The organism is Brevundimonas sp. SORGH_AS_0993 (assembly GCF_030818545.1).
Classification (GTDB): domain Bacteria; phylum Pseudomonadota; class Alphaproteobacteria; order Caulobacterales; family Caulobacteraceae; genus Brevundimonas.
Genome location: NZ_JAUTAH010000001.1, coordinates 5,001 through 227,846, shown reverse-complemented (window position 1 = coordinate 227,846; position 222,846 = coordinate 5,001). Strand labels below are relative to the sequence as shown.

Here is a 222,846-nt window from a genome sequence, read left to right as displayed (position 1 = left end):
CGAAACCGACGGGCCGCCGCGGCCGCCCGCGCCGTGCTGCCCCTCAGCCTGAATGACATCTCGGAATACGCGCGCGCCGTCATCAAGGCGGTCTCGCCCGTGCTGGGTCGGGTCGGCAAGATCAGGCCGCCGCGCGGTGGTCTAATCAATTTGCCGGTTCTGCCCACCGAGGTAGTGCGCGATCTGCAGGCTTTCATCCTCACAGCGCCCGATGAACCAGGTGAGCAGGTCGCCCAGATCATCTCCGAACTCCAGGTGCTGGCGACGAACGCCGACGCCGCATGGCGAAACCTGCGTACGCCTCGGGGTGACGCGGTGATGGCTGACACCATCAAGGTGATCATCGCCCGCGCAGCCCTGATCGACGCCAGGGTTTCGGTCCTGTTTCCGTATGCCCGGCGGGAAACCAACGAGACGCCGCGGGTTCGTCCGACAAACGTGGCGACGGCGCTCAATATCTCCGGGCTGTATCCGGAGGTGTTCACCGACCTCGCCGGCTTCGCCGAACGCCTTACACTTCGGGCGCCACTGACCTCGCCGAACGAACCGGCCTAGCCTTCATCGGCGCCATCCCGGGGCCATCGATCCCGCGCGTTGACCTCAGCGAAGCGGCCTCCTTCCGCGATCAACCATGCGAGATGACCAGGGCGCTGGCCTTCCTCGATATGGTCTTCCCACACCGCCTCTAACTGCCAGAGATCGATGTCCGCCGCCCGGTTCGAGCGCAGAAGCCGCCGACGATCGTAGAACAGGTCTAGGCATCGCCGACGGTGGAGATCGTAGTCCTCGATCGCCGCCATGACCTCGAAATTGTCCCTCGCGCGGCGAGCGGCAGCCTGGCGATCATATTGCGGTCGCTCGTGCGGAGTGACCGAGATCAGCAAATCCCGGACGTCGGCGACGCTGAGGCAGTCGTCCGTCAGGTTCTGGCCGGTCTGTTTGGCGTCCGTGATGATCAGACGACAGTCTTTGCAGATCCAGACCGTTTCATGGTCGCCGAAGGTCAGACCGTGCTCATACCAGCCGTTTCGGCGCCACAGGGCGTCGGGAACGCCCTCTTTCAGGAAGACGCGCCGCCGGTGAGCGCCGGCGGTCCACAGGCCGCTCTTCGGCGCTTTGCGGAGCATCTCGAAGCGGGAACGGTCACAGGCCGCGCAGCGCCAATCCTCGGCCGGGGCATGCCAGAAATCCCGCTCATGCTGGCCGGCGGTAAACCGCGCCAGATCATCCAACGTCGGAACCGCGACGGCTTTCTTCGATGGCTTCTTCACGGACGACGCGAAGCCGTCGCGCTGGATGGAGCGCTTCTCGATCGCGCCCGCCAGCCATTCGACCTGCATTCTGGGATGTCCGGCCGCGCTGAGAACGTCCGTCAGGAGCGTGGCCTTGTGGTGGGGCGTATATCCGGATCCCTCGCGGCTGTGGCGGCCCTCGGCGACACGCCGCCCCATGACCTCCATGAAGGATAGCCGATCACGCACATCGTCCGCGACCTCAAGCCAGACGGCCCGCGCGGCGTCGATATCGACCTCATGCGAACGGTTGGGCGCGACCCGAATAAACTTGGCGATCTCCGACGGTGCGAAACTGAACTCCGGATGCACCACGCCCGCCAGCGCCGATTTGGCGGCTCCATCGGCAGCGTTGCAGTCGCTGCAGACCAAAGTCTGGTGAAACCGCTCGCCTAACGCCACGCAAACCTGAATGGCGCTGTGAAGCGCGTCCTGACGCGCCCGATCAGGCTGCTTCTGCTGACTGCGCCACAGGATGCGCGCACCCTCGTCAGCGAGATGGTCATGGTGTCGGTCGAGTTGGCACAGCACGACGCCCGCCGGCGTCAGCCGGGCGATCTCGGGCTTGTAGCGTCGGCAGACCGGGCAGCACCAATCGGTCGGGACGCCAGCCCAGTTTCCGTTCAGTTCGAGCCGCTGAACCCCCAAGGCCTTTTGAATGGTCTTGGTCTGCGCACTCCACCGGCCATCGAACGACGGCAGAAGCCGTTCGACCGTCGGATCGTCAGCGAAGTCGAAGTCGGGCAGTTCGAGCGGCTGCATCCCCGGCCTCAGAACAGTTCGACTTCATCCGGACGGGCGTCGCGTTCCTCGACGATCAGAACCACGTAGTCGTCCAGCCCGCGAGCCTTGAAGTAGCGGTCCGTCACCTCCCGGAGCGTGCCGGAATCCCCGACCTTCGACGCGACGATGTGGTCGCCCTTCACGGGACACACGCCCGCGCATTCGCTCAGGTCGATGTCATGCTGAAGGTCTTCCAGACGCCCTCCGGCGCCGCGAGCGAATAGACGGGCAATCGGCATCAGCTTGTCTCCGGTTAGAGTCGCGGCCGCACTGTCGCGTGCGCCTGCGTCATTTTCGGTCGTATACATATGGCGATTGAGGAGATGATCACGTCCAGATCTCCTCCGGCGACAGCAAACTGCACGTGGCGACGATCACGCGTGCCCGCTGAGCAGGCCCCACAGCTTTACGGCCCCGATCACGGCGCCGAACACGGGCGCGGCTGCGGCGCACGCCGCGACCACCGGGTGCTCCCTGATCCATGCAATCGCGCCGCCAAGGCCGCCCAGCCCATCGAACGCGCCCGCGTGGGTCTTCAGCGTGCCTTCGTTCGCCTTGGTGGCGATCGCATACATGAGATCGACCCGGTTCAGCAGGGACCGGTCCACGGCCGCGAAGTCACGGCGCTCGAGCGCCGCGGCCTGGTCCGCGCCGTCGATCAGATGGTTCATCGCCAGACCGTTCCGCGACGCCACGGACCGAAGCCGGTTGTCGATCGCGGCGTAGCCGTCGCCATACAGGTCTACCATGCGCGCAGCGAGGTCGACGCGCTGGGCGTCGGGGATGGTCAGAGGTCGGCCTCCGAGAAGCCGATGACGGTTCTCAAGCGCGAGGAAGCCGAAGGTGGCGTTCCGCATGTTCCAGTGCAGCCAGTAGGTGCCATTCAGATTGTGCGCCACGAAGTCGTAGAAGCCGTCGAGGACAGCCTTTTCAGCCTTGTCGAGATCCGCCGCCGTGGCCTGCGCCGGGTCACAGCCCGCCCGACGCAGGGCTGTTTCCAGTTCGAAGCTCTGCGTCACGCCGGTGCCGAGATTGCGCGCCGCGATGGCGGTAATCCGTCGTTGCGGCGTCTCGAAGCCTTCACACGCATAGTGAAGCACGAAGGCATGCGTCCGGGACTGCATGGCCCGCCCGATTTCTTCGCGGGCGGCTTTCCGGCGCCTGGGAGTGGTCGTCATTCTAGCTGGCCTTCACGCTCGGGCGCTTGAGGCGTTTCGGCGCGCTCTTGTGAACGGCGATGCCACGGGCTTTCTCCGCCTCGGCCTCGGCGTCCTTCAGGTCCTTGGTGATCGCTTCCAGGCGGGCCACGAGCGGCGTCAGGTCGTACCGGTTCGACGTCTGGCCGCCGTGCGACCGGTGACGCGCTTCCGAGACGATGAGCCCCCGCGCCTCCAGCCGGCGGATCGCGCGCTGGATGGTCTTGTCGGAAACGCCCAGCAGGCCTGCCAGCCGAGCCTTGGAGGGCCAGGGCATGTCTTGGGGCTTCCACCACGCGTCGATCAGACAGACCAGCACCGCCAACTCGGACGCCCGGATGCCCAGAGCGGGCAGGGTCTGCACCAAGACCGACGGCACCACGGTGAAGCCGCCGTCGAGGCTGGACTTCCACTTCTGCCGCAGCACCTTGTCGGTTTCGGGCTTGCCTCGCCGATCCGCCAGCCGGATCACCTTGGCCTCTTCCTCTTCGTCACTCATTGTGTATTCCTCGCGGACACCGTGCCCGTGGCAGGAAGATGCGGTCGATGACCGAGGAATTCCAGCAATCGACGGGTAAGAGGGCAGGTCATTTGGGTCTAGGGGGCCGGGACATTTTCGTCTCTCCGGCCGCCCCACGGATGTCCCCCGAAACATGACCCGTGGCCCAGCATCCGGGTCGAACGACGCCCATGACTCCCGGACCCCTGGTCAGATTGACCCGGGGGTCGGTGTCCGAAATCAGTTTCCGCCCTTGGCTCAATAAAAAAGCCGCGCGCCCCCAAAAGGCGCGCGGCGAGTTTTTGGTCTCGGATGGCGCTATTCGGCGGCGAACGAATAGGCGTCCTCGTCTCGAGGCGCGTCCGCGCCCTCCTCCGCCGGCTCCGCCGCGTCCGACGCCGTCCGCAGCGGCGCGGGCAACCACCCCGTTCCTTCTACCAACCGTTCGGCGGCCTCGGCCATGTCCGCCTTCTTGAACCCGGCGATCCGCGCGGCCTCTTCAGCGCCCGCCGCCTCCGTCACGGCTTCCAGCACCCTAGGCTTGGCGACACGGGCGAAGTAGCTGGCCGCCGTCGCCGTCCACGTCCCGGCCATGTCGAGCCCGACCGCCGTCGCCAGCGTCTCGGCCTGCGCCAAGGCTCCGGGCCTGCGGTCGTGCGGATCGCGCACGGCGTAGAGGCCGACCCCGGCGCAGCAAGCCATCAGGTCCAGTTGCTCCGACGGCGGCAGCGCCGAGACCACGCTCCAGAGGTCTTCCGCGCGCTCGGGCAGGCGCGCGCCCCACGCCTCGCACCGGTCGCGGACCCGGCGCCCGGCGGGGCCGTCGTCCACGCCCGGCGCCAGCCGCTCCAGTCCGGTCGTCGTCAGCCGGAGCTGCAACGGCGTCCAGACGCCGTAGCCCGGATAGAAGACTTGCAAGGCGAGCGCATGGACCACGGTCGCCAGAGCCGCGTTCACGTCGGCCTGCACCGCATCGCGCAGCCCCATGGTCTTGTGCGCCGTCAGATCGATCAGCAGCCGGTCCGACAGGGCCGAAGGCGCCTCGCCCTCGGACACGTCCGCGCCCGACTGCGCCCCATCGTCCACAGCGTCGTCCGCCGCGTCGTCCTCCGACCACGGCGACGGCGGATCGGCGGGCACGTCCTCGGCCCGGACCAGACCGCGCTCGAAGCGGGCGAGGCCGTCGTGACCAAGGATCACCACCACCCCGGCCCGCGCCCTGGCCTCGGGGGCGTAGGCGAAGTCCGGGCCGAAGGCCTGCAACGCCTTGTCGATCTCCTCCAGCCGCGCGTCCGCCTCGGGCGACAGGCCGTCGTCACCCGCCTCGGAGACGATGCCGTCGTATTCCTCCGACAGGGCCGCGATCTCGGCGGCGTCCGCTTCCGAGCGCTCGACCGCGACCGGATAGACCCGCCCGAAGGCGGACACGTCGGGATAGTGCAGCGCCGCCTCGGCCCATTTCCAGCCCTCGCGCTCGCGCGCCTCGTCCGCCAGCCCGGCCAGCTTCTCGGCGACCAACCGGTCCAGCAGGACCACGTCCTCCAGCCAGCCGCCGCCGTCCTCCGTGAACAGGTCGCGCAGCACCGCTCCGCCCTCGGCCTCATAGGCCTCTACACCGACGAAGCGGACGCGCCGGTCATCGGCCCGCACCTTGGCTTCGGTCATGGCGCGGCGGATGGCGTAGGCCGGGGTATGGAGTCCGGCCTGTTCGAACACCTGCCGCTGTCGGTCCTGATCCGTACTGACGCAGAAGGCCATCAGCTGGTCGAGCGCCAGCGTCCCGGCCCGATAAGCGGCCATCAACTCCGGGGCGGCCGCCCCCAACCGCAGCCGCTGGCGCACGATCTGCGCCGACACCCCGAACCGGGCGCCGATCTCCTCTGGGCCATAGCCCTTTTCCTCGGCCAGCCGCTGGAAGGCCTCGAACTGGTCGGCGGGGTGCATGGCCTCACGGGTGATGTTCTCGTCAAGGCTGATCTCGTGGGCGTCGTTCTCTGCGTCCACGATGACCCGCACCGGATGGGTCCGCTTGATCGCTTTGCGCTTGGCGAGCAGCCGCAGCCCCTGCCGCCGCCCCTCGCCGATGGTGACGAGGTAGTTCCCGGTCGGAACGCCCTCCCCATCCCGCTCGATCTCGACCACGGGCGGCTGCAACACCCCCTTGGCCTTGATGGAGGCCGCGAAGGCCTCGATGGTCGCCGGGCTGTGCGGGGTCTTCCTCGCGTTCTTCGGCGAGGCCTTGAGCCGGTTCAGCGGCACGATCACCTCCGCGCCGTGCTGCGGCGCGGTCGCTTCTGTCGCGACGGTTTCGATAGGTTGGGTACTCATGTCTGCCTCCTTTGGGCAAGGGTTGCAGGCACGCGAACTGCGCGCCTGAAACCCTGCCCGTCGGCGAGACCGGGGTAGCAACGGCCAGGGCGGACCGGCCGGAGGGGGATCGCCCGACCTGCACAAGCCTGACCGTCGTGAGAGGGATTTAACCCATCGCCGGCGCGGAAGGTCGGGGAGACCGGCCGGTCCGGCGGCGAAGCCGCTTCACCCTGGCCCGCGCGAGGGCGGAGCCCTTAGCCCTTGTGCGAGGCGCGCCAGGCGTCCTTCTGGCGCGGCGTTGCGGGCTTCAGCTTGAGGAAGACGATCTGACCGGGCCTGGCCTCGCCCCAGCTGACGTAGATCCGGCTACTCCGATGCGGCCCCACCACATCGATCATGTGGGGTCTGAGCACCGCGTCGGACGGCGTCGGCACCGCCTCGTTCTCGAGGTGGAACTTCAATCCCAGCCCTTGCAGGCGGAAGATCACCGCGACCAGCCGGCCCTGATCCTCGTCGATGACCGGAAGGGTCGAGACGGCTGAGCGGCCGAGGGACGCCTCGTGCGCGTCCGCATCCGTCGGCACCTCCAGACGCATGAGGCTCTGGGGCGGGATCGCCGTCAGGGCGTCGGCGATGTTCGCCATCGGCGGCGGATAGTCGCGAAACCGGTAGGGCCCGACCTTGAAGTCCATGCCCGTCGCATAGAGACCGGCCAGGGTCTTCATCGCCCAGAGTTCAAGCGCCTCGCCGGAGATGAGGGTCGAGAACCGCTTGCGGGACAGGGACGCCTTGGTGGCGTGCATCTGCGCGGCCTCGAGCGCCAGAAACGCCCGCTGGGCATGGGCGTCCAGGAGCGAGAGCGCGGAGTTGTGGCGCTGACACAGGATCTTGGATGTCAGGGCGTCGGCGGACGTCGCCATGACCGGCTCCGCCTGCCACGGCATGCCCCTGACCTTGAGACCCGGCCGGCTGATAAGGCCCCGGCTGATGTAATGCTCCCGGCTGATGGTGTGCGAGCAGTCGCATGTCCGGTTGAGATAGCATCTGGGGTGGGCATAGCCGGTGGCCGGCGACGGCGGGTGGATCGGACCCAGCTTCAGATGGGGCCGCCCGTCGTGGCTCAGACAACAGTCGCCGAACGGCTTCCCGCTCTCGCAGGGACAGCGGTCGCCCCTCTTCCAGGGGAAATCCCATTGGTCCTGGGGAGGAGTGATCCAACGCCGGGGCGCCATCAGACCTCCGAGGGCGGATAGGTCGTCAGATGATAGCCGCCGATCCAGCCGATCCGCTGGCCCTCATAAGCGATCATCGCGAACACGATCCGGGCGATGATCTCCCGAACGAACTGCACGTGAGGCCAGAGGCCCGATCCTGCCGAGGACCGCGGCTCGTCGGCGCGATAGTGGCCCCGGTGCACGATCTCGTTGCGGACGTTCACGGCACGATCCAGAGCTTCGAGATCGAGATCGCCGACCGGGACATTCCACTGCTTCATGAGCAGCCTGACCTTGTCTTTCAGCGGCCGGCGATTCAGATCCGCCATCTTGCCCGGCAGGGCCGTCAGCAGCGCTTCAAGGTCAGGATCGCCTTGCGCCATTGGAGCCGCCGCCCGCATCGCGGTCGAGAGCCGTTTGAACTGCGTCGGCGGGAGAAAGTGGCTCTGACGAAACGTCAGGTTCGCATGGCTCAGGTTCTCGAGAACGGTCATGGCCTGCACCAACCGCATCTCCGTGTACCCCGCGGCCATCACATACCATTCGAGAGCGAACATCAGCTGCTCGACCTTGAACACCGGTTCAAACCAGGCGTCGACGGCGGCGCGCACGAAGGCCTGTTGGTTCAAGAAGTGGATGACGGGCTGATGGGTGTCGCCCCCGCCGGCCTGCTCGAGGACTTCAAGCGTCCACTCCGTTTCGCTCGCATACTCCAGGGTCGGCCCCTTGAGGTTCCGTCCGGCCGCGAAGCTTGTCATGAGCCTGAGGTACTCCAGCAGCCGCCCCGCCTCAGCCCGCCAGGCCGAACGATCGGCGACGCCGGACGGCGCGACGACGGTTATGAATCCTGAAATCGGTTCGTCGACGGGCTTGGCCGTTCCGCCGCCGACATAGATCGTTCCGAGGGCCGTCTCGACCTGATGTCGGCCGAAGCCCTGGAACCCTCGCAATCCCATGCGCAGGAAAGGCTCCTCGTGCGTCCGCGAGGCTGTCAGGGTCGCCAGCTGGGCCTGACCTTTCAGGGCGAGATAAGACCCCTCCTGATCGTCATGAACGGGGGCGTTGAGGTGAAGATGATCTGTCGTCAGCGTCACCTCTCCCGACTGCGCGACCAGGCTGAAGTAGGACACCGTCTCACCGCGGTCGTCGGGGCCGCGCAGCCAGGCGGTCGCCTTGGTGAAGGCCAGCTCCTCAAAGTCGAAGACGAGCGATCCGGACGGGGTCAGGGTGAGCTTGAACGCCACATCATGATGGTCACCGCCTCTTGAGAGGCGGCCCGAGAACGCCTGCGGTTTCCGGAAATCCAGCATGAGAGAAAGCTAGACAATCCAGGCGTCGCCCGAAACCGATGTCGCTCATGGGTAGGTATCGAGACCAAACGGCCGCCAAGCCGAGCGGCGATGCGTTGACAGATTTGCTCACGGCTTACTTCTCGGGAACTTGTTGACGAATGCGAAAAATTGCCCATTATGACGCTTGCTTGCTGGAGCTTCACATGACGCCTTGGGAACATCACCCCGCCTTGACACGCGATCGTCTCATCACGATCGCAAAGCTGATCGAGCGGGGCCGCAACGACGCCCTGGATCGGTTCGACCCGAACCTGGGCTGCACCGGCTGGAACGTCGGCTGCGATGCCTTCTCGTTCCAGAAGCATCAGATCGAAACGGCGTCTGCGGATATCGACTGGCTCGAGATTCTGGACCCTTCGATGCAGTTCGTGTTTGCGATCGGCGGCGTCCCGGTCCGCTTCTATCGGGGCGAGCCCGACGAGCCCAATGCGCGGACGCTGAAGCAATCGTTCTCGGAACTTCACCAGACGAGCTTGTTCGGACCGGAGGAGTTGATCCAGCTCGCGCCCGAACCCCTTTATCGGTTCGCGATCGAGACCGATCTGGACGGGTCGATCACCGCGATCACCTTTGTCGTGCTCGACGGCGATGCCCCGGTGTTGACCTGGCCGGTCCCGCTTGACGAGCCGGTGACCAGGGTTTCGCCACTCTGGGTCGCGGGCAGCGACGGGGTCGACCTCCCTGCCCCGGCCGTGGGAATCGCCGCAAAGAGGAAGAAAGACGGGACGACCGAATGAGCGGCCGACGTAGACGGATCTGGGTGAGGGACGGTCGCTAGACCGACCAGACAATGGACAAGAGCTCGAAGATCGCGGGCGAGCAATTGCGGCTCGCCCGGCTGGCCCATGGTTATTCCCTTGAGGAAGTCGGCGACCTCGTAGGCGCCACCCGTCAGTTTATTCATCAACTGGAGACCGGGTCCCGGTCGCCGTCTGACGAGGTAGTTGACGCCCTGGCCGACGTGCTGGGCGTGACCTCTGGCTTTCTGGCCGAGCCGATCCCGTCGACGGTGCGTCCGGAGCAATGCCACTTCCGTGGGCACATCACCCGCCCAGCGTCGATCACCAGCCAGGTCCTCGCCCGCGGTACATTGCTCGACAAGTTCGTAGCGGCCGTCGAAGACCATCTTGAACTGCCCCACGTGTCGTTTCCCGACCTGCCGGCGACAACGGCCGAAGAGATCGAACAGGCTGCCGAGGACGCGCGACGGCACTGGGGTCTCGGCACGACGGGACCGATCACCAGCATGATGCGGGTCGTCGAGAACGCCGGGGCGGTCGTGACCTATTTTGGCGACTTGTCGGACCGGGTGGACGCCTTCTCCATGGATCGACGACGACCGATCATCGTGCGCAGTTCACTCAAGGAAAGCCTGTGCCGTCAACGGTTCGATTTCGCCCATGAGTGCGGTCACCTGATCATGCATCGTGGTCTCCAAACGGGGGATCGCGCGACCGAGGACCAAGCGCACCGTTTCGCCAGCGCCTTTCTCTTCCCGCGCGGCGCGGTACTGCGCGAATTTCCTAGGGGACGATCCCTGAACTGGCGTGCGCTGTTCGAGCTGAAGCTCAGATGGAAGATGTCGGTCCGCGCGATCGTACGGCGCGGCTACGATCTCGGCCTGCTCAGCGCCGCGCAGTACCGCACGGCCAACATCCATCTGGTCAAGACCGGCCAGGCCAAGGTCGAGACCTACGATGCGGATGGCAGTCTGCCGGTTGAGCAACCGGAACTTCTCCCCTCGGCGCTGGCTGCTCTGGACAGCGCGGTTTCAGGCGGCGCGACGGAGGTGGGTCGGGAGATCGGCCTCGCGCCGTCGATGCTGGAGCTGATCACGGGCGCGAGCTTTCCTGACCCGGAACCGTCCCTCGACGATCCCAAGATCGTGCGACTACGACCGCTATAACCGCGCAGCGCCTAGCCCTGACGGTCGATCGCGATCGAAGACAAATCCGTCGCTGCGTCGACGGGGACCCCGGCGGCCTTGCGCTCCGAGTAGCGGTCGACCAGCCGGGCGGCATGAGGCCGGGTAAGGATGGTGAAGCGGACCAGTTCCTCCATCACATCGACGATGCGCTCATAATAGGCGGAGGGTTTCATCCGCCCGGCGTCGTCGAACTCCTGGAAGGCCTTGGCCACGCTCGACTGGTTGGGGATGGTGATCATCCGCATCCAGCGGCCGAGCAGCCGCAGGGTGTTGACGGCGTTGAAGCTCTGCGACCCGCCAGAGACCTGCATGACGGCCAGGGTCCGCCCTTGGGTCGGGCGCACCCCGCCCATGCTCAGGGGCAGATGATCGATCTGCAGCTTCATCAGGCCCGAGACCTGGCCATGCCGCTCCGGGCTGCACCAGACCATGCCCTCGGACCACAAGGCGTGCTCGCGCAACTCCCGCACCGCCGGGTGATCGTCGTCGCCGGGCGACCCCGGAAGGGGCAGGTCAGACGGATCGAAGATGCGGGTTTCGCAGCCCATCCATTGCAGCAGACGGGCCCCCTCCTCGACGCAGAGGCGCGAATAGGACCGCTCGCGCAAAGAGCCGTAGAGGAGCAGGATCCGGGGCGAATTATCGTGAGGTCCCAGATCGCGGGCGGGATCTGGCGAGAGATAGGCCTTGTCCAGGGCCGGCAGATGATCCGGATCGGGCAGCGATCGCAGGCGGTCGAAGGTCATCACAGGTCCTTGGTCAGATAGGCCGCCGACGCCGGGCAGAGCCCCGCGAACTCGCGGGTCCGCCGGATCGCCTCCGGCGCCGCCTGACGGTCCGCCACGCGGTAGCCGTGCCGGGCGAAGAAGGGCTCGGCCGTCGTGGTGAGCAGATGCAGGCGTACGCCGCCCATGTCGCCGGCGACGGTTTCGGCGGCGGCCAGCACCCGGGCTCCCAACCCGCGCGCCTTCCAGTCGGCGAGGACGACCAGGGAGCGCAGCAGGAGGTCGCGCCCCTCCCCTTCCAGACCGACGTAGCCGACGACGGCGCCGTCGTGATCGGCGCTGAAGTAGCGGCCGGCGTCAGGCGCGGGCAGGCCTTCGGCCCGCAGCGCGGCGATCAGGCCGGCGTCGGTAGGCTCGATTAGATACAGAACCACCATCACCCGGCGTCCGCCGACGGGACCGTGTCCGGGAACCAGCGCCGGCCCATCCAGAGGGCGACCGACACCAGCAGGATCAGCACCGGCACCTCGACCAGCGGGCCGATGACGGCGGCGAAGGCGACCGGCGAAGCCAGCCCGAACGCCGCGATGGCGACCGCGATGGCCAGCTCGAAATTGTTGGACGCCGCGGTGAAGGCCAAGGCCGTGGTGCGCGGGTAGTCGGCCTCGATCAGCTTGCCCATAAGGAAGCTGACGACGAACATGACGAGGAAGTAGATCGTCAACGGAATGGCGATGCGCAGGGCGTCCAACGGCAGGGCCACGACCTCCCCGCCCTTGAGGCTGAACATGGCCACGATGGTGAAGAGCAGCGCGATCAGGGTGATCGGCCCGATGCGCGGCAGGAAGCGGCGCTCGTACCAGTCGGCGCCCTTGCGGGCGATCAGGCTGCGGCGGGTCAGGAACCCCGCCAGGAACGGCACGCCGAGATAGACGAGCACGGCTCCGGCGATGGTCCAGACGCTAACGTCCACCACGCTGCCCTGCAGGCCGAACAGCGGCGGCAGGACGGTCAGGAAGAGCCAGGCGTAGAGGCTGAAGAACAGGATCTGGAAGATCGAGTTGAAGGCCACGAGACCGGCCACATACTGATTGTCGCCGCGCGCCAGCTGGTTCCAGACCAACACCATGGCGATACAGCGCGCCAGGCCGATCAGAATCACGCCGGTCATGTACTCCGGCTGATCGCGCAGGAAGATCACCGCCAGGGCGAACATCAGCACCGGCCCGAGAATCCAGTTCTGGATCAGGGACAGGGCCAGGACCCGCTTGTCGGCGAACACGCGCGGCAAGGCCTCGTAGCGGACCTTGGCCAGCGGCGGGTACATCATCAGGATCAGGCCGATGGCGATGGGGATGTTGGTGGTCCCTACCGAGAGGCTGTCGATCCACGCGGGCAAGCCCGGCACGACGGTTCCGAGCAGAACGCCCACCACCATGGCGGCGAAGATCCAGACCGTCAGCCAGCGGTCGAGGAACGACAAACGGCGCGGCGGAGCGGCGGGCGCATCGGTCATCGTCCCACCCGCCGACCGTCGGCGTCGATGACGACTTCGCCGTCCTCCTTGGTGAAAGGCTTCAGGTCCTCGGCCGGCAGCAGGTCCAGCACGGCCTCCGACGGGCGGCAGAGACGAACCCCCAAGGGACCGACGACGATCGGACGGTTGAGCAGGATCGGATGGGCCTCGATCGCATCGAGCAACTGCTCATCAGTCAGGTCGGGGTTCTCAAGTCCCAGTTCAGCGAAGGGCGTGCCCTTCTCCCGCAGCAGATCGCGCAGCGGGGCGCCGGTCCGCTCCGCAAGCCAGGCGACCATGGCGCGCGACGGCGGGGTCTTCAGATATTCGACCACGTGAGGCTCGACCCCGACGTGGCGGATCAGCTCGAGCGCGTTGCGCGACGTCCCGCACGCGGGGTTGTGATAGATAACGATGTCCACGGTGTCCTCAGGGGCAGCAGGGCGCGAGTTCGGCCAACAACGGTTCGCACAGGTCCGCTCTGCCCCCACAGCAGTCCTTGAGCAGGAACAGGACCAGATCGCGAAGCCGGTCCAGGTCGGCCCGATAGATGATCGACCGGCTGCGACGCTCCGACTTGATCAGCCCCGCCCGGGTAAGGACACCGAGATGGGACGACAGGGTGTTGGCCGGGATTGCCAGGTGGTTGGAGATCTCACCAGCGGGCAGACCGGTGGGTTCGTGACGCACCAGCAGGCGAAACGCCTCCAGCCGCGTCGATTGCGCCAACCCGGCCAGTGCGAGAATCGAGGCTTCGGTTTCCATAGTTCCGAAATAGTCGAAATATGGAAATGGTCAACTCCTCTCTGATCGGCGACGCCGTAAGGTCACGGTCGAGAGGTTGGCGGCTAGGCCGCCCGCAGCCTTTCGGGTTCGATTCCCTCCTACTGTGGAGAGACCCCATGGCTCAGACGACCCCGCCCCTTCGCCGGACGATCAAGAAGCCTCAACTGCACCAGATGGTGCCGCTCGCTGACAGCACCATCTGGGAGATGGAGCGCCGCGGCGAGTTCCCGAAGCGCTTCCTTCTGACGCCGCGCTGCGTCGTCTGGGACCTCGCCGAGGTCGAAGCCTGGCTCGAGCGACGCCGGAGCCAGCCCATTCGCCGCGCGCCCGCCCCGGACGTCCGCCTGCGCGTCAGCCGACCGGTCAGAACCTCGGATCGAACCGAGGCCCCTCCCCCTCCGGCACGGTGAGGACCGGCGTGAAGGTCCGCCCTTCCTCCCAAGCCTCGACGGCGTCGGACCACTGCTGGGCCATGTGCCGGCGCTGCATCTCGAACTCCGCCTTGTTGTAGACGCCCCGCGACGACCGTTCCTCGTGGGCCAAGCCCTTCTCGATCCAGTCCGAGTTGAAGCCCATCTCGTGAAGCAGGGTCGAGGCCGTCCGCCGCAGGTCGTGCACGGTGAACGGTTCCAGCGGCAAGCCCCTCTCCTTCGCCCGGTCGGCGATGGCGGTGGTCACGCGATTGAAGGTCGCCCGCGACATCGGCGCGTCCGCGTCGTAGCGCGACGGCAGGATGTATTTCGAATTTCCGGCGCAGGTCTTCAGGGCGACCAGGATGTCGAGCATCTGGGTCGACAGATAGACGTTGTGCGGCCGGGACCGCTTCATTCGCGCCGCCGGGATCGACCAGACGGCGTTCTCGAAATCCACCTCCGGCCAGATGCCATCCTGCAACTCGCTCTTGCGCACCATGCTCAGCAGCACGAACTTCAGTCCGAGCCGGATGGTCGGCAGGGTCGCCACCTCCCCGAGCAGATCCAGCATGATGCGGATCTCGCTGGGCGAGAGGCTCCGGTCCCGCGGCCGGAAGGTCGCGATGGAGGCCGGCCCCACCCCGTCGGCCGGGTTGTCGATCTTCTCGCCGTGCAGGATCGCCCAGCCGTAGATCTGTTTGACGATGTCTCGGACATGGATCGCGGTCGCCGGCGCGCCGCGGTCCACGATGGTCTTGCAGTGAGCGCGAAGGTCGTCGGGCGTGATCTCCGAGAGCAGGCGGCTCCGCCACTTCGGCAGAACCTCCCGATTGAAGATCGACCGGCGCATGTTGCGCGTGCTGTCCGCCATCGGCGCCTTGTCCATCCACGCCTGGGCGACGTGCTCGAAGCTGCGAGACTCCTTCAGCCGGCGTTTTGCCCGCTGTTTCTCGATCGCCGGCGACGCGCCTTCAGCGATCGTCCGCTTGATGTCGAAGAGACGCTCGCGCGCCTGGGCGAGGCTAAGGCCGCCCCGGCCGTAACGTCCCAGGGTCACCGTCTCCCGGCGTCCATTGAAGCGATAATCGTAGCGGAACGAGATCGCGCCGCCGGGGGACACGTAGGCGTACATGCCGTCCCTGTCGGTACTCTTGTACGCCTTTGATTTCGGTCGCAAATTCTTCAGCGCGGCGTCCGTAAGCACGGTAAAATCTCCTCTGTCGGCTCAGGTGCGATTTCGGCCGATTTCGAGAGGGTATTGTCTCGTCCAATCAAACACTTGGGAGAAAACGATACCGTCAGCGGCCTCGATGCGCCTGTGACGGTATGGGCCGGAGTCCCCGGGATCAACGCCAGGCGATACCGTCAGCGAGGACGGTAAAATGAAAAAAGACCCTCCGAATGATCTCGAAGGGTCTCGACAGAATTCACAATGTTGTCAGGGCTTTGCGGGACACTTCCGAAGCGATGCCGAAAGGTCCCAAAAGGCCTGAATTATTCCCACTCAATCGTCCCCGGCGGCTTGGACGTCACGTCGTAGACCACGCGGTTCACGCCCCGGACCTCGTTGATGATCCGGGTCGCCGTTCGGCCAAGGATGTCCCAGGGGAATGGGTAGAAGTCGGCGGTCATGCCGTCGGTGGAGGTGACGGCGCGCAGGGCCAGGACTTTTTCGTAGGTGCGGGCGTCGCCCATGACGCCGACCGTCTTGACCGGCAGCAGGACGGCGAAGGCCTGCCAGATGTCGTCGTACAGGCCCGCCTTGCGGATCTCTTCCAGATAGATGGCGTCCGCGTCCTGCAGGGTCGCCACGGCGTCGGGGGTAATCTCGCCGGGGATGCGGATGGCCAGGCCCGGTCCGGGGAAGGGGTGGCGGCCGACGAAGGCGTCTGTCAGGCCCAGTTCGCGGCCCAGGGCGCGGACCTCGTCCTTGAACAGTTCGCGCAACGGCTCGACCAACTTCAGCTTCATATAGTCCGGCAGGCCGCCGACATTGTGGTGGCTCTTGATGACGTGGGCCTTGCCGCTGGACGAGGAGACGCTCTCGATCACGTCGGGATAGAGGGTGCCCTGGGCCAGGAATTCGGCCCCCTCGATCTTGGCGGACTCGCGGTCGAACACCTCAATGAACAGGCGGCCGATGGTCTTGCGCTTGGTCTCGGGGTCGGAAATCCCGGCCAGTTCACCCAGGAATTCCTTCGAGGCGTCAACATGCACGAGCGGGATGTTGTAGTGTTCTCTGAACAGGGTCGTGACCTGTTTGGCCTCGTCTTTCCTCAGCAGGCCGGTGTCGACGAACACGCAGGTCAACTGGTCGCCGATGGCCTCGTGGATCAGGACGGCCGCGACCGATGAATCGACCCCGCCCGACAGGCCGCAGATCACCTTGGCGTCGCCGACCTGTTCGCGGATCTGGGCGATCTTCTCGTCGCGATAGGCGGCCATGGTCCAGTCGCCCTTCAGCCCGGCGATGCCGTGGGTGAAGTTCTTCAGCATCTGGTGGCCGCGCGGGGTGTGCATCACCTCGGGGTGGAACTGCACGCCGTAGAAGCGGCGGGTCTCGTCGGCGATCACCGCATAGGGCGAACCGTCGGACGAGGCGACCACGTCAAAGCCTTGCGGGATGGCGACGATCTTGTCGCCGTGGCTCATCCAGACGGTCTCCTCTTCGCCGACCGGGGCCAGGTCGGCCAGCAGGGGCGACGCCTTCTGAACCGTGATCTCGGCGCGCCCGAACTCGCGCGTATGGCCGCCCTCGACCTTGCCGCCCAGTTGTTCGCACATGGTCATCTCGCCGTAGCAGATGCCCAGCACCGGCACGCCCGCCTCGAACACGCCTTGGGGCGCGCGCGGGCTGCCTTCCTCATGGACGCTCTCCGGGCCGCCCGACAGGATGATGGCCGCCGGTTTCATGGCGGCCAGAGCGGCCTCGGCCTTCTGGAACGGATGGATTTCGCAATAGACGCTGGCCTCGCGCAGGCGGCGCGCGATCAGCTGCGTCACCTGACTGCCGAAATCGACGATGAGAACCTTTTGGTGCGGCGTGGTCATGACGGGATCGATTCCGGGGAGAGTTGCGCGGGGTCTTGGCCTTGGAGGGCCGGAATTTCAAGCGCGGCGAGGCCCTGGGCGTCCAGCACGGCGACTAGACGGTCCACGGCGGCGGCCAGGTTCTGGTCCACATGGTGCAGGGTGGAGGTCCAGTCCTCCAGCGCCTTCAGTTCAGCCCGCCCGTCGGAGACTCCGCGCAGGGCGATCAGGGGCAGTCCGAACGTCTGTGCCGCGCGAACCAAGGCCCAGGTCTCCATGTCCACCATCTCGGCCGCGATGGCGTCATAGGCAGCGCCCGACACAACGTCGGCGCCCGTCGACAGGGTCGCGGTCGGCACGCCGGGAACGGGGCAGGGCAGCGGCAGGACCGCAGGCTGATCCAACAGGGGCGTCACCCCCTTGTCGAACCCCAAAGGGCTGGCGTCCATGTCCCGGTACGCGACAGACGACGCCTGATAGACGGCGGCGTGCGCCAGCACCCGCGAGCCGCACGACCCCAGGGACACGATCAGATCCGGAAGGTCGCCCGCCGCTCCCATCCGGGCCAGGGCGGCGCTCAAGGCGACGGCGGCCTCGACCGGGCCGATGCCCGTCATCAGCGGCTGGATCCGGGCGCGCAGATGTTCGCCGTACTCGGCCGGGGCCGCCATGACATAGAGGACCGAAACCTCGCCATGTCGCTCCAGCCGCGCCCCGCTCACGCCTTGCGCTCGTACAGGGCGACGAAGAAACCGTCAGTGTCGGCCGACGCCGGCGACAGCCGCAGACGCGCCCCGTGGTCGCCAGTTCGGCGAAACGCGCGCGGGCCGTGTCGGTCAGCTGGGACGCCGCCAGAGCGGCGCTGATCGGCATGGGCCGAAAGTCCGGATTGGCGGCCTCGAAGGCTTCGGCGCTGGCCTCGTTCTCGCGCGCCAGCATCGAACAGGTGACATAGGCCAGACGCCCGCCCGGCTTCACCAGCTTGGCGGCCTGGCCCAGAATACGGACCTGCAGACCGTGCAGCTTCTCGACCTCTTCCGCCGTCAGACGCCAAGCGTCCTCTGGGCGACGGCGCCAGGTGCCGGAGCCGGAACAGGGGGCATCGACCAGCACCAGATCGGCCTGTCCGTTCAAATCCTCCAGACCGCCGCCGTTCTGACCGATCAGGACCAGATCCGCCTCGGCGCCCGCCCGCTGCAGACGGGGCCGGATGTTCTCCAGACGCTTGTTCACGACATCGGACGCGACCAGCTTGCCCTGCCCGACCATGGCCTGCGCCAGACCCAGGGTCTTGCCGCCGCCGCCGGCGCAATAGTCCACCACCGTCGCGCCGGGTTCGGCGCCGGCCAGCCAGCAGACGACCTGACTGCCCTCGTCCTGAATCTCGAACCGGCCGGCCTTGAAACCGTCCAGCGCCTGGATGTTGGGCGGCGGCTCGCTGGGGAGGCGCAGGCCCCATTCGGACCAAGGCGTGCGTGACGGCTCCAGACCCGCTTCGCGCAGTTCGGCCTCGACCGCGTCCACCGTGGCCACGGCGCCGTTGACGCGCAGGTCGATGGGCGCGCGGGGCGCCATCAGGGCATGGGCTTCCTCGGCCCAGCAGTCGCCGAAGGTGGTCTTGAAATCCTCGACCACGAACTCGGGCAGGCCGGCGGCGACCCAGCCGGGCAATTCGCCCTCCCCTGCCGTGATCCGGCTGCGTTCCTGCTTGGACAAAGGACGCGGACCATAGCCGTCGCCCGAATGCAGGACCTCGATCTCTTCCAGCGACAGGCCGTCGATGGCGTGCAGCGAGCCGATGACCAGGGCCCGGCCGTCATCGCGTCCGCCCATGATCCAAGAGAGGCGGCCGCGCGCGCGCAGCACCTTATAGACCCGGTCGGCGATGGCGCGCCGATCCTTGGAGCCGGCGTAGCGGTTGGCGGTCCCCCAGGCTTTCAGGACGGCTTCGGCCGGCTGACGGCCCTGGGCGATGGAGTCCAGGACGGAGGCGGCGGCGGCGAGACGGGCGGCTGGGGTCAAGACAGGCTTTCAGACAAGAAACAGGGACGCCAGCACCATGACCAGTCCCGAGAGCGAGACCAGCCAAACCGCCGACCGGACATAGGGAACGCCCATCGCATAGAGCGGCACGAAGGCGACACGGCCCCAGAAGTAGAGCGCCGTCCCCCACACCGTTAGGGCGCCGGCCGCGCCGATGACATGGGCGATCAGCACGGCGCCGATGAACAGCGGCAGGGTCTCGAACAGATTGGCCTGGGCGCGTTCTAGCCGTCCCGTCAGCGGACGGGTCGACGTCGGCGTCTGGTCGCGCGGCCCAGCGTTCCATTTCGAGCCGAACTCCACCGTCCGCGCCCCGGCGGGCAGGAAGATCTGGATCAACGCCAGGATCAGCGTCAGGGCCAGGTAGGTCAGTTCGGTCGTCATGGTCGCCTACCCCTGCCGATAGTTGGGCGCTTCCCGCGTGATCATCACGTCGTGGACGTGGCTCTCCCGCAGACCCGCGCCGGTGATGCGCACGAAGCGCGCGCGCTCCTGGAAGTCGGCGATGGTGCCGGCGCCGACATAGCCCATGGAGGCGCGAAGACCGCCGACCATCTGGTGCAGCACCGGCGCGATCGGCCCCTTGTAGGCGGTCTGGCCCTCGATGCCCTCGGGCACCAGCTTCTCGGACGAGACTTCCTTCTGGAAATACCGATCCGCCGAGCCGCGCGCCATCGCCCCCACCGAGCCCATGCCGCGATACGACTTGTAGCTGCGCCCCTGGTACAGGAAGACCTCGCCGGGGCTTTCGTCGGTGCCGGCGAACATCGAGCCCATCATGGCCACATTGGCGCCGGCGGCGATGGCCTTGGCCAGGTCGCCCGAATATTTGATGCCGCCGTCGGCGATGACCGAGGCGCCCGTGCCCTTCGCCGCCCGCGCGGAGTCCATCACCGCCGTCAGCTGCGGAACGCCCACGCCGGCGACGATGCGGGTGGTGCAGATGGAGCCGGGACCGATGCCCACCTTCACCGCATCCGCGCCCGCGTCGATCAGGGCGCGCGTCGCGTCATAGGTGGCGACATTGCCGGCGATGATCTGCAGCCGGTTGTTCTCGCGCTTGATCCGCTCGACCACCGCCGCAACGGACGCCGAATGGCCGTGGGCCGTGTCGATCACCACCACGTCGCAGCCCGCCTCGGCCAGAGCCATGGCCCGCTCGAACCCGGCGTCGCCGACCGTCGAGGCGGCGCCGACCAGCAGGCGGCCCTGCTCGTCCTTGGCGGCGTTGGGGAAGGCCTGGGCCTTCTCGATGTCCTTCATGGTGATCAGGCCGACGGCCCTGTAATCCTCGTCCACGACGATGACCCGTTCGATCTTTCGGGTCCGCAGCAGTTCGCGGGCCTCGTCGCGGCCGGCGCCCTCGCGCACGGTGATTAGATCGCCCGTGGTCATCAGCGACGCGGCCGTGACGTTGGGATCGCTCTCGAACCGCATGTCGCGGTTGGTCAGCATGCCGACCAGCTTGCCCGACTTGGGATCGACCACCGGAAAGCCGGTGATCTTCTTGCGCGCCACGATCTCGCGCACCTCCCCCAGGGTGGTGTCCGGGGCCACCGTCACCGGATTGACCACCATCCCGCTTTCATAGCGTTTGACGGCGCGGACCTCGTCGGCCTGCTCCTCGATGGTCATGTTCCGGTGCAGCACGCCCAGGCCGCCCGACTGGGCCATGGCGATGGCCAGGCGGCTTTCCGTCACCGTGTCCATGGCGGACGACAGCAGCGGGATGTTCAGTTTGATGTCGCGCGTCAGCGTGGGTCGAGACATCGACCATCGCGGGCATGAACTCGGACGGGCCGGGTTCCAGCAAAACATCGTCGAAGGTTAAGCCTTCGCGTATCTCCATGGGGAGTCTCCGTTTTGCGGGCCGCGTATAACGGGATGCGGGGGGCCGGGGCAAGGGCCGCGCCTATCGCGCCGATAGATTTTATTGCTTTGCAACCGCTGCGGCCGCTCCCCATTCTTCATCCATGGTCGGCGTCATCCTCAGCACCGCACGCAAACTGGCGCTCAAGATCGCCAGCTACGGCGTCATGCACCTGGTCGTCGCCATCCTGGTGGCCTTCGCCATCACGCGCGACTGGAGGGTGGCCCTGGCGGTCGGAATGGTCGAGCCCTTCTTCCAGACCATCGCCTATTCCATTCACGACCGCGTCTGGCACCGAATCGAGCGTCGGCGTCTGGCCTCCGGCGTAGAAGAGGCGGCCGAGGCGGTCACGGCCCGCCTGGACGTCATGTCACCGGCGGAACAGAGCCGTATTCACGACCACGGCGGCCCCCATCACGGCCACAGCCACGCCCTGCCCCGCTCTTTCAAGCAGATAGCGCTGAAGACCGTGACCTACGGCTGCATGCACTTCACCGTGGCGGTCCTGGTGGCCTTCGCCCTGACGCGAGACATCCGCACCGCCCTGGCCATCGGCATAATCGAGCCCCTGGTCCAGACGGTCTTCTTCACCCTGCACGACCGTATCTGGTCCCGTATAGAGGCGCGACGCGCACGCCATCAGGTGGCGGCCGTCTGAAACCCTCAGCGCTTGTTCAGCGCGACCAGAAACACCTCGGCGCTGTCCTTCCGGCTGGACGACGGCTTGACGTATTTGACCGTCTCGAACTCCTCGCGCAGCCGGGTCAGAACCCCGCCGGCGTCCCCGCCCTGAAAGTTCTTGGAGACGAAGTTTCCACCGGGTCGCAGGGTGCGAATGGCGAAATCCGCGGCGATTTCGATCAGGGCGATGATCTTCAGGTGATCGGTCTGGCGGTGGCCGATGGTGTTGTGCGCCATGTCCGACAGCACCAGGTCCGGCGGGCCGCCGACGGCGTCGATCAGCTGCTGGTCCACGCCCGGATGGGTGAAGTCGGCCTGGATCAGGGTCGCGCCGGGGATCGGCTCGATCATCAACAGGTCCACTCCCGCCACCGCCGCCGCGCCGCGATCCAGCGCCACCTGGACCCAGCCGCCCGGCGCCGCGCCCAGGTCGATGACCCGCGATCCGCGCTTGATCAGGTGGAACTTGTCGTCGATCTCGATCAGCTTGAAGGCCGCGCGCGACCGCCAGCCCTCGGCCCGCGCGCGCTCGGACCATTTGTCCGACAGCTGACGCTTGATCCATTGCTGGCTCGACATCGACTTGGTGTCGGCCGTCTTCATCTTGGTGCCCATGCCGCGTCCGGCGGCGGTCCCGCCCGAGGGGGGACGCACCATCCGTCGGCGTTCCCCGGTCTTTTGATTCTGGGGCTTTTCGTCTTCGCTCATCGTTCCCACATAGCCCCGACCGGCGTTGCGGGCTATGTCCCGCCTCAAATCAACCCCAAGAGGACGACCGACATGGCCGACACCCTGACCTTCACCCTGGACACCGGCGACGGCGAAGCCCGCGACGTGGTCATCAAGCTGCGCCCCGACCTGGCGCCCAACCACGTCGCCCGCATCACCGAACTGGCCCAGGAAGGCTTCTACGACGGCGTCGTCTTCCACCGCGTCATCCCCGGCTTCATGGCCCAGGGCGGCGACCCGACGGGCACGGGCACATCGGGCTCGACCAAGCCGAACCTGAAGCAGGAATTCTCGGCCGAGCCGCATGTGCGCGGCGTCTGCTCCATGGCCCGCACTTCGGATCCCAACAGCGCCAACTCGCAGTTCTTCATCGTTTTCGACGACGCCACCTTCCTGGATCGCCAGTACACTGTCTGGGGTCAGGTCGAATCGGGCATGGAACATGTCGACGCCCTGCCCAAGGGCGAGCCGCCGCGCGCGCCCGGCAAGATCGTCAAGGCGACGGTCAACTAAGACGATCCAAGGAAAGACGAGCAAGGGCCCGGACATCGCGTCCGGGCCTTTTTCAGATCAGCCCAAGCGCCCCTCGGCCCAGCGCGCGGCGAAATAGCCGGCCGTGGCCGAGGCCATGGTCAGGACCGTGCCCCAAAGGATGTCCAGCACCGTCAGTTTCGTCTGCCACACCGCGACGGTCGCCTGGTTGGTCAGGTCATAGGTCGCATAGGCGACGAAACCCAGCACCGCCCCATTGATCGCCGCCCGGGTCCAGTTCCCCTCCTTCAGGGCTGGGGCCACCGCCAGGAAGACGGTCCCTGCGATCGAGATCAGATAGAAGATCACCGCCGCCGTCATGTCTGGCTTGTCGCGCATGATCGGCCCCAGCACGGGTTGATACAGCCGGTCGGTCATGGTGGTCAGCCACACCGCATCGATGATGGCGAAGGTCAGGCCCGCCCCCAGATAGGCGGCGACGAACTTCAGCATGGCTTCCTCCTCTTCAAGCCGATTTCAAAGGCCGGGCGTCCAGCAGCAGGCGGATGGCGACATCGTTCGGGTTCATCGGCGGCTCTGATCGCGGTTTCGGCGGTGTGAAAGGATACGCGCGGCCGCCGCCCGTGGATGCCTTCGCCGCCCCCTTCGCGCCCCTTGTCGCCCCGCGCCTCCTGCCCATCTGTCCCTAAGGTCGCCTTCGCGCCCGAGTTCGGACTGTCTGGACTGTTCGGACTCTGTTTTCGCGGGCGGCCGAAGGGTCGCACGATCCCCGGCTTGCCCTGTCGTGCACGGCGGGTTAGGCGTGGCCCAACACGCCAATATTCATCAGGCGATGAAAAGAGGGAGACGATGGGAAAGATTTACGCTGACGTCGCGTCCGCGCTGGAGGGCCTGACTTTCGACGGCATGACCGTCATGTCTGGCGGCTTCGGCCTGTGCGGCATTCCCGAGAATCTGATCGCCGGCCTGCGCGATAGCGGCGTCAAGGGCCTGACCGTCATCTCCAACAATGCCGGCGTGGACGGTTTCGGCCTGGGCCAACTGCTCGCCACCCGCCAGATCGCCAAGATGATCTCGTCCTACGTCGGGGAGAACAAGGAGTTCGAGCGCCAGTATCTGGCCGGCGAACTGGAGCTGGAGTTCAACCCTCAAGGCACCCTCGCCGAGCGCATCCGCGCAGGCGGCGCCGGCATCCCCGCCTTCTTCACCGCCACCGGCGTCGGCACCCTGGTCGCCGAGGGCAAGGAGGTCAGGAACTTCAACGGCCGCGACTACGTCATGGAGACCGGCCTGATCGCCGATCTGTCCATCGTCAAGGCGTGGAAGGCCGACGAGCGCGGCAACCTGGTGTTCCGCAAGACCGCCCGCAACTTCAACCCGATGATGGCCACGGCCGGCAAGGTCACGGTCGTCGAGGTCGAGGAGATCGTCCCCGTCGGCTCGCTGGATCCCGACCACATCCACACGCCAGGCGTCTATGTCGACCGCCTGGTCCAGACCGTGTCCGAGAAGCGCATCGAACAGCGCACCGTCCGTCAACGTGCCGCCGGCGCCGCCGCCGGATCGGAGGTCTGATCATGCCCCGCACCCGCGAACAACTGGCCGAACGCGCCGCCCAAGAACTGCAGGACGGCTTCTACGTGAACCTGGGCATCGGCATCCCGACGCTTGTGGCCAACTACATCCCCGACGGCATGACCGTGACCCTGCAATCCGAGAACGGCATGCTGGGCATGGGGCCCTTCCCCTATGAGGGCGACGAGGACCCCGACCTGATCAACGCCGGGAAACAGACGATCACCGAGATCCCGGAGTCGTCCTACTTCTCCAGCGCCGACAGCTTCGCCATGATCCGGGGCGGCCACATCAACCTGTCGATCCTGGGCGCCATGGAGGTGGCCCAGAACGGCGACATCGCCAACTGGATGATCCCCGGCAAGCTGGTGAAGGGCATGGGCGGCGCCATGGACCTGGTCGCGGGCGTCAAGCGCGTGGTCGTGGTCATGGAGCACGCCAACAAGCACGGCCAGTCCAAGGTGCTGAAAGCCTGCACCCTGCCCCTGACCGGCACGGGCGTCGTCAGCCGCATCATCACCGACCTGGCGGTCTTCGACGTCAAGCCGGACGGGTCGGGCCTGGAGCTGATCGAACTGGCCGACGGCGTCACCTTGGACGAGGTCGCCGCCAAGACGGAGGCGGCCTATTCGGTGGCCGCCGGCCTCTGACGCCTCTCCAAGCTTAATCAGGCTATGAGGGATCAATCCAGCCGCGTCTGCACACGACGCAGATACGGCTGGCCCTCGATCTCGCTCAGGATGGTCACGAAGCGGCCGTCACGCGGCGCGACGACCGTGCAGGTGAAGCCCTGAAAAGGGCGGCCGTTTCGCCACAGGACCAGCAGGCCAGATGACGGAATCTCGGCCCGATAGGTGTCGCCGTCGGCACGATCCAGTTCATCCATCCGGGCGTTGATCGCCGCAACGTCCGGATAATCGCGCGTCGAAGCGAAATACATCATCTCGCCGTCCGGACGGAACCGCATGTAGTCTTGGGGCGCGATCGCAGCCAGGTTCTCCACACCCGGCTCGTCCGAACGCAGCACCTGGCTCTTCCACAACCCCACCACGTCGGCATAGACACACGGCCGCCCTTCGGACAGCGGCTTGGTCGCGACCTGGGCTTGGGCCGTCGTCGACGCCAGGACCAGGACGGCCGATAGTCCGACAAGTTTCAGCATCCGTCCGCCTCGCCTTTTGCAGATCAGTTGGCCGACTGGATCGTCCAGTCGGCGATTTGCGTATTGATGTCCCGCGTCGCCGTGTCGAAGGCGGCGACGATGGCCGAGACCCGGTTCTCGCCGGCCGGTTGCGTAACGGTGAAGACCCGCTCGACCGAACGTCCCTGCTCGGGCCGGATGGCGCCGCCGCCGCCCGTCTGCCGCTCGGGCGTCGAGCGCAGTTGGGCGCGCGCCGTGACCACGACGTCGGGCGTTGCGCCCGGCGCCGCATAACGGGCCTCGAAGGCAGTGACCGTGACCTGCAACACCAGCGGCGGCGTGCCCGGCTCGCGGCGGCCAAGAACGCGGATGCGGTCGGCGCGATTGGCGAAGGCCGCCTTCAGGCTGTCGTCGAACAGGGTCGAGGCCGGCGAGACCCAGCGCGCGCCGGAGATGTAGGCCGTCTCCACCCCTGTCACCCCCAGCAGCCGGTCGTCGCCGCTGGCCTCTGGAAAGTCGATGTTGCGGATCGACACCGTCAACGGCGCAGGCCTGTCGCCTTGGGCGGAAGGGGCATCCATAGGCAGGCCGAAGCGATAGAGCTGCACCGGAGAGGGCGACTTCAGCAGCGCGCAGCCGCTCATCGCCAAGGCCAGGGCGGCCGCGCCGCCCAGTTGGAGGATACGACGAGAGATCACGGTTGCACCTCCAGCTCTTTGGATTGGGGACGGGCGATGAAGTCGCGCGGGCTGCTGCGGACCTGGTCGATCAGCGCCTGCAGCGAGCGGGTCGCGTCCTGTAGTTCCTCGATCGTGCCGCTCAGTTGCGGCAGGCTGGAGGTGGCGAAGTCGCCCAGCGGCCGTTCCAGCCCGGTGATCGAACGGTTGGCCGAGGCGATGGCCGTGCGGGCCTCCGCCGTGGCCTGGTTGATGTTGGCGATGGCCTCGCGGCCGTCGGTGTTGATGATCTGGCGCGTGTCGACCGCCAGGCCCTGGTATTCCTTGACCGCCGCATTGGCGTTGATGACGGCCTCTTCCAACTGCTGGAAGATGGCCTTGCGGGCCTCCAGTTCGGTCGTCAGGGCCTCGACGTTCTTCACGCTGGTCGAGAAGCTGCGGATGTTGTCGTCCGACATGACGCGGTTGATGCGGTTCAGGGCGTCCACCGTCTGGGCCAGCACCGTGCCCGATCCGCTTAACAGTTCGGCGATGGGGGACGGCTGGCTTTGCAGCACCGGCACGACATTGTCGGGATACTGCTCCTTCAACAGGGCGCTATTGGGCGAACCGGCGGTGATCTGGATGTAGTTCAGGCCCGTGATGCCCTGCGGCTCCAACTGGGCGCGCGAGGTCACGCGCACCGGCGTGGTGGCGTCCACCCGCACCCGGGCGATAACCTGGTCGCCGCGCTTGGTGTCGATGTGAAGGTCCGTCACCTCGCCTACGCGGATGCCGTTGAAATGCACCTCGCCGCCCTCCGACAGACCGTTGACCGGCCCGTAGAAGACGATGTCGTACAGGTCATAGTCGCTGTTGAACTGCAGCCGGGCCAGCCAGATGGTGAACACCGCCAGGGCCGCCAGCAGGGCGACGGTGGCGATGCCGACCGCGGCGTAATGTGCGTCTCTTTCCATGCTCGGCTCTCCTCAGGCCGTGGTCCTGTTGGCCGCGCGGCCGCGCGGCCCCAGGAAGTATTCCTTGATCCACGGATGGTCGGAACGCTCCAGTTCCTGAACCGTGGCCTTGGCCACCATCCGTTTGTCCGCCAGCACCGCCACCTTGTCGCAGATGGCGTACAGCGTATCGAGGTCGTGGGTGATCATGAACACCGTCAGGCCCAGGTCGTCCGACAGCTTGCGGATCAGATCGTCGAAGGCGGCGGCGCCGATGGGGTCCAGGCCCGCCGTCGGCTCGTCCAGAAAGATCAGTTCGGGGTCCAGGGCCAGGGCGCGGGCCAGGCCGGCGCGCTTCTTCATGCCGCCCGACAGCTCGGCGGGCTTCAGATAATGGTGTTCGGGCTTCAGCCCCACCATGGCGATCTTCAGCTCGGCCAGCTCGTAGATGGTCGATTTCGGCAGTTTGGTGTGTTCGACCAGGGGCGACGCCACGTTCTCCAGCACGCTGAGGGACGAGAACAACGCCCCCTGCTGGAACAGAACGCCCGTCCGTCGTTCGATGTCGGCGGCCTCGGCGTCGGTCAGGTTGGCGCGGTCGTAGCCCAGCACCTTCACCGTGCCGCCCTCGGGCTGCTTCAGGCCGATGATGGTGTTCAGCATGACGGTCTTGCCCGCGCCCGACCCCCCGACGACGCCAAGAACCTCGCCTCGCAACAGGTCAAGGTCCAGGTTCTCGTGGATCACCCGGTCGCCGAACTGGCTCAGCAGACCGCGCACCTCGACCATGACGTCGCGGTCGTCCTTCCTGTCCGTCTCGCCGCCATTGACCAGCGCAGTGCGTGCGTCAGTCATATGTTCAGCTCTAGGAAGATCAGGGCGAACACGGCGTCCAGCAGGATGATGGCGAAGATCGCCTGAACCACCGCCGCCGTCACCCGACGCCCCAGGCTCTCGACGTCGCCGGCCACAGCCATGCCTTGACGGCAACCGATGGCGGCGATGACCAGCGCAAAGACCGGCGCCTTCACCAGACCGACCATCATGTGCTGGGCCATGCTGCCGTCCTCGACCAGCCGCTGGAAGAAGAAGGCCGGCCCCAGGTTCAACGACGACCAGCAGACCACCAGGCCGCCCAGAAGGCCGCCGATCATGCCCAGGAAGGTCAGCAACGGCAGCATCAGCACAAGGGACGCCAGGCGCGGCACCACCAGGGCCTGGAACGGGTTGACCCCCATAACCTGCATCGCGTCCACTTCCTGGTTCATCCTCATCGAGCCGATCTCGGCGGCGAAGGCGGAAGAGGATCGACCGGCCAGCAGGACAGCGGCGATGACCACGGCGAACTCCCGAAACATGGCCACGCCGATCAACTGGACGGCGAAGACCTGGGCGCCGAAGTCCGTCAGCAGGTCCACCCCGATGAAGGCCACCACCGCGCCGATGAAGAAGTTGGTGATCATGACGATCGGGATGGCGTCCAGCCCGGCACGCTCGGCCTGACTAAACCAGGCGGGCCAGCGGATCGCGCCGGGGTGCTTGGCCGCCTCGACCACGGCCGCCATCAGACGCCCCAGAAAGGCCAGCGACAGGATCGCCTCGCTCCAGAAGTCATAGACCCCGCGTCCGACCTTGGCGAAGGTGCGGGTGAAGGCGTCGGGGCGTCTCGGCGCCGGCGCGCTCTTGCGCTCCAGCACCTCGATCATGCGATAGATGCGGCCGGCCTCGGGACGCGCGGTCCAGACGCCTTTGGGCAAGGGCTTGTTGGACGCCTTGACCAGGGCCAGAGCGCCGGCCGTGTCGAAGCGGCCCAAGGCTTCGGTGTCCAGGGCTGAAATGGAGCGACCGTCCAGATCGCGGCCAAGATCGCGCGGCACCCGACCCAGAGCCGTGGTGGTCCAATCGCCGGTCAGCCGCAGCTTGGCCACGCCGTCGCCGCCGTCCAGAATTTCGTATTCGGCCTGGCTCATCGCACCCCGATCGACGGAAACGAGTCACGGAACGGCATCGCCCCTCCCCCAAGGCTGAAGCGCCCCATATGAAAGGCGTTCATGGGCCTATGGCTTAGCTGAAAGCGCGAAGTCAACATGCGTTGACATGCCTTGACCGCTTTAAAGCGTGACTGTGTCGCGTCTGCTTGGTGCACGAAGCCTCCCCCACCGCTACGCTGGCGTCGAACACCAACGCAGCCGAAGGGAATTCGTTCTGCAAAGCCTGGCGCGGGCCGGAGCCTAGCGTAACAGGTCGAGCAGGGAGCTGCCCTTCAGAGCGTTTACGATCTGGGCCGAAGCCTGGATGGCGGTCTGCGCCAACTGAAGATCGGTGATGGCGCGCGCCGGATCGTAGCCGGTCTTGTCCTGCATCATCTTCTGAAGGGCGGTCTGCTGCCCCTCGTGCGCGTCTAGCGCCGCCTCCACATGGTTCTGCAGCAGGCCGTTTTTCGCAGTCAGGTTGGTCAGTTCGGCGTTCGCCTTGTCGAGATGGTCCAGTTGCGCCTTCAGAAAGGCGGTGACATTGGAGTCCGGCTGGCCTTTCAAAGTCCCCGCCGCTGTCGGCGTATAGGTCACGCCGTTGACGGTGACGGCCGCACCGTTCTGGAACGCCTGGATGTTGCGGAACACCTCGGTCAGCCCCCCCCCTACCTCATTGGCGAGGAAGCCGGTCTCCAGGGTGGTGTTTTCGTCGATGCGCGACTTCTGCTTCAGGCTGTCGTTGGCGAAGGTCGCGGCGGTCGACGATGCGGCCGCCAGGTCCGACATGGTTTTGGCCGTCGCGGGCGCCGTGTCGCCCTTGCTGCCCGCGAACAGATAGGCGCCCTGATGTTCGGCGTTCAGCCCGCCTACCACGGTCTGATACTGCAGGCCGAGATCGGTCATCAGATTGTCGATGCGGCCCGCCGCCAGACCGTTGGCGATGGCCTCGCGCGCGCCGGTCCCGCCCTCGTAGATGCGATTCAAGGCCAGGTCCTGGGCCTCCAGCCGCGAAGCGACCGTCTTGCCGGTGGAGATGAAGCCGTCCAGCCGCGCCTGGGTCGAGGTCAGGCTGGTCAGGGATTCGGTCGTCCGGCCATAACCCGACATGTCGGTGGCGATCTTTTCGCTGTCGATCCGCTCCTGCGCCTGCTGGGCGCGGCTCTGAGCGTTCATCAGGTCCAACAGGGCGGACTGATAGTTTCCGAAGGTGGCGACGCGCGTCATTGCATCATTCCGATCAGAACGTCGTACATGTCCTTGCTCGCCTGGATCAGGCGGGCCGAGGCGTTATAGGCCTGCTGGAAGGTGGTCATGTTGACCAGTTCCTCGTCCATATTGACCCCTTCGGCGGCCGTTCTGCGGCTGTCGGCCTCCTGAGCCAGGGCGGTGGCGGATTCGGCGCGGCTCTTGGCGGCCGAAGCCTTGCCGCCGACATCGCCGGCGAAGTCCGCCGCATAGGCCGACAGGGTCTTGGTCCCGCCCGCATTGCCGCCCGCCGCGCCGAAGGCGACGCTGCGTTTTCCGACATCGCCCAGCAGCAGGCCGCCGCGCCCGTCGTTCTTGCTCAGCGCCGAGACGCCGGCGGCCGCCGACAGGTTCAACTGCGCCAGGGCCAGCTTGCTGGGATCCTGCTTAATGTCGCTGCGAACCGTATAGGCGCCTGCGCGGGTCGAGCCCGTCGCCCCCAGGCCGAACAGCGCCGACATGGACAGGCCGGAAGGCGTCTGGCTCGTACCGTCCTGAACGACGCTCATGGTCTGGGTCGTCGGATCGAATGCCTTGAAATTCAGCTTGCCCGCGCTGTCCAGGCTGAAGGCTCCGTAACGGCCCACGCCCGATACCGGGTCGTTCAGCGCGGTCAGCAACTCACCCATCGTGCCTGTGCCGGCGGGAACCGCCACGGTGATGTCGCGCAGGCGCGAGCCCGACTCACCCGAGAAGCGGAAGGTCACGCTTTCGCCCGCATCAAACCCGTGCGGCGAAGTCAGGGTCAGCCCCGTCTCGTAGAAGGTCGGTGTCGCGCTGCTGACCAGGTCGTTCAGCCCAAACCAATGCGAGAAACCGCGTCCGCCCTTGTCGCTGGGAGTCGTTGCGTCGTCGGCGAGCGCGACGCCGTTTCCGTTTCCGCCTTCCAGCTTCAACATCCCGTTGGAGAAGCTGGCCGTGGCGGCGCCGCCCAACTGGGCGTTCAGGACACTGAGGAAGGTGGTCGGATCCGCCGCCACGCCATTGACCGTCATGGTCGAGCCCGAAAAGACAATCGCGGCCGACGCCTGGACCACGCCCGAACTGTTCACCGCCGTTATGGTGGTCTTGCCCGAAAATCCCGCCAAGGCCGTTTCCAGCGCCTGCCCCGTGTTCCGGCCGGACAGGACGGTGGGCGCGGGCACGCTGCTGTTGGCGTTATGGGCGCGGTTCAACTCGTCGGCCAGGCGCGCCGTCAGTTCGCCCAGGCGCGCGGCGGCGGCCGGCGCATCGACATCGCGCAGTTCGACTAGTCCCTTGATCTGGCCCGAGGACACCCCGTCCATGAGCGGCCACCGCGTGCCGTTGGGCTCCGTCACCATGATGTCGGCGAAGGTCGTCGTTGCGTCCACCGTGCCGGCGGCCTGATACGACAGGGTGGCGGCCCCTTCGCCCACCAGTGTCGCGCCGCCGCCGGTCCGCACCACCACCCCGCCGTTCGAGCGCGGCTCCACCTTCACGTCCAGATATTGCGATAGCTGGCTGATCAGGCCCTGTTGGGCGTTCTGGGCGGCCGTCACGTCCTGGCTTGTGGCGACGCCGGCCGAGATCGCCTTGTTCAGCTTGTCGATCTGTTCAAGCAGCGGATTGATCGTCTCGACCGCGCCGGCCAGGCGGCTGTCGGCCTCCTGGCGCACCGACTGAATCTGGGCCCCGATGCTGGCCGCCTGATTGAACAGGGACTGGGTCTTGTAGATCGTATCCTGGCGCGCAGCCGAAGACGTCGGACTTTCGGCCAAGGACGCATAGGCGGAAAACAGCTTGTCCACCTGGGCGAAAAAGCCGCTGCCGCTGGTCGGATCGCCGAATTGACCCTGAATCGCATTATAGAGTTCGGACCGCACGCCATGGCGCGCCGCGTCTGCGCCCGCGCTCAGGCTAGCGGCCTGCAGGAAACGATCCGTCGCCAGACGAACGCGCGAAATCTCGACACCCGCGCCATATCCTCCGGCGACCGCCGCCGACTGGTCGGCGATCTTGCGCACATAGCCGACGGTGTTCACGTTGGAGATGTTGTCGGAGGTGACGCGCAACTGAGCCTGGGCGGTCTGCAGGCCCGACGCGCCGATGTTCATGATCGAGTTCAGCGACATGATCAGCCCCCCTCACCCGGCAACGCCTGCACGGTCAGGCGCACTTCTTGCCCAGCACAAAGCCGACGCCCGAAACTCAGAGCGTTGTTTTTCAACAAGATCGTTGATCGCGCGGACATCATGGTGAGAAGCATCGGCAAGCGTCGGGCCAAAGCGGACGGCACGGGCGCTCAGCCACGCGCCGGCCCGCAGCCCAACCGGGCAAAAAGCGGCGACAAGGCGGCAAGAATCGACCGAGGTGCGCCCGCCACCCACACGTCAAAAGCCATCATTTATTTGTTTTATATGATGATTTCCCGATGGCCTGCCCCTTGCGTCGGCGGCGACGAAATCTTGGGCGCACCAGGCGCCGCCACCATTCGAAAGCCTTACACCCTTCATGTCCGCCTCGTCCGCCCTGTCCGCCCTTGTCGCTCCGGTCTCGACCGGAACGCCGTCGGCTGCGCCGGATAGCCAGGCGGACGTCACGGCCTTCTCGGCCCGGATGGCCAAGGCCCTGATCTCCGATCGTTACGACGCGGCGCCGGCCAGGCTGCCGCCACCCCCGGCGGTGCGGCAAAAACCGGAAAGCCAGCCCCTCGAAGCCGCCTCGCCGAACCCTGCAATGGGCCCCGCGCTGGACCAGACCAAGCCCGAACCGCCCGCCGAACGCTCCGACGTCGCCGACCGACCGCCTTCGCAGGAGGCCAGGCCGGTCGACGACAAGGATGTGGAAGCCACGCCTCAGGCCCAGCAAACCCAGACGGCGACTACGCAGAACCCGACCCTCGCCAAGACCTCGTCCTCCGATGGCGACACGGACATCCAGCGCGCGCCAATCTCCCCGGCGGCGTCCATCGCCGCGAACGACACCGACGCCCAGGTCGAGGGCCAAGCCCAAATACAGACGGCCGCCAAAGTGGCTTCCGAGGCGATGGCCGAGGCGCTGAAGGCCGTCGGCGCGCCACTGGATCAGGTCCAGGTGTCCGGCGCCCTGGCCGCCGTTCGTCCCGCACAGGTCGTCGCGGCCGAAACCGCCGCCGCCCTGGCCGGGATAGAGGACGCCGAGGCCCCCGCCAAACCGACCCAGGAAGCCCCGGCGGACGCGGCCTCGCCGCAGACGGCAACCGGAGCCGGCCGCACCTTGCATCCCGACCGGAGCGCGCATCCCATCCCGGCGATCGCCCCGGAAGCCGCCAACGATGCGGTTTCGCGGACGGACGCCCCGACTCTGGCGGACGCCCAGGCCGCCGCCACGCCTTCGGCGAACCCCGCCGCGCCTGCCGCGACCGCAGACGGCCCTGCCCTGCCGACCGCCGCTGCTCAACCCGACGCGGCGCCCACCGTTCACGCCGCGACGACCGAGGTCGCACATCAGACCGCGGCGACGGGCCGCGACCTGAGCCTGTCGACGCTGTCCCACGCCACGGTGGAGACGACCGCGCATTTGGCCGCCCAGATCGCCCGCCGACTAGAAGGCCGCTCGACCCGGTTCGACATGGTGCTGACGCCCGAGGATCTGGGCCGCGTCGATGTCAGTCTGGAGATCGGATCGGACGGACAACTGGCGGCGCGCCTGGCCTTCGACAACCCCGCCGCCGCTGCCGAACTGCGGGGACGCGCCGACGAACTGCGTCGCCAGTTGCAGGACGCCGGCTTCCAGGTGGCCGGTGACGCCCTCGATTTCAGTCAGCGCGATCCATCGGCCGGCGGCGGAGGCTTTGCGCGCCAGCAGCAACGCGCCGCCCTGTTCGACGGGGGGGCGCGCCTGGCGTCCGAGGCGGACGCTGTTTCCCTTCCGGCGCCCGGCGCCTGGACCACCCTTTCCCAGACGCCTGACCGCGTCGATCTGAAGGTCTGACCCCATGGTCGCCGCCGTAAGCACCGACAACGCCACAACCCGCATCAACAACGGCGGCGCCATGCTGTCCTCGAACTTCGAGACCTTCCTAACGCTGCTGACGACGCAGATGAAGAACCAGGACCCGTTGTCTCCCCTGAATTCGAACGAGTTCACGGCCCAGTTGACCCAGATGGCCGGGGTCGAGCAGCAATTGCTGACCAACGACCTCCTGACCAGCCTGCTGAAAGCCCAGTCGGCCGGCGGCCTGGACAACGCCTCCAACTATATCGGCAAGAATGTCACCGCCGCCTGGAGCGCCGCCAAGCTGACCGACGGCAAGGCTTCATGGTCCTATGAATTGGGCGGCGACGCCGCCAAGGCCACCCTTCAGGTCCTCGACAGCAAGGGCGCCGTGGTCTGGGAGGGCGCCGCGCCGAATACGGCATCGGGCATTCACCAGTTCAACTGGGACGGCAAGACCAGCGCCGGCGACACGGCCGCGGACGGCGGCGTCTATACGCTGAAGATTTCGGCCGCCGACTCCAAGGGGGCCAAGGTCGACGCCCAGACGCTGACCCAGGGCCGCGTCACCGGCGTCGAGATGTACGACGGCGCGCCCTATCTGGTCGTTGGGAACAGCGTCCTTCCGCTTTCGACGGTCATCTCGCTGAACGAGATCAAGTCGCAGGCGAACTCCACCAACAGTTCGGAGAATCCGAACGCCTCCACCGAGCAGGCGGCCGCATGACGCGCATCGCCGTCTTCCCGATGATTTTGTTTTTTAGGAGCGTTCTTCGATGAGCCTCAACAGCGCCATGATGGCCGGCGTCTCGGGCCTGGCCGCCAATTCCGCCGCGATGGCCGCGATCTCGCAGAACATCGCCAACGTCAATACCGTCGGCTACAAGCGGACTTCGGCCGAGTTCCAGACCCTGGTCAACGGCCAGACCCAGACGGGCGGCAGCTATTCCGCCGGCGGCGTCTCGGCCAACACCCGCACCTTCGTCAGCCAGACCGGACTGCTGCAGCGCACGACCGAGGGCACCGACCTGGCCATCAACGGCCAAGGCTTCTTCGTCACCACGACCCAGCCGGAAGGGGCGGCGGCGACGGACACGCGCATGTTCACCCGCGCCGGCTCCTTCCGCGTCGACAAGCTGGGCTATCTGAAGAACAGTGCGGGCCTGTATCTGCAGGGCTGGCCGGTGGACGCCAACGGCGAGATTTCCACAGACCCGTCGGACCTGTCGCGCCTGCGTTCGATCAATATCGGCTCGGTGGGCGGCACGGCCGAGCCGACCACCCGCGTCCAGATCAACGCCAACCTGAACTCCACCCAGAAGGTGTCCAGCGCCGCTGGCGCCCAGTCCTACACGGGCGTTCAGGACAGCGCCTCCGCCTCGCATGACATCAGCGTGGGCTATAAGCGGACCGGCACGAACACCTACGACGTCACCCTCAAAAGCGGGATCACCACGATCACCGGCGTGGCGACTTACGACGCGAGCGGCGCCCTGACCAGCTTCGCGCCCAGCGGCGGGACCAATGGCTCGGCGACGGCCACCACCTCGCAGATCACGATAACCCCCACCAACTCCAGCGGGCCGGGAACGCCGTTCACGCTGAACCTGTCTCAGATCGGCCTGGCCACCGACGGCGTGGCCAAGACCAAGTACGATCCGACGACCAATTCCATGGCGATGTACACCGCCGACGCCAACAATCCGGCCGGGGTCAAGCCGGACTTCAAGATGAACATCCCGGTGTCGGACTCCAAGGGCGGCCAGCGCAATCTGGAAGTTCGCTTCCTGAAGAGCGACCAGCCGAACCAATGGTACGCGGAAATCGTCTCTGTTCCGGCCAGCGACGTCGTCACCGGCGCGCCCTACTCCAACGGCCAGGTGAAGACCGGCCTGGTCGCCTTCACCTCCTCCGGCCGGCTGGACGTCGAGACGATGAAGTCCTGGTCTGCCGGCAAGGGCCTGTTCGACGACCCGTCGAACGCCAGCCTGTCGTTCCTGCAATCCGACCCGACCACCACCATCGACCCCGCCAACGCTGCCGACAACGGCAAGGTGAAGTGGGCTGACGGCCTGGGCATCGCCGCCCAGACAGTCAACCTGGACCTGAACACCTCGGCCGGCGGCCTCAGCCAGTTGAACAGCACCTCGGTGGTCCAGTCGACCATCACCAACGGCACCGCCTTCGGCAATCTGAGCGAAATCCGCATCGACGACAGCGGCTATGTATCGGCCATCTTCGACAACGGCGTGACCCGCCGCATCGCCCAGGTCGCGGTCGCCACCTTCCCCAGTCCCGACAGCCTGAAGGAAGTGTCCGGCAATGCCTATGTGGTCAGCAACCAGTCCGGCACCTTCAATCTGAAGGCGGCGGGAACGGGCGGCGCGGGCCCTATCGCAGCCAAGCAACTGGAAGCCTCGACCGTGGACATCTCGGCCGAGTTCACCGGCATGATCACCACTCAGAGGGCCTATTCCGCGTCGTCCAAGATCATCACCACCGCCGACGAAATGCTGGCGGAACTCATCAACATCAAACGCTGATCGGCAGTCAGATCGACGTTAGCCTTCATGAATCGCCGCGCAACCAAGGTTTACAGAGTCATTCGCCGGGGGACGGATTTTAGCCGTTCCTTCACCACGACGCTTAAACGGCCCTTAGAGGCGCCTGGCTACATTGGCTTCAGTACGGTGTTGGTGAGAAAGGTCTGAACCATGTTGCAAGAGCGACGCCTGAACAGCAAAGGCGAACACTATGTGGTCGGACCGACGGGTACGCCCCTGACCCTGAACGACCTTCCGCCAGCCAACACGGACCGATGGGTGATCCGCCGCAAGGCCGAGGTGGTCGCCGCTGTCCGCGGCGGCCTACTCAGCCTGGACGACGCCCTGGCCAAGTATCGGCTGACGGCGGAAGAATTCCTCGCCTGGCAAAAGGCGATCGACAAATGGGGCATGCAGGGCCTGCGAACGACGCGGATCCAGAACTATCGCTCCTAGGAAGCATCCTCGACCCGATCAGGGCCGCATCCGGCGACGGATGCGGCCCTTTTTGTTGCGGGCCTCGAAATCGCGCCGGTTCGGGCCTAAATGGCGGCGATGACCTTGGTCGAAGACATCTGCCCCATCCCCGACATTCGCCGCACCGACATGGATGCGGCGGTCGAAAGCGCGCGGGCGGCCGTCGGCCTGCCGGTGGGCGCGCGAGTCGTCGCAGCCATGTCCGGCGGGGTGGACTCCACCGTGGTGGCGGCCCTGCTGCACAAGGCCGGCTATGACGTCGTCGGCGTGACGCTGCAGCTCTACGACCACGGCGCGGCCCTGAAGAAGAAAGGCGCCTGCTGCGCGGGCCAGGACATTCACGACGCGCGCCTGGCGGCCGAGACCATCGGCATCCCCCACTACGTCCTGGACTACGAGAGCCGGTTCAAGGATGCAGTGATCGACCAATTCGCCGACAGTTATCTGAAGGGGCAGACGCCGGTTCCCTGCATCCGCTGCAATCAGACGGTCAAGTTCCGCGATCTCTTGGACGTGGCCCGCGATCTGGGCGCGGAGGCCATGGCGACGGGCCATTACGTCCGCCGCGCCATCCACGGCAACCGCTCGCAGATGCGCAAGGCAGTCGATCATTCGCGCGACCAGTCCTACTTCCTGTTCGCCACCACCCAGGACCAGTTGGACTATCTGCGCTTCCCCTTGGCCGATCTGGAAAAGCCCCAGGTGCGCGGCGTCGCGGCCGAACTGGGCCTGCGCATCGCGGCCAAGCCGGACAGTCAGGACATCTGTTTCGTGCCGTCCGGCGACTATCGCACCCTGATCGACCGCCTGCGCCCCCAGGGACGCGAGGCCGGCGAGATCGTGCATATGGACGGCAGGGTGCTGGGCGCCCACGCCGGCGTCACCGACTACACCATCGGCCAGCGCCGGGGCCTGAACGTCGCCGTGGGCGAGCCCCTGTTCGTCGTCAAGCTGGAGCCCGAAACCCGCCGCGTCGTCGTCGGCCCCCGCGAGGCCCTGCTGACCGCGCGCCTGACGTTGGAGGAAACCAACTGGCTGGGCGAGCAGGCCACGCTGGAAGAGGCGGCCCACGACGGTGCGCCTGTCCTGGCGCGTGTCCGTTCGACCCGCCAGCCCTCGCCCGCCCGTCTGGCGATCGTCGATGACGCCGTCTCGGTCGTGTTCGATCAAGGCGAAGAAGGCGTGGCGCCCGGCCAGGCTTGCGTCCTGTACGACCCCGCCGATCCCGACCGCGTCCTGGGCGGCGGCTTCATCGCCGAGACCACCGCCGTCTAGAATTTCAGACCTAGGATTTCAGGCCGCCGCGAAGACGCACAGCCGGTGCCCGTCCGGGTCGCTGGCCACAAAGCCCCGTCCCTGCGGCAGGTCGCACGGCGGCGACAGAATGCGCGCGCCCCGGTCCCACCAGTCCACATGAAGGTCATCGACGTCGGAGGCGCGATCCACCGCAAACCCCACCGCCCGACCGGCCTCCCTGGCCTCGGCGGACCGCCGCCACAGGCTCAGCCGGCGACCCGACGCCAGAAGCAACAGCGCCCGATCCGGCCCGACCTGCACCGGCCGCCCCTGCAGCAGCCGACCGTAGAAGCGCGCGCTGGCCTCCGGGTCCGCCACCTCCAACAGAATGTCCCGGCTCTGATCCATCGCGCCCTCCTGTCCTGTGCGACAGGAACAAGGCTAGACCGCGATGCTGCCAACTTCCGTCAGCAGCATTCAGCGCCGCGCGCCTTGGCCTCCCGTTCCCGCCAAGCCTTCATCAGCGCCTGTCGCCGGCGCGGATACCGGCCCTGGCCCAGTTCGACGGCCGAGATGCGGTCGGTGCGGAAGCTGCGGAAATCCTGGCGCAGTTCGCACCAGGCCAGCAACAGCCGGACCCGGTCGAAGAAGGCCAGGGCGAAGGGCCAGACCACCCGCTGCGACGCCGCGCCCGCCTCGTCGCTGTAAAACAGGGTCAGCCGCGTCTGGGTGCGGATCGCTTTTCGCAGCAGCGCCGGATCGACGGTGTCCAGCGGCGCGGGCGCGCCCGGCGCCACGAACAGGGCCGAACTGTCCATCTCGTCGCGCAGATCGGGCGGCAGAACCGCTCCGATCCGCGCCAGGGCGCTCAGCGCCGCGTCCCGCAGCCGTCCGTCCGTCCGCTCCACCACCCAGCGCGACCCCAGGACCAGAGCCTCGATTTCTTCGGGCGAAAACATCAGGGGCGGCAACAGGAACCCCGGTTGCAACACATAGCCGACGCCCGGCTCGCCTTCGATGGTCGCGCCCTGCGCCTGCAGGCTGGCGATGTCGCGATAGAGGGTGCGCAGGCTAATGCCCATCTCCTGGGCCAGCACCTTGCCGCTGACAGGCCGACGATGCCGCCGCAGCACGTTCAACAGATCGAAAAGACGTTCGGATCGGGACACGCCCCGACCCTAGCAGACCTGCTGCCAGAAAGCGGCAGCATCAATCAAAGCTTCGACCCACTCGCGGCGCTAGATGGGACGCGATCACCGGTCGCACAGACGCGATACATCACGTCAAACGATGGCCCGTCCGAGCGGCAGGAATAACAGACGCCAGCACTGGTCCTGCGCACTTGGACGTCGCCTTGAGGATTGAGTGAAGCCAGCAGGCGTCTGCAGTCGTCCTCCCGCTTGTAAACCCACCCTCCAGAAACGCCCGCCACGATGACGGCTGTTCCGATCAGCGATTTGACGAGCAGATCAGTCAAGACGCTTGAGCACCAAGCTACGCCGCTTCCTTCGGCATCACGTCCCCGACTGTCGGCCGGTTCTCGGAGCGGACCAGTAGGATGTCGCGCGGCTTGACGATCTCGCCGCAGCAGCCGCAGGCGATGCGGGGCGTCAGGGTGTGGCCGCAGGTCTTGTGGATCATGTCGATACCGCTGTCGGTGTCGCCATAGACGTGTTTGGCGCCCCAGCCGTGCAGCGTCACCAAAACCCCGTACAGGTCCTTGCCCTTGGCCGTCAGCACATATTCGTTGCGCGGCGGCCGTTCGGAATAGGGTCGCGGCTCCAGCACCCCGTGCTGGACAAGGCTTTTCAGACGGGCGGCCAGGACGTTGCGGGCCACGCCTAGATTGTCCTGCCACTGTTCGAAGCGCGTTACGCCGTTGAAGGCGTCGCGGATGACCAGAAGCGTCCACGGATCGCCGATCACCTCCAGCGTGGCGGCGATGGAGCAGCTTTGGCGGCTGTAGTCGGCGGTGCGTCCCATGAATGGAAAGTGACCCCGCGTCAGCCTGTTGGCAAGAGGGTTGCCAATCGGAACGCAGTAGGTCAGTCTTGTTTGGCAACGGACAAACCGCACTCCCCGGCGCGTCGTCCTTGTTCCTTTGACTGGCGGAAGGTCCGATTCCCCGAATCGGGCCTTCCGTCCTCTTGCCGCCTGACGCAGGATCGCGCCATGACACCACTGGTTTCCTTGGACGACGTTCTGGCTTTCGCTGCGCCCGAGGACGGCGCGCTGACGACCGTGGTTCCGGGGTGTTTCTCGAACGGCCCCGCCGCCCTGCCCTCGGAAAAGGGCTTTCCGTTCGGCGGCCTGCTGGCGGCGCTGTGCGCTCTGTCGATGCGGCGTGGGCTGGGGCTGGAGACGCCGTTAAGAACCCTGTCGGTGCAGTATCTGTCGGCCGCCGTCTTCGACGCGCCCCTGGCGTTTCGTCCGCGCCTGCTGCGCGGCGGCCGCAATGTCCTCTACGCCTCGGTCGAGGCCGATCAGGACGGGCGGCCGACCCATCACGCCACAGGCACCTATGGGCGCGACAGTCAGACCCCGCCGCTGTCGCCGCTGCATCGCCCGCCCCCGTCGCTGGACAGCCTGGACGCCGCCGCGACCATCGACGGCCCCATGGCCCCGCATTTCGCGCGCCACGTCGAATACCGTTTCGACGGCGGCCCCCATATCCTGGGCGGCAATGCCGGCAAGCCGGCGGTCGAACGCACCTGGATGCGGATGCGGGATGGTCGAGCGCTGGACGAAACGACGCTGTGCTACCTGCTGGACGCCCTCTATCCGCCTGCCTGGACGCTCGACCCCGCGCCCGTCGCCATGACCACGGTCGATTTTCGCATCGACATCCTGGCCGATCTGACGCCCGAAACGGCGCCGGACGGGTGGGCCTTTTTCGAGTTCGCCATGCTGGATCTGGGCCTGGGCTGGACGGTGGACGAAGCCACCGCCTGGGGCGCGGACGGAACGCCGCTGGCCGTGGCGCGCCAACGTCGTCGCCTGCTGCCGCAACGCGGGGGCTGACGGCGCGACGCGGTTCGGTCTAACCTCGGATCGCGGGCCGGTATCCGCTGTCTTCGGAGGAGTCCGGATGCGTCGTCGAAATCGTCTTTTCGCCGTCTCTCAAATCGTCGTCGTCCTGGGCGGCTGTCTGATGCTGCAAGGTTGTCTGGTCGGCGCCGTTGTCGGCGGCACGGCGGCGGTCGTGGGCGGTGCAGCCAAGGCCACGGGCGCCGTCGTCGGGGCGGGTATCGACGCCGTCACGACCTCGGACGAAGAGACCAAGCTGCGCCGCGAGCGCGAGCGGCGCGACTATGAGCGTGAGCAACGCCGCTGCGAACAGCGCCAGCGCCAGGGCAAGAACTGCTGAGATGACGCCCATCGTTCTGATTCCGGGCCTGACCTGCACCGTCGAATTGTTCGGCCCGCAGATCCCCGCCCTGCGGACGAAGGGGCCGATCAGGGTCGCCTCCACGCGGGAGGGCGAGACGATGGCGACGGATCGCCAAGATCACAGGCTCAGTACGCAACGCTCGTTGATGGTCGGGCGCGCCACCTGAATGCGGCACAGCCCCGGCCAGTCGGGCTTCAGCATCCTGGCGAACCACAGGCACAGGTTCTCCAGGCTGGGCAGTTCAAGTCCCGGATGTTCGTTCAGCATGCCGTGGTCCAGTTGTTCCGCCGCCGCCTTCAGAGCCCGATCCAGTGCGCCCAGGTCCGCGACCCAGCCGTGTTCGGCGTCCAGCACCTCGGACCGCACCGTCGCCTCGACCGTGAAGGAATGGCCGTGGACTCGGCGATAGATGCTGCCCTCCGGCTCGTTCGGAAAGTGGTGAGCGGCGTCGAAGGTGGCCTGTTTGGTGATCTCGAAGACGGGCATTAGCGGACGCCGATATATTTGTGGGTCTGGACGCTCAGGCGCCATTGGGGGTGGGTCAGGCAGTATTCGATGGCGGCGGCGGTGTTGGCCGCCTGGTCGGGGCCGTCCATGGGCTGAAGCCAGAACCGCTCGAAATCCAGGAGCTCGAACCGCTCGGGCAGGGCCTTGGCCTGCGGATAGACCAGCTTCAGCTCCTGGCCCTGCGTCTGGACGACCGGCGCATCGGCCTTGGGGCTGACGCAGATCCAGTCGATCCCGTCCGGCGCGGCGAGTACGCCGTTGGATTCTATGGCGATCTCGAAGCCGCGCGCATGCAGGGCCCCGATCAACGGCGGGTCCAGTTGAAGCAGAGGCTCGCCCCCGGTGCAGACCACTAGTTTCGGATCGCCTTCCCGCCCCCGCCACATCGCCGCGACATGATCGGCCAACAGCTCCGCCGTGGCGAACTTGCCCCCGCCGTCTCCGTCCACGCCGACGAAATCCGTATCGCAGAAGGTGCAGACGGCGTTCGCGCGGTCCTGCTCGCGCCCGCTCCACAGATTGCAGCCGGCGAACCGCAGGAAGACCGCCGGACGACCCGCCTGCCCGCCCTCGCCCTGCACCGTCAGAAAGACTTCCTTGGCCGAATAGGTCACGTCCTGGCGCTCTGGGACACGGCCCATTCCGCATGGCCCGCCGCGCGCAGCTCGCAAGCCGGACATTCGCCGCAGCCGTAGCCCCAGGCATGCCGATGCGTGCGGTCGCCCTGATAACAGGTATGGCTGTCCTCGACGATCAGTTCGACCAGGGCCTCGCCGCCGATCCGGTCGGCCAGATCCCAGGTCTGGGCCTTGGTCAGCCACATCAACGGCGTCTCGATCGCCACCGGCTTGTCCAAGCCCAGGGACAGCGCCCGCGCCATCGCTTCCATCGTTTCATGCCGACAATCGGGATAGCCGGAGAAGTCGGTCTCGCACATGCCGCCGACCAGGACCTCCAGGCCCCGCCGATCGGCCAGAGCCGCCGCCGCGACCAGAAAGATCAGATTGCGGCCCGGCACGAAGGTCGTGGGCAGGCCGCGCGCGTCCATCTCGATCTTGCGATCGGCGGTCAGGGCGCTTTCGGCGATCCGGCCATAGCCGGTCAGGTCCACCACATGATCGTCGCCCAGTCGCTCGGCATAGTTCGGGAGGGCCTTCGCCATGCCGTCGCGCACGGTTTGGCGCGCCTGCATCTCCACCGCGTGGCGCTGGCCATAGTCGAAGCCGACCGTTTCGACCCGTTCGAACCGCTCTAGCGCCCAGGCCAGGCAGGTCGCGCTGTCCTGTCCGCCGGAGAAGAGAACCAGGGCCGATGTGGGGGTCTTTTCCAGGATGACGCTCATGACAAACCTGCGGTCGGCCGGTCGGCCGCGCGCATGCACAAAGGGATGAAGGCCGATGTCGGCCGGACGGGGCTCATACACCACCCGACGCCGGGGTGCAAAAATCCAGCGCCCGCAAGACGTTCGAGGGACACTTAACGTTTCCTCAAGCGCTGTCGTGCAGGTTGGGATTTGTAGGGAGTTCCAGGCGGCATGCCGACAGTTGAGAGTCTTTGCGAGCGGGTCGTCCCGGTCGGCCCGGCGACGCTGGGTCAGGAAGTGCTCGCACGTTTCCGCCAAGAGCCGGACACCCTGGTCATCCCTGTCATCGAGAACGACCGACCGCTGGGTCTGATCGAACGCACCGCCTTCCTTGAGAAGATCGCAGGACGCTTCGGCCACGCCCTCTACGATGGTCGTCCCGTCACCTTCGCCATGGATGACGAGCCAGCGGTGGTCGAGGGCCACGTCCGGCTGGACGCTCTTTGCGACATCATGCTCCGAGGCGGCCCTGCAGCTTTGCTGCGGGGCTTTATTGTCACCAAGAACGGCCTTTATCAGGGCGTCGGCACGGCCGCCACCCTGCTCCAGGTCGTTCACGATCTTCAGCGCGAGCAGAACGCCCTGCTCGCCGACCAGGCCGTCATCCTGAACGACACCCGCGCCCAGGCCATGGCCGCCGCGCGCGCCAAGAGCCAGTTCCTGGCCATCATGAGCCATGAGCTGCGCACGCCGATGAACGGGGTGCTGGCCGTCGCCGAACTGCTGCGTCGCCAACCGCTGAACGCCGCCGCCCAGGCCCACGTCCAGACCATCATGGACTCGTCGGAGTCCCTGTTGCGCATCCTCCAGGACGCGGTCGACCTGTCCAAGGCCGAGGCCGGAGAACTGGAACTATCGCCCGTCCCCACGCCGCTGCGCACCCTGATGGACGAAATCCAGGCCCTGTGGGCGCCGCGCGCCTCTCAGGACGGCGTCACCCTTTTGGTGGGATACGAAGGCGACACCGAACTGGCCGCGATGATCGACGGCGTTCGCCTGAAGCAGGTGTTCAGCAATCTGATCGGCAACGCCCTGAAATTCGCCCGCAACGGCGTAGTGGAAACCAGTCTGAAGGCCTGGGTCGAAGGCGATCAGGTGCGAATGGAGGCCCGCGTCCGCGACGACGGCCCCGGCGTCGACGAGGACCGGATCGAGGCCCTGTTCGAACCCTTCGTCCACGGGTCCGGCCCCGACGGCGCGGGCTTGGGCCTGTCGATCTGCCGCCAGATCGTGGATCGGATGAACGGCCGTATCTGGGCCGAGAACAACAAGGGCCGAGGTGCCACCTTCGCCTTCGACCTGAACGCTCGCCGCGCCATCGTCGAGGCGCAGGCCCCGTCGAATGTGTCCGACCTGTCGGAACTGAACCTGAAGTCGGCGCCGCACATCCTGATCGTCGACGACAATGCGACCAACCGCGTGGTGGCTCAGGCCCTGTGCGAGATGTTCGGTTGCAGCTCGGAACTGGCTGAAGACGGACTGGAGGGCCTTGGCCGCCGTTCAGGAGAGCCGTTACGATCTGATCCTTATGGATATCAAGATGCCGCGCATGGACGGCGTTCAGGCGACCCAGGCCATTCGCGCCCTGGACGGCGCCGTGAGCCGCATTCCCATCGTCGCCCTGACCGCGAACGCAGATCCAGACGACGCCAAACACTATCTGTCGATCGGAATGGCCGCCGTCGTCGAAAAACCGATCAAGCCGGAACGCCTTCGCATGGCGATGAACGCCGCCCTCGCCCAAGCGGAGGCCGAAGCCGCTGCAAGAAACGACGCCGATCCGCGCCAGGCGCACGGCTGAAACGATCAGTCGGGACGGACATCCAGCCGCTCCTCGTCTTCTTCGTCATAACCGACAAGGCGCAAGGCGCGCGCCTTCTGACCGTTGATCTCGGCCCAGCGCAACAAGCCCTCCTCGCGACCATGGGTAATCCAGATTTCTTCGGGTCTCAGTTCTTCGAAAGTCGCCGTCAGTTCGGCCCAGTCCGCGTGATCCGACACCACCAAGGGCAGTTCGACGCCTCGCTGGCGAGCCCGCGCCCTGACGCCCATCCAGCCTGAGGCGAAGGCCGTCACGGGGTCCGCGAAACGCCGCGCCCATCGATCCTGAATGGCCGACGGCGGGGCGATGGCGACCTCGCCGCCCAGAGCGCCCTTGGGCAGGTCGCGCGTGGGCGCCAGCGGGCCCAGATCGACGCCTTCGCGTTGATAGAGGGCGTTCAACCGCTCCATGGCGCCATGGGTGTAGATGGGCCGCTCCCAGCCCGCCTCTCGCAACAGGCGGATGATCCGCTGCGCCTTTCCCAGGGAGTAGGCCCCCACGAGGTGCGCGCGCTGGGGAAACTGTTTCAGCGATCGGATCAACCGCCCGACCTCCTCCTCGGCCGGCGGATGACGAAAGACCGGCAGGCCGAACGTCGCCTCTGAAATGAAGACGTGGCAGGGCATGGGCTCGAAGGGCGGACAGGTCGGATCGCGGCGACGCTTATAGTCGCCTGACACCACCATGGTCAGCCCCTTCCATCGCACCTCGATCTGGGCCGAGCCCAGGACGTGCCCCGCCGGCGCCAGGCGAAGGGCCACGCCGTTGATCGCGGTCGTCTGACCATAATCGACCGCCTGTGTCCGGCGGGCGAAATCTTCGCCATAGCGTTCGGCCATGATCGCCAGCGTCTGGCGCGTCGCCAGGACCGCCCCATGGCCCGCACGCGCATGGTCGGAATGGCCGTGGGTGATGACCGCGCGATCCACCGGCCGGACAGGATCGACATAAAAGTCGCCAGGCGGGCAATAGAGGCCGCCGGGCGTGGGATGCAGCAGGTCTTCGGGCCGGATCATGGGCTTCTAACGCTCTCGACGCCGCCGGGCGCCGCAGCCATACAGGATTCCCTCGGAATTCCGTCCTGCGCCGCCAAGGATCGCCCATGCCCGACGACTTCGTCTCGACCATCCTGCCGCAACTGGCGGCCGGCGCCGCCCATACCGGTGCGCTGGGCTTCTCCTTCGAGGGTCTGCACGATGACGAACCCCGCATCCGTGTGCCCTGGCGCGAGGATCTGGTGGGCGACCCTGACACAGGCGTCCTGGCCGGCGGGCTGGTCACGACCCTGCTGGACCACATCGGCGGGCTGGCGGTCTGGACGGTGTTGGACCAGTTTCAGCCGATCGCCACCCTGGATCTGCGCGTGGACTACATGCGGGCGGCGCGGCCGCGTCAGGATCTCTTCGCCCAGGCCCGTTGCTACCGGATGACGCCGACCATCGCCTTCGTTCGCGCCTGGGCGTTCGAGGAGACGGCGGCCGACCCTGTCGCGGCCTCCCAGGCGGCCTATGTGCTGAACAAGCCGCGCGACCGCGTCGTCCGGGCGGAGGCTGCGGCATGAGCGATATTCTGGACCGCATGCCTTACGCCCGCTTTCTGAACCTTCGTCTGGTCGTCAGCGGCGACGAGGCCACGGTGATCATGCCCTTCGCCGAGCGGCTGATCGGCAATCCCATGCTGCCCGCCCTGCACGGCGGATCGACCGCCGCCCTCCTGGAGATGACGGCCATGGCGCAGGTGGCCCTCAGCTATCCGTCAGCCCGTCTGCCCCGGCCGATCAACGTCACCGTCGCCTATCTGCGCTCGGGTCGGCCGACCGACGTTTTCGCCCGCGCCCACATCAGTCGCGCCGGGCGTCGGATCGCGCACGTTCAGGCCGACGCCTGGCAGGAGGCGCGCGACGCCCCCATCGCTTCCCTGACCGCCCACTTCCTGCTGGACAATCCAGGATGACCCACCCAGCCGCAGCGTAATGACACCCGGACAGCGGCTCGGCCGAGACGAGACAGACAGTCTTAACAAGGCTCTACCAAGGATGGTTAAATCGTGATAACCATTCAGTCGTAGTAAAACTGGCTGAGGGGTCACTTTATGGAACGAACTGAAGTCATCGCCAGCGTTGCTGGCGATCTGCATGCGACGGAACACGCCATCGACGCCGCCATCACCCAGGCGACGACACTGATCCAATCGTTTATCGGCGCCCGCGCCGCCCTCTCTATCTCGCCGGTGGCGGGCTCCGCCTCGCAAGCCAAGGCGATGGAGACCATCGCCGCCCTGGCCGCCGCGCGCGACTCCATCGTGGCCTGCCACGCCGAGTTGCAAAAGGACCATCGCCGCATGGGTTATGGAACCTACGCCGCCGGCCCGATCGGCAAGCCCGACGATTGGCTGGATCCGAAGGACGCCCGGCCGATGCAACGTCTGCGCTCGGTTGGGTGAAATCGACGTAAGGTTTGGCTGAATCCATTTCGGCCTGACCAAAACCCGTTCATAGTCGCCCTCGACGTCAGAGCGTCGGGGGCGATTTTGCATGAACATGATCTATGCCGTCGTCGGCGCCGTCTTCATGCTGGCCATGGCGGTATTCGCTTTTCTCAAGGGCGATAAAAGCGAAAAGAACGGCGCCGGCGCCTATCTGCTCGCCTGGTTCGCCTCTCTGGTGATGCAGGAAAACGGTCCCGTGATCCATGACGCCCCCATTGGCGTGTTCCTGATCGATCTGATCATGCTGGGGGTGTTCGCGGCCCTGGCGTGGCGGTCGAAACGGTCGTGGCCCGTCTGGGCGGCCGCGATCCAGCTGGTCACGGTCATGAGCCACATTCTGATCCTGACCAATGCGCATACATCGCGGACGTCGCTCTACACCGTGATGAATCTGAACGGATATCTGATCATCGCCTGTTTGGCGGTAGGCGTCTTCTGGGCCTGGCAGAACCGCAAGGCGGCGGGCTTCGAATAGGTAGAAATTCCTATTCTTTGGGTTAAACTGGCCCGAATCGATTTCGGGACGTCGCATGACCCTGACGCATGCCAGACTTTGGGATGCGGTGGACGCCCTGGCCCGCCGCGAGGGTCTCACGCCGTCGGGACTTGCGCGCCGGACCGGACTGGACGCCACCAGTTTCAACCCCTCCAAACGCTTCGGCGCCGGCGATCCGCCTCGTCCGCGCTGGCCCTCGACCGAAATCCTGATGCAGGTGCTGGCGACCACCGATCTGTCTCTGGGCGAATTCGCGGACCTGGCGGGGGACGCTTCCGACGCCCCCGTGTCGATCCCGTTGCTGGGTCTGGCGCGCGCCGGACAGGACGGCTTCTTCGACAATGCGGGCCTGCCTACCGGCGACGGCTGGGAACAGACCGAACTGCCCAAGGCCAAGGACAGCCTGTTCAGCCTGCAGATCAGCGGCGACTCCATGGCGCCCCTGTATCGAGAGGGCGACCGGGTCATCGTGGACCGGGACGCGGCGCAGGTCCGTCGCGGCGACCGGGTCGTCGCACGGCTGGCGTCCGGTGAAGTGTTGGCGAAGGAAATCTCCAGCCTGACCGCGCGCGCCGTCACCCTGTCCTCGATCAATCCGGACTATCCGCCCCGCATCGTGGCGCGGGGCGACATCGAATGGATGGCTCGGATCTTGTGGGTCAGCCAGTAAAGAGCCCCGCCCGGCGAACCGGACGGGGCCTTGACGGCTCGAACGGCGAAACCGCGAGCCTTCAGCCGACCGTCGAACGGGACAGGACGGGGCGATAGGACCCGCCCGATCAGTCGGCCGCCACCTTTGATCTTAGTTGGTCGTGACGTAGTGGGCGTTCACCCAGCCGCCGCCGGCGATCTGAATCCACTCGCCCTGCGAGCCGATGGCCGTGAAGGGCTGGCCCGCCGACAGGGCGCCGGCCGCGCGATAGTTGGTTCCGGGGCCCGAGCGGATGCGCAGGTTCGACGTGGCGCGATACTGGCCGCTCGAAGCGGTGGCGGCGGCGCGAGTCCGCTGCTGGTTGCAGCCGATGTAGGAGCCGGCCGCAGCGCCGGCGCCCGCGCCGATCACCGTGCCGGCCGTGCGTTCGTTACGGGCCACGTTGGAGCCCACCACGCCGCCGATGACCGCACCGATCAGGGCGCCGGCCGTCTGACGCCCGCCGGGGGCGTCGCAGTTGGTGATGCCGTTGGCCTGAGCCTGCGCCGCCATCGGGGCGGCGGTGACAAGGGCGGCGAGGGCGGCGGCGGTGGCCAGACCCGTGGTCATGATCTTCTTCGACATGGCTGTTCTCCTGTCATCGCGTTGTCGATGGCGGGACAATGCACAGTCGAACCTGAAGGCTCCCAGAGCGTGCCGTTATTTTCCGTTCATCTTTGTAGCGGCTACCGCGCTTCGCGCTACTTGAGCCGCAACGCAGCGGCTACCGCGCTTCGCGCTACTTGAGCCGCAACGCAGCGGCTACCGCGCTTCGCGCTACTTGAGCCGCAACGCAGCGACTACCGCCCTTCGCGCTACTTGAGCCGCAACGCAGCGACTACCGCCCTTCGCGCGACTTGAGCCGCAACGCAGCGACTACCGCCCTTCGCGCGGTTTGAACGGCAAGGAGATCAATCGGCCAAGTCGCCCCTCGCGCCCGCCTCGATCAGGGCGATCGTCTGCGGCAGGCCGTAGATGGCGGCGAAGGAGCCGAAGCGCGGCCCCTGGCTGGCGCCCAGCAGCACCTCATAGAGGGCGGCGAACCAGGCGCGCAGCGGTTCGAAGGCGTGATCCTTGCCCACCGCATAGACCTCGTTCTGGATCAGCTCGCCATCGGTGGTGTCGGCAGGCAGGGCCTTCAGCCTTTCCGCCAAATCCAGCAGCGCCGCCTTCTCCTTGTCGTCGGGCCGGCGATAGGACTTCGAGGGCTTCACGAAGTCCTCGTAATAGTTCAGCGCATGGTCCATCAGCCGGTCCAGCAGCGGCTCGTTCTGCGGCGTGGCGTCGGGCAGATATTTGGCGAAATAGGCCCACAGTTGATCCTTGGTGGAGGCGTTGGCGACGCCGACCAGGTTCAACAGCAGGGCGAAGGACACCGGCGAGGTGTGGGTCGGCGGATCGCCCGCATGGATCGACCAGACGGCGTTGTCGATCCGCTTGGCCGGCTCCTGGGTCTTGTAGCTTTCGATGAAGGCCAGATAGTCGTCGATGGCGCGCGGGATGACGTTGAAGTGCAGGCTCTTGGCCGACTTGGGCGACTGGAACATATACCAGGACAGGCTCTCGGGCGTGCCGTAGCGCAGCCACTCGTCCATCGTCAGGCCGTTGCCCTTGGACTTGGATATCTTCTTGCCCTCGATATCGAGGAAGAGCTCGTAGTTGAAGCCTTCGGGCGGCGTGCCGCCCAGGGCGCGGCAGACCTTTGAGCTTTCGCGCACGCTCTCGATCAGGTCCTTGCCCGACATCTCGTAGTCGATGTCCAGGGCGGTCCACCGCATGGCCCAGTCCGGCTTCCATTGCAGCTTCACATGGCCGCCGGTCACGGGAACCTCGGTGCGGTTGCCGGGCGCGCCGGCCGGGTCCTCGAAGGTGATCGTGCCCTTCTCGACGTCGCGCGCCAGGGTCGGCACCTGCAGCACATGGCCGGTGATCGGGCTGATGGGCAGGAAGGGCGAATAGGTCGCGCGTCGCTCCTCGCCCAGGGTCGGCAGCATGATGGCCTGGACCGCGTCGAACCGTTCCAGCAGGGTCAGCAGGGTCGCATCGAACCGGCCGGACCTGTAGGTCTCGGTCGAGGACATGAACTCGTAGTCGAAGCCGAACCCGTCGAGAAAGGCGCGCAGGCGGGCGTTGTTATGGGCGCCGAAGCTGTCGTGCGTGCCGAAGGGATCGCGCACCCGGGTCAACGGCAGATGCAGGTCCTCGCGCAGCATCTCCGGGTTCGGCACGCCTTCCGGCACCTTGCGCAGGCCGTCCATGTCGTCGCTGAAGGCGATCAGCCGCGTGGGCCAGCGGTCGCCGGTCAGGGCGCGAAAGGCGTTGCGCACCATGGTCGTGCGCGCCACCTCGCCGAAGGTGCCCATATGCGGCAGGCCCGAGGGACCATAGCCTGTCTCCAGGATCACCGGCCGCTGCAAGGCCGGGAAGCGCTCCAGGGCCTCGGCCGTGCGGCCGGCCTCGATCAGGGTGCGGGCCTCGGCGCGGTCGCCCTCGTCCAGGCGTTTCTTGAGCACATGGGCCAACAGGTTGCGGGCTTGCTCAAACGGCCAGGACTTGGCCTCGCGGGCGAGGGTTTCGAGGTTCTGCAGCATGGGCGGCGGTTTGCAGTCTGCGAACCGTGCGGTCAACCGTTCCGCCGCCCTTTGCCGCCCCTTGTCAGCCCTTCGCCGCGATGACGATGACCTCGACCCGATAGTCGGGCGAGGCCAGACGGCTTTCGCCCGTGGCGCGGGCCGGCGGATTGGCGGTGTCGACCCAGGCGTCCCAGACGCTGTTCATCGCATCGAAATCGGCCATGTCGGCCAGCCAGATCTGGGCCATCAGGATCTTGGACTTGTCGCTGCCCGCCTCGGCCAACAGGGCGTCGATCTCGGCCAGGGCCGTTTTGGTCTGGGCCACGACATCGTCGCCGGGTTCGCCGACCTGGCCCGCCAGATAGATGGTGTCGCCGTGGATGACGGCCTCGCTCATGCGGGCGCCGGGCTGGATGCGGGTGATCATGGCGATGGGTCCTTCGAAAACGCCCTTCACCTATCGCCGGCGACGGCCGGCTGTCGAGGGCCTAACGGCGACCGACACGCGAGACTGTCAGGCCGACGACCAGAGCGCCGGCGCCGGCGATCAGGGCGTCCTCGATCAGGCCGCTCCTGGTCTGGCCGATGCGGGCCATGGCCTTCTTGCGGCCGGCCAGCGTCAGATAGGCTAGGGGCACGGCCGTCCCGACCGCCAGACCGGCGCCCAGCCTTTCCCGTCCGCGCGGCGCCAGGGCGGCGCCGGCTATCCCCGCGCTCATGACCCGCGCCAGCAGGCCCAGGAAGACCGTGCGGTCGGGGGCGGTCTTCATCTTGTCGCCCAGCAGTTCGCCCACACCCATGGCCAGGGCGCCGAACTTGAACAGCGGGCGGTTCAGCAGGAAGACTCGGCCCGGCAAGGGCTTGTGCGCCAGTTCGGCGATGGCGAGGGCCGCCATCGGGGTCATGGACCGGGCGCTGGCGACGGCGCCGATCAGGACGGAAGGCAGGAGTTCGAGGGCTTTCATGTCGCCACAACCCGCCATGACGGCGAAGGTTCAGCCCCGCGCCGCCAGGACGTTGCGGATCGCCAGGCTGGAATGGATGCGCGCCACGCCCGGCAGGCGCGACAACACATCCTTGTGGATCACCTCATAGGCGGCGATGTCGGGCGCCACGGCCCGGACGATATAGTCCGCCGCGCCCGCCATCAGATAGCAGTCGCGAATCTCCGGGTGGTTCCTGACCGCCGCCTCGAACCGACGCATATGGTCGTCGGTCTGTTTCTCCAGCGTGATCTCGACATAGGCGACCACGCCGTCGTCGGCGTCGTTGGCCAGGATAGCGGCGTAGCCGCGGATCACGCCCCGCTCCTCCAGCCGACGGACGCGGCGCAGGCAGGCCGAGGGCGACAGGCCCACCGCCGCCGCCAGGTCCGCATTGCTGATCCGCCCATCGGCGCGCAGCCGTTGCAGCAGGCGGTGGTCCACGGGATCGAGCAGCATCGCAATTATCCGTCTTTTCGTCGCATATTCTTGCGTCGGGAGCCTATCAGTCGCCGCTTGTTGCGCAAACAGACAGGATCGTCGAGACAAGCGCGGCTATCCTGAACCTTCAAACGGCGAAATTGCAGGTCGATATGCGGGTTCTGGTTCTGGGTTCTGGCGTCATCGGCGTCACCACCGCCTGGTATCTGAGCCAGGCCGGCCACGAGGTCGTGGTGGTGGACCGCGAACAGGGTCCGGCGCTGGAGACCAGTTTCGCCAATGCGGGCCAGGTCTCGCCCGGCTATTCCGCCCCGTGGGCCGCGCCCTCGATCCCGGTCAAGGCGATGAAATGGCTCTTGATGCGCCATGCGCCCCTGATCATCCGGCCCCAACTGGACATGGCCATGGTGCGCTGGACCGTCGCCATGCTGAGGAACTGCACCCACGCCCGGTATGCGCTGAACAAGAGCCGCATGGTGCGACTGGCCGAATACAGCCGCGATCAACTGGACCTGCTGCGTCGGGAGACGGGCATCGCCTATGACGGCCGCCAGCAGGGCACGCTGCAACTGTTCCGCACAGAGAAACAACTGGCCGACGTACACAAGGACGTGGACGTGCTGAAGGCCGCCGGGGTGCCGTGCGAGGTGCTGGACCCCGCCGGCTGCATCGCCGCCGAGCCGGGCCTGGCCGCGTCCGGCGTCGGCTTCGTGGGCGGACTGCGCCTTCCGCACGACGAGACGGGGGATTGCTTCCTGTTCACCAACGCCTTGGCCAAGCTGGCGGCGCAGCGCGGCGTCGTCTTCCACCACGAAACGGAAATCCGGTCGATCACGACCCAGGACGGTCGCGCGACCGGCGCCGTGACCAGCAAGGGCGTCCTGACCGCCGACGCCGTGATTCTGGCGCTGGGATCCTATTCGCCGATGATGGCCAAGCCCCTGGGGCTCGATCTGCCGGTCTATCCGGTAAAGGGCTATTCGATCACGGCCCGGATCGTGGACGCCGACCGGGCGCCCGTCTCCACCGTCATGGACGAAAGCTACAAGGTGGCGATCACCCGCCTGGGAGACCGCATCCGCGTCGGCGGCATGGCCGAGTTGTCGGGCTATAACAACAGCCTGCCCGCCCTGCGCCGCGAGACGCTGGAACAGTCGGTCGGCAGCCTGTTCCCCGGCGGCGGCGACCTGAAGGGCGCCAGCTACTGGTCCGGGCTGCGGCCGATGACGCCGGACGGCACGCCGGTCATCGGGGCCGCCAGTGTCCCCGGTCTGTATCTGAACACCGGCCACGGCACCCTGGGCTGGACCATGTCCTGCGGCTCGGCCCGGGTGCTGGCCGACCTGATGGGCGGCAAGACGCCCGAGATCGAGGCCCGGGACCTGTCGCTGAACCGCTATGGCGCCTGGGCCGGGGCGTTTGCGCCGGGTTACGACTGACATCCGGACTCCGGAAAAACGGAGTCCGAACAGTCCGAACAGTCCGAACAGTCCGAAATCCGGACTTTGGAAAAATAGAGTCCAGACAGTCCGATCAGTCCGACTAGTCCGAAATCACGCTGTCAAAGACCGTGCGTCAGCTTACCACGGCGGCGAGGCTTGATCGGAAGATGGCGGGCGGGACGGAAAATCCGCAGGGGAAACAAGGCATGATGCATCGACCATACGCGCCCAGGTCGCCGCGACATGGCGCGGCCCGCCGGACGCCCCTATAGAGCGCGCGATGAAGACCGCCGATTTCGATTTCGACCTGCCCGAGGACCGCATCGCCCTGCGGCCGGCCGATCCGCGTGATTCCGCCCGGCTGCTGGTGGTTCGGGGCGAGACCTTGGAAGATCGGATCGTGCGCGACCTGCCGGAATTCCTGCGTCCCGGCGACGCCCTGGTGTTCAACGATACGCGGGTGATTCCGGCACGGCTGTCGGGCGTGCGCCAAAGGATCAGCCCTGAGGGCGAGAGGCTGACGGTGGAGGTGGAGGCGACGCTGCATCACCGCGACGCGCCCGACGTCTGGTCCGCGTTCATGAAGCCGGGCAAGCGGATCAAGGCGGGGGACAAGATAAGATTTGGCGCGGCGGGGGACGCCGCCTGCGACCTGGGGCGGCTGGATGCGACGGTCCAGGCCAAGGGCGAGGACGGTCTGGTCACGCTGAAGTTCGACCTGTCGGGTCCTGCGCTGGACGATGTCATCCGCGATGTCGGGGTCATGCCCCTGCCCCCCTATATCGCCGCCAAACGGCCCGAGGACGACCGCGACCGTTCCGACTATCAGACCGTCTTCGCCGAACACGACGGGTCGGTCGCGGCGCCGACGGCCGGGCTTCACTTCACCCCTGCCCTGCTGGACGCCATCCGCGCGCGCGGCGTGTCGACCCATGCGGTGACGCTGCACGTCGGGGCCGGCACCTTCCTGCCGGTCAAGGCCGACGACCTGGCCGACCACAGGATGCACAGAGAATGGGGCGAGGTATCAGCCACCACCGCCGCCGCCCTGAACGCCGTCCACGCGAACGGCGGGCGCATCGTCTGCGTCGGCACCACGTCGCTGAGGCTGCTGGAAAGCGCGACGACCGAGGATGGAGAGGTCCGCCCGTTCCATGGCGACACGGCCATCTTCATCACGCCCGGCTATCGGTTCCGGGCGGTCGATGTGCTGATGACCAACTTCCACCTGCCGAAATCGACCCTGTTCATGCTGGTTAGCGCCTTCGCCGGCCAGGCGACGATGAAGGCGGCCTATGCCCATGCGGTGGCCGAGGGGTATCGGTTCTATTCCTATGGCGACGGGTCGCTGCTGTTCCGGGCGTGATCCCGCTTGAAACGATCAGACTCTAGGGCCAGAGGCGTTCGCGGGTCCAGGCGTCGCCGTCGCGGGTGAAGCGCAGTCGGTCGTGCAGGCGGAAGGGCCGGTCGCGCCAGAACTCCACCGCCGTCGGCACGACGCGCCAGCCGGTCCAGCGTTCGGGACGTGGAACGTCCTGGCCGTCGAACCGTGCGGTTTCGCGGCCCACCGCCTCTTCCAGCACGGTGCGATCCGACAGGGGGCGAGACTGGTCCGAGGCCCAGGCGCCGATGCGGCTTTCGCGCGCGCGGCTGGCGAAATAGGCGTCGGCCTCCTCGGTCGTGACGGGCTGGACCGTTCCACGCACCCGGACCTGACGGCGCAGGCTCTTCCAGTGGAACGTCAGGGCGGCGACGGGATGGACGGCCAATTGCAGGCCCTTGGCGCTTTCGCGGTTGGAATAGAAGGTGAAGCCGCGCTCATCCACGTCCTTCAGCAGCACGATCCGCGCGTCGGGCAGGCCGTCGGCGTCCAGGGTGGACAGGGTCATGGCGTTGGGATCGTTGATCTCATGCGCCCCGGCCTCTGCCAGCCACTGGGTGAACAGGCCGATCGGCTCGGGCCGGTCGAAGAGGGTCTCGTCGCCATTGGCGGCCAGGGCGGCGGCGTAATCGCGGGCGTATTCCTCACGCGACGGGCTGGGCGGGATCACGGGTGCGGTCATGAGAGGGGTCTAGCGGCTCTGGCGCGCGGTGAAAATGATCCGAGTCAAAACCGGGCGGCGCCCCGGCCTCAAGCAGCGCGAAGCGCGGTAAGCGCAGAACAATGGCCTCAAGCAGCGCAACGCGCGGTAGGCGCAGAACAATGGCCTCAAGCAGCGCGAAGCACGGTAGGCCAAACAAAAAAGCAGTTAACCGCGCGTTGACCCTGTTCGGGCCAAGCTTGAGGAGATGAACGCGCGCGCCTCTTCCATCGACGTCTCCGGCGTCCGCGACGCCCTGGCCACGCTGGGGCTGAGCGAAGGCGCGGATGCGGCTGCGCTGAAGGCCGCCTTCCGCACGGCGGTCAAGGCGGCGCGGCCCGACCAGGTTCAGGGCGACGCCGAGCGGTTCCGCCGCGTGATCGCCGCCTATCGCCTGATCCAGGCGCATCAGCCGGCGCGCCCCGCCCTGGCGGCGCCCCAGGATCGTCCCCCGCCCGCGCCCGTGCTGGTCGTCACCCCCCTGCAGGCGGTGACGGGCGCGCCGGTCGAGCTGCGTCTGGGCTCAGGTCTGGGCGGCCGGACGGTGCGGATCGCGGCGCCGGCGGGCCTGAGGACCGGCGATCATCTGAGGCTGAGAGGCGGGGCCAGGGACGGCGGCGACCTGTATCTGCCGGTTCTGATCCGGGCCCAGGACGGGCTGTCCGTCCTGGGCGACGACCTGTTCATGACCTGGCCGGTCGAACGGCGGACGATGGCCGACGGCGGCCGGGTCGAGATCGAAACCCACGCCGGGCCGCGTTCGGCCTGGATCACGCCCGACAGGGCCGCGCCGGTGCGGGTGCGGCTGAAGGGGCTGGGCCTGCCCGCGCGCGGATCACGTCCGGCCGGGCATCTGTTCGTCAGTCTGACGCCTACCCAGGACACGCCGTCGGCGGCGGGAGACCTGTTGCTGCGCTTCACCCGCGCGTGGACGCCCGAGCGGCTGGCGGCCTGACGCGCACGTTTCTTGCCCGCGCCCGCGGCGAACAGCGGTTCCGTCCGAAACGATCATGCTCTAAGTCGGCCCCATGTCGCACAACACCTTCGGCCATCTGTTTCGCGTGACCACCTGGGGCGAAAGCCACGGCCCAGCCATCGGCTGCGTCGTGGACGGCTGCCCGCCGATGATCCCGCTGACCGAGGCCGATCTGCAGCCTTGGCTGGACCAGCGCAAGCCCGGCGGCAGCCGCTTCGTCACCCAACGCCGGGAAAGCGACACGGCGCGCATCCTGTCGGGCGTGTTCGACGACGGCGCAGGGCCGGTGACGACGGGGACGCCCCTCTCCATCCTGATCGAGAACGAGGACCAGCGGTCCAAGGACTATGGAGAGATCGTCCGCGCCTATCGGCCCGGCCATGCCGACTTCGCCTATCAGACCAAATACGGGGTGCGCGACCACCGGGGCGGCGGCCGGTCCTCGGCGCGCGAGACGGCCAGCCGCGTGGCGGCCGGGGCGGTGGCCCGCAAGGTGCTGGGCGACGGCGTGAAGATCAGGGCCGGCGTGGTGCAGATCGGACCGCACCGGATCGAGCCCGAGGCCGTGGATTTCGACGCCGTGCACGACAACCCGCTGTTCGCCGCCTCGGCCGCCGTGGTTCCGGCGTGGGAAGCCTATCTGGACGAGGTGCGGAAGGCCGGCTCCTCCATCGGGGCGGTGGTGGCGCTGGAGGCGACGGGGATTCCCGCCGGCTGGGGCGCGCCGATCTACGGCAAGCTGGATTCCGAACTAGCCGCCGCTCTGATGTCGATCAACGCGGCCAAGGGGGTGGAGATCGGCGCAGGCTTCGCCGCAGCCGAACTGACGGGCGAGGAGAACGCCGACCAGATGCGGCTGGACGCCGAGGGACGGCCGGTCTTCCTGTCGAACCAGGCGGGCGGGGTCCTGGGCGGGATTTCGACGGGCCAGCCGGTGACAGCGCGTGTGGCGTTCAAGCCCACCTCCTCCATCCTGACGCCGCGCCAGACCGTCACGCGCGACGGCGCCGAGACCGATCTGAGGACCAAGGGGCGCCACGACCCGTGCGTCGCCCTGCGCGCCGTGCCGGTGGTGGAGGCGATGGCCGCCTGCGTCCTGGCCGACGCCTTCCTGAGGCACCGGGCCCAGGTCGGCTGATCGGATCAGTTCGGCCGCGGACCACCGGATCGTCGCCCGGCGACGGTCAGCGAGGCGACGGCCAGCGGGGCGGAGGTCGGCCGCGGGCTGGGGCGGGCGTCCTGTCGCATCAGGGCCATCAGGCCCGCGAGCCCTGTCGTCATCACGATCATCGCCGACTCCTGCAACTGCGAACCGTTTGCAGGTTTGCGCAGGACTCGTCGCCATGCAAGAGGTCTGAGCGGTGGCGTTTCGATCCGGGAGATCAACCGTGCGTGAAGACGGAAAGCTGGACTATCTCGAACTGCCTGCGACGGTCCTGCCGCAGACCAAAGCCTTCTATGGCCAGGCCTTCGGCTGGACCTTCATCGACTATGGCCCGACCTACGCCGCCTTCGACCAGGGGCTGGACGGCGGGTTCGACGCCGATCCCGCCGACCGGACGCCGGCCCCCCTGCCCGTCCTCTACGCCCAGGACCTGGAGGCCATGCAGGTCAAGGTCGAGGCGGCGGGCGGGCGCATCGTGAAGCCCATCTACGCCTTCCCCGGCGGGCGACGGTTCCATTTCACCGATCCGGCCGGGACCGAATTGGCCGTCTGGTCCGAGGACTGACGACGGCCTAAACCATCAGGCTCTAGCGGACGTCGACCGACTGGCCGATGCGTTCGGCCAGATCGCGGTCGGGGCCGTCGGGACTGGCGACCCAGACGTGGATCTCGGTCGGGGCGCTCGCGCGCTGGAACAGATGCTCCATCGCCAGGCGTCGGCCGCCCTCGGTCACGACGACGGACGTGCGGCCGCCCGCGCGAACCGTCTGACCGTCGAAGATCGGAAACTGCGACGCCGGACCGGCGTAGATCATCAGCAGGGTCCGCCCGCCGCGCCGCACGGCATAGATATTGGCGTCAGAGCCGGCGGGCGAGGCCGTCACGACCGCATCGGCCGGCAGCTCCAGATGGAAGGGCAAGGCGGCGATGGCCTCGGCCGTCAGGGGCGCAGGCGCAGGCGGCGGCGGCGCTTCCGGCTGACTTTCAGGCGGGGGCGCAGCCTGAGCCGGGGTCGGGGGCGTAGTCACAGGACGCGGCGCGGGCTGGGCCTGGGTCGCAGGAACCTGAGTCGCAGGACCCTCCTGGGCCGCAGGAGCCGGGGTTGCAACAGCGGGGGTCGTGCGCGGCGCGGCGGCGGGCGCGCGGCGCGGCGCCGTCGCGGGGGCCTGGATCTGGGCTTGAGCCTGGGTCGGCGCCGGAGGCGCGGCGGACGGGCGCTGGGGCTGGACGGCCGAGGGCGGGGCGCTGTTCAGGTCGCGGGTCAAGTCGGAGCCGGTGCGCGGCGCGGCGCTCTGGCCGGACAGAAGGGCGGCGGCGAGGACGAGGATGGACATGGCCGGACCTTGGCCCCGCAGCGGCGGATCGGCAAGGCCGTCCGGGAATCACGCGGCCGGAATCTGAATCCAGAAGATCGCGCCCTGCCCCGGCGTGGACTGAACGCCGATGACGCCGCCCTGAAGCTCGATCAGCCGCTTGGCCAGGGCCAGGCCGACGCCGTGCCCTTCTATGGTCGAACGCTCCAGCCCCAGGCGGTTGAAGGGTTCGAACAGCTGGGCCTGTTTCTGCGGCGTCAGGCCGGGGCCGAAGTCGATCACCTCCACCCGGATGTCGTCATGGACGCGCGTGGCGCGCAGCACGACGCGCCCGCCGGCGGCGCCGTATTTGATGGCGTTGGAGGTCAGGTTGTGCAGCACCTGGGCCAGGCGTTGGGAATCGGCCAGGGCGATCAGTCCCTCGCCCTCGCAGACCACCTCCATCTCGACCTCGGTGGTCTCGGCGCGCAGCAGGGAGGCGCGGCGCACGTCCTCCAGCAGGCCGCAGACCTCGGTGGGACGCAGTTCGACCTTGACGCTGCCGGCCTCGGCGCGGGCGACGTCCAGCAGATCGTGGGACAGGGCCTCGACCTGGCGGGCGGTGCGGACCAGCATGTCGGCCATCTCTTCCTGCTGAGGCGTGACCGGGCCCAGACCGCCGCGCGCCCACAGGTCGCCGATGCCGATGATGCCCGCCACGGGGCTCTTGATCTCATGGGCTACATTGGCCAGCAGGCGGGACTTGGCCTCCGACGCCCGTTCGGCCCGTCGACGCCCCTCCTGGGTGGTTTCGGCCAGGCGATCACGCTCTTCCAGAGCGGCGGCCATTGGAAGCATGGGCAAGAAGCCGACCAGAACCATCATCTGCGCCAGAAGCACCTGCTCGCCGGATGTCAGGCCGGCCGTATAGGGGCCGTCGCCTGCGATCGCCCCGCCGACGACCAGAACGGCCAGAACCAGAAGAGAGACGCCGGTGGCGGCGACGCCCAAACGCACGGCGACGGCCAGCAACACGGGGATCATGACGAAGCCCAGCTTGGGCTGCCCCGAAAAGCCGACCAGGAAGACGCCGACCACGGCGCTCAGCAGGACGACGCCCTCCAGCAGCTTGCGCGGCGTGCCCAGGCGCGCGACGGTCGACGGGGTCAGGGACAGGATCAGCACGCCGATCACGGCGATGCCGAGCGCGTGGCCGAACCACCAGGTCTGGAAGCCCTCGACCAGATCGTGCGGCCCCATTTGGTCGAGGGCCAGCGAACTGAAGGCGGCGGCCGGTATCGGGGCCACCAGGGCCGCGCAGATCAGGAACCGGACCATGCCGCCGAGCGTGCCCATGTCCAGCGTCGGGGCGAACCGGCGGGCCAGGACCACGGCGGTCACGACCTCCAGCATGCTGGCGGCGGTGAAAATCAGGGACAGGGCGGGCTTGTTGCCGACCACCAGCTCGGCGATCAGGATGCTGAGGCTCAGGACCAGGGCGTAGAGAGCGTCCTGACGGCGGCCGCGCGCGGTCCGCAGCCAGACCCCGACGGCCAGACCGTTCGCGCCCCACAGGCCGGCGACCGCCCCCGAACTGCGCGTGTTCATGACGGCCATGACGACCAGAACGGCGACTCCGATGCCCATGAGGACCGGAACCAACGGATGGGCGGCGCTGGGCGCGCCGTCGTCCCCCGCCCGGATGACGGACGGGTGCGGGTCGGCCGAGGGCCTTTCGATCGCCAGGGGAAGCGCGGAGCTTGCGGTCATCGGGGTCTCAGAACGATACTGACCGACGACCAGACCACAGGGTTCCTAATATCCCCTGAAGTCGAGGATGGAATCAGATTTTCAATCGTTGATTGAAGGTCTTGACTGCGGCGGCCGGACCTTCGGGATGGCGCCAGACCCCGGCGCTGACCGCCACGAAATCGGCCCCCGCGCGAGCCAGGTCTGCGCAGTTGTCGACGGTGATCCCCCCGATGGCGACGCAGGGGACCTCTACCGTCTCCTGCCAGACGGTCAGCAGGTCGGGCGACGGACGATGGACCGTGTCCTTGGTGTCGGTCGGATGGAAGGCGCCGAAGGCGACATAGTCGGCCCCGCCCTCGGCCGCATCCCAGGCCAGGTCGCGGTCCGCATGGCAGGTGACGCCGATCATGGCGTCCGGCCCCATCGTCCGCCGCGCCTCGGCCAGGGAGCCGTCCTCCTGGCCGATATGGACGCCGTCGCAGCCGGTCGCCCGCGCTAGGTCGGGCCGGTCGTTCAGAATCACCGCCACGTCGTGACGCCGGGCGATCGGCGCCAGGACCGCGACCGCCTGGCGGATTGCGGCCTCGTGCGCCGGCTTCAGACGGATTTGCAGGGCGGCCACATCTCCGGCGGCAAGGGCCTGATCCAGGGTCGCGGCGAAAGCCTCCAGGTCAGGGATGGCCGGCGGGGTGATCAGATACAGCCGGCAGGGCGGACGGTCGGGAACGGTCGGTGTCTTGGGCGGAGCTTTGGCCATGGCGTTCAGTGCCCTCGCCCGCGACGATCCGTCAACGGGCGCCGTTCCCGGCAAGGTCTGAGAACGACTTGCAATCGCCTTGGGGCCTGCTATAGCGAACCAGTCGCAATCAGTGAGCGCCCGCCCTCTCGTGTACGTCTGCAACTGCAACGGTCTTCGCCAGCGTGACGTCGCCCAGGCCATCGAGGCCGGCGCCCAGCGTCCGCGCGACATCTTCGCCCGCCACCAGTGCCAGGCCCAGTGCGCCAAATGCGTGTGTGAAATGCGTCAGATGATCCAAGACAACCGCGAAGCGTTCGCACTCGCAGCCGAATAGTCCTTATCGGCCGCCGTATCCGAAAATCACTCGCAATATCAATGTGGTGATAAAAACTCGCAAATAAACAACGCGAGTTTTACTGTGCTATTGCCTGGCTCGACAGACGGCGACTGCGCCGTACAGAGACAAAGGACCCAGGCCATGAGGGGCGACCCCGCAATCCTCCGCACGCTGAATGCGGTGCTGACCAACGAACTGACGGCGGTGAATCAGTATTTCCTGCACGCCCGAATGTTCGAAAGTTGGGGCCTGGCTCATCTCGGCAACGTGATCTACGAAGAGTCGATCGGCGAGATGAAGCACTCGGACATGCTGATCAAGCGCATCCTGTTTCTGGACGGCCTGCCGAACCTGCAGGACCTGCACAAGCTGAAGGTCGGCGAAGACCCGATCGAATGCCTGGGCGCCGACCTGCAGCTGGAGCTGGACAGCCGCGTCGCCACCGCCGCCGCCGTGACCCAGTGCGAGGAAGCCCGCGACTACGTCAGCCGCGACCTTCTAATGAAAATCCTGGCCGACACCGAAGAACACATCGACTTCCTGGAGAACCAGCACAAGCTGATCGAGCTGATGGGCGCGCAGAACTATCTGCAGTCGGCCATGAAGGAGATCGTGACCGACGGCGCCGCCACCGGCGGCTGAGGCGGAACCAGGGTCCGCTCCGGCCATTTGCAGTCCACGGACAAGCGGGAGCGGACCATGACCGATATCGACGACGCCCTGGAAGACGTGCGCGACGCCGCCACGGACCTTCTGAACAGCGAAGGACGCAGCGCGGTGCATGTCGTGACCGGTATCGCCCTGACGGTGGGGTTCGCCCTGTTGGCCCACGGCATCGCCTCGGGCGCGCTGAAACCGCGTCGAAATCTGAAGCATGTCCGCAACCGCGACCTGCCGATCACCGAAAAGCCCAGGGGCGCCTTCAGCCTGATCCTGCCGGCGGTGTTTTCGGCCACCACCCTGTCGGCCGTGCGGGTGTGGAACGCCCCGCCCCGGCCCGAACGGACCCGCGCCATGGGACTGTGGCTGGCGGCGCAGACGGTGAACGCGGTCTGGCTGGGCCTGCGGCCCTCCTCGATGGCGCGTCAGGTCATGGCCGCCATGTCCTCGGCGGGTCTGGCGGCCGCCTTCGCCCACGAGGCGCGCAAGCTGGACGAGGGCGCGGGCAAGATGGCCGCCCCGGCCGGATCGGGCGTGCGGCTGGGCAACTTCCTGCATCGCAAGGCCGAGAAGGCGACGGGCGCGCGCACTCTGCACTAAGCCTCCGCCTTGCCCTTTGGCGGGGCTTCCTCTAGGGATCGCGCCCTTCGCCACGCACCGGAACGGGCGCGCGGGCGCCACCCCAATTCCGATGTGACCCCATGAAGATCAACGGCAACACCATCAAGCCCGGCATGGTCCTGCAGCACAACGGCGGCCTGTGGGTCGTCACCAAGGCCAGCCACGTCAAGCCCGGCAAGGGCGGCGCCTTCGCCAACGTCGAAGCCAAGAATCTGGAAACCGGCAACAAGTTGAACGAACGCTTCCGCTCGGAAGACAAGGTCGAGCGCGTGACGCTGGAACAGCGCGACTATTCCTATCTGTTCGACAACGGCGACAGCCTGGTCTTCATGGACGACCAGTCCTACGAGCAGATCGAGCTGCAAAAGGACTGGGTCGGCGAAGACCGCATCCCCTATCTGCAAGAGGGCATGAAGGTGGTGATCGAGTCGCACGAAGGCCGGCCCATCGGCCTGGAACTGCCCGACCATGTGGTTCTGGAAGTCGCTGAGACCGAGCCGACCGTGAAGGGGCAGACCGCCTCCTCCTCCTACAAGCCCGCCACGGCGTCGAACGGCGTGCGCATCATGATCCCGCCCTATATGTCGGCCGGCGAGAAGATCGTCGTCGATACCGCAACCGGCGAATACGTCCGCCGCGCGGACTGATCTCGAAGTGGCGAGTGACGAGTGGCCAGTGGCGAGTATTGTAAGCCCACAGGTCACTCCATCCGCCGCAGTCTTCGTTCGGCTCGACACTCGCCACTAACCACTCGCCACTGAGACACGCCAATGGCCCTCGCTTCCGCCCTGCTTCAGGTCATGATCGACGCGGTTCGCAAGACCGGCCGCCCGATGATGCGCGACTTCGGCGAGGTGTCGCAGTTGCAGGTGTCGCGCAAGGGGCCGGGCGACTTCGTCACCGCCGCCGACCTGAAGGCGGAAGACACCCTGTTCGAACTGCTGATGAAAGCCCGGCCCGGCTATGGCTTCCTGGGCGAGGAACGGGGCATGGTCGAAGGGACGGACAAGTCCCACACTTGGATCGTCGATCCCATCGACGGCACCACCAACTTCATGCACGCCATGCCGCACTTCGCCATCACTGTGGGGCTGGAGCGGCGCGCGCCCGACGGGTCGTCCGAGATCGTAGCGGGCGTCACCTACAATCCGGTGATGAACGAGCTGTTCTGGGCCGAAAAGGGCAAGGGCTGCTATCTGAACGACCAGCGCATCCGCGTCGCGGGCCGTCGTGACCTGTCGGAAAGCCTGATCGCCACCGGCCTGCCCTTCATCGGCAAGACGGGCCACGCCCAGGCCATCAAAGACATCCACGCCATGGGCCAGCGGGTCGCCGGCATCCGCCGTCTGGGCTCGGCCGCCCTGGACTTCGCCTGGGTCGCCGCGGGCCGGTACGACGCCTATTACGAACGCAATCTGAAGCCGTGGGACGTGGCGGCGGGCGTGCTGTTCGTCACCGAGGCGGGCGGGCGCGTCACCACCATCGAGGACGAGGGCGATCCCAAGACGGGGGTGTCGATCCTGGCCGCCAACACCGAACTGCATCCGCAGCTCCGCAAGGTGCTGCAAGGCGCTTAAGGGCGGCCTCGTCATCGCCCTGTCGCCGGGCGGCCCTATCCAGGGGTCATGTTCCGCTTCATTCTGACCGTCCTGATCCTTTTGACGGGAACGCCGGCCTTGGCCCAGCCGCTGATCATCGCCCATCGCGGCGCCTCGGGAGAGCGGCCCGAACACACGCGCGCGGCCTATGAACTGGCCATCGAACAGGGGGCCGACGTGATCGAGCCGGATTTGGTGATGACGCGCGACGGCGTCTTCGTGGATCGGCACGAGAACGAGATCGGCGGCACGACGGACGTGGCCGACCGGCCGGAGTTCGCGCATCGCAGGACGACCAAGACCATCGACGGCGTTTCGATCACCGGCTGGTTCACCGAGGACTTCACCCTGGCCGAGCTGAAGACGTTGCGGGCCAAGGAGCGGCTGCCTGCCTTCCGGCACGGCAGCGCGGCCTATGACGGACGCGAGCCGATCCTGACCTTCGACGAGGTGGTCGCCATCGCGCGCGCGGCGTCGGCGCGAACGGGACGGACCATAGGCGTGGCGCCGGAGCTGAAACACCCGTCCTACTTCGCCGGCCTCGGTCTGCCGATGGAGGACGCCTTCGTGACGGCGCTGACGCGGCTGAACCTGACGGCGGCGGACGCCCCGATCATCGTCCAGTGTTTCGAGGTCGGGCCCCTGGAGCGGTTGTCGAAACGGGTGGCCGCACCCCTGGCCCAGTTGGTCGCGGCCGAGGGCGGGCCGGCGGATCGGCCGGACCTGACCTATGCCGTCATGATCACGCCCGAGGGTCTGAAAACCACGGCGACCTACGCCGCCTGGGTCGCGCCAGAGGCAACCCTGGTTCTGCCGCGCGACGCCGAGGGCCGCACGACCACGTCCAGCGCCCTGGTCGGCGACGCCCATGCGGCGGGCCTGAAGGTCGTAGTCTGGACCCTGCGGGCCGAGAACGCCTTCCTGCCCGCAGAGCGGCGTCGCGGCCAAGGGATCGCGGACCATGGCGACATGGCGGGCTACGCCGCCGCCTTCGCCCAGGCGGGGGTCGATGCGATCTTCAGCGACTTTCCGGCCCTGGCGCGCAGCGGCCTGACAAAGCATTGATTTTTATCAAATAATATCCAAGACGCGGCGCCCGGCCCCCAATTAAACTGCACCGTCGAAAATGGTGCAATTTCAGCTAACCCTTGTTTTACATAAGCCGAATTGCACACCCTGTGTGCAATTGGATCTATCCCGCGCGGAACTGGAGTTCGGCCAGGCGTGCGTAGAGACCGCCCTGTGCGACCAGTTGGTCGTGCGTCCCCTCCTCCACCACGCGGCCGTCGTCCATGACCACGATGCGGTCGGCGCGAAGCACAGTGGCCAGGCGGTGGGCGATGACCAGGGTGGTGCGTTCCTCCATCGCCTGATCCAGCGCGGTCTGGACCAGCCGTTCGCTTTCGGCGTCCAGAGCGCTGGTCGCCTCGTCCAGCAACAGGATGGGGGCGTCGCGGACCAGGGCGCGGGCGATGGCCAGGCGCTGGCGCTGACCGCCCGACAGGCTCTTGCCGCGTTCGCCCAGAGGGGTGTCGAAACCTTCGGGCAGGGCGTCGATGAAGCCCAGGGCCTGGGCCTTCTCGGCGACGGCGCGGGCCTCTTCCAGGGTGGCGTCCTCGCGACCGAAGCGGATGTTCTCCAGCGCCGAGCCCGAGAAGAGGGGCGTTTCCTGCGAGACCCAGGCGAAACGGTCGCGCACGGCGACGGGATCGGCCTGGCGCACGTCCACGCCATCGACCGACACCAGGCCGGTCTGGGGATCGTAAAAGCGCAGCAGCAGGCGGAAGACCGTGGACTTGCCCGCCCCGGACGGGCCGACCAGGGCGACCGTCTCGCCCGGACGGACGGTCAAGCTGAATCCCTTCAGCGCCGGCAGGTCGGGGCGGCCCGGGTAGGCGAAGCCGACGGCGGACATCGACACCTCGCCGCGCGGCGGCTGCGGCAGGGCGACGAGATGGGCGGGCGGCGCGATGCCGGGCACAGCCCGCATCAGCTCCTCGATCCGCTCCATGGCGCCGGCGGCCTTCTGCACGTCGCCCCAGCTTTCGCCCAGAGCCCCCACCGCCCCGGCGGCGAAGACCGACAGGAGCACGAATTGCAGCAGGGCGCCGGGCGACATCGAACCCTTCACCACGTCCTGGGCGCCCAGCCACAGCACCAGGGTCACGCCGCCGAACATGACGACGATGATCAGGGCCGTCATCCACGCGCGGGCGCGCATCCGGGTCAGGGAGGCGGAGAAGGCGTCCTCCACCGCCGCGCCGAAGCGGGCGATGGTGCTGCCCTCGCGGCCGAAGGCCTGGACCGTTTCGATGGCGTCCACGCTTTCCCCGGCGAAGCCCACGGCGTTGGCGAACCGATCCTGGGACGCGACAGTCAGCTTTCGCACCTTGCGGCCGAAGATGAAGATGGGCCCAAGCAGGAAGGGCACGATCAGGAGGACGAAGCCCGTCAGCTTGGGGCTGACGAAGAACAACAGGATCACCCCGCCGATCAGGGTCAGGAAGTTGCGCAGCGCATAAGAGACCGAGGTGGTCATCAGGGTCTCGACCAGGGCGATGTCGGTCGTCAGGCGTGACAGGACCTCGCCGGTCCGCATATGGGCGTAGAAGACCGGGTCCAGGGTCAGGATGCGGTCGAACAGGCCCTTGCGAAGGTCGGCGATCACCCGCTCGCCCGTGCGGGTGACGTAGAAATAGCGAACCGCCGTCGCCAAACCCAGGAACAGGGCGTTGGCGCCCAGGAGCAGGAACCACAGATTCAGGTGCGCCCCGCCGTTCTCGAACCCGTGGTCGATGGCGCCGCGCGCCAGGGCGGTCAGGCCCAGAGAGGCGGCGGTGGACAGCAGCAGCCAGAAGACCGCCATCAGGGCATGGCCCTTGTGACGCAGGGCGTAGGGAATCAGCCGGGCCAGGGGGCGGATGTCGCGACGCTTGGCCCGCTTCTCTCCGGCTTCCGACATCTGTTCGGCCAGAAGGGCGCCGGCGCTGGGTCGGCCCCGGGCCTCCACGCGGTTCGGGGCGGGGGCGGCGGCGGAAGGAAGATCGGTCATGGCGCCCGCCTCTTGCCCCGGAACGCCCCTCGGTGTAAACGCCGCGCTCTTTTCCGCTGGACCTTTCAGCGGAATTCTCAATTTCACGCGCACAGACGGTCGGCATCGTCATCGCGCCAGAGACCGGACGACGACCATGAAGCCCGATACCCATCCCGACTATCACTTCATCACCGTGGTGATGACCGACGGCAGCACCTATCAGACCCGTTCGACCTACGGGAAGGAAGGCGACAAGCTGGCGCTGGACATCGACCCGTCGACGCACCCGGCCTGGACCGGCGGCAACGCCCAGTTGATGGACCGGGGCGGCCGCGTTTCGCGCTTCAACAACAAGTTCGCCGGCTTCATCAAGAAGTAACGCCCTCGGCTGCGGCAAACTGCAGCATTCTGGTCACGAAGAGCGTCGGTCGAAAGGCCGGCGCTTTTTGTTTGTCCGGAACGTCGATAACATCGGCGGCGTTCGGGGTATGACAAGACAAAGGGCGACGATCCCAGGGATCGCGCCGATCGAGAAGCGGACGAGTTATGAATAGACGGGAATTGGGTCTGGGCGTCGCCACGGCGGCCGTGACCCTGGGCTCCACGGCGCGCGCGCAACAGGTCTTCGTGCAGCGCGGCCCTGCGGCGACCGCCTTCTACAACAGCTTCAACGATCAGATTTCGCGCCTGGCGGAAACCCTGCAGGCCGATGTGCGCGCCTTCTACGAGATGAACGGCTGGCGGCCGGTGTGGAACGCCGACCGCGTCCGGGCGCTGAACGCCGTCTCGGCGCGAGCCGACCGTCACGGCCTGTCGGGCGCGGACTATTTCGACTTCGTCGGCCTGGCGGCCGATCCGGCCAGCGCGGACCTGCGGACCACGGCGGCGGCCCTGGCCTATGCGCGCGTCCTGGCCGAGGGCAAGGTGCGGCCCGAGACGGTCGAAGACCTGTGGGAGATGCAGAAGAACCGCGTGGACTTGCCGCGCGGTCTGACCGACGCCCTGGCCGGCGCCGGCCTCTTGGACTGGTTCGAAGGTCTGGCGCCCACCGACATCGGCTATCAGAACCTGTCGGCCGGCTATGTCCGCTATCGCCGCCTGGCGGCCGGCGGCGGCTGGCCCCGCTTCGTCCCCGGCGCGACGATCGAGCCGAACATGAGCGACCGGCGCATCCCGATCATCATCGACCGGCTGGTGGCGGAAGGCGACCTGAGCGCGGCCGACGGGGCGCGGTTGAAGGCGCAGGGCCTGACCTACGGCCCCGAACTGCAACGCGCGGTTCAGGGCTTCCAGGTGCGTCACGGCCTGGGGGCCGACGGTCGGATCGGGACGGGAACGCAGCGGTCGCTGTCGGCCTCGGCCGAGGATCGGGCGCGCCAGATCGCCCTGAACCTGGAACGCCGCCGCTGGCTGAAGCGCGACTTGGCCCCCGAGCGGATCGAGGTGAACACCGCCGCCGCCATCATGGTCTATTGGAAGGACGGCAAGCCGGTCCACTCCAACCGCGTGGTGGTCGGCTCGGTCGAGAACCAGACGCCAAGCCTGGAGAAGCCCTTCGCCTCCGTCGTGGCCAATCCGCCCTGGTATGTGCCCGCCGGCATCGCGCGTCGGGAAATCCTGCCCAAGGGGCCGGGCTATCTGGCCGCCAACGACATGTATGTGAAGGACGGCATGGTCGTCCAACGCGCCGGCCCGCGCTCGGCCCTGGGCTATGTGAAGTTCGAGCTGCGCGACAGCTACGCCATCTTCCTGCACGACACCCCGTCCAAGGCGGCCTTCAACCTGTCCATGCGCCAGCGCAGCCACGGCTGCGTGCGGGTGCAGAACGCGGTGGACTTCGCCCGGCTGCTGCTGTCGCCCGACCCTGCCAAACTGGCCCAATTCGACACGGCCCAGGACACGCGCGACACCACCCGCGTCACCACCGGACGGGAGATCAATGTGCGGCTGCTGTACTGGACGACGTTCGTGGACGGACAGGGCCGGGTGGCGTTCCGCGAGGACGTCTATGGCCGCGACGACAAGCTGGCCCAGGCCCTGGGCATCGGCGTGAACCTGCCCAAGCCCGTGGACGACGGCCGCCGCGACGCGAACGACGTCGGGCCGTAAGGGATCGGTTCGCCCCTCCCCCTCTGGCGGGAGGGCGTCCGTCCTCAGTTGCGGAAGGCGGCCTCCAGCAGACCCAGTTGGTTCAGGACCGGGTTCACCGGCGTCTCGTCCTGGGCGTCCAGATACATGCGCCGATCCAGATGCAGGGCGCGGTCGAACAGTTTTTCCGACCGGACCAGATATTCGACCAGGGCGATGGGAAGTTCGGCGTGGCTGGGCCGGTCCTCGATCTGGCGGTCGCTCAGCCGGTAGCGCGGCTCGCACGCCGAGGCGGCGCTCATGTCCCCTTCCCGCACCGCGCGCTGGACCAGAAGCCAGGAAGCGATCTGCATCAGCCGGGTCGTCAGCTTCATGCTTTCGGCGGCATAGGCCAGGGCGGCGGCGCGCGACAGCAGCTTGGAATCCCGGCGCCCCTCGCCGTCCAGATAGGCGGCCGTCTCCTCGACCAGTTCCATGCCTTCGCGGAAGGTGCGGTCGAACAACTCCGACCGGGCGAAGTCGTTGACGGTGCGCATGCGGTCCGCGACGGCCGGGGTCGTTTCAGACAGGGTCATGAGAAGTATGGGCGTCCGTACTGCGATCGGCCGCCGAAGCCGCCTGTCGCTTGAAATCTGCAATCGTCATGCCACGGAACACGTGCTGGCGCGAGATCAGGAGCCGAAGTTGAACAGGGCGTCGGCGGCGTTTTTCTTGGAGCGTTTGGCTTCGATGGCGGCGCGGGCGCGCGCGATCTCGGCCTCCAGGGCGGATATGCGCTGCTCCAGATCCTCGATGGAATAGACGTCCAGGTCTTCGCGCGACAGGGCGCGGAGGGGTTCGCCACGTTGCGGGCGGGGTTCGATATCTTCGAACATCGTCGTCGCCTTTCTGCGCACTCGTGCCAATACCAGTCGTGCCAATACGGGCCGTCGTCCCTATTTCACGCCTGGACACTGACGAATGCAAGCGGAGGCCCCATGCGGGTGATCGAGATCGAGAACGGATCAGGCCCGGCGGAGGCGCTGAAACCGGCGGAACGACCCGAGCCGAAGCCCAGCGCGGGCCAGGTGACGATCCGCGTGCGGGCGGCCGGCGTGAACCGCCCCGACCTGCTGCAACGGAACGGCGTCTATCCCCCGCCGCCCGGGGCGTCGGACATCCTGGGGCTGGAAGTCTCCGGCGAGATCGCGGCGGTGGGGGCGGACGTGACGCGCTGGCGCGTCGGCGACCGGGTCTGCGCCCTCTTGGGCGGGGGCGGATACGCCGAGACGGCGCTGGTCGACGCCCGCCACGTCCTGCCCATCCCCGACGGTCTGGACTATGTCCAGGCGGCGGCCCTGCCCGAGACGGTCTTCACCGTCTTCGCCAATGTGTTCGAGGCGGGCGCCCTGAAGGCGGGCCAGACCCTGCTGATCCATGGCGCGACCAGCGGCATCGGCGTCACGGCCATCCAGATGGCCAAGGCGGCGGGCGCGCGGGTCATCGCCACCTCGCGCGGGGCGGACAAGGCGGCGGCGGCCAGAGCTCTGGGCGCGGACGTCAGCCTGGACGCCCGGATCGACGACCTGGCGGCGAAGATCGCCGAGGCGGGCGGGGCCGACGTGGTTCTGGACATGGTGGGGCGCGACTATGCCGAGTTGAACCTGAAGGCCCTGAAGCCCGGCGGTCGCTGGGTCGTGATCGCCAGCCTGACCGGATCGCTGGTCGAGATCGATCTGATGCGGATCATGCTGAAGCGGCTGGTCCTGACCGGATCGACGCTGCGCAGCCGGCCGGCGGACGAAAAGGCGCGGCTGACGGCCGCCGTGGAGGCGACCGCCTGGCCGTGGGCGGCGTCAGGGGCGGTCAGGCCGCCGGTCCAGGCGACCTTTCCCCTGGACCGGGCCGCCGACGCGCACCGCGCGCTGGAAGCGGGCGATCACGTCGGCAAGATCGTGCTGACCGTCTGATCAGTAGCGGCCGACCGGACGCAGCGACGAGATGCTGCGCGAGAAGGCGCCGTCCAGACGGCGCACGTCGCCGTCGATCACGCGGCAGCGGCCCCGGAACTGGGCGTCGGTGCAGACCTCCCACCGGCCTTCTACCCGGACCGAGACGACGCGGTCGTTGAAGGGGGTGCGGCCCAGGTTGCGGTCTTCCGAGGTGAATTCCCGCGAGGAGCCTCGGAAATTGGGCTGGTCATAGACGGTGATGGAGGGCTGGCGCCATCCGCCGCCAGGGCCGCCGCCAGGGCCGCCCCAGCCCGGTCCGCCCCAGCCGGGCCCTCCATTGCCCGGTCCTCCATTGCCTGGCCCCCAGCCGCCGCCCGGACGACCGGGCCGGTCGCTGTCTTCGTAGTCGCCCCGGAAACGACCGCAGACCAAGAGGCCGTTATCGTTGTTGATCTCTTCGTCGCCGCAGCGCGCCACTTCGATCGACGTGCCGCGCATCCGACCCCGCATGTCGCGGCAGTCGGCATAGAGCCGGCCGCGGTTTACAAACGCCTCGGAGCACGACTGGGCGTAGCCCCCACGCGGAGCGACCCGTTGCGGCCCGTAATCCTGGCCCGAGGCCATCGCGGCGGCCAGGGCCGCGCCAAGCAGAATGGACATAGTGGTTCTCCTCTCCCGATTCCGAAAAAGCTTCGTTGCCGCGAAGGTTGCGTCAGGGCGGATGAACCGTTGCTGTATGGGATTGTCGGGCGACGTTTTCTTTTGCCGCGAATAAGCCTATAGACGAGGTCTCGCGCCCGGCCGAAAGGTCGGGCGCCGTCGTTTTCAACGCTGGCCGAGCCTCTGTCTCGGCGGCCTCATAACACCGGGACGAACGCCCCATGAGCGACATTCTGATGCCCAAGGCCACTGCGGTCTGGCTGGTCGACAACACCTCTCTCAGCTTCGAGCAGATCGCCGACTTCTGCGGCCTGCACCCGCTGGAAGTGCGCGGCATCGCCGACGGCGACGTGGCCCGCGACATTCGCGGCGTCGATCCCGTCACGGGCGGCCAGCTGACCCGCGAAGAGCTGGACAAGGCCCAGGCCGACGAAAACTATCGCATGAAGGCCATCGTCAGCCGTCACGCCGAACTGCTGAAGTCGGCCAAGCCGGCGCCGAAATACACGCCCGTCTCGCGTCGGCAGGACCGCCCGGACGCCATCGCCTGGTTCGTGCGCAACCACCCGGAAGTGACGGACGCCCAGATCGCCAAACTGCTGGGCACGACGAAGTCGACCATCGAGAGCGTGCGCAACCGCACCCACTGGAACAGCGCCAACATCAAGCCGGTCGATCCCGTGACCCTGGGCCTGGTCGGCCAGCTGGTGCTGGACGAAGTGGTCAAGAAGGCCGCCGAGAAGAAGGCCAAGGACGACGCCAAGAACGGCGGCGGCACCCTGCAGCCCGTCGTGGAAGAGGCCGAACCCGAGTTCGTCCCCGAGGAACGCGCGCGTCCGGGCGCCGAGCCCACGGCGGAATCCGTCTTCGGCAAGCGCGACTGATCGCGCGGACCCGATCCGAACGAAAACGGCCCCGGAGAGCGATCTCCGGGGCCGTCGTCATTTCAGGAAGGGGCGACGCGGTTAGGTCGCGCGCGCCTCCAGAGTGGAAATCTCTTCCTTGAGCCGAAGCTTCTTCTGCTTCAGTTCCCTGACCTGCAACGTGTCCACGGACGGACGGGTAAGCTCCTTCTGGATCGTCTGATCCAGCATCCGATGACGATTACCCAGTTCGCGAATACGAGCCTCGATGGTCATGGCTTGCGCCTCCTCAGGTTAGGGACCAGTAGAGTGAGCGCCCGGTTCGACGGCCTGTGGAATCACATTCCGGTGACAGACCGCCGCGCCGGACGGGATGGAGGCTGGCCTCAAAAATGGACAATCCTGTGAACGGAGCCGTACAGCCGCCGCCCGCCCGGATCGTGGTCGGAATTTCAGGGGCTTCGGGCGCGATCTATGGCGCACGGGTGCTGGATGCGCTGAACGACTTGGGCGTCGAAAGCCATCTGGTGGTCACGAAAGCCGCCCTGCTCACATTGTCGCAGGAGACCGATCTGACGGCCGAAGACCTGACGGCCAAGGCGTCGGTGGCGCACAAACTGGCCGATGTGGGGGCGGCCATCGCGTCGGGCTCGTTCCGGACGCTCGGCATGATCGTGGCGCCCTGTTCGGTGCGGACGATGAGCGAGATCGCCAGCGGCGTGACCTCCACCCTGCTGACCCGCGCCGCCGATGTCGTGCTGAAGGAACGCCGGCCGCTGGTTCTCATGGTGCGCGAGACGCCGTTCCACCTGGGCCATCTGCGGACCATGACGGCCCTGGCCGAGATGGGGGCGATCATCGCCCCGCCCCTGCCCGCCTTCTATGCGCGGCCCGCTTCCATCGACGCCATGGTCGATCAGTCGGTCGGCCGGGCCCTGGACCTGTTCGGCCTGAACTGGGGCGCGGTGAAGCGCTGGGACGGGCTGAAGTGAGGTTGTGGGACTGGGCCGTCGCGGCCTATGGCGCGCCCGAGGTCAGCGAGGCGTGCCTGGCCCTGCAGGACAGCCACGAACAGAACGCGCCCCTGTTGCTGTGGTCGGCCTGGATCGCGGCGACCGGGCGGCGACCGGACGCGGAAACGATAGAGGCCGCCTGCGACACCGCCCGCGCCTGGGACGGGGTGGTCGTCGCGCCGTTGAGGGCCATCCGCCGCACCTTGAAGGCGCCGATCCCCGACATCGACGACGGCCCGCGCGAGGCGGTGCGCAACCGCGTCAAGGGGCTGGAGCTGGAGGCTGAACGCCATCTGCTGGAGGCGCTGGAGGCCCTGGCGCCGCCGCCGGCCGGATCGCCGCGCCCGACGCTGGACGCCCTGGTCGCCACGGCGCGGATCTGGGCGCCGGTGACACCGCGTCCGGCGCTGATCCGCCTGGCCGACGCCCTTCCGGCCTGAGGCGGTCGTGGCTATAACCTTGTCGGGGATCGCATCATGAACGACGACATTCCGGACATCACCGAAGAGGAGGCCGCGCTTCATGACCGCGTCCGCCTGCTGCGCCAGGAACACGCCGATCTGGACGCCTCCATCGAGGCCCTGAACCAGGCCGCCATTCCCAACCAGCTGCTGATCGCCCGGCTGAAGCGCAAGAAGCTGGCGCTGAAGGACGAGATCGTGAAGATCGAAGACCGCATCCTGCCCGACATCATCGCCTGAACGACCGCCCGAAAGCCTCCGCACCGGCGCCCCGCCAGGGTCCAAAAGTCGCCCCACCCGCCTGACATAAGCCCGGCCTCGCCGGGGCTAGACGTCGTTCTGATGTCGCCCGCCCCACTTCTCCCTCGCGTAGAGACGCCGGAGACGCCGCCGAATGCGACGCCTGCTGATCGACGCGCCGATGGCGCGTTGCAAGACCCTGTCGATCCACTTGGGCCAGACGTTGGGCCTGAGCGCCCTGGCCCTGTTCGTCGCCGCCTTCGCCCCCGGCGTGACGACGCCCGCGCCCAGGGCGTCGCTCGCAGCGCCTGTCGCCCCGCCGCTGCAGGCCAGGGCCGAGGCCGCCGGCCCCGTGATGCGCCAGATCGTCTTCACCGCGCCGGTGAAGGGTTACGCCGTCAACTCCGACTTCGGTCTGCGCAAACTGGCCGTCGAGGCCAAGGCCCGAGCGCACAAGGGGGTGGATATCGCTGCGCCGATGGGCACGTCGGTCTTCACCACCGCCGAGGGACAGGTGCTGCGGACCGGATTCGACCCTGATGGCTATGGCGCCTTCATCGAGGTGGCGCATCCGAACGGCATGACCACCCTCTATGGCCACCTCAGCCGCGTGGACGTGGCGCGCGGCGATGCCGTGACGTCCGGCCAGCGGCTCGGCCTGGTCGGCTCCACCGGCTATTCGACCGGCCCGCACCTGCATTTCGAGGTGCGCCGCAACGGCGCCCAGATCAACCCAGCCAGGGTGATGGATCGTCCTTTCCAGATCGCGGTGAAGCCCCAGGGCTGAGGCCGCCCCGCTTGCACCGAGGAGACCGATCGGCCTAACCTCGCCTCGCCTTTGGGAGGGGCTTGAAGATGAACCGTTTCGTCGCCGCCGTGGTCGCGAGCATTCTGGCGGTGTCGCCGATGGCGGCCGAGGCCCAGGACTATGGCCGCTATAGCGACGCCGCCGCGCAGAGCGAACTGTCGCGCATCGCCGACGTCGATATCGGGGTGATGGTCCCAATGCGCGACGGGATCGGCCTGGCCACCAACGTCTATCGCCCCAAGAACGCTACTGCGCCCCTGCCTACGGTCTTCGTGCGGACGCCCTACAACGAGCTGGCCAACAACGCCCGCACGACGCGCACGGCCCTGACCTGGGTCAACCGTGGCTACGCCTTCGTCATCGAAAACGAGCGCGGGCGCTACTTCTCGGGCGGCGACTATCAGATTCTGGGCTATCCGCAGACCGACGGCTACGACGCTCTGACCTGGATCGCGGCGCAGCCCTGGTCGAACGGCAAGGTCGGGACGCTGGGCTGTTCGTCGTCCGCAGAATGGCAGCTGGCCCTGGCGGCGCAGAATCACCCCGCCCACGCCGCCATGGTTCCCCAGGCGGCCGGCGCCGGCATCGGCAAGGTCGGACGCTTCCAGGAACAGGGCAACTGGTACACAGGCGGCGTGCCACGCAGCCTGTTCTTCGTCTGGCTGTACGGCGTGGACAATCCGCTGCGCGCCCAAATTCCGACCGACATCGACCAGAAGACCCGCGCGCGGCTGTTCCTCTACAACGACCTGGACGCCAAGAAGCCCGAGGTGAACTGGCCCAGCCAGATCCGCCACCTGCCCGTCGATCAGATGCTGGCGGACCTGGGCGAGCCGCCCGCGACCTTCGAGCAGTTGATCGACCGCACGCCCGCCGATCCGGCCTGGCGTCAGGGCGGCCTCTATCACGACGACATGGGCTGGGGCGTGCCGTCGCTGTGGTTCAACAGCTGGTACGACGTGTCCATCGGTCCGAACATGGAGCTGTTCAACCACGCCAGAACGACGGCCCAGGACCGCGAGGCGGCCGAGAACCAGTATGTGGTGGTGGGGCCGAACAACCACTGCGCCTTTGCGGGCTTTAAGGCGGGCTTCCGCTCGGGCGACCGCGACCTGGGCGACGCCAGTTTCGACAGCGACGCCCTGGTTCACGCCTGGTTCGACCGCTGGCTGAAGGGCGAACGCCGCGCCTTCCCGGACAGCACGCCCCACGTCCAGTACTTCAACATGGGCGAGAACGCCTGGCGCACCGCCGCCCAATGGCCGCCGGCCGGCGTGCAGACGGTGCGGATGTATCTGCGCTCGGGCGGGGCGGCCAACAGCCTGAACGGCGATGGACGGCTGAGCCTGGAAGCGCCGCCGCCCGGCGAAACGGCCGATCGCTATCGCTACGATCCCATGAACCCGGTCCAGACCATCGGCGGGGGCGACTGCTGCAACGGAGGGCTGGTCACGGCCGGAGCCTTCGACCAGCGGCCCATCGAAGCGCGCGACGATGTGCTGGTCTATACGTCCGAGCCGCTGAACCAGCCGATGCAGGTCACGGGCTTCATCGACGCAGTTTTGAAGGTGTCGTCCTCGGCGCCGGACACGGACTTCGCGGTCAAGCTGGTGGACGTTGCGCCGGACGGAACGGCCTATATCCTGGGCGACACCATCATGCGGGCGCGATACCGCGATGGCTATGATCGGCCTACCTCGTTGACGCCCGGCCAGGTGGCGACGGTGCAGCCTACGCCGATGACCATCAGCAACACGTTTTTGCCCGGCCACCGCATCCGGATCGAAGTAAGCAGCTCCAACTTCCCCAAGTTCGTGCGCAACCTGAACACCGGCGGTCCGAACGAGAGCGAGCGTGAAGGCCGAGTCGCCGACAACGCCATTCACCACGCCGGGTCCGACGCCTCCTATATCGATCTGCCCGTGCTCAAGTAGGCTCTGGCATAGAGCGCGGCGTCGCCATAGGCTGGCCTTCAAAACACTGGGGGGCGGCATGGCGGCGGCGTTGACGCTGGAAGACGTAAGCAAGCGATATGGCGATTTCGACGCCGTGCGCGATCTGAGTTTTCAGGTCGGCAAGGGGTCGATCTGCGGCTTTCTGGGGCCGAACGGCGCGGGCAAGACCTCGACGCTGCGGATGATCCTGGGGCTGCAGCCGGCGACGGCGGGGCGGATCGAGATTCTGGGCGCGCCCGACGGCCGGATGGTGCGCGACCGGATCGGCTTCCTGCCCGAGGAGCGGGGCCTCTACAAGAAGATGACCCCGGTGGAGGCCATCGCCTTCTTCGGCGCCCTGAAGGGCCTGCCGACCGCCGAGGGCAAGACGCGCGCGCGCCAGATGCTGGAGCAGCAGGGCCTGGGCGCCGCGCAGAACAAGAAGATGAAGGAGCTGTCCAAGGGGATGGCGCAGAAGGTGCAATTGATCGCCTCGGTCGTACATCGGCCCGAGTTCGTGATTTTGGACGAGCCCTTCTCCGGCCTGGACCCCGTCAATCAGCAGGGGCTGGAGGCCATGATCCGGGGGCTGGCGGCGGATGGGGCGACGGTGCTGTTCTCCACCCACGTCATGCAGCACGCCGAGCGGCTGTGCGACCGGGTCGTGCTGCTGGCGCGCGGGCGAAAGGCGTTCGAGGGAACGGTGGACCAGGCCAAGGCCACCGCGCCGCGCTTTCTGGACCTGGAGGGCGACATCACGACCCAGGCGGCGGCGGCCCTGCCCGGCGTGGCCGGGGTGGAGGTGATCGCCGAACCGGGCGCGCCCCGACGACTGAAGATCGCCCTGTCGCCGGGCGCGGGCGGGCAGGAGGCGCTGAAGGCGGCCTTCCTGGGCGGGCTGGACGTGCGCGGCTTCGCCCTGAAGGAGCCGACGCTGCACGACGCCTTCATCGGCCTGACCGGCGACCGACCGGATCAGCCCGCGGTCAAGGAGACGGCCCAATGAAACGCATCCTTCTGATCGCGCGGCGTGAATATGTCGCCTACGCCAAGACGGTGGGCTTCTGGTTGTCGCTGCTGGCCTTTCCGCTGTTCGCGGTGCTGGGCGGGGGGATTCCGCTGCTGCTGCGCTCGTCCGAGCCGGTGAAGACCGTCGCCCTGATCGAGGAAGGCCCCCAGGCTACGGGTCTGGCCGCCCAGGTCCGCGAGGCCCTGCAGGAAGACGCCGAAAAACGCAGCGCAAAGTTGAAGGAGATCGCCGGCGCGGGTCAGACCGCCGCCGGACACGCCGCCGCCGCCCTGGATTCGCCGCGCATCCGGCTGGTTCCCGCCCCGGCCGCCGTCGCGGAGGCCGCGCCCGGCGCCGCGCGCGATGCGGCCCTGCGCGCCGTGCTGGACCGCGAGGCGGCCAAGGACAAACGGCTGGACGCCGTGGTCTTTCTGAGCCGCGACGACGGCAAGCCCCAGGCCCAGGTCTGGACCCGCCGGGCCACCGACAGCGAAGTGCGCGACTTCGTGCGCGGCGCCCTGCGCGACGGCTATCGCGACCAGGCCCTGACGGCCGCCGGGGTCGCCCCGGCCTTGGTGGCGCAGATTCAGGACTTCCGACCAGAGGTGAAAGCCTTCTCGCCCAATGCGGCCAGCGGAGGCGAGGTATCGCTGCGTGACCGGCTGCCGACCTTCATCGGCCTGGGGGCGGGCTTCCTTCTGTGGTCGCTGGTGATCACCGGAGCGTCCATCCTGCTGAACAGCGTGATGGAGGAGAAGTCGAACCGAATCCTGGAGGTGCTGCTGTCCTCGGCCTCAGCGACCGAGTTGCTGACGGGTAAGGTGCTGGGGGTGGCGTTGCTGACCCTGACGGTGATGGGGGTGTGGGGCGGGATCGGGGCGTTCGGCCTGGTGTCGGCCGCACCCCAGGTGGCGGCCCAGGCGGGCCAGGTGCTGCTGCACGGCGGGCTGATGTTCTATTTCGTCGCCTATATGGTCGGCGGATACCTGATGTATGCGGTGCTGTTCGCGGCCATCGGGGCCTTCTGCGAAACGCCGCGCGACGCCCAGACCCTGATGGGGCCGATCATGATGGTGCTGGTCGTGCCGATCCTGGTCATGCAGATGGCCCTGACCAGTCCCGACGCGCCGGTGGTGCGGATCCTGTCGTGGATTCCCTTCTTCACCCCGTTCCTGATGAGCGCGCGAGCGCCCAGCGATCCGCCGCTGATCGAGGTCGTCCTGACGCTGATCGGGATGTTCGCCATGGCCGCCCTGATGGTCTGGATCGCCGGCCGCGCCTTCCGCGCCGGCGCCCTGTCGGACGTGAAGCTGAGCTGGAAGAGCTTCGGACGGGCCGTGACGGGGCGGGGGTAAGCCGGCTTCTCCTTCCTGTCGTGCAGCGATGGGGAGGTGGCGCGGCGCTTCCTGCGCCGTGACGAAGGGGCCCTGCGTCCTGACGAGATCAGCGCAGCTTCGACCGCCCCTCCACCACGCTGCGCGCGGTCCCCCTCCCCGCTTTGCAAGGAGGAAAAGAAAAAGGCCGCCTCCGAACGGAGGCGGCCTTTGATCTATCGGCTTTCGCCAATCCCTTGCGGGAGGGGTCTTAACGGCCGCCGGGGACGCGCGGCTTGGGCGCGGGCAGCAGCCCTTCGCGCTGGGCGCGCTTGCGGGCCAGCTTGCGGGCGCGACGGACGGCTTCGGCCTTTTGACGGGCGCGCTTTTCCGACGGCTTTTCGTAATGCACGTGGCGCTTCATTTCACGGAAGCTGCCTTCGCGCTGCATCTTCTTCTTGAGGGCCTTCAGCGCTTGGTCGACGTTGTTGTCGCGGACGAAAATCTGAACCAGGTTAAACTCTCCTTTGGCCGCCCGCCGCGTCCTTTCGAAGGGAGACGGGCAGACAAATAAAATCCTCTCCCGAAAGCAGGGCTCTCGGATGAAGGCGCGCTGATACACGACCCGCCCCCATGTGTCCAGATCGCGCGACCAGATCGTCCGACCATTCTTGCAGGCTCGAAACCCCGGCGCGACGGGCGTATGGTGGCGCCATGACACAGACCCCCGACTGGGCCGAACGCACCGAACAGGCCGTGCTGGACGCCGCCCTCGCCCGCGCGCCCGCCCTGGGCTGGAACGCCCGTCTGGTGCGCGAGGCCAGTGAAGCCTGCGGCCTGTCGCTGGGGGACGAGGAGCTGCTGCTGCCCAATGGCGCGCGCGATCTGGCCGCCCTGTTGTCGCGCCGGCACGATGCGCGGGCGCTGGAAGCCCTCGGCGCCGTCGATCCCGCCAGCCTGAAGATTCGCGAGCGAATCGCCCGCGCCGTGTCCGAGCGGATGGAGGCGGGCGCCGCCGACCTGGAGGCTGCGCGCCGCTGCGCCGCCTTCCTGGCCCTGCCCGTCAACGCCGATCTGGGGCTGAAGCTGGCGTGGGACAGCGCCGACCACCTGTGGCGCTGGGCCGGGGACGAGGCGACCGACTGGAACCACTATTCGAAGCGGACCATCCTGTCGGGCATACTGATCCCCGCCCTGACCCTGCGCTGGTTCGACGGGCGCAGGGCGGCGGAAGACTTCGTCGCCCGCCGGATCGAAAACGTCATGGCCTTCGAGAAATGGAAGGCCGGCAAGGATTTCGACGCGCCGCTGCGCAAGATGACGGATGTGTTGAGCCGCGTGCGGTATGGGGCGCGGGCATAGCGCCCTATTCTCCGTCATCCTCTGGCTTGATCCGAGGATGACGGCGGGCGGGGCTTGGTTAGACCGAACCCAGCACCCGGTTCACATGGGCCATCTTGCGGCCGGGACGGGCCTCGGCCTTGCCGTAGAGGTGCAGGCGTTCGTCGGCCTGGGCGGACAGGACGCGCCACTGGTCGATCTCGTCGCCTAGCAGGTTGGTCATTTCGATGCGGGCGCAGGCGGTCGTGGGTCCCAGGGGCCAGCCCGTCACGGCGCGGATATGCTGTTCGAACTGGTCGCAGATGCAGCCGTCCTGGGTCCAGTGGCCGGTGTTGTGGACGCGCGGGGCGATCTCGTTGACCAGAAGCACGTCGTCGCCGAGGTCGAAGAGTTCGACGCCCAGGACGCCGACATAATCCAGCCCGTCCAGGATCGCCTCGGCTATGGCGCGGGCGCGAACCTGCGTTTTTTCGTCCACGGCGGCGGGGGCCAGGGTGGTGCGCAGGACGCCGCCCTCGTGCCGGTTCTCGCCCAGCGGATAGACCGTCATATGACCGTCCCAGTCGCGGGCGGCGATGACCGACAGTTCGCGCACGAAGGTCGCCTTGGCCTCAAGGATAGCGGCGCGGCCGCCCAGGCTTTCCAGGGCGGCGGGCGCGTCCTCGACGGCGTGGATCCAGACCTGGCCCTTGCCGTCATAGCCTTCGCGGCGGGTCTTCAGGAGGGCGGGCAGGCCCAGTTCCGTCAGGCCGACGACCAGATCGTCCAGAGTGTCGACGACGGCGAAGGCGACCGTCGGGGCGCCGACGGCGTTCAGGAAGGTCTTTTCGTCCACCCGGTCCTGCGACACGCGCAGCGCCGTGGGGCCTGGCGCGACCAGGGCTCCGGCGTCGGCCAGACGCTCGATGGAGGCGGCCGGGACATTTTCGAACTCGAACGTCACGACGTCGGCGGCGCGGCCCAGGGCGGTCAGGGCGTCGGGGTCGTCATAGGCGGCGACGATCTGATGGGCCGAGACCCGGCCGGCGGGGCTGTCGCGCTCGGGGTCCAGGACGACCACGTCGAAACCCAGGCGCGAGGCGGCCTGGCTGAGCATCCGGCCCAGTTGGCCGCCGCCGAGAATGCCGAGGGTGGAACCGGGGGAAAGCGGAAGCTGGGGCACTCAGTCCTCGACGGTTTCGGCGACGGATTCGGTCTGGGCGGCGCGGAAATCGGCCAGGCGCCGGGCCAGGCCGTCATCCGACAAGGCCAGGATCTGCGCGGCCAGGATGCCGGCGTTGGCGGCGCCCGCCTCCCCGATCGCCAGGGTGGCGACCGGCACTCCGGCGGGCATCTGGACGATGGACAACAGGCTGTCCATGCCCTTCAGCGCCTTGGACTGGACCGGCACGCCCAGCACCGGCAGTTCGGTCATGGAGGCGGCCATGCCCGGCAGATGGGCGGCGCCCCCGGCCCCGGCGATGATCACCTTGTATCCGGCGGCCCTGGCGCCCGTGGCGAACTGGACCAGGCGCTGGGGCGTGCGGTGGGCGCTGACGACCTTGGCCTGCCAGGCCACGCCCAGCTGATCCAGACGATCGGCGGCCAGCTTCATCGTCGGCCAGTCCGAACGGCTGCCCATGATGATCGCCACCGGCGTTGCGGAAGTCGCCATATCCGTCGGGCCCCTTGCGGAAAGGGGCCGGTTACAGCACCGACGCTGCGCCCGCAACCGGACAGGCGCGCGATGACCCGCAGAGCGGCGGTTTCCGGCCCAGACCGCCCTTCTAAGTGGGAGATTCACGCTCTACCATCGCTCAATCGCGCGCGGAGTGAGTCGCGCGCCATCGGAGCCTGCCTGCGCCGTGACCGACGTGGCCGAACACGACCTGACCGCCGAGATCGCACGGCTCCGCGCCGAACTGGACGCCTGGAAGGCCCGCGCCGCCGCCGCCGAGGCCGCCGCCGATCACGATGTCCTGACCCCGGCCCTCAATCGACGCGGCTTCGTGGCCGCCATGCAGCGGACCATGGCCTATTGCCAGCGGCACGATGTGCCGGCGGTCCTGCTGTATCTGGACATGGACGGGTTCAAGGGGGTCAACGACCGTCTGGGCCACGCCGCCGGCGACGCGGCCCTGGTGACGGTGGCCCGCCTGTTGCTGACGCATCTGCGCGAGTCCGACGCTGTCGGCCGGATGGGCGGGGACGAGTTCGCCCTGCTGATGCTGAACGCCGGGCTGGAGGAAGGCCGCGCCAAGGCGCGCCAGTTGTCCGAGGCCCTGGCCTCCGAAGGGTTCGTCTGGGAAGGCGAACGCGCGCCGCTGGGCGGATCGTTCGGGGTGCGCGCCTGGGACGGCCACACCGATCCCGAAATCTGGCTGACCGAGGCGGACGCCGCCATGTGGGTGCGGAAGAAGGGGCGCTGAAAGCCCCCTTCCCCGCCCGTCTTCCTTACAGCGGCAGACGTAGCTGGACGCCGCCCATGTGGCTGTCGGCGTGGTCGCCGAAACGGCCGCGATAGCCGATGGTGATCTGGACCGGCCCCACGTCGCCCTCGACCCCGGCCGAGGCCAGAATCTGACCGCCGAACGGATCGTCGACCTCGCGCGACAGGACCTGGGCCGGGTTGTTGTAGATGCCGACGCGGACCGGGATCGGAACTGTCGTCCAGGGCGTCGCGATAGCCGCCCTCGGCGAACAGGTTGAAACCGCCCATCTCGGCCTCGGCGCGAAGCGACACCTCGCCGGTCAGGGCCTTCACCGTGCGGTCGCCGTACTGGTACTGGGCCGCGACGCCCTGTTCGACATAGCCGTCCACGTCGCTGGCGACATAAGCCAGGGCCGCGCGGGGCGACAGGGCGAAGCCGCCCCAGTCGAACCACATCCCGCCCTGCAGGCGCGCGCCTGTGCTGAGGGCGCGGGTCTCGGCCGTGTGGACGATCGGCGCCAGGCTGGTGATGCGTTCGATGTCGTCGACATTGTCACGCGCCACGCCGGCGGCCGCATTGACGAAGACGTCGCCCGAGCGCCACCCGCCATAGACGTCCAGGCCGAAGCTTTCGACGTTGAAGTTCAGGTTGCGGCTCTGCACGTCGGTCTTCCTCGCCGTGCCGGCCAGGCCGAAGCGCCAGTTGGCCGAGGGTCCGGCCTCCAGCGCGATGCGGGCGCCCCAGCCGTCGCTGGACGAAGAGGTCACGGGGCCGCGCGCATCGGTGTCGACGCTGTCGACCAGGGCCGCCGTGGTCACGGACACGCCCGCTTCCCACGGCGTGCGGCCCGACAGGGCCTCGGCCGCCGCGTCCAGCCCGTCCTCGCGGTGACGATAGGTCGTCTCGCCCTGCAGCGCCGTCTGGGCGCCCAGGTCGCCGTAATAGAGGTAGTCGTTGGCCAGTTGAGCGATGATCCGATGACCGGCCGCCGTGGGGTGAACGCCGTCGAAGTAGAAATAGCTGTCCGGATTGCTGCACACGGTCGCGCCGTTGAAGCAGGGCTGGGTGATGTTGGTCACGCCGAAGGCGCCGGGATTGGCGGCCAGGGTGTCGCCGACCTTGAACAGGTCCATCAGGACGATGTTGGCGCCCGGACGCGCCGCGGCGGTGGCGACCAGATTGGTCTGCAGCGCCGTGTTGAAGGTCGTGGCGGAATAGTCGGCCCAGAGGCGCAGCGGCCGTGCCTCGGAACTGAGGCGTCAGGCTGAGCTTGGGCAGGTTGGAGACCAGGATGGTCCCCGCCCCCGCGCCCGCCACCGTGTTGACCAGGCCGTTGACGTTGGCCGCCGCCGCCGTGACCACCGGGGTCATGGCCGCGACCGGGCTGGCCGAGGCGCCGGCCGTCGGCAGGGCCTGAAAGATGTCGTTGGCGCCGCCCAGGACCGTGACCAGATCGCCCGGGCCGAACCGGCCGCCGGCGGCGGTGTAGCGCGAAAGCTGGTTCAGCATGCCGAACGGCACGCCGGCCGAGGCGTCGGTGCGCGAACCGCCGAAGGCGTAGTTGATGCTGCCGCCGACGGAGCCATTGAAGTTGGCGGGGTTGAAGCCCAGCAGCTCGGTCCACACGCGCCCGCTGGAGAATCGGCCCTGGTAATAGGGCGGCGATGGCGGCTGTGTTCCGCCCGAGATCAGATACAGATTGCCGTTGTCGCTGAGGCTGTCGCCAAAGACGACCAGGCGGTTGTAGGTCTGGGCCGAGGCCGAGCCTGCGAAGGCGCAGGCGGCCAGAGCCAGGGCGGCGACGGCGCCGCCGGTGAGAAAGCGTGACATGGATCCTCCCAAGGCCGTCGTGCATCGCGGCCGTTACGCGGAGGATGCGCCAGTTGACGCAGAGCGCAAGATGCCTCTGCGTCAGCTTACGGAAGAAAAACGCGACCGTGATCTAATGCAGGGTGCGGAACTTCAGCGTGCCGGGCACGGCGCGCAGGGTGCGAAGCGCTTCGGGGTCGTAGTCGCGGTCCACGTCGGTGATGACATAGCCGGTGCGCTCGTCCGTCTTCAGGTGCTGGCCCAGGATGTTCAGGCCCGCCGCCGCCAGCGCCCGGTTCAGTTCGGCCAGGACGCCGGGCTGGTTCCGGTGGATGTGCAGGATGCGGTGCGCGCCGGACACCTCGGCCAACTGGACGTTCGGCAGGTTGACGCTGAAGGTGGTGTCGCCCCGGTTCAGATAGCCCAGCAGGCGCTCGGCCGCGAACTCGGCGATGGCTTCCTGCGCCTCTTCGGTCGAACCGCCGATATGGGGCGTCAGGATCATGTTCTTCAGCCCCTGAAGCGGGCTTTCGAACGGGTCTGAGTTGGTGCGCGGCTCTTCGGGGAAAACGTCCACGGCGGCGCCGGCGACGCGGCCCGAGCCCAGGGCCTGGGCCAAGGCGCCGATATCGACGATATGGCCGCGCGACAGGTTCAGGAAAAGGGCCCCTTCCTTCATCCGGGAGAACTGGGCCGAGCCGAAGATCGCGGTGTTCTCCTTGCGGCCGTCCACATGCAGGGTGACGACGTCGCTTTCGCCCAGAAGCGCGTCCAGCGAGCGCATCCGCCGGGCGTTGCCCAGGGCCAGCCGTTCCGACAGGTCATAGAACAGAACCCGCATGCCCAGGTTTTCGGCCAGGACGGACAACTGGCTGCCGATCGCGCCGTATCCGACGATGCCCAGGGTCTTGCCCCGCAACTCCTTGGAGCCCGTCGCCGACTTGTTCCACTGGCCCCGATGCATGGCCGCCGACTTGTCGACCACGTCGCGCATCAGGACGATCATCAGGCCGACCGCCAGTTCGACCACCGAACGGGTGTTGGAATAGGGGGCGTTGAACACCGCCACCCCGTGGTCGGAGGCGGCCTCCAGGTCGATCTGGTTGGTGCCGATGCAGAAGGCGGCGACGGCCATCAGCTTGTCCGCCTCTTCCAGCACCCGGCGCGTCACCGTGGTCTTGGAGCGGATGCCCAGGACATGAACGCCCTTGATGGCGGCGATCAGATCGTCTTCGTCCAGCGCGCCCTTCTGCGTTTCGACGGAATAGCCCGCCTCCTCCAGCCTTTCGACGGCGGCCGGGTGGATGTTCTCCAGAAGCAGCATCTTCATGCGGCTGCGTGGGAAGGACCACCGGCCGACCAGGCCCTCGGCGTGCAGAACTTCGTCCAGGGAAGCGGCCTCGGCGTCGGCGACCTGCACCACCCGGTCGCGGCGGACCACCTCCGTGAAGGCGTAGAAGGCGTCGGCGGCGCCGGCCAGCTTGACCTCGGCGTCGTTCCAGCCGTCGCCGACCATGACGATCCGGCCCGACAGGTTCAGGCCGTGAATCACGGCGGGCTTTCCGTCCGCTTCGGACAAGGGATTGGCGCCGTTCACGCCGATGACGCGACCTTCGGCGTCATAGGCCAGGTCGTTGCACAGGACATGGTCGGGGGCGACGCCCAGAAGTTCGGCCACCGGCGCGATCACCTCGCGGAAACCGCCGGACAGGATGAAGACCCGCCCCTTGTTCTGCTGGAAGAAGGCCAGGTTGCGCCGGAAGGACGGGGTCAGCCGGTCCGGCGCCGTTTCAGCCAAGGCCGCCACATGGTCGCGCGTCAGGGGCAGCAGGGCCAGCCGGCGACGCAAGGCTTCGCCAAAGGCGATCTCTCCGCCCATGGCCTGATCGGTCAGGGTCGCGATCTGGGTGCGGATGGCCTCGGCCTCGGTCGTTCCCGCCAAGGCGATGTCGGCTAGGGCTTCCAGGGTTTCGAAATCCACCAGGGTCGAATCGAAGTCGAAGATCAGGGTCGGGCGCGCGCTCATGGCCCGCGTCTTAGCGGCCTTCGCAGACACAGCAAAGCCGGGTTGTGACCAAACCCGGCTTCGCCTTGATCGAACCATGCCGCCCAACGCGCCATTCGGTCGGCGGGCGGCAAGAAAATTGTCAGAAGCGCGCGATGCGGCGGATCTGGCTGTCGGGACGGCGGGTCTCCAGAACCGCCGCGCCGACGACGGCGGCCAGGGCCGCGACGGCCAGGAGCGCCCCGCCCTCGCGTTGGTGATCGCGCGCATAATCCAGGGCGTCGTCGGCGTAATGGCGGGCGGTCTCGCCGCCGCGCTTGGCGGCCTTCCTGGTGGTCTTGCGGGCGCTGCGGAACAGGTCGTCAGCCCAGTCGCCGGCGCGGCCGCGCGCGTCGTCGGTGAGACGGGCGCGCGCGGTCGCCGAAATCCTCGGCCCGGCTGCGGAAGGCGTCGACCGCGTCATGCAGGCGACCGCGCAGATCGGCCGCATCCACCCAGGCGCGCGGGTCCATGCGACGCTTGATCCGCTGATAACGGGTGGGGCCGGTCCGCTGGGCCAGGTACAGTACAGCCGCCGCGCCGAGAACGAGCGCCGCCAGGCCGCCCGCCGTGACGCCGGGGTGTTTGCGGATTTCTTCAATCGGGTCGATGTCGCGGATCATCGGCTGAACCTTTTCGTCGTGGACGTTAGCGAGCGCGGAGCGGCGGCTCCGCTTGTCGGACAAAGAGCGAACCGCACCGTAATCGGTTCCGCCGCTGCGGCGAAGCTTTCGCACAGCCGCCCCTGCCCCTTATCAAGCGCGGTCCGGGCGCCTAAATAGCCGCGATCCCGAAATGACGAACGCCAAGGACCCCGCCGTGACCGATCACGCGCCCGCCTCTCCGATTTCCGACGACCTGGCCGCCGCCTTCCAGATCGACGGCTGGCCCGTGCGCGGTCGCCTGGTGCGGCTGGGCGGCGCCATCGACACCATCCTGGCGGCCCATGCCTATCCCGAGCCGGTCGCCGCCCTGCTGGGCGAGGCCTGCGCGCTGGCGGCCCTGATCGGGTCCAGCCTGAAGTTCGACGGCCGGCTGCTGGTCCAGGCCCAGGGCGACGGGGCGGTGCGCTATGTCGTGGCCGACTATGGCACGGACGGGACGCTGCGCGGCTATTGCCGCTATGACGAGGCCGAGTTGGCGGCGGCGTCTCAAGGCTTCGCACGGCCGGGCGCGCGGACCCTGCTGGGCAAGGGGGTCTTCGTCATGACCCTGGATCGCGGGCCGGACTTCGAACGGACGCAAGGCATCACCCCCATCGAGGGCGAGAGCCTGTCGCTGTGCGCCGAACATTACTTCCAGCAGTCCGAGCAGGTGCCGACCAAGGTGCGCTTGGCCGTGGGCGAGGTTCAGACCGAGGCCGGTTCCCAATGGCGGGCCGGCGGGGCGATGATCCAGATCATCGCCGGCGACGAGACGCGCGGATCGACCGAGGAGGTGTGGGACCGCACCCGCGCCCTGTTCGGCACCCTGGCCGACGACGAATTGATCGACCCGACGATCTCGCCCGAGACCCTGCTGTTCCGCCTGTTCCACGAGGACGGCGTGCGTCTGGAAGGGGCGCGCCCCCTGACCGCGATCTGCCGCTGCTCCAAGGACCGGATCGCCGGCATGCTGGCCGCCTTCGATCCGGCCGAACGGGCGGACATGGTTGAGGACGACGGCGCCATCCGCGTCACCTGCGAATACTGCGCCAAGGTCTATGAAGTGACGCCCGACGAGGTCGTGGCGGCCCAGATCTAGGCCGGTTCCGTCGCCCGCCAGCAGTCCAGCGCCTGGACCTGTCGGAACCAGCGTTGGAGATTGGCCAGATCGGACACGGGAAATCTCGCCCGCGACTGATCCGCCAGGGGCGCGGCGACAGCGAGGTCCGCCAGCGACAGATCCGCGCCGATCCACGTGCGCCCTTCCAGATGGCGATCCAGAACGGCTGCAGCGGCGCCCAGCAGGGCTTCGCCACGGGCGACCTGGACGGCGTCGGCGGGTCCCATGCCGCCCAGCGCCTTGATCGAATTTTCCCAGTTCAACAGGCTGCAGCCCGGCATGAAGTCCTGGCCGCACCAAAACAGCCAGCGACCGATGTCTGCCCGCCCCTGCGGATCGGCCGGCCACAGCGACTGACCGGGCGTCATATCCGCCAGATACTGCATGATGGCGTAGGATTCCCACAGCACGAAGCCGTTGTCGTCCAGCACCGGCACGCGGTGATTGGGATTCATCGCCAGAAAGGCGGGGGCGTTCTGTTCGTCGCGGAACAGATCGACCACGACAAGGTCCAGGTCGATCCCGAGATGGTGCGCCGCCAGAGTAACGCGACGGCTGCAGGTGGAAAGCGGGTGATAGTAGAGGCGCATTGCGGGCGGTCCTTGCGGTTGACGCCCCTCTCTCTCACGCCATGCTGACAAAAACCGTCAGCATCCTTCACGCTTAATTCGGGCTGCGCGAGGCGCGCCGACAGCAGGGATCAGCCCTCCAGATCCAGCGAATAGCCGGCCGAGCGGACGGTGCGGATGGGGTTGGCGGCGTCGTCGCCGATGGACAGGGCCTTGCGCAGGCGGCCGACATGGACGTCCACCGTGCGGGCCTCGACATAGACGTCCGAGCCCCAGACGGCGTCCAGCAGCTGCTCGCGGCTGAACACCCGGCCCGGATGCTGCATGAAGTGGTCCAGCAGGCGGAACTCGGTCGGCCCCAGGTGGACCTCCTTGCCGTTGCGCTTCACCCGATGGGAGACACGGTCCACGACGATGTCGCCGTGGTTCAGCCGGTCGTCGGCCAGACCCGGACGGATGCGGCGCAGCACCGCACGGATGCGGGCGATCAGTTCGACCATCGAGAAGGGCTTGGTCAGATAATCGTCGGCGCCGGTGTCCAGGCCGCGGACCCGGTCGCTCTCCTCGCCGCGCGCGGTCAGCATGATGACCGGCAAATTGCGCGTCTCGGCCTTGCCGCGGATGCGGCGGCAGACCTCGATGCCCGACAGCTTGGGCAGCATCCAGTCCAGCAGGACCAGATCAGGCAAGCGCTCATCGATCTGGAGCATGCCTTCCTCGCCGTCGGATGCGACGGCGACGTCATAGCCTTCCTTTTCGAGATTGTACTGAAGAAGGGTCGCCAGCGCGTCCTCGTCTTCCATCACAAGGATATAGGGCTGCACGTCGGGTCTCCGGTCTCGGGTCAGTGCGTGGGAAGGTTAGGCGTCGGATCGGAATCCGCGGCCGTGGGCTGGGCGCGGGGGCGTTCGCCCACGATCTCGTCGCCCGTGATCTCGTAGTGGACGGTCTCGGCGATATTGGTCGCGTGGTCGCCGATCCGCTCCAGGTTCTTGGCCATGAACAACAGATGGGTGCAGGCGCCGATCATGCGCGGATCGCCCATCATGTAGGTCAGCAGCTCGCGGAACAGAGCGTTATAATGCTCGTCCACCTCGTCGTCGGTCTGCCAGACGGCCACGGCCCGGTCGACCTCGGACGCCGTATAGGCGTCCAGCACGTCGCGCAGGCGGGTGGAGACCAGCTTGCCCATACGCTCGATGGAGCGGGTCAGGGGCTGCATGGGCTCGCTCTCGGCCAGGATCAGGGCGCGCTTGGCGATGTTCTTGGCCAGGTCGCCGGTGCGTTCCAGATCGGTGGCGATCTTCATGGCCCCCAGGGTGCGGCGCAGGTCGCTGGCGACCGGCTGACGCAGGGCGATCAGGCGGATGGCCTTCTTCTCGATGTCCCGGTGCAGGGCGTCGAGTTTCAGGTCGCGCTCGACCACCGCGCGCGCCAGGGCGATGTCGCGGCGGGCGACGGAATCGACGGCGTCGGCGACCTGGGCCTCGGCCAGGCCGCCCATGCGGGCGACCTCGGCCGTGATCTGGTTCAGTTCGTCGCCATAGGCCTTGACCGTGTGCTGGTTCATTAGCCGAAGCGTCCCGTGATGTAGTCCAGGGTGCGCCGCTCGCGCGGGTTCTGGAAGATGTCTTCCGTGTCCCCCGTCTCGATCAGGCGGCCCATGTGGAAGAAGGCGGTGCGTTGCGACACCCGTGCGGCCTGGGCCATCGAGTGGGTGACGATGACGATGCAGAACCGCTCGCGCAGTTCGTCGATCAGTTCCTCGATCCGCGCCGTGGCGATGGGGTCCAGGGCCGAGCAGGGCTCGTCCATCAGGATGACCTCGGGGTTCACGGCGATGGCGCGGGCGATGACAAGGCGCTGCTGTTGCCCGCCCGAAAGACCCATCGCCGAGGATTGAAGACGATCGGCGACCTCTTCCCACAGACCGGCGCGTTTCAGGGCGCTTTCGACCACCCCGTCCATCTCGGACTTGGAAGACACCAGGCCGTGGATCTTGGGACCGTAGGCGACGTTCTCGTAGATCGACTTGGGGAAGGGGTTGGGGCGCTGGAACACCATGCCGACGCGCGCCCGCAGCAGGACCGGGTCGATGGAGCGGTCGTTGATGTCCTCGCCGTCCATAGCGATCCGGCCGGCGACACGGGCCCCGGCGATGGTGTCGTTCATGCGGTTCATCGTCCGCAGGAAGGTCGACTTGCCGCAACCCGATGGGCCGATGAAGGCGGTGACGGTCTTGTCCGGAATGTCGATCGAGACGTCGTAGAGCGCCTGCTTGTCGCCGTAGAAGACCGAGACGTCGCGGGCGGCGATCTTGATCGGCCCGGCGGGCGGAGTGTCGACCACGGCGGGGCCGGTCGCGGGAGCGGCGTCTTCCAGACGCGGTTCGCGCGCAGACGCGGCGCCTGTGACGTCAGGCAGGACCTGACCGCCCATGCGGGGCGCCTGGGTCGGATCGGCGGAACCGGCGCCCGACTGGTCGTCGGCAGAGCGGAAGATACGGAATTTCATTCTCTTACCACCGGCGCTCGAAGCGCCGCCTCAGGATGATGGCCGCCGCGTTCATGACGATCATGAAGACCAGAAGGACGATGATCGCCGCAGCGGTGCGTTCGTGGAACGCCCGCTCCGAGGCGTTCTCCCAGATATAGATCAGCGAGGGCAGCGCCCCGACCGGCTGGTCGATGGCGTGCGGCACGCCCGGCACGAAGCTGACCATGCCGATCAGCAGAAGGGGCGCCGTCTCGCCCAGGGCGTGAGCCATGGAGATGATGGCGCCGGTCATGACGCCGGGCATGGCCAGCGGCAGGACGTGACTGAACACCGTCTGGGTGCGCGAGGCGCCCATGGCCAGGGCCGCCTCGCGGATCGAGGGGGGCACCGCCTTCAGCGAGGAGCGGGTGGCGATGACCAGGGTAGGCAAGGCCATCAGCGCCAGAACCAGACCGCCGACGATCGGACTGGCGCGCGGCAGGTGCATCCAGTTGATGAACAGGGCCAGACCCAGGAGACCGTAAACAATGGAGGGCACGGCGGCCAGGTTGTTGATGTTGACCTCGATGATGTCGGTCAGCCTGTTCTTGGGCGCGAACTCCTCCAGCCAGATGGCCGCGCCGACGCCCAGGGGGATGGCGATCAGGGCCGTCACCAGGAGCATCAGGGCCGAGCCGACCACCGCGCCCAGCACGCCCGCCATCTCGGGCTGGGTGGAATCGCCCTGGGTGAACAGGACGGTGTTGAAGTGGGCGCCGATCACCCCCTCGGCCTTCATCCGTTCCAGCCAGGCGATCTGCTGGTCCGTCAGGCGGCGTTGATCCTCGGGCGTCGCCTTTGAGATTTCGCCCTTCAGGAACAGGTCTGCATCGTCCGACAGGGGCACGGCCAACGGCACGGTCTGGCCGATGACGTCGGGCCGCTTGGCCACCAGTGCGGCGGCCGTGAACTTCAGTTCGGACGAGAAGAGCCGCTTCATCTGGGCGGCCCGGGTCCCGGCCGCGTCGTCGGCGATCCCCCAGCGGGTCAGCTCCTGCTCGGCGGCCAACTGCTCGAAGTTGGAGCCTTGCGGATAGGCGCGGTCGATCCGCGCCGGGTCCATATAGACCGGGATGGTCACGGTGTGGGCGTAGAAGGCCGTGTGCCCCTGCTCCACGATGCGGATCAACAGGATAGCCAGAAAGACCATGGCCGCGCCGATGGCCAGGCGGCCATACCATTTGAACCGGGCCTCGCGCGCATGGCGGCGTTTCAGGCCCGCGCGCAGTCGCGCCAGCCGATCGGCGTCCGCCGCGCCGACGATCTGGTCGGGGGTCGCGTCAGTCATATTGTTCCCGATAGGTCTGGACGATCCGGTGGGCGACGATGTTCAGCATCAGCGTCACTAGGAACAAGGTCAGGCCAAGACCGAAGGCCGACAGCGTCTTGGCGCTGTTGAACTCCTGGTCGCCGGTCAGAAGGGTCACGATCTGGACCGTGACGGTCGTGACCGTGTCCAGCGGATTGAAGGTGAGATTGGCGGCCAGGCCCGCGGCCATGGTCACGATCATGGTCTCGCCGATGGCGCGCGACATGGCCAGCAGCAGGGCCCCGGCGATGCCCGGCAGTGCGGCGGGCAGCAGGACGCGCTTGACCGTTTCGGACTTGGTGGCGCCCATGGCCGAAGAGCCGTCGCGCAGCGACTGGGGCACGGCGTTCAGGATATCGTCCGACAGGGATGAAACGAAGGGAATCAGCATGATGCCCATCACCGCCCCGGCGGTCAGGGCCATCTGGTTCTGCACCAGGGCCAGATATTGGCCCAGGCCGTCCAGCGGACCGCCGATCAGGAACAGGCCGATCTCGTTGAAGAAGACCCGCAGGAACGGCCCGACGGTCAGGGCGGCGAAGAAGCCGTAAACCACGGTCGGCACCCCGGCCAGGATCTCCAGCAGCGGCTTGACCACCGCGCGCATGCCGCGCCCGGAGTATTCCGACAGATAGATGGCCGACAGCAGACCGATGGGCGCGGCCACGCACATGGCGATGACCATGATCAGCAGGGTGCCCGCGAACAGGGGCACGGCGCCGAACGCGCCGGAAGAACCCACCTGATCGGCGCGGATGGCGATCTGCGGGCTCCACTGCGTGCCGAACAGGAAGTCGAAGACCGGCACCTTCTGGAAGAAGCGGAAGGAATCGAAGGCCAGGGAGGCGATGATGCCGATGGTGGTCAGGACCGCGATGGCCGAACAGACGAACAGGGCGCCGTAGATCCAGCCCTCCACGCGATTGCGAGCGCGGGTCTTGGGCTTGATCTGGGTCATGGCGAACAGACCGCCAAGGATCGCGGCCAGCAAGGCGGCGACGGCCCCGCCCCACTGCAGGGTGCGTTCGATACCCACCATGCGACGCGCCTCGACCGGCAACTGCTCGGCCAGGGGGCGCTCCCAGATCTGCAGGGCCTGCTCTCCCCGACCGACGCGGTGGGCGTCGGCGAAGAAGGCGTCGCGGCGGAAGGGCTCCAGCGCCGAAACGGCGGCAGGCGTGCCGACGACGGTTAGACGACGCTCCAGCGGCGTCGAGAAGACGGACGCCAGGATCAGCATCAGCAGGGCGGGCGCGGCGACCCAGATCAGGGCGTAGGCCCCGTGCTGGCCGGGGCGAGAGTGGGGCTTGGCCCCGACCGAACGCCGACGCGCCAGGTTGCGACCGCCCAGATAGGCGGCGACGCCGAGGGCGGCGAGGATCAGCAGAAAAATCCAGATCATCCGGGGTCCGAGAGCGGCTGGCGCGAATCGACAGGGTCCGGATCACCGGGGGTCCCGCCGTGGCGCGACTACTGCCCGCGAATGGTCAGCGGATTAAGACGGATAAATGACAGTTCGGTAACAGCGACGCCAGACACGTCAACGCAGGTCGCGGCGCTCCACCACCATGGGGAACCAGGCGGTGAAGGCGGCGCCGTCGCCGGGCGCGCTTTCAACCATCAGACCGCCCTGGTGGCGGTTGACGATGTGTTTGACGATGGCCAGGCCCAGGCCCGTTCCCTGCCGTTCGCCGCTCTTCTGCCCCTCGACGCGATAGAAGCGTTCGGTCAGACGCGGCAGATGTTCGCGCGCCATGCCGGGGCCGTGGTCGCGCACGGTGACGGCGGCATAGACGATGTCCGTACTGCGGTCCGGCGTGACCAATGGCAGGCGCGTCGCGCCGGGCACGCGCGCGGCCGAGACCTGATCGAACGTCAGATCCGAACGGACGACGATCTCCACCGTCCCGCCTGACGGCGAATATTTCACCGCATTGTCCAGCAGGTTCTGAACCACCTGAAGGATTTCATCCCGATCGCCGCTGACCGAGGCGCGCGCCTCGCCCTGATCCAGTTTTACGGTGACGTCCCTGGCCTGGGTCAGGACGCTGACGGCGTCGACCACGTCGGCGGCGGCGCGGTCCAGATCGACGCGCCCGGACGGCGGAATATGTTCGTTCAGTTCGATGCGGCTGAGCGACAGCAGGTCGGCGACCAGTCGGCTCATGCGGTCGGCCTGGGCCCCCATGATGTCGAGGAAACGGTCGCGGGCGGCCACGTCCTCGCGCGCATGGCCTTTCAAAGTCTCGATAAAGCCGCTCAGCGAGGCCAGGGGCGTGCGCAGTTCGTGGCTGGCGTTGGCCAGGAAATCGACCCGCATCATTTCGATGCGACGGGCGTCCGTCTCGTCGCGCAGGACGATCAGGGCTAGGTCCTGCCCCTGGGCGGTCTGTCCTGCCTCGGCAGGCAGCGGCCGGGTCCAGGCGCGCCAGCGACGATCCCGCTGGCCCCCGGTCGTATAGTCGGTGGTGCGCGACACACCGCCGAACAGGGCCTCGTCCACCGCTTCCAGAACGCCCGGCTCGCGGATCACCTGAACCAGCAGGGCGCCCTGACGCTGGATGCGCAGCAGATCACGGGCGGCGGCGTTGGCCATTACAATCCTCCGTCCGGCGATGTCGTCGGGCTCTCCCCCGCTGACAACCAGCAGCGGATCGTCGATACTCTCGAATACGCGGTCCAGAAGCGCGCCCGTCGACGTTTCCGGATCGGGCGCGGCGGGAGATCGAGCGGGCGCCGTGTCGCCGCCGCGCAGCGGCGCGTTCAGCACCCAGGCCGTGGCCCCGACCAGCAGGGCGCCGCCCAACAGCCAGGGCGACAGATCCGGGTGAACGAAGGCCAGCACCGTCAGCACCAGAATGGCCATTCCGATGCTGCCCCCCGTCGTCCAAAACCGCGAGGTCGAGATCGGCGCGACCGGCGAGGGTGCGATTTCGTAAGGCATGCCTGGAGAAGACCGAGAGACGTGGGGACGCCTGATCCTTGCACGGATTTTGTGACGGCGCGCCGACAACCCACGACGGGAAAGCTTGCACCGCACATTTTCTTTAGAACTTTCTGGGATCGTCACACCTGAAAAGGGATGACCGTGAACAGCATTATTTCCTGCATCACACGCGAGCATGATTGGCGCGTCACTCTGATCGCCGCCTTGATCTGCTTCGTCGGCCTGGGGGCGTCCACCTTCCTCATGGAGCGCACCGGGTCGAACGATTCGGCCAAACGTCTGAGATTCGTCGCCATCGGCTCGATCATGGCGGCCCTTGCGATCTGGGCGACGCACTACACCGCCATGCAGGGTTTCGTGGCGGGCGTGCCTGTCCGCTACGATCCGGTTCTGACGGCGGCGTCCTTGGCGATCATCCTGGCCACCGTAGGGCTGACCGTCGGCGCGACCCTGATCGGCAAGGGGCGCCTGTGGCGCGGACTGGTCGCCCTGATCGCCGTCAGCGGCGTCGGCGCCATGCATTATCTCGGCATGGCCGCCATTCGAGGTCCGGCCCAGATCAGTTGGAACCCAACGCTTGTCGCCGCATCCCTGGTCCTGGCCGCCGCCATGGGCGTTACGACCGCCTTCTTCTATCGCCGAGGCGGCCTGGGCCGGCTCGGCGTGACCGCCGGCGGCCTGTCGCTGACCGTGCTGACGCTTCACTTCGTCGGCATGTCGGCCATTGTCCTGACGCCGGATCCTACGGTCGTGGCCTATCAAGGGCTGTCGGAGGGGGCGCTTCGGCTTCTGCTGGCCGCTGTGCTTCTGCTGATCGGCGTGGGCGGCGCAGCCTTGGGCGCCATGGCCTATATGGCGCGGGCGACCGCTCTGGGGCGCATCCGCGAAGCCGTCGACGCCATGCCGGACGGGCTGGGATTCTACGATTCCAGGGATCGACTGGTCCTGTGGAACGCCCGCTACGCCGAGGCGAACCCCGAGCTTCAACCCCACCTCGCCATCGGATTGACCTTCAGCCAGGCGCTGCGGATCGGTTTGTCGAAAGGCTGCTACGCAAACGCCCTGGGCCGTGAGGAAGCGTGGCTGGCCGAAAGGCTGGAAGCCCGTCGCAACTTGTCCGCCGACATCGAACAGCGCCTCAGCGACGGACGCTGGTTGCGCATTCAGGACCGGCGCACCTCCGAGGGCGGCACCGTCACCGTGTGCACCGATATCACCGCCCTGAAACGCGACGCCGAGGCCCTGGCGGAAGCGCGCGACGCGGCCCAGGCCGCCAATATCGCCAAAAGCCAGTTTCTGGCCAATATGAGCCACGAGATCCGCACCCCCCTGAACGGGGTGATCGGCCTGTCCCAGGCGCTGGCGAAGACCGAACTGTCCGTCGAACAGCGTGAAATGCTGGATCTGATGCAGGCGTCGGGGCGCACCCTTCAGACCCTGCTCAGCGACATACTGGACCTGGCGCGGGTCGAATCGGGCAAGCTGGAGCTGAACGAGGACGCCTTCGACCTGACGCAGACGGTGCGCGAGGCGGCCCAACTGTACCTGCCCAACGCCAGCGAGAAGAACCTGGCCCTCCATGTCGATCTGGCGCTGAGCGACGACCTGTGGGTGCGCGGCGACGCGGTGCGGCTGAAGCAGATTCTGACCAATCTGATCTCCAACGCGGTCAAGTTCACCAGCAAGGGCTTCGTCGGCCTGACCGTCCAGCGCACCCAGTCGGCCGATGGCGCGCCTTGGCTGCAGTTCACGGTGGAGGACACGGGCATCGGATTCGACGCGGCCACGCGGGACCGTCTGTTCAGCCGATTCGAACAGGCGGACGGCGGCATAACCCGCAAGTTCGGCGGATCGGGCCTGGGCCTGTCCATCTGTCGCCAACTGGCCGAGATGATGGGCGGGCGGCTGGATTGCGAGAGCGAGCCGGGCTGCGGCGCAGCCTTTATCCTGAGCCTTCCCCTGGTCGAATGCGCCGCTCCGTCCGCCAGGACCCAGCCGGCGAAACCCCAGGGCGAGACGCCGACGGGCGAGGCCCCTGCCCCGTCCCCCGCCGGCGGAACGGTCCAGGCCCGCGACCTGCGAGTGCTGGTCGCCGACGACCACCCCACCAACCGCCGCGTGATCGAACTGATTCTGGCCCAGGCCCCGGTTCAGGTGGTGATCGCCGAAAACGGGGCCGAGGCGGTCGAGGCGTTCCGCACCCAGGACTTCGATCTGGTGCTGATGGACATGCAGATGCCGGTCATGGACGGCCTGACCGCGACCCAGGAAATCCGTCTGCACGAAGCGGCGACCGGCGGGGCGCGCACGCCCGTGGTCATGCTGACCGCCAACGCGATGCCCGACCATGTTGCGGCGGGACGGGCGGCCGGCGCGGACCATCATCTGGCCAAACCGTTCAACGCCGCCGAGCTTCTGGCCATCGTGACCGATCCCGGCGCCCTGCTGCAGGACGAAGCCGTCGCGGCCTAGATCGATGTGTGGGCGCCAAGGCGGTTGCGCCATGGGTTCGATGCGTGTAATAGCCCGCGCTCTTGAATTCGAGGGTTCATGACCCCGCCGCGCGGGCCCAGGGTTGGCGCGGCGTTTCCGTTGTTGTTGAGGCGAGCCACATGGCCGAGATCATTCTGAACGTGGACGTCCGCGAAGGCGTCGGCACCGGCAGCGCCCGCGCTGCGCGTCGCGGCGGTTTCGTGCCGGGCGTCCTGTACGGCGGCGACAAGGCCCCCGTCGCCATTTCGGTGAACGAGAAGGACTTCCGCAAGTCGCTCTATACCGGCAAGCTGCTGGGCCACCTGGTGACGCTGAAGTACGGCGAAGAGACCCAGCCGGTCATCGCCAAGTCGGTCCAGTTCGACCCGGTGTCGGACCGCCCGATGCATTTCGACCTGATGCGCGTCGATGAGAAGGCCCCGATCAAGATCGAGGTGCCGGTTCACTTCCTGCACGCCGACGAAGCGCCCTTCGCCCGCCAGGGCGGCTCGCTGGAAGTCGTGCGCCACACGGTCGAGATTTCGGTCCGCGCCGACCAGATCCCCGAGGAACTGGTCGTCGATCTGGCCAAGGCCCAGCTGGGCGACACTCTCCGCATATCGGACATCAAGCTGCCCAAGGGCGCCGAGCCGACCATCACCGACCGCGACTTCGTGATCGCCACGATCAAGGTCTCGTCGGCCGCCCTGTCGGAAGCCGCCGACGAAGCCGCCCCCGAAGCGTAAGCCTCGCTGCAGCGACGAAGATCAGGCCCCGCCCGGTTCGCCCGGCGGGGCTTTTCTTTGCCCGATCCACGCGGCATGAGGACGTCATGATCATCATCGCTGGGCTCGGCAATCCGGGCGCGAAATACGAAAAGAACCGCCACAACATCGGCTTCATGGCCGCCGACGAGATCGCGCGTCGCTGGCGCTTCGGCCCCGAGCGCGCCAAATTCCAGTCCGTCGTGTCCGAGGGCGAGGTCGAGGGAACCAGGATAATGCTGATGAAGCCCCAGACCTATATGAACGAAAGCGGTCGTGCGGTCGGCGAGGCGGCGCGCTTCTACAAGATCAAGCCCAGCGAGATCATCGTCTTCCATGACGAGATCGACCTGGCGCCCGGCCGTTTCCGCATGAAGACCGGCGGCGGCGCGGCCGGGCAGAACGGCGTTCGCAGCCTGATCAGCCATGTGGGCGCCGATTTCCGCCGCGCCCGCATGGGGGTCGGCCATCCGGGCGAAAGCCATCTGGTCATGCCCCATGTCCTGGGCGACTTCCACAAGGCGGAACAGCCCTGGCTGAACGCCCTGCTCCAAGCCTGCGCCGACGCCCTGCCTTTCGCCGTGGCGGGCGACGACGAACGCTACCAGGGCGAAGTCATGCGCCTGGCCCCCGCCCCCAAGTTCAGCCCCCGCCAGGCGGCGCGCGGCGCGCCTTAAGACAAACCGCCGCCTATCGCGGCGTCGCAAAACGCCGTAGAGGCGAGGCGTGACCCGCGCCCAGGCCGACAACTGGTCGATTTCGAAATCGCTCGCCTTCCTGGCGGCGGTGTTCGCGCTTGTGCTTGGAACCTTGCTGCCGTTCGCGGCGCTGGCGGCGGTCCAGCCGGGTCATCCGCTGGTCATCTGTTCGGCCGAGGGACCGCAGACAATCCAGTCGGGCGGCGCGGACGGTCCGGTCGACAAGCATGTGGGGGCCAAGTGCGCCGCCTGCGTCACGCCTGCGCCCGCCGTCCTGCCCGCCCCGCCGACGCCTGAACCCGCGCGAACAATTCGCGCCTATAGCGCCGTCGTCTATGCGCCTTTCGGCGTCGGCCCGCCGCCGCCCGTCCGCGCGCCGCCGCGCCCGCCGTCCACCGCGCCGCCCCACGCCTGAAACCAGACCCATCCCGCGACCGGCCCGCGCCGGCGGCGCCCGATTCTCTGATTTCAGGACCTTCAATGCCTCTCAAGACTTCTTCTGCGCCGTGCGCGCTGCTGCTGGCCGCCCTGGCTGCGCCCGCGTGGGCGCAGACCGCCGCCCCGACCCAGATCGACAGCGTCATCGTCACCGCTCGGCGCAACGCCTATGACCCGCCCGTCGTCGCCGAAGCGCGCGCCCGATTGAGCCGCACGCCGGGCGCGGTCGCCGTGATCTCGGCTGAATCCTACGCCGACCGCTATGCGCCCAACCTGGCCGACGTGCTGCGCGATGCGCCCGGCGTCTATGCCCAGAAGAAATGGGGCGGCGACATCCGACTGTCGATCCGCGGGTCCGGCATCGGCAATGCGAGCCATAATCGCGGGGTCCTGCTGGCCCAGGACGGCGTGCCGTTCAACGAGGCCGACGGCTTCGGCGACTTCCAGCTGATCGACCCGCTGATCGCGCGCTACACCGAGGTCTATAAGGGAGGCAACGCCCTGCGGTTTGGCGGAGCCTTGCTGGGCGGGGCGGTCAATCTGGTCACACCCAGCGGCCGGACGGCGGCGTCGAACCTGAGCCTGCGTCTGGACGGGGGTTCGTTCGGGACCGTGCGCGCCCATGCCGAGACGGCGGCCGTCAAGGGAGACTGGGACGGTTTCGCCGCCGTCACGGGCCAGAGCGTGGATGGCTGGCGCCGACAGAGCGAAGGCAAGTCCCTGCACCTGTCGGCCAACATCGGACGCCGCTTCGGCCAGGACCGAGAGGTGCGGCTGCTGGTCTCGGGCGGCGACATCCATCAGGAAATTCCCGGCAGCGTCAGCCTGTCGGACGCCCTGACCAACCCCCGAGCGGCCAACCTCGGCAACGTGACCCTGAACTATCAGCGCAACATGCAGTCGATCCGCGCCACGGTGCAGACGCGCTGGCGGCTGGATTCATCCACCGTCTTCGAGGGCGCCGTCTATGGAACCTGGAAGGATCTGGACCACCCCATCTTCCAGGTCATCGACCAGGAGAGCCGCAACCAGGGCGTCTTCGGTCGGTTCGACTGGCAGGGTCAGGTCTTCGGCCTGCGCGCCGACGCCTTCTACGGCGCCTGGTATCGCCAAGGCGATCTGGACGCCAAGCAATGGGGCAATCTGGCCGGACAGCACAACGGCCTGCGCGCCCGCAGCTTCCAAAACGCCAAGGGTCTGGACGTCTTCGGCGAGTGGCGGTTGTTCGTCAGCGACCGGCTGGCCCTGGTCGTGGGCGGAACCTGGGGTCGAGCCGAGCGAGACTATCGGAGCTATGCGGTTCCCGGCGTCGCGGGCACGTTCGATCTGAGCGTGGACAAGAGCTTCGACGGGTTCGCGCCCCGGGCCGGTCTGTTGTGGGAGGGCGAGGACGGCGCCCAAGTGTTCGCCAATGTCACCCGCTCGATCGAGCCGCCCAACTTTTCGGCCCTGTCGCCCAGCGCCGGCGGCTATCAGCCCCTGGTCCCGCAGGAGGCCGTGACCTGGGAAATCGGCACGCGCGGGCGTCGGGCGACCGTGACCTGGGACCTCGTCGCCTATCGCGCCGACCTGGAGCACGAACTGCTGAACTTTGCGGTCAACGCCGCCCTGGGCGTTCCGGCCGCCACCTTCAACGCCGGGCCGACGGTTCACCAGGGGATCGAGGCGGGGCTGGACTGGCGGATCGCGCCGCAATGGCGGCTGCGTCAGACCTACGCCCTTTCCGACTTCCACTTCGACGGAGACAAGGTTTACGGCGACGCAGACCTGCCGGTCGTGCCGCCGCACCTGTACCGGGCCGAACTGCGGTACGATGACCCGGCCGGCTGGTTCGTGGCGCCCGGCGTGGAGTGGTCGATCAAGGACGCCTGGGTCGATTACGCCAACACCCTGAAGGCGCCCGCCTATATGGTGGCGAACCTGAACATGGGCTGGGGCGTGCGGGGCGGCCTGACCGTCTTCGCCGACGTGCGCAACCTGTTCGACGAAGCCTTTGTCTCGAACTTCAGCGCCGTCACCGACGCCCGACGTCCTGGCGTCTCGACCGCCGTTTTCTTCCCCGGCGAAGGCCGCTCGGCCTATGTCGGCGTCAGGATGCGCTACTGATGACCGACCCGATCCACAGCACGGCGCCGGAAGACCTGTCCGGCGCCTATCGCGCCGTCTGGCGCTGGCATTTCTACGCCGGCGTGTTCGTCATGCCGTTCCTGATGCTGCTGGCCCTGACCGGTGCGATCTATCTGTTCAAGGACGAGATCGACCAGGCCGTCTATCGACCGATGATCCGGGTGGCGGATGCCCCCGGCGTCGTTTCGCCAGACGCCTGGCTGCCGGTCGCGGCCAAGGCGGGCCAGGGTCGCGTGGCCAATGTCCTGATCCCACGGCGCGGGGACGAGGCGGCGCGGGTGCGGGTCGATCGGCCGGACGGATCGCAGCGCACGGTCTTCGTCGATCCGCACACCGGGCGCGTGACCGGCGTGACCGCCTATGGCGGGGTGATGGAGACGGTCAAGACGATCCACAGTCTCAGCCTGTTCGGGTCTGCGATGAACCTGATGGTCGAGGTGGCGGCCGGCTGGGCCATCGTGCTGTTCGCCACCGGGATCTATCTATGGTGGCCCAGGAGGCGAAGGGTCGCCACCGTGACCCTGACGGCGACCGACATCCGGCGACGGCCGTTCTGGCGCGATCTTCACGCCCTGGTCGGCCTCTATGTCGGGGGGATCGTGCTGTTCTTGGCGGTGACGGGCATGCCGTGGTCGGCGGTCTGGGGCGATCAGGTTCTGGGCTTCGTCCGGGCGCAGGGCTGGGGGCGGCCGCCCGCCCCTGCGGCGGCCAAGGTCTGGAGCCACGCCGGTCATCACGACAGCCCTTCCGGCGTCGGCTGGACCATGGAGCACGCCGTCCTCTATGGCCGCACGGCCCACGACCCCAGCCTGGCGCGGGTGATGGCGGTCGCCGACGGCCAGGGACTGGCGCGTCCCTATGTGGTCAATGTTCCAAAGAGCCCGAACCTGGCCTGGACCGTCGCGCGCGTGACGCGCCAGGCCGAAGACGCCCGCACCCTGTATATCGACGGCCAGACCGGCGCGGTCCTGGCCGACGCCCGCTGGGCCCAGTTCGGCCTCGGCGCCAAGGCGTTCGAATGGGGCATCGCCGTGCACCAGGGGCTGCAGTACGGGCCGTTGAACCGCCTCGTCATGCTGGCGGGCTGTATCGGCGTCTGGCTGCTGGCGATCAGCGGGTTGATGATGTGGTGGAAGCGCCGACCGCCGCGCCTGTCGTCTCCAAGGTTGGGCGCGCCGCCCGCCCCGCCCGGCGCGCGGATCAGAACCGCCGTCCTGGGCATCGTCCTGCCGCTTTGCATCCTCTATCCTCTGACCGGCCTCAGCCTGCTGGCGGCCCTGCTGATCGACAGGATCGGCCAGGCCCTTCTGCGTCGCCGGACCGTCCCGTCTTGAAAGGATATCCCACGATGAAACCCCCTTTCCCCCTGGCCGCCCTGACCTTGACCTTGGCCGCCTGCGGTCAGCCAGGCCAGAAGGCCGAAACGTCCAAGGTCGCCACCGTCGCCGTGACCGACGCCTGGTGCCGCCCGACGCCGAACGGCGCCCAGGCCGGGGCCTGCTACGCCACCTTCCTGGCCTCGACCGACGACCGTCTGACAGGCGGGTCGAGCCCGGCCGCCGACCAGGTCCAGACCCACGAAATGAGCATGGCCGACGGCGTGATGCACATGGGCGAGCTGAAGGACGGCCTGCCCCTGCCCGCCGGCAAGGCCGTGACTTTGGCCCCCGGCGGCGCACATTTGATGCTGACGGGCCTGGCCCAGCCGCTGGTCGCGGGCCAGACCACGCCCCTGACGCTGAGGTTCGCCTCGGCGCCCTCGGTGACGGTTCAGGCCCAGATCCGCATGCCTTCGACGGGCGGGGCCGGCATGGCGCACGGCGGTCATTGACGCCTGTGAAGCGCGAGCCTGACAAACGGGTTCGAACCGGCTAAAGGCTCGCGCTCACGAGGAATCCCATGGCTCTTAAAGTCGCGATCGTCGGCCTGCCCAACGTCGGCAAGTCCACCCTGTTCAACGCCCTGACCAAGACGGCGGCGGCCCAGGCGGCCAACTATCCGTTCTGCACCATCGAGCCGAACACCGGCGACGTTGCGGTGCCCGAGCCGCGTCTGAACGCCTTGGCCGAGATCGCCGGCTCCAAGGAGATCATTCCCGCCCGCATCACCTTCGTCGATGTCGCTGGCCTGGTGCGCGGCGCGTCCAAGGGCGAGGGTCTGGGCAACCAGTTCCTGGCCAATATCCGCGATTGCGACGCCGTGGCCTTCGTCGCCCGCTGCTTCGTGGACGACGACATCACCCACGTCGAAAACCGCATCGATCCGATCGCCGATCTGGAGATCATCGAGACCGAACTGATGCTGGCCGATATGGAGAGCCTGGAGCGCCGCCGGCCCCAGTTGGAGAAACGCGCCAAGGGCGGCGACAAAGACTCGGCCCTGACGCTGAAGCTGGTCGATCTGGCCCTGGCCCAGCTGAACGCCGGCAAGCCCGCCCGCACGGCCGAGGTGTCCAAGGAAGACACCAAGGCGTGGCATATGCTGCAACTGCTGACCGCCCTGCCCGCCCTCTATGTCGCCAATGTCGAGGAAGGTTCGGCCGACAAGGGCAACGAGCTGTCGGACAAGGTCGCGGCCCGCGCGGCCCAGGACAACGCCAACTCGGTCGTGATCTCGGCGCAGATCGAGTCCGAGATAGCCGTGCTGGACGACGAGGAGCAGAAAGAGTTCCTTGAAACCCTGGGCCTGGAAGAACCCGGCCTGAACCGCCTGATCCGAGAAGCCTACAAGCTTTTGGGCCTGCAGACCTATTTCACGGTCGGGCCGAAGGAGGCCCGCGCCTGGACCATCAATGTCGGCGACACCGCGCCCCAGGCGGCGGGTGTCATCCACACCGACTTCGAGAAGGGCTTCATCCGCGCCGAAACCATCGCCTTCGACGATTTCGTGGCCCTGCGCGGCGAAGCCAAGGCGCGCGAGGCCGGCAAATTGCGCGCGGAAGGCAAGTCCTACGTCGTCAAGGACGGCGACGTGATGAACTTCCTGTTCAACTAAGCCCCGTCCTTCTTGATCAGCTCGGCCAGGGGATTGGCGGGGTCCGGCGCGCGCGGCGAGGCCGGACAGCGCGCCAGCTTCTCGATGGCCATGTTCCGATCAATATGGGTCATGGTCAGGACGTCGCCGTCCGTGGCCATATGCACCCGCTCGCGCGCGCCCGAAGCGCAGGCCAGGGTCGCCACATAGCCGCCCGGCGTCTCGTGGATTTCGGCCAGGTCGCAGACCTTCTGCGGCCCCTCATAGCGTAGCGGCGTGATGCGGACCGGGCCTTCCGCCGCGCCAGGAGCGGCCGCACACCAAGCCGGATTGGACGACCACACGCCCACGAAACTGGTCGGCCCGCGCGACGCCAGGGACGAGGGACCGCGCGCCTCCACGACCTGGCGCGCCTCGGGCGTCTGCAAGGGGCGGGCCGGATCGGTCGGCGGATTGACGTCATTTTGGCCGCACGCCCCCAGGACGGTCGCAAGGGCGCAGAGGGGAAGCAGAGCGGATTTCATCCCGCAGCAACGCCAGGGCCACGCTCAAGGTTCAACCGCACATCAAGTGCGGTTGATTCTGATAATCGTTCGCACTATTGAAGCCGCCTTCATTCATGCGGGGCCACTCATGCGCAACCATATCCTTCTCTGCACTGTCGCAGCTGCGGCGATGGCCGTCGCCTTCGTCGGCGCCCCGGCCCAGGCCGAAGCCCCGCAGGTGGCGCCGACCCAGGTCGATCCGGTCATCGTCATCGGAACCCGCTCGGAAAGGCTGGCGTCCCAGACCCCCGGCACGGTCAGCGTCATCACCGATGCGCAGATCGAGGCCACGCTGACGACCGACATCAAGGATCTGATCCGGTACGAGCCGGGGGTCAGCGTCCCCACCTCTCCCTCCCGATTCGGCCTGGCGCTGTCCGGCGTGGGCCGCGACGGAAATGCCGGCTTCACCATTCGCGGCATGGGCGGCGACCGTGTTCTGATCATCAACGACGGCGTTCGTCTGCCGGCAGGCTTCAGCTTCGGCGCCCAGGCGGTGGGGCGCGGCGGCTATAACGATCTGGACCTGATAAAGTCGGTCGAAATCCTGCGCGGCCCCGCCTCGGCCCTTTACGGCTCCGACGGAATCGCCGGCGCCGTGGCCTTCAAGACCAAGGATCCGAGCGATTTCCTGACCGGCGGTCAGGCTTTCGGGGCGCGCGCTCGCGTGGCGTACAACTCCGCCGATGAAGGCTGGACCGAGGGCCTGGCCTTCGCGGGCCGGTCGGGTTCGCTGTCGGGCCTGTTCGCCTACACCCGGCGTGACTATCAGGAGACCGAGAACAAGGGGTCGGTCGGCGGCGTGGGCGCCGCACGCACCGAAGCCAATCCGCAGGACTTCGCCAGCAACGCCTACCTGGGCAAGCTGGTGTGGCGGGCCGCGCCCAACCATCTGCTGCGTCTGACCTACGACCATCTCGATTCGGTCATGACCGGCGACGCCCTGAGCAGCCGTTCCTCGACGGTTCTATCCGTCACCGCCCACGACAAGACCCAGCGGGACCGCGTCAGCGGCGACTGGCGCTTCACCGACTTCGCCGGCCTGACCGATGGTTCGGTCAGCCTGTACTGGCAGGACTCCACGACCCGGCAATACACCTTTGAGGACCGCACACCGGCGGTGGACCGCGCACGCGACACCACCTTCGACAACGGCGTCTATGGCCTGGCCGCGCAAGGATCGCGGGTGTTCGGCGCAGGCGGCGCGGTCGAGCACCGCGTCACCTTCGGCGGCGACTGGTCCAAGACCACGCAGGAGGGGGTGCGCGACGGGATCACTCCGCCGGTCGGCGAAACCTTCCCCATCCGCGCCTTCCCCAAGACCGAGTTCCAGCTGGCCGGCCTGTTCGTCCAGGACGAGATCGAGATGCTGGGCGGCGCGCTGAGCATCATCCCCGCCGTGCGGTACGACTGGTACGACCTCTCGCCCAAGGTGGACGCCCAATTCCCGGCCGCCGCCTCGGGACAGAGCGACGACCACATTTCGCCCAAGCTGGGCGTCGTCTATTGGACGGGCGCGCACCTGGGGGTCTTCGCCAACTATGGCCTGGGCTTCCGCGCGCCGTCGCCGATGCAGGTGAACAACTATTTCGAGAACCCCGTCTACGGCTATCGCTCGATTCCCAATCCGAACCTGGCGCCGGAAACCAGCGAGAGCTTCGAGGCCGGTTTCCGCCTGCGCGACATCGACGTCGCGGGCGGCAAGATGCGGCTGAACACCACGGCCTTCGCCACCCACTATGACGACTTCATCGACCAGGTGGCGGTCGCCGGCAGCGGCATCCCCGGCATCGATCCCCTGGTCTATCAGTACGTCAACCTGACCGAGGTGGACATCCGGGGCCTGGAAGCGCGCGCCGACATCTATTGGGACAACGGCTTCAGCCTGATCGGCTCGGCCGCCTATGCCGAAGGCGAGCAGACAACCGGCGGCCGTCGCACCGAACTGGGCAGCGTCGATCCGGTGAAGGTCGTCGCCGGCCTGAACTACGCCGCGCCGTCGGGCGTATGGGGGGGATCAGCCACCGTCACCTGGTCGGGCAAGAAGGATCAGGCGACCTACAATCTGTCGTGCGGGACGACCTGCTATCTGGGCGACAGCTTCACCCTGGTGGACCTGACCGCCTACTGGAACGTGACGGAGCGGGCCACGCTGCGCGCCGGCGCCTTCAACGTCTTCGACGAGACCTATGGCTGGTGGAGCGACCTGCGGGGCCTGTCCGCCACCTCGACCGTCAAGGACGCCTACACCCAGCCGGGCCGCAATTTCGGCCTGTCCCTGACTCTGCGCCTGTAATCGCCATGACCGCCAAAGCTTCGAGAACACGCCCCATGCGCGCCATACTGATCGCCGCCGCCCTGCTGGCCGCCGCCCCTGCCGCCCAGGCGCTGGAGACCGCCGCCCAGCCGCCCGCCGCCGCGCCCGCCAACGCCTTCGAGCGGGATCGTCACTCGATCCTGGCGCAGGCCGGCCAGTACCGCGTTCATTTCGACATGCGCGAGAACGTCAGCTTCCGCGCCGACTACGATCCGCTGGAGGAAAAGCTGTCCGGCGGCAGCGAGATCGTGCGCGTCGTCTATGACAAGGGCGACCGGATCAGCCTGCAGCATATCCTGGTGATGGAGCACGACGGCCAGACCATCGTGGTCAAGCACTGGCGCCAGGACTGGGCCTATCAGCCCGAGACGGTCCTGACCTACGCCGGGCCGAACCAGTGGGTCCTGACGCCCGTGTCGGCCGATCAACGCCAGGGCGCCTGGTCCCAGACGGTATGGCAGACGGACGATTCGCCGCGCTATGGCGGCGTCGGCCGCTGGACCTATGAGAACGGTCTGTCGGCCTGGACATCCAACCCGACATGGCGGCCGCTGGCGCGGCGCGACGCGGTGCGCAACCCCGTCTATGACCGCTATCTGGGGACCAACCGCCATATCCTGAAGCCGGACGGCTGGGTTCACATTCAGGACAATATGAAGATGTCGGGTCGGGCGGGCGGCGAGCCGATCGCCATCGTCCAGGAAGACGTCATAAACACCTACGACCGCAACGACAGCTATTCGGCCAAGCCGGGCGACGACTACTGGGCGAAGACGCAAGCGTTCTGGGCGGCCGTGCGCGACGCCTGGGACGCGGCCATCGCAGCCGGAAACGGCGTCCATCTACAGGAAGAGGCCCAGACCGGCGCCGTCACAGGAATGCCGTTGATGGACCTGGCCCAGGCGGTGGCGGACGGCAAGACGCCCGAAACCCAAGCCATCGCCCAGGCCCGCACCCTGATCGCCCAGGCCACAACACCCCGCTGACCTTCCCCCAGCGCGGAAGACTGAAACGGCGGCCGGACGACCGGTCGCCGTCTTTTTTCGCCCTCAGGTCAGGACGACACGACCGTTCTGCAGGCGAAAGGCCACCCCCGTGCGCTGAAACAGCCGCGCGACCACGGCGGACGGATCGGACGCGCCCTGGTCCAGCAGCCGTTCGACATCGCCGCGCAGCGACGGATCGCGCGATGCGCGGGTCAGGGCCGTCAGCCACTCCTCACGGCTCAGGACGCCGTCGGGCTGGCGCAGCAGGGGCTTCAGAAAATCGAACCAGTCGCCGCCCGTCCGCTGGCGCTGCGCGCCCTCGGCCACCAGGGCGAAGACGGCCCCGCAGGCGTAGAAGGCCCGGTGTTCGCCCCGCTCGCCCGCCTGGGCCACCGGCTTCGTAGCCAGGGCGACGCAATCGTCCACTTCCGACTGCAGCTCGGCCCGGTCGTCATAGGCGGGGTCCAGCCCCTTCAGCGCCCGCACGGCCATCATGTCGGCCCCGCCCTCGGTGATCCAAGCCTCGTCCGCGAACTGGTAGCGCACCGCCTGACCCAGCCAGAAATGCGCCGCCTCGTGGGCGATGAACCACCGCGAGCGTTCGCGGATCTCGGCCTGGGGCGTGGTCACGCCCCGCCCCTCGAACGACATGACGATCAGGCCGGGCAGGACGCTGCCGCTCATGCTGGTCACGCGCTCGGTCGGGCCGTTCCAGGCCGCCATGACGATGGGGTTCGCGCCGCCGGCGTCGCTCTCGCCCAGGCGGCTGCGATAGTAGTGACCGACATCCGGGGCGAAGTTGCGGATTTCCTGGACGATCCAGGCCGGCAGATTGGGATCGATCACCGTCGACAGACCGTCGCCCGCCGTCACGGTTGCCTCGCCCAAAAGGACATAGCTGCGTTCGTCGGTCGTGGTCAGGTCGGCGGCGCGGCGGCCCTTGAACAGGACGGGGCCGCCGACATCGCGCCAGGTGACACGCGCCGGGCCGCCGTCCACCCGCACGCGGTTCAGGTCGTCCGGCAGCTGTTCGGCGGCCTGGACGGACGGCAGGGCGAAGACGTCGAACTGGCGCGTCGGCAGGCCGACCGTGCCGTTGGAGAAGACGAGGGTGCGATATTCGGCCTCCAGGTCCACCGGCTGCGGCTGGACCCGGAACCGCACCTCGCGCGGCACGGTGCCGCCGTCGCGGCTGCGGACGATGTCGTAGAAGCCGCGACGCTCCATCACCACGCCCGGCGTCTCCACCGTCCATTGGCGCGGTCGCCAGGGCTGGCGCGAATCCGTCTCCAAGGCGGAATCCATGAAGGCCCAGACGGTCGCGTCGCGCCCGAACCGATAATCGACCGTCACATGCTCGCCGTCCCGCGTCACCGTGACCTGAGGCGTGGCGTCCATCGCTGCGGCGGCCGGCGTCATCGTCGGGCCGGCGGCGCAGGCGCCCCCCGCCAGCAGGACGGCGACAAGAGCGGACGAGGGGAAGGCGTTGGGGCGCAAGAACGAACTCCACAAAAGCAGGCTGTAAGCCTAGAGCCTGATACGTCGAGGAGGAATCGCTCCGAGATTCCGCCGATGCGATGAATCAGGCTCCAGAGGCAAGCGAGAGCCTGACTCACGCTTTAGCCGTCCCAAACGCCACAGGTCAGCTTACGGTTTCGTCAGTCTGGCGTCCGGTCCAGGGCGCGGCGGGCGGCGGCGATCTCCTCGGCCATGACGGTCTTCAGCCGTTCCGGAGCCAGGATGGCCGCCTGTTCGCCCCAGGTGAACAGGTGCCAGGCCAGTTCGCGCATGCCCGAGGCTCGGAAACGGACGATCACCCCGCCGTCGGCCTGATCCTCGAAGGTCTGGGTCGGGTGCCAACGCCAGCCCCTGGCCTCGGCCGCGCCTTCGGGGGCGATGCGCACAACCACGTCCTCGATCTGGTCTTGATAGATGCCAAAGGACTGGCTGGCGAAGGCGCCCAGGTCGAAATCGGCAGGCGGCGCGGCGACGCCGTCCTGCGGTGCGACGTGGCTCATCCGGTCCAGACGAAAGGTCTGGATACGGCCCGTCTCCCGGTCGGCGGCGACCAGATAGTTGGCGCGGCCGAACATCACCCCGCAGGGCGCGACCGAACGCCGACGCGGCTCCGCCCCCGGCCGCGAGTAGGTAAAGCCCAGCGGCTGTTGCGCCAGGATGGCCCCGCGAATGGCGGTCAGCATCGGCTCGTCCGCCGAAGGGCGCGGCCCGGCCTGAACGGCGATCGTCTCGGCCCGGACCAGGGCCTCCAGGTCCGGCGCCATCCGGTTCAGGGTGGTGGAGCGCATGGCCGCCTTCAGCTTGCGTTCCAGCCCCTCCAGCGCCGCCGCCCGCGCCGGTTCGCCCGCCGCGCGCAGGGCGGTCGCCGCCTTGGTCAGCTCCAGCATCTCCGTCGCCGTCGGCGCCTGTTCGAAGGCCGACAGACCGCCCCGGATGCGCCAGCGTTTGGACGGCGGATCCGAGACCTCTTCCGCCTGGGGGAACAGCATCAGCACGGCGTCGCGCATCCGTTCGGCGGTGCGACGACTGGTTCGCATATCACGCGCCATCTCGTCGAGGGTCAGACCTTCAGCGCTGGCCGCCATGCGCCGGGCCAGGTCGATCACCATCGCCGCCTTGTCGTGTCTCAACCCTCGCTCCGTTCGATACGTCCGTTTCTGGCGTAATGCTGTCTCATAACCCGATCATCGACAAGAGGCGACCGTTTCAGGAGATCATCACATGGCCTGTTTCCAACCCCACGCCGCCGTCAACACCGAACGCTACATCATCGTCCCGTGCGAAGCCGACGGGTCCTCGGACCTGGCCGTCATCTGGGACCGGCTCGAGGAGCAGGTGATCGACGTCATCTCGGCCGCCGCCTGCGGCCGCTATTCCGACGAAGACGCCCTGTGGGACGAAGGCCGGGCCGACCTGGCCCAGCCGGAATGGCGGATGGCCGCCTGAGCGATCAGGCCGTCCTGGGCTTGGTCCAGCGGTCAATCAATCGTTGGGCCGGCTGTTCCACCAGCCTGTGCGCCACGACCGCCACAGCGACGATCAGGCCGAACAGGGCCAGGGCGAACAGGTCGTTCAGCCAGACCGAGCCGAAGTCCACGCGGCGGCCGCCCGGAACCCCGCCCCAACGCTTGGCCAGGATCATCATCACGGTCAGGATGAACATGTGGACCATGTAGATGGCGAAGGACCACCGCCCCATCGTCGCCAGCGCCGGGCGGTCCAGCAGGCGCGACACCCGCCCCTCCTCGCCCGCAAAGACCCAGACGACGACGACGAAGATCAGGGTCACGGCGACGGTGATCGGCCCTTCGGCGTAACCGATGAAGCCGCAGATCACAGCCAGTGTCAGAACCTCCAGCCCGGTGGCGGCCGGCCCCTTCAAGCGCGGAATCCGGGTCCACAAGCCCTGCAGCAGGCAGCCCAGGAAGAAGCCATACACCGCGCGCGGTACGGCGAAGTCAAAGGTGGTGTTCATCCATCGCCGCGCATACAGCAGCACCATCACCCCGCCGATCACGGCCAGGACCAGGCCGATCCAGCGGAAACGCCGGGGCGCGATCAGCACCAGACCCGCGAAAATCAGATAGCAGGCCCATTCCGCGCTCAACGTCCAGGCGGGTCCGTTCCAGGTCAGCCAGGGGTGGACGTGCCAGGCTTGGATCAGGGCCAGGTTGGTGAAGATCGACTCCACCGACCGGTCGCGCGCGAACGGCGTCACCGCGTCGAAATGATAGACGGCCCGCGCGCACTCCAGCCCGACGAAGGCGGCCAGCATCAGGACGTGCAGCGGCCATATCCGGCCGAACCGCCGCACCATGAACCGTCCGGCGTCGCGCGCCGTCTTCAGCCGCCCGGCATAGGCGTGGGCGATGACGAAGCCCGAAAGGACGAAGAAATAATCGACGAACAGATAGGCGTGCTGAACGAACCCCCAGTCGCGCCAGTGGCTGGCGACGGGCATGTGGAACATCACCACAAGGATCGCGCAGACCCCGCGCAGGGAGTCCAAGGCTTCGAAACGCTGATGTCCGACCGTCTTCACGGGCGCGTGATAACGGGTCGAGAAGGGTTGCGATAGATGGCTTGAAGTTAGCGGGCCGCTGCCAGTTCGCTCTGTCTTGTGACAGTGTTCCAGCCGCCATCGAGATAAACGAATGAGAGTACGCCTGAAACGCCTCTCGAAACAGCGTGAGCTTCATAGAGAACGCCCGACTCCAACGCACGCGCCGCAGCCAGTTCCTCAAATCCTGCGGGCGCGCGCCCGTAGATGATCTGAGATTGAGGCGCGCATGCGCCGTTGACAGCCTTGGCTTCCCAGAGCCGGTCCTGTGGATGCGACGCCTTTGCGACCCAGAACCGATCCAGGCAGGTTGTCGGCTGCATGATGCGGGGGGCCGCGATGGTCACGCGTGGAGAAGCCAGGTCACCCTCGATCTTGAGCCATAGCGAATAGCTGCAGCCGACTAGGGCCAGGAGCAATACCAATATCGCCAGTCTGCGCATCACAGCCCCTTCACGATCCCCTCGACCATCTTCTTGGCGTCGGCGAACAGCATCATGGTGTTGTCGCGGAAGAAGAGTTCGTTCTCGACGCCGGCATAGCCCGAGCCCATGCCGCGCTTGATGAACAGCACCGTGCCGGCCTTTTCCACGTCCAGGATCGGCATGCCGTAGATGGCGCTGGTCGGGTCGGTCTTGGCGGCGGGGTTGGTCACGTCGTTGGCGCCGATGACGAAGGCGACGTCGGCGGTGGCGAACTCGGCGTTGATGTCCTCCAGCTCGAACACCTCGTCATAGGGGACGTTGGCCTCGGCCAGGAGCACGTTCATGTGGCCCGGCATCCGGCCGGCGACGGGGTGGATGGCGTATTTCACCTCGACCCCCTCCTCCTTCAGCTTGTCGGCCATTTCGCGGAGCGCATGCTGGGCCTGGGCCACCGCCATGCCGTAGCCGGGCACGATGATGACCTTGGAGGCGTTCTTCATGATGAAGGCCGCATCCTCGGCCGAGCCCTGTTTGACGGGGCGCGTTTCCCGGACGCCGCCTGGACCGGCCGCCGCGTCGCCGCCGCCGAACCCGCCCAGGATCACCGAAATGAAGCTGCGGTTCATGCCCTTGCACATGATGTAGCTGAGGATCGCGCCCGACGATCCGACCAGGGCGCCGGTGATGATCAGGGCGATGTTTTCAAGCGTGAAGCCCAACGCCGCCGCAGCCCAGCCGGAATAGGAGTTCAGCATCGACACGACGACCGGCATGTCGGCGCCGCCGATGGGAATGATCAGGGTGGCGCCCAACACCAGGGCGATCAGGAAGACGCCCCAGAAGGCCCAGGTCGCCGCCCCGGCCGTGCCGATCAGGATGCCGATCAGGAAGACCAAGCCAAGCGCCAAGCCGACGTTGATCAGGTGCCGCGCCGGCAGGATGATCGGCGCACCCGACATATTGCCGTTCAGCTTGGCGAAGGCGATGACCGAGCCGGTGAAGGTGATGGCCCCGATGGCGACGCCGAGGCTCAGTTCGATGATCGACAGGGTCTTGATGCCTGTCCCGTCGTCGGAAAGGATTCCGAACGCCTCGGGCGCATAGATGGCGCCGATGGCGACCAGACAGGCGGCCATGCCGACCAGGCTATGGAAGGCGGCGACCAACTGGGGCATGTCGGTCATGGCCACCCGCTTGGCGATCAGCGCCCCCGCTCCGCCGCCGACGATGACGCCGCCCGCGATCAGGGCCAGTGTCACGGGGTCCAGCGCCCCGGTCGTTCCCAGCGTCAACAGGGTCACGCCAATGGCCAGGGCCATGCCGATCATGCCGAAGGTGTTGCCCTGCCGGCTGGTCTCGGGGCTGGACAGCCCCCGCAGCGACAGGATGAACAGAACCCCGGACACCAGATAGGCCAATGCGGCCAAGGATGCGTTCATCACGCCCCTCCCCTCAAGACGTGCGAACCAACCGCCACAGGGCGGCGGCGATGAACAGCGGGCCGATGAAGAACAGCGCCCATTCGAAGACGCCCAGCGGCCGATCCTGCGTCACCACGCGAACCAGAATGGCCGAAAAGACCAGGGCGATGCCGCAGTCGTGCAACCGCTGGCGCTTGATCGGAACCCTGGTCCCGAACCAACCGTACAGCCACAGGCCAAAGCCGATGCCGGTGGCGACCCAAGAGCCGGTGATGGCGATCTGCGCGGCGTCCGTCACGAAGACGCCTCGGGAGCGGACTTAGGCGTGGGCCGCTCCTTCTTCTTGTACATGGCCAGCATCCGCCGCGTGACCATGAAGCCGCCGAAGATGTTGACGCTGGCCAAGGTGACGGCGACGACGCCGGCGCCCTTGGCGATCCAGGCGCTGGGGCCGGTCGCATCACCCGACACGGCCGCCGCCGCGATCAGGCCGCCGACGATGATGACGCTGGAAATGGCGTTGGTCACGGCCATCAGCGGCGTGTGCAGCGCCGGCGTCACGCTCCAGACGACGTAATAGCCGACGAAGATCGCCAGCACGAAGATGGCCAGGCGGAAAACGGTGGGATCGACGTGTTCCATCAGTTTGTTCCCCTCACCCCTTCATGCACCACGGCCCCGCCGTGCGTGACCACCGCCGCCTTCAGGATTTCGTCTTCCAGATCCACCGCCATAACGCCGTCCTTGATCAACAGGCCGACGAAGGCGGTCAGGTTGCGGGCGTAGAGGGCGCTGGCGTCGGCGGCGATGCGGCCGGGCAGGTTGGACCAGCCGACGATGGTGACGCCGTTCGCGGTGGTCACGACCTCGTTCAGTTTCGAGCCCTCGACATTGCCGCCCGCCTCGACCGCCAGATCGATGATGACCGAGCCGGGCTTCATCGAGGCGACATGGGCGGCGGTCAGCAGGATCGGCGCGGCCCGGCCGGGGATCAGGGCGGTGGTGATGACCACGTCCTGTTTGACGATGTGGCTGGCGGTCAGTTCGGCCTGTTTCGCCTGATATTCGGCCGACATCGGCTTGGCGTAACCGCCGGCGGTCTGGGCGTTCTTGAACTCCTCGTCCTCGACGGCCAGGAATTTGGCGCCCAGGCTCTCGACCTGTTCCTTGGTGGCGGGGCGGACGTCGGTGGCGGTGACGACGGCGCCCAGACGCCGCGCGGTGGCGATGGCCTGAAGCCCGGCGACGCCCACGCCCATGATGAAGCATTTTGCGGCGGCGACGGTGCCAGCCGCCGTCATCATCATCGGGAAGCCCTTGCCATAGGCGTAGGCCGCCTCGATCACCGCGCGATAACCGGCCAGATTGGCCTGGGACGACAGCACGTCCATGACCTGGGCGCGGGTGATGCGGGGCACGAACTCCATGGCGAAGGCGGTCGCGTTGGCGCCGGCCAGAGCCTCGACCGACGCCTTGTCGCGCCAGGCGTCCAGCATGGCGATGACGACGGCGCCGGGCTTCAGCGCGCTGGTTTCCTGGGCCGTGGGGCCGCGCACCTTCAGCACGATGTCGGCGGCGTCCAGCACCGCGCGAGTGTCCGGCTTCACCACCGCGCCGGCGGCGACATAGTCCGCGTCGGCGATGGACGAGCCCAGGCCCGTTCCGGCCTCGACCGTGACGGTCGCGCCCAAGGCGATCAGCTTCTTCACCGTTTCGGGCGTGACGGCGCAGCGCGTCTCGCCCTCTCGGCGTTCACGGGTTGCGGCGATAGAGACGGCCAAGCGAATCCCCTCGTTTCTGTTCTTGAACGAAGGTTAGGCCGTTCCGGCGATAGCCGTCAAAGCACGGTTACGCCAAGCCTGGGATTACGGCCCTGCGACGGCCTTGGAAGGCCGCATCGCCCCAGGGCTCAGCGAGCGTGGGGCTTGGATCGCAGGGCGAAAAATCCGACCGCGGCCAGGACCACTGCGCCCAGAAGCGCCACGACGAAGTCGCCGCCCGGGGTGAAACCACAGGGTCAGCATCAGGACCAGACACGCCACGGCCAGAGAACCCCACTTGGCCAGGTTCAGGAACAGACGGAAGGTCGAAATCTGTTCCTTGATGGCCATGTCGCCACGCACATAGGCGTTCGCTTCGTCGGCGTGGTGCGGATCGGCCATGGAGACTCCCCAGTCTGTTGTTAGGCCGATTTATAGCGAGCCGCGCGCGCCACTCAAGCCCGGCCAGGCCCCAGCCCTAGCCCAGGGCTTCGAACTGGTCGATCAACCGTTCCAGCCGCCGGCAGCCCACGCTCCAGAAGGCCGGGTCGCGCGGGTTCAGGTCGAAGGGCTTCAGCGCCTCGACATAGGTGCGCGCCCCGCCGCCGGCCAGAAGGTCGCGATACAGGGGTGCGAAACCCGTGGGATCCTTGCGCCGCGCCTCCATCAAGGCCGCCACCAGCAGGTCGCCGAAGGCGTAGGCATAGACGTAGAACGGGGAATGCACGAAGTGGCTGACATAACTCCACCAGTGCTCATAGCCGGGGTTCAGCGTCACCGCCGGCCCGAGCGACGCCCCCATCTCTTCCAGCCACAGTTCATTGATGCGGTGCTGCGACACCTCTCCCTTCAGCCGCTCGTCGTGGAAGCGGGTCTCGAAACGGTGGAAGGCGATCTGACGCACCACGGTGTTCAGCCCGTCCTCGATCCGCCCCGCCAGGAGCCCGCGCTGTTCAGCCCTGGGCGCCGTCGCCAGCAGCCGGTCGAAGGTCAGACCCTCGGCGAAGATGGAAGCGGTCTCGGCCAGGGTCAGGGGCGTGTCGGCCAGCAGCGTGCCCTGGTCCGCCGCCAGGGTCTGGTGAACGCCGTGGCCCAGTTCATGCGCCAGGGTCAGAACGTCGCGCCGCTCGCCCATCCAGTTCAGGAAGACATAGGGGTGGCGATCCGCCGTCACCGGGTGGGCATAGGCGCCCGACTGCTTGCCGGGCCGCGCGCGCCCGTCGATCCAGGGTTTGTCGAAAAAGCCGGCGGCCCGGTCCGCGAAGTCGCCGCCCAGGTCGGAAAAGCTGTCCAGCACGATCCGGCGGCCCTGGCTCCAGCTGAAGGCGCGCGGCGCGGTCGTCTCCAGCGGAGCGTTGCGGTCCCAGTGGTCCAGCCGCGCCTTGCCCATCGCCTTGGCCTTCAGGGCGTAATAGCGGTGCGACAGGCGCGGATAGGCGGCGGCGACCGCTTCGGCCATGGCGTCCACCGCCTCGCCGTCCACCTCGTTGGCCAGATGGCGGCTGTCGGCCGGGCGTTTGAACCCGCGCCAGCGATCCTCCATCGCCTTGTCGGCGGCGACCGTATTCAGCACCAGGGCCAGGGTCGGGGCGCGAGCGGCCAGAGCCTCCGACAGCCCTTCGGCGGCGGCCTTTCGTCGGGCCGGCTTGGCGTCCGACAAACGGTTCAGCGCCTCGGCCAGGGTCAGGCTTTCGGCGTTCGCGCCCTTCTTGCCGACGACGGCGCGCAGGGCGGCCAGTTGTTCGTCGAACAGGCGCGGCCACTGGGCTGCGATCGGCCCGCGCTCGGCGATGAAGGTCTCCAGTTCGGCCGACAGCTCATGGGGCTTCATCGCCCGCACACGCCGCAGCCAGGGCCGCCAGCGCGCAGCCCCCGGATGGGCGGCCAGCGCCGCTTCCAACTCGGCCTCGTCGATCTGATTGATCTCCAACGTCAGCCAGACCGTCGGCGTGGCGATGGCGGTGATCTTTTCCCGCACATCGGCCTCGAACCCTTGCGCGCCCGGGTCGTCGCGCGCGGTGGAGGCGGCCAGGAAGGCATAGGAGCCCAGGGCGCCCAGCACGTCAGACGCCTGTTCATACAGATCGATCGCCTGGTCCAGCACGGCGCCCAGAGCCGCCGCATCCGTGCGCGTCTCGACCAGTTGGCCCTGCAGAGCGTTCATCCGATCCACCAGGGCGCGCGCCCTGGCCATGTCCTGCGCCACCCGCGCATCCTCGCGCGAGGCGTAGAGGTCGGACAGGTCCCACAGAGGGGCGTCGGCGTCGGGCGTCTTGAAGAGGGCGTTCATAGCTCCGTTGTGGCGACGCCGGCGCCTCGCCGCAACCGCAGACGCGCGGTTAACGGGCTGCTCACCACGCCCTCTCACCCGTTTTTCACCTCGTCGCCCTAGAAATCGTCCCGAAACGGGCCAGTCGCGTATGGACAGGTCCAGGAACGAAGGGCGCTTTTCATGGCCAAGACCATCCTGGTCGTCGATGACGATCCGACTCAGCGTCGCCTGATCCAGGCCGTGTTGGAGCGGGACGGCTACGCCGTGGTCCATGCGGCGGGCGGCGGCGAGGCCATCGACCGGATGACCAAGGGCGGCGGGGCCGATCTGGTGCTGCTGGACATGGTGATGCCCGAGATGTCGGGGCTGGAATGCCTGGCCGAACTGCGTAGCGCAGGCGTCAACGAGCCGGTCATCGTCCTGACCGCCAACGGCGGCATCGACATGGTCGTCAAGGCCATGCAGGCCGGGGCCCAGGATTTCTTCGTCAAGCCGGTCGGACCCGAGCGACTTCTGGTCGGGGTGCGAAACGCCATGCAGATGACCCGGCTGACGGCAGAGGTCGGACGCCTGACCAAGCGGGTCCAGGGACGAACCAGTTTCGACGACATCGTGGGCGACAGCGGCCCGATGCGGATGGTCAAGGCCCTGGGCGCCCGGGCCGCCAAATCCTCGATCCCCGTCCTGATCACCGGCGAGAGCGGCGTCGGCAAGGAGGTCATCGCCCGCGCCCTGCACGGGGCCAGCGACCGGGCCGGCAAGCCCTTCGTGGCGGTCAACTGCGGCGCCCTGCCCGCCAATCTGATCGAATCGATCCTGTTCGGGCACGAGAAGGGCGCCTTCACCGGAGCCGTCGACAAGACCCTGGGCAAGTTCCGCGAGGCGGACGGCGGCACCCTGTTCCTGGACGAGATCGGTGAATTGCCGCTGGACATGCAGGTCAAGCTGCTGCGCGCCCTGCAGGAGGGAGAGATCGACCCCGTCGGCGGCAAGCGGCCGGTCAAGATCGACGTCCGCATCGTCTCGGCCACCAACCGCGATCCGGCCCAGCAGGTGAAGGACGGCGCCTTCCGCGCGGACCTGTTCTATCGCCTGAACGTCTTCCCCATCGAGGCCCCGTCCCTGCGCGACCGGCGCGAGGACATTCCGGCCCTGGTCGATCACTTCATCGCACGCTTCAACGCCGAGGAAGGCCGCCGCATCTCGGGTTGCGCGCCCGAGACCCTGGCCCTGCTGCAGGGCTTCGACTGGCCCGGCAATGTGCGCCAGTTGGAGAATGCGGTGTTCCGCGCCATCGTCCTGGCCGACGCCCCCTTCCTACAGCCGCATGATTTCCCGGCCATCTCGGGCGTCGCCGCCCCTCTGCCGGGCACGGCCGGCGCGTCCCCGCCGCTCCGTGTCGCGGCCACGCCTTCGGCGGAACAGCCCATCCGCATCCTGGACGACCGCGGCCACCTGCGAACCCTGGAAGAGATCGAACGCGATCTGATCCAGCACGCCATCGAGGTCTATTCCGGCCATATGAGCGAGATCGCGCGCCGCCTGGGCATCGGTCGCTCTACCCTCTACCGCAAGGTCCGCGAGCAGGGGCTGGAAGCTCAGCTGAAGGAAGCGGGGTGAGGCTAGATCGCAGGTGGACCATAGCGGTTCGCGGTCTTCGACCCATCAAGCAGTAGAAGCACGACCAGACCGATCAGCATCAATCGTCCCCCGTGATGTCCGCGCCATCCTGCGGTCGTTTCGAGCTTGACGTCTTGCCGCGGCCCCACCGGGGCTTTGGGGGCTCGCCCTTGGCCTTGGCGGTGATCTCTTTCAACTTGCGGCCCTGCATGGCGGACAGGGCCTGGCCGGGCGCGCCCTTTTCGGGGTCGACGAAGGCGCGGCCATGGGTCTTTACGCGCTCGCCGACCGAATCGAGGAATTCGCCCTCCCATTCGGACAGCGAAACGCCCGCCTGCTCTGCCGAGCGGCGGGCGCGTTTCAAAGCGTTCAAGGCCGATCGCTGAGCGGCCTTGCGCTGCTGATCCCCAGGGCTCGGCAGCGTCTTCTTGAAGGCGCTATCGCCCTTCGGGCTGCTTGAGCGCACTTTCGACGCGCTATCGCCCTTCAGGCTGCTTGAGCGCACTTTCGACGCGCTATCGCCCTTCAGGCTGCTTGAGCGCGACAGCCCGCCTTTCGATGAACCGATGGGCGTGCGCTTCAGCCCTTAATCTCCTCAGACCTCGCCGAGGGCCGAGAGGTAGAGGTCCAGGATGGCCTCCTCCTCCTGGCGCTTGGCCTTATCCTGCTTGCGGATGCGGATGACCTTGCGCAGAACCTTGACGTCGTAGCCCTCGCCCTTGGCCTCGGCGAAGACCTCCTTCATGTCGGTCATGACGGCCTGTTTGTCTTCTTCCAGCCGCTCCAACCGCTCGATGATGGTGCGCAGACGGCCCTGGGCGGTCGCGGTCAGGACATCGGGGTTGCCGTCGAACGAGGCGTCGTCAGCCATGGGGAGTACTCCAGAAATCAGGCGCGGACGCTAACCATGCCGGGCCGGCCGGCTCAACCGCGAACACGAAAAAGGCCGCGGACAACATCCGCAGCCTGTGGATCGTAGGCTTTCCCAAGCGCGCTATCGCCCTTCGGGCTACCTGAGCGCGCCGCCTTATCTTAAGAGGCGGAGGAAACCCTTAGCCCTGCTTGGCCTTGAAGCGCGGGTCGGTCTTGTTGATGACGAAGACGACACCCTTGCGACGCACGATCTTGCAGTCGCGGTGGCGGGTCTTCAGGGCCTTGAGCGAGCTGCGGACCTTCATGGTCGGACGTCCTGAAAGAAGCCAATAAGAAAGCCGCTGACCCGGTCGGATCGCGGCGGAGGCGGTCGTATAGAGAGACGGCTTTCGCAGGTCAAGCCGCAACCGGCCAAAACCTGACAGAACCCTGTCCCCGCCTGCACCACGGCCGCATCCCCTCAGCCGCGCTCAAGTACCGCAAAGCGCGACAGCACATAGAAAAAGGGTGGAGGCCTGACCTCCGAGTCGAACGGAGGGTTTACGGGGTTGCACGCCCGTTGCGTCGCCGCTCCGCCATCAGGCCGTTCAGAGGGACCTTGCGATACTAGGTCGCACCGACCTAAGAGGTCGACCATAATCAAGGTTAATGGGCCTAGACGGGGAATTCCCGGGTTCGAAATCGCGTCTCAGGCGTTTTGAGCCGCCGCAACCCCCTCTCGCGCGGATGTCATTTCACCCCGGCCTCGCGTCCCTTTAGTCTGAATCCCATGCGTTTTTCGTACCGACTGCTGTTGATCGCCTGCGTTTCGGCCTGTGCGCCCATGTTGCCGGAGCCGCCCCTGCCCGCGCCGAGCCCCGCCCCGCAGACGGGCGGATCGAACGCCGCCGCCCCCCAGACCCAGCCCGCGCCGACGCCCGCCGTCCCGCCCCTGGCCGCCTATGACCAGCAGGGGTTCGACGGCTGGAAGCAGGGGTTTCTGGCCCGCAAGGGCGGCGCGCGACGCGCGGCCTACGAGCGGGAGCTGGCCAATGTGACGCCAGACCCGACGGTGATCCGCCTGGACCGCAACCAGCCCGAATTCTCCAAGCCCGCCGGCGCCTATGTCCAGAACGCGGTGACGCCGGTGCGAATCGCCCAGGCCAAGCAGCGTATCGACCGGGTGCCGTGGGCGGTGGTCCAGCGGTTCGGCGTGCCCAGCGAGATCCTGGTCGGCGTCTGGGCCCAGGAAAGCGCCTTCGGCCAGGTCCAGGGCGACTATGACGTGATCCGCTCCCTGGCGACCCTGGCCTATGACGGCCGCCGCCGCGACTGGGCCGAAGGACAGTTGAAGGACGCCCTGGACATCGTGGTGGACGGCCGACGCGAGCGGGCGGGCCTGAAGGGCAGTTGGGCAGGGGCCATGGGCCAGACCCAGTTCATGCCCGACAACTATCTGCGCCTGGGCGTGGATCAGGACGGCGACGGCAAGGTCGACATCTGGAACGACGACGCCGACGCCCTGGCTTCGGCCGCCAACCTGTTGGCCCAGGCGGGCTGGAAGCGCGGCCAGACCTGGGGATACGAGGTCGTCTTGCCCGCCGGGTTCGACTACGCCGAGGCGGAGGGGCCGAAGCACAACTGGACCTATTGGGCGGCCAAGGGCGTGCGTCTGGCGCAAGGCGGGACGCCGAACGGCGCCGAGGCGCTGGAAGAGGCGACCATCCTGCTGCCGCAGGGCGCGAACGGCCCGGCCTTCCTGGCCCTGCCGAACCATTACGTCATCCGCCGCTACAACAATTCGGTCAGCTACGCCCTGGCGATCGGCCTGACGGCGGACGGGATCATGGGCAAGCCGGGGCTGACCAAGGCCTGGCCGAACGATCCCTCCATGTCGCGCGACCAGCGCATCGGCGCGCAAAGGGCCCTGACGCGCCTGGGCTACGACACAAAAGGAGTGGACGGGGTGATCGGGACCAACACCCGCGCGGCCCTGCGACGCTGGCAGATCGCCAACGGCCGGGTCGCCGACGGCTATCTGACGGGAGCGCTGGCCGACGAACTGATCCGCAAGGCGGGATAGAGTCCGGATTCCGAAAAACGGAGTCCGAACAGTCCGAACAGTCCGATCAGTCCGATTTGGCATCCCTGCCCCCATCGTGCGCGGCGCCTCGCACCCAAACCGACGCAGCCTGCCACGGCTGCGAAGCCAGGCGCGCAGATGGCGAATGGAGTTCGACAAGGGCCTGAAAACACGGGCCGGACGCCAGCGTCGTTAGGGGCGGACGCGCATTCGACGTCGCCCCGAGAACCTCAGGGGACTCGGACCGTCTTTTCGGGCCGCCCGCAAGACGTCCCGGAAAGGCGCCCCGGAATGACGAAAACCGACTTCAGCCCTTCACGCGCCAGGTCGCGCCGTCGGGGCCGTCCATGACCACGACGTTCAGGGCGTTCAGGCGGTCGCGGATGCGGTCGGCCTCGGCCCAGTTCTTTTCGGCCCGGGCGCTGGCGCGCTGCTCCAGCAGGGCCTCGACCTCGGCCTTGAGCGCGGGATCGCCGCCCTCGAACCAGGCGTCCGGCGTCAGGCACAGGACGCCCAGCAGGTCGGCCGCTTCCTTCAGGCTCCAGCGGGCCATGGCGACATCGTTGATATCGGCCTCGGCGTCGTTCAGCAGCTCGCGCAGCGCGTTCCCCAGCCCGAACAGCTGGGCGATGGCGCCCGGCGTGTTGAGGTCGTCCTCAAGCGCGTCCAGAATGGGATCGAGCGCGTTCTCGGCCAGCTCCATCTCGGCCTCGTCCAGCGTGGCCGCGTCGAAGTCGGACAAAGCCGCGTCGGCGTCGCGCAGGACGCCATACAGACGGTCGAGGTTCTTGCGGCTCTGATCCAGCAGCCCCTGGTTCCAGTCCAGCGGCTGGCGATAGTGGGCGCTGAGCAGGGCCCAGCGGACGACCTCGCCCGGCATGGCCTGGACCAGATCGTGCAGCAGCAGGACGTTGCCGACCGACTTGGACATCTTTTCCGCATCCACGGTCAGGAAGCCGTTGTGCATCCAGTAGCGGGCGTATTCGTCGTGGGCGTTGTCGCCGTGGGCATGGCCGTGGGCGCAGACGCCCTGGGCGATCTCGTTCTCATGGTGGGGGAAGACCAGGTCGATGCCGCCGCCGTGGATGTCGATGGGCAGACCCAGGGTCTGTTCGATCATGGCCGAGCATTCGATGTGCCAGCCGGGACGTCCCTGCCCCCAGGGCGAAGGCCAGGACGGCTCGTCCGCCTTGGACGGCTTCCACAGGACGAAGTCGTGGGGGTTCTTCTTGTAGGGAGCCATCTCGACGCGGGCGCCGGCGATCATGTCGTCCAGGTTCCGCCCCGACAGTGCGCCGTAAGCCTTGTAGGACGAGACGTCGAACAGGACATGACCCTCGGCGGCATAGGCGCAGCCGGCGTCGACGATGGCCTGGATCTGATCGACGATGGCCGGGATGTAGTCGGTGACGTGGGGCGCGATATCGGGCGGCGAGACGTTCAGCAGGCCCATGTCGGCCAGATAGGCGGCTTCGTAGCGGGCCGTGACCTCGCCGATCGGCACGCCTTCGCGCGCGGCCTTCTGATTGATCTTGTCGTCCACGTCGGTGACGTTGCGGGCGTAGAGAACCTTGTCCGCCCCATAGGTCCGGCGCAGCAGGCGCACCAGAACGTCGAACACCACCGGCGGGCGCGCATTGCCGATGTGGGCGTAGTCATAGACCGTGGGGCCGCAGACATAGAGTGTGACACGATCCTTGTTCCGGGGCTCGAACAGGCGCTTTTCACGGCGCAGGGTGTCGTGGATGTGCAGCGGCATGGATCAGTCTTCAGCGGGTTTTCTTGCGGGACGGAGGGTCTGTCCCATATAGCGGCCTGATATACAGTCCCGACGGATTGTAGAAGGTAAACCGGGCGACCGCCCGCCCCGGCCGGAAATCGAGTTCATGAGCGTCACCCCCGCCAAGCCCGTCCTCGTCAGCGATGCTGCCGTGCAACGCCCGTCGCGCGAACAGGCGCTGGAGGCCGTGCGCACCCTGATCGCCTGGGCCGGCGACAATCCCAACCGTCCGGGCCTGATCGACACGCCCAAGCGGGTGGTGGACGCCTATGGCGAATGGTTCGACGGCTATGACGCCGATGCGGGCAAGGAGCTGAGCCGCACCTTCGAGGACGTGACCGGCTATGACGACATGGTCATCCTGCGCGACATCGAGGTCGAGAGCCACTGCGAGCACCACCTGGCCCCCTTCCTGGGCAAGGCCTATGTCGCCTATCTGCCGGGCGAGAAGGTGGTCGGCATCTCCAAGCTGGCGCGGGTGGTCGAGATCTATGCGCGGCGCCTGCAGAACCAGGAAACCCTGACCAACGACATCATCGAGGCCATCGAATCGCACCTGCAGCCGCGCGGGGTGGCGGTGCTGGTGGACGCCGAGCATCAGTGCATGACCACGCGCGGCGTGCATCATCGGCACGTTTCGACCATCACGACGCGCTTCACCGGCGCCTTCAAGGACGATCCTGCCCTGGCGGACCGTTTTTTGAAGCTGGCCAGGGCCTGAACGCCGAACCGTCGTGCCTCTGTCGTGTATAATTGACGTTCGGGAACGGCAGATCGTTTAGAACCGCTTTACAAGCCCGCATCGGGACGCCAAGAACCGATCAAGCCTTCGGGCGATCCATAGGGAAATGTCGGCGCGGAACGCAGCCGGCGAGTAACGGAGACGATGCATGGCTGCCAAGCTCGGTGGTTCCGGCGGGGACAAGCACACGATCGAACAACAGGCGGATATCAACATCACGCCGTTCATCGACATTCTGCTGGTGCTCATGATCATCTTCATGGTGGCCGCGCCGATGGCGACCGTGTCGATCAAGCTGGACCTGCCGCCCGCGCAGCCGCCGGCGAACCCTGAAAAGGAAAAAGAGCCAGTCTACATCACCATCCAAGAGAATGGTCAGATCTTCATCGCCGACAAGCAGTCGTCGATCGACAACCTGCCTGTCGATGTCTGCTCGGCCCTGGGCGGCGGCGCCTGCCGCGAGGAGCGCGTCTTCGTCCGCGCCCAGCCGGAAGTGAAGTACAGGCAGTTCATGGAAGTCATGAACAAGATGCAGGAGAACGGCTTCTTCAAGGTCGGCCTGCTGAACGAAGACATCACCTGAGTTCAGGCTCGGTCGAAATGATCAGGGGCCGCGTTCCGGAAGGGACGCGGCCTTTTTAATTGGCCCAACGCTTGTCGGCCCAGGCGGACGGGGCCTTGATGGCGCATCGTTCGTTTCCCAGGCGTTCCGCCCATGCTCTGCGGGCGGGTCGCGCCGAAAAGTCTGGGGATGACCGCCCCTGCCCTTACCGACGACGGGGGCGGCGCCTAACTGAGGGACCTTCTCCCTCCCCGCGAAGCAAGCCCAAGGAGCGCCCGATGGCCTATGGCGATCAACCCACCATCACCGTCGATGGAATCGAGATCCCCCTGCTGGGCTTCGGCACCTGGCAGTTGGAACCCGACGACGCGCGCCGCATGGTCGCCGAGGCGTTGCGGATTGGATATCGGCACATCGACACGGCCTGGATCTACAAGAACGAGAAGGCGGTCGGCGAAGGCATCCGGGACTCCGGCGTGGCGCGCGAGGACATCTTCCTGACGACCAAGATCTGGGTCGAGCATTTCACCCATGACGCCCTGCTGAAGCAGGCGAAGGAATCGGCCGACAGCCTGGGCACGACGCCGGACCTGCTGCTGCTGCACTGGCCCAAGACGACGCCGACGTTCGAGGAGACGCTGGGCGCCCTGAACGCGGCCAAGGACCAGGGCCTGACCAGGTCGATCGGCCTGTCCAACTTCCCGTCCAAGGAATTCCGCCAGGCGCAGGGCCTGTCCAAGGCGCGGCTGCTGACCGATCAGGTCGAGCATCACCCCTATCTGGGCGTCGATCAACTGGTCGCGACGGCGGCCGAGCTGGGGTCGTCGATCACGGCCTGGTCGCCGCTGGCGCAAGGCAAGATCGCCGACGACGCCACGATCAGCGAGATCGCCGGCGCGCACGGCAAGACCAACGGCCAGATCACCCTGCGCTGGCTGATCCAGCACGGGATCATCGCCATTCCCCGCACCACCAAGGAAAGCCGGGCGCGCGAGAATTTCGACATCTTCGACTTCGAACTGTCGGCCGAGGAGATGCAGCGCATGGACGCCCTGGATCGCGGCGAGCGGCTGGGCGACTGGCTGGACCCGGCGTTCGAATGGGACAAGACTGCCGCCTGACGGACCAGGGAGGCGCCGGTGTTTCGCAAACGGGACCAGCCCAGGCTGTGGCGCGCGACCTTCGCCGTCGTGGGCTGGACCGCGCTGGCGCTTCAATATCTGCTGATGGTGGCGCCGGTTCAGGGTTGGACGGTGCTGGAGCGGACCCTAAACTACTTCAGCTTCTTCACCATCCTGACCAACATCCTGGTCGCCCTGGCCTTCACCGGACCCGCTGCTGGGTGAAGGATCGCGGTTGGCCCGATGGTCAGCCAGCGAAGGCGTCAGGGCGGCCATCGCCATGTACATCGTGGTGGTCGGGGTGGTGTACCACGTCCTGCTGCATCCCAACTGGAACCCGACCGGCTGGTCGTTGGTAGTCAATCTGGTGCTGCACTACGTCATGCCCGCCGCCTTCGTGCTGGACTGGCTGTGGTTCACGCCCAAGGGGCGGCTGCGCTGGATCGACCCGGCGAAGTGGCTGGCCTTTCCTTTGATCTATGGCGGCTGGACCCTGGTTCACGGCCTGGCGACGCACTGGTGGCCCTATGGCTTCGTCAATGTAGATCAGTTGGGATTGGGCCGGGTCGTGGCGATCTTCGGCGGGTTGCTGATCTTTTTCCTGATCGTCGGGCTCGGCCTCGTGGGGCTGGATCGGCTGTTCGGTCGCGCGGCGCGTGACAGTTCAACGTTAGCACTCTAGGCATCTCAAAAGCCGCTCATCCCCGCGAAAGCGGGGACCCAGTTCTTTCGCTTGGCGGGGTGTCAGAGGATCGAGGGCAGCGCCGTCCCGTCGATATCTCAACGCCCATAGCACTGGGCCCCCGCTTTCGCGGGGATGAGCGGAAGATTTAAGAGCGGAAGCCTCATGGCCTACAAATCCCTGCGTGACTTCATCGACCAGCTGGAAGCCAAGGGCGAGCTGGTGCGGGTGTCCGAACCCGTGTCCACCGTGCTGGAGATGACCGAGATCCAGACCCGGCTGTTGCGGAACGGCGGGCCGGCGGTGCTGTTCGAAAAGCCGGTCATGCCGGACGGGGCGATCAGCCCCATTCCCTGCCTGGCCAATCTGTTCGGCACGGTGAAGCGGGTCGCCATGGGGGTGACGCTGGAGGGCAAGGCGCGCACCACGACGGCCGAACTGCGCGAGGTCGGCGAACTGCTGGCCTTCCTGAGGAATCCGACGCCGCCGCGCGGTCTGGGCGATGCGATGGAGATGCTGCCGCTGGCGCAGACCGTCATGTCCATGCGGCCCAAGACGGTGAAGAAGGCGCCGGTGCAGGAGGTGGTGCTGAAGGGCGACCAGATCGACCTGACCGCCCTGCCCGTCCAGTCGTGCTGGCCCGGAGAGCCCGCGCCCCTGATCACCTGGGGCCTGGTGGTGACAAAGGGGCCGAGCGAGGAGCGAGAGGACGACTTCAACCTGGGCATCTATCGGATGCAGGTGCTGGGCCGGGACAAGGCCATCATGCGCTGGCTGGCGCATCGGGGGGGCGCGCAACACTATGCGCGGCACAAGAAGGCCGGGAAGCGCGAGCCCCTGCCCTGCGCCGTGGTGCTGGGCGCCGATCCGGGCACGATCCTGGCGGCGGTGACGCCGGTGCCGGACACCCTGTCGGAATATCAGTTCGCGGGCCTGATGCGGGGCGCCAAGGCCGAACTGGTCGCCTGCAAGACCGTGCCGCTGATGGTTCCGGCCCAGGCGGAGATCGTGCTGGAAGGCCATGTCCTGCTGGACGAGTTCGAGGACGAAGGCCCCTACGGCGACCACACCGGCTATTACAACTCGGTCGAGAAGTTCCCGGTCTTCCAGGTCAGCGCCATCACCATGCGCCGCGATCCCATCTATCTGACCACCTTCACCGGCCGGCCGCCGGACGAGCCGAGCGTGCTGGGCGAGGCGCTGAACGAGGTGTTCATTCCCCTGCTGCGCCAGCAGTTCCCTGAGATCGTCGACTTCTGGCTGCCGCCCGAGGGGTGCAGCTACAGGATCGCGGTGGTGTCGATGAAGAAGGCCTATCCGGGCCACGCCAAGCGGGTGATGCTGGGCGTGTGGAGCTATCTGCGCCAGTTCATGTACACCAAATGGGTCATCGTCGTGGACCACGACATCGACGCCCGCGACTGGAAGGACGTGATGTGGGCCATCTCGACCAAGATGGACCCGGCGCGCGACATCACCGTGATCGAATCCACCCCCATCGACTATCTGGACTTCGCCAGCCCCGAAAGCGGCCTGGGCTCCAAGATCGGCCTGGACGCGACCGACAAATGGCCGCCCGAGACCAAGCGTGAATGGGGCGAGGAAATCCGCATGGACGAGGCGGTGGTCACGCGCGTCAACGACCTGTGGGACCGTCTCGGCCTGCCGGGCGACGGGACGCCGATCTGGAAATAGCTGCAGCCCGGATAAGGTCTCGATAGGTCCTTGTCACCTCTTCGCATGCGGCTCAACTAGGACCATGCGCCGTCAATCAATAATCCCTGCCCTTCTTGCCGCCCTTTTCTGTAGCGTGAGCCCCGCCATGTCCGAGAACCCGCCCGCGCCCCTTGCGAACACTCCTGCCTGGGACCAACCATTCCTGCCGCCGATCCTGCCTTGGGACGGCGCGTCCAGGGCCCTGCTGCGCGGCGCGGACGACCCCTGGGTCACGGCGTTCGAGGCCGATCCGGCGCACGACTTTTCGCCCAACTATGTGGACACCCGCGCCTGGTTCGACCGGCTGGACCAGGCCAGCGACCTGATCCGCATCGAGCAGTTCGGGGTCTCGCCCGAGGGGCGGCCCATCTATGCGGTGATCGCCTCGAAGGACGGGGCGACCTTCGATCCGGCCAAGCCCGTGCTGATGATCCAGGCCGGCATCCACCCCGGCGAGATCGACGGCAAGGACGCGGGCATGATGCTGCTGCGCGACATCGCCTTCTATGGCAAGGACGACCTGCTGGACCGGGTGAACCTGATCCTGATCCCGATCCTGAGCGTGGACGGGCATGAGCGGGCATCCGCCTATTCCCGCCCCAACCAGCGCGGGCCGCGCATCCAGGGCTGGCGCAACACGGCGACCAACCAGAACCTGAACCGCGACTATCTGAAGCTGGACCAGGCCGAGATGCGGGCCGTGCGCGGCCTGATCCTGAAGTACCGGCCGGACCTCTATGTCGATGTCCATGTGACCGACGGCATGGATTATCAGTACGACGTCACCTTCGGCTTCAACGGAGAGGACGGGGCGTTCAGCCGGTCGCCGAACGGGTCGCGGTGGCTGGACACGGTGTTCAAACCGGCGATGAACGCGGCGCTGGAGCGGCAGGGCCATATCCCCGGCGAACTGGTCTTCGGCCAGGACGACGACGATCCCAAGGCCGGGTTGAACGACGGCGGCCTGGGCGAACGCTATTCCAACGGCTGGGGCGCGGCGGCCCACGTCCCCACCATCCTGATCGAAAACCACAGCCTGAAACCGCACGAGCAGCGGGTCTTGGGAACCTATGTCTTCATCGAGGAGGCGCTGCGGCTGCTGGCGGACCAGGGCGCGGGCCTGCGCGCCGCGACCGATCAGGACAAGGCCCTGCGGCCCGCCGAAATCCCCGCCAATTTCGAGCAGGAGGCGACGCCCTCCTCCACCCGCCCGTTCCGCGGCGTGCTTTACGAAATGTACGACAGCCCCGCCTCGGGCCGGAAAGAGGTCCGCTGGCTGGGCCGGCCCGATCCCGATCTGTGGCAAATGCCCTTCTATGGCTCCAAGCCGACGCTGACTCTGAGGCGACCGACCGCCTATTGGATCCCCGGCTATCGCACCGATCTGATCGAACGGCTGAAGACCCACGGGATCGAGATGGAGACCCTGACCGCGCCGCGCACGGTCAAGGTCGACATGCTGCGGCTTGTTTCGCCCAGGCTGGCGACGCGGACCAACGAGGGCCACGTCCAGGCTTCGGTCCAGGCGGTCGAGGTCGAGCGCCGCGACTGGACCTGGCCGACCGGCTCGGTGCGGGCGCCGACCGATCAGCCGCTGGGCGACATCGTCGTGCTGCTGCTGGAGCCGCAGTCGAACGAGAGCTTCTTCGCCTGGGGCATGTTCCCCGAGGTCATGAGCCGGGTCGAATATATCGAGCCCTACGCCATCGCCCCCCTGGCCGAACGGATGATGGCCGCCGATCCGGCCTTGAAGGCCGAGTTCGAGGCCAAGCTGGCGGCGGAGCCCGCATTCGCGGCCGATCCGCAGGCGCGTCTGGCCTGGTTCTACAAGCGCACGCCCTTCTATGACGACCGCTATCTGCTCTATCCGGTGGCGCGCGAGGACTGATCCATGCCCTCTTCCCTGATGGACGCCGTTCAGGCCGCCCTATGTCCGCCACCGTGATCCGCCGCCGGCGACGGCGGCCATTGCCGATCTCCAGGCCGCCAGCCGGGCCTTCGGCAATCTGGTGGAATATGCGACGCCGGGCATGGTCGCCATGCTGCTGGCCATCGTGGGCGCCTCCGCCTGGATGGTGCACGGGGTAGGCGCGACCCTGCTGGCCGGACGCATCGCTCATGCCTTGGGCCTGCTGTTGCAGACCGGACCGTCGCTGGGCAGGATCGTCGGCATGGCGCTGACCTGGCTGGCCCTGCTGACCGCAGCGGTCGGTGTGATCGCCTTCGCCCTGATCTGACGCCCGGGACGCGGCAGGTTGCGGCGCAGCAAGCCGTCCGCCATATCGGGGCATGACCGACACCCTGGCTGCGCCCGTTTCCATCGATCTTCTCCATGACATCGTCCAAGCGGCCCTGAAGGCCGGCGCCGACGCCGCAGAGGCCGTCAGCGCCGACCGCCGCGCCCTGTCCGTGGGCGTCCGCAACGGGCGGTTGGAAGATCTGGAGCGCGAGGAATCGCGCGAACTGGGCCTGCGCGTGTTCGTGGGGCGGCGTCAGGCTTCCGTCTCGGCCTCGGACCTGTCGGCGGCGACGCAGGCGCGGCTGGTCGAGCGGGCGGTAGCCATGGCGCGGCTGGCGCCGGAAGACCCCTATGCGGGCCTGGCGCCGGAAGAACGGCTGGCGCGCGGCGCGCTGCCCGATCTCGATCTCTACGACCCCAGCGAGCCGAGCGCCGAAACGATGGAGCGGCAGTCGGCCGAGGCCGAGGCCGTCGCCCTGGCCGTGCCCGGCGTGGCGCGGTCCGAAGGCGGACACGCCGCCTGGTCGTCCAGCCGGTGGCGTCTGGTGACGTCGCACGGGTTCGACGGCGCCTATCAGGGATCGGCCTTTTCCCTGGGCGTCGGCGTCATCGCAGAAAAGGACGGGGCGATGGAGCGCGGCGGCGAAAGCCGTTCCACCCGCCACTTGTCCGACCTGCCGGGCGCGGAAGCCATCGGTCGCGTCGCCGGAGAGCGGGCCGCCGCCCGCGTCGGCGCCCGCAAGATCGCCTCGACCACCGCGCCGGTCATCTTCGACAATCGCATGGCGGGACAGATCGTCTCTCCGGCCATCGGCGCGATCTCGGGGCCATCCATCGCGCGCGGCACCTCCTTCCTGAAGGACCGGATGGGCCAGCGGGTGTTCGCCGAAGGAGTCAATCTGATCGACGATCCGTTCCGGCCGCGCGGCATGGGATCGACCCCCTTCGACGACGAAGGCGTCTCGGTCGAACGCCGCGCCCTGTTCGACGATGGAGTCCTGACCACTTGGCTGTTGAACGGCGCGGCCGCGCGCCAATTGGGGCTGGAGACGACCGGCCACGCCTCGCGCGGGCTGGCGGGACCGCCGGGCGTCTCGACCCACAATCTGCACATGGAGCCGGGCGAGCGGGATCTGGCGGGCCTGATGGTCGACGCGGGGACGGGGCTTCTGGTCACGTCGATGTTCGGACCGTCGCTGAACGGCAATACGGGCGACTGGTCCGCCGGGGTGTCCGGCTTCTGGTTCGAGGACGGCGCGATCGCCTATCCGGTCAACGAGGTGACGGTGGCGGGCAAGCTGACGGACCTTTACCTGCGGATGGTGCGCGGATCGGACCTGGAGTTCCGGGGCGGGTTCAACGTGCCCAGCCTGATGTTCGACGCCCTGGCCATCGCGGGCAAATGATCGACCGCTCGAAACAGGATTGGGACGCCGATCTGGCGCTGATCCGTCAGGCGGCGCTGGACGCCGGCGCCCTGGCCGTGGCCGAGCGCGAACGGGGCCTGAAGATCGAGACCAAGATCGGCGGGTCGCCCGTCACCAGCGGCGATCTGAAGGTCGACGCCCTTTTGAAGGACCGGCTGCTGGCGGCGCGGCCCGACTATGGCTGGTTGTCGGAAGAGACGGCGGACTCGCCGGATCGCCTGTCCAGGCGGCGCATCTTCGTCGTCGATCCGATCGACGGCACCGTGGCCTATATGAAGCGAAAACCCTGGTGGTGCGTGCCCATCGCCGTGGTCGAGGACGGGGCGGTGGTCGCCGCCGTCATCCATGCGCCCGAAGTCGAGGAAACCTATGCAGCCGTGCGCGGCGGCGGGGCGCGCCGCAACGACCGGCCCATCCAGGCGTCCGATCTGGACACGCTGGAGGACGCTTCCATCCTGGGTGATGCGCGCCTGATCGAGGCGCACTGGTTCGACGACGAGCCCTGGCCGCCGATGCGGTTCGAAAAGCGCAACGCCCTGGCCTATCGCATGGCGCTGGTGGCGGCCGGCGCCTTCGACGCCGCGCTTGCGCTGACGCCCAAATGGGACTGGGACGTGGCGGCCGGCTGCCTTATCGCCGAGGAGGCCGGAGCCAAGGTCAGCGACCACCACGGCCGCCCGTGGAGATTCAATCGGCCCGATCCGCGCCAGGCCAGCCTGGTCTGCGCGGCCCCCGCACTGCAGCCGCTGATCGTGCAGCGGTGTAAAAACGTGCCGCTTTCGTCCTGAAACCGGGGTCGAAATCCCCGCGAAGATTGATCCTTAAGCCTTCTGGGCCTAAATCGCGCGTCAAGGACCTCCCCAGCCTCAGGATTTTCGATGACCGATCAGAACGCCGCCGCGCCGCAACTTCTGCACCTCGTGATCGGCGGCGAGCTTCGCCACCTGGGCGAGCCGACCTTCCGCGACCTGTCGCAGGTGGAGTTCGTGGGCGCCTTCGGCAACTATGAAGACGCCAAGAAGGCGTGGAAGGCGCGCGCCCAGGCCACCGTCGACAACGCCCACATGCGCTACTTCATCCTGCACGCCCACAAGCTGATCGATCCGCGCGGCGACGCGGCCTGAGGCCGGGCTGATCCTGCGACATCGGGGCGCCGAACCGTCGCCCCGGTCCGACGTTTCAATCTGTATGCGAGAGCGACCATGACCCTGGAACCGCAGCAGATCTTCCAACTGGTCGGCCTTTTGGCCGTGCTGGCGCTGTTCAGCTTCTCGCTGCGCGACAAGATCAGCTATGGGCGCTGGTTCAAGCGGTGGGAGGCCGACCGCAAGGCCCGCCGCGACGCCGAACTGGCGGCCGAGGCGCGCGAGCGCGGCGAAGGCGACAAGACCGGCCCGTGGGGCTGAGCGAACACCTTCGTCATTCCGGGGCGGCCGCAGGCCGAACCCGGAACACAGGGGGACATTTTCCTCTGTCGAAGTCATCGGCGCCGGGAACGCGGCCCGGGCTTCCGGGTTGTTCGGCTACGCTCAGCCCCCGAATGACGGACAGGGCGCCCCCTACTCCCGCCGTAACAGCTTGTCGGTCAGCAGCGTGCCCCACCAGCTGGCTTTGAACGCGGCGCGGATGGCCTGAGGGTCGTAGTCGGGACTGTCGATCCAGTCGATGAAGCTGATCCCCCGCGGTTCGACCTCGGCGACATATTTCTCCAGCGTATAGTCCAGCACGCCGGTCAGACCCTCGCGCGAGTGCAGGTATTTCTTGGACAACTGGCTCATGGCGACCGAGATCGGTTCGCCCAGGTGGAAGTGGCGATAGAAGACCGCCATCATCCCCGCCCGGTCCGCGCCGGACTTGCAGTGGATCAGCACCGGATATTCGATGGACCTGAACAGGTCGCGGGCGCGGTGGATGCGGTCGCGCTGAGGCGGGTCGCGGGAGTCCAGCGGGGCGTCGATCAGCGTCAGGCCCAGGCGTTCGCAGGCGTCCTTCTCCAGCCAGTAATAGCCCTCGTCCCGTTCGCCCCGCAGGTTGATGACCGTCTTGACGCCCTTCGACTGCCAATAGGCCAGTTGGCGCGGCGACGGCTGGTTGGTGCGCACCAGATCCGGCCCCAGCCAGTGGGCGTTGGAGAAGGCCACGCGCAAAAACGCATGGTCCGCCCAAAAGTAATGCCAACGAGCCTTGAAGCGGCCCCAGGCGGTGGAGAGGTCGAAACGCGACATGGAGGCCAGATAGCGATCCGCGGCCGCCGCGTCATCCTTCGCCTGCCACCGGGGCGGCGGTCGGGCCTGTCAGCCCCCGATTTTCGACCCAGAAGATGAAGATCGAGGCCCCCACGATCAGGGCTGCGCCCGGCCAGAACCAGACGGACGGCGTCTGACCCAGCAGCATCCACCCCACCAGGCCGGCCAGCGGCGCCTTGAGGTCGGCGAAGGGCTGAAGATAGGCTGCATCCGCCCGCCGATAGGCCGAGGCCAGCAGATACTGCGCCGCCGCCGTCAGCCCGCCCAGCGCCAGCAGAAGCAGCAGGCCCGCGCCCTGCGGCAGGGCGAAGGGCAGGCCCGTGGCGACGCCGGCCGGCAGGACGAAGGCGAAGGCGTTGGCCAGCAGCAGTATGGCCAGGTGGTTCGGAGTGATCAGCACCAGGAGGGAGATCGTCAGGGTCTCGGCCGTCTCCTCGCGCGCCAGCCAGCGGGTCAGGACATCGGTGGTCGCCCACAGGGCGGCGGCCAGGATCGGCGTCAGGGCGGGCCAGTCCAGCCGCTCCGTCCCCACGCCCGACACCACGACGGCGCCGACGAAACCGGCCAGGGCCGCGCCCAGCCGGGCGCCGGATACTCGTTCGCGCAGAAACAGGCTGGAGCCGACGATGACGAACAGCGGCCCGGTCGCAAGCAGCGTCACCATCTGCCAGATCGGCACGCCGGAAGCGAAGCCATAGACGAAGACATGGACGCCCAGGGCCGATGATAAGGCCCGCGCCTCATGCGCCAGCGGATGGCGCGTCTTCAGCCTGTGCAGGCCGATCCGAAGCACGATCGGCAGCATCAGCGCCGAGGCGACCAGATATTGCCAGAAGGCCATGCCGGTGGAGCTCATGCCGAACTGCTGGGGCAAGACCGACTGAAGCGTATTGGCGGCGGCGAACGCCAGGCTGGCCGACAGCATCAGCAGCGCGCCCATGGAGGCGGCGCCGGGATCAGACCCGGGGTTAGACGAGGAAATCGGGTTCAAGGGTCGTCCTTTCCGTAACCAATTTCCCCAGGGTTACGGGCGACGACGCGCCGAGCCGCCGCCCGGCGCGGGGCGACGAACGCCGACGAGGCGTTGGTCCCGTTCTCTTTCATCCGGACTATACCGTCGGCCCCGGAATCGCACCGGATCTGCTGACCTCTCCAAACCGGGAGAGCGCTCGCGGGCTTGGCGTCGCCGCCTTACCGCCGGTGGGGAATTTCACCCCGCCCTGAGAACAATGCGGGCGAACCCGCAGCCCGAACCTAGTGAAGGAGACCGTCGCCTTCAAGCGCGGACGGGCGGATCGCGGTTCAAGCCTTGACTTGGGCGACGGGGCGGAGGACCGAGAGCCGATGACCGTCGCCGCCTCCGAGACCATGCCGCTGCGCGCCCTGTTGGCGCGGATCTGGCGCGACTATCTGTCCCGGCACAAGGGATCGCTGATCCTGTCGGTGCTGTGCGCGGCGATCACCGGCCTGCTGACGGCGGCGCTGCTGAAGCTGCTGGAGCCGGCGGTGAACGGTCTGTTCCTGGGCGGAACCAAGCCGATCAGCCTGTTCGGCCTCGTGACCTTCCCGGCGGACAAGGCGGTCGTCTGGATTCCGGTCGCCATCCTGACCGTCGCCATCGCTCGGACCCTGGCGGCGCTGGGTCAGGCGGCCCTGGTCAACCGGCTGGGGCATACCATCGTCGGCGACATCCAGATTCGCCTGTTCGGGGCCATGATCCGCGCCGATCTGGCGCGGCTGCGGAGCCAGCATTCGGGCGGTTTCGTCTCTTCCGTCCTGTTCGACGCCAATATGGTGCGCGAGGCCTTCACGTCTGGCGTGGTCAACTACACCCAGAACCTGCTGACCCTGATCGCGGTGCTGATCTACATGGGATTCATCGACTGGCAGTTGACCATCGTGGTGCTGCTGGGCGTGCCGCTGGTGGCGCTGGTGCTGCGCCGGTTCGGGCGCAAGACGCGCAAGGCCGCCGTGGGGGCCATGGCCGAGACCGAGAACCTGTCCACCGCCCTGATGGAGAATCTGGACGGGGTGCGCCTGATCAAGATCGAGAACCGCGAGGCCGCCGAACAGGACCGCGTCGCGGAGGTGGTCGCCCGTCGCCAGCGCCACGTCATCAAGGGCGCGAACGCCCGCGCCTTCGCCGGGCCGTCCAGCGATCTGGTCGCCTATATCGTCGTCGCCGCCGTCATGGCCTATGCCGGATGGCGCGCGCAGTCGGGCGACATGACGGTGGGCGGGTTCGCCGCCTTCATCGGCATGCTGCTGGCGGCCGGCCAGGCGCTGCGTCAGGTAACGAACCTGGCCACGGTCATGAGCGAGGGCTTCACGGCCGCACGCCGCCTGTTCGCCGCCCTGGACATCCAGCCCGAAATCCGCGAGGCCGCCGACGCCGCCCCCCTTGCCCGCCGGGCCGGTGGAGGTGGCGTTGGATCACGTTTCCTTCGCCTATGCCGGGACGGACGCCCCGACGCTGGGTCAGGTGTCGCTGCGGGTCACGCCGGGCGAGACGGTGGCCCTGGTCGGGCCGTCGGGCGGGGGTAAGAGCACGATCCTGAGCCTGTTGCCGCGTTTCTACGACGTGACCGGCGGGGCGGTGACGATCAATGGCCAGGACGTGCGGCGTCTGCGTATCCACGACCTGCGCGACCATATCGCCCTGGTGACGCAGGAACCCTTCCTGTTCGACGACACGATCGCCGCCAACATCGCCTACGGCCGGCCGGGCGCGACGCAGGCGCAGATCGAGGCCGCCGCCCGCGCCGCCGCCGCCCACGATTTCGTCGTCGCCCTGCCCCAAGGGTACGACACCCGCGCGGGCGAGGCGGGCCTGCGTCTGTCGGGCGGTCAGCGCCAGCGCATCGCCATCGCCCGCGCCTTTTTGAAGGACGCGCCCATCCTGCTGCTGGACGAGGCGACCAGCGCCCTGGACACCGAGAGCGAGGCTCTGGTGCAGGCGGCGCTGGAGCGTCTGATGCAGGGTCGCGCGACCCTGATGATCGCTCACCGCCTGTCGACCGTCAGGAACGCCGACCGCATCTATGTGATCGAGGCCGGTCGCGTGGTCGAGGAAGGGTCGCACGACGCCCTGGTCGCCCGGGGCGGCCTCTATTCCCGTCTGGCCAGGCAGCAGTCGCTGGACGGCGCTTCGCCCACCATCGAGACCGTGACGTGAGGCCGCTGAGCAACCCGGTCGTCCAGTCGGCCCTGGCCTGGACCCTGGCGAAATGGATGCAGTTCTGCGTCGCCACCATCCGCTGGACGCACGAGAACCAGCCGGCGGCTGAGGCGGTGTGGGCGCAGGGCGGCGGGGTGCTCTGCGTCTTCTGGCATTCGCGCATCGCCCTGGCGCCCGCGTGCTGGCCGGTGAACCGGGCGCAGCCGGCCAAGGCCCTGATCTCCCTGTCGGCCGATGGGGAATTCATCGCCAAGGCGGTGGCGCGTCAGGGCTTTCCGGCCGTGCGCGGCTCTTCGACCAACAAGGACAAGGCGCAGACGGCCAAAGGGGGCGCGCAGGCCCTGCGCGACGGGCTGAAACAGTTGAAGGTCGGCGCCCTGGCGATCACCCCGGACGGCCCGCGCGGCCCGGCCAAGGTCATGGCAGAGGGCCTGCCCCTGATGGCGAAACTGTCGGGCGCCCCGGCTCTGTTCATCGGCCTGTCGTGCAGCCCGGCGATCCGGCTGAAAAGCTGGGACCGGGCGGTCCTGCCCCTGCCCTTCGGCAAGGGCGCCGTCGTCTGGGACCGGGCCGACTATCCCGAAGGCGCAGAGATGGCCCAGGTCGTCGCCGACTGGACCGCGCGCCTGAACGCCGTCGAAGCCCGCGCCGACGCCCTCACCGGCCTGAAGCCATGACGCCCCTGCCCCTGATCGCCTATCGGCTGGCGACCCGGATGCTGGAGCCCCTGGCGCCGCGCCTGCTGGACGGCCGCGCCAGTCGCGGCAAGGAAGAATCCGCGCGGGTGGACGAGCGGCTGGGCTTCACCCGTGTCGAGCGGCCGCGCGGCGACCTGGTCTGGCTGCACGGCGTCAGCGTGGGCGAGAGCCTGTCGCTGCTGCCCTTGGTCGAACGATTCGTGAAGGCGCGGCCCGACCTGACGGTGCTGGTGACGTCCGGCACCGTGACCTCGGCCCGGATCCTGGCCGAACGGCTTCCGGCCGGCGTGATCCATCAGTATGCGCCCGTGGACGGCCCCGAGACCGTGGCCCGCTTCCTGGACCGCTGGCGGCCGTCGCTTGGGGTTCTGGTCGAAAGCGAACTGTGGCCCAATCTGCTTCTGGAGGCGCGTCGGCGGGACGTGAAGCTGGCCCTGGTCAGCGCGCGGATCACGGACAAGACGGTGGACGGCTGGGCGCGGTTTCCCGCTTCGGCGCGCGCGGTCCTGGGCGCCTTCGACCTGATCCTGCCGCAGGACCAAGCCTCGGCCGCGCGGCTGGCCCGGCTGGGCGCGCGCATCGACGGCCTGATCAATCTGAAGCTGGCGGGCGAACCCCTGCCCCACGACGCGAGCGCCTTCAACCGCCTGTCGGCCGCGATCGGGGACCGGCCCGTGGTCGTCGCCGCCAGCACCCACGAGGGCGAGGAGATCGCCCTGATCCGCGCCCTGGATCATCTGGGCGAGCGGGCCTGCCTGATCCTGCTGCCGCGTCACCCCGAGCGCGGACCGCACATCGCCGCCGCCCTGCGACGCGACGGCTACGCCTTCGCCATGCGCTCACGGGGGGAGACGCTGGGGCCGGACACGGACATCTATCTGGCCGACACCCTGAACGAGATGGGTCTGTTCCTGCGTCTGGCGGACGTAGTGGTGATGGGCGGGTCCTTCGCACCCTCGCTGGGCCTGCCGCCGGTGGGCGGCCACAATCCGCTGGAGCCCGCACGCCTGGCCAAGCCGACGATCACCGGACCGGACGCGGCCAACTGGGCCACGGTGACGGCCGCCCTGGCCCAGGCCGGCGGGCTGATCCTGGTGCAGGCGCCGTCCGAACTGCCCCAGGCGGTCCAGCCGCTGCTGGCCGATCCGGCCGCGGCCAAGGCCATGGGCGAGCGGGCGCGCCGGGCCGCGGCCGAGGCGGGCGGCGGGCTGGAGCGGCTGTGGAGCCTGCTGGCGCCGTTGACGCCACCCGCGAAGGCGCGCCGCCGATGAAGCTGAACACACCGCGCTGGTGGTATGTGCGCGACAGCAACCATGCGCGGATCACGCGCACGGCGCTGAAGCCCCTGGGCTGGGTCTGGGCCGCCGCGACGGCGCGTCGGATCGCCAAGGCGGCGCCCGTCGATCCCGGTGGTCCGGTGATCTCCGTCGGCAATCTGACCGTCGGCGGGTCGGGCAAGACGCCGGTGGCGCGTGAAATCCTGCGTCTGCTGCGCGACCGGGGACTGGACGCCCACGCCCTGTCGCGCGGCTATGGCGGGCGGCTGGAAGGGCCCACGCAGGTCGATCCGGCCGTCCATGCCGCCGCCGACGTCGGGGACGAACCGCTGATGCTGGCGCAGGGATCGCCGGCCTGGATCGCGCGCGACCGCGTCGCGGGGGCCAAGGCGGCCGTCGCCGAAGGCGCGCAGGCCCTGGTGCTGGATGACGGCCATCAGAACCCGGCGCTGAACAAGACCGTCAGCCTGATCGTCGTGGACGGCGAGACACGGGGAGACGAATGGCCGTTCGGAGATGGGTCGGTCTTTCCGTCCGGGCCGATGCGCGAGCCGCTGAAGGCCGGACTGGCGCGCGCGGACGCCGTGGTCATCCTGGCGCCGACCGATGCGGAGACGGTGGACGGCGAACTGTTCCGGACCTTCGGCGATCTGCCCATCTTCGTCGCACGGCTGACGCCCGAGGGGCCGCCGCCGTCCGGCGCCCAGGTCGGATTCGCCGGCATCGCCAAGCCGTGGAAGGTCGAGCGGTCGCTGAAGGCGGCGGGCTGCGACCTGGTCGACTTCGTCCCTTTCCCCGACCATGCGGCCTATAGCCACCGGGACATGGCCTTTCTGCGTGACCGAGCCGCCGTCTTCGGCGCGGGTCTGGTCACGACGGAGAAGGACTGGGTGCGGCTGACGCCCGCGCAGCGCGTGGACGTTACGGCCTGGCCGGTCGTCGCCCGGTTCGAGGACGAGGCGGCCTTCGCCGCCTTCCTGACGGAACGCATTCAGTCGGCGCGATAGACGACCCCGCCCTTCGTCACGAACTTCATCCGCGAGGATGGCCTCATTGTTTGCGCCCAGGTCCGCCACGGGCTTGAAACCCGCCATCAGGGTGCGGCGGCGTGGCGGGCGCCGGCCATGGCCCGATCGGCGTCGGACAGCGTGACCTCTTCCAGACGCGAATTGGGGTTCTGCTGGCCCGTCAGATGAATGGGGCTGTCGATCAGTCCGGGCAGGACGAAGGCCCGGCGCAGGGCGATCATCTACCCCTGGGCGGCGTCGCGGACGAAGCCGTCGCGCACTTCTACAACTTGGTTCCCTTGGATCACGAGAGTTTTACTGCGCTGCACAATGTCGGTCGCCGGATCGGCCCGCAGACGGCCGGCCTCAACGAACGTCGTGGCGCCGGCGCCGGAAAACCCCAGTATTGACAGGGTCTTGCTGCGCCACCGCGCCCGTCGCCGTCCCTAACGGCGCGACCAGCGCCAGCCCCGATTCTTCATCAGGGCGTCCCCCCGAGGTCGTTGCCCAAAAAAAGCCCCGCAAGGCTCAGGTTGCCTCTCCAGTAACCATTTGAAACAAACACGCCTCAAGAACAAACCGCAACGAGGGCGTCGCATGCGGCTATCGAGACGAGGGCTCATTCTGGGCGGATCGGCCATGTTGGCCGGATGCGCCAGCGCAAGCGCCACGGCGCCGCTGACGACCGCCGCGACCATCGCGCCGCCGGTCGTCCCGCCTGCGGCGACTCTGCCGACGATCCAGACCGCCAACGTCGAAGTGCCGCCGCTCGATCCCCGGGGCCACGTCCGCAAGGAGCTGATGGAACGCGCCATGACGGCGCTGGACACCCATCACCGCCGCCTGCCCCTGCGCGACCGGATGTATCTGGTCGATTTCAAGAAATATTCGGGCGAGGAGCGGCTGTACGAGGTCGATCTGATCGGCGGGGACGTCAAGGTGCTGCGCACCTGCCACGGTCGCGGTTCGGACCCCCGGCACACCGGCTACGCCCAGCGATTCTCGAACACGCCGGATTCCAACATGTCCTCGGTCGGCGCCTATGCCACCGCCGGCGCCAACTGGGGCGCGCAACAGGGACCGAACGTTCTGCTGGACGGGCTGGAATACTCCAACGACAAGGCGCGCGAACGGGCGATCATTGTCCACGGCGCCGACTACGCCGACCCGGACTTCCTGGCGCGCGAAGGCAAGCTGGGCCGCAGCTATGGCTGTTTCTCAGTCGCCCACACCGACCTGCCCGGGCCTGCGCGAACGCATGGGCGAAGGCCGACTGCTGTTCGCCTGGTCCTGAGGCTGAACGCCTTGATAAGGCAGGGATCGTTGAATTTCACTCTCAGGCTGGTCCCGAGGGACGGTTAAGTCTCCAGAACGACGTCTTCCGATTAGGTTCAATCGACATTCAGCCTGCTGGCCCTGGGTTGGCTGCTACGCGCCGCCCTTCGGTTCCGGGTTCTTCGCTCCGCTCAGCCCCGGAATGACGAGCCAAGAGACCTATCTTCTCGAACGTCGATTGAATCTAGGAAAGCCGGTCGCGGAACGCGGTCCAGTCGAAGCTCTTGACGGTCCGCAGCTGGTCCGTGGCGCTGTTCCACAGGACGATGGCCGGCAGGGGCACCCCGTTGAAGGTGTTGGTCTTGACCATCGAATAGTGGGCCTGATCCAGGAAGGCGATGCGGGTTCCCGGCGTCGGCCGCTCGGCGAAGACATAGTCGCCGATGATGTCGCCGGCCAGGCAGGAGGGTCCGCCGAGGCGGGCGGTGACGCCGGTCTCAGCCTCGCCCAGCATGGCCGGGCGATAGGGCGCCTCGATCACGTCCGGCATGTGGCAGGTGGCCGAAATGTCCGTGATGGCGATGGGCATGCCGTTGTCGAACACGTCCAGCACCTCTCCGATCAGGACGCCGGCGTCCAGAGCCACCGCCTCGCCCGGCTCCAGATAGACCTGGACCTGATGACGCCGCCCGATCTCGTTCACGAAGTCGACCAGCCGGTCGATCTGATAGTCGGCGCGGGTGACATGGTGCCCGCCGCCCAGGTTCAGCCATTTGACGCCGGGCAGAAGGGGCGCCAGCTTCGGCTCCACCGCCGCCCAGATCCGCGACAGGGGCTCGAAATCCTGTTCGCACAGGGCGTGAATGTGCAGGCCGTCCACCCCGACCATGTGCTCGGGCCTCAGCTGCGACACCGGGAAGCCCAGACGCGAACAGGGCTGAGCCGGGTCGTATTTGGCGACCTCCCCCTCCGAATGCTCCGGGTTCAGACGCAGGCCGATCTCGAACGTCTCGCCCGCCGCGCGGGCCTCGGCGATCACAGCGCCGAAGCGGGCGATCTGGGCGGGATTGTTGAAGATGACATGGTCCGACAGCCGCAGGATTTCGGGCAGGTCCTGGGCTGTATAGGCGGGGGAGTAGGTGGTCAGTTCGCCCTTGTAGAACTGGCGCGCCAGCCGCGCCTCCCACAGGCCCGAGGCGCAGACGCCGTCCAGATATTCCCCGACCACATCCGCCAGCGACCACATGGAAAAGGCTTTCAGCGCCAGGAGGACGCGAGCGTTCCCCCGCTCGCGCACATCCTTCAGCACCGCCAGATTGCGACGCACCGCGACCTCGTCCACCACGAAGGCTGGCGAGGCGACGCGGTTCAGGTCGAAATGCGCGAATGCGCCCGGATCGCCGGCCCTGGTCTGCATCGGTCGTTCGGGTCCTTTCAGAAGTCCAGCGGGGCGTCCAGGTCCTCGACCGTCCAGGGCAGGCCGTGCTTGTTCAGCATCGCCATGAACGGATCGGGGTCCAACTGCTCCATGTTGAAGACGCCTTCGCCCTTCCACTGGCCGGTCAGCATCAGAGCCGCGCCGATCATGGCGGGGACGCCGGTGGTGTAGCTGACGGCCTGGTTGCCGGTTTCGGCATAGGCTTCCTGGTGGTCGCAGATGTTCTTGACGTAAACCGTCTTCTGCGCGCCGTCCTTTTCGCCGGTGGCGATCGTGCCGATGTTGGTCTTGCCCTTGGTGATGGGGCCCAGCGACGCGGGTTCGGGCAACAGGGCCTTCAGGAACTCGATCGGGACGATCTCGCGGCCCTGGAACGTCATCGGCTCGATCGAAGTCATGCCGACGTTCTCCAGCACCTCCAGGTGCTTCAGATAGCTGTCGCCGAAGGTCATCCAGAAACGGATGCGTTTGATCTCGGGATAGAATTTCGCCAGCGATTCCAGTTCCTCATGGTACATGAGGTACATGTTCTTGGGGCCCACGCCCTCGAAGTCGAAGGTCTGCTTGTGGCTCAGTGCCGGGCCCTCGATCCACTGGCCGTTCTCCCAGTGACGCGAGTTGGCGGTCACTTCGCGCAGATTGATCTCGGGGTTGAAGTTGGTGGCGAAGGGCAGGCCCGTGTCGCCGCCGTTGCAGTCCAGGATGTCGAGGGTGTCGATCCGGTCCAGCAGGTGCTTCTTGATATAGGTGGTGAAGACCGAGGTGACGCCGGGGTCGAAGCCGGACCCCAGCAGAGCCATCAAGCCGGCGTCCTTGAAACGATCCTGATAGGCCCACTGCCACTTGTATTCGAACTTGGCCTCGTCGCGCGGCTCGTAGTTGGCGGTGTCGAGGTAGTTCACGCCGGCGGCCAGGCAGGCGTCCATGATCGACAGGTCCTGGTACGGCAGGGCCAGGTTGACCACCAGGGCAGGCTTGACCGCCTGGATCAGGGCGGTGGTGGCGGCCACGTCGTCAGCGTCGATCGCCGCCGTATCGATGGTCACGCCGAAACGCGACTTCACCGATTCGGCGATGGCGTCGCACTTGGACTTGGTCCGGCTGGCCAGGGTGATGTGGGAGAAGATCTCCGTGTTCATCGCCATCTTGTGGACGGCGACCGAGCTGACGCCGCCCGCGCCGATAACCAGCACCCTGCTCATGTGTGGCTTCTCCCGAAGTCAGAAAAACGATTGGCGACAAGGCCGCCGCCTATAAAGGGCGGGGCTCATAGCATGATGATGACAGTCCGCTAAATAATAACGCGGCGCGGTCAGTCCCGCTCCAGCGCGCGCCAGCCGATGTCGGAGCGGTTGAAGCCGCCCGGCCAGTCGATCCTGCGGACGGCGGCATAGGCGCGTTCGCGGGCCTGGGCGATGTCGTCGCCCTCGGCGCAGACGTTCAGAACGCGCCCGCCGGCGGCCGCCAGTTGCCCGTCGTCGCGGCGTTTTGTCCCAGCATGGAAAACCTGGACGTGCGGGCCGAAGTCCTGATCGACGCCGCGGATGATGGAACCCTCCAGCGGGCTGTCGGGGTAGCCCTTGGCGGCCATGACCACGCAGATCACGGTCTGCGGCTTGAAGACCGGGGCCGGCAGGCCCGAGACGTCGCCGCGCGCGCAGGCCAGCAGGTAGGGCACGATGTCGCCGGCGAACCGCATCATCAGCACCTGGCATTCCGGGTCGCCGAAGCGGGCGTTGAACTCCACCACCTTCGGCCCGTCCTGGGTCGCCATCAGACCGGCGTAGAGAACCCCGCGATAGGGGGCGCCCTCGTCGGCCATATGACTGATGGTCGGTTGGACGATCTGCTCGTCCGCCTGCCGCACCAGGTCGTCGGTGAAGACCGGCGCCGGGGAATAGGCGCCCATGCCGCCAGTGTTGGGGCCCATGTCGCCGTCGAAGGCGCGCTTGTGGTCCTGGGCGCCGCCGAACAGCAGGGCCTGTTTCCCGTCGCACAGGGCGAACAGTGAGCCTTCTTCGCCGTCCATGAATTCTTCGATCACGACGCGGGCGCCGGCGGCGCCGAACCGACCGCCCAGCATCCGTTCGATCTCGGCCTCGGCATCCGGGCGGTCGGGGCTGATGGCCACGCCCTTGCCGGCAGCCAGGCCGTCGGCCTTGATGACATAAGGGGGGCGGAAGGCTTCCAGGGCCGCCTTGGCGTCCTTGACCGTCTCATAGACGCCATAGCCCGCCGTGGGGATGCCGTGCCGGTCCAGGAACGCCTTGGAGAATGCCTTGGAGGTTTCCAGCTGGGCCGCCTTGGCCGTGGGGCCGAAACACGGGACGCCCGCTGCCGCCAGACGGTCGGCCAGACCGGCGGCCAGGGCGACTTCCGGTCCCACCACAACCAGATCGGCGCCGATTTCGTGCGCCAGGGCCGCCAGTCCCTCGGCATCGTCGGCCTTGACGGCCCGAAGCTCGCACAGCTTCTCCATGCCCGGATTGCCCGGCGCGGCGACCAGGCGTTTGACCAGGGGCGACTGGGCGATCTTCCAGGCCAGGGCGTGTTCGCGGCCGCCCGATCCGACGAGAAGAATGTTCATGAGACCGGGCAATGACGGCCACGCGCGGGCCGGTCAAGCCGCCTGTCGGCTTAAGCCCGAAAACAAGCGTCAATCAGCGATTGGGCGGGGTCCAGGGCGGAAGCGCCTGCAGCTGGCCGGGCGTCAGACTTGTGACCAGGTCCTTTTCCCCGTTGCGGTCGATGGGTGCGACATCCGCGACCGGAACCAGCACCTTCACCTCGCCCGGCCGTTTCAACTCGACCACCAGATGCGTCAGTGCGCCCGAGGCGTCCAGCACCAGGGTCTCCACATCGCCCAGATCGACGTTGGCGTGGGACACGATGTCGGCGTCCTCCAACTGATCGCGCGTCATGCCGAAGGCAAGGGCGGCGCTGGTCGCGGCCGTATCGGCCTGCGGATCCGGCAGGACGACAGGCGCGGCGCCCGGCGACGGGGATTGCACCACGTCCTCGTCCCGGTCCGAACAGGCGGCCACGGTCGCGGTCATCAACAGGGCGGAGGCCAGTGAAAGAATGCGCGTCATCAGATGTCCTTACGGCGTTAAATCAGGGCGGAAACGACATAGGCCGCCAGCCCCAGCAGGGCGATGCAGCCGAGGATCAGCCATGGGCTCATGGCGCCCCCAGCGCCCGCGCGGCGCGCTAGATCGCGTTCGTGCGGGTCCCGGTCCGACGGGTCTGTGTTCGGGGGATCGGCGGCCATGCAGACGAAAACGGGGCGCCGCCGCCCCCCGTTCCCGGACGCATCGCCGCAGGCTAGAGTGTCGCCATGAGCGACGACTATGTGTTCGAAGGCCCAGCCGAGGCCCCCGCCCCGCGCGACAACAATCCGCCGCTGTCGATCTCGGAACTATCCTTCGCGTTGAAGCGCACGCTGGAGGATCGGTTCGGCCATGTGCGGCTGAGGGGCGAGATCTCCAAGGTCAACCGCCACGCCTCGGGCCACGTCTATCTGACGCTGAAGGACGACAAGTCGGCCATCGACGGCGTGGTGTGGAAGGGATCGACGCGCGGCCTGGGGGTGCAGCCCGAGGCGGGGCTGGAGGTCATCGTGACCGGCAAGATCACCTCCTACCCCGCGCGGTCGTCCTACCAGATCGTGATCGAAAGCATGGAGGCGGCCGGGGCCGGCGCCCTCTTGGCCCAGCTGGAGCGGCTGAAGGTCCGCCTGCGCGAGGAAGGTCTGTTCGAGCCGGGCCGCAAGAAACCCCTGCCCGCCTTCCCCGCCGTCATCGGCGTGATCACCAGCCCGACGGGCGCGGTGATCCGCGACGTGCTGCACCGGATCGCCGAACGCTGGCCCTGTCGCGTCATCGTCTGGCCCGTGGTCGTTCAGGGCGAGGCGGCCTGCGGTCAAGTGTCCCATGCAATTCGCGGCTTCGATTCACTGACAGACGCCAGCCCTGTTCCCCGCCCCGACCTGCTGATCGTCGCGCGTGGCGGCGGGTCGGTCGAGGATTTGTGGTGTTTCAACGACGAGGGTCTGGCCCGGACGGTGGCGGCCGCGCGCATCCCGATCATCTCGGCCGTGGGGCACGAGACGGACACGACCCTGATCGACTTCGTGTCGGATCGCCGTGCGCCCACCCCGACCGGCGCGGCCGAAATGGCGACGCCTGTGCTGGCGGACCTGCGCTACGCTGTGGCGGACATGGACCGGCGCATGGTGCAGGCGGGCGGGCGGCTGATCGAGGATCGGCGCACGCGGCTGCGGGCCGTGGCGCGCGGCCTGCCGACGCGGCCCGAGGACCTGCTGGCGCTGGCGCAGCAGCGACTGGATCACGCCGCCAGCCGCCTGGGATCGGGGCTGCACCGCAATGTCGCCCTGCACGAACGTCATCTGGCGGTGACGGCGGGCAAGCTGAGCCCGGCCCTGCTTCGCACACGGATCGAGCGGGGCCAGGACCGGCTGCGGGGCGCCGGCGACCGACTGGGCGCGGCGCTTCAGGCGGGCGTGGCGCGCGGCGAGCGACGGCTGTTGCAGATCGCCGCCCGCTTGTCGCCCGAGCCGCTGCACCGGCGGCTGGATCAGCGCGAGGCGCGCCTTCACGCCGTCGGCGCGCGCCTGGACGGGGTCATCCCGCGTCGGATGCAGCGCGAGACCGACCGTCTGGCCGCCCTGTCGCGCGCACTGACCACCCTGGACCCGGCCCGCCCCAAGCCCGGCTTCGCCCGTGTCGAGGATGCGGACGGCGGCTGGATCGCCGCGGCCGCCAGACTGGCGCCGGGTCAGGCGGTGCGTCTGGTGTTCGGCGACGGGGCGCGCGGCGCCACCATCGACGGCGGCGAAGGCCAGGTCGAAACCAACCCCGCGCCGCGTGCCGCCCCCCGGCCCGCCCCGCGCCCCAGGCCGTCGACGACGGATCAGGGCGACCTGTTCTGAGCCGTTCGTCCGTTTTTACGCTTCGCCCCTGCCCCGCTTCCTGCTAACCGCCGCCCATGAAGATCACCCGCATCGCCCTGACGGCCTATGTTTTCGCCCTTCTGATCATCGTTCTGGATCAACTGTCCAAGGCCTGGGTGCTGAGCCTGGCGGACGCTTCGTCCATCCACCAGATTCCGCTGGGCTATGTGTTCGCCGAAATCCTGCCGCCCTATCTGCGGTTCACCTTCGTCCAGAACACCGGCGTCAGCTTCGGCCTGTTCGGCGGCGGCGAGGCGCGCTGGGGCCTGACCCTCTTCTCCATCCTGGTCTCGGCCGGCCTGGCCTGGTGGGCGACCACCACCAATCGCCGCCTGCTGATCACCGCCATCGGCTTCGTCATGGGCGGGGCGCTGGGCAACGTCATCGACCGGGTGCGGTTCGGCTATGTGGTCGACTTCATCGACTTCTCGGGCACAGGCGTATTTCCCTGGGTGTTCAACATCGCCGACAGCGCCATCACCATCGGCGTCGTGCTGCTGATTCTGGACAGCCTCCTGTCGGACAACGCCGCCAAGGTTGGCGCGGCCCCCGAAAAGTCGTAATCACCCCGTCTTCACTATGCCAACGCGCCCGTCTGCGGCGCCTTCCGTGCATCGCCGAACAGAGTCTGAACCCATGCGTATCCGCAGCGTCGCCGTCCTGACCCTCGCCGCCTCCGCCGCGCTCGCCGTGTCCGCCTGCGGCAGCCTGAAGCAAGGCATCGGCCTGACCAAGGTCGTGCCCGACGAGTTCGTTACCGTCTCCACCGCCCCGCTGACGGTGCCGCCCGAATACGGCCTGCGTCCGCCGGCGCCGGGCCAGCCGCGTCCGCAGGAACTGGCGCCCGAAAGCGCCGCCCGTCAGATTCTGCTGGGTCAACGCCAGGCCGTGACCCGCACCGCCGGCGAACAGGTCCTGGTCGCCCAGGCCGGCGCCGAGCAGGCCGATCCCCTGGCCCGCTACGTCGTCGACGACGAGTTCGGCGACATCGCCCACAAGGACGAAAGCTTCGCCGACCGCCTGATGTTCTGGCGCAAGAACGAGCCTTCGACCCAGGCGCCGACCACGCGCCAGACCGCCAACGGTGAGACCACCATCGACGCGACGACCGAGGCCGCGCGCCTGCAGGCCCTGACCGGCGGCCAGCCGATCACGATCCAGCCGCGCCGCAACACCGGCTTCAAGCTGCCGGGCCTCTAAGCGGCGACTTTCAACGGACCCTTGCCAAGGGGGCGTCCGTCCTTATTGTGAACGGACCTGTGTTTCGGAGCCGTTCGCATGACCGACGCCATCGACATCGCCGCCCTGTCCGGGGTCGAGCAGTTGCGCCTGAGTATCAGCGGGAGCTTCGTCGCGCCCATCGCCCGCTCGGTCGGCTTCGAACTGGTCGAAATCGAAGAGGGCCGCGTCCTGTTCGAGGGCGTGCCGACCGCAGCCTTCTACAACCCGCTGGGCACGGTGCATGGGGGCTGGATGGCGACCCTGCTGGATTCGGCATGCGGATGCGTGGTCCATTCCATGCTGCGGCCCGGCCAAACCTATACGACGCTGGAACTGAAGACGGTCTTCCACAAGGCGTTGACGGCCGGGATTCCGGTGCGGGCGGAGGGACGCATCGTCCAGATGGGCCGCCGCGCCGGTTTCGCCGAGGCCGACCTGAAGGGCGTGGATGGAAAGCTGTACGCCACCGCCACCTCCACCTGTCTGGTGATGGCGCGCTGAAGCGAAGGTTTGCCGCGCCTCGCTTTAGCCGCTATCAGCGGCGAGCGTTCCATGATCGGCCGCCGATCGTCGCGCGCGCCCTTTCGCTGTCGGAAAAATAAGCTGATGCGTCGCGTTCTGTCCGCCCTCGCCGCCCTTGCGGTCGCTGTCTCCGTTCTTCCCACTGCGGCCGACGCCCAGTCCAGCCGGCAGCGCGGCGGCAATCGGCCCAGCGGTCAGAGCGCATCGGGCCAAGACGTCGATGCGCCCAAGCCGCAACGGTTCGCCCCCCTTCGCAATCGCGTCAACGCGGGCCCCTGCCCCTATGTGAAAATTCTCTACGACGCCGCGCGCTACGTCGAACTGGAAGGCGGGCGCGCCGCCGTCTCCAACGTGGGCTACACTGGCGAACTGGAAGGCGTGACGGCCGACTGCGCCTATCGCGAGACCCAGCCGATTCGTCTGGACATCGGCATGCTGTTCCGCTTGGGCCGCGGGCCTCAGGCGACGGGCGAGCAGAAGACCTATCGCTACTGGATCGCCGTGACCGAACGAAACAGCGCCGTCCTGACCAAGGAATATTTCGACCTGCCGGTGAACTTCGATGGCGAACGCACGGCGGCCGTCACGGAAGAGCGGACCATCACCATCCCGCGCGCCACGGCCACCACCAGCGGCGGCAATTTCGAGGTGCTGATCGGGTTCGACGTCACGCCTGAAATGGCCGAGTTCAACCGCTCGGGCAGCCGATTCCGCGTCAACGCGGGCACGACCGCGGCGACGCCCGCACCCGCCGCCACCCCGCCTTCGAGCGAATAAATGTCCGATCTGAAGACCGTCCTCAGCGAAGCGGTCGCCGCCGCCTTCGCCGCCGAAGGCGTGGACGCCGCCCTGGCCCGCGTCACACCGTCCGACCGTCCCGACCTGGCCGACTTCCAGTCGAACGGCGCCCTGGCCGCCGCCAAGGCGCTGAAGGCCAATCCGCGCGAACTGGCGGGCAGGATCGCCGAACGCCTGTCGGCCGATCCGCGTTTCGCCTCGGTCGAGGTCGCGGGGCCGGGCTTCATCAACCTGAAGATCGCCGACGCGGCCCTGGCTGAACGCGCCGAGGAAGTGGCGGCGGACGCCGATCACGCGGGCGCAGCGGTGGTCGCCGATCCCCGCCGGGTGGTCATCGATTTTGGCGGCCCGAACGTGGCCAAGCCGATGCACGTCGGCCATCTGCGCAGCGCCATCATCGGCGAGAGCCTGAAACGTCTGTTCCGTTTCCGCGGCGATCACGTCACCGGCGACGCCCACTTCGGCGACTGGGGCTTCCAGATGGGTCTGCTGATCGTGGCCTGCGGCGATGAAAAACTGGCCGACGCCTTCATGGCCGAGGGCGATGGCCCCTTCCCGGCCGAAAGCCCGGTGACCCTGGCCGACCTGGACCGGCTGTATCCGCTGGCGGCCGGCAAGGCCAAGGAAGATCCGGCCTTCCGCGACCGCGCGAGGAAGGCGACGGCGGAACTGCAGAACGGCCGCCCTGGGTACCGCGCCCTGTGGCGACACTTCGTGGCGGTCAGCCGCGAGGCGCTGAAGCGGGAATACGGCGACCTGTCGGTCGATTTCGACCTGTGGAACGGCGAGAGCGACGCCGATCCCCTGATGCCGGAAATGCTGGCGCACCTGAAAGACACGGACCTGCTGGTCGAGGACGACGGCGCCCAGGTCGTCCACGTCGCCAAGCCGGGCGAGACCCGCAAGAAGAAGCTGGCCGACGGCTCGGTGGTCGAGGCGCCCTCGCCCCCGCCGCTGTTGGTCATCAGTTCGGAAGGCTCAGCCATGTACGGCACGACCGACCTGGCGACGATCCTGGACCGCAAGAAGACCCTCTCGCCCGACCTGATCCTGTACGTCGTCGACGAACGTCAGGCCGAGCATTTCGAACAGGTGTTCCGCGCCGCCTATCTGGCCGGCTACGCCCCCGAGAAGTCGCTGGAGCATCTGGGCTTCGGCACCATGAACGGTCAGGACGGCAAGCCGTTCAAGACCCGCGCGGGCGGGGTTCTGAAGCTGCGCGACCTGATCGATCAGGCGACGGACAAGGCGCGCGAGCGCCTGCACGAGGCCAAGCTGGGCGACGACCTGTCGTCCGAAGAATTCGAGGCCATCGCGCACAAGGTGGCCATCGCCGCCCTGAAGTTCGCCGACCTGTCGAATGCGCGCACGACCAGCTACGTCTTCGATCTCGACCGCTTCATGAGCTTCGAGGGCAAGACGGGGCCGTATCTGCTGTATCAGTCGGTGCGGATCAAATCCCTGCTGAGGAAGGGCGCCGAACAGGGCCTGACGCGCGGCGCCATCGTCATCGCCGAACCAGCCGAACGCGACCTGGCCCTGACGCTGGACGCCTTCTCCACGGCCGTTTCGGACGCCTACGACAAGCGGATGCCGCACCTGGTGGCGGAACACGCCTATCGCGTGGCCCAGTCGTTCTCGAAATTCTACGCCGCCTGCCCCGTGCTGGTGGCGCCGGACGAAGTGACGAAACGCTCGCGCCTGGCCCTGTCGGCCGCGGCGCTCGGCCAGCTTGAGATCGCGCTGAACCTGTTGGGAATCGACACGCCGGAGCGGATGTAGCGGGCGATCGCTCCGCATGCTATATTTGCTAGCAGATGGAGTTCCGCCATGCCCGCCAATCTTCATGTCCGCAACGTGCCTGATGAAATCGCACGGCGGATCAAGGTGCGCGCGGTTCAAAACGGCCGTTCTGCTGAGGCCGAGCATCGCGCGGCGCTGGAGCAGGTGTTTGGCGGGGTGGGTAAGGAAGAATGGCTGAGACGCGCCGACGCCCTGCGCGCCTCGATCCTCGCCCGCAGAGGCGGCGAACTGCTGCCGTCTTCCGTTGATCTGATCCGCGAAGATCGAGACAAACGGTGATTGTGATCGACGCCAGCGTCGTCATCACCGCTCTTTTGCCCGAGGCCGAAAGCCCAATCGCCAGGTCGTTCATAGCGAACGAAGTCTGCGTCGCGCCCGATCTTATCATCATCGAATGCGTCAACGCACTTTGGAAGAACGTCAAACTGAACCGCATTCTGGTCGCAGAGGCCGAGATCGCTCTGGAAACCTTGCCGAACCTCGGCATCAGCCTGATGGCGGGACGAGAGCTGGCCGATCGCGCCTTCGAACTGGCCGTCGCCTTGGATCATCCCGCTTACGATTGCTTCTATCTCGCTCTGGCGGAAAGCCAGAACGCACCACTTTTCACCCAAGACGGACGCTTCCTGCGCAAGATGCAAGGCTCAGGGGTGTCAAAAGCGGACGTGCGTCTGCTCGACTCGGTAAACCAATGACTGACCTCGCCACCTATATCGCCGGCCTGCCAAAGGCCGAACTGCATCTGCATATAGAGGGCAGTCTTGAGCCGGAGCTGATGTTCGAACTGGCCCAGCGCAACGGCGTCTCCATCCCCTACGACAGTGTCGAGGCGGTGCGGGCGGCCTACGACTTTTCGAACCTGCAGGACTTTCTGGACATCTATTACGCGGGCGCGGCGGTGCTGCTGACGCGCCGGGACTTCGAGGATCTGGCCTTCGCCTATTTCCAGCGGGCGGCGGCGGACAATGTGCGCCACGCCGAGATTTTCTTCGATCCGCAGACGCACACCGATCGCGGCGTGCCGTTCGGCGTGGTGGTCGAGGGGCTGATCGCGGGCATGGACAGGGCCAAGGCGGAGTTGGGCGTAAGCTCGGGCCTGATCCTCAGCTTCCTGCGCCACCTGACCGAGGACGAGGCGTTTGCGACGCTGGAGGCGGCCAAGCCCTATCTGCATCATTTCATCGGCGTGGGGCTGGATTCCTCGGAGGTCGGTCATCCGCCGTCCAAGTTCCAGCGCGTCTTCGCCGCCGCCCGCGACCTGGGCCTGAAACTGTGCGCCCACGCCGGCGAGGAAGGCCCGCCCGCCTATGTGCATGAGGCGCTGGATCTGTTGCACATCGACCGGATGGACCATGGCAACCGCTCGATGGAGGATGACGCACTGGTCGAACGTCTGGTCCGCGAGCAGATGACCCTGACCGTCTGCCCGCTGTCGAACCTGAAGCTTTGCGTGGTCGACGACCTGAAGGACCATCCCGTGCCCGAGATGTTGCGTCGGGGCCTGCACGTCACCCTGAACTCGGACGACCCGTCCTATTTCGGCGGATACGTGAACGACAACTACAGCCGGTTGGCCGAAGCGGTCGACCTGACGCGCGAGCAGGTGACGCTGTTGGCGAAGAACAGTTTCGAGGGGTCGTTCCTGGGCAAGGCGGAGAAGGCGGCGTTCATCGCCGAAGTGGACACCTACGCGCAGCGCTGATCCCTCCCCTTTTGTCCATTGCGGGGCATCCGATGGACGAACCCGGAATGACAAAAGGAAAGGCTGTCGCTTCCGGCCGCTAAGTGTTCCTGATATGTTCACGTCATGGAGCGGGCGGATACACAGCCGGAAGACCAGGCGAACCTCCGCTGGCTGTTCGTCGATCTGAACGCCTTCTTCGCCAGCGTCGAACAGCAGATGAACCCGGCCTGGCGCGGCAAGCCGGTCATCGTGCGGCCGGCGATGAGCGAATACACCGGCGCCATCGCCGCCAGCTATGAGAGCAAGGCGTGGGGCGTTCACACCGGGATGCGGGTCGCCGACGCTCGCAAACTGTGCCCCGGCCTGATCGTCGCCGAGGCGCGGCCGGACCTCTACGTCCAGATTCACAAACGGATCATGGCCGAGATCGACCGCCATGTTCCGGTGTGGAAGGTCGGCTCAATCGACGAATGTTCATGCGAACTGATCGGCCCTGAACGACGCGAGGCGAACGCCGTCGCCCTGGCCCGTCGCATCCAGACGGGCATTTTGGAGAATGTCGGCCAGTGTCTGCGGTCGTCCGTGGGACTGGCGCCGTCGCGGTTTCTGGCCAAGACGGCCTGCGGCATGAAGAAGCCCGCCGGCCTGACGGTGCTGCGCGCCAACGAACTGCCCGGTCCTTTACTGGACCTGCCGCTGTCGAAATATCCGGGCATAGGATCGCGGATGCGTCTGCGTCTGGAGGCGGCGGGCGTGACCGACACGGCCGGTCTGTGGACCATGAGCGCCAGACAGGCCCGCGCCGTCTGGAACAGCATCGAGGGCGAACGCATCTGGCGCGGCCTGCATGGGCTGGACAGCGAGCCGACGCCCGAAAAACCGCCCGCCTCCATCAGCCACAGCCACGTCCTGGCCCAGGCCATGCGGACCCCGGACAAGGCGCGCGCGGTGGCCCGGCGGCTGGTGGTCAAATGCGGGGCGCGGCTGCGGCGGATGGGCCTGACCGGGGCCAGCCTGACCCTGCATCTGGACATGGGGCCGAAGGCGACGCCGCGAAGCGATCGACGGGGCTGGGAGACGGCGGCCCTGAGCCGCGCCGTGTCGCCGACCCAGGACACCTTTGTCCTGTTGGCCGCGCTGGACGCTCTATGGCGCCAGGTGGAGCCCGAGATCGAGACGGGACGCCTCAGCTATGTCGGCGTCGGCGTACACGGGCTGAAAGCCCGCGACGCCTTCGAGGCGGACCTCTTCTCGCCCGGCCCGGACCAGGATGGCGACGCCCCCTCCCTGCGTTTGTCCCGGGCGCTGGACGCCCTCAATCGTCGCTACGGCAAGGACACGGTCAGCATCGGACCCAAGGCGGGCCTGCCGGAGTTCATCGGCGCCAAGATCGCCTTCACCCGCATCCCCGAGGCGGAGGATTTCTGGGAGTAGAAACCAAACCAACCGGACGGCTGACCGCCACCGACTCAGCTCTTTCCCGTCGTCATCCGAGAAGCGTAACCGCAGCCACCTCCGCTACGCCCGACGCGCGGAAACTCTTCCTGGCCGCCGCCTCGGTCGACGGCGCGATGGCGCGGCTCGCGTCGGCGACGACGACCGTCTGAAAGCCCTCGCGCACCGCATCCTCGGCGGTGAAGCGGACGCAGTAGTCATAGGCCAGCCCGCACAGGAAGACGCGAGTCACCCTCAGTTCGCGCAACAGACCCGCCAGACCCGTGGGGGTGCGATGATCGTTCTCGAAGAAGCCGGAATAGCTGTCGACCGCCGGATTGCAGCCCTTTCGGATCACGGCCCGCGCCTTCTGGACGGCGGGCGCGACATCGGGATGGAAGTCGGCGCCGGGCGAGCCCTGGATGCAATGATCCGGCCACAGCATCTGGCGGCCGTAGGCGACTTCGATCTCGGTGAAGGGGGCCGCGCCGGGGTGGTTGGAGGCGAAGGAAATCTGGTCCGGCGTATGCCAGTCCTGGGTCACGACGACGCGGTCGAACCGTTCGGCCAGCCGGTTCAAAAGCGGCATGATCGCCGCGCCGCCCGAAACGGCCAGGGCGCCGCCGTCGCAGAAGTCGTTCTGCGGATCAATGACCAGAAGGGCGTCCGTCGCGGCGATCTGCATCAGGCGCTCGCGAAGGCGTCGATCTCGTTGGCCGAGCCCAGGGCGACGGGAATGCGCTGGTGCAGATGCTCGGGCTGGATGTCCAGAATGGCCTCAACCCCGTCCGTCGTCGCCTTGCCGCCGGCCTGCTCGATCAGGAAGGCCATCGGATTGCCCTCGTACATCAGGCGCAGCTTGCCGGGCTTGTTGGGTTCGCGCCGGTCCCACGGATAGAAGAAGACGCCGCCGCGCATCAGGATGCGGTGGACGTCCGCGACCATGGCCGCGACCCAGCGCATGTTGAAATTCTTGCCGCGCGGACCGTCCGCCCCCTTCAGAAGGTCGCCCACATAGGTCTGCACCGGCTCGGACCAGTGGCGCAGGTTCGACATGTTGATGGCGAACTCCTTGGTGTCCTTGGAGACCGCGATGGCGTCGTGGGTCAGTATCCACTCGCCGTCGCTGGACAGGGTGAAGCCCCTCACGCCCTGGCCCGTCGTCAGAACCAGCATGGTCTGGGGGCCGTACAGGGCATAGAGGGCGGCGACTTGATTGCGGCCGGCCTGCATGAAGTCCGCCTCGGTCGGGGTCGGCGTGGGGGACTTCAGCACCGAGACGATGGTGCCGACCGACGCATTGATGTCGATGTTGGAGGAGCCGTCCAGCGGGTCGAACAGGACCAGATAATCTCCGGCGGTGTTCGAGGCCGGCTGAACTTCGTCCATCTCCTCGGACGCGACGCCGGCGACGGCGGGACAGGCCAGCAGGGCCTGGGTCAGCCTATCGTTGGTCATGACGTCGAGCTTCTTCTGCTCCTCGTCCTGCACATTGATCTGGCCAGAGGCGCCCAGCGCCCCGGCCAGGGCGCCGCCGGCGACCACATCGCTGATCTCGGCGCAGGTGCGGGCGGCGACGGTCAGGACCGATTTCAGGCCGTCGGCGACGTCCAGGGCGGCGATGTGGGCGTCGAGGCTGGCGAGGGTCATGCGGTCGATCCGGTTCGTGGCGTTGCACCGTTCTTGGCGGGCGACGGGCCGCAGAGCAAGGCGGCAAACGAAAACGCCCCGGCTGAACCGGGGCGTTTCCTGTCGACCAGGGGCGTCGATCAGAACGGCAGGATGGCCGTGCCGAACGCGCGCTTCAACTCATGCGCGGCGAAGGTCTGCGCCGCCATGGCGTCCGGAAGGACCATCGCCATGCCGAAGAACTCGTGCGTCGAGCCATGGAAAGTCTTGTGGCGCACCCCGACGCCAGCCTGCTCCAACCTGTCGGCCAGAAGCTCGCCCTCCGTCCGCAACGGGTCGATCTCCGCCAGGATCACGGTGGAGTCAGGCAGGTCGGTCAGATCCGCGTTCTCGACGATGTTGATGCGCGGATCTTGCGCGTCGGCTTCGTTTTCGAAAATGTGTTTCACGAACCACTTCATCATCGGCTTGTTCAGCGGCTTGGCGTCGGCGTTTTCGCGGTAGGACTCATTGTCCATGTCCACGCCGGCGACCGGATAGACCAGCACCTGATGGACGGGTGTAGGCAGGCCGGCGTCGCGCGCCATCATCGACACGCCGATGGCCAGATTGCCGCCCGCGCTCTCGCCCATCACCGCCACCTTCTGCGGGTCGCCATTGAAGCTCTGGGCGTTGTCCAGCACCCAGCGATAGGCCGCCAGGGCGTCGTCGTGAGCGGCGGGGAAATGATGCTCGGGGGCCTGACGATAATGCACCGACACCACGATGGCGTCGGCCATCCTGGACACGCCGCGCGGGCCGCCGTCATAGACGTCCAGATCGGCGATGACGAAGCCGCCGCCGTGGAAATAGACCACGACCGGATGCAGCTTGTCCTCGGAATGGTCATGCGGCTTGTAGATGCGGGCCTGGATCGGGCCGGCGGCGCCGGGGATGGTGATGTCCGTGGTCTTGACGCCCAGATCGTCCGACTTGGGCTCCTTGCCGGCCTTGCGAAGCAGCGAATGGACGGCGTCGGTGGGGGTTGGTTGCTGGCGGGCCTCGGCGGGCGACAGGGTCTCGATCGGCTTGCCGCCGAAAGACGCCAGTTCGTCCAGCACCTTCTGCATGGGACCGTCAGGCTTGGCGCGCGTGTCACGCGGCTTGTCCGATGCACCGAACAGCTTGTCTATAATCGACATTTTTGAATTCCTGGGTTTCGAGTGGGGGCGCCCGACGAAAACCCGCCCCACGCATCCTTGTTCCCCGACCGCTTGACTTGGCGCCAGAGTCGATGGCTTAGGTCGCAGGCTCTCGCGGGAGAGATCGGGGTCTGGAAACAGGGCCCGACGCCGAAGGCGCAACCGCCCCGGAAACGCTCAGGCAAACGGACCGCGACAGCATACGGACGCTGGAAAGCCGCCCCCTTCACCGGGTTCATGGGCGCGCCGACGGAGCAAGGCGGTCAGGCCCGCCGGAATCTCTCAGGCTTCAGGACAGCGGGGGCGCGAGAACGGCGGAGCTCCGCCACAAGACGCGACCGTGAAAGCCTGAACCATGACCGACCAGACCTTGAAGACCACGCCCCTGAACGCCGCGCACCGTGCGCTGGGCGCCCGCATGGTGGGCTTCGGCGGCTATGACATGCCGGTCCAGTATGAAGGGGTCCTGGCCGAACATCGCTGGACCCGCGAACACGCCGGCCTGTTCGACGTGTCGCACATGGGCCAGTGCAAGATCACCGGCGCCGACGCCGTGGCCCAGTTCGAGCGTTTCGTGCCCGGCGACTATGAAATCCTGAAGGCGGGCAAGCAGAAGTATTCGCTGCTGCTGAACGCGGACGGCGGGATCATCGACGACCTGATGGCCGGCCGCCCCGACCACGACGGCCTGTTCGTCGTCGTCAATGCGGGCAACAAGGACGAGGACTTCGCCTTCTGGAACGCCAATCTGGAAGGCGACGCCAGGCTGACGGTGCTGGACCGCGCGCTGATCGCCATCCAAGGGCCGGAAGCCGCCGAGGTGATGAAGGCGCATGAGCCCGTCCTGGCCGAAATGGGCTTCATGGACTGCGCCCGTCTGATGCTGTTCGGGGCCGACTGCTACGTCTCGCGCTCGGGCTACACCGGCGAGGACGGCTATGAGATTTCGGTCCCGGCGGACCAGGCCGAGCGCATCTGGAACACGATCCTGGAAGACGCCCGCGTCAAGCCGATCGGCCTGGGCGCCCGCGACAGCTTGCGTCTGGAAGCCGGTCTGCCGCTGCACGGCCACGACATCGACCCGACCACGTCGCCCGTCGAAGGCGCCCTGACCTTCGCCCTGTCCAAGTCGAGGAAGGAACGCGCCGATTTCGCCGGCGCCGACCGCATCCTCAAGGAACTGTCCGACGGCCCCGCTCGCGTTCGCGTCGGCCTGATCGTCAAGGAAGGCGCACCGGCCCGCGAAGGCGCCGAGATCGCCGACGCAGACGGCAATGTGATCGGAAAGGTGACGTCGGGCGGTCCCTCCCCCACCCTGGGCAAGAACATCGCCATGGGGTTCGTGCCGCCCGCCTTCGCGGCGCTGGGCACGGCGCTGAAAGTCATCGTGCGCGGCAAGACCGCCGCCGCCGAGGTCGTCGCCATGCCCTTCGTGGCGCAACGCTATTACCGCAAACCCAAGACCGTCTGAGGATCAGATCATGAAGTTCACCAAGGATCACGAGTGGGTCAGCCTGGACGGCGACATCGCCACCGTCGGCATCTCCAAACACGCCGCCGACGCCCTGGGCGACGTGGTGTTCGTCGAAGTGCCTGAGGTCGGCAAGACCGTCTCCAAGGGCGACAGCTTCGCCGTGGTCGAGAGCGTCAAGGCCGCGTCGGACGTCTACGCCCCCGTCTCGGGCGAGGTCATCGAGGCCAACGACGCCCTATCGACCGCCCCGGAAACCGTCAACTCGGGCGCCGAAACCGACGGCTGGTTCGCCAGGATCAAGGTTTCGGACGCCGCCCAACTGGACGACCTGATGGACCAGGCCGCCTACGACGCCTTCCTGGCCACGCTGTAATTTCATCCGCTCATCCCGGCGAAAGCCGGGACCCAGTCCTTTCGCGAGGCGGGGTGCGTGGGATGAGCGGCTCTCTTTGATCGACGCGACCGATCGCCCAAAACACTGGGTCCCGGCTTTCGCCGGGATGAGCGGAACAGAATATGCGCTACCTCCCCCTGACGCCCGACGACCGCACGGCGATGCTCGCCGCCATCGGCGCGAAATCCATCGACGATCTGTTCGTGGACGTGCCCGAGAGCGCGCGTCTGGCCGGAACTGTCGATCTGCCGCGCGTCGCGGGCGAGTTGGAGGTCGAGCGCGCCCTGTCCGCCATGGCCGCCAAGAACGCGACCGCCGGCGCCGTGCCCTTCTTCTGCGGCGCGGGGGCCTACAAGCACCACGTCCCCGCGACGGTGGATCACGTGATCCAGCGCTCGGAATTCCTGACCAGCTACACCCCCTATCAGCCGGAAATCGCGCAGGGCACCCTGCAGTACCTGTACGAGTTCCAGACCCAGGTCGCGAACCTGACCGGCATGCCCGTCGCCAACGCCAGCCTCTATGACGGCTCGACCGCCATGGCCGAGGGCGTCCTGATGGCCACGCGCGTCACCCGCCGCAACAAGGCGGTGATCAGTGGCGGGGTCCACCCCCATTACGTCAAGGCGACCGAGACCGTGGTTCACGCCGTCGGCGTGGAGACGCAGGTGCTGGCCCCGGCCTTCGACGCCGAGGCCGCCGTCATCGACCAGATCGGCCCCGACACCGCCTGCGTCGTCGTGCAGACGCCCAACGTCTTCGGCACGGCCACCGATGTGACGAAGATCGCCGAGGCCGCCCACGCCGCGGGCGCCCTGCTGATCGTCGTGGTGACGGAGGCCGTCTCCATGGGCCTGCTGAAGTCCCCCGGCGAGATGGGCGCCGACATCGTCGCGGCCGAGGGCCAGTCGATCGGCAACGCCCTGAACTTCGGCGGCCCCTATGTCGGCCTGTTCGCCACGCGCGAGAAGCTGCTGCGCCAGACGCCCGGTCGTTATTGCGGCGAGACGGTGGACGCCGATGGTCGTCGCGGCTTCGTCCTGACCCTGTCCACGCGCGAGCAGCATATCCGCCGGGACAAGGCCACGTCGAACATCTGCACCAATTCGGGTCTCTGCACCCTGGCCTTCACCATCCACATGAGCCTGCTGGGCGAGACGGGACTGCGGAAGCTGGCTCTGCTGAACCATGAAAAGGCCGTCGCCACGCGCGACGCCCTGGCCGCCATTCCGGGCGTCGAAATCCTGACCCCGCGCTTCTTCAACGAGTTCGCGGTGCGTCTGCCGAAGAACGCGGCCGAGGTCGTGGACACGCTGGCTGGCCACCACGTCCTGGCCGGCGTGCCCTACAGCCGCCTGGCCCCCGACGCCGGCATGGATGATGTCCTGCTGGTCGCCGCGACCGAGACGACGCTGGATGCCGACATCCAGATCCTCGCCAAGTCGCTCTCCAAAGTCCTCGGCGCGTAAGGGATAACGACCATGAGCACCATGAACACCGTCGGCCGCCCGACCGCTCCGAACGCCGTGACCGCAAAGCCCGCCACCCTGACCGGCGGACGCGGCCTGTTGCAGGACGAGGCCCTGATCTTCGAGGGCGACGGCTGGGGCAAGACCGGCGTCGATCTGCCGGAACCCAAGACCAACGGCTCCGACCTGGGCGATCTGGTCCGCAAGGACCCGATCGGCCTGCCCGGCCTGTCCGAGCCCGAGGCCATGCGCCATTATGTGCGTCTGAGCCAAAAAAACCACGCCATCGACCTGGCCATCTATCCGCTGGGGTCGTGCACGATGAAGCACAACCCGCGTCTGAACGAGAAGATGGCGCGTCTGCCCGGCTTCTCGGACATCCACCCTCTGCAGCCGATCTCGACGGTTCAGGGCGCGCTGGAACTCATGGACACCCTGGCCCACTGGCTGAAGACCCTGACCGGCATGCCCGCCGTCGCCCTGTCGCCCAAGGCCGGCGCGCACGGCGAACTGTGCGGCCTGATGGCCATCCGCGCCGCGCACGAAGCCTCGGGCCAGCATGAGAAGCGCCGCAAGGTTCTGGTCCCGACCAGCGCCCACGGCACCAACCCGGCCACCGCCGCCTTCGTCGGCTATTCGGTGGTGGAAGTGGCCCAGACCGAGGACGGCCGCGTGGACGTCGCCGATCTGGCCGCCAAGCTGGGCGACGACGTGGCCGCCATCATGGTCACGAACCCCAACACCTGCGGCCTGTTCGAGCGCGACATCCTGGAGATCAGCCGCCTGACGCACGAGGCCGGCGCCTACTTCTACTGCGACGGCGCCAACTTCAACGCCATCGTCGGCCGGGTGCGTCCCGGCGACCTGGGCGTCGACGCCATGCACATCAACCTGCACAAGACCTTCTCCACGCCCCACGGCGGCGGCGGTCCGGGCGCGGGTCCGGTCGTGCTGTCCGAGGCCCTGGCCCCCTTCGCCCCGGCTCCGTGGGTCGTACATGACGACGGCGGCTATCGCCTGATCGAGCGCGAGGAGGACGAGGCCCAGCAAGCCTTTGGCCGTCTGTGCGCCTTCCAGGGCCAGATGGGCATGTACACCCGCGCCCTGTCCTACATGATGTCGCACGGCTCGGACGGCCTGCGTCAGGTCGCCGAGGACGCGGTGCTGAACGCCAACTACATCAAGGCCCGCCTGTCGGACCTGATGTCGGCCGCCTTCCCCGACGGGCCCTGCATGCACGAGGCCCTGTTCGACGACGAATGGCTGAAGGGCACGGACATCACCACGCTCGACTTCGCCAAGGCGATGATCGACGAGGGCTTCCACCCGATGACCATGTATTTCCCGCTGGTCGTCCATGGGGCGATGTTGATCGAGCCGACGGAAACCGAGTCCAAGGCCGAGCTGGATCGCTTCATCGAGGCCATGCGCCTGCTGGCCCAGGCCGCGAAGGCGGGCGACGTGGACCGCTTCAAGGGCGCGCCCTTTCACGCCCCGATGCGTCGCCTGGACGAAACCCGCGCCGCCCGCTCGCCGGTGCTGCGCTGGTCCGCGCCGGAAGGCTCGAACCAGGCGGCCTGAGGTCGCAGCCAGCCCCTTTTCAGCGAAAGGGGCTGGCGGACCTGTGGGCCCTGTCGGAACAGATAACGGGCGTGGCCTTCGGCTAAGGCGCCGAACATGACCAAAGCTTCATTGGTCGGACACCGATCCGACACCGAAACAAGGTGTTAAGGAGGTGTGACAACGTGGCCACGGTCGCCTTTTCCTTTCCCGACGAGGGATCGCACGGCCTGTGAAAACGTTGTCACACCGACTCCCTTTCGTGCTGCCAGGCGACGCCTTGACCACCCTGCCCGTCTTCATCCCCAGATCCTCACGCGCGCGTCGGCCCTTGCGCGGCCTGAAACGCTGGGCGTTCACCCTCTGCGGGGTTTTGGTGGTCTTGCTGGGCGTTCTGATCGCGCCCCTTCCCGGCCCCGGCGGCGTGCCGGTGATCGCGGTCGGCCTGATGCTGATCCTCAAGGGCTCCTACTGGGCCAAGCGTCAGTTCATCCGCGCCCAGTACGCCCGTCCGCGCTGGGTTTATCCGTTTCGTCGCCTGATGCGGAAGAAGCCGGAGTTCGCCCCGGTCTTCTGGCAACAAGCCCTGCGCGCCGAAAAGGTGGTGCTGAAACGCCCGCGCCGACGCCTGACGCGGACGCGAAAAGGGCTGCGCCGGTATTTCCGCAAGCTTTTCCGCTGATTGCCGGATAATCTCGCGGTTGCGTTGCTGCAACCGCTAACCACAGGAACGTGAACGCCGCCCTCCCGAGACAGGCGTATCGTGTCCGCGCGTTATCAGAGAACCAAGACAGCGTTGGGAGGCGCTAAGGTCATGATGTCACGCTTACAAAAAGGTCTGATCGCGGGCGCCGCCGCGACCCTGGCCGCGTCCCTGCTGGAAATACCCAATCTGTTCCTGAACTGGTTCGACCCATTTCAGGGGGTGATCGCCAGCATGATCGGCATGCCGGGCAATCTGGCCGTCGGCTGGGCCATGCATGTGGTCATTGGGGTCTTCGCCCTGGGACCGCTGTTCGGCCTTCTGTGTCCACGCCTGCCGACCGATACGCCCGAAACCAAGGGCATCGTCTTCGCCGTGGGCGCCTGGGTGCTGATGATGGTCGGCGTCATGATGTTCGGAAACTACCGGACGTTCACGGCCGGGGCCGGTTTCGGCACCATCGCCTGGCTGCTGATCACCCACGCGGTCTTCGGCATCGTGATGGGCAATGTCTATGCCCGGCTGGTGGCGCGCGAAAAGCGCGGCGCGGTCTATATCAACGGCGCCCCCGCTCACTGATCGGCGGAGCGGCCAATGAAAAGGGCCCCGGCGTCGCCGGGGCCCTTTCTGCATTCCGGGCTGAATTCCGGGACTGAGGGGTTCCGCTCAGTTCAAGCGGTCGCCGATCTGGGCGATGGCGGCGTCCAGCAGCGGATCCTTCGTCTGGCCGGCCACGCGGGCGGTCAGGATCTGCTCGGCCGACCTGGCGGCCAGATCGGCGGCGGCGGCCTTGACCTCGGCGGAGGCCTGGGCCTCGGCCTGGGCGATGCGGGCCTCGGCCATCTTCTGGCGACGGGCCAGGGTCTCTTCCAGCTTGGCCTTGGTTTCGACCTCCAGGCGGCGGGCGTCGGCTTCAGCCTGGGCCATCATCTCGGCGGCCTGAGCCTCGGCCTCGGCCTTCTCCTGACGTATCTGGGCCAGAAGCGCCTCGGCCTTGGCGCGCAGACGGGCGGCCTCGTCCAGATCGGCCTGAATCTTGGCGGCCTTGGCGTCCAGGGCTGCGGCGGCCATCTTCGGCACGCCGGCGACGACCAGGATGCCCAGGAAGATCAGCAGGCCGATGCCAACCCAGAGTTCGGGGTTCGACAGGTTGTAGAAATGTTCGAATTCGAGAAAGGCGGGCATGTCAGGCGGCTCCCTTGACCGCAGCGGCGGTCTCGGCGGCGGTCGGAGCCTTGCCGGTCAGGCGTTCGACCATGGCGGCGGCGGCGTCCGAAGCGATGGCGCTAACATTGGCCATGGCGGCGTCGCGCGTCTTGCCGATGGCGGTTTCGGCCTCGGCGATGCGGGCGTTGACCACGGCCTCTTCCGCAGCTTGGCGAGCGTTGGCCTCTTCGGTCACGCGAGCCTTGGCCGCGGCGGCGGTGGCGCGGGCGTCGGCGCGGGCCTTGGCGACCTCGGCCTGGGCCTCGGCGGCTTGGGCGGCGGCCTCGGCCTGGACCTGACGCGCGGTGGCGACGGCGGCGGAAATGGTGTCGGCGCGCTCGTCCATCACCTTGCGCATGCGCGGGGCGAAGATCTTGGCGACCAGAAGATACAGGACGAAGAACAGGATCAGCAGATAGACGATCTGTCCGAACCAATGCTGGGCTTCGAATTGCGGCAGACCGCCCGTCTGGTGTTCGGCGGCGGCATGAGCCGTGTTCTCGGGCACATGTCCGGTCTGGGCCGCGACAGAAGCGGCGTCTTCCACCGAAAGGACCGGCGGCGGGGCTGAAGAGTGAGCGGCCATGTTCATCCGTCGTGAAAACAGTCGCGGCGGCGCGGACCTTCAGCCCGCGCCGCCGCCGATAGCAGGTTCAGGCGATCAGCCCAGCCAGGCCAGGATGCCCAGAACGAAGGCCAGGATGCCCAGGGCTTCGACCAGGGCGGCGCCGACGAACAGGTTGCCGACTTGGCTGGCGGCGGCCGACGGGTTGCGAAGCGCGCCCGCCAGGAAGTTGCCGAAGATGTTGCCCACGCCGATGGCCGAGCCGAGCATGCCCAGGGTGGCCAGGCCGATGCCGAAATACTTGAAGGAGGCGGCGTCCATGATGAAGTCCTATTCAGTCTTGGTTGGTTGGTTATTCGAACTGGAACCCGGCCTTAGTGGCCATGTCCCAGGTTGACCACATCGTTGAGATAGATGCTGGCCAGAACGGCGAAAACGAAGGCCTGGAGGAAGGCGACCAGGAACTCCAGCGCGGTCAGTCCCACGACCATGCCCAGCGACAGGCCCGCGACAGGCAGACCCAGAAGGCCCAGCCCGCCGGCGGCGGCCAGACCGCCCATCGACACCACGAAGCCGGCGAAGATCTTCAGCGCGATGTGGCCGCCCAGCATGTTGCCGAACAGACGCAGCGCCAGGGTGACGGGACGCAGCAGGAAGGACAGGAACTCGATCAGGCCCACGACCGGGCGAATCGCCAAGGGCGCGCTGGTCGGCCAGAACAGAAGGAAGAATCCCAAGCCATGCTTGGCGAAGCCGATGCCGATGACCAGCAGAATGGTGATCAGGGCGAAGGTTCCGGTGACGGCCAGTTGCGAGGTGGCGGTGAAGGTCAGGAACAGGCCCAAAAGGTTCATGCCCAGGACCAGCAGGAAGATGGTCAGGACGAACGGGAAATATTTGCGGCCTTCGTGACCGATGATCGAGCCCGTCACGCCGTCGATCAGGTCGAACATCTGTTCGCCGGCGGCCTGCACGCGACCGGGGACGATCTTGGCGTTGGAGGTAACAAGGGTCAGCAGGGCCACGACCACCACGAAGACGATGGTCATCGCCAGGTGCGAATTGGTGAAGGCCAGGCTGGTCTCGCCGACGATCGGCAGATTGACCGTGCCGAAATCGAGCCCGTGCAGGGGCGTGACCGTAAACTGATGAATCGGATCGGCCATGGGCCTTATCGGTCCTCGTCTTCGTCGGCGTCGTCGAAGGGAACGGACTTCGCCACGACCCCCGCCGCCTTCGCCTGCGCCATCAGCCGGTTGGCCGTGCGGCGCGCCATGTAAATCGACAGGGCGAAGCCCAGAAGGACCCCGCCGATGATGCCCCACGGGGTGATTCCGAGGAATCGGTCCGCGAGAAAGCCCAGCGCCAAGCCCACCAGAACCCCGCCGATCAGGTCGGCGATGATCTTGTAGGCCTCACCCGTCACCTTTTGGGCGGCTAGGTGAGCAGACTCCTGCTGAGCATTGCGCGCCTCAAGGGAGGATGCGCTCTCGTTGAGGCGTTTGATCGCCTCTTCGCGCGATTCCGTCATTGGGGACATGCCTGAACTGCTCGGCTCCGCTCGACGTTCGAACGGGTCTGAATTCGGCGCGGAAACTAATCGTGAGCGGCCAAGAGGTCAAGGCGTCGTGATCGCAGCTTAAGTTATTGCCGATGCTCGCTTTTCTTCCGCCGCAAGGGAGCCGTGACGATGCGCCGCTGCCGCGACCGCGGGAATCCCGTCTCATGCGCGCCCACTCGACATGGCGATGCAGGGTGGAAACGATTAGGTTCCCCGCATGAACGCCCACGTCCCGCCGCCCGCCGCTCTGCTTCGCCCGATCTCGGTTCGTCTGGCGACGCCGCGCGGCTTCTGCGCCGGTGTGGACCGGGCGATCCAGATCGTGGAGCGGGCCATCGAGAAGTTCGGCGCCCCCGTCTATGTCCGCCACGAGATCGTCCACAACCGCCATGTGGTCGAGCGGCTGAAGGCCATGGGCGCGGTCTTCGTCAAGGAACTGGACGAATGCCCGGACGACCGGCCCGTCGTCTTCTCGGCCCACGGCGTGCCCAAGTCGGTGCCGGCTAACGCCCGCGCGCGTGAGCTGCTGTTCCTGGACGCCACCTGCCCCCTGGTGTCGAAGGTCCACGTGGAGGCCGAACGCCACCACGCGGCCGGACGTCACATCATTCTGATCGGCCACGCCGGCCATCCCGAGGTGATCGGCACCATGGGCCAACTGCCCCAGGGCGCCATCAGCCTGGTCGAGACCGAGGCGGATGCGGAAGGCTTTCAGCGGCCCGGCGACGTCCCCCTGGCCTACGCCACCCAGACGACCCTGTCGGTAGACGACACGGCCGGCATCCTGCGCATCCTCAAGCGCCGGTTCCCCGAACTGCCCGATCCGCACAAGGAGGACATCTGCTACGCCACCACCAACCGGCAGGAGGCTGTGAAGGTGCTGGGCGAAGGCTGCGAACTGGTGCTGGTGGTCGGGTCCAGAAACTCGTCCAACTCGGCCCGTCTGGTCGAGGTGGCGATGCGCGCTGGCGCTCGCGCCGCCTATCTGGTGGACGACGCTTCCCAGGTGAACTGGGACTGGTTCGACGGGGTCCAGGCCGTGGGCGTCACCGCCGGCGCCTCCGCGCCCGAACCCCTGATCGAGGCCCTGGTCGACGCCATCGCCGCCCGCTTCGACGCGACGGTCAGCGAGGACGCCGGCGCGCGCGAGACCGTGACCTTCAAACTGCCGCGCCTGCTGACGACCTAGACACTGTCATGGGGAGGTTGCAGATTGAGCCCCCTGGTCACTACAGTCGAGAACCGATGAAACGTCTGCTCCTGATCGCGGCTCCCACCGTGATGATCGCCGCCTGCACCCCGGTCCAGTCGCCGCCGAAGTCCGTCGGCATGCCGAACCCGGCCTCCAAATACTGCGTCGATAGCGGTGGACGCAGCGAGATCCGCAAGGCCGCCGACGGCGCGGAATACGGCGTCTGCATCCTGCCCGACGGTCGCACCGTGGACGAATGGACCCTGTTCCGCAGCGCCCATCCCTCGTCCTGAGGCGGCTCGGTTCAGGACGCGCGCTGTAGCGGCAGGGCGACGCGGAACGTGCTTCCGACGCCGGGGTGCGTCACGATTTCGATCCTGCCGCCCATCAGGGCCGCCAGCCCGTGCGCCACGGTCAGCCCCAGTCCCAGTCCATCGGCGGTGCGCGTGGCGCTCTCGTCGCCCTGGGTGAAGGCGTCGAACAGGCGCGCCGCCTCGGCCGGCTCCATGCCCGGGCCGGTGTCTTGCACCTCCAGCACCAGATGATCGCGGGCGACAGCCCGCAGCATGATCTGTCCCTGACGGGTGAAGCGGACGGCGTTGTCGGTCAGCGCCGCCATCAGCTTCTCGATATGGACCGGATCGCCTAGCCATTCGCCCGATGCCGCCTGGACCCCGATCTTCAACCCCTTGGCCTCGGCGGCTCCGGAGAAGTCGGCGGCGATGCGCCGCAACAGATTGTCAGGTCGGAACGGCCGCGTCTCCAGCGCCACCGCCCCGTCCCTCAGGCGCACGACGTCCAGCAACTCTTCGATCATCCGCAGTTGCTGCTGGCCCGACGCCTTCAGAATTTCCAGCCGACCGCGCTGCTGCGGCGTGAGAACATCCGCGCCGATCACCTCGGCCATGCCCAGAACGCCGTTCAGCGGCGTTCGCAACTCGTGGCTGATGTTGGACAGAAACCGGCTCTTGGCCTGGTTGGCGGCCTCGGCCCGCTCCAGCGCCGCCGACAGGGCGGCCTCCGAGGCGCGCAATCGGCGAAGGTCGCCGGTCGCATTCCCCAGAAGCGAAGCCGTGCCCGCCACCAGCACCAGCAGCAACAGCGCCAGCACCGGACCCGCCGTGGTCAGGATCATATAGCCGGGCCGTTCCGGCGTCCAAACCACCCGCCCGAGCAGCGCGCCCGATGCGTCGCGCACATCGACAGCCGCCATGCCCTGGGGCGGCTTCGCCGGCCCCGTCTGAAACCCGACATCCTTCATCGCCATGCGGGTGCGCAAGAAGTCCAATTCTTGCGTCACGGCCCGGTAGGAGGCGACCAAAGGGTCCGCCGCCGGTGACGGTCCGCTCGGCAGGTCGCGCACGATGGTCGACAGGCCCAGGACGAACACCTGCCCGTCGACCCGCACGAAGGCGGCCTTTATTCGCACCGCCGCTTCCCCTGCCGTGCTTCGGTTTCGAACGGCCGCTTCACGACGCAAGACGTCGGCTAGGGGGCGAGCGGCCAGGGCGAAGGGATCGGCCGGATCGGGCGGGGATTGAACGTCGCCGTGGCTGCTGCGGATCAGGCGGCCGGCCCCGTCGTAGCCCAGGGTGGCGACGTGATGGTACTGACTGCGATAGTAGCGGCCCAGGAACCGATCGAACCACCCGATATCGTCCGCCGTCATCCGGGACACCGCCTCGTCCCAGACGGAGGCCGACTTGATGTCCTTGCCGATGTCTTCCAAGGCGCTGTTCAGACGAAGCTGCACCAAGGTCTTCTCCTTGGCGGCCTGGTGCGCGTTGATCGCATGGCTGACCAGGATCAAGACGCAACCCATCCCTGTAGCGATCACCACCATGAGAATCAGAGCGATCCGGAAGGTGCTCCCCGCCCGCCAAACCGATCCTGAAATGAGGCTACGCATAGCACCCTTGCCTAAATCCTGCTGACTAAGACGGGGTGAATAATCCGCCCTCAGCGGTCCTCGGCCACGAAATCCTGAGCGAACTCGGGCGTTTCGTCGTCCAGTGGCAGGGTTCCGTCCTCGTCGTCGGCCTCGGAGGCGCGGCTGGGGTCGGGAACCTCGAACCCGACCGGCAGCGACAGGTCCAGCAAGCCCGCCGCCTTCATTTCCTGCACGCCCGGAAGGTCGTACAGGGTCGCCAGTCCGAAATGCTCCAGGAAACGGTCGGTCGTCGCATAGGTGACGGGCCGACCCGGCGTGCGCCGACGCCCGCGCAACCGCACGAACCCCATCTCCAGCAACAGGTCCAGCGTGCCCTTGGAGATGCTGACGCCGCGCACGCTCTCGATCTCGGCGCGGGTGACGGGCTGGTGGTAGGCGATGATGGCCAGGGTCTCCAGCGCGGCCTTGGACAGGCGGCGCGGCTCCTCGCGCTCCTGGATCATCATGAAGGCCAGATCGGGCGCCGTGCGGAACCGCCAGCGGTCGGCGACGCACTCCAGCTCCACCCCCCGCCCCTCGTAGCGGGCGCGCAGCCCGGCGATGGCGCGGGCGACATTGCAGTTTTCCGGCAGACGCGCGGCGATCTCGGCGGCGGTCAGCGGCCCGGCGGCGGCGAACAGCAGGGCCTCGACCCGCCGCTCGATCTCGGCCTCGTCGGGCTGGAAAGACAGGTCAGACATACAACCACCCGCTCATCCCATCCTCCGCATACCCAGGCCCGTCATCGTCGCCCGACACTTCGTCATCCTCGCCGTTGTGGCGAGGATCCATGCTCCCTGTCTTTCCAACTATGCATCCATGCCAGGCAGCGGGCGTATGGATCCTAGGGACAAGCCCTAGGATGACGGGCTGTGGGTCGCTCACGGCGTAAGCTCCAGCGGCTGGCCCGGCCCGCGCCGTTTCAGATACAGGTCCGCGAACGCCTGGGCCTGACGAATATCCATCGCCCCCTCCTTCACCAGTTCCAGACTGGCCGACAGGGTCGAGGCCGTAAAGCTGGCCTGGCTGGGGCCGTCCTCGTCCTGGCGGTGAGGAGCCACCTTCTCCAGCGGCGTCCAGTCCGCCAGCTTCGGCATGATCTCGCGCAGCCAGTCGCGGGCGGCCTCCAGCGGAAAGGCCTCGACCCGCTGGCCGGGCGCATACCGCCTGGCCTCCTCGCGCCGACGCTGCACCACATAGGCGCTCATCAGTTCGTACAGGCTGGCCTCGATCCGGTCGGAGGGCGTGATCACGGTCGCCTCCGGGTCGCCGCGCGTGAAGACGTCACGCTTCAGCTGGGGCCGGGCCATCAGCTGTTCGACGGCCTTTCGCATGGCCTCCAGCTTTTGGAGCCGGAACGCCAGGGCGGCGGCCATCTCCTCGGCCGGCGGCTCCTCGGCCTTGCCCTTGTCGGTGCGCGGCAACAGCAGACGCGATTTCAGATAGGCCAGCCACGAGGCCATCACCAGATAATCCGCCGCCAAGGCGAAGTTGCGCCGCCGCGCCTCATGAACGAAGGCCAGATACTGTTCCGCCAACTGGGTGATCGACAGCTTCAGCAGATCGACCTTCTGGTTCCGCGCCAGGGCCAACAGGACGTGCAGCGGCCCCTCATAGCCGTCCAGATCGACGACGAAGGCCTCGCGGTCCTCGACCTCCTCGGCGTTGAAATCCAGATTCGGCTGAAACGCTTCAGACATTGTCCAAGCCTCCCGCGCTTCGCGCGACTTGAGGCCACGACGTGCCGATCACGCCTGCGCCTCGCCCACGTCCGGTCCCTTGGCGACATCCATCCGACCGCCCATGGTCTGGAAGAAACGGTCATGCTCCGCGACGGGATCGAGCGGCTCGGGCGTGCGCACGATCCGGGCCAGCGCCGCCTCCGCCCGCGCCCTGGCCCGGCCCTTCAGCTTGCAGGTCGCCTCGGCCACGGCCTTCATTTCCGCCAGATCGCCATTGCAGTGCAGAACCACGTCGCACCCGGCTTTCAGCGACCGATGCGCCCGCTGGCCCAGATCGCCGCTCAGCGCCTGCATCGACAGGTCGTCGGTCAAGATCAGGCCCGAAAAGCCCAGATGATCCCGCATCAGGCGCACGGCCGCCTTCGACTGGGTCGCCGGCCGCTTCTTGTCCACGGCCGTGAAGACGATGTGAGCCGTCATCGCCATGGGCATGTCCGACAGGGCCTTGAACGGCGCGAAGTCCCAACCGTCCAGCGTCTCGAAATCGGCATGGACCGTCGGCAGGGTCTTGTGGCTGTCGGCGAAGGCCCGTCCGTGTCCCGGCATATGTTTGATGCAAGGCAGAACCCCGCCCGCCAGCAGACCTTCGGCCGCCGCCCGGCCCAGCAGGGCCACGGTCTGCGGATCGCGCCCATAGGCCCGGTCGCCGATGATGTCGTGGGCGCCGGGCGCCGGCACGTCCAGCACCGGCAACAGATCGACGGTCACGCCGACCTCGCGCAGGTCGTGCGCCATCAGCCGCGCGCCCAGCCGCGTCAACTCACGCGCCTGCGCCAGATCGTTCGTCGCCTTCAGATAGGCGTCTCCCGGTGGATATTTGGGCCAGTGCGGCGGCCCCATCCGCTGGACCCGACCGCCCTCCTGATCGATCAGGATCGGCGCTTCGGGATCACCGATGGCGGCGCGTAGGTCGTCGGTCAGGGCCCGCACCTGTTCCGACGTGTCGACATTGCGCCGGAACAGGATGAAGCCCCACGGCCGCGCCTCGGCGAAGAAGGCCCGTTCGTCCTCCGTCAGCCGATGACCGGCGCAGCCGTAGATCGCGGCGGATGTCACCGAACGATGCAGTCCCGACCGGCGGCCTTCAGCGCGTTGCAGAAGGCGACCGCCCGTTCCCGCGACAGGCCCGAAAAGGTGGTCCGGTAGAGTGTCGATCCGCTGGCCGACGTCACCTCCGTCACCCGCTTCTGCGCGCCGGACGCATACTGGCCGAAACGGCTGGCGACGGCGGCGTACTCGCGGTCGGCGATCTCGGTCGAGGAGAAGGCGCCGATCTGGACGGCGGACGATCCGGTCGCCGCGGCTGGCGTCGTCGCCTTGGTCGAAGGGGCGGCGGTCGGAGCCGCCGGGGCCGGGCGCGGACTGGCCGGCGTCGGCGCGGGCGTGGCGGCGGGCGCGCTCTGGGCGGGCGGCGCCCCCTGCCCCGTCGGAGCGACCGGCGCCGGCGCGGCCGGACGGGCTTGCGGCGCCTCGGGCGGCGGAGTGAAGGTCACGGGCCCGTCCGGGGTCTCGGTCTCGTCACGATAGACGCGCACGCCTTCGGCCGGGTCGATCGGCTGGGCGTCGATCGGAGGGGCCGACTTCATCTCGCCGACAGGCTGGCCCACGGCGGGCGGCGCGTCGGTCGAGGCGCGCATGCCCGAGCGATAGAAGAAGATCACAGCCACGATCAGCAGCAACAGGACCACCGCACTGACGATCAGCGTCACGGGCGGCGGCTTTCCGGCGCCGGACCCGCCCCGACCCGAGCCGATGCTGCGGCCGCTGCGCGGATCATAGGAATTGCGGCGGAACGGCAGGTCGTCGTCCGTCGGCGGCGTATAGGCGCCCCGGCCCGGTCTGTCGTCGTCTTCAAAGGACATGGTCGCGCTCCGCCGTCTGTCGGCGCCGCGAATCGCGCGCCGAACGCCTAGTTTACGCCCCCACGCCCATCTTTCGAATCACAGATCGAGCGCCAGGTCGAGGCTGAACAACTTCTGATGCACCTCGATGGCGTAGCGGTCGGTCATGCCGGCGATATAGTCGCAGACCGCCCTCGCTCGAAGGGTCCGGTCCTCGGTCAGGGCGGGCGTCCCCCATTCCGGCGGCATCACCTCCGGCTCGGCCATGAACAGTTCGAACAGTTGCGACAGTACCCGCCGCGCCTGGCTGCGCGTGCGGTTGACGCGGTAATGGCGATACATCCGCTCGAACAGGAACGTCCTCAGGATCGCCAGGTCGGCGTGCATCCCGGCCGAGAAATCCACCATCGTCCGCCTGGCCGTCCGCACGTCCTCGGTCGTGACGATCCGGTCGTCTTCCAGCCGTCGCGCCGTCTCGGCCAGCACGTCCTCGACCATGACGCCGATCATTCGCCGCACGGCCTCGATCCGCAGCATCCGGTCGTCGATGGCCGGCCAGTCGCGCCGCACCTGGGCCAGCATGGGTCCGATCAGCGGCACGTCGGCCAGGTCCGCCAGGGTGAACAAGCCCGCCTGCACCCCGTCGTCCACGTCGTGGTTGTTATAGGCGATGTCGTCGGCGATGGCAGCGCACTGGGCCTCCAGAGAGGCGAAGGTGCCCAGGCGCAGGTCCCAGTCCACCTCCCCGCCCGCCCGATAGGGCCGCACCACCGACCAAGCCGGTTCATCCAGCCGGTGCGACACCGGACCGTTGTGCTTGATGACGCCCTCGACCGTCTCCCAGCTCAGGTTCAGCCCTTCGAACTGCGGATAGCGGTTCTCCAGTTCGGTCACGACGCGGAAGCTCTGGACGTTGTGGTCGAAGCCGCCGTAGTCGGCCATCTGCACCACCAGCTCGTCCTCACCGGCATGGGCGAACGGCGGATGGCCCAGGTCGTGGGCCAGGGCGATGGTCTCCGCCAAGTCGTCGTCCAGCCTCAGCGCATGGGCCAGAGACCGCGCGATCTGCGCCACCTCCAGCGAATGGGTCAGGCGGGTGCGGTAGTGATCGCCCTCGTGCGCCACGAAGACCTGCGTCTTCTCCTTAAGGACGCCGAAACGCCGTGGCGTGGATGATGCGGTCGCGGTCGCGGGCGAAGGCGGTGCGGGTGCGGCTGGGCGGCTCGAAGAAACGACGACCCCGGGTCTGGTCGGCGCGTTCGGCGTAGGCGGCCCCCAGCGGCTGAGAATTGTCGGTCTGGCTCACGTCGTCAACTTTGAGGCTGCTTTGATGCGGGCGGCCCTTTGCGAATGCCCTTGCGCGCCTCATATAGACAGGCGTGAGCACCGTCCAATCCACAGAACCGTCCACACCCGCCTTCAGCGTCGCCGCGCGCGCGCCGGAAGGCATCGTCCTGGCCGCCAGCGCCGCCAGGCGCCTGGCCAAACTGGGCGCGGCCGAGGGCAAGGCGCTGATGCTGCGCGTCGCGGTGGACGGCGGCGGCTGTTCGGGCTTCCAGTACCGGTTCGAACTGGTCGAGACGGCCGAGGACGACGATCTGCGCGTCCAGACCGACGGCCAGACCGCCCTGATCGATCCCGTGTCCGTCCCGTTCCTGAAAGGGTCGGAGATCGCCTATGTCGACGAACTGGCCGGCGCCCAGTTCGTAGTCAGGAACCCCAACGCCGCCTCCAGCTGCGGCTGCGGCGTCAGCTTCTCGATCTGATTCAGACTGCGGAGTTCCCTCGTCGTCATCCTCGGCGCAAGACCGAGGATGACGGTCAAGGATTGCGCGCCTTTATCGCCCGATCCCGCGCTTGTATTTAGGAAGTTTCCTAATTAGGAGCATGCCTATGAACACCGTGTTCAAGGCCCTGTCCCACCCTGTCCGCCGCCGGATCATCGCCATGTTGCGCACCGGGCCGCTGGCCTCGGGCGACATCGCCGCCGCCTTCGACATGAGCTGGCCCACCATCACCGGCCATCTGAACGCGCTGAAGGAAGCCCATATGGTCAGTCCCGAACGCGACGGCCAGACGATCCGCTATCGGCTGGAGATTTCCGCCGTAGAGGAAGCCATGGCCTTTCTGATGGACATCGTCGGAACCGGCGAGGCGACCGAGCCCGTGCTTCAAAGCCCAGGGAGAACCTCGCCGATGAAGGGCCGCCAATGAAGGATCACCTGTCGCTGCTGGATTGTCTGACCGTCGGCGTCTTCGCCGTACAGGCGGTATTCGCTCTGCACATCGGCCTGAACGGCCCGACCGAAAGCGTTCTGCCCGTCCATTGGAACGCCGCCTTTGAAGTCGATGGATAGGCGTCTGGTCCGGAGTTCGCGGTGCTTCTCGGCGGCATGGCGGTGATGGGTCTGATCGCAGGCGGCGGCTTGGGCCTCGGCGCAATGGGGGCATCCCTCGCGGGCGAGCCGTCCCGATCTCGCACCCTGCGGATTGGACAGGGCGTGATCGCTTTCACCGTCGCCATCCTGGGCTTGACCCTATCCGCGCAGACTTTCGGCGATCCGCCTCCCGAAGGGACGGCGAGACTGTCCATGGCCGGCTTGTCGCTGATCCTTCTTGGAACGGGCGCCGTTCTCGGCCGCGTCGCACCCAACCGGCTCGTCGGCGTGCGCACACCCTGGAGCCACAAGAGCCGGCTGGCCTGGGACCGATCCAATCGATTGGCGGGACGCCTGCTCTTTCTTCTGGGCTTGATCGGGCTGTTCACGGCGCCTTGGGCGCCCCAGCCGGCCGCGACCCTCTCCCTGATCGCCGCCGCGCTCATCGCCGCCGCTCTATCGACCTTCGAAAGCTGGCGTGTGTGGCGGGCCGACCCCGACCGTCAACCGCTTTGACCCGCTTACCGAACGGAGCCAGATCATGCTGAGCCTCGCCCTCGCCGCCGCCCTGCTCACCGGACCCGCCGCCACCGATATCGCCCTGCCGTCCCAGCCGGCGCCGCTGCACGGAACCCTGCTGACGCCGCCCGACGCCTCGGCCGTTGCGGTCATCCTGCCCGGCTCCGGCCCCACGGATCGGGACGGGAACAGCCCGATGGGCGTCGCCGGTTCGACCTATCGTCTACTGGCCGAGGGTCTGGCGGAACAGGGGATCTCCACCCTTCGCATCGACAAGCGCGGCGTCGCCGCCAGCGCTGCGGCGGGCCCGGCCGAGGTCGATCTGCGCTTCGACGCCTATGCCGCCGACGCCCGCGCCTGGGCCGCCGAGGCCGCCGCCCGCGCCGGCAAGCGCTGCGCCTGGCTGATCGGCCACAGCGAAGGCGCCCTGGTCGCCCTGAAGGCGGTCGCGGGCGGCGACGACAAGATCTGCGGCCTGATCCTGCTGTCCGGCGCGGGTCGTCCCGCAGGCGCGGTTCTGCGCGAACAACTCGCCACCCTGCCCGAGCCGACCAAGACCCAGGTGTTCGACGCCCTGACCGAGCTGGAGGCCGGCCGCACCGTCGCCGACACGCCGCCCGCGCTTGCCCCCCTGCTGCGCCCCTCGGTCCAGCCCTATCTGATCTCGTGGCTGCCGCTGGACCCCGCCGCCCTGCTCGCCGCCTACGACGGCCCGGTCTTCATCGGACAGGGGACCACTGACCTCCAGATCAGGGTCTCGGATGCGCAAGCCCTGGCCGCCGCCGATCCCAAGGCCACGCTGAAACTGTGGGACGGCGTCAACCACGTCCTGAAGACCGCCCCCGCCGACCGCGCCGCCAACCTGGCGACCTACGCCGATCCGACCCTGCCGCTAGCGCTCGGAGTGGCGCAGGATGTGGCGGCGTTCATTCGGGCGAATGACAAGCGCTGAAACTTAAACTGGGGGCAACGCTCGTGGCCGCGCCGTGTGGTGTTGGCGAACCGCAGCATCAATGGCGTCTTCGGCGTCCTGTACCCACGCATCTTCGCCTTCGGCGTCCTTGAGCATCGCATCGATCCCAACTCCCAGCGTCGGCCCAAACCTCCAAGAGAGAAGCAAGGCCCGGAAACGAACGCCGAGCGTGAGCCCGACTGCGCACATCACGGCAAAGGCAACGCCAACCACAATCATATCCCGCGTCGAGACTGATTGAGCCGAAATCCAAGCACTGACGGTTTGAAAGGTCATAACGAAACTTCATCCCTGCCAAGTGAAGGTTTGATTACCTCAGCGCGTGCTCGCTCCTCGCGCCTCATCCGCCAGCGCAAAAAACCGTTCCCTGACCTCGGCCGCGAACGGGTTGTCGCGTTCGATGGCGCGGAAGACGGCGGGGCTGTCGTGGCGGACCATGTCGACGGCCTGCATCAGTCGGTCGAAGCTGGCGGTGGTCATGCGCGTCGGCAGGGGCTCCATGGCGATCAGGACGCGGGCGATCAGATGGGTCAGGCCCTGAACCGTCGCGGCTTCCCGGTCATGGTCCTCGGGCGTGACCACAAACACCTTCAGCCCCAGCGCCCGGCGGCAGAAGGCGGCGACGCGGCGGGCGTCCTTTGCGCCCCTCACCTCGCAGACGGCGATGCGCAGGCCGGCGATGCCGTCCTTGCCGCTCTGCGGGCCGAACAGCGGGTGGGTGCCGACGATCCGCACGCCCGGCGGCAGCAAGGCGTCCATCGCCTGGGCGGGTTTCACCTTCACCGACCCCACGTCGATCACCAGGGCGTCCGGCGCCAGGTGCGGGCGGATGACGTTCAGCGTCGCCTCCAGCGCCTCGACCGGCACGGCCAGCACCACCGTCGGACAGGCGGCGGCGGTCGCCAGATCGGTCAGGCTCGCCACGCCCTCTGCGTCCGTCGCCGCCGGATCATGGGCCAGGATGTCGAACCAGGCCGACAGATGCCGCGCCGTCAGCCGCCCGAAGGCGCCGAAGCCGATCAGGCCGAGCGTTTCCCTCACAGCGTCTCCATGAACCGCACCGGCCGCCCGTGCGCCGATCCGATCAGTTCGCCGTCCTGCATCACCACCCGACCGCGCACGATGGTCGCCATCGGCCAGCCGGTCGCCTCCACCCCGTCGAACGGAGTCCAGCCGCAGCGCGTCGCCTGCTGGTCATGGGTGATCGTGCGCTTGGCCTTCAGGTCCACGATGGTCAGGTCGGCGTCATAGCTGACGGCCATCCGCCCCTTGTTGGCCGTGCCGAACACCCGCTGCGCCCCCGCCGAGGTCAGGTCGATGAATCGCTCCAGGCTGAGGCGCCCATTGGCCACATGGGTCAGCATCAGCGGCACCAGCGTCTGCACCCCCGGCATGCCGGACGGCGAGGCCGGATAGGGTTTGGCCTTCTCTTCCTTCGTATGCGGCGCGTGGTCCGAGCCCAGCACGTCGGCCACGCCCTGCTGCATCCCCCACAGCCACAGGGCGTCCACATGCTCCTGCGACCGGATCGGCGGGTTCATCTGCGCATAGCTGCCCAGCCGTACATAGGCTTCCGGCCCGACCAGGGTCAGGTGCTGGGGCGTGATCTCGACGGTGGCGACATCCTTGTGAAAGCGCAGGAACTCCATCTCGTCCCGGGTCGTGACGTGCAGCACATGGATGCGCGCGCCCGTCTCCTTGGCCAGACCGACCAGACGCCGGGTCGAGCGGATGGCGCTTTCGGCGTCACGCACCTCGGGGTGGCTGGTCCAGTCGCCGGTGCGGGCCAGGCCCCGCCGCTCGACCAGCCGGTATTCGTCCTCGGAGTGGAAGGTGGCGCGACGGCGCACGTTCGACAGAACCTTCCTCACCCCCTCGTCGTCGGCGATCAGCAGGTCGCCGGTCGAGGCGCCCATGAAGACCTTGACCCCGCAACAGCCCGGCAACCGCTCCAGTTCGCCCAGATAGTCCGCATTCTCGTGCGTGCCCCCGACGTAGAAGGCGTGGTCCGTCCACATCCGATCCTTCGCCCGCGCCAGCTTGTCGGCCATGGTGTCGGGGTCGGTGGTGTTGGGATTGGTGTTCGGCATCTCGAACACGGCGACGACGCCGCCCAGGGCCGCCGCGCGGCTGCCCGTCTCCAGATCCTCCTTCCACTCCAGCCCCGGCTCGCGGAAGTGGACCTGGGTGTCGATCACGCCCGGCAGGACCGTCAGCCCCGTCGCGTCGAAGACTTCGCCCGCCGAGGCCAGACTCAGGTCGCCGATGAAGGCGATCTTGCCGTCGATCACCCCGACGTCGGCCATGCCGCGCCCCGCATGATTGGCCACCTCGCCGCCACGGACGATCAGGTCATAGGTCTGGGTCATGGGGCGGGCATCCTCTATCCGATGCCGTGCTTCTACATTTCCGCTCATCCCCGCGAAAGCGGCGATGAGCGGGATGGAGGAGTCTTAATCCCGCGCCTTCAACATTCGCTGCGCCCCCTTCAGAACTCGCTCCCACGGCAGGTCCATCATGTGCTGGATGGCCTGGTTCAGGCGCGGGTCCAGGGTCTTGAACTCCTGATAGCTGCGCGGGCCGCGCACGGCCTGCCCCTTCCACGGCCCGCGCGTCGTCTCGTCGGACGGGCCGAACACCGCCACCACGGGCGCGCCCGAGGCCGTCGCCAGATGGGTCCAGATCGAGTCCGCTCCGACATACAGCGCCGCCTTCGACAGGGCCGCCGCCGTCTGAAGCCGTGTCAGCCTGCCTTGCAATTCGATCATCCTCGCCCTCGGCACGGCGTAACGGATGGTGTGGGCCGCCTCGCGGTCGATCTCTTCGCCCACGATCATCAGCCGCCCGCCCGCCAGCGGCCCGTCGTCGGCCAGCAGCTTGGTCGCCACCTTGGCGTAGCGTTCGGCGGGCCAGCGCTTGCCCATCCATTCCACGCCCGGCCCGACCGCCAGGATGGGACCGTCGCCGCCCGTGGTCGGAAACAGCGCCTGGGCCTCGGCCAGGGTCCGGTCGGAAAAGAACAGGCGCGGCGCCGGCGTCTCGTCCGGCTCCAGCTTCAGCACGGCGGCCGCCGCCTCGACCGCGTGCAGGCCCGGCTGCGCCTTGCTCCGCACGGCACGCCGCTCGCGCCGCAACTTGCCCGAAATGTCCGAGCCGCGCATGTCCACGACCAGACCCCATTTGGTTCCGCGCACCTGGTTCCACAGGGCGATCCATTCGAAATGGCCTTCGCGCTCCAGCACGATCAGCCTCGCCAGGCGCGGCGTGTCGGCGAACAGGGGCGCCGAGGCCGCCGATCCCACGACGGTGAAGGTCGCCTGGGGCAGGCTGTCGACCAGATGCGCCAGCACGCCGGACGACAGAACCGCGTCTTCCGCGTCCGCCTCGGCGATGTACAGGATGGGAAACCGCCCGATCATGCATCCGGGATACAGGGATTCTATCTGCGGTTCAGTGCTAAACGGTTGTTTCCACAGGCAGGGGCCATGCGTTACAGCGACGCGCATGATCCAGACGCCCGATCCCGCCGCCACCGCCGCCCTCGAACGCTTCAAGGCCCAGCGCGTCACGGCCCTCTATCGGCTGGACCTGATCGCCAAGGGAGCGACGATTTCCTACGAGGACGGCACGCCCATCGACATGGCGTCGGAAAAGGCGCGGCTGGAACAGATGGTCGCCGACCTGGACCGCCGCATCGCCAAGCTGGAGCGCGAGTTGAAGATCGACCGGCCGCAGTGAGCCTGCCGCTTCTGCCCGGTCGGGAATGCGGCGCCTGCGTCGAATGCTGTCGGGTCATTCCGCTGGACCTGCCGGAACTGGCCAAGCCGACCGGCGAACTGTGCGCCTATTGCGTCGATGGCGCGGGCTGTTCGGTTCACGAAGTTCGTCCCAACACCTGCCGCATCTGGTTCTGCCTGTGGCGGGTGATCGAGCTGGACGAGGCGTGGCGGCCGGATCGCAGCGGCGTCATCGTCCGCCCGGACGGGATCGAGGACGGGATCATCACCCTGTATGTCCTGCGCCGCTCCGACTTCCTGGCCTCGACCGAATTTTTCCTTACCGTGGCGGGCTGGATCGCCGAAGGGATCGAGGTGGCGCTCAGCATTCCCGGCCCCGTCGGGACCTATCCGGCCCGCGCCGTCGTCACCGACTGGCTGCGTCCCGCCATCGAGGACGGCGATCCCGAAGCCTTCATCTCGCGCGTCGTCCAGTCTCTGGACAAGCTGGCCGAACACGACTTCCAGCCCGACGGCGTCGTGGCGCGCTATGCGGTGGTTTGAGAAACGCTCTCAACACCCTATCTAGCGCCCATGCCCATCGCCCGTCTCGACAGCCGCGCCCTGATCTCGATCACCGGCGATGACGCCAAACCCTTCCTGCACAATCTGCTGACCCAGGATGTCGAGACGCTGAAGGAGGGCGAACTGCGGTTCGGCGCCCTTTTGTCGCCGCCCGGCCGGCTGCTGTTCGACCTGTTTATTTTGGGTCAGGCGGGCGGCGTCCTGCTGGATGTCGCCACGGACCGGCGCGAGGCCCTGATCCAGCGGCTGTCGATGTACCGCCTGCGCGCCAAGGTGCAGATCACAGCCGACGACCGGCCCGTCTTCGCCGCCTGGCCCCAGGCGGCGGACGGCTTCGTTTCCGACCCCCGAACCCCCCTGATGGGCGGTCGCCGGTATGGCCAGGCGACGCCCGACGCGACCGAGGCCGACTATGACGCCCACCGCCTGTCGGTCGGCCTGCCCGACCCGGCCCGCGACGCCCCGGACGACAAGACCTATCCGATCGAAGCCGACTTCGACCTGCTGAACGGCATCGACTTCCGCAAGGGCTGTTTCGTCGGCCAGGAGACGACCTCGCGCATGAAGCGGCGGGGCGCGATCAAGACCCGGATGCTGCCGCTGGACTTCGACGGTCCCACGCCCGCCTTCGGCGCAGAGGTGCTGAAGGGCGACCTGCGCGCGGGCCAGCTTCTGTCCGGCCGCGACGGTTCCGCCATGGCCCTGCTGCGGATCGACCGCCTGGACGGAGACCTGACGGTCGATGGCCGCCCGGTGCGCTTGCGAAGACCCGCCTGGATGGGCGAGGACGACCTTTCCTTCTCCAACGCCTGAGTCTCCGACCATGAAAATCGCCGATCAGATCGTCCTCGTCACCGGCGGCGCGCGCGGCGTGGGCGCCGCCAGCGTCCGCGCCTTCGCCCGGGAAGGCGCCCGCGTCGTCATCAACTGGAGGAACAGCGGCGAGGCCGCCAGCGCCCTGGCCGCCGAGATCGGCGACCGCGCCCTCGCCCTCCAGGCCGATGTGACAGACCGCGCGGCGGTGGACGCCATGATCGCGGCCGCGCAGAGCCATTTCGGCGCCCCCGTCAGCACCGTGGTCAACAACGCCCTGGACTACAGCTTCAACGGCGACGCCCGGTCCCAGATGACCGCCATCGGCTGGGACGAGATGGACCGCCAGTTCTCGACCGTCGTGCGCGGCGCCCTGAACCTGATCCAGGCGACCGCGCCCGGCATGGCTGCGGCCCGGTTCGGCCGCGTCGTCAACATCGGCACCAACCTGTTCCAGAATCCGGTCGTGCCTTACCATGACTACACCGCCGCCAAGGCGGCCCTGCTGTCGCTGACCCGCACCGCCGCCGGCGACCTCGGCCCTGATGGCATCACCGTCAACATGGTCTCCGGCGGCCTCCTGCGCACCACCGACGCCAGCGCCGCCACGCCCGAGGCCGTCTTCGACTTCATCGCCGGCATGACGCCGCTCCGCTCCGTCACCACCCCCGAAGAGTTCGCCGACGCCGTCCTGTTCTTCGCCAGTCCCTGGAGCCGCGCGGTGACGGGCCAGAATCTGGTGGTCGACGGGGGATTGGTGCGGGACTGATCGCGTCTTTCCTTGGCCGGAACACACTGGCCTCGCCCGGAACACAGTGGCAACATCGACGCATGATCGATTCGAACGCCCAGGGCCGGTGCGGGTGGTGCGGCACGACCGACCCGCTCTACATCGCCTATCACGACACCGAATGGGGCGTGCCCGAGCGCGATCCCCGCGCCCTGTGGGAAAAGCTGACCCTGGACGGTTTCCAGGCAGGCCTGGCCTGGATCACCATCCTCAGAAAACGCGAAGGCATCCGCGACGCCTTCGACGGCTTCGATCCCGAGATCGTCGCCCGCTATGACGAGGACGACATCCAGCGCCTGCTGGGCGACGCCCGCATCATCCGCTCCCGCGCCAAGATCAACGCCGCCATCCGGGGCGCCCAGATCTGGCTGGAGATGCGCGACAACAACGAAGACTTTTCCGCCTGGCTCTGGTCCTTCGTCGATGGCAAGCCGATCCAGACGCCCTATGCCGACTATCGCCAGGCCCCGACCCAGACGGCGGAATCCGTCGCCATGGCCAAGGCCCTGAAGAAACGCGGGTTCAACTTCTGCGGCCCGGTCATCGTCTATGCCTTCATGCAGGCCGTGGGCATGGTCAACGATCACCAGACGACCTGCTTCCGCCACACCCAGGTTCGTGCGATGGGCGAACATGGCTAAGTCGCCCGTCCCTTCCCGCGCCTTCCCGACCCTGACGCTCGAGACCTTGTTGGCCCAGCGCGTCGGCGGCCCCGTCTGTGGGGTGGACGAAGCGGGGCGCGGGCCGTGGGCGGGGCCGGTGTCGGCGGGCGCCGTAATCCTGAATCCCGACGACCTGCCGCCGGGCATCGACGATTCCAAGGCCCTGACGGAAAAACGGCGCGACGAACTGGCGATCCAGATCAAGGCGCGCGCCGTCGCCTGGGGCGTCGGGTTCGCGTCGGTGGAAGAGATCGACGAACTGAACATCCTGAAGGCCACGGGCCTGGCCATGTGCCGGGCCATCGAACAGCTGGCGGTCACGCCGGTCGCGGCCCTGGTCGACGGCAACTATCGCTTCGCCCTGCCCTGCGAAGTCCAAACGGCGGTCAAGGGCGACAGCCTGTCGCTGTCCATCGCCGCCGCCTCCATCCTGGCCAAGACAGCGCGGGATCGGCTGATGATCGAACTGGAGGACCGCCACCCCGGCTACGGCTTCGCCCGGCACAAGGGCTATAACGCCCCGGCGCACCAGGCGGCCTTGCAAAGCCTAGGCCCCTGCCCGGCCCATCGCCGCACCTGGGCGCCGATCCGCGCCCTGCTGGCCCAGGACGGCTGATCTCAGACGTGCATGACGGCGCCCACCATGGCGCCCATCAGGGCGGCGACAGCCACCCCGGCCAGAGCGATCAGCCAGCGCGGCGGCGGACGCAGCTTCGGCTCGGCCTCGACGTCTTCCGCCGTTTCGCGCCGGCCGAAGGTCTGGCCGTCGAAGGTGTGGCCCTCGAAGGTGCGGGCGCGCCCCACGTCGCGCGAGCGCATCATGGCGGGGTTGGCCTGGCGGGCGGACAATCCGGTCGTGGGCGGGGGCGACGATATCATGCCCCGGAAACGGCGGGTCCGGCCTACGGTTCCGACGCCAGGCCAGAAAGCTGAAAAGAATCAGGCGGCCGCCGCGACGGTCACGGGCCTTTCGGTCGCCACGAACAGATATTCGACATTCCTCAGCCGCCCGACCTGGCCGACCTTTTCGCCCTTCGGATTATGGATGCCGATGCGCGCCCCGACGTAGCGGGGATGGCCGATCTCCACCACCTGCACATGGCCGCGTGCGGCCAGCATGGCCTCCAGTTCGGCGCGGCTCAGATAGCCCTCGTCGTTGAAGCTGACGATCAGGTTCGGCGCCTTGACCCGCTCGATCACTGACTGCAGGGCCGGCCCGATGCCGGGGCGGCTGTTGAACGGGCTTTTGCGCGTCTTTACATCCACCCGCTTGTTCGCCACCCCATAGGTCTCGGGCCTGTCCCACAGCACCAGGCTTTCCCAGCAGTGGTAATTGGCCAGGTAGGAATGCTGGTTGTAGGGCGGGTCCAGATAGACCAGGTCCGCCTCCACCTGATCGGCCATCTCGACCGCATCGGCGCAGGTGGCGCGGCACCCGCCCGGAACGCCGGGAACCAGGTCCGGCAAACGCAGGTCCAGGGGCTTCAGGGCCCTGGGCGCCCACTGCTTCATATAGGCCATCTGCACCCCGGCGGTGCTGTCGACCCGATCCGCCGCCTCCATCAGACTGACAAGGACCACCGCCTTCAGCTCAGGCTCCAACGCCAGGGCCTCGATCCGCTCGCGTATGGCGTCGATCCGCGCGCCGTTGTCGGGGTGGAAATAGCGCGCGTCGTGGCAGAAAGTCTGGGTGAACCAGCCGGCCTCGGGCCGCACGGTCCGCAGTTCGGCCAGAACCGCTGCGGCCTTGTCGGCCCACCGCTCCCGATCCGCCTGGACATAGGCCGTGGCCAGGGCGTGGGCATAGGCGTTGTGGTCGTTCGACCAGACCGAGAACCGCTGCTTCTTCAGCGCATGGCCGACCCGCGCCGTGCCCGAAAACAGATCGCACACCCGCCCGCCGGCCGGCAGCACGCCGGCGACGGCGCCCGTCACCTGACCCAGCAGCGCCCGCTTGGAGCCGATGTACTTGATCATGCCGACCCCCGATTCATGGGCGCCAGACTAGGGCCTGATCGTTTCAGACGGAACCGCCGCAGTTCCTCCTCGACGCATCAGGCTGTAGGGCGTCTCGCATCCTGACGAAATCAGGCGCGCTGGGGCGCGATCCGGGTTCCCCCGCCCCTATTGGATCACACCAAGCCACGGTTTTATCGGCCAATTTCCGGTATAATGGCCGCCTGGGCCTTTGACAGCGTTTGCGGGCCGGAATTGCACTCTTTTGCATATTGCACCGTTTTCGGCGGTGCAGTGCAATTTCCGGCCGCGACTCAGCGTTTCCCTCGGCCGGCCTTGGCGCTGGGCGCGTGGGCCAGGCGCAGCAGATTGGCCGCCCCCGGCGCGCCGAACGGCGTGCCCGCCAGGATCAGCACCCGCTGGCCCGGCTCGGTCAGGCCGTAAAGCACCGCACTGCTCACCGCCTGGTCGGTCACGGCCTCCAACGAGTCGGGCTGGTCGCCAAGCCGCGTCTCCAGCCCCCAGACCAGAGCCAGACGCCGCGCCGTGTTCGGATTGGGCGTCAGCACCAGGATCGGCTTCAGCGGCCGTTCCCGCGCCATGCGCCGCGCCGTCCCGCCCAGGGTGGTGAAGACCACCAGGCAGCCGGTCGACGGGGCGCCCGCCGCCATGGCCGCCGCCCCGACCAGGGCGTCCACGTCCTGTTCGTCCATGCCGGGCTGTTCGGCTCGCATCAGGCTGGGCCACATCGGGTCGCGCTCCACCCGTTCGATGATCCGGCTCATGATGCCGACCGATTCCAGCGGATAGTCGCCCGACGCCGTCTCGGCCGACAGCATCAGGGCGTCGGCCCCTTCGTACACGGCGTTGGCCACGTCGGTCGCCTCAGCGCGGGTCGGGGCCGGGGCGCTGGTCATGGATTCCAGCATCTGGGTCGCCACGATCACCGGCACGCCGCGATTGCGGGCCGCTCGCACGATCTGCTTCTGCGCCACCGGCACGTCCTCGGGGTCCAGTTCGACCCCCAGGTCGCCGCGCGCCACCATCACCCCGTCGCAATAATCCAGAATGGCCTCAAGATCGGCCAGGGCGGCGGGTTTCTCGATCTTGGCCAGGCAGGCGGCCTGACCGTTCACGATCCGCTTCAGCTCGGCCATGTCCTCGGGCTTTTGCACGAAGCTCAGCGCCACCCAGTCCACGCCCTGGCGCAGGGCGAAGGCCAAGTCCTCGCGGTCCTTCGGCGTCAGGGCCGAAACCGGGATCACGGCTTCCGGCACCGCCACGCCCTTGCGATCCGACAGTTTGGAGCCGCTCTCGACCGTGACATCGGCCCAGTCGTCGGTGCGGTCGCCGACGCGCAGCCGCACCCGCCCGTCGTCCAGCAGCAGCAGCATGCCGGGGCGCAGGGCCTTGAAGATTTCGGGATGCGGCATCTGCACCCGCGTCTCGTCGCCGGGCGTCGGGTCCAGATCGAAGCGCATCTTATGCCCCGGCTTGACCGCGATCTCCACGTCCTTGAACCGTCCCAGCCGCAGTTTCGGCCCTTGCAGGTCGGCCAGAACGCCCAGCGGTCGTTGCAGGGCCATCTCGGCCCCGCGCACGGCCTTCAAGGCGGCGGCGTGATCCTCGTGCGAGCCATGGCTGAAGTTCAGGCGAAAGACGTCCACCCCGGCCTGGGCCAGGGCCTTTACCGTGCCGGGGGCGCGGCTGGCGGGCCCCAGGGTCGCAACGATGCGGGCGCGGCGGGCTCTGTTCATGCGGACGTTTCCTATCGGTTTCTGCGCGCCCGGCTCCGGTTCGTGCGGAGACGAGGACGATTTGCCCTCTTCTGCCGAGGAAACGTCAAGGGCGTAAGACCACGCCCCCGCCGGGAAACACGAGTTTACAACCCCGAAACAGGAGTTTATCGCCCCCGCGTGGTCTCCGCCGCCTCCGTCGCCGGACAGTCGGCGACCGCGAACCCGTTCAGGTCGATGCAGCGCCCCTCCACCCTGGGCGTCTGGACGCCGATCACATGGGCCAGGGTCGGGGCGATGTCGACGGTTCGGATCGGCAGGAACCGCTCCTCGGCCGTCGCGCCCGGCCACCAGAACAGGATCGGCACGCGCCGGTCATACTCCCAGGGCGTGCCGTGCCCGGCGATGGTCGAGCCGACGCGCCCGCCCGCGGTCGTATTCTGCGCCCAGGCGAACTGGATGTCCGGCGACCGTTCGGCCACCGTCGACAGGCGCATCCGCTCGCGCACCGTCATCATCTCGGGTTGGCGGCTGTCGGGCAGGGGTTCGGCCAGCAGACGGTCGCGCGTCTCGGCGAAGGCCACGTCCGGCAGGGCGCGCAGCATCTCGACCGCCGCCTCGGCCACCTGGGTCCGCAGGGGATCGGGCAGCGAACGGCGTTGGGCGTCGGCCACCATCCAGCCGCTTCCACCGGACTGCAGCGGGTCGGCGTCCAGGTTGAGGCGCGCCTTCAAGGCGGCGTTCACCCCCTTGATCGCATCCGTGTCGGCCCGGCGCGCCTGGGGATAGCCGTGGTCGTGCAGCCGTTCGACGAAGTCCGAACCGCCGTGGTCGGCGGTCAGAACCACCAGAACCCCGCCCGGAACCTGCGCCAGCTTGTCCAGGAATTCGCCTAGGGCCGCATCCAGCCGGTGCATCTGTTCGCACATCTCCGGCCCCTGGGTGCCGTACATATGGCCGATCCGGTCGGTGGCCGACAGGCTGACGCCCAGCATGTCGGTCGCCGCGCCCTGCCCCAGCTTCTGGCTGTCCAGCAGATATTCGGCGGCCTTCAGCGTCTGTTCGTCCAGCAGGGGCGAGGTGTCGAACTTCAGTCCGGCGGGCGGCAGGACGGAATGGAAGGTCTGGCCGCGAATGGTCCAGTCGCCGGCCAGGGCGCGACAGTCGGCGTTCCGATAGTCCCAGGCCACCGGCGTCGCCGCCATCCAGGCGTTGAAGTCGGCGTTGAAGCGCGTGACCGGCGCCAGCTTGGCCTCGGCCGTCTCGCCCGGTTCGACATAGGTGGTCAGGCCGAACCCCTCGGTGAACCAGAAAGCTTGGCCCCGATGGCCCGCCAGATTGATCGCGCCCCGATCCTTGCCCGACACCGCCACGACCTTGCTGTCGGGGCTCGCGGCCTTCAGCCAGTCGCCCAGGGTGGTGGCGCGCAGTTGCTCGGGCCCGACCGGCCCATTGTCCGTGTCGTCCCGCCCGTGGGCCAGATGGTTCTGCGGCGCGGCCAGGCAATACACCTCCTTGCCGGTCCTGGCGTCGATCCAGTCGTTCGCCGGAATGCCGGTCTGGGCGGGATGCAGGCCCGTCAGGACGGTGGAGTGGCCGGGGCAGGTCTCGGTCAGGCCGTGGCTCTGATAGCCGTTGATCGACACCAGCCCCTGGTCCGCCATCCGGCGCAGACCGCCGCTGTAGCGGCTGCGATACTGGTCGAACAGATTGGCGCTGAACTGATCGACCACGATGGTCACGATCAGCTTGGGCGGGACGGCGGCGCTCGCCGCCTGAGACGGCGCCGGGCGGGCCGTCGCAGGCGCGGGCGTCAGGCCAAGCGTGACGGCGACAGCGGCCAGAACGGCGACACGCGACAGGGACATATCTTCACTCCGAAACCAATCCTGGGGCCTTAGCCGCGCCGCGTTGCAGACGCATGACGCCGGCTCGATTCAGTGCGCGGGTCAGTGCGCGGGCGCCCCACGCATCCGGCCGATCTGATGCAGGATCAGGACGACGACCCCGCCCACGATCACGCCGACCAGCGCCGCGCCCAGGGCCATGACCAGCCAGGCGACCACGCCGTCCAGGGGGCCGAACACCTGGCCGACTCCATGGGCCAGATGCTCCAGCGGCTCGGCCGGCCAGGCCAGGCCCAGCGTATGCGCGCCATGCACCAGAATGCCGCCGCCGACCCACAGCATGGCCGCCGTGCCGATGGCGCCCAGGGCGTCCATCACCACCGGCATGCCCTTGACCAGGCCGCGTCCCAGGGCCCGCACCCCGCCGTTCGACCGCTTCGCCAGACCAAGGCCGATGTCGTCCATCTTCACGATCAGGCCGACCACCCCATAGACGGCCACGGTCATGGCGACGCCGACCACCGCCAGCACCACCGCCTGGGTCAAGATCGGCTGGGTCGCCACATCGGCCAGGGCGATGGCCATGATCTCGGCCGACAGGATCAGATCGGTGCGGACGGCGCCGGACACGGTCGTCTTTTCGATCAGTCTGGGATCGGTCTCGGTCGGCGTCGCGTCTTCATGGCCGCCATGACCAACGGCCTCCATCAGCTTCTCGGCCCCTTCGAAACACAGATAGGCCCCGCCGCACATCAGGATGGGTGTGATGCCCCAGGGCGCGAAGGCGCTCAGCAGCAGGGCGACCGGCAGGATCAGCAACAGCTTGTTGCGGAACGACCCCAAGGCGATCTTGCCGATGATCGGCAGTTCCCGGCTGGGCGACAGGCCAGTGACGTATCGGGGCGTCACGGCCGCATCGTCCACCACCACCCCGGCGGCCTTGGTCGAGGCCCTGCCCGCCGCCGCCCCCACATCGTCGATCGAGGCTGCGGCCATCTTGGCGATCCCCGCCACATCGTCGAGCAGGGCGATCAGTCCGGAAGGCATCGGCGGCGTCTCTCAATATTCGGCGAACCGCGCCTGCCTATGCCGCCCCAGGGCGATTGTCGATCACCCATCGCCCTGGCGTCGGCCGTCAGACCACGCGGGCGTGACGTCCTTCACCGACCGCGTGTGGATCGAAGGCGGCGCAGACGGCGCGCACGAAGGGCCGCCCGCGCGGCAGCACGCGGACCCGCCCCGCCTCGACCGCGATCAGGCCGTCGTCCTGGAACCGCTCCAGTCGCGGCCAGGCCAGCGCCGCATCGGCCGGCCCGCGTCCGTGGGCGCGCGCCAGGGCGGTCACATCGACCTCGAAATCGCACATCAGCCGTTCGATGATCGCGCCGATGAAGGCGTCGCGCGGGTGCAGGGCCACACCCCGCGCCACGGCCAGGTCGCCCGCGCCGACCGCCGCGCGCCAGTCCCGCTCCTGCGCGTGGTTCTGGACGAAGCCCTGCGGCGTTCGGCTGATGGACGAGGCGCCCAGGCCGATCAGAACCGGCGCCGCATCCGTGGTATAGCCCTGGAAGTTGCGATGCAGCCGACCGCTGCGCGCCGCCGCCGCCAGGGAGTCGTGCGGCAGGGCGAAATGATCCAGGCCGATCGCCTGCCAGCCCTTGGCGACCAGATAACGCGCCGCCGCCTGGCTCTGGGCGAAGCGGGCCTCCGCGTCCGGCAGGTCGGCCGCGTCGATCAACTTCTGGTGCGGCTTCATCCACGGCACATGGGCATAGCCGAACAGGGCGATCCGCTCGGGCGACAGGCTCGTCACCCGCCCCAGGGTATTGATCAGATTCTCCACCGTCTGCAGCGGCAGACCGTACATCAGGTCCAGATTGATCGAGGTCGCGCCCTGGGCCCGCAGCCCCTCGACCGCCGCCTGGATGCTGTCGAAGGTCTCGGGCCGATTGACCGCGGCCTGGACGCGCGGCGACAGGTCCTGCACCCCCAGGCTGGCGCGGCTCAGGCCGATGCGCCCGGCGGCCTCCATCCATTCGGGCGTCAGGACCTCGGGATCCAGCTCGGCCGCGACCTCGAAACAGTCTCCCAGGTCGAACCGCGCGGCCAGGCCGGCGTACAGCCGCTCCAGTTCGGCGGGGGGCAGCATATTGGGCGTGCCCCCGCCCAGGTGGATCGATCCCACCCGCACCGGCCCGCCCATCCGCGCCAGCACCAGATCGGCCTCCTTCAGCAGCAGATCGACATAGCTGGCGATCACCCCGATCCGGTTCACCGCCCGGGTGTTGCAGCCGCAGTACCAGCACAGCCGCTTGCAGAAGGGGATGTGAAGATAGAGCGACACGGCCTGGTCGCGCGGAACGGCCGCCAGCCAGTCGCCCCAGGTTTCGGCCCCGACGGCCGGCGTGAACTGCACGGCCGTCGGATAGGAGGTGTAGCGCGGCGCATGGGCGTCGTAGCGGTCGATCAGGTCCCGCTTCGCCTGCCTTTCGGCGTCAGAGCGGGGCATCTTCCTCTTTCGAAGCATCGGGCCGCGACAGGCCGACATCGCCTTCGTCGAACAGGCGGAACTCGTGCCACAGACCGTTCAGCACGCCGAAGGCGACCGCCAGACCCAGGCCCAGTATCCATGAGAAATACCACATCGCTATAAGCTCCTATGGCTCAGTACAGGTCGGGGTTGGTCTTGAGGGCGGCGGTCGAGGTCCGGCCCCACAGGACCCGATAGACCCAGGCCGTGTAGAGCAGCACCACCGGCAGGAAGATCACCGTGCAGATCAGCATGATGAACAGGGTCACATGGCTGGACGAGGCGTTCCACACTGTCAGGCTGGACTGCGGATTGACCGAACTGGGCAGGATGAAGGGGAACATCGACAGGCCCACGGTGGAGATGATGCCGACGGTCGACAGGGACGACCCGCCGAAGGCCAGCGGCGCGGACCGCCGCCACATGCCGACCAGACCGATCAGCGCGCCGAGGAAGCCGAGCGCCGGGGCGATCAGCATCCACGGATAGCGGCCGTAGTTGTCCAGCCAGGCGCCGGGCTGGGCCTGAACCGTCGTGCGCAGCGGATTGGAGAAGCCGTTGACGTCCAGGGCGCCGGTGATCCGATAGCCCAGGCCGCCATAGGCGACATACAGGCCCCCGACCGCGAACAGCACCAGGGCCAGGACGCCCGCGACCGTCCCGAACAGGCGCGCCCGCTCCATCACCGGGCCGGCCTCGGCCTTGACCGACAGCCAAGCCGCGCCATGCAGCACCAGCATGGCCACCGACAACAGGCCGGCGATCAGGCTGAAGGGAGTGAACAGACCCAAGAGGCTGCCGTCGTAGAAAGACCGCAGGTCGCCATCCAGATGGAAGGGCGCGCCCAACAGGACGTTACCGACAGCTACGCCGAACACCAGGGCCGGGACGAAGCCGCCGATGAACAGGCACCAGTCCCAAAACGACCGCCAGCCGGCCGATCCGCGCTTGGAGCGGTATTTGAACGACACGGGCCGCAGGATCAGCGCTGACAGCACCAGGAACATGGCCAGGTAGAAGCCCGAGAAGCTGACCGCATAGACGAAGGGCCAGGCGGCGAAGATGGCGCCGCCGCCCAGGATGAACCACACCTGGTTGCCCTCCCAGGTGGCGCCGACGGTGTTGATCACCATGCGGCGCTCCTCGTCGGTCTTGGCGACGAAGGGCAGAAGGGCGCCGACGCCCAGGTCGAAACCGTCGGTCAGGGCGAAGGCGATCAGAAGCACGCCCAGCAGCCCCCACCAGATCAGGCGAAGCGTGGCGAAGTCGAGGGGAAGATCCATGGTCGGATGTCCTAAGGTCTTGGGTCAGGCCACGGCGGGCGCGGGAACGCGCTCGGCCGGCGCTTCGGGATTGGGTTCGCCGAACGTCTCCTGTTCGTGGAACGGCCCCTTCTTGATGGCGAACAGCATCAGCCGCACTTCGACCACCGCCAGGGCGCCGTACAGCAGGGTGAAGCCGACGATGGTGGCCCACAGCTGCGGCACGGTCAGGGACGAGGCGCCCAGGAAGGTCGGCAGCACTCCGTCCACCGCCCAGGGCTGACGCCCGAACTCGGCCAGGATCCACCCGAACTCGATGGCGATCCACGGCAGGGGAATGGCCAGGACCGCGATCCGCAGGAACCACTTCGTCTGATGTTTGCGCACGGTGCACAGAACGAAGGCGGTGGCGAAGAAGACGATCAGGAACATCCCCAGGCCGGCCATGACGCGGAAACTCCAGAACAGGGCCGGCACGTTCGGAACCGTCTCCCAGGCCGCCTTCTGGATCAGTTCCGGCGTGGCCTGGCGCGGATCGGCGACATGCCGCTTCAGCAAGAGGCCGTAGCCTAGGTCGCGCCGATGGGTCTCGAACACGGCCCGAGCCGCGCTGTCCTGAGGATTGGCCTTGACCTTTTCCAGGGCGTCATAGGCGACGACGCCGGATTCGATGCGGTCCTGCGAGGTGGCGACCAGTTCGAAGATGCCTTCGACCGGCTTGTCGATGGTGCGGGTGGCGATCAGGCCCATGATCCAGGGGACATGGACGCCGTAATGGGTCTCGCGGTCCTTCATCGAGGGGATGCCGATCAGGGTCAGACCCGCCGGCGCCGGTTCGGTGTGCCACATGGCCTCCAGGGCGGCCAGCTTCATCTTCTGGTTGTCGGTCAGGGCATAGCCGGACTGGTCGCCCAGCACGACGACCGACAGCGACGCCGCCAGACCGAAGGCCGAGGCCACCGTCATCGACCGCTTGGCGAACCCCACGTGCTTGCCGCGCAGCAGATAGAAGGCCGATACGCCCAGCACGAAGACCGAGGCGCAGACGTAACCGGCTGAAACCGTGTGAACGAACTTGGCCTGGGCCACCGGATTGAACAGCACGGCCATGAAGTCCGCGACCTCCATTCGCATGGTGTCGGGATTGAAGGCGGCGCCGACCGGGTTCTGCATCCAGCCGTTGGCGATCAGGATCCACAGGGCCGACAGGTTGGTGCCCAGCGCCACCATGAAGGTGACGAACAGGTGGGCCGAGGGCTTCAGCTTGTCCCAGCCGAAGAACATCAGGCCCACGAAGGTCGCCTCCAGGAAGAAGGCCATCAGGCCCTCGATCGCCAGGGGCGCGCCGAAGATGTCGCCGACGTAGTGGCTGTAATAGCTCCAGTTCATGCCGAACTGGAACTCCATGGTGATCCCGGTCGCGACGCCCAGCACGAAGTTGATGCCGAACAGCGTGCCCCAGAAACGGGTGATCGTCCGCCAGATCGGCCGGCGGGTCATCACATAGATCGACTCCATGATGACCAGCATGAAGCTGAGGCCCAGCGTCAGGGGCACGAACAGGAAGTGGTAGAGGGCCGTCAGCGCGAACTGCAGCCGGGACAGGTCGACGACCGCTAGGTCGATCATGGCGTTGCTCCGTCACGCCGGACCAAGCCCCGACGTTTCACCCGCCCTAGAAGTCCGGCGGGACGGTCGCCTTGATCTCGATCAAAGCGAGCGCGCCTTGACCGTCCTACTGGACGCTTCGTCCTTGGACATTTCGTCCGACGGCGTTCCGCCCAATGGCGCGCGGCGACGGCCGGGCGCTGGAGTTCCGTCGATGACCGCCATCTCGTCCGCCCCGCTCGCGCCCGCCGCCTGGCTGAAACAGACCGGCCGTACCTGGCGTCGACCGGCGATGTTGGCGGCCGTCCTGACCATCGCCGACGTCCTGCCCGCCATCGGCTTCGCCGCCGGCCTGGCCCTGGGCGTGGACAGGTTCGCCCAATCGCCGGCCGCCGCCGCGCCTTGGCTGGCCCTGGCGGCGATCAGCCTTATCGCGCGCGGCCTGCTGGGCCAGGCCGCCGTCGCGGTCGGCGCGCGTCTAGGCCGGGTGGTGAAGCAGGATGTGCGCGGTCGGCTTCTGGCCGACATGTTCGGGCAGGGCCGACGATCCGGCGAGCGATTGACCGCCCTGGTCGAGGGGGTGGAGGCGCTGGACGGCTACTACGGCCGGTTCGCGCCCCTGCGTCTGGCCGCCGGCCTGTCGCCCCTGCTGATCGTCGCCGCCGCGGCCGTGGCCAGCCCGGTTTCGGCGGGCGTCCTGCTGTTCACCCTCCTGCCCTTCGTCCTGGGCATGATCCTGGCCGGCACGGCCGCCGCCAGCGAGAGCCGACGTCAGTTCCAGGCGCTGGAGCGGCTGTCGGGCCTGTTCATCGACCGCGTCCGCGCCTTGCCCGCCGTCCTGGCCTTCGGCGCGACGGATCGTATAACCGCCCAGATCGCCACGGCCTCCGACGAACTGGAGCGCCGCACGGCTCGCGTCCTGCGGATCGCCTTCGCCTCTTCCGCCGTGCTGGAGTTCTTTTCGGCCCTGTCGGTCGCCCTGATCGCCGTCTATTGCGGCTTCAACCTGCTGCGGCTGCTGCCCTTTCCAGTTCCTGAGACGCTGGACCTGGGCCGGGCCTTCTTCGTCCTGGCCCTGGCGCCCGAGGTCTATCAACCGCTGCGCCGGCTCGCGGCCGCCTATCACGACCGCCAGGCCGCAGAGGCCGCCGCCCCCGCCCTGGTCACGCCCGACCGTCCAGCGCCCATGCGACTGAAGCTGGGCGAGACGGCGCCGTCGATCCGATTTCAGGCCGTCAGCGTCGCCTATGACGGCGCGGCGCCGGTGATCGCGGACTTCGACCTGGATGTCCGGCCCGGCCAGATGGTCGCCCTGGTCGGGGCCAGCGGCGCGGGCAAGTCCAGCCTGCTCCACCTCTTGCTGGGCCTGTCGCCCCTGACCGCCGGCGCGGTCGAGATCGGCGGGGTCCGGCTGGGCGACGGCGTCGATCTGTCGGGCCAGATCGCCTGGGCCAGCCAGGCGCCGGTCGTCGTGCCCGGCTCCCTGGCCCACAATGTGGCCGTGGCCGATCCGGCCGCCTGCCCCGGCCGCGTCAAGGCCGCGGCCCAGACCGCCGGCCTGACAGGCGATCTAGAGCGCCTGATCGACGAACGCGGCGGGGGCCTGTCCGGCGGCGAACGCCGTCGCCTGGGCCTGGCCCGCGCCATGTTGAAGCGCGCGCCGGTCCTGTTGCTGGACGAGCCGACCGCCAACCTGGACCCGGCGTCCGAACAGGCTGTGCTGGCGGTGATCCGCGAGGCGGCGCGCGGGCGCACGACCCTGATCGCCACCCATTCCACCGCCGTCGCGGCCCTGGCCGATCGCGTGGTGCGGCTGTGAGCGTCCGGCCCCCCGCCCAATCCTCGGGCCGCTCCTCTGGCCGGTCCTCTGGCCGGTCCTCTGGCCGTATCGCCGCCCTGATCGCGGCCCAGCGCCAGGTCCAGCGTCGACGCCTGCGTCTGGCCGCCGCCGCCGGGGCCGTCGTCTCGGTGGCCGCCGTGGGCCTTCTGGGCCTGTCGGGCTGGTTCATCACCGGGGCGGCCTTCGCCGGGGCGGCGGGCGGCCTGGCGGTCCAGAACTTCAACTATCTGACGCCCAGCGCCGTCATCCGCCTGTTGGCAATCCTGCGGACGGGCGCCCGCTACATCGAACGGGTCGCCGGCCATGAGGCGGCGCTGAAGGCTCTGGCCCGCCTGCGGCCCCAGTTGTTCCAGGCCCTGGCCTCGGCCCCGCCCGAGCGCGCCCTGGCCCTGTCGTCGGGCGAGGCATCGGCCCGCCTTGTTCAGGACGTGGACGCGGTCCAGACCCTGTTCGTGCGGCTGTCGTCGCCCTGGGCTCTGGGCGCCGGCGCGGTCGCCTCGATCCTCCTGGCCGCGATGGCGGCGCCCCTGGCCGGTCTGATCCTGCTGGCGTCGATGGGCCTGGCCTCGGGCGGGGCGACGCTGATCGCCCGCCGTCTGGCCGATCCCGCCGGCCGCGCGGCCCAGGTCGCGGTGGCCCGTCTGAAGGACCGGCTGTCGGCTTTGGAGGCCGTCTCGCCCGAGCTGAAGGCCTACGCCCTGGACGGCTGGGCGACGCAGCAGATCGTAGAGGCGGCTGATGTCCGCGACCGCGCCCTGATCGACCAGGCCCAGGCCGGCGGCTGGATGGCGGTCTGGCAGGCGGGCGTGACGGCCTTGTCGGTCGCCGCCGTCGTGCCTGCGACCCATGGCGCGCCCCTGCCCCTGACGGCCCTGGCGGCCCTGGCGACCGTCATGGGTCTGGAATCTTTCGCCGGTCTGATCGGCGCCCTGCACCAGAACGGCGCGGCGGCCGAGGCGCAGGAACGGCTGGACGCCGTCCTTTCGGAAAGCGAACCCGGAACGCGCGCGGCTCCACGGGACGAGACGCCGCCCAACGAGACCCTGCGCGTGGCCGGACTGGCGACGGGCCTGCATCCCCCGGCGCGACTGGGCCTGTTCGGCGCCTCGGGCGTCGGCAAGACCACCCTGGTCGAGCGGCTGATCGGCCTGCGTTCCGCCTGCGAAGGCGAAGCCTGGCTGGGCGGCATCGACATTGCGGGCCTGTCGCCGGACGCGCGACGCCCCCTGTTCGCCTGTGCCGCCCAGGACGTGCGACTGATGGACGGCACGATCCGCCAGAACCTGGCCCTTGCCGGTCGCGTGGACGAGCCGGCCATGTGGCGGGCGCTGGACGACGCCGCCTTGGCCGCGCGCGTGCGCGCCGATCCCCTGGGCCTGGACGCCCCGGTCGGCGCCAACGGCGAGCGGTTTTCGGGGGGCGAGCGACGTCGGCTGGGTTTGGCGCGCGCCTATCTGCGGGACGCGCCCTGGCTGGTTCTGGACGAGCCGACCGAGGGGCTGGACGCCGCAACCGAGGCGCGGGTTCTGGCCGCCCTGACCCGTCGCCTGTCCGAACGCCGTCAGGGCCTGATCCTGATCAGCCACCGTCTGGCGCCCCTGACCGTCTGCGATCTGCGTCTGCGGATAGAGGGACTGGACGCCCAGGGTCGGGTCCGCCTGACGCGCCAGGCCGATTCCGTTCCGGCGGACGCCTGACCCTGGAGCCTGATCCGCTGAGGGAAAATCGCTATGCGATTCCGTCTAAAACGATCAGGCTCTAGGCTTCGCCCTCGGCGAGGGCGCGCAGGCGTTCCGGCTGTTCGACCCGCAGTTCGTGCAGGGACAGCAGCCGTATGACCCCCGCCGTCTTCAGCTTCGTCAGGCCGCGACTGACCGTCTCTATGGTCAGGCCCAGATAGTCGGCCATCTCGGCGCGGGTCATCGGCAGATGGACATGGTCGTCCTCCTGCGGCCGGGCCGGGTCCAGGTCGGGCAGGTCCAGCAGGAAGGAGGCGATCCGTTCCTGCGCCGACTTGCGCCCCAGAAGCAGCATCTGGTTCTGCGCCGCCGCCAGTTCGTGCCGTGCGCGCTCCAGCAGGGCCGATCCCAGGACCGGCGTCTCCTGCAACAGCGCCAGATAGTCCGCCCTGCGGAAGCGGCACACGGTCGTGTCCTCGATGGCCTCGGCCGAAAAGGCGTAGGTCGGCCCCGTGGCCAGGCCCACGAAGTCCCCGGCGAACAGAAAACCCGTGATCTGGCGCCGCCCATCCGGCAGCAGCTTGTAAATTCGCAAGGAGCCGGACGTGACATTGAACAGGTGATCGGCGCGCTCGCCCTCGCGCGCCAGCACCTCGCCCGCGGCGAACCGGGTCTGTTCGGCGATGGCGTCCAACTGGGCCAGATCCGCGGGCGGCAGGCTGTCGCACACGCTGAAGGCCCGCGCGCCGCAGGTGGCGCATGCGGCATCGCGTCGCCGCTGCGCGCATTCGACCGGAAGAGAGCGAAGTTCCAACATCGACCCAACGATACGCTGCCTCGGCCCCGGCGCAAACCGGGGACGAACCGTCACGCCTTCAGACGGCCTGAATCGCCGTTCTCAGGTCGCGCACGAACAGCGCCCGCTCCCGCGCCCTGGCCTCCGCATCGGGCAGACGCAGCAGATAGGACGGGTGGACCGTCATCAGGACGCGCGCCCCGTCGGCCTGGACCATGACCGCGCCCCGCTCGGCTTGTACGGCAACCTTTCGTCCCAGCACCGCCAGGCCCGCCGTGGCGCCCAGGGCCAGAATCAACCGCGGCTTCACCAGCTTACGTTCATGGTCCAGCCACCAGCGGCAGGCCTGGACCTCGCCAGCATTCGGCGTCCTGTGCAGGCGGCGCTTTCCGCGCGGTTCGTGCTTGAAGTGTTTGACGGCGTTGGTCAGGTACAGCGCGTCTCGGTCCAGCCCCGCCTCGGCCATCGCCTGGTCCAGCAACTGGCCCGCCGGGCCGACGAAGGGCCGACCGGCCAGGTCTTCCTGATCTCCGGGCTGTTCGCCCACCACCATCAGTTCGGCCGTCTTGGGGCCGACGCCACAGACCCCTTGCGTCGCATCGCGCCACAGCGGGCAGCGGCGGCACCCCTGCACCCCGCGCGCCAGGTCGGCCAAGGTGTCGGGAACCAGATCGTCGGTCGCGGCCCGATCCACCAGGGGCGCTCGGGCGCGTTGGAACCGCGCATTGGGCTGGGGCGTGGGCCGAGACACCATGACATCGGTGCGAACCGACGCAGCCGCCGTCAGTTCCGGGATCAGCGCCGCCTCGGGTAGGTTTTTCCAATATTGTTTCGGCATCTCCGAGCGCATCGCCTTCGGCTTCAGTCGCGCCGGGTTGAAGGTGGAGGCGTAGTAGGTGCGCCAGAATTCCTCCATCTCGTCTTCGGCCGGCGCCTGGCTGCGATCCACGGCCGGGCCGAACCGCATCAGGTCGCCGTCCCAGGACGCCGTCCCATCCGGGGTCAGGATCGACCACCGCATGGTGCTGAACCGCCGCGCGAAAAAAGGCGCCGTCGACTGCAGAACCCGATGGGCGGGCTCGAACCAGGCGACCCAGTGTTCGCCCCGCGCATCCTCGGACTGACGAAAGCGGACGAAAGCCTTCATCTTGTGGGCCGCCCGCCGCACCCCCTTCATCCGGTCGGCGGCTTCGGCGACGTCGGAATCGGACAGGACGGCCATCAGGTCCGGCTGCTCCTTCAGCCGCCACAGAAGACGATACATCAGGTCGAACCGATCCTCGGACCGATGCTGGATCAGGTTTTGCGCCGCCTCGACGAAGGCGCGGGGCGCGGTGAAGGCGCCGCCCACCTCGGCCGGGGGTCCGTTACCCTCCTCGAACAGGGCCCCCTGGCCCGCGGCGACGACGAACCGCGCCATCGCCGGCTCCACCCCTGCCAGGCGAAAGGCCCGCGCCGCCCTCCGCCACCCGTCGAAATCCAGCGGATCGGCCAGGATCGCCGTGCGCATCAGAACAGGCTCAACTGTTCGACCTTGGCGCGCGGGGCCAGCCGCGCCCGCAGATCGGCTGCGTCCGTCAGCCCGCCGGGCGTCCAGTCCAGCGCCGTGATCCACGGCCGCACCGCCTCGATGGACCGTGTCAGCCGCCCTACGTCCTGCAGCCTCAGCGTCCGATACCGCCTGACCGACAGAATCCGGTCCACCGCCTTCACCCCCAGCCCCGGCACCCGCAGCAGGGCCTCGCGCGCCGCCTTGTTCACATCGACCGGAAACGCCTCGCGCCGCCGCAGCGCCCAGGCCAGTTTCGGATCGACCGCCAGGTCCAGCATGCCGTCGTCGGCGCCCTCCCCGATCTCGGGCGCGCTGAAGCCATAGAACCGCATCAGCCAGTCGGCCTGATACAGCCGATGCTCGCGCATCAGCGGCGGCTTGGTCGGCGGCAACAGGCTGGACCCGTCCGGAATGGGACTGAAGGCGGAATAATAGACCCGGCGCAGGCCATAGCCGCCGTAAAGCGATGCGCTGCGCGCCATGATTTCGGTGTCCGGCGCCCCGTCCGCCCCGACGATCAGCTGGGTCGATTGACCGGCCGGCGCAAAGGCGGGCGGGCGTTTTCGGTCCCGTCGTTCGGGCCGGGCCTCCTCCAGCTTCAACCGCACCTGGCCCATGGCCTTCCGGATGGTCCGTGCATCCTTCTCGGGCGCCAGCCGCCCCAGCGCCTCGTCACGCGGCAGTTCGATATTGGCCGACAGACGGTCGGCGTAGAGCCCCGCCAGCTCCACCAACCGCGCATCCGCCTCGGGGATCAGCTTCAGATGGATGTAGCCGCGAAAGTCGTGATCTTCACGCAGCCGCCGCGCCACCTCGACCAGTTGCTCCATCGTATAGTCGCCATTGCGGATGACGCCCGACGACAGGAACAGGCCCTCGATATAGTTGCGCCGATAGAAGGCCAGCGTCAGATCCACCACCTCCTCGACCGTGAACCGCGCCCGCTCCACGTTCGACGACACCCGATTGATGCAATAGGCGCAGTCGTAGATGCAGAAGTTGGTCAGCAGGATTTTCAGCAGGCTGACGCAGCGCCCGTCCGGCGTATAGGCGTGGCAAATCCCCATCCCCTCGGTCGACCCCACGCCCTTGCCCCCCAGCGAGTTTCGCTTTGTGGATCCCGACGACGCACAGGACGCATCATATTTGGCCGCATCCGCCAGAACCGCCAGCTTTCGTCGAAGATCGATCTGCGCCATTTGTTCATGATATGTTCTTTGTGCAGATCAAGCCAGCGTCACGTTAGTTTTTTGATCTTGAGCCCCTCGCCGGATCGCCGCTCGGTGCTTTGACCTATGCCGCCGCCGCCTCGCCGGCTACACCTGCATGTCGCGCATGGCGTCGATGAAGACGCGCATTTTCGGCGGCGCATCCGGCAAAGCGCGCAGGATCAGGATCGGCGAAGCTTCCCGTGTCGGCTCGTCGAAGAGCATAGTCAGCCGCTCCCCCGCGATGTCCGACGCGACGACCCAATTCGGCAGCATGGCCAGGCCGATCCCGGATAGAGCAGCCTGCCTTTGCGCTTCGAACTCATCGCAGCGGAAGATGCGGGCGCTGTCGGTCAGTTCGACACCCGCGCTCGTGACACGCGACCAGCCGATATCGGGAAGTTCACGCGCCTTGCCGATCCTTCTGTGATCCGCGACGGCCTCAATCGTTGCCGGTCGGCCATAATGATCGAGATAGGACGGAGCCGCGCAGATCATCCAGCGCTGGCTGCCGATGCGGGTTGCGATCAAACCGCTGTCCACCTGATCTCCGACACGGATCGCGACATCGCACCGCTCTGTGGCGGGATCGGAGAGGCGCTCGGTCAGTTCGAGTTCGATCCCGAGGTTCGGCCAGGTCTCCAGGAGCTTCGCCACCACGGGAATGACGTGAAGGCGGCCAAAGGTCGGCAGGCAGCTGACGCGCAAGACACCCGTGGGTCTTTCATCGAAAGCGCTAATCTCCGATCGCGCGTCGACCAATCGGTTGATGACGTCCTGGGCGCGGCCGAGCAGCTTCATGCCCGCATCGGTAAGCGTCAAAGCGCGAGTGGAGCGGACGAAGAGCTTCGCCTGAAGATCGGCCTCCAGCGCGTCGATCCTGCGGACGATGGAGGATACGGCCACGCCCCGTTTGCGCGCCGCAGCGGAGAAGCTGCCGCGATCCGCGACCTCGACGAACAATTCCAGGTGAGCGGCGTAACGCGCGAAGTCCATCTTTGCATAGTGCGCAAGAATGTTGAGCGAGAAAGGGCGATTATCCGCAAAGGCCGAAAGGCGCAAACACGGCCGTCCTCTTTATCCGAGACCTGCCCATGTCATCCTTGGTCGATCGCAAGGATCCGGCGGCCGATCCGCTGTCTCCAGCCACCATCTTCCTGATGGCGGCCGCCTGCGCCTTCGCCGTCGCGACTCTCTATTACAATCAACCGCTGCTGCCCGAGATGGGCGCCAGCTTTGGCCGATCTGGTTCCGATGCGGGCCTTCTCGCTACGGCGACCCAGCTCGGTTATGCGGGCGGGCTCGTCCTGTTCGTACCCTTGGGCGACCGGATTGATCGCAAGCGGCTGATCCTGACCCTGCTGGCGTTCAACATGGCGAGCCTCCTGGCCGTCGCCTTTGCGCCGACCTTTGCCGCGCTGATCGCCGCCAGTGTCGCCGTCGGCCTCACGGCCGTGATGGCGCAGGTCATTATTCCCGCCATCTCGGGACTGGCCGCGCCGGAGGTGCGAGGGCGTATCGTCGGCTCTCTTCTTTCGGGCCTGTCGGCGGGACTCCTGTTCGCGCGAACGCTGTCCGGCGTCGTCGGCGGCCATGCGGGCTGGCGCACCATGTTTCTGGTCGCGGTCGGAATCGACGCCGTGCTGATGGCGATCGTGATCTTCCGGCTGCCCCGGACCCCGCCCAGCACGACGCTGCCCTACCTGTCGCTGTTGTCTTCGCTTGGCGACCTGATCCGCAGGGAACCCGTCCTGCGCGCCGCCTGCCTGGCCGGTTTCCTGATGTTCGCGGCCTTCTCGGCATTGTGGGGATCGTTGGCGACGCTGCTCGCCGAAGAGCCCTACCGGTTCGGCCCGGACATGGCGGGCGCCTTCGGCTTCGTCGGCCTTGCCGGGCTCTTGGCCTCGCCCTGGATCGGTCGGGCCGTCGATCGTCTGGGCGCCCCTCTCGTGCTTCGCATCGGGGCGCTCACGGTGCTGCTCGCCTTCCTGCTGGTCATCGAAGCGGGCTCACATATCGGCTTCCTGATCGCCGCGATGATCCTGCTCGATATCGGCAATCGTGCTGGCCTGATCGCCAACCAGAGCCGCATCTACACTCTGGCGGCCGAGGCGCGAAGCCGGCTGAATACGGTGTTCATGAGCAGCTATTTTCTAGGCGGCGCGACGGGCGCCGGCGTCGCGGCCCATCTCGCACAGCGCTTCGGATGGTACGGGCTTGCCGCGACCGGAATCGCCTTCGCCCTATGCGCTTCGATGATGGCGCTTGCCGCAAAGCACCCCGGCGCCTGATCCGATAGATTGCAGCACAGCGGCCTGCCGGTCCTTTACGGTCGCAGTGATAAAAAACCTCGAACTAGGCGCGTTCAACAAGAAGCCGGAGGCGTAGAGCGCCTATAATAGTCTTTGTCGGGCGAGCCATTGTGACGGCGTCACGCCCAACTCCGTTCGGAACGCCTGCCTCAAGGCCTGTGCGTCTGGAAAACCACAGCGGAGCGCTATATCGGCAAGGCCGCGCGCTCCACCGGCCAGCAGATCCTGCGCCCGCGCGATACGCACCTGTTTCAACCAGGCGCCGAGGCTGCCGCCGGTTCGGGCTTGAATATGACGGGTCAGACTGCGGCGGCTCATGCCGGCACGGTTCGCCAGGTCGTCCAGCCGGGGCGATGCGGACGGGTCGGCGCGCAGTTCTTCCAGGATTTCCGTAACGCGCCGATCCGCCGATGAGCCGAGCGCCGGCCGTGCGATGAGTTGCGGTTGCTTGCCCATCCGTTGCGGCGCCACCACCAGATGGCGGGCCACGCGATGCGCCTCTGTCACGCCAGATAGGCGAGCCATCAGATGCAGGCAGCAATCGAGACCGGAGGCGATGCCCGCAGAGGTCAGAATTCGCCCCTCATCGACGAACAGCGCGCCGGGATCGACCGTCACCAGAGGGTAGCGATCCGCAAAGGTTTCGGCGCGCGCCCAGTGGGTCGTCGCCCGCCGCCCATCTAGCAGACCCGCCTCCGCCAGACCGAAGGCGCCGAGGCAAAGGCCGACCACGATGGCGCCCCGGCGGTTGGCTGCTTGCAATTCAGCGAGAAGATCGGGGGACACCGGCTCGTCCGCGTCCCGCCACCCCGGCAGGATCACCACATCGGCATTGCTGGCGGCATCGAGCGAACAGGGCGCGTCGATCGCCAAACCTCCGGTCGCCGTGAAACGCCTCTTGTGAGCGCAGACATCGACGGTGTGACCGCCCGCGACGAACGGCTCTCCAAAGACGGCCAATGGCGTGGAGAGCATGAAGGAACTGATCCGGTCATAGGCGAGGACGGCGATGCGCATTGGCCCGAATTATACGAATACTGTCCATCCAGCCAATCCGACGGGACGCGATGATCGCCTATTCGAGAAGCGGACAGCAAAGGAACCGCTCCAATGACCCGTACCCTTCTCGTCATCGACATCCAGAACGACTACTTCGCCGGCGGCGCGCTGCCCTTGTGGCAGGCCGCAGAAACCGAGGCGCGCATCGTCGCCGCAATCGGCAAGGCCCGCGCGGCCGGCGACCGCGTCGTCCTAATACAGCATGTGTCAAAAGCCCCGGCAGGCCCGTTTCTTCCCGATACTGCGGGCGTTGCGATCCGCCCGGCGATTCTGAAAGCCGCCGACGGCGCACCGATCGTCACCAAGTCCTATGCCGATGCTTTCCAGGACACCGATCTTCCCACCCACCTGAGCGGAAGCCGCACGCTCCTGGTCGCCGGCATGATGACGCAGAACTGCGTCGTGTTCACCGCCCTGTCGCGGTCGGCCGATGCGTTCGACGTGCAGGTCGTTCCCGATCTCTGCACCGCACCGGCGGAAATCGTCCATCGGATCGCGCTCAATGCACTCGGCTCCAAGCTCGCATTGCGGAATGCCGAAGACGTCTGGAGGATCGAAGGCCGCTGATGCGACGTTCATTCCGTGTTCGATCCTCGACCGCTTCGATCCGATGCTCTCGGCACATCCTCGTTGATCTCCTGTCGAAGCTTCGGCCCTTTGATCGTCCCCCGCTTTGGTGGACACCCATGCTAGCTTTTCGGAGCTGGAGAGGAGTGTCTGATGAGTGTTCAACGCCGGAACTTCCCGGGTTCTTTCAAGCGGGAGGCTGTTGATCGGGTCGCCAGCAGTGGGCTGAGCGTCGGTGCTGTGGCCAGAGAGTTGGGATTGCATGAGACGGTGCTGCGTCGATGGATGACGCAGTTCGGGGTGCAGGCGACGGGGACGTCGCGGCGCCCCACAACGCAGGCGTCGTCCCCGTCGCCGTCGGATCTGGCGGCGGAGTTGGCCCGGTTACGACGGGAGAACTCGCGGCTCCGGATGGAGCGGGACATCCTAAAAAAAGCCGCGCTCATCTTCGGAGCGGCCTCCCGATGAAGTTCGGGTTCGTCGATGGGCATCGTCAGGTCTGGCCGGTTCGCGTGATGTGCGCGGTCCTCGGGTTCGGTCGGCAACCGCTAATCGCAAGGCTCGCCCTGAGCCTCTATGGCCGCCAGGTGAACTCCAGCGGTGCCTCCCTGAAGGCAAAGCTGTCCACATGTGACTGAACGACGTCTCGCATACGCAGGACGCCTTCAGGGCTCTCGCCCTGGAGCAGGATTTCGAGCGCCTCGGGGAAGGCGTTCAGGGTCAGGCGCGCTTCCGGCAGGGCCACCACAGCGTGATCCGGCGTGAAGTCCACCTCGAACCGGTGCGCCCAGTGTTTGCAGAGTTGTTGCAGGTATCTAGCGGCGTTCTGGGTGGGGACGCGAGCGAGGGTCTCGGGCATGTCATCTCCTGTCATTCCCCCTCGGTTAGCGCCCGTCACAACCGGTCGCGTGTCGTCTGGACGCTGATCTGCATCTGGCGACAGCAATCCTTCAGCCTGACATAGCCGCCGCTATTGCCGAGCTTGGCCAATCATCAGTATTGCGAAACATTCTCAATAAAGGTCAGCCATGCGCCCGCAGCACGCCGTCCCCCCTATCCGCAGCCAGCGCCTCTCCGGGCCGGCATTGTGTTCTTCGGCCAGCGCCCTCGCCCTGGTTTTCGCCGTAGCGTCGCCGGCTCTAGCCCAGAACGCGCCATTGACGCAGAGCGCCCAAGCCGATGCAGACGCGCAGGAGATCGAGGAGATCGTCGTCAACGCTTATCGCACCGCCGAATCCGTCGGCGCTGCGACCAAGACCCAGGCCGCGCTGATCGACACGCCGCAATCGGTCTCGGTGATCACGCGCGACGAACTTGACGCGCGCGGCGTGCAGAACCTCAACGAAGCGACCCGCTATGTCGCCGGGGTCCTGCCGGAAAGCTCGGGCATGGATAACCGGATCGACGACATGTACATCCGCGGCTTCGACGCGGGCGGTTTCGCCAGCAATGTGATGCTGGACGGGCTCCGGATGCCCTCTGACAGTAGTTCGAGCTGGAACCACGCTTCGATCAACACCTGGAACATGCAGCAGGTGGAAGTCGTGAAGGGCCCTTCAAGCGTTCTCTATGGTCAACTCGCCCCCGGCGGCATGGTCAACCAAGTCAGCAAGACGCCGGTCGCGGGCCAGGCGCAGGTGCTGCAGCTGACGGCTGACGCCAACGGCAAGTACCAGATCGCCGGCGATGTTGGCGGCGGGCCCGCGGACAGTCAGGTTCAGGGGCGGCTCGTCGCCTTCTTCAAGGATGGGGGAACCCAGCTTGATCATGTCGATCATCAGCAATGGCTGGTGGCGCCCAGCGTCGAGTTCAAGGCCAATGACGGCAACACCCGGCTGACGCTCCTGGGCCTATATCAGGAGGACAGTGGCGGCAGCACATTCCAGTTCCTGCCCTACCAGGGTTCTGTCATCCACGCGAAGAACGGCTATATTGACAACCAGACCTTCCTGGGCGAGCCGAACTGGAACGTCTATGATCGCACCGTCTGGTCGGCGGGTTACCAGTTCGAGCATCGCTTCACCGACGCCCTGACCCTGAGCCAGAACGGGCGCGTGATGCATGTGGACTCCCTCTATCGCGCCACGGTGGTCTACGGCGTTCGCGGTCAGACGGTCACCAATCCCAACACTCTCAGAGACGGAAGAATTCTGCCCCGTCGCGCCGTGCAGGGGCAAGGAGACTCCGACGGCTATACAATCGACACCCGGCTAGCCGGGAAATTCTCGACCGGCGCGTTCGAGCACGCCGTACTGGCCGGCGTCGATTGGCAACAGACCGACTGGACATTCTTGCGCAAACAGGCCGTCGTGTCGCAGACCGCGATCCAGATCGACGTCTATGACCCGGTCTATACCAACTATGATTTCGCCCCGACCCTTGTGAATCAGGTCGGCACGAACGAAACCGACCGACAAACCGGCGTCTATCTCCAGGATCAGATCAAGTCGGGGAAATGGCGTCTGACCCTGGGCGGCCGCTACGACTGGGCCAACCTTAACGCGCTCAACACCCTGACCAATGTTCGCGTGAAGACCAAGAACGAGGCGTTTTCCGGACGGGCGGGGTTGCTTTACGCCTTCGACAACGGCCTCTCGCCCTATGTGAGCTATTCCCAGTCGTTCCAGCCTACGCCCGGCACGGCGCGCGACGGCGGCGCCTTCAAGGCCATCACCGCCGACCAGTGGGAAACCGGTCTCAAGTACGAGCCCCAGGCCATCGACGGCATGATCACCCTCTCGGCCTACGAACTGCACCAGGACAACGTCCTGACCGCCGATCCGTTGAACTCGGCGACCGAGGCCTATCAGGTCCAGACCGGCCAGGTCCGCATTCGCGGGCTGGAGCTGGAGGGGCGCGTGACGCCGCTCGAGGGCCTGAGCCTGATCGGAGCGGGGACCTTGTTCGACTCAAAGGTCACCCGCGACACCACCAACCAGGGTCACGACATGATCCGCGTGCCCGACTGGATGGGATCGTTCTGGGCGGACTACACTTTTGATCGCGGCCCGGCGCATGGGCTGAGCGTGGCGGGCGGCGTTCGCTATGTTGACAGCACCTATGGCGATCTGGCCAACACCCTGGCGATCAACGCCTATCAGTTGTTCGACGCGGCCGTGCGCTATGACCTAGGCCAGGTCGGCGGCGCCCACGCCGTTCTGGCCCTGAACGGCAGCAACCTGGCCGACAAACGGTATGTCGCCACCTGCTCGGCGCTGACCTCCTGCTATTACGGCACGGGCAGGACGCTCACGGCTTCGCTGAAGCTCAGCTGGTGAGTGACCGCCGTCACTGGCCGGCGCGGCCTTCGGCAGAAGGCGGCCGGCCGAAATGGCGCCTGTAGGCCGCGGTGAAGGCCGCCGGACTGGTGAAACCGACCCGATAGCCAGACTCGGCTATGCCAAGGCCATGGTCCAGGATCAGCTCGCGGGCCATCTCCAGACGCCGGTCGCGCACATAGCCGAACAGGGTCGTGCCGAACGCGGCCTTGAAGCTGGCCTGCAAGGTCGTCAGGTTGATTCCCACCCGCCGGGCCAGTTCAAGCGAACTCGGGGGATGGGCCAGGGAGGCGTCGAGGATGACCCGGGCCTCGCTGGCGCGTTGGTAGTTCCGGCGTCCGATCCGTCGAACCGCCCGCTCCTCGTCGCGGAGCAGGATTGCGGTCTCGAACACAAATTGCAGCGCATGGGTTTCGGCGAATAGATCGCCCAGCCGCCCTCCATAGGGATTGTCCAGAAGCCGGTGTGCGATCTGCGTCAGCCGATGCGAAGCAGGCAGCGCTGTGCTGTGAAATCCGGGACGCAGATAGTCGTGCAGAACGGCCAGACCGTCCTCGTCCACCACATCGCCGAAGCGTTCTAGGAACCGGGGCGTCAAGGTAAAGCCCGCGCCCCTGCTTTTCGCCCCGGCCCGCCAGGTGCGGCCGCAAGGGGTCGACTGTCCGAACCCCATGACGAACGGTCGGTTCAGCGCCTGTCTGGCGGGGAGATAGCCGTCCAGCACGATCGGCGCCACATCGCCGATCAGCACAAGGCCACAGCTGAGCGAGCGCTCCTTGTCGGCGTCGAAGGCGCAGTTGGAAAGATAGGTGAGGTCGTGGGTGTTCACGATCAGGCCGGTCTGCACCTCGCGCGCCCACAAGGCTCCCGTCACGACGGTGGACGGATCGGCGTGCCCCTCCGCTCGAGGCACCGGCAGGGACCGTCGATGAGCCTCGCCCAGCACCTGCGAGATCGATAACCGGCTTTCAGCGCTTGGGGTGGGATGCATCCGCTTGGTCTTCAATCGTCCTAAAGGGCCTCGCACCGCGCGAGACGCCGGATCCGCCGCTGCGATCTCGCGACAGCATTTCCCGATCTGACCAAAGCCAAGACGGTTGATCCAGCCGATCCGCAATCGCTAATGATAACCACTCGCGAATTCAAGGCGTCTGTTCGGCGCCGGCCGATTGGAAACCACATGTTTGCCGCTCGATCGTCACGCTCGATCCGGATTCTCGGGCTTATCGTCTTGATGGCGGCGCTGGGCTTGGCGGCCTGTAATCAAAGACCGGCCCAGACCGGAGCTCCGGCCGAAGTGCAGACCGGCGGCGAGTGGCCTCGTCGCTTCGCCAATGCCGACGGCACCTTCACCGCCATTTCCGCCAAGCCGCGCCGCATCCTGTCGACATCGACCTCGATCACGGGAACCCTGCTGGCGATCGATGCGCCGGTCGTCGCCAGCACATCGGCGGCCAACGGCGTCTTTTTCGCGCAATGGGCCGACGTCGCCGACGCGCGCGGCGTTGAGAACGTCTGGCCCGCAGGCAGTATCGACCTCGAGGCGGCTCAGTCCGTGAGGCCGGATCTGATCGTGGTGTCCACTGGAGGGGCGGACTCGACGCGCGAGCATCTCGCCGAGCTTCAGGCCATAGCCCCCACCATCGTCCTCGATTACGGCGGCCAGACCTGGCAAAGCCTTGCCGTCAAACTGGGGCAGGCCACCGGGCTCGAGGCGCAGGCCGCCGCCCGGATCGCCGACTTCGACCGCTATGTCGCCAACGCCAAGACGCGGATCGTTCCGCCTGCGGGCAGGGTCAACATCATCAGCTACAACGGGCCGGGCGCGCGCAATCCCATCGCGACGGGCGATGGGGCGCATGGGCAGTTGCTGCAAGCCATGGGTTTCATGGTCGAGAATCCGGACCCGCGCTGGCACAGCACGCCCGAGCCCCGCACCGATTTCGTGTGGTCGTCGTACGAGAACCTGACCAAGCTGAAGGCGGAGACGACGTTTCTGTTGCGGGTCGACGATAGCCGCTCCGCCGCCTTCCTGAACGATCCCGTCCTCGCCAACCTGCCGTCTGTCCGCAAGAAACAGGTCTATGGGCTTGGCGCCAACTCCTTTCGGATCGACTATTACAGCGGGACCGAAATTGTCGATGGTCTGACCAAGGCCTTCAAGCGGTGATCACGTCCCAAGCAGGACGTGGCGCTGTTGGCTCCCCGTGGGCTCACAGATCGGGAGGACCCGGCGTCGGCCTGATCCTGTGCTTGGTACTGGGCCTGCTTCTGTTGGCCCTAGTGGCTGCGGCCAGCCTGCTGCTGGGCGCACGCCCCATCGGCGCCGCCTCGGCCTGGAACGCCGTCGTCGCCTTCGATCCCACGAACAGCGATCATCTGCTGATCCGCTATCTGCGCCTTCCCCGGACTCTGGTGGCCATCGTGACCGGCGCGGCGCTGGGGGCGGCGGGCGTCGTCATGCAGGCCTTGACCCGAAACCCACTGGCCGAGCCTGGATTGCTGGGCGTCAACGCCGGCGCGGCCGCCGGAGTTGTAGTCGCCATCGCCGGCTTCGGCGGCTTGGGCGTCGCAGGCTCGATCTTTGGCGGCCTTGTCGGCGCGACGCTCGCCGGGCTCGCCGTCATCCTGCTGGGCGGGCTTATGGGCCGTTTTAATCCCGTGCGGCTGGTGCTGACGGGATCGGCTCTGTCGGTGATCCTGCTCGCACTCACCCAGATTATCACCGTCAACAGCGAGGCCGAGGTGTTTGATCGGTTCCGCCACTGGGCCGTCGGATCGCTGGAAGGCCGAGGTTATGAGGTTCTGACGCCGGTGACGGTCCTCGTCGGACTGGGTCTGGCCATCGCGGCGGCTCTCGCCCGCGATCTTGACGCGGTGGTTCTGGGCGATGATCTGGCAAGGGGCCTCGGGGCGAGCCCGGCCGTCGTCTGGGCGATGTCGTCGCTGGCCGTCATTCTTCTGGCCGGCGGGGCGACCGCCGCCGCCGGCCCCATCAGTTTTCTAGGCTTGGCTGCGCCCCATGTCGCCCGCGCGGTCGTGGGGCCGCGCCATCGCTGGCTCATCGTCTATGCGATGTTGACCGGCGCGGGCCTTATGCTCGCCGCCGATTGCGCTGGCCGGCTGATTGTTCGGTCCGGCGAAATCGATGTCGGCGTCATGGTCGCACTGATCGGCGCGCCCTTCTTCATCGCGTTGGTACGCAAAGGAAGGCTGTCGGGACATGCATGATCGCGCTTCATTTCGCGTGACCGCCAGCCTCGTGGGACCGGTATTGAGGGCGAACCGCATCACTGTGCGTCTGCACCCGCAAACGATGGCGGTCGCCTTGCTTCTCGTTCTGCTGACGGTCGGCCTGACCGCGGGTCTGCTGACCCTGGGGCGAATGGAGATCGCGCCGAGCCGGATCGCCGAAATCCTGTTCCGTGGCGGCGGAGAGGAAGGCGATCGCAGGATTATTCTGGGCCTTCGCCTGCCCAGGGCGGCGACGGGTTTCTTCGTCGGGGCGGCCCTTGGTGTTTCCGGCGCCGTCTTTCAGTCGGTGTCGCGCAACCCTCTCGGCTCGCCCGATGTGATCGGGTTCATGACCGGCTCGGCGACCGGGGCCATCGCCTGGATCATGCTGGTCGGGCAGCAGCCGCTGGGCATCGCGTCTGCGGCGGTTTGCGGCGGACTGGCCGCGGCGGCGATCGTCTATCTCTTGTCTCTGACGGGCGGCAGGATCGTCGGTGATCGGCTCGTGCTGGTCGGGATTGGCGTCGGCGCCGCCCTGGCCGCGCTAAATGGGTTGCTGCTATCGCAAGGAAAGCTCGACAGCGCGGTTCTGGCCAATCTCTGGCTCGCGGGTTCGCTCAACGCCCGCACTTGGGATCATGTAGTTCCGGTGATGACGGCCGTGGTCATCCTCACGCCGCTGGCCATGGCGCTGGCCCCTCGGCTTGCGATCATGGAGATGGGGGACGACCTCGCCCGCCAGCTTGGGATCGCAGTCGATCGTACGCGGCTGTTCGCCGTCGGGATCGGTGTGACCCTGGCCGCCCTGGCGACCGGCGCGGCGGGGCCGATCGCCTTCATCGCGCTCGCCGCGCCACAGTTGGCCAAGCGACTGAGCCTGTCGCGGGGCGTGCCCATCGCAACGGCGGCCCTGATGGGTGGAAGCCTTGTGCTTGTCGCCGATCTGATCACCCAGGCCCTGCCGTTTCACGCCACCCTCCCGATCGGCCGCATGACCGGCCTGATCGGCGGCGTCTATTTCCTTTGGCTGCTCAGCCGATCGCGCACGCTGTGACCTGATGCCCCACCCCGCAGACATACTCCTTCGCGGACAAGCCCTTGAGCTCTCCTATGGCCGGCGCGTGGTCTCGCGCGATCTGGACGTGGACATCCCGCTGGGCCAGATCAGCGTGATCATCGGCGCCAACGCCTGCGGAAAGTCGACTCTTCTGCGCGTCCTGTCACGGCTCTTGCCTCCCAGCGCCGGCCGGGTCTTCCTCGGCGGTCGAGACATCCGCGACTATGGTGCCAAGGCCCTGGCGCGCACCCTGGCCTATCTGCCGCAGTCGGCCAGCGCGCCGCATGGGGTTACGGCGGCGGACCTGGTCGCCCGTGGACGTTATCCGCATCAGACGCTGCTGCGGCAGTGGTCGGGGGCGGACGATCAGGCGGTGCGGCGCGCCATGGCCCAAGCGCAGGTGGCCGATCTGGCTGATCGTGTCGTCGACGAACTGTCCGGCGGTCAGCGTCAACGCGTCTGGCTGGCGCTCGTGCTCGCCCAGGAAACGCCCGTCCTGCTCCTTGACGAACCGACGACCTATCTGGACGTGGCCCACCAGTTCGAGGTGCTCGAACTCTGCCGAACCCTCAATCGCGACCACAGCAAGACCCTGGTGATGGTGTTGCACGACCTGAACCAGGCGGCGCGATACGCGGACCATGTCATCGCCATGCGAGACGGCGCCATTGTCGCCGCCGGCGCGCCGGACAAGGTTTTGACGCCCGAGCGGATCGACCAAGTCTTCGGCCTGGCCTGCATGGTCTTGCGCGATCCCGTCACCGGCACGCCGTTGATCGTCCCCACCCTGGGGAGCGGGCGCGGGGTCGCGCCGCAAACGGTTTCATCTTCACAAGCGGAGACTTCATGACCCGGTCGGGCAAGCTTTGTATCGGTCTGTCGCTGTCCATAACCTGGCTGAATGGCGAAGGCTGGCGGCGCCCCGACAGCGACGTCGAGAACATACATCGCGCCGAGTTCTACATCGACATCGCTAGGCGGGCGGAGGCGGCCAAGCTGGATTTCCTGTTCCGGCCCGACTCCCTCTTTTTGGACGCCTCACGGCTGTCCAGCGCGCCGGGGTTCAGCAGTCTAGATCCGAGCTTGCTCCTGACAGCGATCGCGCAGGAGACACAGCGTATCGGCCTTGTCTCGACCGCCTCGACCAGCTTCTACCCGCCCTATGTAGTGGCGCGGCAGATCCAGTCGCTCAACTGGTTGAGCCGGGGTCGCGCTGGCTGGAACGTCGTGACCTCGATGGACGGCAGCGACAATTTCAGCGACCAGCCCATGCTTTCGTCGGCGGAGCGATACGCCAGGGCGCGTGAGTTCACCGATGTCGTGCAAGCCCTGTGGGCCAGCTATCCTGACGAGGCGCTGGTGCTGGACCGCGCGAACGGCGTCTACGCCGATGCCGAGCGGGTGCGGCCGATCCATCATCGCGGCCGCCATTTCTCGGTCGAAGGCCCCCTGACCGTTCCGACCTATCCCAGCGCAAAGATTCCCCTCTTCCAGGCCGGGGCGTCGGAATGGGGACGGGATTTTGCGGCGCGTGTCGCCCATGGCGTTTTCGCCGCCGCGCCGGACATCGCCGCCGGCGTCGATCTGCGCGCCGATCTGCGCTCGCGGGCCGACGCTCACGGCCGCGATCCCAACGATCTGCGCGTTTTGCCGGGGCTAAGCCTGTTTCTGGGCGACACCGAGTCGGAGGCGCGCGACCTGTATGCGCAAACTCATGCCGGACAAAATCTGCAGCGCAAACAGGCCTATGTTCTCGAAAACTTGGGCCTGGATGTCGGCCCCCTGCCCGCCGACATGTCGATCACGCCGGACATGCTGTCTAAGTTGAACCGGCCCGTGCGCAGCCGCACCCATGCGGATCTGTTGCGAAGACTGATCGAACGCGAGACGCCGACGGTGAGCGAGCTTCTGGAGCGTCCGGAAGTCTCCGGGTCAGCGCATTGGCTGTTCGTCGGCACGCCACAGGACGCCGCCCGCGAAATCGCCCGGTGGTTCGAAGCGGGCGCCGGCGACGGCTTCATCGCCCTTCCTGGCGGGTCAGCGCGATCGATGGAGTTGCTGTTCGAAAACCTGATGCCGCACCTGATCGAGGACGGCCTTTTTGACGCTGACTATCGCGGCGGGAATTTTGCAGAGCATTTAGGAATCTAAGGCCTTGGAGTGCTCGAGAAACCCAGGGTTTCCCTCCTTCGAAAGAAGGCTAGGTTGAAGCGTCCGGCGCCAAAATCCGCCGATGCGACGGCATAGACCGGCTCCTCCTTTGCCACTGGGCAGCGACACCAATCTTCGGCGAGCCCCCCCAGCGGCTGGCCCGGCAGCATGGGATGACACATCGATCTAGGGTCCGGACTCATTTGGTCCATAGGGTGATGGCGGCGACGAGGCATAGCCCGGCGAGATAGTTTCTGGCGGTCTTGTCGTATCGGGTGGCGACGGCGCGGAAGTCCTTGAGGCGGCAGAAGGCGCGTTCGACGGCGTTGCGGAGCTTGTAGGCGGCGGGGTCGAAGGGGTGTCGGTTCACGCGGTTGATCGTGTTGGGGATCACCGGGGTCGTGCCGCGTTCGCTGAGCAGGCGGCGCAGGGCGTCGCGGTCTAGGCGCGGTCGGCCAACAGGCTCTGGCTGGGTCGGGCGGCGAGGATCAGGTCGGGGGCCGCGACGATGTCGGACGCCTGGCCGGGCGAGAGCTGGAGCACACGGGGCCGCCCGGCCTCATCCACCAGCAGATGGACCTTGGTGGTGCGGCCGCCGCGCGAACGGCCTATGGCCTGGAACGCGCCCCCCCTTTTGCGCCCGCCGCCGAGCGGTGCGCCTTGACCGAGGTCGAGTCGATCATCGCCACGACCGGCGGATCGGCCTCTGCGTTCAGCGCCGTCAGGATCCGCTGCCACAGGCCCCGCTTGCTCCAGCGGTTATAGCGATTGAACACCGTTGTGTACGGCCCATAGACATCCGGAAGCGCCCGCCAGGGACAGCCCTCGCGCAGCCGATGCACGATCCCCGAGATCACCCGACGATCATCCACCCGGCGCTTGCCCGTGTAGACCTTGGGCATGTGCGGCTCGATCACCGCCCACTGGGCGTCCGAGAGCCAAAAGTGATCCGCCATGTCAAAGCCTCTTCAGAAGCTTGAATCACAGCAGATCAATCAACTCAATTGGGTACGGACCCTAGGTCGTGGACTCATAAGCTCTGAGCCACAACCGGGTTGATGCGAGCAAGACGGCTGCCAAGAAGTTCCTTGCGAGTTTGTCGAAGCGCGTTGCGACCCGTCTGAAGTGCTTGAGCTTGCAGAAGAAGCGCTCGACCTGGTTGCGCTGGCGGTAGATCGCCGGGTCGATCCGCGCGAGAACACGACCATCGCCTGCATCGCCACCGACGTGGCCCTGACGCGGGTGGAATGCCAGCGCATGGCCATCATGGCCCAGGACGGCATGGCCCGCGCCATTCGCCCCAGCCACGCCCCCTTCGACGGCGACACCCTGTTCTGCCTGTCCACCGGCAAGAAACAGATCGACAACCCGGCGCTGCGCCAGGTCGCGGTTGCCCAGCTGGGCAACGTCGCCGCCGACGTCCTGGCCCGCGCCGTGGCGCGCGGCGTCTATCACGCCACCAACTATCAGGGCGCCGCCGGCAAGACCTGGCGAGAGCTGTCGGTCTAGATTTTTCAGCGCGTCGATTTCGCGGCGAGGGGCCTGGGCGAAGCGCGGTTGTTGCTGACGTTTCTGGACTGTGTGTGGTCCAGAAACGTCGACACCCCCGTCGCTTACGCGGCGGGGGTGTCGGTGTCGGTGGGTGCGGGAGCAGGATTTGAACCTGCGACCTTCAGGTTATGAGCCTGACGAGCTACCGGGCTGCTCCATCCCGCGTCGAAGGGGTGGATCGGAAGGAAGAGTGCGTTCGAGAAGGCCGAGTGTATCGGCTGTATTGGTCTTCATTTCGTTGTCCGCCTGGTAGACCCGGCGGCGACCTACTCTCCCGCGCCTTAAGACGAAGTACCATTGGCTCTGGAGGGCTTAACGACCGAGTTCGGAATGGGATCGGGTGGGGAACCTCCGACATAGCCACCAGGTCAACGAGGCGGACAGCGGAATGAAGAGAAGACATTGTCTGGATCGTTCGGGTCTGAACGATCATCGAATGAGTTTTGCTGAGAAACGATCAAACCGATCGGATTATTAGTACCAGTAAGCTTCATGGGTCGCCCCACTTCCACACCTGGCCTATCAACGTGGTAGTCTTCCACGATCCTCAGCGAAGCCTTGTTTTGAGGTTAGTTTCCCGCTTAGATGCTTTCAGCGGTTATCTATTCCATACTTAGCTACCCTGCTGCACAGCTGGCGCCATGACAGGTACACCAGAGGTATGTCCATCCCGGTCCTCTCGTACTAGGGACAGATCCTCTCAAGCTTCGAACACCCACGGCAGATAGGGACCAAACTGTCTCACGACGTTCTGAACCCAGCTCACGTACCACTTTAAATGGCGAACAGCCATACCCTTGGGACCTGCTCCAGCCCCAGGATGTGATGAGCCGACATCGAGGTGCCAAACTTTGCCGTCGATATGGACTCTTGGGCAAAATCAGCCTGTTATCCCTAGAGTACCTTTTATCCGTTGAGCGATGGCCCTTCCACTCGGGACCACCGGATCACTATGGCCGACTTTCGTCTCTGCTCGACTTGTCAGTCTCGC

The 222,846-nt window shown here is 67.4% G+C and carries 230 protein-coding genes, 2 tRNA genes, 2 rRNA genes, 11 pseudogenes and 2 riboswitches (2 of these 247 running past the window's edge); of the genes and pseudogenes, 118 read left to right on the top strand and 127 right to left on the bottom strand.

Going from position 1 to position 222,846, the window contains the following annotated elements; all coding sequences use genetic code 11:
• A protein-coding gene (locus tag QE389_RS01240) for a hypothetical protein (protein ID WP_307363880.1) crosses the window boundary here: on the top strand, nt 1–555 show its 3' portion. 192 nt of this gene lie to the left of the window's left edge; 555 of the gene's 747 nt are visible here — the last part of the coding sequence; its start codon lies beyond the left edge, outside the window; it ends in the stop codon at nt 553–555.
• Here QE389_RS01240 and QE389_RS01235 read toward each other — a convergent pair.
• The 7 genes from QE389_RS01235 to QE389_RS01205 all read right to left on the bottom strand — a co-directional run bounded on the left by QE389_RS01235 (nt 552) and on the right by QE389_RS01205 (nt 8,604).
• Nucleotides 552–2,054, bottom strand: a complete 1,503-nt coding sequence (locus QE389_RS01235; protein WP_307363878.1) for a hypothetical protein — start codon at nt 2,052–2,054, stop codon at nt 552–554. The two genes, QE389_RS01240 and QE389_RS01235, sit on opposite strands and share 4 nt — an antisense overlap.
• 8 nt (nt 2,055–2,062) lie before the next feature.
• Complete coding sequence (locus tag QE389_RS01230) at nt 2,063–2,383, bottom strand: hypothetical protein (protein WP_307363876.1); 321 nt, start codon at nt 2,381–2,383, stop codon at nt 2,063–2,065.
• 66 nt (nt 2,384–2,449) lie between these two features.
• Nucleotides 2,450–3,253, bottom strand: a complete 804-nt coding sequence (locus QE389_RS01225; RefSeq protein WP_307363874.1) for a hypothetical protein — start codon at nt 3,251–3,253, stop codon at nt 2,450–2,452.
• A 1-nt stretch (nt 3,254) separates the two neighbouring features.
• Complete coding sequence (locus QE389_RS01220; protein ID WP_307363872.1) at nt 3,255–3,770, bottom strand: helix-turn-helix domain-containing protein; 516 nt, start codon at nt 3,768–3,770, stop codon at nt 3,255–3,257.
• 318 nt (nt 3,771–4,088) lie between these two features.
• Nucleotides 4,089–6,098, bottom strand: coding sequence for a ParB/RepB/Spo0J family partition protein (locus QE389_RS01215; RefSeq protein ID WP_307363870.1), 2,010 nt, complete (start codon nt 6,096–6,098; stop codon nt 4,089–4,091).
• 236 nt (nt 6,099–6,334) lie between these two features.
• On the bottom strand, nt 6,335–7,000 hold the full coding sequence (locus QE389_RS01210; RefSeq protein WP_307363868.1) for a hypothetical protein: 666 nt from the start codon (nt 6,998–7,000) through the stop codon (nt 6,335–6,337).
• Between the two features lie 311 nt (nt 7,001–7,311).
• Entirely contained in the window at nt 7,312–8,604 is a 1,293-nt protein-coding gene (locus QE389_RS01205; protein WP_307363866.1) for a hypothetical protein, read from the bottom strand.
• Nucleotides 8,605–8,774: 170 nt separating this feature from the next.
• Here QE389_RS01205 and QE389_RS01200 point away from each other — a divergent pair, with 170 nt between their 5' ends.
• A complete protein-coding gene (locus QE389_RS01200) occupies nt 8,775–9,383 on the top strand; it encodes a hypothetical protein (RefSeq protein ID WP_307363864.1) in 609 nt (202 codons plus the stop codon).
• 53 nt (nt 9,384–9,436) lie between these two features.
• Nucleotides 9,437–10,552 carry an XRE family transcriptional regulator gene (locus QE389_RS01195; RefSeq protein WP_307363863.1) on the top strand — a complete coding sequence of 372 codons (1,116 nt, stop codon included), beginning with the start codon at nt 9,437–9,439 and terminating at the stop codon, nt 10,550–10,552.
• A gap of 11 nt (nt 10,553–10,563) precedes the next feature.
• On the opposite strand, the gene arsH is transcribed toward QE389_RS01195, so the two are convergent.
• The 5 genes from arsH to QE389_RS01170 are packed head-to-tail and all read right to left on the bottom strand — an operon-like array spanning nt 10,564 to nt 13,579.
• Complete coding sequence (arsH, locus tag QE389_RS01190) at nt 10,564–11,319, bottom strand: arsenical resistance protein ArsH (RefSeq protein WP_307363861.1); 756 nt, start codon at nt 11,317–11,319, stop codon at nt 10,564–10,566.
• Nucleotides 11,319–11,735: an arsenic resistance N-acetyltransferase ArsN2 gene (arsN2, locus tag QE389_RS01185; RefSeq protein ID WP_307363859.1), complete on the bottom strand. Its 417-nt coding sequence runs from the start codon at nt 11,733–11,735 to the stop codon at nt 11,319–11,321. The genes arsH and arsN2 overlap by 1 nt, the downstream gene beginning before the upstream one ends.
• The gene (arsB, locus tag QE389_RS01180) at nt 11,735–12,814 is read right to left on the bottom strand and encodes an ACR3 family arsenite efflux transporter (protein WP_307363857.1); all 1,080 of its coding nucleotides are present in this window, start codon (nt 12,812–12,814) and stop codon (nt 11,735–11,737) included. Before arsB ends, arsN2 begins: the two co-directional genes overlap by 1 nt.
• Nucleotides 12,811–13,236: an arsenate reductase (glutaredoxin) gene (gene arsC / locus QE389_RS01175; RefSeq protein ID WP_307363855.1), complete on the bottom strand. Its 426-nt coding sequence runs from the start codon at nt 13,234–13,236 to the stop codon at nt 12,811–12,813. Before arsC ends, arsB begins: the two co-directional genes overlap by 4 nt.
• Before the next feature lie 7 nt (nt 13,237–13,243).
• On the bottom strand, nt 13,244–13,579 hold the full coding sequence (locus tag QE389_RS01170; protein WP_307363853.1) for a helix-turn-helix transcriptional regulator: 336 nt from the start codon (nt 13,577–13,579) through the stop codon (nt 13,244–13,246).
• 137 nt (nt 13,580–13,716) lie between these two features.
• Here QE389_RS01170 and QE389_RS01165 point away from each other — a divergent pair, with 137 nt between their 5' ends.
• A complete protein-coding gene (locus tag QE389_RS01165; RefSeq protein WP_307363851.1) occupies nt 13,717–14,010 on the top strand; it encodes an AlpA family transcriptional regulator in 294 nt (97 codons plus the stop codon).
• Here QE389_RS01165 and QE389_RS01160 read toward each other — a convergent pair.
• The 6 genes and pseudogenes from QE389_RS01160 to guaB all read right to left on the bottom strand — a co-directional run bounded on the left by QE389_RS01160 (nt 13,964) and on the right by guaB (nt 20,935).
• Nucleotides 13,964–15,217 carry a site-specific integrase gene (locus tag QE389_RS01160; RefSeq protein ID WP_307363849.1) on the bottom strand — a complete coding sequence of 418 codons (1,254 nt, stop codon included), beginning with the start codon at nt 15,215–15,217 and terminating at the stop codon, nt 13,964–13,966. The genes QE389_RS01165 and QE389_RS01160 overlap by 47 nt on opposite strands.
• Before the next feature lie 290 nt (nt 15,218–15,507).
• Entirely contained in the window at nt 15,508–17,064 is a 1,557-nt protein-coding gene (guaA, locus tag QE389_RS01155; RefSeq protein WP_307363847.1) for a glutamine-hydrolyzing GMP synthase, read from the bottom strand.
• A complete protein-coding gene (locus QE389_RS01150; RefSeq protein ID WP_307363845.1) occupies nt 17,061–17,714 on the bottom strand; it encodes a 5'-methylthioadenosine/S-adenosylhomocysteine nucleosidase in 654 nt (217 codons plus the stop codon). Before QE389_RS01150 ends, guaA begins: the two co-directional genes overlap by 4 nt.
• Before the next feature lie 250 nt (nt 17,715–17,964).
• Nucleotides 17,965–18,876, bottom strand: a pseudogene (locus QE389_RS01145) (RsmB/NOP family class I SAM-dependent RNA methyltransferase); the annotation flags it as partial.
• Between the two features lie 198 nt (nt 18,877–19,074).
• Nucleotides 19,075–19,470, bottom strand: coding sequence for an MAPEG family protein (locus QE389_RS01140; protein ID WP_307363843.1), 396 nt, complete (start codon nt 19,468–19,470; stop codon nt 19,075–19,077).
• Nucleotides 19,471–19,476: 6 nt separating this feature from the next.
• Nucleotides 19,477–20,935, bottom strand: a pseudogene (gene guaB, locus QE389_RS01135) (IMP dehydrogenase).
• Between the two features lie 124 nt (nt 20,936–21,059).
• On the opposite strand from guaB, the gene QE389_RS01130 reads away from it, so the two are divergent.
• The gene (locus QE389_RS01130; RefSeq protein WP_307363841.1) at nt 21,060–21,614 is read left to right on the top strand and encodes a DUF2061 domain-containing protein; all 555 of its coding nucleotides are present in this window, start codon (nt 21,060–21,062) and stop codon (nt 21,612–21,614) included.
• A gap of 5 nt (nt 21,615–21,619) precedes the next feature.
• Here the strand turns inward: QE389_RS01130 and QE389_RS01125 are convergent, their stop codons facing one another.
• Nucleotides 21,620–22,345, bottom strand: a complete 726-nt coding sequence (locus tag QE389_RS01125; protein ID WP_307363839.1) for an RlmE family RNA methyltransferase — start codon at nt 22,343–22,345, stop codon at nt 21,620–21,622.
• A 72-nt stretch (nt 22,346–22,417) separates the two neighbouring features.
• On the opposite strand from QE389_RS01125, the gene QE389_RS01120 reads away from it, so the two are divergent.
• Nucleotides 22,418–22,879 (top strand): peptidylprolyl isomerase, encoded by a 462-nt coding sequence (locus QE389_RS01120; protein ID WP_307363837.1) that lies wholly within the window; start codon nt 22,418–22,420, stop codon nt 22,877–22,879.
• A gap of 57 nt (nt 22,880–22,936) precedes the next feature.
• Here QE389_RS01120 and QE389_RS01115 read toward each other — a convergent pair whose 3' ends face one another.
• Nucleotides 22,937–23,350, bottom strand: coding sequence for a DUF2177 family protein (locus tag QE389_RS01115; protein WP_307363835.1), 414 nt, complete (start codon nt 23,348–23,350; stop codon nt 22,937–22,939).
• 357 nt (nt 23,351–23,707) lie between these two features.
• On the opposite strand from QE389_RS01115, the gene QE389_RS01110 reads away from it, so the two are divergent.
• On the top strand, nt 23,708–24,433 hold the full coding sequence (locus QE389_RS01110) for a CoA transferase subunit A (protein ID WP_307363833.1): 726 nt from the start codon (nt 23,708–23,710) through the stop codon (nt 24,431–24,433).
• Between the two features lie 2 nt (nt 24,434–24,435).
• Nucleotides 24,436–25,083, top strand: a complete 648-nt coding sequence (locus QE389_RS01105) for a 3-oxoacid CoA-transferase subunit B (RefSeq protein WP_307363831.1) — start codon at nt 24,436–24,438, stop codon at nt 25,081–25,083.
• Nucleotides 25,084–25,115: 32 nt separating this feature from the next.
• Here QE389_RS01105 and QE389_RS01100 read toward each other — a convergent pair whose 3' ends face one another.
• The 7 genes from QE389_RS01100 to flgK all read right to left on the bottom strand — a co-directional run bounded on the left by QE389_RS01100 (nt 25,116) and on the right by flgK (nt 32,497).
• Nucleotides 25,116–25,595, bottom strand: coding sequence for a hypothetical protein (locus QE389_RS01100; RefSeq protein WP_307363829.1), 480 nt, complete (start codon nt 25,593–25,595; stop codon nt 25,116–25,118).
• 23 nt (nt 25,596–25,618) lie between these two features.
• Nucleotides 25,619–26,272, bottom strand: a complete 654-nt coding sequence (locus QE389_RS01095; RefSeq protein ID WP_307363827.1) for an ABC-type transport auxiliary lipoprotein family protein — start codon at nt 26,270–26,272, stop codon at nt 25,619–25,621.
• Nucleotides 26,269–27,207 carry an MlaD family protein gene (locus QE389_RS01090; RefSeq protein WP_307363825.1) on the bottom strand — a complete coding sequence of 313 codons (939 nt, stop codon included), beginning with the start codon at nt 27,205–27,207 and terminating at the stop codon, nt 26,269–26,271. The genes QE389_RS01095 and QE389_RS01090 overlap by 4 nt, the downstream gene beginning before the upstream one ends.
• 12 nt (nt 27,208–27,219) lie before the next feature.
• Entirely contained in the window at nt 27,220–27,975 is a 756-nt protein-coding gene (locus tag QE389_RS01085; RefSeq protein WP_307368849.1) for an ABC transporter ATP-binding protein, read from the bottom strand.
• Nucleotides 27,976–28,037: 62 nt separating this feature from the next.
• Nucleotides 28,038–29,156 (bottom strand): ABC transporter permease, encoded by a 1,119-nt coding sequence (locus QE389_RS01080; RefSeq protein WP_307363823.1) that lies wholly within the window; start codon nt 29,154–29,156, stop codon nt 28,038–28,040.
• A gap of 261 nt (nt 29,157–29,417) precedes the next feature.
• Nucleotides 29,418–30,383, bottom strand: coding sequence for a flagellin (locus QE389_RS01075; RefSeq protein WP_307363821.1), 966 nt, complete (start codon nt 30,381–30,383; stop codon nt 29,418–29,420).
• A complete protein-coding gene (gene flgK / locus QE389_RS01070; RefSeq protein WP_307363820.1) occupies nt 30,380–32,497 on the bottom strand; it encodes a flagellar hook-associated protein FlgK in 2,118 nt (705 codons plus the stop codon). Before flgK ends, QE389_RS01075 begins: the two co-directional genes overlap by 4 nt.
• A gap of 379 nt (nt 32,498–32,876) precedes the next feature.
• On the opposite strand from flgK, the gene QE389_RS01065 reads away from it, so the two are divergent.
• The 5 genes from QE389_RS01065 (at nt 32,877) to mnmA (ending at nt 38,635) form a co-directional block, all read left to right on the top strand.
• Nucleotides 32,877–34,337, top strand: a complete 1,461-nt coding sequence (locus QE389_RS01065; RefSeq protein WP_307363818.1) for a flagellar hook-length control protein FliK — start codon at nt 32,877–32,879, stop codon at nt 34,335–34,337.
• A 4-nt stretch (nt 34,338–34,341) separates the two neighbouring features.
• Nucleotides 34,342–35,067, top strand: a complete 726-nt coding sequence (locus QE389_RS01060) for a flagellar hook assembly protein FlgD (RefSeq protein WP_307363817.1) — start codon at nt 34,342–34,344, stop codon at nt 35,065–35,067.
• A gap of 49 nt (nt 35,068–35,116) precedes the next feature.
• Nucleotides 35,117–36,883, top strand: a complete 1,767-nt coding sequence (gene flgE, locus QE389_RS01055) for a flagellar hook protein FlgE (protein ID WP_307363813.1) — start codon at nt 35,117–35,119, stop codon at nt 36,881–36,883.
• 171 nt (nt 36,884–37,054) lie between these two features.
• Nucleotides 37,055–37,339 (top strand): DUF1153 domain-containing protein, encoded by a 285-nt coding sequence (locus QE389_RS01050; protein ID WP_307363812.1) that lies wholly within the window; start codon nt 37,055–37,057, stop codon nt 37,337–37,339.
• A gap of 99 nt (nt 37,340–37,438) precedes the next feature.
• A complete protein-coding gene (mnmA, locus tag QE389_RS01045; protein ID WP_307363810.1) occupies nt 37,439–38,635 on the top strand; it encodes a tRNA 2-thiouridine(34) synthase MnmA in 1,197 nt (398 codons plus the stop codon).
• An 18-nt stretch (nt 38,636–38,653) separates the two neighbouring features.
• Here mnmA and QE389_RS01040 read toward each other — a convergent pair whose 3' ends face one another.
• The 3 genes from QE389_RS01040 to QE389_RS01030 form a co-directional block, all read right to left on the bottom strand.
• Entirely contained in the window at nt 38,654–39,004 is a 351-nt protein-coding gene (locus tag QE389_RS01040; protein WP_307363808.1) for a VOC family protein, read from the bottom strand.
• A 59-nt stretch (nt 39,005–39,063) separates the two neighbouring features.
• A complete protein-coding gene (locus QE389_RS01035; RefSeq protein WP_307363806.1) occupies nt 39,064–39,765 on the bottom strand; it encodes a YafY family protein in 702 nt (233 codons plus the stop codon).
• A gap of 325 nt (nt 39,766–40,090) precedes the next feature.
• Nucleotides 40,091–40,579, bottom strand: a complete 489-nt coding sequence (locus QE389_RS01030; protein ID WP_307363805.1) for a helix-turn-helix domain-containing protein — start codon at nt 40,577–40,579, stop codon at nt 40,091–40,093.
• Nucleotides 40,580–40,768: 189 nt separating this feature from the next.
• On the opposite strand from QE389_RS01030, the gene QE389_RS01025 reads away from it, so the two are divergent.
• Nucleotides 40,769–41,617, top strand: a complete 849-nt coding sequence (locus QE389_RS01025; RefSeq protein WP_307363803.1) for a thioesterase family protein — start codon at nt 40,769–40,771, stop codon at nt 41,615–41,617.
• 67 nt (nt 41,618–41,684) lie between these two features.
• Nucleotides 41,685–41,963 carry a hypothetical protein gene (locus tag QE389_RS01020; RefSeq protein WP_307363801.1) on the top strand — a complete coding sequence of 93 codons (279 nt, stop codon included), beginning with the start codon at nt 41,685–41,687 and terminating at the stop codon, nt 41,961–41,963.
• A gap of 141 nt (nt 41,964–42,104) precedes the next feature.
• Here QE389_RS01020 and QE389_RS01015 read toward each other — a convergent pair whose 3' ends face one another.
• Genes QE389_RS01015 through queC form a run of 3 tightly spaced genes read right to left on the bottom strand, consistent with a single transcriptional unit; the run spans nt 42,105 to nt 43,836 of the window.
• Nucleotides 42,105–42,473: a 6-carboxytetrahydropterin synthase gene (locus QE389_RS01015; protein WP_307363799.1), complete on the bottom strand. Its 369-nt coding sequence runs from the start codon at nt 42,471–42,473 to the stop codon at nt 42,105–42,107.
• The gene (gene queE / locus QE389_RS01010) at nt 42,473–43,108 is read right to left on the bottom strand and encodes a 7-carboxy-7-deazaguanine synthase (RefSeq protein WP_307368847.1); all 636 of its coding nucleotides are present in this window, start codon (nt 43,106–43,108) and stop codon (nt 42,473–42,475) included. The genes QE389_RS01015 and queE overlap by 1 nt, the downstream gene beginning before the upstream one ends.
• Nucleotides 43,105–43,836: a 7-cyano-7-deazaguanine synthase QueC gene (gene queC, locus QE389_RS01005; RefSeq protein WP_307363797.1), complete on the bottom strand. Its 732-nt coding sequence runs from the start codon at nt 43,834–43,836 to the stop codon at nt 43,105–43,107. The genes queE and queC overlap by 4 nt, the downstream gene beginning before the upstream one ends.
• A 192-nt stretch (nt 43,837–44,028) precedes the next feature.
• On the opposite strand from queC, the pseudogene QE389_RS01000 reads away from it, so the two are divergent.
• Together QE389_RS01000 and QE389_RS00995 are read left to right on the top strand one after the other, a co-directional pair.
• Nucleotides 44,029–45,105, top strand: a pseudogene (locus QE389_RS01000) (sensor histidine kinase); the annotation flags it as partial.
• Nucleotides 45,106–45,262: 157 nt separating this feature from the next.
• Complete coding sequence (locus QE389_RS00995) at nt 45,263–45,658, top strand: response regulator (RefSeq protein ID WP_307368846.1); 396 nt, start codon at nt 45,263–45,265, stop codon at nt 45,656–45,658.
• Between the two features lie 5 nt (nt 45,659–45,663).
• Here the strand turns inward: QE389_RS00995 and QE389_RS00990 are convergent, their stop codons facing one another.
• Entirely contained in the window at nt 45,664–46,695 is a 1,032-nt protein-coding gene (locus tag QE389_RS00990) for a ligase-associated DNA damage response exonuclease (RefSeq protein WP_307363795.1), read from the bottom strand.
• Between the two features lie 86 nt (nt 46,696–46,781).
• On the opposite strand from QE389_RS00990, the gene QE389_RS00985 reads away from it, so the two are divergent.
• The 5 genes from QE389_RS00985 (at nt 46,782) to QE389_RS00965 (ending at nt 49,332) form a co-directional block, all read left to right on the top strand.
• On the top strand, nt 46,782–47,240 hold the full coding sequence (locus tag QE389_RS00985; RefSeq protein ID WP_307363793.1) for a PaaI family thioesterase: 459 nt from the start codon (nt 46,782–46,784) through the stop codon (nt 47,238–47,240).
• On the top strand, nt 47,237–47,632 hold the full coding sequence (locus QE389_RS00980; RefSeq protein WP_307363791.1) for a PaaI family thioesterase: 396 nt from the start codon (nt 47,237–47,239) through the stop codon (nt 47,630–47,632). The genes QE389_RS00985 and QE389_RS00980 overlap by 4 nt, the downstream gene beginning before the upstream one ends.
• Nucleotides 47,633–47,770: 138 nt before the next feature.
• Nucleotides 47,771–48,121: a hypothetical protein gene (locus tag QE389_RS00975; protein ID WP_307363790.1), complete on the top strand. Its 351-nt coding sequence runs from the start codon at nt 47,771–47,773 to the stop codon at nt 48,119–48,121.
• 91 nt (nt 48,122–48,212) lie between these two features.
• Nucleotides 48,213–48,641, top strand: a complete 429-nt coding sequence (locus tag QE389_RS00970; protein ID WP_307363789.1) for a hypothetical protein — start codon at nt 48,213–48,215, stop codon at nt 48,639–48,641.
• Between the two features lie 55 nt (nt 48,642–48,696).
• The gene (locus QE389_RS00965) at nt 48,697–49,332 is read left to right on the top strand and encodes a helix-turn-helix transcriptional regulator (RefSeq protein ID WP_307363788.1); all 636 of its coding nucleotides are present in this window, start codon (nt 48,697–48,699) and stop codon (nt 49,330–49,332) included.
• 132 nt (nt 49,333–49,464) lie between these two features.
• On the opposite strand, the gene QE389_RS00960 is transcribed toward QE389_RS00965, so the two are convergent.
• From QE389_RS00960 to QE389_RS00940, 5 genes are all read right to left on the bottom strand, one after another.
• Nucleotides 49,465–49,938: an SH3 domain-containing protein gene (locus QE389_RS00960; RefSeq protein WP_307363787.1), complete on the bottom strand. Its 474-nt coding sequence runs from the start codon at nt 49,936–49,938 to the stop codon at nt 49,465–49,467.
• 326 nt (nt 49,939–50,264) lie between these two features.
• Nucleotides 50,265–51,944, bottom strand: a complete 1,680-nt coding sequence (locus QE389_RS00955; RefSeq protein WP_307363785.1) for a lysine--tRNA ligase — start codon at nt 51,942–51,944, stop codon at nt 50,265–50,267.
• 64 nt (nt 51,945–52,008) lie between these two features.
• Nucleotides 52,009–52,353: a RidA family protein gene (locus QE389_RS00950; RefSeq protein WP_307363783.1), complete on the bottom strand. Its 345-nt coding sequence runs from the start codon at nt 52,351–52,353 to the stop codon at nt 52,009–52,011.
• Nucleotides 52,354–52,414: 61 nt separating this feature from the next.
• Nucleotides 52,415–52,891 (bottom strand): hypothetical protein, encoded by a 477-nt coding sequence (locus tag QE389_RS00945; protein WP_307363782.1) that lies wholly within the window; start codon nt 52,889–52,891, stop codon nt 52,415–52,417.
• 30 nt (nt 52,892–52,921) lie between these two features.
• Nucleotides 52,922–53,368, bottom strand: coding sequence for an Lrp/AsnC family transcriptional regulator (locus QE389_RS00940; protein WP_307363780.1), 447 nt, complete (start codon nt 53,366–53,368; stop codon nt 52,922–52,924).
• A 26-nt stretch (nt 53,369–53,394) separates the two neighbouring features.
• Here QE389_RS00940 and QE389_RS00935 point away from each other — a divergent pair, with 26 nt between their 5' ends.
• Entirely contained in the window at nt 53,395–54,789 is a 1,395-nt protein-coding gene (locus tag QE389_RS00935; RefSeq protein WP_373458328.1) for a D-amino acid dehydrogenase, read from the top strand.
• A gap of 283 nt (nt 54,790–55,072) precedes the next feature.
• On the top strand, nt 55,073–56,158 hold the full coding sequence (gene queA / locus QE389_RS00930; RefSeq protein WP_307363776.1) for a tRNA preQ1(34) S-adenosylmethionine ribosyltransferase-isomerase QueA: 1,086 nt from the start codon (nt 55,073–55,075) through the stop codon (nt 56,156–56,158).
• Between the two features lie 22 nt (nt 56,159–56,180).
• Here the strand turns inward: queA and pdxH are convergent, their stop codons facing one another.
• Nucleotides 56,181–56,855 carry a pyridoxamine 5'-phosphate oxidase gene (pdxH, locus tag QE389_RS00925; protein WP_307363774.1) on the bottom strand — a complete coding sequence of 225 codons (675 nt, stop codon included), beginning with the start codon at nt 56,853–56,855 and terminating at the stop codon, nt 56,181–56,183.
• A gap of 226 nt (nt 56,856–57,081) precedes the next feature.
• On the opposite strand from pdxH, the gene QE389_RS00920 reads away from it, so the two are divergent.
• From QE389_RS00920 to QE389_RS00910, 3 genes are all read left to right on the top strand, one after another.
• A complete protein-coding gene (locus tag QE389_RS00920) occupies nt 57,082–57,828 on the top strand; it encodes a DnaJ C-terminal domain-containing protein (protein WP_307363772.1) in 747 nt (248 codons plus the stop codon).
• A gap of 73 nt (nt 57,829–57,901) precedes the next feature.
• Nucleotides 57,902–58,987 carry a chorismate synthase gene (gene aroC, locus QE389_RS00915; protein WP_307363770.1) on the top strand — a complete coding sequence of 362 codons (1,086 nt, stop codon included), beginning with the start codon at nt 57,902–57,904 and terminating at the stop codon, nt 58,985–58,987.
• Nucleotides 58,988–59,237: 250 nt separating this feature from the next.
• Nucleotides 59,238–59,579: a VOC family protein gene (locus tag QE389_RS00910; RefSeq protein ID WP_307363768.1), complete on the top strand. Its 342-nt coding sequence runs from the start codon at nt 59,238–59,240 to the stop codon at nt 59,577–59,579.
• Nucleotides 59,580–59,601: 22 nt separating this feature from the next.
• Here QE389_RS00910 and QE389_RS00905 read toward each other — a convergent pair whose 3' ends face one another.
• From QE389_RS00905 to thiE, 3 genes are all read right to left on the bottom strand, one after another.
• Entirely contained in the window at nt 59,602–60,348 is a 747-nt protein-coding gene (locus QE389_RS00905) for a hypothetical protein (protein ID WP_307363766.1), read from the bottom strand.
• 48 nt (nt 60,349–60,396) lie between these two features.
• Nucleotides 60,397–62,076, bottom strand: a complete 1,680-nt coding sequence (locus tag QE389_RS00900; protein ID WP_307363764.1) for a HAMP domain-containing sensor histidine kinase — start codon at nt 62,074–62,076, stop codon at nt 60,397–60,399.
• 73 nt (nt 62,077–62,149) lie between these two features.
• Nucleotides 62,150–62,815, bottom strand: coding sequence for a thiamine phosphate synthase (gene thiE / locus QE389_RS00895; RefSeq protein ID WP_307363762.1), 666 nt, complete (start codon nt 62,813–62,815; stop codon nt 62,150–62,152).
• Between the two features lie 130 nt (nt 62,816–62,945).
• On the opposite strand from thiE, the gene QE389_RS00890 reads away from it, so the two are divergent.
• The 6 genes from QE389_RS00890 (at nt 62,946) to QE389_RS00865 (ending at nt 67,078) form a co-directional block, all read left to right on the top strand.
• Nucleotides 62,946–63,131, top strand: coding sequence for a bacterioferritin-associated ferredoxin (locus QE389_RS00890; protein WP_307363760.1), 186 nt, complete (start codon nt 62,946–62,948; stop codon nt 63,129–63,131).
• Nucleotides 63,132–63,275: 144 nt separating this feature from the next.
• Nucleotides 63,276–63,776, top strand: a complete 501-nt coding sequence (bfr, locus tag QE389_RS00885) for a bacterioferritin (protein ID WP_307363756.1) — start codon at nt 63,276–63,278, stop codon at nt 63,774–63,776.
• 57 nt (nt 63,777–63,833) lie between these two features.
• Nucleotides 63,834–64,394: a tryptophan-rich sensory protein gene (locus QE389_RS00880; protein ID WP_307363754.1), complete on the top strand. Its 561-nt coding sequence runs from the start codon at nt 63,834–63,836 to the stop codon at nt 64,392–64,394.
• Between the two features lie 101 nt (nt 64,395–64,495).
• Entirely contained in the window at nt 64,496–65,062 is a 567-nt protein-coding gene (gene efp / locus QE389_RS00875; protein ID WP_307363752.1) for an elongation factor P, read from the top strand.
• A 123-nt stretch (nt 65,063–65,185) separates the two neighbouring features.
• Nucleotides 65,186–65,992 (top strand): inositol monophosphatase family protein, encoded by an 807-nt coding sequence (locus tag QE389_RS00870; protein ID WP_307363750.1) that lies wholly within the window; start codon nt 65,186–65,188, stop codon nt 65,990–65,992.
• Between the two features lie 48 nt (nt 65,993–66,040).
• On the top strand, nt 66,041–67,078 hold the full coding sequence (locus tag QE389_RS00865) for a glycerophosphodiester phosphodiesterase (RefSeq protein WP_307363748.1): 1,038 nt from the start codon (nt 66,041–66,043) through the stop codon (nt 67,076–67,078).
• 127 nt (nt 67,079–67,205) lie between these two features.
• Here the strand turns inward: QE389_RS00865 and QE389_RS00860 are convergent, their stop codons facing one another.
• Complete coding sequence (locus QE389_RS00860) at nt 67,206–69,065, bottom strand: ABC transporter transmembrane domain-containing protein (protein ID WP_307363746.1); 1,860 nt, start codon at nt 69,063–69,065, stop codon at nt 67,206–67,208.
• Nucleotides 69,066–69,201: 136 nt separating this feature from the next.
• Here QE389_RS00860 and rpmE point away from each other — a divergent pair, with 136 nt between their 5' ends.
• Together rpmE and QE389_RS00850 are read left to right on the top strand one after the other, a co-directional pair.
• A complete protein-coding gene (gene rpmE / locus QE389_RS00855) occupies nt 69,202–69,426 on the top strand; it encodes a 50S ribosomal protein L31 (protein ID WP_292087198.1) in 225 nt (74 codons plus the stop codon).
• Between the two features lie 167 nt (nt 69,427–69,593).
• Entirely contained in the window at nt 69,594–71,156 is a 1,563-nt protein-coding gene (locus QE389_RS00850) for a murein L,D-transpeptidase (protein WP_307363743.1), read from the top strand.
• A 44-nt stretch (nt 71,157–71,200) separates the two neighbouring features.
• Here the strand turns inward: QE389_RS00850 and QE389_RS00845 are convergent, their stop codons facing one another.
• Together QE389_RS00845 and QE389_RS00840 are read right to left on the bottom strand one after the other, a co-directional pair.
• Nucleotides 71,201–71,710, bottom strand: a complete 510-nt coding sequence (locus tag QE389_RS00845; RefSeq protein ID WP_307363741.1) for a DUF1465 family protein — start codon at nt 71,708–71,710, stop codon at nt 71,201–71,203.
• Between the two features lie 96 nt (nt 71,711–71,806).
• On the bottom strand, nt 71,807–72,010 hold the full coding sequence (locus tag QE389_RS00840; RefSeq protein WP_307363739.1) for a DUF1192 domain-containing protein: 204 nt from the start codon (nt 72,008–72,010) through the stop codon (nt 71,807–71,809).
• Nucleotides 72,011–72,112: 102 nt separating this feature from the next.
• On the opposite strand from QE389_RS00840, the gene QE389_RS00835 reads away from it, so the two are divergent.
• Nucleotides 72,113–73,084, top strand: a complete 972-nt coding sequence (locus tag QE389_RS00835; RefSeq protein WP_307363737.1) for an NAD(P)H-quinone oxidoreductase — start codon at nt 72,113–72,115, stop codon at nt 73,082–73,084.
• On the opposite strand, the gene QE389_RS00830 is transcribed toward QE389_RS00835, so the two are convergent.
• A complete protein-coding gene (locus tag QE389_RS00830) occupies nt 73,085–73,726 on the bottom strand; it encodes a beta/gamma crystallin-related protein (RefSeq protein ID WP_307363736.1) in 642 nt (213 codons plus the stop codon).
• A gap of 221 nt (nt 73,727–73,947) precedes the next feature.
• On the opposite strand from QE389_RS00830, the gene QE389_RS00825 reads away from it, so the two are divergent.
• The gene (locus QE389_RS00825; protein ID WP_307363734.1) at nt 73,948–74,610 is read left to right on the top strand and encodes a DUF1013 domain-containing protein; all 663 of its coding nucleotides are present in this window, start codon (nt 73,948–73,950) and stop codon (nt 74,608–74,610) included.
• Nucleotides 74,611–74,691: 81 nt separating this feature from the next.
• On the opposite strand, the gene QE389_RS00820 is transcribed toward QE389_RS00825, so the two are convergent.
• A complete protein-coding gene (locus QE389_RS00820) occupies nt 74,692–74,865 on the bottom strand; it encodes a YdcH family protein (RefSeq protein WP_307363732.1) in 174 nt (57 codons plus the stop codon).
• Nucleotides 74,866–74,981: 116 nt separating this feature from the next.
• On the opposite strand from QE389_RS00820, the gene QE389_RS00815 reads away from it, so the two are divergent.
• The 7 genes from QE389_RS00815 to QE389_RS00785 all read left to right on the top strand — a co-directional run bounded on the left by QE389_RS00815 (nt 74,982) and on the right by QE389_RS00785 (nt 81,409).
• The gene (locus QE389_RS00815) at nt 74,982–75,581 is read left to right on the top strand and encodes a UbiX family flavin prenyltransferase (RefSeq protein WP_307363730.1); all 600 of its coding nucleotides are present in this window, start codon (nt 74,982–74,984) and stop codon (nt 75,579–75,581) included.
• Nucleotides 75,578–76,042: a TIGR02444 family protein gene (locus QE389_RS00810; RefSeq protein ID WP_307363728.1), complete on the top strand. Its 465-nt coding sequence runs from the start codon at nt 75,578–75,580 to the stop codon at nt 76,040–76,042. The genes QE389_RS00815 and QE389_RS00810 overlap by 4 nt, the downstream gene beginning before the upstream one ends.
• A gap of 36 nt (nt 76,043–76,078) precedes the next feature.
• Nucleotides 76,079–76,303: a YdcH family protein gene (locus QE389_RS00805; protein WP_307363726.1), complete on the top strand. Its 225-nt coding sequence runs from the start codon at nt 76,079–76,081 to the stop codon at nt 76,301–76,303.
• A gap of 154 nt (nt 76,304–76,457) precedes the next feature.
• Nucleotides 76,458–77,090 carry a M23 family metallopeptidase gene (locus QE389_RS00800; RefSeq protein ID WP_307363724.1) on the top strand — a complete coding sequence of 211 codons (633 nt, stop codon included), beginning with the start codon at nt 76,458–76,460 and terminating at the stop codon, nt 77,088–77,090.
• A 68-nt stretch (nt 77,091–77,158) separates the two neighbouring features.
• A complete protein-coding gene (locus QE389_RS00795) occupies nt 77,159–79,045 on the top strand; it encodes a CocE/NonD family hydrolase (protein WP_307363722.1) in 1,887 nt (628 codons plus the stop codon).
• Nucleotides 79,046–79,103: 58 nt separating this feature from the next.
• A complete protein-coding gene (locus QE389_RS00790) occupies nt 79,104–80,051 on the top strand; it encodes an ABC transporter ATP-binding protein (protein ID WP_307363720.1) in 948 nt (315 codons plus the stop codon).
• On the top strand, nt 80,048–81,409 hold the full coding sequence (locus tag QE389_RS00785) for an ABC transporter permease (RefSeq protein ID WP_307363718.1): 1,362 nt from the start codon (nt 80,048–80,050) through the stop codon (nt 81,407–81,409). The genes QE389_RS00790 and QE389_RS00785 overlap by 4 nt, the downstream gene beginning before the upstream one ends.
• Nucleotides 81,410–81,638: 229 nt before the next feature.
• Here QE389_RS00785 and rpsU read toward each other — a convergent pair whose 3' ends face one another.
• Complete coding sequence (rpsU, locus tag QE389_RS00780; protein ID WP_087120183.1) at nt 81,639–81,881, bottom strand: 30S ribosomal protein S21; 243 nt, start codon at nt 81,879–81,881, stop codon at nt 81,639–81,641.
• 200 nt (nt 81,882–82,081) lie between these two features.
• Between rpsU and QE389_RS00775 the strand changes: the two genes are divergently transcribed.
• Entirely contained in the window at nt 82,082–82,729 is a 648-nt protein-coding gene (locus QE389_RS00775) for a COQ9 family protein (protein WP_307363715.1), read from the top strand.
• A gap of 58 nt (nt 82,730–82,787) precedes the next feature.
• Here the strand turns inward: QE389_RS00775 and QE389_RS00770 are convergent, their stop codons facing one another.
• Together QE389_RS00770 and purE are read right to left on the bottom strand one after the other, a co-directional pair.
• Nucleotides 82,788–83,870, bottom strand: coding sequence for a 5-(carboxyamino)imidazole ribonucleotide synthase (locus QE389_RS00770; RefSeq protein WP_307363713.1), 1,083 nt, complete (start codon nt 83,868–83,870; stop codon nt 82,788–82,790).
• Nucleotides 83,871–84,362, bottom strand: a complete 492-nt coding sequence (purE, locus tag QE389_RS00765; RefSeq protein WP_307363711.1) for a 5-(carboxyamino)imidazole ribonucleotide mutase — start codon at nt 84,360–84,362, stop codon at nt 83,871–83,873. It lies immediately after the preceding gene.
• A gap of 343 nt (nt 84,363–84,705) precedes the next feature.
• Here purE and QE389_RS00760 point away from each other — a divergent pair, with 343 nt between their 5' ends.
• Entirely contained in the window at nt 84,706–85,116 is a 411-nt protein-coding gene (locus tag QE389_RS00760; protein ID WP_307368845.1) for a GGDEF domain-containing protein, read from the top strand.
• A gap of 287 nt (nt 85,117–85,403) precedes the next feature.
• Here QE389_RS00760 and QE389_RS00755 read toward each other — a convergent pair.
• The 6 genes and pseudogenes from QE389_RS00755 to QE389_RS00735 form a co-directional block, all read right to left on the bottom strand.
• Nucleotides 85,404–86,297 (bottom strand): annotated as a pseudogene (locus tag QE389_RS00755) (autotransporter domain-containing protein); the annotation flags it as partial.
• Between the two features lie 130 nt (nt 86,298–86,427).
• A pseudogene (locus tag QE389_RS00750) lies at nt 86,428–86,949 on the bottom strand (SGNH/GDSL hydrolase family protein); the annotation flags it as partial.
• A gap of 112 nt (nt 86,950–87,061) precedes the next feature.
• A complete protein-coding gene (gene serA / locus QE389_RS14605; RefSeq protein WP_373458327.1) occupies nt 87,062–88,291 on the bottom strand; it encodes a phosphoglycerate dehydrogenase in 1,230 nt (409 codons plus the stop codon).
• 135 nt (nt 88,292–88,426) lie between these two features.
• Nucleotides 88,427–88,954, bottom strand: a pseudogene (locus QE389_RS14600) (HAD-IB family phosphatase); the annotation flags it as partial.
• Between the two features lie 121 nt (nt 88,955–89,075).
• The gene (locus tag QE389_RS00740; protein ID WP_307363707.1) at nt 89,076–89,396 is read right to left on the bottom strand and encodes a hypothetical protein; all 321 of its coding nucleotides are present in this window, start codon (nt 89,394–89,396) and stop codon (nt 89,076–89,078) included.
• The gene (locus QE389_RS00735) at nt 89,296–89,595 is read right to left on the bottom strand and encodes a hypothetical protein (RefSeq protein ID WP_307363705.1); all 300 of its coding nucleotides are present in this window, start codon (nt 89,593–89,595) and stop codon (nt 89,296–89,298) included. The genes QE389_RS00740 and QE389_RS00735 overlap by 101 nt, the downstream gene beginning before the upstream one ends.
• Nucleotides 89,596–89,791: 196 nt before the next feature.
• Between QE389_RS00735 and QE389_RS00730 the strand changes: the two genes are divergently transcribed.
• Entirely contained in the window at nt 89,792–90,715 is a 924-nt protein-coding gene (locus QE389_RS00730) for an Hsp33 family molecular chaperone (protein ID WP_307363703.1), read from the top strand.
• Here the strand turns inward: QE389_RS00730 and QE389_RS00725 are convergent.
• The 7 genes from QE389_RS00725 to QE389_RS00695 form a co-directional block, all read right to left on the bottom strand.
• The gene (locus tag QE389_RS00725; protein WP_307363700.1) at nt 90,712–91,326 is read right to left on the bottom strand and encodes a glutathione S-transferase family protein; all 615 of its coding nucleotides are present in this window, start codon (nt 91,324–91,326) and stop codon (nt 90,712–90,714) included. The genes QE389_RS00730 and QE389_RS00725 overlap by 4 nt on opposite strands.
• Before the next feature lie 110 nt (nt 91,327–91,436).
• On the bottom strand, nt 91,437–92,129 hold the full coding sequence (gene phoB, locus QE389_RS00720; RefSeq protein WP_307363698.1) for a phosphate regulon transcriptional regulator PhoB: 693 nt from the start codon (nt 92,127–92,129) through the stop codon (nt 91,437–91,439).
• Between the two features lie 20 nt (nt 92,130–92,149).
• Complete coding sequence (gene phoU, locus QE389_RS00715) at nt 92,150–92,875, bottom strand: phosphate signaling complex protein PhoU (protein ID WP_307363697.1); 726 nt, start codon at nt 92,873–92,875, stop codon at nt 92,150–92,152.
• Complete coding sequence (pstB, locus tag QE389_RS00710) at nt 92,875–93,744, bottom strand: phosphate ABC transporter ATP-binding protein PstB (protein WP_373458326.1); 870 nt, start codon at nt 93,742–93,744, stop codon at nt 92,875–92,877. Before pstB ends, phoU begins: the two co-directional genes overlap by 1 nt.
• Nucleotides 93,745–93,823: 79 nt before the next feature.
• Nucleotides 93,824–95,128, bottom strand: coding sequence for a phosphate ABC transporter permease PstA (gene pstA / locus QE389_RS00705; protein WP_307363693.1), 1,305 nt, complete (start codon nt 95,126–95,128; stop codon nt 93,824–93,826).
• On the bottom strand, nt 95,121–96,551 hold the full coding sequence (gene pstC / locus QE389_RS00700; RefSeq protein WP_307363691.1) for a phosphate ABC transporter permease subunit PstC: 1,431 nt from the start codon (nt 96,549–96,551) through the stop codon (nt 95,121–95,123). The genes pstA and pstC overlap by 8 nt, the downstream gene beginning before the upstream one ends.
• A 138-nt stretch (nt 96,552–96,689) precedes the next feature.
• Complete coding sequence (locus QE389_RS00695) at nt 96,690–98,015, bottom strand: sensor histidine kinase (protein ID WP_373458281.1); 1,326 nt, start codon at nt 98,013–98,015, stop codon at nt 96,690–96,692.
• Between the two features lie 216 nt (nt 98,016–98,231).
• Between QE389_RS00695 and QE389_RS00690 the strand changes: the two genes are divergently transcribed.
• The 8 genes from QE389_RS00690 to ychF all read left to right on the top strand — a co-directional run bounded on the left by QE389_RS00690 (nt 98,232) and on the right by ychF (nt 107,589).
• A complete protein-coding gene (locus QE389_RS00690) occupies nt 98,232–100,568 on the top strand; it encodes an ATP-binding protein (protein WP_373458280.1) in 2,337 nt (778 codons plus the stop codon).
• 140 nt (nt 100,569–100,708) lie between these two features.
• A complete protein-coding gene (locus QE389_RS00685) occupies nt 100,709–101,314 on the top strand; it encodes a 50S ribosomal protein L25/general stress protein Ctc (protein WP_307363686.1) in 606 nt (201 codons plus the stop codon).
• Nucleotides 101,315–101,400: 86 nt separating this feature from the next.
• A complete protein-coding gene (pth, locus tag QE389_RS00680; RefSeq protein ID WP_307363684.1) occupies nt 101,401–102,009 on the top strand; it encodes an aminoacyl-tRNA hydrolase in 609 nt (202 codons plus the stop codon).
• Nucleotides 102,010–102,058: 49 nt separating this feature from the next.
• On the top strand, nt 102,059–102,445 hold the full coding sequence (locus tag QE389_RS00675) for a DUF2946 family protein (protein ID WP_307363682.1): 387 nt from the start codon (nt 102,059–102,061) through the stop codon (nt 102,443–102,445).
• 65 nt (nt 102,446–102,510) lie between these two features.
• Nucleotides 102,511–104,574, top strand: coding sequence for a TonB-dependent receptor domain-containing protein (locus QE389_RS00670; protein WP_307363681.1), 2,064 nt, complete (start codon nt 102,511–102,513; stop codon nt 104,572–104,574).
• Nucleotides 104,574–105,929 carry a PepSY domain-containing protein gene (locus QE389_RS00665; protein WP_307363679.1) on the top strand — a complete coding sequence of 452 codons (1,356 nt, stop codon included), beginning with the start codon at nt 104,574–104,576 and terminating at the stop codon, nt 105,927–105,929. Before QE389_RS00670 ends, QE389_RS00665 begins: the two co-directional genes overlap by 1 nt.
• A gap of 14 nt (nt 105,930–105,943) precedes the next feature.
• Nucleotides 105,944–106,426: a copper chaperone PCu(A)C gene (locus QE389_RS00660; protein WP_307363677.1), complete on the top strand. Its 483-nt coding sequence runs from the start codon at nt 105,944–105,946 to the stop codon at nt 106,424–106,426.
• Nucleotides 106,427–106,494: 68 nt separating this feature from the next.
• On the top strand, nt 106,495–107,589 hold the full coding sequence (gene ychF / locus QE389_RS00655; RefSeq protein WP_307363675.1) for a redox-regulated ATPase YchF: 1,095 nt from the start codon (nt 106,495–106,497) through the stop codon (nt 107,587–107,589).
• Here ychF and QE389_RS00650 read toward each other — a convergent pair.
• On the bottom strand, nt 107,586–108,092 hold the full coding sequence (locus QE389_RS00650; RefSeq protein WP_307363673.1) for a hypothetical protein: 507 nt from the start codon (nt 108,090–108,092) through the stop codon (nt 107,586–107,588). The two genes, ychF and QE389_RS00650, sit on opposite strands and share 4 nt — an antisense overlap.
• A 109-nt stretch (nt 108,093–108,201) precedes the next feature.
• On the opposite strand from QE389_RS00650, the gene QE389_RS00645 reads away from it, so the two are divergent.
• Together QE389_RS00645 and QE389_RS00640 are read left to right on the top strand one after the other, a co-directional pair.
• A complete protein-coding gene (locus tag QE389_RS00645) occupies nt 108,202–110,409 on the top strand; it encodes a TonB-dependent hemoglobin/transferrin/lactoferrin family receptor (protein ID WP_307363671.1) in 2,208 nt (735 codons plus the stop codon).
• A gap of 35 nt (nt 110,410–110,444) precedes the next feature.
• Complete coding sequence (locus tag QE389_RS00640) at nt 110,445–111,416, top strand: DUF6607 family protein (RefSeq protein WP_307363669.1); 972 nt, start codon at nt 110,445–110,447, stop codon at nt 111,414–111,416.
• A 63-nt stretch (nt 111,417–111,479) separates the two neighbouring features.
• On the opposite strand, the gene QE389_RS00635 is transcribed toward QE389_RS00640, so the two are convergent.
• Complete coding sequence (locus QE389_RS00635) at nt 111,480–112,913, bottom strand: hypothetical protein (protein WP_307363667.1); 1,434 nt, start codon at nt 112,911–112,913, stop codon at nt 111,480–111,482.
• Nucleotides 112,914–113,074: 161 nt separating this feature from the next.
• Nucleotides 113,075–114,064: a YafY family protein gene (locus tag QE389_RS00630; RefSeq protein WP_307363665.1), complete on the bottom strand. Its 990-nt coding sequence runs from the start codon at nt 114,062–114,064 to the stop codon at nt 113,075–113,077.
• Nucleotides 114,065–114,155: 91 nt separating this feature from the next.
• On the opposite strand from QE389_RS00630, the gene QE389_RS00625 reads away from it, so the two are divergent.
• On the top strand, nt 114,156–114,380 hold the full coding sequence (locus QE389_RS00625) for a hypothetical protein (RefSeq protein ID WP_307363663.1): 225 nt from the start codon (nt 114,156–114,158) through the stop codon (nt 114,378–114,380).
• Between the two features lie 4 nt (nt 114,381–114,384).
• On the opposite strand, the gene QE389_RS00620 is transcribed toward QE389_RS00625, so the two are convergent.
• The 8 genes from QE389_RS00620 to QE389_RS00585 form a co-directional block, all read right to left on the bottom strand.
• Nucleotides 114,385–115,476, bottom strand: a complete 1,092-nt coding sequence (locus QE389_RS00620) for an acyltransferase (RefSeq protein WP_307363661.1) — start codon at nt 115,474–115,476, stop codon at nt 114,385–114,387.
• 47 nt (nt 115,477–115,523) lie between these two features.
• Nucleotides 115,524–115,937: a hypothetical protein gene (locus QE389_RS00615; protein ID WP_307363659.1), complete on the bottom strand. Its 414-nt coding sequence runs from the start codon at nt 115,935–115,937 to the stop codon at nt 115,524–115,526.
• A complete protein-coding gene (locus QE389_RS00610; RefSeq protein ID WP_307363657.1) occupies nt 115,937–117,358 on the bottom strand; it encodes an NAD(P)(+) transhydrogenase (Re/Si-specific) subunit beta in 1,422 nt (473 codons plus the stop codon). The genes QE389_RS00615 and QE389_RS00610 overlap by 1 nt, the downstream gene beginning before the upstream one ends.
• Nucleotides 117,359–117,371: 13 nt before the next feature.
• Nucleotides 117,372–117,638, bottom strand: coding sequence for a hypothetical protein (locus QE389_RS00605; protein WP_307363655.1), 267 nt, complete (start codon nt 117,636–117,638; stop codon nt 117,372–117,374).
• Nucleotides 117,635–117,982, bottom strand: a complete 348-nt coding sequence (locus tag QE389_RS00600; protein WP_307363653.1) for an NAD(P) transhydrogenase subunit alpha — start codon at nt 117,980–117,982, stop codon at nt 117,635–117,637. Before QE389_RS00600 ends, QE389_RS00605 begins: the two co-directional genes overlap by 4 nt.
• Entirely contained in the window at nt 117,982–119,121 is a 1,140-nt protein-coding gene (locus QE389_RS00595) for a Re/Si-specific NAD(P)(+) transhydrogenase subunit alpha (protein ID WP_307363651.1), read from the bottom strand. Before QE389_RS00595 ends, QE389_RS00600 begins: the two co-directional genes overlap by 1 nt.
• Before the next feature lie 84 nt (nt 119,122–119,205).
• Complete coding sequence (locus QE389_RS00590) at nt 119,206–119,502, bottom strand: aa3-type cytochrome c oxidase subunit IV (RefSeq protein ID WP_307363649.1); 297 nt, start codon at nt 119,500–119,502, stop codon at nt 119,206–119,208.
• A 76-nt stretch (nt 119,503–119,578) separates the two neighbouring features.
• A complete protein-coding gene (locus tag QE389_RS00585) occupies nt 119,579–121,390 on the bottom strand; it encodes a M3 family oligoendopeptidase (protein WP_307363647.1) in 1,812 nt (603 codons plus the stop codon).
• A gap of 162 nt (nt 121,391–121,552) precedes the next feature.
• Here QE389_RS00585 and QE389_RS00580 point away from each other — a divergent pair, with 162 nt between their 5' ends.
• Nucleotides 121,553–122,992 (top strand): sigma-54 dependent transcriptional regulator, encoded by a 1,440-nt coding sequence (locus tag QE389_RS00580; RefSeq protein WP_307363645.1) that lies wholly within the window; start codon nt 121,553–121,555, stop codon nt 122,990–122,992.
• Between the two features lie 79 nt (nt 122,993–123,071).
• On the opposite strand, the gene QE389_RS00575 is transcribed toward QE389_RS00580, so the two are convergent.
• From QE389_RS00575 to QE389_RS00560, 4 genes are all read right to left on the bottom strand, one after another.
• Complete coding sequence (locus tag QE389_RS00575) at nt 123,072–123,413, bottom strand: hypothetical protein (RefSeq protein ID WP_307368843.1); 342 nt, start codon at nt 123,411–123,413, stop codon at nt 123,072–123,074.
• Nucleotides 123,414–123,587: 174 nt separating this feature from the next.
• The gene (locus tag QE389_RS00570) at nt 123,588–123,863 is read right to left on the bottom strand and encodes a DUF2312 domain-containing protein (protein WP_054765057.1); all 276 of its coding nucleotides are present in this window, start codon (nt 123,861–123,863) and stop codon (nt 123,588–123,590) included.
• Between the two features lie 181 nt (nt 123,864–124,044).
• Nucleotides 124,045–124,170, bottom strand: coding sequence for a type B 50S ribosomal protein L36 (gene ykgO, locus QE389_RS00565; protein WP_307363642.1), 126 nt, complete (start codon nt 124,168–124,170; stop codon nt 124,045–124,047).
• Nucleotides 124,171–124,373: 203 nt separating this feature from the next.
• Nucleotides 124,374–124,450, bottom strand: a tRNA-Ala gene (locus QE389_RS00560).
• Nucleotides 124,451–124,634: 184 nt separating this feature from the next.
• Between QE389_RS00560 and QE389_RS00555 the strand changes: the two genes are divergently transcribed.
• On the top strand, nt 124,635–125,927 hold the full coding sequence (locus QE389_RS00555; RefSeq protein ID WP_307363640.1) for a lytic murein transglycosylase: 1,293 nt from the start codon (nt 124,635–124,637) through the stop codon (nt 125,925–125,927).
• 307 nt (nt 125,928–126,234) lie between these two features.
• Here QE389_RS00555 and cysS read toward each other — a convergent pair whose 3' ends face one another.
• A complete protein-coding gene (gene cysS / locus QE389_RS00550) occupies nt 126,235–127,686 on the bottom strand; it encodes a cysteine--tRNA ligase (RefSeq protein WP_307363638.1) in 1,452 nt (483 codons plus the stop codon).
• A 127-nt stretch (nt 127,687–127,813) separates the two neighbouring features.
• Between cysS and folE the strand changes: the two genes are divergently transcribed.
• From folE to QE389_RS00490, 12 genes are all read left to right on the top strand, one after another.
• Nucleotides 127,814–128,428, top strand: coding sequence for a GTP cyclohydrolase I FolE (gene folE, locus QE389_RS00545; protein ID WP_307363636.1), 615 nt, complete (start codon nt 127,814–127,816; stop codon nt 128,426–128,428).
• 169 nt (nt 128,429–128,597) lie between these two features.
• A complete protein-coding gene (locus QE389_RS00540) occupies nt 128,598–129,032 on the top strand; it encodes a biopolymer transporter ExbD (RefSeq protein WP_307363634.1) in 435 nt (144 codons plus the stop codon).
• Nucleotides 129,033–129,289: 257 nt separating this feature from the next.
• The gene (locus QE389_RS00535; RefSeq protein WP_307363632.1) at nt 129,290–130,132 is read left to right on the top strand and encodes an aldo/keto reductase; all 843 of its coding nucleotides are present in this window, start codon (nt 129,290–129,292) and stop codon (nt 130,130–130,132) included.
• Between the two features lie 18 nt (nt 130,133–130,150).
• Entirely contained in the window at nt 130,151–130,357 is a 207-nt protein-coding gene (locus QE389_RS00530; protein WP_307363630.1) for a hypothetical protein, read from the top strand.
• Between the two features lie 10 nt (nt 130,358–130,367).
• Complete coding sequence (locus tag QE389_RS00525) at nt 130,368–130,814, top strand: Pr6Pr family membrane protein (protein ID WP_307363628.1); 447 nt, start codon at nt 130,368–130,370, stop codon at nt 130,812–130,814.
• A 165-nt stretch (nt 130,815–130,979) separates the two neighbouring features.
• Nucleotides 130,980–132,509, top strand: a complete 1,530-nt coding sequence (locus QE389_RS00520; RefSeq protein ID WP_307363626.1) for a UbiD family decarboxylase — start codon at nt 130,980–130,982, stop codon at nt 132,507–132,509.
• A 127-nt stretch (nt 132,510–132,636) separates the two neighbouring features.
• Nucleotides 132,637–134,418, top strand: coding sequence for a M14 family metallopeptidase (locus QE389_RS00515; protein ID WP_307363624.1), 1,782 nt, complete (start codon nt 132,637–132,639; stop codon nt 134,416–134,418).
• A 121-nt stretch (nt 134,419–134,539) separates the two neighbouring features.
• Nucleotides 134,540–134,767, top strand: a complete 228-nt coding sequence (locus QE389_RS00510) for an MAPEG family protein (RefSeq protein ID WP_307363622.1) — start codon at nt 134,540–134,542, stop codon at nt 134,765–134,767.
• Nucleotides 134,768–134,819: 52 nt separating this feature from the next.
• Nucleotides 134,820–136,175 (top strand): TldD/PmbA family protein, encoded by a 1,356-nt coding sequence (locus QE389_RS00505; RefSeq protein ID WP_307363620.1) that lies wholly within the window; start codon nt 134,820–134,822, stop codon nt 136,173–136,175.
• Nucleotides 136,172–136,984, top strand: coding sequence for a 3'(2'),5'-bisphosphate nucleotidase CysQ (locus QE389_RS00500; RefSeq protein ID WP_307363618.1), 813 nt, complete (start codon nt 136,172–136,174; stop codon nt 136,982–136,984). Before QE389_RS00505 ends, QE389_RS00500 begins: the two co-directional genes overlap by 4 nt.
• Before the next feature lie 90 nt (nt 136,985–137,074).
• Entirely contained in the window at nt 137,075–137,320 is a 246-nt protein-coding gene (locus QE389_RS00495; protein ID WP_307363616.1) for a DUF4170 domain-containing protein, read from the top strand.
• Between the two features lie 78 nt (nt 137,321–137,398).
• Nucleotides 137,399–137,602, top strand: coding sequence for a hypothetical protein (locus tag QE389_RS00490; RefSeq protein ID WP_307363614.1), 204 nt, complete (start codon nt 137,399–137,401; stop codon nt 137,600–137,602).
• A gap of 153 nt (nt 137,603–137,755) precedes the next feature.
• Here the strand turns inward: QE389_RS00490 and QE389_RS00485 are convergent, their stop codons facing one another.
• Nucleotides 137,756–138,421: a tyrosine-protein phosphatase gene (locus QE389_RS00485; RefSeq protein ID WP_307363612.1), complete on the bottom strand. Its 666-nt coding sequence runs from the start codon at nt 138,419–138,421 to the stop codon at nt 137,756–137,758.
• A gap of 31 nt (nt 138,422–138,452) precedes the next feature.
• Nucleotides 138,453–139,382: a DMT family transporter gene (locus QE389_RS00480; protein ID WP_307363610.1), complete on the bottom strand. Its 930-nt coding sequence runs from the start codon at nt 139,380–139,382 to the stop codon at nt 138,453–138,455.
• Between the two features lie 148 nt (nt 139,383–139,530).
• A riboswitch (FMN riboswitch) is annotated at nt 139,531–139,674 on the bottom strand.
• A 112-nt stretch (nt 139,675–139,786) separates the two neighbouring features.
• Between QE389_RS00480 and QE389_RS00475 the strand changes: the two are divergent.
• From QE389_RS00475 to lpxK, 4 genes and pseudogenes are all read left to right on the top strand, one after another.
• Nucleotides 139,787–141,617: pseudogene (locus QE389_RS00475) on the top strand (ABC transporter ATP-binding protein).
• Nucleotides 141,614–142,297 carry a lysophospholipid acyltransferase family protein gene (locus tag QE389_RS00470; RefSeq protein WP_307363608.1) on the top strand — a complete coding sequence of 228 codons (684 nt, stop codon included), beginning with the start codon at nt 141,614–141,616 and terminating at the stop codon, nt 142,295–142,297. Before QE389_RS00475 ends, QE389_RS00470 begins: the two are co-directional and overlap by 4 nt.
• Complete coding sequence (locus QE389_RS00465) at nt 142,294–143,589, top strand: 3-deoxy-D-manno-octulosonic acid transferase (RefSeq protein WP_307363606.1); 1,296 nt, start codon at nt 142,294–142,296, stop codon at nt 143,587–143,589. The genes QE389_RS00470 and QE389_RS00465 overlap by 4 nt, the downstream gene beginning before the upstream one ends.
• On the top strand, nt 143,586–144,602 hold the full coding sequence (gene lpxK / locus QE389_RS00460; RefSeq protein ID WP_307363604.1) for a tetraacyldisaccharide 4'-kinase: 1,017 nt from the start codon (nt 143,586–143,588) through the stop codon (nt 144,600–144,602). Before QE389_RS00465 ends, lpxK begins: the two co-directional genes overlap by 4 nt.
• 86 nt (nt 144,603–144,688) lie before the next feature.
• On the opposite strand, the gene QE389_RS00455 is transcribed toward lpxK, so the two are convergent.
• Nucleotides 144,689–144,844, bottom strand: coding sequence for a hypothetical protein (locus QE389_RS00455; RefSeq protein WP_307363602.1), 156 nt, complete (start codon nt 144,842–144,844; stop codon nt 144,689–144,691).
• A 355-nt stretch (nt 144,845–145,199) separates the two neighbouring features.
• On the opposite strand from QE389_RS00455, the gene QE389_RS00450 reads away from it, so the two are divergent.
• Complete coding sequence (locus QE389_RS00450) at nt 145,200–145,964, top strand: murein L,D-transpeptidase catalytic domain-containing protein (protein WP_307363600.1); 765 nt, start codon at nt 145,200–145,202, stop codon at nt 145,962–145,964.
• 157 nt (nt 145,965–146,121) lie between these two features.
• Here QE389_RS00450 and QE389_RS00445 read toward each other — a convergent pair whose 3' ends face one another.
• From QE389_RS00445 to QE389_RS00425, 5 genes are all read right to left on the bottom strand, one after another.
• Nucleotides 146,122–147,294 carry a carboxynorspermidine decarboxylase gene (locus QE389_RS00445; protein ID WP_307363598.1) on the bottom strand — a complete coding sequence of 391 codons (1,173 nt, stop codon included), beginning with the start codon at nt 147,292–147,294 and terminating at the stop codon, nt 146,122–146,124.
• 17 nt (nt 147,295–147,311) lie between these two features.
• Nucleotides 147,312–148,517, bottom strand: a complete 1,206-nt coding sequence (locus tag QE389_RS00440; protein WP_307363595.1) for a saccharopine dehydrogenase family protein — start codon at nt 148,515–148,517, stop codon at nt 147,312–147,314.
• A 110-nt stretch (nt 148,518–148,627) separates the two neighbouring features.
• Nucleotides 148,628–149,902 (bottom strand): phosphoribosylamine--glycine ligase, encoded by a 1,275-nt coding sequence (gene purD, locus QE389_RS00435; RefSeq protein ID WP_307363594.1) that lies wholly within the window; start codon nt 149,900–149,902, stop codon nt 148,628–148,630.
• 73 nt (nt 149,903–149,975) lie between these two features.
• On the bottom strand, nt 149,976–150,407 hold the full coding sequence (locus QE389_RS00430) for a hypothetical protein (protein ID WP_307363592.1): 432 nt from the start codon (nt 150,405–150,407) through the stop codon (nt 149,976–149,978).
• A 17-nt stretch (nt 150,408–150,424) separates the two neighbouring features.
• Nucleotides 150,425–150,586: a hypothetical protein gene (locus tag QE389_RS00425; RefSeq protein WP_307363590.1), complete on the bottom strand. Its 162-nt coding sequence runs from the start codon at nt 150,584–150,586 to the stop codon at nt 150,425–150,427.
• Between the two features lie 66 nt (nt 150,587–150,652).
• On the opposite strand from QE389_RS00425, the gene xseA reads away from it, so the two are divergent.
• The 10 genes from xseA (at nt 150,653) to QE389_RS00375 (ending at nt 159,749) form a co-directional block, all read left to right on the top strand.
• On the top strand, nt 150,653–152,266 hold the full coding sequence (xseA, locus tag QE389_RS00420) for an exodeoxyribonuclease VII large subunit (protein ID WP_307363588.1): 1,614 nt from the start codon (nt 150,653–150,655) through the stop codon (nt 152,264–152,266).
• Between the two features lie 56 nt (nt 152,267–152,322).
• Complete coding sequence (lspA, locus tag QE389_RS00415; RefSeq protein WP_307363586.1) at nt 152,323–152,850, top strand: signal peptidase II; 528 nt, start codon at nt 152,323–152,325, stop codon at nt 152,848–152,850.
• Between the two features lie 73 nt (nt 152,851–152,923).
• Entirely contained in the window at nt 152,924–153,487 is a 564-nt protein-coding gene (locus tag QE389_RS00410; RefSeq protein WP_307363585.1) for a DUF3035 domain-containing protein, read from the top strand.
• Nucleotides 153,488–153,565: 78 nt separating this feature from the next.
• A complete protein-coding gene (locus tag QE389_RS00405; protein WP_307363583.1) occupies nt 153,566–154,009 on the top strand; it encodes a PaaI family thioesterase in 444 nt (147 codons plus the stop codon).
• Nucleotides 154,010–154,114: 105 nt separating this feature from the next.
• Nucleotides 154,115–154,807 (top strand): Tat pathway signal sequence domain protein, encoded by a 693-nt coding sequence (locus QE389_RS00400; protein WP_307363581.1) that lies wholly within the window; start codon nt 154,115–154,117, stop codon nt 154,805–154,807.
• On the top strand, nt 154,808–156,610 hold the full coding sequence (gene argS / locus QE389_RS00395; protein WP_307363579.1) for an arginine--tRNA ligase: 1,803 nt from the start codon (nt 154,808–154,810) through the stop codon (nt 156,608–156,610).
• Between the two features lie 48 nt (nt 156,611–156,658).
• Nucleotides 156,659–156,910: a hypothetical protein gene (locus QE389_RS00390; RefSeq protein WP_307363577.1), complete on the top strand. Its 252-nt coding sequence runs from the start codon at nt 156,659–156,661 to the stop codon at nt 156,908–156,910.
• Entirely contained in the window at nt 156,907–157,326 is a 420-nt protein-coding gene (locus QE389_RS00385; protein WP_307363575.1) for a type II toxin-antitoxin system VapC family toxin, read from the top strand. The genes QE389_RS00390 and QE389_RS00385 overlap by 4 nt, the downstream gene beginning before the upstream one ends.
• A complete protein-coding gene (locus QE389_RS00380) occupies nt 157,323–158,333 on the top strand; it encodes an adenosine deaminase (protein WP_307363573.1) in 1,011 nt (336 codons plus the stop codon). The genes QE389_RS00385 and QE389_RS00380 overlap by 4 nt, the downstream gene beginning before the upstream one ends.
• A gap of 105 nt (nt 158,334–158,438) precedes the next feature.
• On the top strand, nt 158,439–159,749 hold the full coding sequence (locus tag QE389_RS00375; RefSeq protein WP_307363571.1) for a type VI secretion protein ImpB: 1,311 nt from the start codon (nt 158,439–158,441) through the stop codon (nt 159,747–159,749).
• 52 nt (nt 159,750–159,801) lie between these two features.
• On the opposite strand, the gene pncA is transcribed toward QE389_RS00375, so the two are convergent.
• From pncA to QE389_RS00360, 3 genes are all read right to left on the bottom strand, one after another.
• Nucleotides 159,802–160,434: a bifunctional nicotinamidase/pyrazinamidase gene (pncA, locus tag QE389_RS00370; RefSeq protein ID WP_307363569.1), complete on the bottom strand. Its 633-nt coding sequence runs from the start codon at nt 160,432–160,434 to the stop codon at nt 159,802–159,804.
• A complete protein-coding gene (locus QE389_RS00365) occupies nt 160,434–161,399 on the bottom strand; it encodes a class 1 fructose-bisphosphatase (RefSeq protein WP_307363567.1) in 966 nt (321 codons plus the stop codon). The genes pncA and QE389_RS00365 overlap by 1 nt, the downstream gene beginning before the upstream one ends.
• 119 nt (nt 161,400–161,518) lie before the next feature.
• On the bottom strand, nt 161,519–162,559 hold the full coding sequence (locus tag QE389_RS00360) for an alpha/beta hydrolase (protein ID WP_307363565.1): 1,041 nt from the start codon (nt 162,557–162,559) through the stop codon (nt 161,519–161,521).
• 105 nt (nt 162,560–162,664) lie between these two features.
• A riboswitch (glycine riboswitch) is annotated at nt 162,665–162,762 on the top strand.
• Nucleotides 162,763–162,914: 152 nt separating this feature from the next.
• Between QE389_RS00360 and gcvT the strand changes: the two genes are divergently transcribed.
• From gcvT to QE389_RS00330, 6 genes are all read left to right on the top strand, one after another.
• Complete coding sequence (gene gcvT / locus QE389_RS00355) at nt 162,915–164,030, top strand: glycine cleavage system aminomethyltransferase GcvT (protein ID WP_307363563.1); 1,116 nt, start codon at nt 162,915–162,917, stop codon at nt 164,028–164,030.
• Between the two features lie 10 nt (nt 164,031–164,040).
• Nucleotides 164,041–164,406: a glycine cleavage system protein GcvH gene (gene gcvH, locus QE389_RS00350; RefSeq protein ID WP_307363561.1), complete on the top strand. Its 366-nt coding sequence runs from the start codon at nt 164,041–164,043 to the stop codon at nt 164,404–164,406.
• 143 nt (nt 164,407–164,549) lie between these two features.
• A complete protein-coding gene (gene gcvPA / locus QE389_RS00345) occupies nt 164,550–165,896 on the top strand; it encodes an aminomethyl-transferring glycine dehydrogenase subunit GcvPA (protein ID WP_307363559.1) in 1,347 nt (448 codons plus the stop codon).
• Nucleotides 165,897–165,908: 12 nt separating this feature from the next.
• Entirely contained in the window at nt 165,909–167,477 is a 1,569-nt protein-coding gene (gcvPB, locus tag QE389_RS00340) for an aminomethyl-transferring glycine dehydrogenase subunit GcvPB (RefSeq protein WP_373458279.1), read from the top strand.
• 259 nt (nt 167,478–167,736) lie between these two features.
• Nucleotides 167,737–168,138 carry a hypothetical protein gene (locus QE389_RS00335; RefSeq protein WP_307363557.1) on the top strand — a complete coding sequence of 134 codons (402 nt, stop codon included), beginning with the start codon at nt 167,737–167,739 and terminating at the stop codon, nt 168,136–168,138.
• A 132-nt stretch (nt 168,139–168,270) separates the two neighbouring features.
• Nucleotides 168,271–168,738: a DUF6789 family protein gene (locus QE389_RS00330; protein WP_307363555.1), complete on the top strand. Its 468-nt coding sequence runs from the start codon at nt 168,271–168,273 to the stop codon at nt 168,736–168,738.
• An 87-nt stretch (nt 168,739–168,825) separates the two neighbouring features.
• On the opposite strand, the gene QE389_RS00325 is transcribed toward QE389_RS00330, so the two are convergent.
• The 5 genes from QE389_RS00325 to QE389_RS00305 form a co-directional block, all read right to left on the bottom strand.
• Nucleotides 168,826–169,344: a F0F1 ATP synthase subunit B gene (locus QE389_RS00325; protein WP_307363553.1), complete on the bottom strand. Its 519-nt coding sequence runs from the start codon at nt 169,342–169,344 to the stop codon at nt 168,826–168,828.
• Between the two features lies 1 nt (nt 169,345).
• On the bottom strand, nt 169,346–169,951 hold the full coding sequence (locus QE389_RS00320) for a hypothetical protein (protein WP_307363551.1): 606 nt from the start codon (nt 169,949–169,951) through the stop codon (nt 169,346–169,348).
• A 75-nt stretch (nt 169,952–170,026) separates the two neighbouring features.
• Complete coding sequence (locus tag QE389_RS00315; protein ID WP_087119802.1) at nt 170,027–170,251, bottom strand: F0F1 ATP synthase subunit C; 225 nt, start codon at nt 170,249–170,251, stop codon at nt 170,027–170,029.
• Nucleotides 170,252–170,304: 53 nt separating this feature from the next.
• Nucleotides 170,305–171,096, bottom strand: a complete 792-nt coding sequence (locus QE389_RS00310) for a F0F1 ATP synthase subunit A (protein WP_307363549.1) — start codon at nt 171,094–171,096, stop codon at nt 170,305–170,307.
• Nucleotides 171,097–171,101: 5 nt separating this feature from the next.
• Nucleotides 171,102–171,461, bottom strand: coding sequence for an AtpZ/AtpI family protein (locus tag QE389_RS00305; protein WP_087119800.1), 360 nt, complete (start codon nt 171,459–171,461; stop codon nt 171,102–171,104).
• A 247-nt stretch (nt 171,462–171,708) separates the two neighbouring features.
• Here QE389_RS00305 and ispH point away from each other — a divergent pair, with 247 nt between their 5' ends.
• Nucleotides 171,709–172,680 carry a 4-hydroxy-3-methylbut-2-enyl diphosphate reductase gene (ispH, locus tag QE389_RS00300; RefSeq protein WP_307363546.1) on the top strand — a complete coding sequence of 324 codons (972 nt, stop codon included), beginning with the start codon at nt 171,709–171,711 and terminating at the stop codon, nt 172,678–172,680.
• A 56-nt stretch (nt 172,681–172,736) separates the two neighbouring features.
• Nucleotides 172,737–172,976: a DUF333 domain-containing protein gene (locus tag QE389_RS00295; RefSeq protein WP_307363544.1), complete on the top strand. Its 240-nt coding sequence runs from the start codon at nt 172,737–172,739 to the stop codon at nt 172,974–172,976.
• Between the two features lie 11 nt (nt 172,977–172,987).
• Here QE389_RS00295 and QE389_RS00290 read toward each other — a convergent pair whose 3' ends face one another.
• From QE389_RS00290 to QE389_RS00265, 6 genes and pseudogenes are all read right to left on the bottom strand, one after another.
• Nucleotides 172,988–174,526: an ATP-binding protein gene (locus QE389_RS00290; protein ID WP_307363543.1), complete on the bottom strand. Its 1,539-nt coding sequence runs from the start codon at nt 174,524–174,526 to the stop codon at nt 172,988–172,990.
• Between the two features lie 116 nt (nt 174,527–174,642).
• Complete coding sequence (gene scpB / locus QE389_RS00285; protein WP_307363541.1) at nt 174,643–175,314, bottom strand: SMC-Scp complex subunit ScpB; 672 nt, start codon at nt 175,312–175,314, stop codon at nt 174,643–174,645.
• 180 nt (nt 175,315–175,494) lie between these two features.
• Nucleotides 175,495–176,313, bottom strand: a complete 819-nt coding sequence (locus QE389_RS00280) for a ScpA family protein (protein ID WP_307363539.1) — start codon at nt 176,311–176,313, stop codon at nt 175,495–175,497.
• A 48-nt stretch (nt 176,314–176,361) separates the two neighbouring features.
• Nucleotides 176,362–177,411 carry a beta-N-acetylhexosaminidase gene (nagZ, locus tag QE389_RS00275; protein WP_307363537.1) on the bottom strand — a complete coding sequence of 350 codons (1,050 nt, stop codon included), beginning with the start codon at nt 177,409–177,411 and terminating at the stop codon, nt 176,362–176,364.
• On the bottom strand, nt 177,408–178,217 hold the full coding sequence (locus tag QE389_RS00270; RefSeq protein WP_307363535.1) for an SPOR domain-containing protein: 810 nt from the start codon (nt 178,215–178,217) through the stop codon (nt 177,408–177,410). Before QE389_RS00270 ends, nagZ begins: the two co-directional genes overlap by 4 nt.
• A 78-nt stretch (nt 178,218–178,295) precedes the next feature.
• Nucleotides 178,296–179,475: pseudogene (locus QE389_RS00265) on the bottom strand (deoxyguanosinetriphosphate triphosphohydrolase).
• Nucleotides 179,476–179,644: 169 nt separating this feature from the next.
• On the opposite strand from QE389_RS00265, the gene erpA reads away from it, so the two are divergent.
• The 5 genes from erpA to QE389_RS00240 all read left to right on the top strand — a co-directional run bounded on the left by erpA (nt 179,645) and on the right by QE389_RS00240 (nt 182,045).
• Nucleotides 179,645–179,962 carry an iron-sulfur cluster insertion protein ErpA gene (gene erpA, locus QE389_RS00260; protein ID WP_307368839.1) on the top strand — a complete coding sequence of 106 codons (318 nt, stop codon included), beginning with the start codon at nt 179,645–179,647 and terminating at the stop codon, nt 179,960–179,962.
• A 127-nt stretch (nt 179,963–180,089) separates the two neighbouring features.
• Nucleotides 180,090–180,410: a metalloregulator ArsR/SmtB family transcription factor gene (locus tag QE389_RS00255; RefSeq protein ID WP_307363532.1), complete on the top strand. Its 321-nt coding sequence runs from the start codon at nt 180,090–180,092 to the stop codon at nt 180,408–180,410.
• The gene (locus QE389_RS00250; RefSeq protein ID WP_307363529.1) at nt 180,407–180,553 is read left to right on the top strand and encodes a hypothetical protein; all 147 of its coding nucleotides are present in this window, start codon (nt 180,407–180,409) and stop codon (nt 180,551–180,553) included. Before QE389_RS00255 ends, QE389_RS00250 begins: the two co-directional genes overlap by 4 nt.
• Before the next feature lie 21 nt (nt 180,554–180,574).
• Nucleotides 180,575–181,090 carry an SdpI family protein gene (locus QE389_RS00245; protein WP_307363527.1) on the top strand — a complete coding sequence of 172 codons (516 nt, stop codon included), beginning with the start codon at nt 180,575–180,577 and terminating at the stop codon, nt 181,088–181,090.
• Between the two features lie 25 nt (nt 181,091–181,115).
• Nucleotides 181,116–182,045 (top strand): alpha/beta hydrolase, encoded by a 930-nt coding sequence (locus tag QE389_RS00240; protein WP_307363525.1) that lies wholly within the window; start codon nt 181,116–181,118, stop codon nt 182,043–182,045.
• Nucleotides 182,046–182,048: 3 nt separating this feature from the next.
• On the opposite strand, the gene QE389_RS00235 is transcribed toward QE389_RS00240, so the two are convergent.
• The 4 genes from QE389_RS00235 to QE389_RS00220 all read right to left on the bottom strand — a co-directional run bounded on the left by QE389_RS00235 (nt 182,049) and on the right by QE389_RS00220 (nt 185,485).
• A complete protein-coding gene (locus tag QE389_RS00235; protein WP_307363523.1) occupies nt 182,049–182,342 on the bottom strand; it encodes a hypothetical protein in 294 nt (97 codons plus the stop codon).
• Nucleotides 182,343–182,381: 39 nt separating this feature from the next.
• The gene (locus QE389_RS00230) at nt 182,382–183,107 is read right to left on the bottom strand and encodes a prephenate dehydrogenase (RefSeq protein WP_307363521.1); all 726 of its coding nucleotides are present in this window, start codon (nt 183,105–183,107) and stop codon (nt 182,382–182,384) included.
• Nucleotides 183,104–184,435: a dihydroorotase gene (locus QE389_RS00225; RefSeq protein ID WP_307363519.1), complete on the bottom strand. Its 1,332-nt coding sequence runs from the start codon at nt 184,433–184,435 to the stop codon at nt 183,104–183,106. Before QE389_RS00225 ends, QE389_RS00230 begins: the two co-directional genes overlap by 4 nt.
• 84 nt (nt 184,436–184,519) lie before the next feature.
• Nucleotides 184,520–185,485, bottom strand: coding sequence for a glycosyltransferase family 9 protein (locus QE389_RS00220; protein ID WP_307363517.1), 966 nt, complete (start codon nt 185,483–185,485; stop codon nt 184,520–184,522).
• Nucleotides 185,486–185,570: 85 nt separating this feature from the next.
• Between QE389_RS00220 and QE389_RS00215 the strand changes: the two genes are divergently transcribed.
• The 6 genes from QE389_RS00215 to QE389_RS00190 all read left to right on the top strand — a co-directional run bounded on the left by QE389_RS00215 (nt 185,571) and on the right by QE389_RS00190 (nt 189,248).
• A complete protein-coding gene (locus tag QE389_RS00215) occupies nt 185,571–185,804 on the top strand; it encodes a hypothetical protein (RefSeq protein WP_307363515.1) in 234 nt (77 codons plus the stop codon).
• Nucleotides 185,801–186,346: a hypothetical protein gene (locus QE389_RS00210; protein WP_307363513.1), complete on the top strand. Its 546-nt coding sequence runs from the start codon at nt 185,801–185,803 to the stop codon at nt 186,344–186,346. Before QE389_RS00215 ends, QE389_RS00210 begins: the two co-directional genes overlap by 4 nt.
• A gap of 30 nt (nt 186,347–186,376) precedes the next feature.
• Nucleotides 186,377–187,180 carry a folate-binding protein YgfZ gene (locus tag QE389_RS00205; protein ID WP_307363511.1) on the top strand — a complete coding sequence of 268 codons (804 nt, stop codon included), beginning with the start codon at nt 186,377–186,379 and terminating at the stop codon, nt 187,178–187,180.
• A gap of 10 nt (nt 187,181–187,190) precedes the next feature.
• Nucleotides 187,191–187,949, top strand: a complete 759-nt coding sequence (locus QE389_RS00200) for a 3-oxoacyl-ACP reductase (protein WP_307363509.1) — start codon at nt 187,191–187,193, stop codon at nt 187,947–187,949.
• A 62-nt stretch (nt 187,950–188,011) separates the two neighbouring features.
• Nucleotides 188,012–188,611: a DNA-3-methyladenine glycosylase I gene (locus tag QE389_RS00195; protein ID WP_307363507.1), complete on the top strand. Its 600-nt coding sequence runs from the start codon at nt 188,012–188,014 to the stop codon at nt 188,609–188,611.
• Nucleotides 188,604–189,248, top strand: a complete 645-nt coding sequence (locus QE389_RS00190; RefSeq protein WP_307363504.1) for a ribonuclease HII — start codon at nt 188,604–188,606, stop codon at nt 189,246–189,248. Before QE389_RS00195 ends, QE389_RS00190 begins: the two co-directional genes overlap by 8 nt.
• Before the next feature lie 2 nt (nt 189,249–189,250).
• Here the strand turns inward: QE389_RS00190 and QE389_RS00185 are convergent, their stop codons facing one another.
• The 9 genes from QE389_RS00185 to QE389_RS00145 form a co-directional block, all read right to left on the bottom strand.
• Nucleotides 189,251–189,481, bottom strand: a complete 231-nt coding sequence (locus tag QE389_RS00185; RefSeq protein ID WP_307363503.1) for a hypothetical protein — start codon at nt 189,479–189,481, stop codon at nt 189,251–189,253.
• A gap of 90 nt (nt 189,482–189,571) precedes the next feature.
• Nucleotides 189,572–190,609 (bottom strand): DNA adenine methylase, encoded by a 1,038-nt coding sequence (locus tag QE389_RS00180; RefSeq protein WP_307363501.1) that lies wholly within the window; start codon nt 190,607–190,609, stop codon nt 189,572–189,574.
• A gap of 293 nt (nt 190,610–190,902) precedes the next feature.
• On the bottom strand, nt 190,903–192,345 hold the full coding sequence (gene pyk, locus QE389_RS00175) for a pyruvate kinase (protein WP_307363499.1): 1,443 nt from the start codon (nt 192,343–192,345) through the stop codon (nt 190,903–190,905).
• 146 nt (nt 192,346–192,491) lie between these two features.
• The gene (locus QE389_RS00170; RefSeq protein WP_307363497.1) at nt 192,492–194,192 is read right to left on the bottom strand and encodes an alkaline phosphatase family protein; all 1,701 of its coding nucleotides are present in this window, start codon (nt 194,190–194,192) and stop codon (nt 192,492–192,494) included.
• Between the two features lie 81 nt (nt 194,193–194,273).
• Nucleotides 194,274–195,218: a DUF808 domain-containing protein gene (locus QE389_RS00165; RefSeq protein ID WP_307363495.1), complete on the bottom strand. Its 945-nt coding sequence runs from the start codon at nt 195,216–195,218 to the stop codon at nt 194,274–194,276.
• A gap of 88 nt (nt 195,219–195,306) precedes the next feature.
• Nucleotides 195,307–196,680, bottom strand: coding sequence for an oxygen-independent coproporphyrinogen III oxidase (hemN, locus tag QE389_RS00160; RefSeq protein WP_307363493.1), 1,374 nt, complete (start codon nt 196,678–196,680; stop codon nt 195,307–195,309).
• Entirely contained in the window at nt 196,667–196,816 is a 150-nt protein-coding gene (gene cydX, locus QE389_RS00155; RefSeq protein ID WP_307363491.1) for a cytochrome bd-I oxidase subunit CydX, read from the bottom strand. Before cydX ends, hemN begins: the two co-directional genes overlap by 14 nt.
• A gap of 19 nt (nt 196,817–196,835) precedes the next feature.
• Nucleotides 196,836–197,984 carry a cytochrome d ubiquinol oxidase subunit II gene (cydB, locus tag QE389_RS00150; protein ID WP_307363488.1) on the bottom strand — a complete coding sequence of 383 codons (1,149 nt, stop codon included), beginning with the start codon at nt 197,982–197,984 and terminating at the stop codon, nt 196,836–196,838.
• A gap of 24 nt (nt 197,985–198,008) precedes the next feature.
• Nucleotides 198,009–199,589, bottom strand: coding sequence for a cytochrome ubiquinol oxidase subunit I (locus QE389_RS00145; RefSeq protein WP_307368834.1), 1,581 nt, complete (start codon nt 199,587–199,589; stop codon nt 198,009–198,011).
• 196 nt (nt 199,590–199,785) lie between these two features.
• On the opposite strand from QE389_RS00145, the gene cydD reads away from it, so the two are divergent.
• Nucleotides 199,786–201,390 (top strand): thiol reductant ABC exporter subunit CydD, encoded by a 1,605-nt coding sequence (gene cydD, locus QE389_RS00140; protein WP_307363486.1) that lies wholly within the window; start codon nt 199,786–199,788, stop codon nt 201,388–201,390.
• Nucleotides 201,387–203,108 carry an amino acid ABC transporter ATP-binding/permease protein gene (locus QE389_RS00135; RefSeq protein ID WP_307363485.1) on the top strand — a complete coding sequence of 574 codons (1,722 nt, stop codon included), beginning with the start codon at nt 201,387–201,389 and terminating at the stop codon, nt 203,106–203,108. Before cydD ends, QE389_RS00135 begins: the two co-directional genes overlap by 4 nt.
• A 61-nt stretch (nt 203,109–203,169) precedes the next feature.
• On the opposite strand, the gene QE389_RS00130 is transcribed toward QE389_RS00135, so the two are convergent.
• The 4 genes from QE389_RS00130 to QE389_RS00115 form a co-directional block, all read right to left on the bottom strand.
• Nucleotides 203,170–203,820 (bottom strand): cyclic nucleotide-binding domain-containing protein, encoded by a 651-nt coding sequence (locus QE389_RS00130; protein WP_307363483.1) that lies wholly within the window; start codon nt 203,818–203,820, stop codon nt 203,170–203,172.
• Nucleotides 203,821–203,965: 145 nt separating this feature from the next.
• Nucleotides 203,966–205,396 carry a UdgX family uracil-DNA binding protein gene (locus QE389_RS00125; RefSeq protein ID WP_307363481.1) on the bottom strand — a complete coding sequence of 477 codons (1,431 nt, stop codon included), beginning with the start codon at nt 205,394–205,396 and terminating at the stop codon, nt 203,966–203,968.
• Complete coding sequence (locus tag QE389_RS00120) at nt 205,396–206,637, bottom strand: putative DNA modification/repair radical SAM protein (RefSeq protein ID WP_307363480.1); 1,242 nt, start codon at nt 206,635–206,637, stop codon at nt 205,396–205,398. The genes QE389_RS00125 and QE389_RS00120 overlap by 1 nt, the downstream gene beginning before the upstream one ends.
• 117 nt (nt 206,638–206,754) lie before the next feature.
• Entirely contained in the window at nt 206,755–207,708 is a 954-nt protein-coding gene (locus tag QE389_RS00115) for a LysR family transcriptional regulator (RefSeq protein ID WP_307363479.1), read from the bottom strand.
• Nucleotides 207,709–207,749: 41 nt separating this feature from the next.
• On the opposite strand from QE389_RS00115, the gene QE389_RS00110 reads away from it, so the two are divergent.
• Nucleotides 207,750–208,937: an MFS transporter gene (locus QE389_RS00110; RefSeq protein WP_307363477.1), complete on the top strand. Its 1,188-nt coding sequence runs from the start codon at nt 207,750–207,752 to the stop codon at nt 208,935–208,937.
• 102 nt (nt 208,938–209,039) lie between these two features.
• Here the strand turns inward: QE389_RS00110 and QE389_RS00105 are convergent, their stop codons facing one another.
• On the bottom strand, nt 209,040–209,975 hold the full coding sequence (locus tag QE389_RS00105) for a GlxA family transcriptional regulator (RefSeq protein ID WP_307363475.1): 936 nt from the start codon (nt 209,973–209,975) through the stop codon (nt 209,040–209,042).
• Between the two features lie 93 nt (nt 209,976–210,068).
• On the opposite strand from QE389_RS00105, the gene QE389_RS00100 reads away from it, so the two are divergent.
• Complete coding sequence (locus QE389_RS00100; RefSeq protein ID WP_307363473.1) at nt 210,069–210,584, top strand: cysteine hydrolase family protein; 516 nt, start codon at nt 210,069–210,071, stop codon at nt 210,582–210,584.
• A 153-nt stretch (nt 210,585–210,737) separates the two neighbouring features.
• A pseudogene (locus QE389_RS00095) lies at nt 210,738–211,117 on the top strand (transposase); the annotation flags it as partial.
• A gap of 41 nt (nt 211,118–211,158) precedes the next feature.
• On the opposite strand, the gene QE389_RS00090 reads toward QE389_RS00095, so the two are convergent.
• Nucleotides 211,159–211,443 (bottom strand): DUF2218 domain-containing protein, encoded by a 285-nt coding sequence (locus tag QE389_RS00090; RefSeq protein ID WP_307363471.1) that lies wholly within the window; start codon nt 211,441–211,443, stop codon nt 211,159–211,161.
• A 298-nt stretch (nt 211,444–211,741) separates the two neighbouring features.
• Between QE389_RS00090 and QE389_RS00085 the strand changes: the two genes are divergently transcribed.
• Nucleotides 211,742–213,862: a TonB-dependent siderophore receptor gene (locus QE389_RS00085; RefSeq protein ID WP_307363469.1), complete on the top strand. Its 2,121-nt coding sequence runs from the start codon at nt 211,742–211,744 to the stop codon at nt 213,860–213,862.
• Between the two features lie 10 nt (nt 213,863–213,872).
• Here QE389_RS00085 and QE389_RS00080 read toward each other — a convergent pair whose 3' ends face one another.
• Entirely contained in the window at nt 213,873–214,853 is a 981-nt protein-coding gene (locus QE389_RS00080; RefSeq protein ID WP_307363466.1) for an AraC family transcriptional regulator, read from the bottom strand.
• 189 nt (nt 214,854–215,042) lie between these two features.
• Between QE389_RS00080 and fepB the strand changes: the two genes are divergently transcribed.
• The 5 genes from fepB (at nt 215,043) to QE389_RS00055 (ending at nt 220,304) form a co-directional block, all read left to right on the top strand.
• Entirely contained in the window at nt 215,043–216,032 is a 990-nt protein-coding gene (gene fepB / locus QE389_RS00075) for a Fe2+-enterobactin ABC transporter substrate-binding protein (RefSeq protein ID WP_307363464.1), read from the top strand.
• Nucleotides 216,029–217,093, top strand: a complete 1,065-nt coding sequence (locus QE389_RS00070; RefSeq protein ID WP_307363462.1) for an iron ABC transporter permease — start codon at nt 216,029–216,031, stop codon at nt 217,091–217,093. The genes fepB and QE389_RS00070 overlap by 4 nt, the downstream gene beginning before the upstream one ends.
• 97 nt (nt 217,094–217,190) lie before the next feature.
• Entirely contained in the window at nt 217,191–218,150 is a 960-nt protein-coding gene (locus QE389_RS00065; protein WP_307363460.1) for an iron chelate uptake ABC transporter family permease subunit, read from the top strand.
• Nucleotides 218,151–218,154: 4 nt separating this feature from the next.
• Nucleotides 218,155–219,003, top strand: coding sequence for an ABC transporter ATP-binding protein (locus QE389_RS00060; RefSeq protein ID WP_307363458.1), 849 nt, complete (start codon nt 218,155–218,157; stop codon nt 219,001–219,003).
• A complete protein-coding gene (locus tag QE389_RS00055) occupies nt 219,000–220,304 on the top strand; it encodes an NtaA/DmoA family FMN-dependent monooxygenase (RefSeq protein WP_307363455.1) in 1,305 nt (434 codons plus the stop codon). The genes QE389_RS00060 and QE389_RS00055 overlap by 4 nt, the downstream gene beginning before the upstream one ends.
• A gap of 199 nt (nt 220,305–220,503) precedes the next feature.
• On the opposite strand, the pseudogene QE389_RS00050 reads toward QE389_RS00055, so the two are convergent.
• Together QE389_RS00050 and QE389_RS00045 are read right to left on the bottom strand one after the other, a co-directional pair.
• Nucleotides 220,504–221,260, bottom strand: a pseudogene (locus tag QE389_RS00050) (IS5 family transposase).
• A gap of 61 nt (nt 221,261–221,321) precedes the next feature.
• Nucleotides 221,322–221,507 (bottom strand): annotated as a pseudogene (locus tag QE389_RS00045) (transposase); the annotation flags it as partial.
• On the opposite strand from QE389_RS00045, the gene QE389_RS00040 reads away from it, so the two are divergent.
• The gene (locus tag QE389_RS00040; protein WP_307363453.1) at nt 221,430–221,813 is read left to right on the top strand and encodes a P1 family peptidase; all 384 of its coding nucleotides are present in this window, start codon (nt 221,430–221,432) and stop codon (nt 221,811–221,813) included. The pseudogene QE389_RS00045 and the gene QE389_RS00040 overlap by 78 nt on opposite strands.
• Nucleotides 221,814–221,943: 130 nt before the next feature.
• On the opposite strand, the gene QE389_RS00035 is transcribed toward QE389_RS00040, so the two are convergent.
• The 3 genes from QE389_RS00035 to QE389_RS00025 form a co-directional block, all read right to left on the bottom strand.
• Nucleotides 221,944–222,020 (bottom strand) — tRNA-Met (locus tag QE389_RS00035).
• A gap of 88 nt (nt 222,021–222,108) precedes the next feature.
• Nucleotides 222,109–222,223, bottom strand: a 5S ribosomal RNA gene (gene rrf / locus QE389_RS00030).
• Nucleotides 222,224–222,308: 85 nt separating this feature from the next.
• Nucleotides 222,309–222,846: ribosomal RNA gene (locus tag QE389_RS00025) — 23S ribosomal RNA — on the bottom strand; it runs 2,241 nt beyond the window's last position.

Bases quoted from the DNA above. Each gene is read 5' to 3' on its own strand.
- QE389_RS00950 (WP_307363783.1), bottom strand. From the start codon at position 52,353: ATGATCACCCGCATCCAGCCCGGCGCCCGCATGAGCGAGGCCGTCATC.
- QE389_RS00465 (WP_307363606.1), top strand. From the start codon at position 142,294: ATGACGCCCCTGCCCCTGATCGCCTATCGGCTGGCGACCCGGATGCTG.
- QE389_RS00515 (WP_307363624.1), top strand. From the start codon at position 132,637: ATGTCCGAGAACCCGCCCGCGCCCCTTGCGAACACTCCTGCCTGGGAC.
- QE389_RS01140 (WP_307363843.1), bottom strand. From the start codon at position 19,470: ATGACGACCGAACTGACCTACCTGGCCCTGACGCTGATCCTGGCGTTG.
- QE389_RS00255 (WP_307363532.1), top strand. From the start codon at position 180,090: ATGAACACCGTGTTCAAGGCCCTGTCCCACCCTGTCCGCCGCCGGATC.
- QE389_RS00410 (WP_307363585.1), top strand. From the start codon at position 152,924: ATGCGTATCCGCAGCGTCGCCGTCCTGACCCTCGCCGCCTCCGCCGCG.
- QE389_RS00625 (WP_307363663.1), top strand. From the start codon at position 114,156: ATGGCCTGTTTCCAACCCCACGCCGCCGTCAACACCGAACGCTACATC.
- QE389_RS00850 (WP_307363743.1), top strand. From the start codon at position 69,594: ATGAATAGACGGGAATTGGGTCTGGGCGTCGCCACGGCGGCCGTGACC.
- flgK (WP_307363820.1), bottom strand. From the start codon at position 32,497: ATGTCGCTGAACTCGATCATGAACATCGGCGCGTCGGGCCTGCAGACC.
- guaA (WP_307363847.1), bottom strand. From the start codon at position 17,064: ATGACCACGCCGCACCAAAAGGTTCTCATCGTCGATTTCGGCAGTCAG.
- cydD (WP_307363486.1), top strand. From the start codon at position 199,786: ATGACCGCCATCTCGTCCGCCCCGCTCGCGCCCGCCGCCTGGCTGAAA.
- ychF (WP_307363675.1), top strand. From the start codon at position 106,495: ATGGCTCTTAAAGTCGCGATCGTCGGCCTGCCCAACGTCGGCAAGTCC.
- QE389_RS01075 (WP_307363821.1), bottom strand. From the start codon at position 30,383: ATGACGCGCGTCGCCACCTTCGGAAACTATCAGTCCGCCCTGTTGGAC.
- QE389_RS00900 (WP_307363764.1), bottom strand. From the start codon at position 62,076: ATGACCGCAAGCTCCGCGCTTCCCCTGGCGATCGAAAGGCCCTCGGCC.
- gcvPA (WP_307363559.1), top strand. From the start codon at position 164,550: ATGCGCTACCTCCCCCTGACGCCCGACGACCGCACGGCGATGCTCGCC.
- QE389_RS00330 (WP_307363555.1), top strand. From the start codon at position 168,271: ATGATGTCACGCTTACAAAAAGGTCTGATCGCGGGCGCCGCCGCGACC.
- QE389_RS00485 (WP_307363612.1), bottom strand. From the start codon at position 138,421: ATGTCGCGTTTCGACCTCTCCACCGCCTGGGGCCGCTTCAAGGCTCGT.
- QE389_RS00490 (WP_307363614.1), top strand. From the start codon at position 137,399: ATGACCCTGGAACCGCAGCAGATCTTCCAACTGGTCGGCCTTTTGGCC.
- QE389_RS00295 (WP_307363544.1), top strand. From the start codon at position 172,737: ATGAAACGTCTGCTCCTGATCGCGGCTCCCACCGTGATGATCGCCGCC.
- QE389_RS00795 (WP_307363722.1), top strand. From the start codon at position 77,159: ATGAACCGTTTCGTCGCCGCCGTGGTCGCGAGCATTCTGGCGGTGTCG.
- cydB (WP_307363488.1), bottom strand. From the start codon at position 197,984: ATGGATCTTCCCCTCGACTTCGCCACGCTTCGCCTGATCTGGTGGGGG.
- QE389_RS00055 (WP_307363455.1), top strand. From the start codon at position 219,000: ATGACCCGGTCGGGCAAGCTTTGTATCGGTCTGTCGCTGTCCATAACC.
- QE389_RS01120 (WP_307363837.1), top strand. From the start codon at position 22,418: ATGGCCGACACCCTGACCTTCACCCTGGACACCGGCGACGGCGAAGCC.
- lpxK (WP_307363604.1), top strand. From the start codon at position 143,586: ATGAAGCTGAACACACCGCGCTGGTGGTATGTGCGCGACAGCAACCAT.
- QE389_RS00450 (WP_307363600.1), top strand. From the start codon at position 145,200: ATGCGGCTATCGAGACGAGGGCTCATTCTGGGCGGATCGGCCATGTTG.
- QE389_RS01220 (WP_307363872.1), bottom strand. From the start codon at position 3,770: ATGAGTGACGAAGAGGAAGAGGCCAAGGTGATCCGGCTGGCGGATCGG.
- QE389_RS00120 (WP_307363480.1), bottom strand. From the start codon at position 206,637: ATGGCGCAGATCGATCTTCGACGAAAGCTGGCGGTTCTGGCGGATGCG.
- rpmE (WP_292087198.1), top strand. From the start codon at position 69,202: ATGAAGCCCGATACCCATCCCGACTATCACTTCATCACCGTGGTGATG.
- QE389_RS01235 (WP_307363878.1), bottom strand. From the start codon at position 2,054: ATGCAGCCGCTCGAACTGCCCGACTTCGACTTCGCTGACGATCCGACG.
- QE389_RS00310 (WP_307363549.1), bottom strand. From the start codon at position 171,096: ATGGCCGATCCGATTCATCAGTTTACGGTCACGCCCCTGCACGGGCTC.
- QE389_RS00870 (WP_307363750.1), top strand. From the start codon at position 65,186: ATGGCCCTCGCTTCCGCCCTGCTTCAGGTCATGATCGACGCGGTTCGC.
- QE389_RS00775 (WP_307363715.1), top strand. From the start codon at position 82,082: ATGACACAGACCCCCGACTGGGCCGAACGCACCGAACAGGCCGTGCTG.
- QE389_RS00325 (WP_307363553.1), bottom strand. From the start codon at position 169,344: ATGCCCGCCTTTCTCGAATTCGAACATTTCTACAACCTGTCGAACCCC.
- QE389_RS01210 (WP_307363868.1), bottom strand. From the start codon at position 7,000: ATGGCGACGTCCGCCGACGCCCTGACATCCAAGATCCTGTGTCAGCGC.
- QE389_RS01060 (WP_307363817.1), top strand. From the start codon at position 34,342: ATGGTCGCCGCCGTAAGCACCGACAACGCCACAACCCGCATCAACAAC.
- QE389_RS01040 (WP_307363808.1), bottom strand. From the start codon at position 39,004: ATGGATCAGAGCCGGGACATTCTGTTGGAGGTGGCGGACCCGGAGGCC.
- QE389_RS00640 (WP_307363669.1), top strand. From the start codon at position 110,445: ATGCGCGCCATACTGATCGCCGCCGCCCTGCTGGCCGCCGCCCCTGCC.
- arsB (WP_307363857.1), bottom strand. From the start codon at position 12,814: ATGACCGATGCGCCCGCCGCTCCGCCGCGCCGTTTGTCGTTCCTCGAC.
- QE389_RS00205 (WP_307363511.1), top strand. From the start codon at position 186,377: ATGCCCATCGCCCGTCTCGACAGCCGCGCCCTGATCTCGATCACCGGC.
- gcvH (WP_307363561.1), top strand. From the start codon at position 164,041: ATGAAGTTCACCAAGGATCACGAGTGGGTCAGCCTGGACGGCGACATC.
- thiE (WP_307363762.1), bottom strand. From the start codon at position 62,815: ATGGCCAAAGCTCCGCCCAAGACACCGACCGTTCCCGACCGTCCGCCC.
- arsN2 (WP_307363859.1), bottom strand. From the start codon at position 11,735: ATGGTGGTTCTGTATCTAATCGAGCCTACCGACGCCGGCCTGATCGCC.
- QE389_RS00125 (WP_307363481.1), bottom strand. From the start codon at position 205,396: ATGCGCACGGCGATCCTGGCCGATCCGCTGGATTTCGACGGGTGGCGG.
- QE389_RS00920 (WP_307363772.1), top strand. From the start codon at position 57,082: ATGAACGCGCGCGCCTCTTCCATCGACGTCTCCGGCGTCCGCGACGCC.
- cydX (WP_307363491.1), bottom strand. From the start codon at position 196,816: ATGTGGTATTTCTCATGGATACTGGGCCTGGGTCTGGCGGTCGCCTTC.
- QE389_RS00100 (WP_307363473.1), top strand. From the start codon at position 210,069: ATGACCCGTACCCTTCTCGTCATCGACATCCAGAACGACTACTTCGCC.
- pyk (WP_307363499.1), bottom strand. From the start codon at position 192,345: ATGAACAGAGCCCGCCGCGCCCGCATCGTTGCGACCCTGGGGCCCGCC.
- QE389_RS00905 (WP_307363766.1), bottom strand. From the start codon at position 60,348: ATGTCCATCCTCGTCCTCGCCGCCGCCCTTCTGTCCGGCCAGAGCGCC.
- QE389_RS00825 (WP_307363734.1), top strand. From the start codon at position 73,948: ATGAGCGACATTCTGATGCCCAAGGCCACTGCGGTCTGGCTGGTCGAC.
- gcvPB (WP_373458279.1), top strand. From the start codon at position 165,909: ATGAGCACCATGAACACCGTCGGCCGCCCGACCGCTCCGAACGCCGTG.
- QE389_RS00735 (WP_307363705.1), bottom strand. From the start codon at position 89,595: ATGATCCGCGACATCGACCCGATTGAAGAAATCCGCAAACACCCCGGC.
- QE389_RS00380 (WP_307363573.1), top strand. From the start codon at position 157,323: ATGACTGACCTCGCCACCTATATCGCCGGCCTGCCAAAGGCCGAACTG.
- QE389_RS00195 (WP_307363507.1), top strand. From the start codon at position 188,012: ATGATCGATTCGAACGCCCAGGGCCGGTGCGGGTGGTGCGGCACGACC.
- pth (WP_307363684.1), top strand. From the start codon at position 101,401: ATGATCATCATCGCTGGGCTCGGCAATCCGGGCGCGAAATACGAAAAG.
- QE389_RS00555 (WP_307363640.1), top strand. From the start codon at position 124,635: ATGCGTTTTTCGTACCGACTGCTGTTGATCGCCTGCGTTTCGGCCTGT.
- QE389_RS01015 (WP_307363799.1), bottom strand. From the start codon at position 42,473: ATGCCCGTCTTCGAGATCACCAAACAGGCCACCTTCGACGCCGCTCAC.
- QE389_RS01100 (WP_307363829.1), bottom strand. From the start codon at position 25,595: ATGCTGAAACTTGTCGGACTATCGGCCGTCCTGGTCCTGGCGTCGACG.
- lspA (WP_307363586.1), top strand. From the start codon at position 152,323: ATGAAGATCACCCGCATCGCCCTGACGGCCTATGTTTTCGCCCTTCTG.
- QE389_RS01130 (WP_307363841.1), top strand. From the start codon at position 21,060: ATGGTCGGCGTCATCCTCAGCACCGCACGCAAACTGGCGCTCAAGATC.
- QE389_RS00615 (WP_307363659.1), bottom strand. From the start codon at position 115,937: ATGCGCAGACTGGCGATATTGGTATTGCTCCTGGCCCTAGTCGGCTGC.
- QE389_RS01170 (WP_307363853.1), bottom strand. From the start codon at position 13,579: ATGGAAACCGAAGCCTCGATTCTCGCACTGGCCGGGTTGGCGCAATCG.
- ykgO (WP_307363642.1), bottom strand. From the start codon at position 124,170: ATGAAGGTCCGCAGCTCGCTCAAGGCCCTGAAGACCCGCCACCGCGAC.
- QE389_RS00360 (WP_307363565.1), bottom strand. From the start codon at position 162,559: ATGTCGATTATAGACAAGCTGTTCGGTGCATCGGACAAGCCGCGTGAC.
- folE (WP_307363636.1), top strand. From the start codon at position 127,814: ATGAGCGTCACCCCCGCCAAGCCCGTCCTCGTCAGCGATGCTGCCGTG.
- QE389_RS00505 (WP_307363620.1), top strand. From the start codon at position 134,820: ATGACCGACACCCTGGCTGCGCCCGTTTCCATCGATCTTCTCCATGAC.
- QE389_RS01165 (WP_307363851.1), top strand. From the start codon at position 13,717: ATGGCTCAGACGACCCCGCCCCTTCGCCGGACGATCAAGAAGCCTCAA.
- QE389_RS00200 (WP_307363509.1), top strand. From the start codon at position 187,191: ATGAAAATCGCCGATCAGATCGTCCTCGTCACCGGCGGCGCGCGCGGC.
- QE389_RS01105 (WP_307363831.1), top strand. From the start codon at position 24,436: ATGCCCCGCACCCGCGAACAACTGGCCGAACGCGCCGCCCAAGAACTG.
- QE389_RS00965 (WP_307363788.1), top strand. From the start codon at position 48,697: ATGACCCTGACGCATGCCAGACTTTGGGATGCGGTGGACGCCCTGGCC.
- QE389_RS00305 (WP_087119800.1), bottom strand. From the start codon at position 171,461: ATGACGGAATCGCGCGAAGAGGCGATCAAACGCCTCAACGAGAGCGCA.
- purD (WP_307363594.1), bottom strand. From the start codon at position 149,902: ATGAACATTCTTCTCGTCGGATCGGGCGGCCGCGAACACGCCCTGGCC.
- QE389_RS00375 (WP_307363571.1), top strand. From the start codon at position 158,439: ATGGAGCGGGCGGATACACAGCCGGAAGACCAGGCGAACCTCCGCTGG.
- QE389_RS01020 (WP_307363801.1), top strand. From the start codon at position 41,685: ATGCGTCGTCGAAATCGTCTTTTCGCCGTCTCTCAAATCGTCGTCGTC.
- QE389_RS00880 (WP_307363754.1), top strand. From the start codon at position 63,834: ATGACCGATATCGACGACGCCCTGGAAGACGTGCGCGACGCCGCCACG.
- purE (WP_307363711.1), bottom strand. From the start codon at position 84,362: ATGGCGACTTCCGCAACGCCGGTGGCGATCATCATGGGCAGCCGTTCG.
- QE389_RS00535 (WP_307363632.1), top strand. From the start codon at position 129,290: ATGGCCTATGGCGATCAACCCACCATCACCGTCGATGGAATCGAGATC.
- arsH (WP_307363861.1), bottom strand. From the start codon at position 11,319: ATGACCTTCGACCGCCTGCGATCGCTGCCCGATCCGGATCATCTGCCG.
- QE389_RS01090 (WP_307363825.1), bottom strand. From the start codon at position 27,207: ATGGAAAGAGACGCACATTACGCCGCGGTCGGCATCGCCACCGTCGCC.
- QE389_RS00835 (WP_307363737.1), top strand. From the start codon at position 72,113: ATGCGGGTGATCGAGATCGAGAACGGATCAGGCCCGGCGGAGGCGCTG.
- hemN (WP_307363493.1), bottom strand. From the start codon at position 196,680: ATGCCCCGCTCTGACGCCGAAAGGCAGGCGAAGCGGGACCTGATCGAC.
- QE389_RS00220 (WP_307363517.1), bottom strand. From the start codon at position 185,485: ATGATCGGGCGGTTTCCCATCCTGTACATCGCCGAGGCGGACGCGGAA.
- QE389_RS00240 (WP_307363525.1), top strand. From the start codon at position 181,116: ATGCTGAGCCTCGCCCTCGCCGCCGCCCTGCTCACCGGACCCGCCGCC.
- phoU (WP_307363697.1), bottom strand. From the start codon at position 92,875: ATGAACCAGCACACGGTCAAGGCCTATGGCGACGAACTGAACCAGATC.
- QE389_RS01030 (WP_307363805.1), bottom strand. From the start codon at position 40,579: ATGGGACGCACCGCCGACTACAGCCGCCAAAGCTGCTCCATCGCCGCC.
- QE389_RS00495 (WP_307363616.1), top strand. From the start codon at position 137,075: ATGACCGATCAGAACGCCGCCGCGCCGCAACTTCTGCACCTCGTGATC.
- QE389_RS00785 (WP_307363718.1), top strand. From the start codon at position 80,048: ATGAAACGCATCCTTCTGATCGCGCGGCGTGAATATGTCGCCTACGCC.
- QE389_RS00540 (WP_307363634.1), top strand. From the start codon at position 128,598: ATGGCTGCCAAGCTCGGTGGTTCCGGCGGGGACAAGCACACGATCGAA.
- QE389_RS01110 (WP_307363833.1), top strand. From the start codon at position 23,708: ATGGGAAAGATTTACGCTGACGTCGCGTCCGCGCTGGAGGGCCTGACT.
- QE389_RS00425 (WP_307363590.1), bottom strand. From the start codon at position 150,586: ATGGCCGCCGATCCCCCGAACACAGACCCGTCGGACCGGGACCCGCAC.
- QE389_RS00215 (WP_307363515.1), top strand. From the start codon at position 185,571: ATGATCCAGACGCCCGATCCCGCCGCCACCGCCGCCCTCGAACGCTTC.
- QE389_RS00665 (WP_307363679.1), top strand. From the start codon at position 104,574: ATGACCGACCCGATCCACAGCACGGCGCCGGAAGACCTGTCCGGCGCC.
- QE389_RS00390 (WP_307363577.1), top strand. From the start codon at position 156,659: ATGCCCGCCAATCTTCATGTCCGCAACGTGCCTGATGAAATCGCACGG.
- xseA (WP_307363588.1), top strand. From the start codon at position 150,653: ATGAGCGACGACTATGTGTTCGAAGGCCCAGCCGAGGCCCCCGCCCCG.
- cysS (WP_307363638.1), bottom strand. From the start codon at position 127,686: ATGCCGCTGCACATCCACGACACCCTGCGCCGTGAAAAGCGCCTGTTC.
- argS (WP_307363579.1), top strand. From the start codon at position 154,808: ATGTCCGATCTGAAGACCGTCCTCAGCGAAGCGGTCGCCGCCGCCTTC.
- QE389_RS01195 (WP_307363863.1), top strand. From the start codon at position 9,437: ATGGACAAGAGCTCGAAGATCGCGGGCGAGCAATTGCGGCTCGCCCGG.
- QE389_RS00945 (WP_307363782.1), bottom strand. From the start codon at position 52,891: ATGAAAGCCCTCGAACTCCTGCCTTCCGTCCTGATCGGCGCCGTCGCC.
- QE389_RS00405 (WP_307363583.1), top strand. From the start codon at position 153,566: ATGACCGACGCCATCGACATCGCCGCCCTGTCCGGGGTCGAGCAGTTG.
- QE389_RS01115 (WP_307363835.1), bottom strand. From the start codon at position 23,350: ATGCTGAAGTTCGTCGCCGCCTATCTGGGGGCGGGCCTGACCTTCGCC.
- QE389_RS00170 (WP_307363497.1), bottom strand. From the start codon at position 194,192: ATGTCCCTGTCGCGTGTCGCCGTTCTGGCCGCTGTCGCCGTCACGCTT.
- pdxH (WP_307363774.1), bottom strand. From the start codon at position 56,855: ATGACCGCACCCGTGATCCCGCCCAGCCCGTCGCGTGAGGAATACGCC.
- pstA (WP_307363693.1), bottom strand. From the start codon at position 95,128: ATGACTGACGCGACCCCCGACCAGATCGTCGGCGCGGCGGACGCCGAT.
- QE389_RS00865 (WP_307363748.1), top strand. From the start codon at position 66,041: ATGTTCCGCTTCATTCTGACCGTCCTGATCCTTTTGACGGGAACGCCG.
- pstC (WP_307363691.1), bottom strand. From the start codon at position 96,551: ATGATCTGGATTTTTCTGCTGATCCTCGCCGCCCTCGGCGTCGCCGCC.
- QE389_RS00820 (WP_307363732.1), bottom strand. From the start codon at position 74,865: ATGACCATCGAGGCTCGTATTCGCGAACTGGGTAATCGTCATCGGATG.
- pncA (WP_307363569.1), bottom strand. From the start codon at position 160,434: ATGCAGATCGCCGCGACGGACGCCCTTCTGGTCATTGATCCGCAGAAC.
- QE389_RS00840 (WP_307363739.1), bottom strand. From the start codon at position 72,010: ATGTTCGAAGATATCGAACCCCGCCCGCAACGTGGCGAACCCCTCCGC.
- QE389_RS00980 (WP_307363791.1), top strand. From the start codon at position 47,237: ATGAGCGATATTCTGGACCGCATGCCTTACGCCCGCTTTCTGAACCTT.
- QE389_RS00860 (WP_307363746.1), bottom strand. From the start codon at position 69,065: ATGACCGATCTTCCTTCCGCCGCCGCCCCCGCCCCGAACCGCGTGGAG.
- QE389_RS00760 (WP_307368845.1), top strand. From the start codon at position 84,706: ATGCAGCGGACCATGGCCTATTGCCAGCGGCACGATGTGCCGGCGGTC.
- gcvT (WP_307363563.1), top strand. From the start codon at position 162,915: ATGACCGACCAGACCTTGAAGACCACGCCCCTGAACGCCGCGCACCGT.
- QE389_RS01065 (WP_307363818.1), top strand. From the start codon at position 32,877: ATGTCCGCCTCGTCCGCCCTGTCCGCCCTTGTCGCTCCGGTCTCGACC.
- QE389_RS00270 (WP_307363535.1), bottom strand. From the start codon at position 178,217: ATGTCCTTTGAAGACGACGACAGACCGGGCCGGGGCGCCTATACGCCG.
- QE389_RS00060 (WP_307363458.1), top strand. From the start codon at position 218,155: ATGCCCCACCCCGCAGACATACTCCTTCGCGGACAAGCCCTTGAGCTC.
- QE389_RS00660 (WP_307363677.1), top strand. From the start codon at position 105,944: ATGAAACCCCCTTTCCCCCTGGCCGCCCTGACCTTGACCTTGGCCGCC.
- QE389_RS00480 (WP_307363610.1), bottom strand. From the start codon at position 139,382: ATGGGCGCGCTGCTGATGCTGTCGGCCAGCCTGGCGTTCGCCGCCGCC.
- QE389_RS00985 (WP_307363793.1), top strand. From the start codon at position 46,782: ATGCCCGACGACTTCGTCTCGACCATCCTGCCGCAACTGGCGGCCGGC.
- pstB (WP_373458326.1), bottom strand. From the start codon at position 93,744: ATGGGCGGTCAGGTCCTGCCTGACGTCACAGGCGCCGCGTCTGCGCGC.
- QE389_RS00430 (WP_307363592.1), bottom strand. From the start codon at position 150,407: ATGACGCGCATTCTTTCACTGGCCTCCGCCCTGTTGATGACCGCGACC.
- QE389_RS00320 (WP_307363551.1), bottom strand. From the start codon at position 169,951: ATGGCCGCTCACTCTTCAGCCCCGCCGCCGGTCCTTTCGGTGGAAGAC.
- QE389_RS00315 (WP_087119802.1), bottom strand. From the start codon at position 170,251: ATGGACGCCGCCTCCTTCAAGTATTTCGGCATCGGCCTGGCCACCCTG.
- QE389_RS00585 (WP_307363647.1), bottom strand. From the start codon at position 121,390: ATGAACGCCCTCTTCAAGACGCCCGACGCCGACGCCCCTCTGTGGGAC.
- QE389_RS00845 (WP_307363741.1), bottom strand. From the start codon at position 71,710: ATGACCCTGTCTGAAACGACCCCGGCCGTCGCGGACCGCATGCGCACC.
- QE389_RS00105 (WP_307363475.1), bottom strand. From the start codon at position 209,975: ATGCGCATCGCCGTCCTCGCCTATGACCGGATCAGTTCCTTCATGCTC.
- QE389_RS00280 (WP_307363539.1), bottom strand. From the start codon at position 176,313: ATGTCTGAAGCGTTTCAGCCGAATCTGGATTTCAACGCCGAGGAGGTC.
- scpB (WP_307363541.1), bottom strand. From the start codon at position 175,314: ATGTCTGACCTGTCTTTCCAGCCCGACGAGGCCGAGATCGAGCGGCGG.
- QE389_RS01205 (WP_307363866.1), bottom strand. From the start codon at position 8,604: ATGCTGGATTTCCGGAAACCGCAGGCGTTCTCGGGCCGCCTCTCAAGA.
- QE389_RS00995 (WP_307368846.1), top strand. From the start codon at position 45,263: ATGCGACCAACCGCGTGGTGGCTCAGGCCCTGTGCGAGATGTTCGGTT.
- QE389_RS01150 (WP_307363845.1), bottom strand. From the start codon at position 17,714: ATGGCGGCCCCGGCCGAGTACGGCGAACATCTGCGCGCCCGGATCCAG.
- queC (WP_307363797.1), bottom strand. From the start codon at position 43,836: ATGAGCGTCATCCTGGAAAAGACCCCCACATCGGCCCTGGTTCTCTTC.
- QE389_RS00440 (WP_307363595.1), bottom strand. From the start codon at position 148,517: ATGAGCAGGGTGCTGGTTATCGGCGCGGGCGGCGTCAGCTCGGTCGCC.
- QE389_RS00580 (WP_307363645.1), top strand. From the start codon at position 121,553: ATGGCCAAGACCATCCTGGTCGTCGATGACGATCCGACTCAGCGTCGC.
- QE389_RS00600 (WP_307363653.1), bottom strand. From the start codon at position 117,982: ATGGAACACGTCGATCCCACCGTTTTCCGCCTGGCCATCTTCGTGCTG.
- QE389_RS00190 (WP_307363504.1), top strand. From the start codon at position 188,604: ATGGCTAAGTCGCCCGTCCCTTCCCGCGCCTTCCCGACCCTGACGCTC.
- QE389_RS00725 (WP_307363700.1), bottom strand. From the start codon at position 91,326: ATGCGCCTCTACTATCACCCGCTTTCCACCTGCAGCCGTCGCGTTACT.
- QE389_RS01080 (WP_307363823.1), bottom strand. From the start codon at position 29,156: ATGAGCCAGGCCGAATACGAAATTCTGGACGGCGGCGACGGCGTGGCC.
- QE389_RS00400 (WP_307363581.1), top strand. From the start codon at position 154,115: ATGCGTCGCGTTCTGTCCGCCCTCGCCGCCCTTGCGGTCGCTGTCTCC.
- QE389_RS00695 (WP_373458281.1), bottom strand. From the start codon at position 98,015: ATGGCCATTCTGGTGCTGACGGTGCTGGCCTTCGTTCACCCGGATCTG.
- QE389_RS00520 (WP_307363626.1), top strand. From the start codon at position 130,980: ATGGCCTACAAATCCCTGCGTGACTTCATCGACCAGCTGGAAGCCAAG.
- QE389_RS00500 (WP_307363618.1), top strand. From the start codon at position 136,172: ATGATCGACCGCTCGAAACAGGATTGGGACGCCGATCTGGCGCTGATC.
- QE389_RS00225 (WP_307363519.1), bottom strand. From the start codon at position 184,435: ATGACCCAGACCTATGACCTGATCGTCCGTGGCGGCGAGGTGGCCAAT.
- fepB (WP_307363464.1), top strand. From the start codon at position 215,043: ATGTTTGCCGCTCGATCGTCACGCTCGATCCGGATTCTCGGGCTTATC.
- QE389_RS00960 (WP_307363787.1), bottom strand. From the start codon at position 49,938: ATGTCGAAGAAGATCATGACCACGGGTCTGGCCACCGCCGCCGCCCTC.
- QE389_RS00790 (WP_307363720.1), top strand. From the start codon at position 79,104: ATGGCGGCGGCGTTGACGCTGGAAGACGTAAGCAAGCGATATGGCGAT.
- bfr (WP_307363756.1), top strand. From the start codon at position 63,276: ATGAGGGGCGACCCCGCAATCCTCCGCACGCTGAATGCGGTGCTGACC.
- QE389_RS00180 (WP_307363501.1), bottom strand. From the start codon at position 190,609: ATGATCAAGTACATCGGCTCCAAGCGGGCGCTGCTGGGTCAGGTGACG.
- QE389_RS00830 (WP_307363736.1), bottom strand. From the start codon at position 73,726: ATGTCCATTCTGCTTGGCGCGGCCCTGGCCGCCGCGATGGCCTCGGGC.
- QE389_RS01230 (WP_307363876.1), bottom strand. From the start codon at position 2,383: ATGTATACGACCGAAAATGACGCAGGCGCACGCGACAGTGCGGCCGCG.
- QE389_RS00815 (WP_307363730.1), top strand. From the start codon at position 74,982: ATGGACAATCCTGTGAACGGAGCCGTACAGCCGCCGCCCGCCCGGATC.
- QE389_RS00805 (WP_307363726.1), top strand. From the start codon at position 76,079: ATGAACGACGACATTCCGGACATCACCGAAGAGGAGGCCGCGCTTCAT.
- QE389_RS01050 (WP_307363812.1), top strand. From the start codon at position 37,055: ATGTTGCAAGAGCGACGCCTGAACAGCAAAGGCGAACACTATGTGGTC.
- QE389_RS00570 (WP_054765057.1), bottom strand. From the start codon at position 123,863: ATGGCTGACGACGCCTCGTTCGACGGCAACCCCGATGTCCTGACCGCG.
- QE389_RS00740 (WP_307363707.1), bottom strand. From the start codon at position 89,396: ATGACGCGGTCGACGCCTTCCGCAGCCGGGCCGAGGATTTCGGCGACC.
- efp (WP_307363752.1), top strand. From the start codon at position 64,496: ATGAAGATCAACGGCAACACCATCAAGCCCGGCATGGTCCTGCAGCAC.
- QE389_RS00090 (WP_307363471.1), bottom strand. From the start codon at position 211,443: ATGCCCGAGACCCTCGCTCGCGTCCCCACCCAGAACGCCGCTAGATAC.
- queA (WP_307363776.1), top strand. From the start codon at position 55,073: ATGAAGACCGCCGATTTCGATTTCGACCTGCCCGAGGACCGCATCGCC.
- QE389_RS01215 (WP_307363870.1), bottom strand. From the start codon at position 6,098: ATGAGTACCCAACCTATCGAAACCGTCGCGACAGAAGCGACCGCGCCG.
- QE389_RS00975 (WP_307363790.1), top strand. From the start codon at position 47,771: ATGGAACGAACTGAAGTCATCGCCAGCGTTGCTGGCGATCTGCATGCG.
- QE389_RS00590 (WP_307363649.1), bottom strand. From the start codon at position 119,502: ATGGCCGATCCGCACCACGCCGACGAAGCGAACGCCTATGTGCGTGGC.
- mnmA (WP_307363810.1), top strand. From the start codon at position 37,439: ATGACCTTGGTCGAAGACATCTGCCCCATCCCCGACATTCGCCGCACC.
- QE389_RS01085 (WP_307368849.1), bottom strand. From the start codon at position 27,975: ATGGTCGAGGTGCGCGGTCTGCTGAGCCAGTTCGGCGACCGGGTGATC.
- QE389_RS00955 (WP_307363785.1), bottom strand. From the start codon at position 51,944: ATGCTGCAGAACCTCGAAACCCTCGCCCGCGAGGCCAAGTCCTGGCCG.
- QE389_RS01025 (WP_307363803.1), top strand. From the start codon at position 40,769: ATGACACCACTGGTTTCCTTGGACGACGTTCTGGCTTTCGCTGCGCCC.
- QE389_RS00940 (WP_307363780.1), bottom strand. From the start codon at position 53,368: ATGCTGCTCGATCCCGTGGACCACCGCCTGCTGCAACGGCTGCGCGCC.
- QE389_RS01125 (WP_307363839.1), bottom strand. From the start codon at position 22,345: ATGAGCGAAGACGAAAAGCCCCAGAATCAAAAGACCGGGGAACGCCGA.
- QE389_RS00645 (WP_307363671.1), top strand. From the start codon at position 108,202: ATGCGCAACCATATCCTTCTCTGCACTGTCGCAGCTGCGGCGATGGCC.
- QE389_RS00670 (WP_307363681.1), top strand. From the start codon at position 102,511: ATGCCTCTCAAGACTTCTTCTGCGCCGTGCGCGCTGCTGCTGGCCGCC.
- QE389_RS00455 (WP_307363602.1), bottom strand. From the start codon at position 144,844: ATGATCGCCCTGCGCCGGGCCTTCGTCCTGCCCGGACTGATCGACAGC.
- ispH (WP_307363546.1), top strand. From the start codon at position 171,709: ATGAACGCCCACGTCCCGCCGCCCGCCGCTCTGCTTCGCCCGATCTCG.
- QE389_RS00610 (WP_307363657.1), bottom strand. From the start codon at position 117,358: ATGAACGCATCCTTGGCCGCATTGGCCTATCTGGTGTCCGGGGTTCTG.
- QE389_RS00290 (WP_307363543.1), bottom strand. From the start codon at position 174,526: ATGGTGGTGATCGCTACAGGGATGGGTTGCGTCTTGATCCTGGTCAGC.
- QE389_RS00235 (WP_307363523.1), bottom strand. From the start codon at position 182,342: ATGACCTTTCAAACCGTCAGTGCTTGGATTTCGGCTCAATCAGTCTCG.
- QE389_RS00080 (WP_307363466.1), bottom strand. From the start codon at position 214,853: ATGCATCCCACCCCAAGCGCTGAAAGCCGGTTATCGATCTCGCAGGTG.
- QE389_RS00445 (WP_307363598.1), bottom strand. From the start codon at position 147,294: ATGCAGACCAGGGCCGGCGATCCGGGCGCATTCGCGCATTTCGACCTG.
- QE389_RS00650 (WP_307363673.1), bottom strand. From the start codon at position 108,092: ATGAAATCCGCTCTGCTTCCCCTCTGCGCCCTTGCGACCGTCCTGGGG.
- flgE (WP_307363813.1), top strand. From the start codon at position 35,117: ATGAGCCTCAACAGCGCCATGATGGCCGGCGTCTCGGGCCTGGCCGCC.
- QE389_RS00250 (WP_307363529.1), top strand. From the start codon at position 180,407: ATGAAGGATCACCTGTCGCTGCTGGATTGTCTGACCGTCGGCGTCTTC.
- QE389_RS00690 (WP_373458280.1), top strand. From the start codon at position 98,232: ATGACCGTGAACAGCATTATTTCCTGCATCACACGCGAGCATGATTGG.
- QE389_RS00970 (WP_307363789.1), top strand. From the start codon at position 48,213: ATGAACATGATCTATGCCGTCGTCGGCGCCGTCTTCATGCTGGCCATG.
- QE389_RS00800 (WP_307363724.1), top strand. From the start codon at position 76,458: ATGCGACGCCTGCTGATCGACGCGCCGATGGCGCGTTGCAAGACCCTG.
- QE389_RS01225 (WP_307363874.1), bottom strand. From the start codon at position 3,253: ATGACGACCACTCCCAGGCGCCGGAAAGCCGCCCGCGAAGAAATCGGG.
- QE389_RS00685 (WP_307363686.1), top strand. From the start codon at position 100,709: ATGGCCGAGATCATTCTGAACGTGGACGTCCGCGAAGGCGTCGGCACC.
- aroC (WP_307363770.1), top strand. From the start codon at position 57,902: ATGTCGCACAACACCTTCGGCCATCTGTTTCGCGTGACCACCTGGGGC.
- QE389_RS00365 (WP_307363567.1), bottom strand. From the start codon at position 161,399: ATGACCCTCGCCAGCCTCGACGCCCACATCGCCGCCCTGGACGTCGCC.
- QE389_RS00990 (WP_307363795.1), bottom strand. From the start codon at position 46,695: ATGATCCGGCCCGAAGACCTGCTGCATCCCACGCCCGGCGGCCTCTAT.
- QE389_RS00165 (WP_307363495.1), bottom strand. From the start codon at position 195,218: ATGCCTTCCGGACTGATCGCCCTGCTCGACGATGTGGCGGGGATCGCC.